Raw genomic sequence first — 209,661 nt, 5'->3', positions numbered from 1 at the left:
TGCCAGGCATATCACCACGACCCGAAACATGTCGGATTCTTCAGCTTAGGGCTGTCCATGTTTTGGGAGGACGTCAGGAGGACGTCACTTGCTCCGAAACTCTACCGATCGTTGTCTACTTGACAGGGGAGCTTACGGCTTTACGAGTACCATCGCAGAAAGGCGGCTGCGGTCAGTGCGACAATAGCCAGCATGGCGAGTACTTGCCATGTGATGAGAGCGCGTCGGTCTGCGTACGAGCCATGCGCATGCAGCAATAAGGCGATGAGTACGAGCGCCATAATCGCGCACGCTATCTTGATCGCTAGCGCCACGATGGCGACACCATGAATGTCGGGTAGCTGGCTGTAGAAGTAGAGGCTTACCAGGCCAAACAAAGTGCCACTGGCAATTTGCGCGACCCACCCAACCAGGGTCAACCACAAGATGCGGCGCTCATGTTTGGTCTGGCGGTTGATCAGGAAATAGAGCGGCCCAGCAACCACGGCCACCGCACCGAAGTTGTGGGCAACCTGGGTCAGCGCGTAAACGAGGTTTTGCCAGTTCAAAGCGCCTATCCGACGTTAAGATCGACGCAGTCCTCGGCGCCAGTAGCGACATGGGCTCTATTTGCCACCTTGATGCAGACGGTATGCTTTCCTGGTGATAGGTCCATGCCATCAAGCGTGAAGCCACCCTTGAGCTGGCGTGTTTGCCCAATCAACTCACCATCCATGTAAACGTGCAGGTGATCGACATCGGGCCCAGGGGTCGCACTGAAAACGAGCTCGTTTGGGTTTTTAACATTGAGCGTCACACCGCTCGCCTGTGGGGCAGTGGCAATAGTCCTCTCGGCGCCTAGGCTGGGGGATCCCAATAAAACCGATCCTGAGACCAATGCGACCAACAATGTTAGTGCTCGAATAGATAGCATGCGGGTTCCAAAATTCGTTATTGAGCCTTGGGAGTGTCCCAGATGACGAGGTTGTGATCATTGGTGTCCGCGACGAAAATGGCGAGTAGCTTTGCTGGCTCGGTATCGCTCGCGTTTTCGCTGACAGCGTGATGATCACCTGGATTCTCGGACCAGCTTTCGCCCGCGTGAAAGACGATCTCCTTGCCATCATTGACTTTGCTGCGAATCGCGCCTGACAGTACGTAGGCGACAACGAAAGCAGCGCCGTGGCTGTGTGGAGGGGATTTGACGCCTGGCGCGTAGTCGACAACGACTCCGGTAAGTGATTTGCCTGGGGCGTTGGCGATAGCTTGCTGGAAGGCTTGCGTGATGCCTTGATCCTGCTGGGAGGGGTCAGCCGCTAGCGTTGTGAAGCTTGCAGTGGCTAAAAGGCTGGCTGCTGAGATTGCCAACGATAAAGTTCGTATACTCATTTTTTGCCTCTTGCACATGACTTCATGTGTTTCTGCTTTTAGGATAGGCGTTTTCTATTGAAAAGGCACATTACAGTTTTGTAATCTGCCCGTCATCGTCCTGTCAGGCGGGCGTGAGTAGAGTCCTACCTGGGTTTAGGCAATTCTTAGGCAGAGCGCTGTCCGCGAGTTGGGTGTAATACAGAAGAGCGTCGCAGGAGCGATCACATGAAATTGCTCGTTGTTGAAGATGAAATAAAAACCGGTGAATACGTGCGCCAAGGCCTGATGGAGTCCGGTTTCGTGGTCGACTTGGCACACACAGGCCTGGACGGGCGCCATCTCGCACTCACGGAGTCCTATGACTTGATCATTCTCGATGTCATGCTCCCAGACGTTGATGGCTGGCGTATTCTTCAAACCTTGCGTGAGGCGAAGCTGTCCACGCCTGTGCTTTTTCTGACGGCACGCGATAGTGTGGAGGATCGTGTCAAAGGCCTGGAGCTGGGTGCTGACGACTATCTAATCAAGCCCTTTGCGTTTTCGGAACTACTTGCACGAGTGCGTACGTTACTGCGCCGGGGCGCTGTGCCAGTTTTTAATGATCAGCTGCAGGTAGCGGATCTCGTGCTGGATATCCCGCGCCGACAGGCGAGGCGCAAGGAGATGCGTATCAATCTGACCAACAAGGAGTTCGCCCTTTTGGAGCTTTTGGTTCGGCGCCAGGGCGAGGTTTTGCCGCGCTCACTCATTGCGTCTCAGGTATGGGATATGAATTTTGATAGCGATACCAATGTGATTGATGTCGCCATTCGCCGCTTGCGAGCCAAGATCGACGAGGCCTTTGAGCCCAAGCTCATCCATACCGTGCGGGGTATGGGCTATATGCTCGACGTCAGTAGCGACGTCAACTAAGCCGTGGCGCACCGTCCAGCCTCTCTGGCGCTGCGCCTGACTGTCTCTATTGGGGCAGTCATCACGGTGGTTTTGCTCACATTTGGGTGGACGGTTGAACGGTCTATCAATGATCACTTTGTCCAACAAGACGTCGACGAGCTCAATGCCGTGGTTCAGGCCCTACAGCAATCGTTGTCGTCCCGCCCGCTAGACGAGGATCCTGCGGCACTTCGGCGTCGGTTGGCCGCTGCGGTCTCGGGACATCATGATGCTGAGTTTCGTGTATCGGACGAGAGCGGCGCACTGATCTATGCGACGCCTGATTCCGATCTCGAAGGATTCGCCCGCCTGCCACCGTCGACTGAAGAGATTGATATCAGCTCCGTCAAGATCTGGCGAGATAAGGGCCAGACGTATCGAGGTGCTGTCATACAGATTGTGCCGCATGGAGCTCCTGACAATGCGCCCTTGACCGTTGTCGTTGCGACAGATATCGATTTCCATTTGCACTACCTTGAGAGCTTTCGTGATTACCTGCGGTTGATAACGCTCGCCGCCTGTCTTTTTGCCATCTTGGCCATTTGGTTCGCGGTGTATCGAGGTCACGCGCCAATTCGGCGTATCAGTCGTGAGATGAGGCGTATCAAGTCCGATCAATTGCATATTCGGCTCGAACCGGAGGCTGTGCCGGTTGAGCTGACGGAGTTGGCGGCATCGTTCAATGACATGCTGGATCGCATCGAGGGTGTTTTTCGCAGGCTCTCCAATTTTTCAGCCGATATCGCCCATGAGCTGCGTACTCCGATTACCAGTTTGAAGACTCAAACAGAGGTAGCCCTGTCCCAGGTGCGTAGCGTCGAGCAGTATCGCGAAGTCCTGTACTCCAGTTTGGAAGAATACGAGCGCATGGCGAAAATGGTGAGCGACATGCTGTTCTTGGCGCAGGCGGACAATAAGCTGCTGAAGCCCGAACTGGTGACTGTCGACCTTGCTGCGGAAGTGCATAGCTTGTTTGATTACTTTGAGGCGTGGGCAGAGGAGTGCGCGGTGGCGCTCGTTTTAGATGGATCGGGTGTGTGCGTACAAGGTGATCGTCTGATGATTCGCCGTGCCTTGAGCAATCTATTGTCTAACGCGATTCGTCACACCCCCAAAGGCGGTGCGGTCAGGGTCTCAGTGAGTTCGGCTGGCGACAAAGGGGTACTCCGAGTGGAGAACCCGGGATCTGCGATATCACCTGAACATCTACCTCATCTTTTTGACCGATTCTATCGGCCAGATGCCTCAAGGCGGCGCAGCGGCCAGGGTGCGGGGCTTGGGTTGGCGATTGTTAAATCGATCATTGAGGCACATGACGGATCGATCACAGCGTCCTCCTCGGGCAGTGTAATCACGTTCGAGATGACTCTGCCCACGCTAATGCATGCTGCAGATAACGCTGCGACTGAACCGCGATAACACCACTAAGCTACCACTGAATTTTGTGATGTTCTTCGGTCTCGCGGTGTCGCGCGTCATCCGAGGAATGCAGGTAGGTATTGGTTGTGCTGATGGACTCGTGCCCGAGGTTATCCCGGACATGACGCAGATCCACCTGGTTATTGGCCATGTGGGAGCCTGCGGTGTGCCGTAGCCAGTGAGCCGAGGCTTGTTCAACCCTTTGCGCTTTCGACTCAAAGTCAATGCCTCGTGCTCGGACCCGGGTAGCGGCTTCTTTAAAAATATGCTTAACAATACGATGGACTGCTGCGCGGGTGAGTGCGCGCGTCTGGCGACCGATCGGTAGCAAAAGCGGCGTAAATTCACCGGGAATAGGGAAGGGCGCCAAGCCCTTTTCACGCCGATAGCGCGCCAACTCGATCATGAGCTCGTGGGTAGCGGGAATGATCCGGGTTTTCTCGCCTTTACCAGTCACCTCCAGCCACCAGCGCTCCTCGCCATCCTTATCGCGTCGGCAAAAGAAGCCACCCATGGTATTTTGAGTGACTTCCGAAATACGCAGCCCGCATAGGTAGAGCAGGGAAAATAGCCAACGCAGCCGAAAATAGTGCTCACGCTCACGGTCGGAATCACGTGGCAGGGCATCAATGGCGAGTTTTACTTCGCTCCAGGCCTCGTCATCCAGGTAGCGCGTGACGCGCGGCTTGGCCTTACGAGCGCGCTGGCGCGAGAGCGATAACGGATTGCCTGCCAAGTAGCCAGCCGTCACCAGCCAGGAAAACATCCCGTTCAGAATGATGATGGCCTGACGACGACTCGTGGGCGCCAAGGGGCCGGCGAAGGGGCGCCAATCGGCATGCGTGCGGCCCACCTTACGCCCGGAGCGCATGACCCATTGGGCCGCGGGCTGGGGATCACTCAAGAAGTGCTGATAAGCCAGCAAGTCTTCGTGCGTGAGCGATGACACCGGCTTTTGCATTGCGCCAGTCGACCACAGCAGGAGGCGCTCAGCTTCCTTACGGTAATTATTGAAAGTGTTGGGAGAGTCCATAAAGCGCGCCAACCAGGCCGTAATGGCATCGACATCGGTGGTAGCAGCGATCTGGGGCCGATTACCCATGGCGCGGTTCGTACCAGCGCGTCCGTCCAGTTCTGGAGAAACACGCACAGCCTCGAAGGGCGAGGGCGGAGTAAGCGCTGCTGAAAATTCATTATTTGAGGCCATGTCCAGCTCGACGTAAGCAGAAGATCGTACTCTCTGTATAACTTGACATTATACCAATAATGTCAAATTATCAAGAAAATAAGTCATGTATTTAACGTATTACGTAGTATTATTTCTTGAATTATTTTATGGATTGTTGCCATGGCCACGGATATCGCCACGGATGCGGCGCTTTCGCGAGATGTCGAGGCGTTACGCGAGCGCTTCACCCAGACTCAAGAGCTTTATCGTGAGGTCTGTGCATTGCTGTTCTTTCGATATGGCGTCACACCGACAGCCAATAAGCTCTATCAATTAGTGCGCAAGGGCAGCATGAGCGCACCGGCTGAGGCGCTGACCAGGTTCTGGGGGGATCTGCGCGAAAAAAGCCGCATACGCATTGAGCATCCTGATTTGCCGGAAGCCTTGAAGAGCGTCGCGGGTGAACTTATTGCCACGCTATGGACAAGCGCCCAAACGGCTGCTCAAGAGTCACTGGCAGCGTACCGTGCCGAAGTCCAGGAAGAGGTACTCCAGGCAAAGGCCGATCTTGCCTCAGCGGAAGCTGAACGAGACGCTGCACGATCGGCGGCGCAAGGCGTTAAGAGTGAGCTTGAGCGGGCGAGACAAGAAATAGGTACTCAGTGTGAAAATCTAGCAGTCGCGGAAGAAACGCGGAATTCATTGCTCGCAAGGCTTGATGAAGCGAAGCATGAAAACACGGTATTACAGCGCCAGCTTGAAGATGCTCGCCGTGATTTTGCTCTTGAGCTCGACAAACAGCGCACCTCGATGCAGTTAGCCGAAGAACGCTCACGTGCCTCTGAAAAACGCATGCTTCTGGATATGGATCGTGAGCGTACCACCTTGGCAAAGCTTCAGAAAGAGCTTGATGCCCATGCCGCTGGAGCTTTACGCACGGTTGATCAGCACAGACAAGAGCTTAATTTACTGCAGCAGGCGCTCGGCGATAGTCGCCAAAAAAATGGCCAACTGGAAGGCGCTCTGCAAACAGTGACAGCAAGCCTGGAGCGCGCGGATACCGAGGCCAAGCAAATGCAAACCCAATTAAGCGAATCCAGCGCTCAAACAGTGCTGTTTCGTAGCCAGGCCGAAGGTTGGCGCCGTCAATTCGAAGAATTGCAAGAGCTCCAAAGAAAAAACGCACAAACAACCAAAGCAACCGCACGAAAGCCTCGCCGACCCTGAGCAGCGATATTTCGACAGATATGGCTAGCTGGAGCCTATCTAGATGATGCTTCCAAAAGATATAGATTTGATCTTCTAGACGGTGGCGGCAGTATCCTTGTCGATGCCGTGCAATAGAGCGGTCACAATCGTCTCACGAGTTGCGCCTGGCACGGAGAGGAATGGAACTAAACTTCCCACCAACATGCAAAACACCCATGTGGGGAATTTGGTTCAGAGCATTTTTTGACAATTCCACCTTGGAACTAAAGTTGGCAAGAGGATGCCACGCATCAATTTGCTAACTTTAGTTAGCGAAACTCGACCGACTTTAGTTCCGAGCACTGGAGGCCCCGATCCGGCGCTGATCCGGTGCAATGCGTCGACTCATGTAATTCGCATAATGTATATTATGTAAAGTAAAGAATAGATGTCCCAATCGCGATTCCCGCCCGATCATCAAAGACCATTGATTGTGGGCATGGTCACCCCGCTGCCGCACCGGGATCCGCCTTGAACGTCAATAGCCCTCGAACTCTTCGGTCTTGATGTTGTCCTCGTCCACGTTCAGTTGCATGAGCACCGCGCGCATGGCCTTCACCATGGACTCGGGCCCCGCCAGATAGTAGCGCGGCGCGTTCACATCGGGGACATGCCGGCGCACCGTATCCGCGTTCACGAATCCATCCGTGTCGCTGTACACGGGAACGAAGGTGAAATGGGCATTGATCTCGGCCAGCCGAGCGAGCTCTTCCGCGTACGCCGCCTGCGCCGGTGCGCGATTGGAATAGATGAGCGTGATCTCGTGCTGGGTTTTATCGTGCGTCGCCTGGGCGATGATGCTGCGCACCGGCGTGATGCCGATGCCGCCGATCAGAAACACGGCCGGAATGCGCTCATTTTTCTGTAGCGTGAAGTCGCCCCAGAGCGCGAGAAGCTTCACCATCGTGCCTTCGGGCACCCGGGCTGCCGCCTGCTTGTAGCGGCTGGTCTCGCGCATGCGCGTTGCCATGCGCAGGGTGTCCTCGAAGGGCGCGCTCACAAAAGAAAAACCGTGCTTGTTGTTGCTCTCGTCCAGGCCGGTGGACGGCGGCAGGACCAGATCGCCGTACTGGCCCGCCCGATACTCGAAGCCGTGGGGCTTCTCAATCGTGAATTCCAGGGTGCCTTCGGCAATTTCCCGCCTGCGCAGCAACTTCACGTCATAACTGGTCGACATGCATGTTCTCCTTCTCAAAACCGTTTACCTAGCCGATTATGGCACCGCGAACAATCCTCCATTGCCCTTCGCCCGCGGCGCAGTGTGGCTAAAAACAATAGGCGCCCGCGCCGCCTGGCGCATCAGCGCTGGCGTAACGCGAACGCCTGGATGAAGGCCGCCAGGTCGCTCATCGCCTCCAGAGGCAACACATTGGCCACATATTGGTCGGGGCGCACCACCACAATGGCGCCTCGCCGATCGATGCCGCGCCGCGCAAAGATATCGTCCTCGGGCAGGGCCGCGTAGACATTCTCGAGATCGGTCAGGCGATAGGGGCCGACCTCGGGCCGAAATGCCCTGGGCACGCGGCCGATATCGACATTCGTGTGGTCTTGCTGGTAGATCACTTTGACATCGAACCAGGCGTTCTCGTCGATATCGGCCGGGGTATGGCCCCGGAGGGGGGATTCGGGGGACTCGTCCAGCCACCGCCCCAGCGCGGCGGTCGGCGACTCGTCGCCGGCACGCGCGGAATCAGCGAACACATAGATCCGCCAGCGCCCGTCCGCCCGGGCCTGATGGCCCAGATGCTGGCGATTGGCGTCGGCCACCCGCATGACCTCGGCCGACCAGAATCGTTTGCCGACAAGCAGCTTTGTCGCCAGTGCCTGATGTTTGGCCGGAGCGGTGATCATCGAGGGCGCATACTGGGTCATGAACCCCTGGGCGAATTCCGTGATGCGCAGGTAGGCCTGCTCGAATTCCGCATGGCTGGCAAAGGCATCGGCGCCCTTGGCCATTTGCGTGGCCCATTTCCGGTCCTCATCGATCAGATTGCGGCCGATCGCCTGACGCTCGGCCGAGTACGTGGCCAGCAGACTCTCGGGGCTGCGCCCCTCCAGCACATGCCCGAGCTTCCAGCCCAGGTTGAAGCCGTCCTGCATCGAGGCATTGGTCCCCTGCCCGGCCTTGGCGCTGTGCGTGTGGCTGGCGTCCCCGGCGATGAACACCCGCGGCGCGCGCGTGCCGACCAGATCCGGCGGCACGTCGTCGAAGCGCTCGCACAGGCGGTGGCCCACCTCGTACACGCTGTGCCAGGCCACGTGGCGGACGTTCAGGGTATATGGCCGCAGGATGCGCTGAGCCCGCTCGATGATCTGCTCGACGGGTGTGCGCCGGATGGCGCCATCATGGGTGGGCGCCACCTCGCCCAAATCGACGTACAGGCGGAACAGGAACCCCCCCTCACGCGGAATCAGCAGGATATTGCCATCGGACTCGGATTGGATGGCGCATTTTGTGCGGATGTCAGGAAAATCGGTATTGGCCAGCAGGTCCATCACCCCCCAGGCATGATTGGAGGATTCGCCGTGCAGCGTGCGGCCGATGGCTTTGCGCACGCTGCTGTGGGCCCCATCGCAGCCCAGCACATATCGGGCACGCACCACGCGCTCCTGCCCTGCCCGCTCGCCGGCCGTGTGCGCCAACGTGACTGTGACCGGATGGCTGCCTTCGGGCGCCACCGACAGGCTCTTGAACTCGAGCCCGTAGTCCGGTTTCATGCGAGTGGGCGCACGCTCCATGAACTCGGCAAAATAGTCCAGCACCCGGGCGTGGTTGACCGTCAGATGCGGAAACTCGCTGACCCCTTGCGGGTCCTCGTCGACCCGGGAAACGCGGACGATGTTCGCCGGATTGTCAGGATCCGGCTTCCAGAACAGGGTTTCCGTGACGTGGCAGGCCTCGGCCATCAGCCGCCGGGCGAATCCGAAAGCCTCGAACGTCTCGAGGCTGCGCTTCTGCATGCCATCGGCCAGCCCGATTTCCAGGCGGCTGGACCGGCGGTCGACGATCCGTGTCACGACTCCGGGAAACTGCGACAGTTGGGCGGCGGCGATCATGCCCGCCGGCCCGGCTCCGACGATGAGGACATCCACCCGATCGGGCGGATCCTCGGGGCGGTCGATGCCGGCGCCGGCCGCCGGCTGGATGCGTGGATCGTGCGAGACATATCCGTGATGGTGGTATTTCATGCCGTCTCCTGGATTCGCCGGCCCGGCGATCTCGACGTATCGACGACCGATGGTTTCGGGCACGGGCAAAGCACGGCCATGCGGCCGGGGCAATCAATATTCTATGGCCGGCGCGATGCTTTGGCTGGCGCGAGCGGTGGCGTGCTTGCTCAGGATGCCGGTGACGGTGCGTCCTTGGCCAGCCGGAACCCCAGGTGCGACATCGGCGAATACGGGTCCGAGCCGCGGCGGGCGCTGGGCCGGTACGACAGGCAGTAGGACTCGTTGCACAGGAACGAGCCGCCACGGATGACGCGCTTGGGCGCATCCGCCGGCATTCCGTACATCGAGGGGTCGAAGGAATCCTCCGGTCCCTTGGGGTTGTCGATCGGACCATCGCCCGCCTTCGCCTGCAAGGCGAAATAATCGGCCCGATAGCGGTCGGCGACCCATTGCCAGGCGTTCCCCGTCATGTCCTCCAGGCCGTAGCCGTTGGGGGCGAACGAACCCACGGGCGACGTCCCCGGCACGCCGGCGGGTGCCGTATTCACCACGGGGAAACTGCGCTGGCGCACGTCCCAGTAATTGGCCTGCATCCGCCCGTCCGGCAAGGGCTCCTCGCCCCAGACATAGTCGGCCTGCTCCAGCCCGCCGCGCGCGGCGTACTCCCACTCGGCCTCGGTCGGCAGGCGCTTGCCAGCCCAATGCGCATAGGCGAGCGCATCCTCGTACGACACCTGGACCACGGGATGGTCGCCCTTGTCCTCGATCGAACTGCCCGGCCCTTGCGGGTGGCGCCAGTCGGCCCCGGGCACGTAGCGCCACCACTGGGTGTAATCACGCAGATTGACCGGCACTTGCGTGCCGACGAAGACCATGCCGCCCGGCACGAGCACCTCGTCTGGGGGACGCGGCGTCCCGGGCGGCAATTGCACGCGGATGGTGTCCCAGTCGGGCTTGCGCTCGGCCGTGCTCACATAGCCGGTGGCGCGCACGAACTCGGCGAACTGATCGTTGGTGACGTGCGTGACATCGATCCAGAAGCCTGGCAGCGCGACCCGATGCGCGGGCCGCTCGTTATGCTGGGCGAGCTTGCTGTCGCTGCCCATGAGGAATTCGCCCGGCGGGATCCAGGCCATGCCCGCCGGCGTCGAGGCGCCATCGCCCAGGATCGCCACGGGGGTGGCGGGAGCCGACGCTGGGCGGGCGGACCAGGCGAAGGCCCCGCCCGCCAGCGCCACCGCGAGTACCACGCCGCTCGCCGCCAGCAGGCGGCGGCGTCGATCAATAGAGGCCATGGCTGCGGTCGCAGGTGACGTTCATATTGGCGTCGATGACCGCCTGGTCGGCGCCGTCGGTGATCCCGTCGCGCTTGGTGTCATCGGCGGGCGGACCCGCGAACACGAAGTCGTACACGCTGGACAGCCCCCAGTCCTTGTTGATCCGCGCCCAATCGGCTGTGTCGCGGCTGTCGACCACGCCATCCCAGTTGCCGTCCCCCGGGCACGGTGGGTTGGACGCCATCATCTCGTTGAACTTGGTGTTCAGCGCGTCGAGCGCGGCCTTGGCCTCCCCTGCCGGCAAGTCCGGATCCCCGCTCTTCCACAATATGACGTCGTCATTGTCGAGTTTGGGCGTCGGCACGGCCTGGTCGACCGCATAGAACTCCTTGGTGACGACCGGGTCAACAATCCCGGTGCCCGGGATATAGGTCTGGACCGTATTTTCGACCAGCTTGTATTTGTCGTTGCGGATCGCCGCCGAAATTTCCGGCAGGATGGTGATCATCGGTTCGCCAGCGCCGTCGAGCGCCTCATTGACGGCCGCACAACTGAGATAGCCGGTGCCGCCGTTGTCCACGACCGACGGATCGTCGTACCCCGATCCCCACCAGGCCCCCTGGTTGTCTTCGCAGACACTCTTGGAGATCGGAATCTGGGTGCAACTGCCCGAGATCACGCATGGCCCGTTGCGCCCGCCGTTGGCCTGTGTGTTGTAGCCGCCGATGGTGAAGTTGATGGTGCGCAGGCTGCCTTGGCCCGGATCCTTGAGGTAGGGCAGGATACCCACCGAATCGATGGTGCGCGGTACAGCCTGATGCGCGTCGATGCCCGCCACCTCGCCAAAGAACTGGAACAGGTCCACGGTATTGACCATGTGCTCGACGTCGCGGTCGGGCTGCGCGACCTGCGGCCCGGCGATGATCAGAGGATCCCAGACGCCGGTCTGGTAGGCGGTGCCCTTGGCCCTATCTGTTTGAAATGGCGTCTTAACCGCCGAGCCCAAGGTGCCGTTGTCGCCGACGATCACGATGACGGTGTTGCTGGCCTTGGGATCGTAGAGCAGGCTGCCGTCCGCGGCTCGGCGCGCCAGACCGGTCTCGACCAGCAGGCGCCCGAACTCGGTGTCCATGGCCTCGGTCATCTCGTTCTGGATGATGCGGCCCGGCCCCGTGTCCGTGCAGCTCAGGTTGCCGGTGACCGACAGCCCGCCGGCCAGCAGCTCGCCGGGCGGCTGCTGCCAGGGGGTGTGGGGCGCGCTGTAGCTGACCGTCGCCATCCAGGGCCGGGACGCCGGGCGGGATTTGATCCAGTTGATCGCTGCATCGGTCTCGATGCGCGTGCGGTAGCCCCGTGCCCGCGGATCGGTCAGCGGGACTTCCTCGACTGTGCCGCCGTCGATGATGACCAGAGGCGAAACGTAATAGCCGTTCTGGCGATCGAACTGGAGGGACGCCGGCGCCGCGGCGGCGCAGGTCTGCCCGGGCACGAAAATGCCCCCGGAGTCCAGGCACTGCAGCCCGGCCGGATCCTGCCGCAGGTCAGTGCGCCGGATCATTGAGCAGCTATTGTCGGCGTAGCGGCAGGCCCCGGCATTGACGTCGCCGACGCCGATGCCGGGACCGGCGACCCCCCCATTGCCTGGCACGAAGCCGCACTGATAGGTTTTCAGGGCGTTGCCATCATCCCCTGCCTGGGTGTCGATCGAACCTGGCAGGCCGCCGATCCAGCCATAGAAATAATCCCAACCCAGGACGCTGGGCGTGGCGTTTTCGGCCTGGTTGTGCTCAGGCCCAGCCAGGTGGAACTTGCCGAACATCGCGCTCTCGTAATTGGCCTCCTTGAGCATCTTGGGCGCGGTCATGTCGTAGGGCGACAACTGTGAGTTGGCCAGGTCGGCCGGCCCGATGGCCTGGTAGATATTGGTGCGGATGGGATAGCGGCCCACGAAGAACGCCGCGCGCCCCGGCGAGCATTCCGGCATGGACCAGGTATTGCGGAACCGCACTCCGGCCTTGGCCACCGCGTCCATATTGGGCAAAGTGGGCGCGGTCAGGCCGCCGTAGCCAAAGGACGCCATCTGGTCGATCCCGACGTCGTCCATGATGACGAAGAGAATGTTTGGGGTCTGTGACGCGGGAGGCGGCGCGTTGGACGCCAGCCCGCCGGAACCGCCGCCGTCGCAGGCGGCGAGAATCAGCGTCGCCGAGGCCGCGGCAAGCAATGTCGGGAGTGACTTCTTCAATAGCTTCTCCAGTTTTCCACAAGGCCGGTTCGCAGACAGGCGCCCAAGAGGCCATGACCTGCAAGGCCGCTCTCGGCGCGTGGCGTGCCGCGTCATGCTTTGCCGTGAACCCATGGGATGCCGAAAATCGTAACCTATTTTTCCGGTTGAATCATCAACAATCAGGGCCCATACCATCTATATGGTAGATGCGGAGAAGACCGCACCAGGCGGCTTCCGGCGCCGGGCGTGTGCTCGAATCAACGCGGATCAGCTCAGATCAAAAGAGATGGCCGACGTCGAGCAGCGTGAGGACGCCCAGGACGGCGAAGACGGCCGCGGCGATGCCGTGCACCAGGCGCATCGGCACACGCCTGGCGATGGCTTCTCCGAGGAACACGGCGGGGGCGTTGGCCAGCATCATCCCCGCCGTGGTGCCACAGACCACCGCCACCAAGGCGTCATAGCGCGCCGCCAGAGCGATCGTCGCGATTTGGGTCTTGTCGCCCATCTCGGCGAGAAAGAACATCGTCAGGGTGGCGCCCAGGACCCCCACCAGGCCATGCGCGGGGCGGGCCACTTTCTCGTCGATTCTGTCGGGAATCAACAGCCAGCCCGCCATGGCCAGCATCGACAGGCCGACCGTCCAGCGCAAGACCTGCGGACCCATGAGGTGGGCCGCGCCGATGCCCAGCAGACCCGCCAACGCATGGTTGGCCAGGGTGGCCAGCAGGATGCCCAGGCAAATAGTCCAGGGGCGCTTGAAGCGCGCAGCCAGGACGATGGCCAGCAACTGTGTCTTGTCGCCCATTTCGCTCAGGGCGACGATTCCGGTGGAAATCAGGAATGCATCCATGTCGGGTTTGATCGGGGGCTGACGCGACTACGTCACCCCCCGGCCCCTTGCGGTGGAACGACGCAGTCAAAGGTCTTGCCAGGCCCGAAGCTGCACGCGCCACGGCCGGATGGCCAAGTGTGTTGACGCGTGCCTGCGCACGGATGCGCAGCGGCTACTCCCCGATGACGGGTGCGGCGGAATTATAGCCTGTCCGGCGATATCCTCACTCGCCGTGGCGCCCGCCTGCCGTCGCCGCCCCCTTTTGACGTATGATGGAAGTTCCCCTCGTGACATTCTCATTACGCATCATGTCATCCCGCACCAAGATCATCGAATTCGACCAGCCCGACATGGCCACCGGTACCCATGGCGTCGCCGAAGCCTGGGCCAGGGTCAACCCGCCGCTGTCCGCCAAGGAACGCGAGTTCCAGAAAAACCGCATCCGCACGCTGCTCCAGGCTCGCGACGCCGTGCTGGTCGCGCACTACTATGTGGATTCCGACATCCAGGACCTGGCCGAGGAAACCGGCGGCTGCGTGTCGGATTCTCTCGAGATGGCCCGCTTCGGGCGCGACCACGCGGCCAGCACTCTGGTCGTGGCCGGGGTGCGATTCATGGGCGAGACCGCCAAGATCCTCAGCCCCGAGAAACGCATCATCATGCCCGATCTGGACGCGACCTGTTCGCTGGATCTGGGCTGCGACCCCATTGCCTTCCGGCAATTCCGCGCCCAGTACCCGGACCGCATCGTCGTGGTCTACGCCAACACCAGCGCGGCGGTCAAGGCGCAGGCCGACTGGATGGTGACCTCGTCGATCGGCCTGGACATCGTGGCCGAACTGCACCGCCAGGGACACAAGATCCTGTGGGCGCCCGACCGCCACCTGGGCGGCTACATCCAGCGCCAGACGGGCGCGGACATGGTCCTATGGCAAGGGTCTTGCCTGGTGCACGACGAGTTCAAGGGTGTCGAACTCGATCTGCTACGCGAAGAGCACCCCGACGCCTTGGTCCTGGTCCATCCGGAATCCCCGGCCTCGGTCGTGGCCCAGGCCGACGTGGTGGGATCCACCTCACGCCTGCTCGCCGCCGTCCGGGAATCCTCGGCCTCGACCTTCATCGTCGCCACCGACCAGGGCCTGCTGCATAAGATGCGCCAGGCCGCGCCCGATAAAACCTTCCTCGCCGCGCCCACGGCGGGCGAATCGGCGACCTGCAAGAGCTGCGCACACTGCCCCTGGATGGCCATGAACTCGCTCAAGGGGCTGGCCGACTCGCTCGAGTTCGGCCACAACGAGGTTCGTCTGGACCCGGCGCTGGGTCGCAAGGCCAAAGTCTGTATCGACCGCATGCTGGATTTCGCGGCGCAACGTGGGCGCAATGTGCGCCCCGGCCCCGACCTCGCCCGTGAACAGGCTCTGTTCTCGGGGGTGGGCCCCGCATGAGTTCGCCGACTTCCACGCTGCGCAACCCCCACACCCCCTTCCCGCCCGATCTGCAGTCCTCCTTCGACGCCAACATCGACCGCGCGCTCGCCGAGGACATCGGCGCGGGTGACGTGACGGGCCTGCTGATCCCCGCAAACCGGGTTGACGATGCCAGGGTTTTCGTGCGCGAGGCTGCGGTTCTGTGCGGCGCCCCCTGGTTCGAGGCCGTCATGCATCGGGTCGACGATGGCATCCGCATCGAGTGGCTCTACGCCGAAGGCGACACCATGGCGGCCGACTCGACTGTCTGCCGCCTGCGCGGCCCGGCGCGCGCGCTGCTGACGGCCGAACGCACCGCCCTGAATTTCCTGCAAATGTTTTCGGGCGTGGCGACAGCCACGCGGCGCTATGTCGACCTGGTCGCGGGGACGCGGGCGAGTGTCCTCGACACACGCAAGACCCTTCCCGGCCTGCGCCTGGGCCAGAAGTACGCCGTGCGCGTCGGCGGTGGGCGCAACCAGCGCCTGGCGCTGTACGACGGCGTGCTGATCAAGGAAAACCACATCGCCGCCGCGGGCGGGATCGGACAGGCTCTGCGCACCGCCATGGCCCTGCCCCACGACGTCCCGGTTCAGATCGAGGTGGAATCGCTGGACGAACTGGGTCAGGCGCTCGAGGCCGGCGCCGCATCGATCCTGCTGGACAATTTCAGCCTGGCGGATCTCACCGAGGCCGTGCGCTTCAACCGGGGCCGCGCCCTGCTCGAGGCCTCGGGCGGGATCACCCACGACACCATCCGTGCCATCGCCCAGACCGGAGTGGACCGGATTTCAATCGGCAACCTGACTAAAGACATCAAGGCCGTCGACTACTCGATGCGCATTGTCTGACTTGGACGCGACATGAGCCGCGCGCTGCGCTTATCCGAAAAATGGTTTCGCCGCGGCCTGTGGCTGGTGGCGTTCGTGTTCGCCGGCTTCCTGATCGGCCTGGGCAGCGCAATCGTCGGCGACCTGCCCCGGGTGGAAGCACCCCTGACACTCGAGGATTTCCTCGCGGACAAACCTGCCGCGCACGCCCTGCAGGCAAGGATAGAGGATGCGCGCCAGGCACAGGAGACGGGCCAGAGCGCCCTGGATCAGGCGCGCCTGCAGTACGAAAAAGCCCGCCACGACAATCTGGCCGCGCGCGAGACCTACGACAACTGGCTTGCCGCCCGCGCGGTGACCAACCGTCCGGACCACGATCCAGAGCTCCTGGCGCGCACCCGGGCGCTGGATGCGCTCAAGCAGACCGAGCGCGCCGCTCAGCAGGCCGTCGAAACACAACAGCAGGCGGTACTCGACGCCCGCCAGGCGGCCGACACGGCCGAGGGGCGCTTGCGGGACATGCGGGCCGCGGCCGGCGAGAAAATGCGGGCCGAGCAGGTACGCGTGGAATTGCGCGTCTTTCTGTACCGGCTGCTGCTCACCCTGCCGCTGCTGGCCGCTGCCGGCTGGTTGTTCGTCAAGAAACGCCATGGCACCTGGTGGCCCTTTGTCTGGGGCTTCGTGTTCTTTGCGCTATTCGCCTTCTTTGTCGAACTGGTCCCCTACTTGCCCAGCTACGGCGGCTACGTACGGTCGATCGTGGGCATTGTGCTCACGATTCTGATTGGACGCTACGCCGTCCTCGCGCTCGGCCGCTATCTCGAACGCCAGAAGCAGGCCGAGGCCCTACCCGACCGCGAACGCCGCAAAGAGCTGGCTTATGACGTGGCGCTGACCAGACTGGCGAAAGGGGTCTGTCCGAGCTGCGAACGCCCCGTGAGCCTGAACGATGCACAAGTCGACTACTGCCCGCACTGCGGCATTGGGCTCTTCGATCGTTGTGGGCACTGCAAGGCGCGCAAGAGCGCATTCGCCCGATTCTGCCCGTCCTGCGGGACTCAGGCCGCCTCCCGCTGAGGCGAGCCTAGCGAAAGTCCTCCTCGGGCGTCAGCACTGTGGGCAAGGCCTTGGGCAACACCCATGGGTAATCCAGGCAGTAGTGCAGTCCACGGCTTTCCTTGCGCAGCAGCGCGCTGGACACGACCAGGGCCGCGACCTCGATCAGATTGCGGCATTCCAGCAGGTCGCTGGTCACGCGATGCGCCTGATAGTAGTCCTCGATTTCCTGTTCTAGCATGGCGATGCGTTGGCGCGCGCGCCCAAGGCGTTTTTGGCTGCGCACGATGCCGACGTAATTCCACATCAGCCGCCGCACCTCGTCCCAGGCATGCGTGACCAGGACCGCCTCGGAGGAATCCCGCGCACGGCTGTCGTCCCAGGCGGGTACCTCGCCGTGCGGGCGCGGTGGCGCGTCTTTGCGACCGTCGATGTCGTGCGCGACATTGCGTCCGATCACCAGGCATTCGAGCAGGGAGTTGCTGGCCAGGCGATTGGCTCCGTGCAGGCCGGTGTATCCGGTTTCCCCAACGGCATACAGGCCGGGGATGTCGGTGCGCCCGTTCATGTCGATGACCACGCCCCCGCATGTGAAGTGCATGGCGGGCACCACCGGGATGGGCCCGCGCGTCATGTCGATGCCGAATTCCAGGCAGCGGGCGTGAATGGTTGGAAAATGCTCGAGGATGAATTCTGGCGGGCGGTGGCTGATGTCCAGCTCGACGTGCGTGAGGCCGTGCTTTTTGATCTCGAAGTCGATGGCCCGGGCCACCACGTCGCGCGGCGCGAGCTCGAGCCGTTCGTCGTGCCACTGCATGAAGCGCTTGCCCGCCTCGGCGCCGGCGCCCGCGGGCAGGCGCAGCACCCCGCCCTCGCCGCGAACCGCCTCGGAGATCAGGAATGATTTCGCCTTGGGGTGGTACATGCAGGTGGGGTGAAACTGCATGAACTCCATGTTGGCCACCCGGCACCCGGCGCGCCAGGCCATGGCGATGCCATCGCCGGTGGAAGTGTCGGGGTTGCTGGTGTGCAGGTAGACCTTGCCCGCGCCGCCCGTGGCGAGGACCACATGCGACGCGAGGATGGTGTGCACGGTGTCGCCGGCCTCGTCGTACACATAGGCGCCCAGACAGCGCGCGGGCGCGCTCTCGTTCGTGAGTGTCCTGGGACCGCCGAGGATCCGGCTGGTGATGAGCTCGACGGCGGAGTGGTGTTCGAGCAAGGTGATGTTCTGGTGGGCGCGGACCCGCTGCTCGAGCGTGACCTGCACCAGGTGGCCGGTCTCATCGGCCGCATGGATGATCCGGCGCTGGCTGTGGCCACCCTCGCGGGTCAGGTGAAAACCCAGTTCGGCACCCTGGTCGGGGGTGAACGGAACGCCGAGATCGATGAGCCAGTCGATTGCCGAGCGCCCACCCTCGACGATGCTGCGGGTGGCCGCCTCATCGCACAAGCCGGCGCCGGCCACCAGGGTGTCGGCGATGTGCTCATCGTGGCTGTCCTGGGAGTCGAGCACCGCGGCGATGCCGCCCTGCGCCCAATTGCTGGCTCCGTCGAGCAGGGCTTTTTTAGACAGGACCGCAACCTTTTTGTCGGCTGCCAGGTGGAGGGCGACGGTCAGGCCCGCCAGGCCGCTGCCAACGATCAGTACATCGTATGAGTGGTTCATTGTGGGATGTGGTTTGACTGTGCTTCGTTCAACGCGGCGTCCAACTGGACAGTTCCCGGATTATGACACTTCTTTGGGTTGCGGCTTGCACGCGACGGGACCCCGGCATGAAGCAGCCCTCCACGTCGCGGCTTGCACGCCGCTCCGATTCGACAGGCACCGGACAGTCCGCAGGGACTCTCAAGCCGAGGCATCCCTCCACCTCGCGGCTTGCACGCCGCTCCGATTCGACAGGCACCGGACAGTCCGCAGGGACTCTCAAGACGAGGCATCCCTCCACCTCGCGGCTTGCACGCCGCTCCGATTCGACAGGCACCGGACAGTCCGCAGGGACTCTCGAGCCGAGGCAGCCCTCCACGTCGCGGCTTGCACGCCGCTCCGATTCGACAGGCACCGGACAGTCCGCAGGGACTGTCCGGTGTCCTGTCTCATCCACATGCTCCTTGGTAGCCGCATTGGGTGCAGAATTGGCATCCGTCCTTTTTGATGACGCGGTGCAAGTGGCACTCGGGGCATTCGGCGCCCATCATGGCGACGAGCGGCTCGGTCTGCTGGAGGCGCGGAGCGCCCTCTGCGCTTTCGGCTTGGACGACGCCCATCTGTTCGAGCGGCTCGCCCTGCTCGTCCAGGATTCCCAGCATCGCATAGCGGTGGATGACCAGGCGCGCGATGTAGGCTTCGGTGGATGGGAACGAGGCCGATTTGTCACCGCCCGGCACCCGCGCGAGAAAGTCGCCCTGGGGCTCGGCGTACTTCAGGAGCTTGCGCAGTTTCATGGCGATCCAGGCCGGATCCACGATGCGCATGTCCAGGCTGAGCAGCTTGAACAAGCCCTCGAAGGCGCGCGGGAATTTACCCGCGCCCCATACGGAATACGGCCGCGTCAATCCGTCGGGCATCCGCAGCTCTTTCATCATGAGCACGAAATCGTCGCCCGTCACGGGATTGAGCACGTCGCAGATCCAGCCCATGGTGCCATCGGTGCCGGTCTTGGGCTCACGCGGGGCGATCAAGGCGTCCATCATGGCCGAGGCCTGGCCGTCGGCGGAGATCCCCAGGCTGCGATGGCGAAAACCTACGAGGCGCGCCAGCGCGGCGACGGTCGAAGGCAGCCAGACGGGTTCACCGGTCTCGGGGTCGGTGATCTGAAAGGCCGAGCCGCCGTTGGTGCGCGCGAGGACCTCGAGCTTGCGGTTCAGCCATGGCGTATCGTCGGTGTACATGTCGAGGCTGAGCATCTTGGCGACGGAGCCCAGGCCGCGCGGCGGACGGGCGCCGTTGACCCAGACCTCGAAGGGCCGCTTGGACAGATCCGAGACAAACACTACGAAGCTGCCATCCGGGGTCTCGATCGTATCGGATGCCCAGGCCGAGGCGCCGCGCGGCAGGCGCGGCCGGCTGGGCCAGCGCAGGCTGTTGAGCACCGGCTCAATGGTGCGTTTGAGTACCAGGCGCCGATCGGCCTCGGACAGCAGGATCGCCTCGGGCTGAGGCGCCTCGACGACGGGCGCGACCGACAGCACGGCGGCGCGCTTGCCGCTCGGGCGATAGGTGGTGATGCCCTTGAGGCCGAGCTTCCAGGCCTGCAGGTACAGGTCTTTGAAATCCTCGTAGGGATAGTCCACGGCGACGTTGACGGTCTTGGAGATCGCAGCGTCGACGTGGTCCTTGACGGCCGCCACCATCAAGGCATGGTCGCGCGCCGAGATTTCGAGCGCGGTACGGAAATACGGCGGCAGCCCGCCGGATACGTCCCCGCCCATCAGCCGGTACAGCCGATAGGCATGGTCCTCGACCACGTAGTCCTGCTTGCCGCCGTCGGCCATGCGCTTGGTTCGGGTATAGGTCCACGAGAACGGGGGCTCGATGCCATTGGACGCGTTGTCGGCAAAAGCGAGCGAAATCGTGCCCGTCGGCGCGATCGAGGTCAGGTGGCTGTTGCGGATTCCGTGTTCGCGGATCGCCTGGCGGATGTCCTCGGGCAGTCGCTGGGCGAAGCCGCTGGCCAGGTAGGCTTCAGCCTGGAAGGCCGGGAACGCGCCGCGCTCGCGGGCCAGGGCCACCGAGGCCCGGTAGGCGGCCTCGGCCACCTCGCGGGTGAAGCGGCCCGCCAGGCGGCGCGCCTCGTCACTGTCGTAGGCCAGCTCGAGCATGATCAGGGCATCGCCCAGGCCAGTGACACCCAGGCCCACGCGGCGCTTGTTCGCGGCCTCGGCGGCCTGCTCGGGCAATGGCCACACCGTGGCGTCCAGGACGTTGTCGAGCATACGCACCGCCACGCCCGTGACCTCGGCGAGAGCCTGCCAATCAACCTCGGGCGAGCCGCCGAAGCCAAAGGGGTTGCGCACGAAGCGCGTCAGGTCGATCGAGCCCAGGCAGCAGCAGCCATAGCCTGGCAGGGGTTGCTCCCCGCACGGGTTCGTGGCCTCGAGCACCTCGATGTAGTGCAGATTGTTTTCGCGGTTGATCTGGTCGTGGAACAACACCCCCGGCTCGGCGTAGTCGTAGGTCGAGCGCATGATCTCATCCCACAGGTCGCGGGCACGGATTTCCTTGTAGATCCATATGCCGTCGTCGCGCGGCCGGGCGCCGGCCGCCAGCAGATCGACACCCGGCTCGGCCGGGTGCGTGAGGGGGAATGTGTCGTCGTTTTCGACCGCCCGCATGAACTCGTCGGTGACGCTGACCGACACGTTGAAGTTGGTGAGCTCGCCGCTGGTTTGCTTGGCGCGCACGAAGGATTCGATGTCGGGATGGCTGACGCTGAGCACGCCCATCTGCGCACCGCGCCGCGCGCCCGCCGATTCGACGGTCTCGCAGGAGCGGTCGAAGACACGCATGTACGAAACCGGGCCCGAGGCCTTGGAGGCCGTGCCCTTGACTGCGGCGCCCGCCGGCCGGATGTGGCTGAAGTCGTAGCCCACGCCCCCGCCCCGGCGCATCGTCTCGGCGGCCTTCTGTAGGGCATCATAAATACCGGGACGTCCATCCACCGCGGCCGAGACTGAATCGCCCACGGGTTGAACGAAGCAGTTGATCAGCGTGGCCGACAGGTCGGTGCCCGCCGCCGAATTGATCCGCCCGGCCGGGATGAAGCCGCGCTGCTGGGCCTCGAGGAATAGTGCTTCGAAGTGTTTGCGGCGGGGCTTTTTTTCGACAGCCGCCAGGGCGCGCGCCACACGCTGTTGAATCTCGGTGATGCTGGTTTCCCCGCCCTTGGCGTACTTTTCCTGCAAGACCTCGACGGAAATTGATTGGGGTTCCAGCCCGGCGATGGGGTGTGCTCTCTTCATGGTGCGCGCCTGAATATATGCTTGATGTCCAAATGAAAAACCCTGCGAAGGCCCTGGATGACGTGGCCTGTCGCAGGGTCGCCCGTCGCGCCGTGTTATTGGGAGGCGCCCGCGATCAGCCACTCGACGACGGTCTTGATGTCGGCGTCCGAGATGCCGGCGTTAGGCGGCATCGGAATCGGGCCGTAGACCCCCGAACTGCCTGAACGGATGTGCTTGGTCAGCACCTCGGCCGCGTCGGCCTGGCCTTTGTGCTTGGCCGCGACCTCTTGGTAGGCCGGCCCGACGACCTTCTTGTCGACGGCATGACAGGCCAGACAGGCATTCTTGGTGAGAATGTCTTTGACCTGGGCGTAGTCGGGGGCCGCCTGCGCGGCGCCGCCCATCGCGAGTAAGGATGCGCACAGGGCGATCGCGGATAGCTTCATCGTGAATCTCCGAAAATAAGATTGTTCTTGGGACAGGCCCGGATCATAGGGTCAGTATAAGCCACAGCGACCGTCAGGAAAAACACTGGACCGGCGCCCCGGCCATTACACCATGGCCTGCTTGATCCGACGCGAAATATCAGTACGGGCCGTAAGCTTTCCCTGACAAGACACACGACTTATGATAGACCCTGGAGCCGTGGCCCACCGGCCGCGCCCACCGTTTCCGGACCCTACGACATGCCCTATCATGAACACGCCCCGGCCTTGCAGATCGCCCGGTGGTTGAACACCGACGAGCCGCTCGACCTCGAGGGCCTGAAAGGCTCGGTCGTGGTGCTGCATGCCTTTCAGATGCTATGCCCGGGCTGTGTGTCCCACGGCATCCCGCAGGCCAAGGCGATCCACAACGCCTTCCCGCCGGGGCGCGTGCGCGTGATCGGCCTGCACACGGTGTTCGAGCATCATGAGGCCATGGGCGAGGTCGCGCTGAAGGCCTTTCTGCATGAGTACCGGATCACCTTCCCGGTCGGAATCGACATGGCCGACCCCAGGGGCAATCCCATCCCATTGACCATGCAGGCCTACCGGCTGCAGGGCACCCCCAGCCTCATCGTCCTGGACCAGGCGGGCGACATCCGCCTGCACCATTTCGGCTCGCTCGACGACTTGCGGGTGGGCGCGGTCATCGGCCAACTGCTGGCCAATGAGCCAGGCAGCACGCCCTAGCGCCTATCGTCGTCGGGCGCCGCCGGCGGCGCCCCCTTGCCCAGAAACCCCGCCAAGAGGTCGATGGGCACCGGAAAGACCAGGGTCGAGGACTTGTCTCCGGCCACCTGGGTCAAGGTTTGGAGATAGCGCAATTGCATGGCGGAGGGCTCCTGCGACAAGGTGTGCGCGGCCTCCTGCAATGCTTGCGCGGCTTGGCGCTCGCCCTCGGCGTGGATGATCTTGGCTCGCCGGTCACGCTCGGCTTCGGCCTGCCGGGCCATCGCCCGCACCATGGTTTCGTTCAAGTCGATGTGCTTGATTTCGACCGCCGTCACCTTGATGCCCCAGCCATCGGTCTGGGCATCGAGAATGACCTGCACATCGTGGTTGAGTTTTTCGCGTTCGCTCAGCATCTCGTCGAGCTCGTGCTTGCCGAGCACGGCGCGCAGCGTGGTTTGTGCGAGCTGGCTGGTGGCTTCGAGATAGTGCTCGACCTGGATGATGGCCTTTTCCGGCGCGACGACCCGGAAATACACCACTGCGTTGACTTGCACCGAGACGTTGTCGCGTGAAATCACGTCCTGGGGTGGGATGTCCATGGTCACCACCCGCAGGTCGACCCGCACCAGCTGCTGCAGGAACGGGATGACGATGACCAGCCCCGGGCCCTTGGTGCCCGTATAGCGGCCGAGTGTGAAGATCACCGCGCGCTCGTATTCGCGCAGGATCCGGAACAGCTTGAAGAGCATCGCCACTAGGACGACGAGGACCAGAATGCTCAGCCCCGTATCGATGTCGAGGAAAATCATGATTCACCCCCTTGGGTGGTGGAAGGTTGGTCGGGCGCCCGCCCGGCCCGCTCGGCCGGACGCTCGACCTCGAGCGTGAGGCCGCGCGCAGCGCGCACACGCACGTCGTCGCCCTCGGCCAGCGGCTCGCGCGAATGCACGCGCCAGATCTCGCCGCGCACCAGAGCATAGGCCTTTCCGCGCCCATCCGAGGCCTGGGTCACCTCGCCATGCATGCCGACGAGCTCTTCGTTGCCGCCAAGCACCCGCATGCGATGCGCCTGGATCCCCAGGATCACCGCCAACGACACGATCAGCCCGATGGCGGCCAGGGCCCACAATGAGTCGGCCCCCCAATAAAGCAGCACCATATGGCCCCCCTATTCTCAGGTCTTGTGGCGCTTTGCGTAGGCGTTCATTTCCCCGGCGAGGATCAGGGCCTGGTTGTGCTCGGGGTCGCGCGCGCCGTAGACCAGCGTGACCGCCCTGCCCTTGGCCGCGGCGAATATCCCGCCTATTGCCTGTTGGCACGCCGGCTCGTGCAGCTCGGAGGCATAGCGCTCGCGGAAACCCTCCCAGCGCTCGACCTTGTGTCCGAACCAGGTGCGCAGCGCCGGGCTGGGTGCAAGATCCTTGCTCCAGAGATCATAGGCGAAGTCCGCCTTGGAGACTCCGCGGGGCCACAGGCGATCGACGAAGACGCGGAAGCCATCGGCCTCCGTCGCCTCTTCGTAGACGCGCTTGATGCGGACTGGAAGGGTTTTCATACAAGCCTCAACTGGGATGGGTCATGTCCAAGGGGATGATCCATTCATCGTACTGCGCATCGCTCAGGAATCCCAGGGCCAGGGCGGCCTCGCGCAGCGTGCTGTGATCTTTGTGGGCTTTCTTGGCAATGGCCGCGGCCTTGTCGTAGCCGATGTGGCGGTTCAGGGCGGTCACCAGCATCAGGTTCTTTTCGAGGTTTTCGTCGATGCGCGGCCGGTTGGGCTCGATGCCCGTGGCGCAGTGCTCGTCGAACGCCAGGCAGGCGTCTGCCAACAGCTCGATGCTCTCGAGCACATTGTGCACCATGACGGGCTTGTAGACGTTGAGCTGGAAATTGCCCTGCGAGCCGGCGAAGGCCGTGGCCGCATCGTTGCCGAAGACCTGGACGCAAACCATGGTCAATGCCTCGCATTGCGTGGGGTTGACCTTGCCTGGCATGATGGAGGACCCCGGCTCGTTTTCGGGAATCAGGAGCTCGCCGATCCCGCAGCGCGGACCGCTGGCGAGCCAGCGCACGTCGTTGGCGATCTTCATCAGCGCGCCAGCCAGCGTGCGTAGCGCCGCCGAGAGGCTGACCAGGGCGTCGTGCGCCGAGAGCGCAAAGAACTTGTTGGCGGCGCCGCGAAACGGCAGGCCGGTGATGTCGGCGATGCGCGCGGCTGCGAGCTCGCCAAAACGCGGATGGGCGTTGAGGCCCGTCCCCACGGCGGTACCGCCGATGGCCAGGTCGTAGACGCCCGGCAGGGCCGACTGCACGGCATCCAGTCCGAAATCAATCTGTGCGACCCAGGCGCTGATTTCCTGACCCAGTGTGATGGGCGTGGCGTCCTGCAGGTGGGTGCGGCCGGTCTTGACGATCCCTTCGTAGGCGCGGGCCTTGGCATCGAGGGTCGCGCGCAGCTGGCCGACCGCCGGAAAGAAGCGCTGGGCAAGTTCCTGGGCCACCGCGATGTGCATGGCCGTCGGGAATGTGTCGTTGGAGGATTGTCCACGGTTGACGTGGTCGTTCGGATGCACGGGGGCCTTGGACCCGATCGTGCCGCCCGCGAGCTCGATGGCGCGGTTGGCGATCACCTCGTTGGCGTTCATGTTGGACTGCGTGCCCGAGCCGGTCTGAAACACCACCAGGGGGAACTCGCCGTCGAGCTTGCCGGCGATGACCTCGTCGGCCGCGCGCACGATCAAGCCGCCGATCTCGGGGGGCAGCTCGCCCAGCTCGGCATTGGCCTGAGCGGCGGCTTTTTTGAGGATGCCCAGGGCGCGGATCACCGGAGGCTGCCAGCGGAAACGATCCACACCGATGGGGAAATTCTGGATCGAGCGCTGGGTCTGCGCGCCCCAATAGCGCGCGGCGGGCACCTCGATCGGGCCCATGGAATCGGTTTCGGTACGGCTTTCAGCCATGATGACGTGCTCCTTGTGGAAAAATTGAGGGCTGGCCGGCGGCCTCGGCGGACACGCCCATGAACAGCGCCGCCCAGGCCTGGGCGACATCCAGCATGCGATTGGCAAAGCCCCACTCGTTGTCGAACCAGATCAGCAGGTTTGCAAAATCGCCGCCATTCACACGGGTGTGGCTGAGGTCGACGATCGCCGAGTGCGGGTCGTGATTGAAATCGACCGAGGCATGGGGGCGATTGGTGCAAGCCAGCAGCTCGGGCCGTTCGCGGGCCGCCTCTCTGAACAGGCCGTTGAGCGCTTCGACGTCGCTCGGCTGGCGCAGATTGACCGCCAGATCGATGGCGGAGACGTTCAGGATGGGCACGCGCACCGCCTTGGCCTGGATTCTGCCGGCCAAGCCGGGCAGCAAGCGCTCGACGCCTTGCGCCAGGCCGGTGGACACCGGCACGATGGACTGCATCGCCGAGCGCGTGCGACGCAAATCGGCATGATGATAGCCATCGATCATGGGCTGGTCGTTCATGACCGAATGCAGCGTGGTCAGGTAGGCATTGCGCACGCCTGGCCCGCGGTCCAGCAAGTCGAGCACGGGCACGATGGCGTTGGTCGTGCACGAGGCCGCCGACACGATGCGCTGGCTGGCGTCCAGCCCCCCGTCGTTGATGCCATAGACCACGGTATGGTCGACATCGGCGGCGCTGCGTGCGGGCTGCGAAACCAGGACGCGCGGACAGCCCGCATCCAGGAAGGCTTCCAAGGCGTCGCGCGTCCCGTAGGCCCCGGAGCACTCGAGCAGCAGATCGATGCCGAGGTCCCCCCACGGGCAGTCGTCGGGTGCGCGCCCGTGGTGGACGCGGATCAGGCGACCATTGATCCGCAGGCCTTCGGGCGCTTCCTCGACCGTGCCAGGAAACACCCCGTGGGTCGAATCGAAGTGCGTCAGGTAGGCCATGGACGAAAGATCGGCCGGCTCGTTGATGGCGACGAGTTCGATATCGCGGTCCCGGCCGGATTCAACCAGGGCGCGCAGCACGCAACGACCGATGCGACCATAGCCGTTGATAGCGACGCGGAAGGGGTGGTTCATGGGTGGTCTCGAAGAAAAGGGAATGGGCGCCTCAACGGTTGAAGGCGGTCACCATATTGCGCGGTTCGTCTCGGCAAAACGCCTCGATATTGTCGCGCACCTGCTGGATCAGCGCCGCGATGGCCTCGTCGCTGGCCCACGCCACGTGCGGCGTGAGAATGAAATTCGGCATGCCGACCAGGGCCATGAGGGGGTGTGCCAGCCCGGGGGGCTCCTGGCTGGCCACGTCGAAGGCCGCACCCGACAGGCGCCCTTCGCGCATTGCACGCACCAGCGCGGGCTCGTCCACCAGGCCGCCGCGCGCGGTATTGATCAACAAGGGGCGCCGTTCCATGAGCGCGAACTCGGCCTCACCGATCATGCCGCGCGTTTGTGCATTCAGCGGGCAATGCAGGCTGATGACGTCGCTGGAGCGCAGGACGTGGGAAAACGAGGTGTAGTCCTCGGCCGGCGCATCGACCTCCTTGCGTGCCGCGAACTGCACCTTCATCCCAAAGGCGCGGGCCAGTTCGGCCACCGCCTCGCCCAGCGCACCCCGGCCGATGATGCCCAGCGTCGAGCGCGCCAGATCGCGGATCGGATAATCCAGGTAGCAGAAGCTGCTCGCCGTCTGCCAGCGGCCGTCGATCACCGACTGTCGATAGGCGATCAGGTTGCGACGCAGGGCGAGCATCAGCGCCATGGTGTGCTCGGGCACCGAGTGGACGGCATAGTCGCGCACATTCGAGACCACGATGCCGCGCCGCTCGCAGGTGTCCAGATCGATGTTGTCGGAGCCCGTGGCGATCAACGCGATCAGACGCAGGCGCGTGGCGTGACGCAGCGATTCGGCCCCAATCGGAACTTTGTTGACCACCACGACGTCGGCGTCGCGAATGCGTTCGAGGACCTGTTCCGGCGCTGTGCGGGGATACAGGACCAGCTCGTGAGGAACCGATGGGCCCTGGAAATCGGCATCCGCGGGCAGGGAATCCCGGTCCAGGAAAACAATGCGCAAAGGCGAATCAGCCATGAGGGAACTCCTGCGAACCACAGTGATGGGCGTCGAATGACAAGCACCGATAGTCTAACTCAAGGGCAGCGTGGAACGCGGTTCGCCCGGCTCCGCGCCCGGTGGTATAAACAAAGCTGTTCCTCACCTTTGGATTCTCGCCGAGCACACCATGAAACTTTATTATTTCCCGGGCGCCTGCCCGCTGGTCACGCATATCGCCCTCGAATGGATCGGCAAGCCCTATGAGACGTGCCGGATCACGCGCGAACAGACCAAAGAGGCCGAGTACCTGGCGCTCAACCCCGTCGGCGCGGTGCCGACCCTGGTCGATGGCGACTTTGTGCTGACCCAGAGCGTGGCGATTCTGGAATACCTCGCAGAGCTCAACCCTGCGGCCGGGCTGCTGGGCGAGACGCTCCGCGAGCGGGCGGAAACCCGCCGCTGGCTGGCGTTCTGCAACGCCGACCTGCATCGCACCTTTGCCCTGGTATTCGGCGCGCTGCACTTCGGCGCGGGCGACGAGGGCGTAGCGGAGATTCTCAAGGGCAAGGCGGTGGAAAAACTTCAAGGGCTGTTCGCCGTGGCCAATCGTCAGCTCGAGGACCGCGATTGGCTGACCGGCCAGCGCTCGCTGGCCGATCCCTATCTATACACGCTCCTGCGCTGGGCCGACGCGCTCTCGGTCGAGTTGCCGGGGATGGATGCGCTGCGCCGGTTCCAGGCTCGTCTGCAGGCCGACGCAGGGGTCAAGGCGGCCCTCGCGGCCCAGGACCTCACATAGGCGCCTCTGAGCATGCGGCGCACAATCCGCGCCGCACGCTCAGGCGCCCAGGTAGGCCTTGCGGACCTCGTCGTTGACCAGCAAGTTCGCACCCGTATCGTGCAGCACGACCTTGCCGGTCTCGAGCACGTAGCCGCGATCGGCCACCTGCAAGGCCTTGTTGGCGTTCTGCTCGACCAGAAATACCGTCACGCCCTCCTCGCGGATGGTGCGGATGATATCGAAGATCTGGGCGATGATCAGAGGCGCGAGGCCCAAGGTCGGTTCATCGAGCAGCAGCAGCTTGGGCCGCGTCATCAGGGCGCGGCCGATGGCCAGCATCTGCTGCTCGCCGCCCGACATGGTGCCGGCGCGCTGGCCGGCGCGTTCCTTGAGGCGCGGGAACAGCTCAAAGACGTGCTCGAGGCTTTCCTCGGTCTGGCGACGATCCAGAAAAAAGCCGCCCATATTGAGATTCTCGGCCACCGTCAGGTCTGGGAACACGCGTCGGCCTTCCGGGGAAATGGCGATGCCGCGCTGCATGACCATGTGCGTGGGCAGGTGAGTGATGTCCTCGCCCAGGAAGTGGATGGCGCCCGAGCGCGCCCGGGGGTTGCCGCAAACGGTCATCAGCAAGGTGGTCTTGCCTGCGCCATTGGCACCGATCAGGGTCACGATCTCGCCCTGGTTGACCTCGACCGAGACATCGTTGAGCGCCTGGATGGCGCCGTAGAAAGTGTTGACGTTTTCAAGCTTGAGCACGGTTCATTCCCCGAGGTAGGCTTTGATGACGCGGGGATCCGTGCGGACCTCCTCGGGCAGGCCGGTGGTAATGGGCTTGCCGTGTTCCATGACCAGGATACGGTCGGACACCCCCATGACGAGGCTCATGTCATGCTCGATTAGCAGGACGGCCACGCCGAACTCGCGGCGCAACTGGTCGATCAGGGCCTGCAGGTCGCGTTTTTCCTGGGGATTGAGGCCTGCGGCCGGTTCGTCGAGCATCAACAGGCGTGGCTTGGTGATCATGCAGCGCGCGATCTCGAGGCGGCGCTGGTGTCCGTAGGCCAGATTGCCGGCCTCGCGGTTGGCGTACTGGCGGATGTCCATGAAGTCCAGCCACTCCGCCGCGCGGCGCTTGGCCTCGGATTCCGACTTGCGAAAGGACGGCACCTTGAGCAGCCCGTGCAGCAAGCCAGTCTGCATCTGGGTGTGCTGGGCAACGAGCAGGTTTTCCAGCACGGTGAGGTTTTTGAACAGGCGCACGTTCTGGAACGTGCGCACCAGGCCGTGGCGCGCCACCTTGTGGCTGGGCTCGCCAGTGATGGGCTGGCCGTCCATGACAATGTCGCCGGCGGTCGGCTTGTAGAAACCGCCCACGCAGTTGAACACCGTGGTCTTGCCCGCGCCGTTGGGACCGATGATGGCGAACACCTCGTCCCCGCGAACCTCGAATTCCACCTGATCGACGGCCAGCAGGCCGCCGAAGCGCATGGTCAGTCCGCTGACCTTCAATAGTGCTTCACTCATGATTCCATTTCCACGTGCGGACGTTTGACCGGGAGCAGGCCCTGCGGGCGCCAGACCATCATGACCACCATCACCAGGCCGAAGATCAGCATCCGGTACTGCGCGAATTCACGGGCGATCTCGGGAACCACCGTCAGCAGGATCGCCGCGAGGATCACCCCGACCTGCGAGCCCATGCCTCCCAGCACGACAATGGCCAGGATCAGCGCGGATTCGATGAAGGTGAAGGACTCGGGATTGACCAGGCCCTGACGCGCGGCGAAGAACGCACCGCCGAAGCCGGCGAACATTGCCCCCATGGTGAAGGCGGAGAGCTTGATCGTGGTGGGGTTGAGGCCCAACGACCGGCAGGCGATCTCATCCTCGCGCAAGGCCTCCCAGGCGCGGCCGATCGGCATGCGGATGACCCGGCTCGAGACGAACAGCGTCACCAAGGCCAGACACAGCGCCATCAAGTATAGGTAGATCACCACGTCCTGGCTGTTGAAGGTCCAGCCCATCATTTCGTGAAAGGTCGGGGTGCCGTCAGTCGAGCGGCGCACGAGCTGATAGCCGAAAAATGATGGTTTGGGGATACCGGAAATCCCATCCGGGCCGCCTGTCAGGCCATAGAGATTGATGAGCATCAAGCGAATGATCTCGCCAAAGCCCAGGGTGACGATGGCCAAGTAGTCGCCACGCAGCCGCAGCACCGGAAAGCCCAGGATGAAACCGAAGAACGCAGACATCAGGCCGGCCAGCGGCAGGGCCTGCCAGAAGCCCCACCCCGCCCAGTGGAAGAGCAAGGCGTAGGTGTAGGCACCCACGGCGTAAAAGCCGACGAAACCCAGGTCGAGCAGCCCCGCGAAGCCCACTACGATATTGAGGCCCAGGCCGAGCATGATGTAGATCAGCACCAGGGTGGCGATGTCCACCTGGGCGCGGCCCGTAAAAAACGGCCACACCAGGGCGAACAGTACCAGCACCAGGACGGCCCGCTGGCGCCCCTTGTCCGAGATCGCCGGCAGGCGCCAGCGCGGCGCATCGCCGGATTTCCTGCGGATGAACAGCGGCCGCAGGAGCTGGATCACGAAAATGATCGCCATGCCGCCAAGGATGTAGTCCCACTCGGGCTGGAGGTAGGTCTCCTGCCCACGGCGCAGAATCTGCAGGCCGAAGACCGGGGCGATGATGACCCCCGCCATGATGGCGGCGATCACCGCGTTTTTGAGGTTCTGAAACATTAGACTTTTTCCACTTCGGGTTTGCCCAGCAGGCCCGTCGGACGGAACAGCAGAATGAACACCAGCAACAGGAAGGCGACGATGTCCTTGTACTGAGAGGAGATGAACGCGGCGGCGAAGGTCTCGGCCAGACCCAGCAGGACGCCGCCCAGCATGGCGCCGGGGATGCTGCCGATGCCGCCCAGCACGGCCGCCGTGAAAGCCTTGATGCCGGCAATGAAGCCGATGAAGGGATTGAGCTTGCCGATGGCCAAGGCGATCAGCACGCCGCCCACCGCCGCCAGCATCGCCCCGATCACGAATGTGAAGGAAATGATGCGGTTGGTGTCGATGCCCAGCAGATTGGCCATATGCAGGTCTTGCGAGCAGGCGCGCGAGGCCTGGCCCGTGCGCGAATACTTGATGAACAGGGACAGGCCGATCATCAGCAATATCGTCACCACGATGATCATGATGCGCGAATACGGCGCGGTGACGGTGAAGTCGCTGCCCCCGAAGGTGAACTCGACCGAGCCGGAGATCAACGAAGGCACGGCCATGTCGCGCGCGCCCTGTCCCGTGGCCACCCAGTTTTGCAGGAAGATCGACATCCCGATCGCCGAGATCAGGGGCACCAGCCGGGGGCTGCCGCGCAAGGGCGCATAAGCGACCTTCTCGACCGCAAAGCCATAGACCGCGGTCACCAGGATCGCCACCAGCAGCATGAGCAGGATGATGACCGGCAGCGGCAGGCCGCTGTTCACGCCGATGGCCGACAAAGTCACCAGGCCGACATAGGCGCCGATCATGTAGATTTCGCCATGCGCGAAGTTGATCATCCCGATGATGCCGTAGACCATGGTGTAGCCGATGGCGATCAGCGCATAGATCGCGCCGAGCGACAGTCCGTTGAAGAGCTGTTGCGTAAGGAGAGGAAGCAGATCGGACATAAAGAGAGGATTTCCAGGGAGGGAGAGGATTTCCGGGGAAGAAATCGACCGCGGGCCGCGAGCGCCCGCGAGACCGCGATCAGGACCAGCCCAGGCCGGCGCCCGGGCTGGCGGTCCTCGATCAGGGCTGGATCTGGGTCATACTGCCTTGACCGTCCCAGCGGAACACCGCGAACTCGAAGTGTTTCAGGTCGCCCTTGGCGTCGTAGTCCACCTTGCCGATGGCGGTGTTGAAGCTGCTGCTGTGCATGTGGTCGGCGACCTTGGCGGGGTCGGCGCCCACAGCGTTGATACTGTCGGCCAGGATTTGAACGGCGGCGTAGGCGGTCATGGTGAAGGCGCCGTCCGGGCTGCGCTTGTACTGCTTGAAGTGCTCGAGAATCTGCTCGTTGCCCTTCATTTTAGTGAAGTCCGCCGGCAAGGTGACCAGGAGCTTGTCGACGGCCGGGCCGGCGATGGCTACCAAGTCCTTGTTGGCCACGCCTTCGGGGCCCATGAACTGGGTGTCGAGGCCCTGCTCGCGCGCCTGGCGCAGCAGCAGGCCGAGTTCGGCGTGATAGCCGCCAAAGTAGATCAGGTCGGGGCCCAGCGCCTTGAGCTTGGAGATCACGGCGGAATAGTCGCTGTCGCCCACGTTGATCCCCTCAAACATGGCGACGTTCACGCCGCTCTTCTGCAAAGCGGTCTGGACCTGGGTGGCGACGCCCGAACCGTAGGTCTGCTTGTCGTGCAGGATGGCAACCTTGGAGGGCTTGAGCTGCTTGGCGATATAGTCGGCGGCGAATGGGCCTTGCTGATCGTCGCGGCCAATGGTGCGGAAGAAGAAATGCGGCTTGATCGTGTCGGTGACCAGGGGCGAAGTCGCGCCCGGAGTGATCGCGACGATGCCTTCCTGTTCGTAGACGTTGACGGCCGGGACGGTGGTGCCGGAGCACGCGTGCGCCACGGCGAACTTGGCGCCGGAGTTGATCACGCGGTTGGCGGCGGGGACGGCCTGCTTGGGTTCGCAACCGTCGTCGATCAGCAGCGGCTCGATCTTCATGCCCTTGATGCCGCCGGCGGCATTGAGCGCATCGATCGCGGTCAAGGCACCCGCCTGGATCTGGTCGCCATACTGGGTGGCCGGGCCCGTCATGGGCTGCGGAATCCCGATCTTGAGGGTATCCGCCTGGACGCCGGCGGCCATGGTCATGGCGCCGATCGCCAACATGAGGGGTGTGACGCGCTTCTCGAAATTCATTCGAATAGTCTCCGGTAGAGCCAACCGCAAAATACCTGCGCCCTATTGGGGCGTCAGCCATTCAACGGTAAGCCTGGGTTTTCAGCTTTCCGCCCTGAGCGGCAGGCGTAATTCTGACGAGTAGCCGAATGGGTGTCACTACGGTTAATCCCTTACATCGGTTTGCGATGGTCGAGGCCGGAAGATCGGATTCAGCGCCGGGCCGCGCAAGGCCCGCTATGCAACGTGCGGCGCGGCGTTCACTCGGGCGCGCCCGAGAGCTCGCGCGCAAGCGCCGCCGCACGCTCGGCCGCCGCCTGGACGGCCCGGCCCACGATCCCGGTGAAGTCCGCCTCCTGGAATACGGCCAGGGCCGCGGCGGTGGTCCCGCCCTTGGAGGTGACCCGCTCACGCAGGACCGATGGTGCATCGGGCGACAAGGCGGCAAGCTGCGTAGCGCCGTGCAAGGTCGCCAGCGCGAGCTGCCGTGCCTGCTCGGGCGAGAGGCCCTGCTCGACGCCGGCCTCGATCAGGGCCTCGAGGAACAGAAACACATAGGCCGGACCGCTGCCCGACACGGCGGTCACGGCGTCGATCGCCTCGTCGCGCTCGACCCAGACCACCTCGCCCACCGCGCGCAGCAGGCTTTCGGCCAGCGCGCGATCGTCCGCCTCGACCCCCCGCATCGGATACATGCCGGTAATGCCGCTGGCGATCAGGGCGGGCGTGTTGGGCATGCAGCGCACGAGCCGGGCATAGGGCGCGTCGGCCTCGCCCAGCCAGCGGCCGATGGTCTCGGCGGGAATGCCGGCGGCGATGCTGATCACCAGCGTGCCCGGCCGCAGGAAAGGCCGGCATTGGCGCACGACCTCGCGCATGACCTGCGGCTTGACCGCGAAAAACCAGACGCGGCAGGCGGACAGGCGTTCGTCGGGCATGGCCGAGGCGGTAGAGCCTTGTTCGGCCCATCGCTCGCGCAGCGCCTCGTTCGGATCAATGACGTGGATGTCGGCCGCGGCGCAGCGCCGCCCGATGAGCCCGGTGGCCAAGGCGGTGGCCATATTGCCGCCGCCGATCAGTGCGAGAGTGAGGTCTTGTGTCATAGGGGAGCCATTGTACGATTAAGGCCCGTTCACACATGTCGTGGAATCGCGAAGGGCGCGGCACCTGCCGCGCCCCTTGGGCCTGCCGTCGGACCGGAGCCCATGGGGGCGCCGGCGCATGAGCTTACTTGAAGACCGTCTTGCTGCCGTCGGCGTGCCAGGTGAAGATGTCGAACTTGAAGTCCTTGAGGTCGCCTTGCTGGTTCCAGGCGATCTCGCCGATCGGAGTTTTGACCGCGTTGCCGTGCAGCCAGGCGGCGACCTTGACCGGATCGTCCGCGCCGACGCCCTTGATGCCCGTGGCGATGGATTGCAGCGCCGAATAGGCCGTGAGCTGGAATGCGCCGCCCGGATTGCGGTTCTTGTCCTTGAACGCCTTGACGACCGCGGCGTTGTCCGGATTCTGCGTGAAGTCCGCTGGCAAGGTGACGAGCATACCTTCGACGGCCGGGCCGGCGATGGCATTGATGTCGGGATTGCCGACGCCTTCGGGGCCCATGAACTTGACGTTGAGGCCTTGTTCGGCACCCTGGCGCAGCAGCAGGCCCATTTCCGGATGGTAGCCGCCGTAATACACGAAATCGGCGCCCGAGGATTTGAGCTTGGTGATGACGGCCGAGTAGTCGCTGTCGCCAGCGTTGATGCCTTCGAAGAGCACGATCTTGATGCCGGCTTTTTCGAGATCGTTTTTAACTGCGGTGGCGATGCCCTGGCCATAGGACTGCTTGTCGTGCAGGACGGCGACCGATGTGGGCTTGATCTTTTCGGCGATGAACTGGGCGGCCGCGGGGCCTTGCTGATCGTCGCGCCCGATGGTGCGGAAGATCATGTCGAAGTTCTTGCCGTCGGTGACCAGCGGCGAGGTCGCCGAGGGCGAAACCATGACCACGCCCTCGGTGTTGTAGACGGGCGCGGCCGCGATGGTGGCGCCCGAACACACGTGGCCGACCACGTAGTGAATCTTTTCGTTGACCACGCGGTTGGCGACCACGGGGCCTTGTTTGGGCTCGCACGCGTCGTCCATGACGACGGCCTCGAGTTGATTGCCGAGCACGCCGCCGGACGCGTTGATGGTCTCGATTGCGGTATCGACCCCCTCCTTGACCATGTCGCCGTATTGGGTAAGGGCACCGGTGAAGGGACCCGCAATAGCGATCTTGATGGTGTCGGCGCTGGCAACCGAGGATATCAGCATGCCAGCAGCAAGGCCTAGCGCCGCCGCCACCGGGGTTACACGGATCTTCATAACAGCCTCCTTTGAAAACTCTCGAAGAGAATACATCGAAAGTCAAAAGGCGTGGGCGCGGCCTGCGTGAGGGTTTACGCGTACGCCTTTCGGGCCAGGTCCAGGCCTCGCCGGACCGGCTAGCCCGCTTCGCTCTCGAGCGCGGCGGCGTCCGCTAGCATGGCCACGCCCGGTATGCCGCAATGGCGCACGGCCTGTACCAAAGCTTCGATCGCGGCCAATCTCGGGAAGCTCTTGCGCCAGACCAGGACCACCCGGCGGTCGGGGACCGGCGGCTTGAAGGGCACGAAAGCCAGGAGTTGGTTCTCTTCGCCATGCACGCCCAGGGCGCTGGCCGGCATGACGGTGATGCCGATGCCGGCGGCAACCATGTGGCGAATGGTTTCGAGCGAGGACCCTTCGAAGGTCCGTTGGATGCCCTCACTGGACGCCGAAAAGCGGGAGAGCTCCGGACAGACCTCGAGCACTTGATCGCGGAAACAGTGTCCGGCACCCAGCAACAGCATGGTTTCCTCCTTGAGTCTCGCGGAATCGATCTGCTTGCTCGACGCCCAGGGGTGATTGTGCGGCAGGGCGACGCAGAACGGTTCGTCGTACAGAGCGCACTGGGCGAATCCCGCATCCGGCAGGGGCAGCGCGAGGATCGCGCAGTCGATCTCGCCCTGGCGCAGCAGCTCGAGCAGGCGAGCGGTGTAGTTTTCCTGAAGCAGCAGCGGCATCTGAGGCATCGAGCGAATCTGCGCCGGGACCAGATGCGGCAGCAGATATGGGCCGACGGTGTAGATCACGCCCACGCGCAAAGGGCCCTCGAGGGGATCGTGGCCCTGACGAGCGATTTCGCGCAGGTTGGCGCTTTCTTCGAGGACACGTTGGGCCTGGGCAACGACACGCAGGCCAATCGGCGTGATGCCGACCTCGGCGCCGCCGCGCTCGAAGAGGACCACCCCCAGTTCTTCCTCGAGCTTGCGGATGGCCACCGACAGGGTCGGCTGGCTGACGAAGCACGCCTCGGCAGCGCGCCCGAAGTGGCGCTCCCGCGCCACGGCCACGAGGTACTTCAATTCCGTCAACGTCATGATGATTCCTTGCGTCTCGCAATGCGTGGATGCAGCCTGGAAGGTTCAACTGCGCAGATACTGCGCCCGGCCCTGCATCCAGCGGCGCTGATGAGCCAGCGCATGTTCTGGAAAATCGGCCGCCAGCCGGGCCGCCGCTTCGCGGGCCTGGTCCAGCAAGCCCTCGTCGTCCGAGAGATCGGCAAAACGCAGTGGCGCCTGCCCGGACTGGCGGATCCCCAACAGCTCGCCCGGCCCGCGCTGCGCGAGATCGCGGCGCGCGATCTCGAAGCCGTCGCTGGTTTCGTACATGGCCCGCAGCCGTTCGCGCGCCACCCCTGACAGCGGCGGCTGGTAGAGCAGCACGCAAGCGGACTGGTGCGCGCCGCGGCCGACACGGCCACGCAGTTGGTGGAGCTGCGCCAGGCCGAAGCGCTCGGCGTGCTCGATCACCATCAGCGTGGCATTGGGCACGTCAACGCCCACCTCGATCACGGTCGTGCTGACCAGCAAGTCGATGCGCCCCTCGCGAAACGCCCCCATCACCTCGGCCTTGTCCTGCGCCGGCAGGCGTCCATGCATCAGGCCGACCCGCAGGTCCGGCAGAATGCCACGCAGGCGCTCCCAGGTGTCCACGGCGGTCTGGAGCTGCAACGCCTCACTTTCCTCGACCAGCGGGCAGACCCAGTAGGCCTGCCGCCCTGCCCTGACTTCGTCGCCGATCCGCGCCAGAATCTCGTCGCGGCGGGTGTCGGCGAACAACTTGGTAAGCACCGGTGAGCGCCCCGGCGGCAACTCGTCGATGACCGAGATCTCCATGTCGGCGAAAAACGCCATCGCCAGGGTGCGCGGGATCGGGGTTGCGCTCATGCTGAGTTGATGCGGCAGGGCATCCCCGGCCTCGCCCTTGCGATTGAGGTCCAGGCGCTGGCCCACGCCGAAACGATGTTGCTCGTCGGTGATCACCAATCCCAGGTTCCGAAAAACGACCTTGTCCTGGATCAGAGCCTGGGTGCCGACCACCAGCCGCGCCTCGCCGGAGGCGATGGCGGCAAGCGCCGCACGGCGCGGCGCGGCGGCCACCGCCCCCGTGAGCCAGGCTACCTGCACCCCGAGGGGTTCGAGCCACTCAGAGAACTTGCGCAAGTGCTGTTCGGCGAGGATTTCCGTCGGCGCCATGATCGCCACCTGCGCGCCGGCCGCGATCGCGTGCGCGGCGGCGAAAGCCGCCACGATGGTCTTGCCGCTGCCCACGTCGCCTTGCAGCAGGCGATGCATGGGATGGCCCAGGGCCAGATCGGCCGCGATCTGTGCGATTGCGCGCTGCTGCGCTCCGGTGAGGGCGAATGGCAGGCTGGCGCGCAGGCGCTCGAGCAGCGCCCCCCCCGGCGCCAGCGGCTGCGCGCGCTGGGCCAGCCGGGCCGCACGCGCCACGGCCAGAGCCAACTGCTGGGCCAGCAACTCGTCGAACTTGATGCGCCGCCAGGCGGGATGGCGATGCTCGGCCAGGCTGTCGAGCGACACCTCGGGCACGGGATGGTGCAGCATCCGCAGGGATTCGTCGAACGGGGCCAGATCATAGGCCTCGCGGATTTGTCGCGGGAGGGTGTCGTCCAGGTCGGCGCCCGCCAACGCCTCGTCGATCGCCTTGCGCAGGCTCGCCTGGCTCAGGCCCTGAGTGGTCGGGTAGACGGGCGTGAGGGTGCGCGGCAGCGCGGCACCGGCCTCCGTCATCAGGGGATGGACGATCTCGGGGCCGTTGAAGCCCGCGCGCACCTCGCCGCGCGCCCGCACCCGCCGGCCCGCGCGCAGGCGCTCTTGCTGGCCGGGATAGGCGTGCAGCCAGCGCAGCGTGATGCGCCCGCTGCCGTCCTCGAGCACGGCCTGCAACTGGCGCCGGGGCCGAAACTGCGCCTCGCTGTGGATGATCTCGCCCTCTAGAACCGCGTGTTGTCCGGCCCTGGCCCGCGCGATGGGCGTGATGCGGGTCTCGTCCAGGTAGCGCAGCGGCAGGTGGACGATGAAATCCGCCGGCTCGCACAAGCCGAGTTTGCGGAATTTGCGTTCCAGCGAGGCGATGGGCTCCCTGGCCGGCGCCGGTTTGCGCGCGGCGGCTTTACGGGATGGGGCGGCGACGCTCAACGGGCCCTCTAAAGGGCGAGGATGGCCTCGACCTCGAATTGCGCGCCCTTGGGCAGACTGGCCACGCCGATCGTCGACCGCGCCGGATAGGGCTCGGGGATGATTTCGGCCATGATCGCATTGGCGCTGGCGAACTTGCTGAGATCGGTCAGGAACAAGGTGAGCTTGACCACGTTGTCGAGGGTGCCGCCGGCCGCCGCGATGACCGCCTGCATATTGGCGAAGGACTGGCGCACCTGGCCCTCGAAGTTCTCGGAAACCAGCTCGCCGGTGCCCGGCTCGAGGCCGATCTGACCCGATAGGAAGACCAGCCGGCCCGCCGTGGCGCTGACGGCCTGGGAGTACGGGCCGACCGCGGCCGGCGCGGTGTCGGTATGGATGATTGCCTTGCTCATGGTGATGGTCCGTGTCTCGAATTTAACAACTATCAAAGTGTACAGATCAATAGACAAAAGTAAAAGCCCCCCGGACGATCCGCCGGAGGGCCGTGTCGCGCGAACTGGGCAACGCCTTATTTTTCGGCGAAGGCGCGCTCGTAGACGTAGTCGCCCGGCTCGCCCACCCCGGGCGACACCGAAAATCCCCGGTCGTCGAGCATCCGGCGCACGTCGGCGAGCATCGCGGGACTGCCGCAGATCATCGCGCGGTCGACGGCTGGATCCAAGGGCGGCAAATCGATGTCGCGGAACAATTGCCCGCTATCCACGAGCGCGGTGATGCGGCCCTGATGCGCGAAGGGCTCGCGAGTGACCGTCGGGTAGTAGATGAGCTTGTCGCGCACCATCTCGCCCAGGTATTCATCCTGGGGCAGCTCTTCGCGGATGTAGTCCGAGTAGGCGAGCTCGCTCGCAAAGCGCACCCCGTGCACCAGCACCACCTTTTCGAAGCGCTCGTAGACCTCGGGGTCCTTGATGATGCTCATGAACGGCGCCAGGCCCGTCCCGGTGGCGAACAGATACAGGCGTCGACCGGGTACGAGGTCGTCGGCCACTAGCGTGCCGACCGGCTTGCGGCTGACCAGGATGGAGTCGCCCGCCTTGAGGTGCTGCAAGCGCGAGGTGAGCGGGCCGTTGGGCACCTTGATGCTGAGAAACTCGAGATTGTCCTCGTGGTTCGCGCTGGCGATGCTGTAGGCGCGCATCAAGGGCTTGCCGTCGACCTCGAGGCCCAGCATGACGAAATGGCCGTTATGGAAGCGCAGCCCGGGATCCCGCGTGGTTTTGAAAGAGAACAGCGTGTCGTTCCAGTGGCGCACGCTGAGGACCTGCTCGGAATTGAAAGCTGCCATGGTGATTGCGTATCAAACTGATCGTATAGGAGTGAAACTGTCGTATGGGAATGGTAGGGCCGCAAGGGCGGATTACAAGCCGCTACTGCACGGGTCTGGTCAGTTTTCTTGACATAGGACAAATCAGGCGCTGTTCAGCAACGCCGGGAGACATGTCACGAACGGGGCCGGGGTGGTCTCGCGCCGCGCTCGGGGCCGCATTCGCGCCCTCTTCCGCCCGAGAGTAGCATTCTACACCGCGGGTCGAATTGGCCGCGCCACCGCGTGGGCTGCAATACAATCCGTCCATTGCCGGGCCGCGCCATCGGCCTTCACCGCGGGGGGCGCCGTGCGTCTGCCCGCCCAACGGGATCACCGCCCATGCGCATCAAAAGCCAAAAGGACTTTTTCTCCGGCCTGCTCTTCGTGATCACCGGAGCCTGTTTCGGTTGGGGCGCGACGGCCTATCGGATCGGCACCAGCGCACACATGGGCCCGGGCTATTTCCCGCTGCTGTGCAGCGCCCTGCTGGTCCTGATCGGCCTGGCCGTCTGCATCAAGTCCCTGACCCTCGAAACCGCTGACGGCGAGCCGATCGGCCGATGGGCCGGCAAGCCCCTGGTCTTCATCATCCTCGCCAACGCCCTGTTTGCAGCCCTGCTGGGCGGCTGGCCCGCGCTGGGCATCCCGGCGTTCGGATTCGTGCTGGCCGCCTGGATCGCCACCATTGCGGCCGCCCGCGCAGGCTCGCAGTTCCGGTTGGGTGAAGCGGCCCTCCTCGCCACCGTGCTGGCCCTGGGCGGCTGGCTGATCTTCGTCAAGGGCCTGGGCATGCAACTGCCGGCCTGGCCGGGCTTCATCGCCGGCTGAACCACCGGAAAAGGAAACCTTCGCCATGGACGTGTTGCAGAACCTGGCCCTGGGATTCAGCGTCGCCTTTACGCTTCACAACCTCGCCTATGCCTTCGCCGGCTGCCTCCTGGGCACCATGATCGGCATCCTGCCCGGCCTGGGGCCGACGGCGACCATCGCGATACTCCTGCCCAGCACCTACGCGCTGGACCCCACCTCGGCGTTGATCATGCTCGCGGGCATCTATTACGGCGCGGCCTACGGCGGCTCCACGACCTCCATCCTGGTCAACCTGCCAGGCGAGATCTCTTCGGTGGTCACGACTCTCGACGGCTACCAGATGGCCCGCAAGGGCCGCGCGGGCCCCGCCCTGACGGCCGCCGCCGTGGGCTCGTTCGTGGCGGGTTGTTTTGGCACCGTGGTGATCGCCGCCTTTGCCATCCCGCTGACGGCAATGGCGTTCAAGTTCGGGCCCGCTGAGTATTTTTCCCTGATTGTCCTGGGGCTGATCGGATCCGTGATCCTGGCCTCGGGCTCCGTGCTCAAGGCGCTGGGCATGATCGTGCTGGGCCTGCTGCTCGGAATGATGGGGGCCGACGTCAATTCGGGCATACAGCGCTACGGTTTCGAGATCCCCGAGCTGGCCGACGGGATCGACTTCGTGGTCATCGCCATGGGCCTGTTCGGCTATGGTGAAATCATCGCCAACCTGTCGCGGGCCGACGAACAGCGGCAGATCGTCAAAGTCGGCCTGTCCAGCCTGTACCCCAGCCGAAAGGACTGGAAGCACATGACGCCCGCCATCTTTCGCGGCACGCTGATCGGGAGCTTCCTCGGGATTCTCCCCGGCGGTGGTGCCGTGCTCTCGTCCTTCGCGGCCTATACGGCCGAAAAGAAAATCAAGCTCAAGCCCGGCGAGATCCCCCTGGGCGACGGCAATATCCGGGGCGTCGCCGCGCCCGAGGCGGCCAATAATTCGGGCTCGCAGACTGCATTCATCCCGTTGCTGACGCTGGGCCTACCGCCCAACAGCGTGATGGCCCTGATGGTCGGCGCCATGATCATCCACAATATTCAGCCCGGGCCCCAGGTCATGACGAGCAATCCCGAGCTGTTCTGGGGGCTCATCGCCTCGATGTGGATCGGCAATGCGTTTCTCGTCGTCCTCAACCTGCCGCTGGTCGGCCTCTGGGTGAAGCTGCTGACGCTGCCGTACCGTTGGCTGTTTCCCGCCATCGTGTTGTTCTGCGCCATCGGGGCCTACTCCCTGAGCAACAGTGCGTGGGACATCTGGATGCTGGGCTGGTTCGGCCTCATCGGCTATGTCTTCATCAAACTCGGCCTGGAGCCGGCGCCGCTGCTGCTGGCGCTGATCCTGGGTCCAATGATGGAGGAAAACCTGCGCCGCGCCCTGCTGCTGTCCCGCGGCGATTGGAGCATCCTCGTGAGCCGGCCGATCTCCGCCACGCTGCTGCTGTCCGCCGCCGCGCTGCTCGCCGCGATGGTGCTGCCGGCCATCCGCAAGCGGCGCAAAGAAGCCTTCGTCGAGGAATGAGGGCCCGCCATCCGGTCTGGTATATTTCAAGCACATCATGAGCTCGACAATCCCACCATCCATCACCGAGCCTGCACGGCGCACGCCGCTCATCGACGAGGTCGACGTGCTGGTGCTGGGCGGCGGGCCGGCGGGCCTGGCGGCGGCGGTCGGCGCCGCGCGCGGCGGCGTGCGCACCCTGCTGGTCGAGCGCTACGGATTCCTGGGCGGTATGGGCACCGCCGCAGGGGTGACCAATTTCTGTGGCCTGCACGCCAACGTCCACGGCGTGCTTCGCCAGGTCGTCCAAGGCGCCGGCGCGGAACTGCTCGAGCGCATCGACGCGCTCGGCGGCCTCAATACGCCCCATCTGCTCTTTGGCGGACGCATGGCGGCGCAGGCCTATGACACCGCAGCCTACAAGGTGGCGGCCGACGAGCTGTTGGCGGCATCCGGCGCCCGCGTCCTGCTGCACGCGTGGGTTGCGGACGTGCTGATGCGCGAGGACGGCGGCATCGACGTCGTCATGGTCGAGACCAAATCCGGACGTGCCGCGATCCGCGCGCGCCAGTTCATCGACTGCACCGGCGACGGCGACGTCGCGGCCCTGGCAGGCGTTCCGTACGAAAAAGGTACCGACGGCCAAGCCATGATGTATCCCAGCACAATGATGCGGATCGGCGGCGTCGACCCGGTCCGCGCCGGCGAGGCCTGGCGCCACGTGGTCGAACGCATGCGCGCGGCCGAGGCCCGCGGCGAACGGTTTGCGCGCCAGGGGCCGATTCTGCGCCCGCAAAAGAACCCGGCCGAATGGCGTGCGAACGTGACCCAGCTTGCACGCCCCGACGGCGGACCCGTGGACGGCACAGACGCCTGGCAGTTGTCCGCCGCCGAGAGCGAAGGTCGGCGGCAAGCCGCACAGTTCATGGGCTTCCTGCGGCGCGACATGCCCGGCTTCGAGCACGCCTACCTCCTGGATCTGCCGCCGCAGCTCGGCATCCGCGAAACCCGGCGCATCGTGGGCGACTACGTCCTGACCGAGGACGATGTGCTGGCTTGCGCGAGCTTCGAGGACACGGTCGGCGTGAACGGCTGGCCGGTCGAGGAACACATGGCCGGACGCGTCGAGTTCCGCTGGCCGCACGGCACGCAGGACGCGGCCGGCCGGGCCGCCAGCCGCGGATACAACCACCTCCCCTGGCGCATGCTGCTGCCCCAAGGCATCGACAACCTCCTGGTGGCGGGCCGCTGCGCCGGCATGACGCACGGCGGCCAGTCGGCCGCGCGCGTGTCCGGCGGCTGTTTCGTCATGGGGCAGGCGGCGGGCACGGGGGCCGCGCTCGCCATCCACCGGGGAATTCCGCCGCGCCGCCTGCCGACCCGGGATCTGCAAGACGAGCTGCGCCGTGCGGGGGCGTGGCTCGGCCTGGACGACGACACCCTGCCCCCGCCCATTTGATCACCCAGACAAAACTTTCCACGGAGACCTTCAATGCAACGTCGCACATTCGTCATGGCCGCGGCCGCCGCAGCTCTCACCGCATCGATGGGCGCGCATGCCCAGGACTGGCCGACCCAGCCGGTCAAACTGGTCGTGGGCTTTCCCGGGGGATCCACCCCGGACATGGTCGCGCGCACTCTTTCCGAGCCACTCTCCAAGCTGTTGGGCCAACCCGTCATCATCGAGAACAAGCCCGGGGCGAGCGGCAATATCGCAGCCGACCACGTGGCCAAGGCGACCGACGGGCACACACTGGGCATCGTCATCAACGGCAACCTGACCTCGTCCCAGATGCTCTACCCCAGCCTGCCCTACGACCCCGTCAAGGATTTCAGCTACATCAGCCTGCTGACGACCGCGCCGCTGATCCTGGTCGCGCCCGCGAGCGAACCCGGCGGCACCGCATTCTTCGACAAAGCCCGGCAGGAAGGCGACCGCTGGAACTACGGCTCGGTGGGGGTCGGCTCGGTTTCGCACCTGGGCATGGAGCTGCTCAAAGGCGAGGTCCCGGGCCTGAAGCCCATGCTGGTGCCCTACACCGGCGGCAACCCGGCCGTGGTGACGGCCCTGATCGGCGGCCAGGTGCAGATGGCGCTGATGCCCCCGGGCGTGGCCATGCCCCAGGTCGAGGCGGGCAAGCTCAAGGCGATCGGCGTGACCACCGCCGGCCCGAGCCCGCTCGTGCCGAGCGTGCCTTCCTTGTCCGAAGCCGGGGTCAAGGATTTCACCCTCGAGGTCTGGACCGCGCTCGTCGGACCGGCGAGCCTGCCCGAGGCCGTCCAGCAGAAAATCTCGGCCAGCATCATGGACATCCTCAAGACCCCCGCCACCCAGGAAAAACTGCTCACGCAAGGCTGGAAGGCGGTGGGCACGACGCCCGAGGGCATGAAGACCCGCGTGGAAAAGGAAACCGAGCTGCTGGGCGGCATCATCCGCTCGCAGAACATCCGCCTGCAATAAGTCCGAGGCTCGCCGGGCCCGCACGCGAAACGCGCGCCAGGCCCCAGCCGCTCCGCAGACATCGGCCCGGGATGCCTGCGGAGCGGCGCACCGACGCACCCTACCCCGCTGCGCCGCTTCGTTTCAGTTTACTTTCAAGTAGCGGTCAGGTAATCTTTGCACTGCGGAAGTTTTGATAATCATTATCATTCCTGCCCTCAATACCCTCTTAACCACGCACTCGGCGCAGACCGCCACGGGAGCCATTCGCATGCCCTCGCCCCTTTCCAACCCTTCCCGATTCAAGCATCGGCTGGCCGCACTGGCGCTCGGCTTGCCGATGCTGGCGGCTTCGGCCGCAATGGCCGCCGAAGTGAACCTCTACACCACCCGTGAGCCCAAGCTGATCCAGCCGCTGCTGGACGCCTTCACCCAGCAGTCGAACGTCAAGGTCAACACCGTGTTCGTCAAGGACGGTCTGCTCGAACGTGTCAAGACCGAGGGGGCGCAATCCCCGGCCGACGTGCTGATGACCGTGGACATCGGCAATCTGCTCGACCTGGTCGATGGCGGCATCACCCAGCCCGTGCAGTCCAAGGTACTGGAATCCGTGATCCCGGCGAACCTGCGCGGCGCCGACGGCCAGTGGTATGCGCTGTCGCTGCGCGACCGCGTCGCCTACGTTGCCAAGGACCTGGACATTCAGGCTCTGAATTACGAGGATTTCGCCGATCCGAAATGGAAAGGCAAGGTCTGCATCCGCTCGGGCCAGCACCCCTACAACACCGCGCTGATTGCGGCGTTGATCGCGCACGACGGCGCCGCGGCGGCCGAGCAGTGGCTGCGCGGCGTCAAGGCCAACCTCGGACGGCCCGCGACGGGCGGCGACCGTGACGTGGCGCGAGACATTCTAGGCGGCATCTGCGACATCGGCATCGCCAATGCCTATTATGTGGGCCGGATGAAAAACTCACCACCGGACTCCGACGGCTACAAGTGGGGCGAGGCCATCAAAGTCGTGCGCCCAACCTTCAAGGGTTCCGCGGGCACGCACGTGAACATCTCGGGCGCGGCCGTCGCCCGGCATGCCCCTCATCAGGCCCAGGCGGTCCAGTTGCTGGAGTATCTGGTCTCCGACGAGGCCCAGAGCTTGTACGCCAAGGCGAACTATGAATACCCTGTCAAGGCCGGCGTCGCCCTCGACCCCGTGGTCGCGAGCTTCGGCACGCTGCAGGTGGACGATCTGCCGCTCACCGAGATCGCCCGGCATCGGAAGCTCGCCAGCGAGCTGGTCGACAAGGTTGGACTGAATCAATAGCGGACGCCCTCCGGGCGGTAATGGCTTGACCGGCTTTCCCTCTGGGTCGCGCGCTCAGGCGCGCATCTGGCACTTTGGCATGATCCTGGCGGGGATCGGCGTACTGGCGCCCGTCGCCTCGCTGCTGAGCCTGGCCGCTCAGGGTTCGTTCGAGCACTGGGCACACCTGCTGGATTACGTGCTGCCCGGCGCTTTTGCCCGGACGCTGGCGCTCCTGGCGGGCGTCGGGATCCTCAGCGCCGGGCTGGGCGTGGGCGGCGCCTGGCTGGTCACCGCCTACGACTTTCCGTTGCGCCGCACTTTGTCCTGGGCGATGCTGCTGCCGCTGGCGGTGCCCACCTACATCGTGGCCTACGCCTATCTGGATATCCTGCATCCCATCGGTCCGGTCCAGAGCGCGCTGCGGATGCTGCTGGGCTACGACAGCCCGCGCGAGTTCCGCCTGCCCGACCTGCGCAATCTGCCCGGCGCCATCGGCCTGCTGGGATTCGTCCTCTATCCCTATGTCTACCTGACCACCCGCAGCATGTTCGCCACCCAGGCGGCCAGTCTGCTCGAGGCCGCCCGCCTGCTCGGCCATGGCCCCTGGAGCACGTTCTTCCGGGTGGCCCTGCCCATGGCGCGGCCGGCGATCGCGGTCGGCCTGAGCCTGGTCTTGCTGGAAACCCTCAACGACATCGGCGCATCCGAATTCCTCGGCATCCAGACCCTCACGGTGTCGGTCTATTCGACCTGGGTGAGCCGCTCGGACCTGAGCGGCGCCGCCCAGATCGCGCTGGTGATGCTGGCCCTGGTCATGATGTTGATCGCGGCGGAACGCCACGGACGGCGCATGCTGCGCTATGCCGGCTCGCGGCGTCCGCACCCCATCCAGGCCCGGCGCCTGCGCGGGGCCGCCGCCTGGACGGCCACCGCCCTGGCCGCCTGGCCCGTACTCGTCGGATTCGGCGCGCCCGCGGCTTACCTGCTGATCCAGACCGGCGAATGGCTGATGATCAGCGGCGCCCCCTCGCCGCGGCTGCTGCACGCGGGGGTGAACACCGTATCGGTGTCCCTGCTGGCGACAGCGATCACGGTGGGCCTGGGCCTGGTCGTTGCCTGGAGCGCACGCATCATGTTGCGGCCCTCGCGCTGGCTGCGCGCCCTGCCGCGCCTGGCCACCCTTGGCTACGCCCTGCCCGGAACGGTGCTGGCGATCGGGCTGCTCTTTCCGATCATGGCTTTCGAGCGCGGCCTGGCCCTGGTGCGCGACACCCTGGGCATGGCGCCGGCCGAGCTGTTCCTGATGGGTTCGCCCATGGTCCTCGCCGGCGCCTACGCCATCCGCTTCATGGCAATCTCGGTGGGCAGCATCGAGGCGGGTCTCACCCGCATCCCGCCCTCGATCGAGCAGGCGGCGCGCCTGCTGGGCGAAAGCGTCAATGGCACCCTACGCCGCATCCACCTGCCACTGCTGCGGCCGGCGCTGGCCACAGCCGCGCTGCTGGTATTCGTCGACAGCATGAAGGAATTGCCGGCCACGCTGCTGTTGCGGCCCATGAACTTCGATACGCTGGCGACATGGCTGTACGGCGAAGCCGCCCGCGGTTCCTACGAGGAAGGCGCGATTGCCGCGCTGGGCATCGTGCTGGCGGGCCTGATTCCCGTCATCGTGCTGGCTCGCATGCAGAACCGAAAGACCCCCTGAGGCCCCAATGCTGGAACTGGATCACATTTATCTGAGCTACCCCGCGACCAATGGCCGGCTGCGGGCCGTGAACGATCTCAGCCTGTCCCTGGAGGGCGGCCAGATCGCCTGCCTGCTGGGCGCCTCGGGCTGCGGGAAAACCACTGTGCTGCGGGCCATCGCGGGCTTCGAACCCCTGGACAAGGGCGAGATCCGCCTGGCCGGGCGCGTGCTCTCGAGCGCCGGCGGCCAGGTCGAGCCCGAGCACCGGCGGGTCGGCATGATGTTTCAGGACTATGCCCTGTTCCCCCACCTGACGGTCTGCGGGAACGTGGGATTCGGCCTGCGCCGCCTCACCGCCGAGGCGCGCGGGCGCAGGGTGCGCGAAATGCTGGCCCTCACCGACCTCAGCAACCTGGGCGACCGCTACCCGCACCAGCTCTCGGGCGGGCAGCAGCAGCGCGTGGCCCTTGCGCGCGCGCTCGCGCCCGAGCCCGACCTGCTCCTGCTCGACGAGCCGTTTTCAAACCTGGATATCGATGCCCGCGAGAAACTCGCCTTTGAGTTGCGCGACATCCTCAAGGCCTCGGGCCGCACCGCTCTGCTGGTCACCCACAACCAGGCTGAAGCCTTTGCCATTGCGGATCAGATCGGGGTGATGCATTCCCACACCCTGGCGCAATGGGACACCCCCTATGGCCTGCACCACCACCCGGCCACCCCCGAAATCGCGGCCTTCGTGCGCCGCGAAGCCTTATTGGCCCGGCGCGCCCAGGCCTGCCTGCGGGGCAGCCCGGCCGGCGTCACTGCCCGATGCGATATTGACGGGACCTAGTGTCCTGTTCGGTTAATCCGCACAGGACACTCGTCCGCGCCACCGGCGTCTACGCCCAGTTCCCGACACTTGCGCGCCAGCGTGTTGCGGCCGATGCCCAGGCGCCGGGCCGCTTCCCCGCGCCGGCCGCCACTGTAGGCCAGGGCGGCACTGATCACCGCGCGCTCGAAGCTCATCGACAAGGTCTCCATGACGCAGGGCTCCTGGCGGCCCAGGCGGCGGCGCGCATCCTCGCCAAGGGCGGCCGTCCACTCCGGCCCGGCCTGCTCTTGCGGCAGGCCGGCGGCCGGCGCCGCCGCATCGGCGTCCACCCTGCTGCCCGCAAGGCCGGCACCAAAATCGGCATCGAGGACCTCCGGGGGCAGGTCGCGCCGCTCGACCGTCCGGCTGGGTGCCATCACGGTCAGCCACTGGCAGATATTTTCGAGCTGCCGGATATTGCCGGGATAGTCGAAGCGCTCGAGGGCTTCGAGCGCCTCGGGGCTGAGAGTGCGCACCGGCACGCCGAGCTCGGCGGCGCTGGCGCTCAGGAAATGCGCGGCCAGCGAGGCAATGTCTTCGCGGCGCTCGCGCAGCGGCGGCAGGCGCAGGCGAATCACGTTGAGCCGATGGAATAAATCCTCGCGAAAAGAGCCCTGGGCCACGCGCCGCTCCAGCGGCTGATGGGTGGCGGCCACCACCCGCACATCCACCGTGAGAGCTTGCGTGCCGCCCACGCGGTAAAAGCTGCCCTCGGCCAGGACGCGCAGCAGGCGCGTCTGCAGCTCTGCCGGCATGTCGCCGATTTCGTCCAGGAACAGGGTGCCGCCGCGGGCCTCTTCGAAACGCCCGCGCCGGGCCTGCACCGCGCCGGTGAAAGCCCCGCGCTCGTGCCCAAAGAGCTCGGCCTCGAGCAAGTCGCGCGGAATCGCCGCCGCATTGACCGCGATAAACGGTCCCGTGGCACGCTGGCTGTGCTGGTGCAGGGCCCGTGCGATGAGCTCCTTGCCGGTGCCCGACTCGCCCGTGATCAACACCGTCGCCCGTGAGGCCGCCAGGCGCCCAATGGCGCGGAAGACCTCCTGCATCGCGGGCGCGTGCGAGGGCATGAGCGCGCCGCGCCCGGCCTGATCCTCCTGTGGCCGGGCATCGGCCCGCTCTTGGGCGGCGCGGCGGATGGTGAGGATCGCAGCCTCGACGTCGAAGGGTTTGGCCAGATAGTCGAAGGCGCCGCGCTGAAAGGCGGCGACGGTCGTATCCAGATCGGTGAACGCCGTCATGATGATCACCGGCGTGCTCGGCGCGCGCGCCTTGATCTCCGCCATCAGCGTGAAACCATCGCGGCCCGGCATGCGAACATCGGTGAGCACCACCGAGGGCTGCTCGCCTTGATCGAGCGCCTCCAGCGCGGTGATGCCGTCCGAGAAAACGCGCACCGGCAAGCCTTCCTTGTTCAGAGCCTTTTCCAAGACCCAGCGCACGGTCTTTTCGTCATCGACGACCCATACAGGGTTCATAGAGGCTCCATGGGCAGAATCAGGCGAAATTCGGTGTGACCGGGCCGTGAATCGAATTCCACCAGACCGCCGTGCTGTTGCATGAACTCCTGGGCCAGGCTCAGGCCCAGTCCCGTGCCCTGGGCGCGCCCCGTCAGCAAGGGGTGAAAGATCTTGTCGCGCAGCGCCTCGGGCACGCCCGGGCCATTGTCGACGACGGACAATACGAGGCCCATGCGCACCTGGCGCCGCGGCAGCACCAGTTGGTGGCCGACGCGCGTGCGCAGCACCAGTCGGGGCGCGGGATTCTGGGGCTGCTCGGCCAGGGCTTGGCCCGCATTGCGGGCCACGTTGAGCAGGGCCTGGAGCACACGAGAAAAATCCGCCCGAACCTCGGGCGCCGACGCATCGTAGTCACGCACAATCTCGATCCGGCGGCCATGCTCGGCCGCCAACAGGGTGTAGACCCGCTCGCAGACCTCGTGGATGTTGAAGCAGCGGACCTCCAGCCCCTGCCGCTGCGAGGACACCAGGCGCTCGACCAGATCCACCAGGCGGTCGGCCTCCGCAATGATGACCCCCGTGTAATCCTTGAGCCCCGGGTCATCGAGCTCGCCCTCGAGCAGTTGCGCGGCGGCGCGCAAGCCGCTCAGGGGATTGCGGATCTCATGGGCGAGATTGCGCAAGGACTCGCGCTGCGCCGCCTGGTCGGCATGGATGTGCTGCCGATCGTCCAGCACCGCCGTCCGCACGGGGATCTCGTAGAGCCAGGCCCATGGCGCCCCGCGCAGCGGCACCTTGACCACGCTCTGGGCCCCATCGATGAGCCTGGCGGCCTCCATGCCCTCGAGCTGGCGGCGCGACAGGCCGAAGTGTTCCTCCGCCGCCGTATTGGCATGGCGGATCCGCAGGCCCCCATCCAACAACAGGACCGCGGTCTTCAGCAGGTCGTAGCCGGAGGGGTCCATGGTCGATCCAGCCTACAGGCTGTAGTACATATCGAACTCGACAGGATGCGGGGTCACGCGCAGGCGGTCGAGCTCGACGGCCTTGAGGTTGAGATAGGCGTCGATCAGATCGTTGCTGAACACGCCGCCGCGCGTCAGGAACTCGCGGTCGCGGTCCAGCGCCTCGAGAGCCTGCTCCAGCGACGAGCAAACCGTCGGGATCTGGGCGTCCTCCTCGGGCGGCAGATCGTACAGATTCTTATCGGCCGGATCGCCCGGGTGGATTTTGTTCTGAACGCCGTCCAGGCCCGCCATCATCAACGCCGAGAACGCCAGGTAGGGATTGGCCAGGGGGTCCGGAAAACGCGCCTCGATGCGGCGCGCCTTGGGGTTGCCGACATAGGGAATGCGGATGGAGGCGGAACGGTTGCGCGCCGAGTAGGCGAGTTTGACCGGCGCTTCGTAATGCGGCACCAGGCGCTTGTAGGAGTTCGTCGAGGGATTGGTGAGGGCGTTCAGGGCGCGCGCATGCTTGATGATGCCGCCGATGTAATACAAGGCAAACTCGGACAGGCCCCCGTAGCCGTTGCCGGCGAACAGATTCTGGCCGTCCTTCCAGATGGACTGGTGCACGTGCATTCCCGAGCCATTGTCGCCCACGATGGGCTTGGGCATGAAGGTCGCGGTCTTGCCATAGACGTGGGCCACGTTGTGGATCACGTACTTCATGATCTGGTTCCAGTCGGCGCGCTGCACCAATGTGCTGAAGCGCGTGCCGATCTCGAGCTGGCCCGCGGTCGCGACCTCGTGATGGTGGACCTCGACGGGGACGCCGAGCTGTTCCATCAGCAGGCACATCTCCGAGCGCATGTCCTGAAAGGAATCAACCGGCGGCACTGGCACGTAGCCGCCTTTGATGCCTGGCCGATGCCCCAGATTGGTGCCGTTGGCATCGTCCGCGCTGGACCAAGCCCCCTCGTCGGAGCGGATCTTGACGAAACAGCCGGACATCTCGGCATTCCAGCTGATGCTGTCGAACACGAAAAACTCGGGCTCGGGGCCAAAGTACGCGGTGTCGCCCAGGCCGCTGGACTTGAGGTAGGCCTCGGCCCGGCGCGCGAGGGAGCGCGGGTCGCGATCATAGCCCTTGAGGTCGGACGGCTCGACCACGTCGCAGGTCAGAATCAGCGTAGCCTCCTCGCGAAACGGGTCCATGCGCGCCGTCGAGGGATCGGGGATCAGCAGCATGTCCGACGCCTCGATGCCCTTCCAGCCCGGCAGCGACGAGCCATCGAAGGCGACGCCCGCCTCCATCTTGTCCTCGTCCACGACATGCGCCGGCGTGGTCAGGTGGTGTTCGCGGCCCAGAGTGTCGGTATAGCGAAAGTCCACGAACGCGACTTCGCGTTCGGCGATCATCTTCACGACTTCTTCGTTGGTGGACATGAGAGCTCCTGTCTAACACTGATGAATTGAGGGAAAAGCCGATGGCTTACGGGTTGTAGAGCAACAAACGTGCCAACCCTTTGGGCGCGCCAGGGACAAGGTGGGCACGCGACGATGGGGAGTCTGTGAGCATCTCGCACCACAAGAGTGCAAATTATAAAGCGCGGGCGCCCCCTTTTGGTGCATTCGAGACGAAAAACGGCTTACTCCGCCAGGAATTCCATTTGGAGGTCGTTCAGAAAGCGCCAGCCCAGCGGCGTGGCGCGGATCCTCTCCAGGCCCGGTTCGAGCAGGCCGCGTTCGGCGGCTCGGCGCATCGCCGGCAGGATCGACAGCAGGGACAGTCCGGTGCGCTCGATGAACAGGCCGCCCTCGACGCCATCCTTGAGGCGCAGGGCATTGAGCATGAATTCGAAGCCCAGATCGCCCGCCCTGAGTACCCGCTCCTCGGCGACGTGGCTGCCGTCGTATGCCAGGGCCTGACGCATCCAGGAATCAGGCATGCGCGCGCGGGCCTGGCGCAGGATGCGATCCTGGAACGACAGTTTGGAATGCGCGCCCGGGCCGATGCCCAGGTAGTCCCCGAAGCGCCAGTAGTTCAGATTGTGCCGACAAGCCTGCCCGGGACGGGCATAGGCCGAGACCTCGTAGCGTTCCCAGCCGCCCTCCCCCATCCGCTCGACGATGCGGTCCTGCATCGCGGCGCTCGCGTCGTCGTCGGGCACCTTGGGGGGATATTTCGCAAAGACGGTGTTCGGCTCCATCGTCAGGTGATAGAGCGACAAGTGGCCTGTGCGGTAGGACATGGCCTCGCGCAGGTCGCGCTCGCACGCCGCGAGGGTCTGTCCAGGCAGCGCATACATCAGGTCGAGGTTCACCCGTTCGACCGCGCGCAGGGCCATCTCGATCGCGCGCCGCGCCTGGGCGCCGTCATGGATACGGCCCAGGGCCTCGAGCGCCCGGTCGTCAAAGCTCTGGACCCCCAGCGAGAGGCGGTTCACGCCGGCCCGGGCATAGCCTTCGAAACGGTCCGCCTCGGCGGTCCCCGGGTTGGCCTCGAGAGTCACCTCCGCATCAGGCTCCAGGTTCAGACAGGCGCGAAACAGGGCCATCATGCGGTCCACCGCGCCAGCGGACAACAGGCTGGGCGTCCCCCCGCCGATAAAGACCGTGGAAACAGTGCGGCCCCAGACCGATGGGACGGCCTGTTCGAGGTCCGCCTGCAAGGCAGCAAGATAATCCTCTTCGGGCGGCCCTCCGGCGCGCTCATGCGAGTTGAAGTCGCAATACGGGCACTTGCGCACACACCACGGCACATGCACGTACAGGGACAGCGGCGGCAAGGCGACGAGCGCGGGCTTGCCGCGCACGCCCGGGCGGGCGTCATCGCGCTCGGGCATCGGGACTGGGACGAGTTTCTTCAAGGGTTCGGGTCGACTGTTTCGGCCGACGCGCCCTGCAGGCTCCGAAGCAGGCTTTGCAGGGCGCGGGCGCGGTGGCTGAGGATGTTTTTACGGGCCGGCGACAGCTCGGCCGCCGTCATGCCCAAGTCTGGCAGATAAAAATACGGGTCATAGCCAAAACCATTGGCGCCGCGCGGCTGATCCAACACCTCGCCGTCCCAGACGCCCTCGGCCACGATCGGACGCGGATCCTCGGCCGTGCGTAGGAAGGCCAGCACCGCCACATAAGAGCCGCGGCGATCGTCGCGGCCAGCCATCTCGGCCATGAGCCGGGCATTATTGGCCTCGTCGCTGCGCGGGCCGCCCCGCAGGCTCGCGTAGCGCGCCGAATGGACACCGGGGGCGCCTCTCAGCGCGTGCACGCACAGCCCGGAATCGTCGGCCAGCGCCGGCAGGCCAGTTGCCCGGCTGGCATGGCGCGCCTTGGCGAGCGCATTCTCGATGAACGTGCCGTAGGGTTCTTCTGCCTCAGACACCCCCAGGTCGCCCTGGGGCACCATCTCGAGGCCCGCCACGCCAAGGATGGCGGAAAATTCCCTGAGTTTGCCAGGATTGTTCGAGGCCAGCACGACGCGCATCATGCCTCGGCCTCCTCGAGCGCGCGGGCCTGCAAGGCGAGCAGACGTGAAATCCCCGCGCCCGCCAGATCCAGCAGCGCGTCGAGCGCCGTGCGCTGGAAGCTGCCGCCCTCGGCCGTGCCTTGCACCTCGACGTATTGCCCGGCTCCGGTCATGACGACGTTCATGTCGGTGTCGCAGGCCGAGTCCTCGGGGTAATCCAGATCCAGCACCGGACGCCCGCCGACGATACCGACCGACACGGCGGCCACCTGCCCGATCAAGGGGTCGCCGGCCAGCGCGCCCTGTTGCCGCAGGCGGCGCACCGCCAGTGCCGCGGCCACCCAGGCGCCGGTAATACTGGCGCAGCGCGTACCGCCATCGGCCTGCAGGACGTCGCAGTCCAGATGGATGGTGCGCTCGCCCAAGGCATGCAGGTCGAAAACGGCGCGCAGGCTGCGGCCGATCAGACGCTGGATTTCCTGGGTACGGCCGCTTTGCTTGCCGCGCGCCGCCTCGCGATCGCCGCGCGTATGCGTGGCCCGCGGCAACATCCCGTATTCCGCCGTCACCCAGCCGCGCCCCTCGCCCCTGAGAAAGGGCGGCACCTTGTCGAGGATGCTGGCATTGCACAGGACTTGAGTGTCGCCCATGCAGGCCAGCACCGAGCCTTCGGCGTAGCGGGTATATCCCGTCAAGAGGCGCACGTCGCGCAGCTCGTCGGGCGAGCGGCCGGAGGGGCGCGCGTCGAGTGATGAATGTTCAGGCATCAAAGGTTTCCGTCAGTGGGCAAGAGGGATTGCCGAGGTTCAAGATTACAATACGCCCACATTGTAGATAAACACGGGACAAGCCATGATTCGCAGCATGACGGCCTTCGGCGCGGTGCGCCTGGAATCCGAGCCCGGCTCCATCAGCATCGAAATCCGCGGCGTCAATAACCGCTACCTGGATGTCAACCTGCGCGTGCCCGAGGATCTACGCTTTGCCGAGTCCCGCCTGCGCGAAATCCTGAACCGGCGAACGCAGCGCGGCAAGATCGAGATCCGCATCGCCTATGCGGCCGCCACCGGCGCCGTATCGCGTGGCATCGACCTCGGCACCCTGCACGCTTTGGCTGAACAACTGCGCGCCGCGCGCGCCATCATCCCCGACGTCCCCGCGCCGACACTGGCTGAGCTGCTGGGCGGTGGCGAGCGCGGCGCGCTGGATCCCGAAGCCTGGATGCCCCTGTGCGAGCGCGCGATGGAGCAGGCGCTCGACGAGTTTACGGCGGCGCGCGAGCGCGAAGGCGGGCGCCTCGCCCAGGCCATGCTGGAGACGGCCCACGAGGTGGGCGGCATCGTGGACCGGGTCGAGGCCGAGCTGCCCGGCCTGGTCGAGGGGCAACAGGCCCGCGTGGCCCAGCGCCTGCGCGAGGCGCTCGAGGCCGTCAGTCCCGAGGGCTTTGCCCAGATCAGCGGCGCCGAGCTCTCGGCGCGGATCGCACAAGAAGCCGGGCTGTTCGGCCTGCGCGTGGACGTGGCCGAGGAAATCGCCCGCCTGCGCTCGCACCTGGCCGAGCTGCGGCACATACTGGGCGACCCCGGTGCCCCCGGGACGCAGGCGTCGCTCAAGGGCAGCCGCGGCAAGCGGCTGGACTTCCTGTTCCAGGAAATGAACCGCGAGGCCAACACGCTGGGCTCCAAATCGGCGGCGCTATCAGTCACCCAGGCGGCGATCGACCTCAAGCTCCTCATCGAGCAGATGCGCGAACAGGCGCAAAACATCGAGTGAGGTTTCAGGAAGGCGCATTCCGCCCGAGCCCCCGACCGAGAGGCACATGAAGCATGAGCCCCCACGCGCCGGGACCGCGGTCACTTGGCGCGCAGCGCCCGCAACAGTTCCACCGCGCGATCGGTGCGCACATCGTGGTCGGCGGCCAATTGCCGGGCCAGCGCATCGATCTCGTCACCCACGGCGCCGGCCCCCATCGCGATATTGCGGGCATGCAGGGCCATGTGTCCGCGCTGGATGCCTTCCGTGGCCAAAGCACGCAAGGCGCCCAGGTTCTGGGCCAACCCGACAGCAACCGCCACCTCGCCCAGTTCCTGCGCCGTAGTCACGCTCATGATCTTCAACGCGGTCCGAGCCAGGGGATGCGTCTTGGTGGCGCCGCCGACCAGCCCCACGGGCATCGGCATCTCGAGAGTTCCCACCAGCGCGCCGCCGGCGTCCTTTTCCCAGGTGCTCAAGGACGTATAGCGTCCCTTGCGACAGGCCCAGGCATGAGCCCCGGCCTCGACGGCGCGCCAGTCATTGCCAGTCGCCACGATAATCGGATCGATGCCGTTCATGATGCCCTTGTTGTGCGTGGCGGCACGATAGGGATCCACGGCGGCAAAGGTATAAGCGTCGATCACCCCTTCGATGATCCGGGAACCGCTGTATTCCGGAGTTTCCAAGACCTCGGGGGTCAGTCGCACCCGAGCCCGCGCCAGTCGAAGGTCCGCCAGATTGGAGAGAATGCGCAGGCGCACCTGCCCGCCCGTCAATCTTTCCACCAAGGGCGAGACGGACTCAGCCATGGTGTTGACAGTGTTGGCGCCCATGGCGTCGCGCACATCCACGATCAGATGCATGATCACCATGGGGCCGCGGGGCGTATCGGGAAAAACATGAACCTCGATATCGCGGCAGCCGCCTCCCAGGTCGATGAGGACTTTGTCGCGGCTGTTGGCCAGGGCAAGGATCTCGTCGCGGCGCTTGAGCAATGCCAGCCTGGCCCCGTGGGGATCGGCAGTCCCCAGGATTTGTACCTGCGCGCGCATGAGGGGACCGGTGCTGGACGTCTCGAAGCCGCCGCAGTCCCGGGCCAGCTTGGCCATGAACGAGGCCGCGGCAACGATCGAAGGCTCCTCGACCACCATGGGCACGAGCACGTCTTTGCCATTGATGGTGAAGTTGCCCGCCACCCCCATGGGCAACTCAAAGGTGGCAATGACGTTCTCGATCATGCCGTCCGCGCGGGACAGCTCCAGCGCGCCCGGCTTGTCGAGTAACGCCACATCGTCCTCGTCCAAGCCACAGGCCTGCGCCACATGCGCCAGGCGCTGCGCGGGCGCGAGATTGCGAAAATTGGGAAGCCGTGAATGGATGGTCATGCATTTCCTTTACATAGAAAAATAATTTCCGCCGCGGCCCGCCGAATTGCCGGCCCCGGGATGGCCCCGGGCTCAGCGCTCAAGAAAGCGCCGCAGGCCCGCCTTGGCTTCGTCGCACGTGAATGCGCGTTGGCCCAGTTGCGCTTCGCGCGCGAATGCCGCCTCGAAGGGGAGATGTCCCAGCGTCGAGGCCGCCTCCTTGATCACGGACAGCGCGACTGCTCCGTTCCGGGCAATGTTTTCGGCATATGCCAGCGCAACCTGCGCCAGCTCGGCAGCGGGGACGATCCGGTTCAGCACGCCCATTTCCGCCAGCCGGCTGGCGGGAAAGCGCTCTGCCGTCATCATCAGCTCCATCGCAAACGCATAGGGAATCTGGCGGACCAGGCGCACGAGCGTGCCACCCGCCGGCACAAAGCCCAGGGATGCTTCGGGAAGCGCGAAAACCGCAGTGTCCGCGGCCACCCGGATATCGGCCGCCAGCATGATCTCGAAGCCGCCCCCCATGCACAAGCCGTTGACCGCCGCCACCACAGGTTTGTAGAAACCCGGCTGCTTGAGGTGCGCGCCATCCCACTCCGAGATATCGAACCGCCCCTCGGCCAATGCCGGTATGGATTCCGTCAGATCCGCCCCGACGCAGAACGCGCGGCTGCCCGCCCCCGTCAGGAGCACGACGCGCACCTCGTCATCCACGCCGGCGCGCGCAAAGGCCTGTGCGAGCTGGTCGTACATCTCCAGCGTCAAGGCATTGAGTTTCTCGGGGCGGTTGAAGCGGATGTGCGCAATTCGGTCGCGCACGTCATAGTCGATGGCCATCAGATCACGCCCTGTGCGCGCAAGCGCTCCAGATCACCGGCGCTCAGGCCCGCCCAGCCACCGAACACCGTGGCATTATGCTCGCCAAACGCCGGGGCGATCCCCGCCGCCCGCACCGGCGTTTTCGACAGCTTCATCGGGCTGCCGAACACCGTCACCGGGACGCCATCCATGACGACCGGCACAAACATCTCGCGCACGCCCAGATGCGGATCCTGCACCACCTCGGCCATGGTCTTGATGGGCGTGAGGGGGATGAGATCCCCGGCCATTTCCTCCAACTCGGCCTTGGTGCGATCGGCGCACCATCGCCTGACGACGGGCGCCACGTGGTGCTCGTACACTTGCGGGTCGAATCGTTTTTCCATGGTATCGATCTCGGTATCCGCGATCAGATCGGGCTCGCCGAATATCCTGCACGCCTCGCGCCAAAATTTATCCGTATAGGCGCCGAAAAACACGAAACCGTCCTTGCACGCGAACTGGCCGTAGGGGCGCACGAACGGGTGATCATTTCCCAGAGGCTGCGCCACGACATGATCGACGGTGAAATTGACCACCGCATGCTCAGTCAACGTCACCACGGAATCCTGCTGCGCCACATCGACCAGTTGTCCTTCCCCCGTCTGCCGGGCGTGCATGACAGCGGCCAGGGCCGCGATGGCCGCATAAAAGGATGCCGATAGGTCCCCGATGATCGTGCCCACCCGGACGGGCGGCCGGCCTTTCTCCCCGTTGAAGGACCACAACCCACCGGTTGCCTGGGCGCTGTTGTCGTAAGCGGGGCGTAGCGAATGGGGGCCTGTCTGCCCGAATCCACTGATCGAGACATAGACGAGGCCGGGGTTCTCATCCTTCAACGCCTCGTAGTCCAGTCCCAATTTCGCCATCGTCCCCGGGCGGAAATTCTCGACGAGCATGTCGGCCTGGCCCACCAGCTTGCGCAACAAGGCCTGGCCTTCGCCGGTTTTCAAGTTGAGGCTGACACTGAGCTTGTGCCGGTTGTACTGTGCGAAGAACGCGCTGGCCCGGCCATTTTCACCCTCCACAAAAGGCGGGAATGTTCGCACATAATCCGGTTCCGCCGGATTCTCGACCTTGATTACCGTCGCCCCGAGGTCGGCCAACATCATGGTGCAATAGGGGCCCGCCACCACGCGCGTGACATCGATGACCACCAGCCCTCTAAGAGGGCCGTCGCCCAAGGGCAGCCCCGCCTCTGTCGCATTCATTCGTTTTCTCCCGATGCTCCATGGCCATGCGGGGCGCGCGCGCGATCGGCCCTCACATAGCCCCGTTCAATAAACAGCGTGCGGGTCTGTACACCGTCCAGCAAAGATGCATTGGATTCGGTGATCACCACACAAAGATGTGGATGGGACCGGCGCAAGGCCCTGAGCGCGTCCCCGTATTGCTTGGCCAACACCGGTGCCAGCCCCTGGAATGGTTCGTCCAGGAGGACGAACCGGGTTCCGGCCATCAAGGCGCGGGCTAAAGCGACCATCTTGCCCTGCCCGCCCGAGAGCGCCGCCCCCGAACGCGGCAACATGGGCTCGAGCTGCGGCATGGCCGCCAGCACCATCCCCACTCTCTGCGCGATGTCGCGCCCGGGCACGTGCTGCACCTCGCAAGGCAAGGCGATGTTCTGGGCAACGGTCAGCGAAGGAAAAATGACCCTGTCCTCAGGCGCATAGCCGAACCCCAAGGCGGCCCGCAAATGCGGGGGCTCCTTGCTGATGTCCCGGCCATCGAGCACAATGCGGCCCGAGATCGGTTTCACCAGCCCCATGATGCTTCGCAGCAAGGTCGTCTTGCCCGCGCCGTTGCACCCGACGACCGCCACCGTCTCGCCCTCTGGCAGGCTGACGCTCACATTGCGCAGCACCACGTTCCCGGCCAGGTCCACGCGCATGGATTCGATGTGCAGGCCCATCTCAGCGCTCTCCCAGTACTTCGCGACGAATGGTCGGATCGGCGAAGACGGCTTGCGGCTCGCCATCGGCCGCAACCCGCCCATCGATCCACGCCGCGACGCGCGTGGCATACGCCAGTACGATGTCGATGTCATGCTCGACGAACCAACTGGTCACATTGCGCTGCCGCAGCGCGGCCATGATGGTCCGCATCACCGCATGCTTGTCCTCCGAGGCCACGCCGCTGGTCGGTTCGTCCATGATCATGAGCCTGGGCTCCAACATCAGCGCAATGGCCACGTCCAGCAGCTTGCGATGGCCTTCCGGCAAGACCGACGCCGGATCGTTCCGGCACGACACCAGCTCCACCAGCTCGAGCATTTCAGCAACCGCGCGGCCGTCGGCATTTTGCGCCAACGGGACCCAGCGGGAAATCTTGCGGCTGCGCGCGACCGATGCCAGTTGCAGGCACTCCTGCACGGTGTGCTCGAGAAACAATTGCGGAAGCTGGAAAGAGCGCCCGATCCCCAGTCGGGTGATCTGCCGGGGGCCTTTGCGTGTGATGTCCCGCCCCGCGAAAACCACGGTGCCACTGGTGGGTTTGATGTAGCCGGTGCAAATATTGATGAACGTGGTCTTGCCGGCGCCATTGGCCCCGATCACCGCCAGATGTTCCCCCGCGTGCAAGGTGAAGTCGATGCCGTCAGCCGCCTGAATCGCGCCGAAACGCAAGGTGAGCCCCGAGGTCTGCAGCAGCACCTCGTCCGCTACGCTATTCATGATTTACCGCCCTGGCCGCCCTGCCCTGGCGGAATTGCCGGAACCGCCCAACCAGCCCCGAGGGGGCAAAGAAAATCACGGCCAGCAAGGTGGCGCCCAGCACGATCTGCCAGATATTTGTGAAGTACACCGCACCCATCAACAGGATGAGTTCGAATACCGCCGCGCCGAGGAATGCCCCGATGGCATGGCCCGCTCCGCCCAGGATGGCAATGAATACGTACTCGCCCGAGCGCAGCCAATAGCCGCCTTCGGGGGTCATCAGCCCCTGCGCCAGCGCGAGCATGGCGCCGCCGACGCCCACCAGCGCGGACGAGAGCACATACGCCTCGACCATCGCCGCACGGGCCGACAAACCGATATATTCGAGCCGGGTCTCGTTGACGCGTATCGCAGCGGCAATCTGACCGGCCGAGGATCTGAAGTAACGCTGCACGGCCCAGCCCAACAGCACGGCCGATGCGAGCGCCAGCAGCATCATGCCCCACTCGAACTCGCCGCGATCGAGCGTCATCCCCAGCAAGGGCGGCCGCTCGAAGCGCAGGCCGTCTGTTCCACCGGTCCATGTGTAGAGTTTTCCGGCCAGGGAATAGAACACCATCGAAATACCCAAGTTGAGCATGCCGAAAAATATCCCGCGATAACGGGACACAAAGGCAGCCACCACCACGCCGAGGACGACGGCGCTCGATACACCCGCCGCCAGCGCGACCAGCGCATCGGCGCCGGGAAACGCCCTGACGGTGAACGCCGTGCCGTAGCCCGCAATCAGGGCGTACATGGCATGGCCGAAGGAGACCTGCCCCGCCCGCATCAAGACCGACAAGCCGAGCGCCGCCATGCCATAGCTCAGGAACGTGATGACAGGCATCCGCGTCCAGGGCCATAGCCATGCCATGGCCGCCAGGGCGGCGGACGCGCAGCCGATAGCCCAGGCAAAAGTCCAATGCCGCATCAGATCCTCCTGGCCTCGGCGACCGAGAACAAACCGCTGGGGCGCACCAGCAGGACGGCAACCATCATGAGGTAAGGCATGACCACCTCGAGTTCCGGCAGGGTATAGACCGCCAGCGCCCGGGCCAGCCCGATGAGGATAGATGCAATCAAGGCCCCCGTGATCTGCCCCAGCCCCGCAGTGGCGATGACGGCAAAGGACGCGACCACCATATCGGCGGCCACCCCCGGCACGAATGTGGTCATGGGGACGGACAGCGCACCGCCCACCGCGCCCAACGCGCCGCCGAGCGCAAAGGTCATCAGACCCATGCGCGCCGCATCGATGCCCAGCGCCGTCGCCACCTCGCGATGATGGATGACCGCAAGCAGCTTGCGGCCCGTGATGGAATACCGCAGCAGACACTGCAACCCCACGAAAGAAGCCAGGGCGATTCCCGGCACCACCAGCAACTGGTACCTCATGAAGGTCACGCCCAGCAGCTCGACCGTCCCCATGCGACCAGCCAACGCGCCCGCATTGACAGGAGTGCTCCCCCAGATCATGCGCTGCAGGTTTTCGAGAATCATGAAGACCGCGAAGGTAACCAGCAACTGCAACACTGGATCGCGATCCTGGAAACGCCGCATGATGCCCCGTTCGAGCAGCGCGCCAAGCGCGCCGCCCACCAATACCGCCGTGCCCAGCAGCGCGCACACCAGCACCAGCACCGATGCATCATCGGGCAGCAGCCAGGCCATCACGGTGGCTGCGCTATAGCCGCCGATCGCGTAGAAACTACCGTGGGCGACATTGATGACGCCAAACACGCCGCAAATCAGCGTCAAGCCCAGCGCAATCATGAACAGCAGGCTTGCGTACGACAGCCCATCGACCACGGCCAGCAACAACAAATGGAAGTTCATGTTCAGCGTTCCCGGGCGACGGTCGCTTATTTACCCACGCGGTGTATCAGCGTGCTCTTCAGCATGTCGGGCTTGAGCGTCTTGACCCAGTCCGCCGATATCTCGCCCACGGGCGGCGATACCAGCTCGGCGGGATAGAACACCAACTCGCCCACCTGCGGAAACGGATAGTCGGAATGCTCCAGCGTGACGCCATAGAGCTGACCCTGCATCGCCTGGCCGTCTTCGCGCATCTTGATCGGCCGCGATAGGCCACGGTATTCCAGTGTGCGCAAGGTGGTGGCCAGTTGCTCGGTGGTGGGCCACGCCCCACCATTGGCCTTCAGCGTTTTTTCATAGGCCAGCGTAATGGCTTCGAGCGCTTGAACCATGTGATAGACCCCGAAATCCGGATAAAAACCCGTCTTGTCCTTGAACTTTTTCACGAAATCCTTGGCCTTCGGGTCATTCACGAACTCTGGATCGGCAAAGTAGCCATCGCCGACAAAACCCACGATGACACCCGGCGGCACCGCGTCGCCCAAGCGCTCGAGGGAGGAATCGGCCAAAGGCAGCACGAACTGCGCGGATTTCAGCAAGCCGCGCTGGGAGGCCTGGCGCAGGAACGTATCCAGGTCTCCGCCCCAGGCGGTGGACAGCACCACGTCCGGCCGCAAGGCTTGCAGGCGGGTCACTTCCGCGGAAAAGTCGGGCGCACCGAATTTCGGAAACATCTCGGCAACGATCTTGACGTCCGGCTTGAGCGCCCGCAGGGTGTCGCGAAAGAGATCCCAGGAATCGCGGCCCCAGGCGTAGTCCTGATTGACCACCGCCAGGGTTTTGAAATCCGGCTTGATCTCGAGTAGATGCAGCACCGCCGCCACCATCTCCATGGTGCCATTGGGGTCCGTCTTGAATACGTAGCGGTAGTTCTTGCCCTCGAGCACCTTCTCGGAGGAACACTCCCACAGGATATTGATGACTTTGAGGTCCTCCGCGACCGGTGCCAGCGCACCGCAATACCCGCTGGAAATAGCGGACACCATCACCTTTTCGCCAGGCTCCTGAGCCAGCCGGCGGTACTCTGTCAGAAATTTGTCCGCACCCTGCCCCTCATCGATCCAGGTCTGCTTGAGCTTGACGCCATCGAGGCCGCCTTTGGCGTTGAACTCTTCGATCCACATATCGGCCGCCACTTTGGCGGGCATCCCCAGGACGGCGGCCGAACCTGTCATGAAGGTGCTCATGCCGAGCTTGATCTCGGCCGGCCTCTCAGGCTGAGACACCGCGGGCGCGGCGACCATGCACAGGCTCAGGGCTGCAGCCACGGACCCTATTAGCGTTTTCATTTTGTCTCCTTTGGTTGGAAGTTCATCGAAATGATGCCTTCCGCGTGCCCGAGCAACAATATACGATTCATCTATTTATTTTCTTATTTATATATTTTTTATACATTTGATTCACTGCCCCATGGCTTACGATATGGATGAACAAGTCATATCGCGTTTCTCATGACCACCAGCCGACCCAGACCTCCCTCCGCCAATGCGCAGGCCGCGCGCCCGGCGATCGACGCCATCCGGTTCCAGGCCGGATTGCTGGACCTGCTGCGCAACGGCGCCGGGGCCGACGAGCTGCGGCAATTGCAGGAATATGGCGATGCCACGGCGCGAGATCCAGACCAGAAGGCATTGCTGGCTGAGAGCATCCAGGCGGCCTTTTCCATCCAGAAACAGCAGACGATCCAGCTACAGCGGGAAAAGGGGCTGTTGGCGGTCCTCGAGACGGCGCAAGATCTCACCGCGATCAGGGATCTGGAGTTGGTGCTCCAGGCAATCGTGCGCCGCGCGCGGCAGATTTTTGCGTCCGACATCGGCTATCTGACCAACTATGATCGCGTGCGCAATGACTTCTACATCCGCGCCACGGATGGCGCGACATCCGACCGCTTCAGAAATGTGCGCGTCCCGCCCGAACACGGGATCTGCGGCCATGTTCTAAAGCACAAAACCCCGTACCACTGTACAAATTACATGCAGGACCAGGGCTTCACGCACGACGGCGGCATCGACCTCGCGATTACCGAGGAAGGGGTCTGTTCCCTGCTCGGCGCGCCGCTGATGGTGGGCAATCACTGCATCGGCATTCTGTGCGTCTGCGACCGCCAGCCGCGCAGCCACGAGCCATGGGAGATTTCCATGCTGGCGACATTGGCCGCCCAGGCGGCGATCGCCATCGAAAACGCCCGCCTGTTTCAAGAAACGCAGGTCGCCCTCCAACGGGCGAGCGAAGCCAATGCCCTGCTGCATCAACAAGCGGCCGAAATTGCGGACGCTGCCGAAGCCCACGAGCAAATGACCAAGCTCGCGGCACGGGGCGGCACCGTCACCAATATCTTGCAAATGGTCGCATCGCTGCTCGATGGGGAAATTGCACTCCTCAACGAGGCCGAGCAACTCACCCACCACGCGCCCGCGCCGCAAGCCGCCCTTGCGCCGCAATTGGCCGACCTGATTCAAGCGACGGCGGTACAAGACCTGGTGCACAGGGCCGTCGCCCAAAGCCGTGCATCGGGCCAATCGCAAACCGTGGCTCCTGCGCCGGGGCTCATCATCAAAATCGCCGCGATCACCGGCGCGGATCGTTTGCTGGGCGCCATGCTGATGCTCTCGCCCGGCGCGATCTCGGACACCCAGGTCCGCACGTTCGAGCGCGGCGCGTTGGTTGCAGGCCTGGCCCTGCTGTCCGAGGAGCGCAGCAAACATGCGCTGAGCAGCCGCAGCATGGCCACGATCCGTTCTCTGGTGACCTGGCAACAAGAGCCCCTGAGCGTCTTGCAGGCCTTGACCGAGCCACTGGGACTGGACCTGAACGCCCCGCTGCGCATGATGGCGCTTCGCGTCGAAGGCAATCACCTGGAGTATGCGCTGCACAGCATGCGGCCACGCTTGCCGGGCCCGGTCTTGATGGAAACGCTCGATGGCCTCATCGTCGCCATTTACGCCGCCCACCACGCGGACGAGACCGAAGCCGCCGTTCAAGCCAAGCTGATGCAAAACCCACGCCTGAGCGTCGTCGGCGTTTATTCGGGCACCTTGGGCCGGATCGACATGCTGCCGCAGTGCTTCCGTTCTCTCAAGCGGTGCATCGATGTGCTCCGGGCATTGAAACGCAGCAACGAGCTGGTCTCCGAGTCGCTGTTTTCGATGTATGCGCTGCTGTTTGAACAACGTGGCGGCAAGGACCTCAGCTCATTCATCCAGGCCAGCGTCGGCGAGCTCATCGCCCACGATCAACGCCGCAACACCAACTTGTGTGAAACCCTCCTGGCCTATCTGGACGAGGCGCACAGCTTCAAGCCGGCCGCCAGGGCCCTGGGCATCCACATCAACACCTTGCGCCAGCGGCTCGAGACGATCGATCAATTGCTCGGGGACTGGCGCAATGGCAGCAAGGCGCTGGAAATCCACGTCGCTTTGCGGATGCATAAACTCGATAGCTCCTTGTCGAAGGCGATCGAGTAAGCCGCCACCACGCACCCGGCCCTGAAGACGGAGCGCACGGTGGCGGGATGCAGGCGGGCCGCCGCCCTCATTCACACGCCCGAGCAGGTTCTGCCCATATTGTTCTGGATGATTTGCCGGTCGGCTGCGTCGGTCGCACCGTCGTGGTTGAAGTCATACCAACTCGATTGGCCGCCATTCAACTGGCTCAGTTCCTGCCAGTTGTCCAGGTCTTTCTGGTCCACCACCAGGTCGTGGTTGCCATCGCCCGGGCAATTGACACCATCGTAGTCCAGGTTATAGCGGGCGACAGCGTCATGCTGGTCCATTTCGTCCTTGAGCCGGGCGTAGGTCTGCTGCTGCTCGCCGGTCAATGACGAAGTATCCAATGGCGGTGGCTCGATGGTGGTGAGCTCGCTGCCTTCCTTGTCCAGCGTGGGGTCCGGGGTCGCGGTGTCGATCCGGTAAAACTCGTCCATGATGTCGTAGCCGGTGGTGCTGTAGCGGTAGTCGCTGGGGTCGGCGGCACTGCCCATGGCCGGATCGCACTGGTTGCGGGTCTGGCGCACCAGTTTATAGACACCATCGGTGACCGCCTTGGTGGCCACCGGCAGGAAGGTGGTCGCTTTGCCCTGATCCGAGCGGTATGCCTGGACCTGGCAGCAGTTGTGATAGCCCCCCGCGGGCACATTGTCGGTTTCCCCGGCGGTGTCGCTGTCGCCGTACCAGATGCCCCCTTGAGTCAGGCACACGCCCTTTTGTGGAAACAGGGTCGTGCAGACGTTGTCGGCGGCGGGAATCACGCAAGGGTATTCGCTGTCGGACGAGCCGACCGCCCGCAGGTTGGTGCCCATCTCGGTGAAGTTGGTGCCGCGGATGCTCGCCTGGCTCGCATTGCTCAGGTAGGCCAGCATGGGCTGCGCATCGATCGGGCGACCGGCCGGAATGGCGGCATCCAGGTCTGCGCCGGCAATATCGGCGAACAGCCGATACAGGTCGACCGAGCCCACCATGTGTGGCACCTCGCGACCAGGCGAGGCGACCATCGGGCCAGCCACCAGCAGCGGCACCCACACGCCGGTCTGGTAGGGGGTGGCCTTGGCGCGCATGGGATCGAAGCGGCCCGGGGCGGTGAACTTGACGCTGTTCACGTAGGTACCGTTGTCGCCCACGACGACAACGAGGGTATTGGTCTGCTCCGGGTGGTAGTCCAGCGTGCCGTCGTCCTTGTACTGGGCCAGGCGCAGGCCCACCAGCAGATCGCCGATCTTTCGGTCCACGGCCTCGACCATCAGATTGGTGATGAGGTGGCTGTCGATGAGATCGGTGGCCTGCGTCAACACCGGCGTGCGCTCCGAGTCGGCCCGCGGCGAGCACACCAGGTCGTCGTTGCGACCCGGCGTGTCCTCCGCGATCAGCGACACGGGCGGCACCTGCAGGGGTGTATGGATGGCCGAATAGCCCACCGTCAACATCCAGGGCCGCCCGGAAGGCTGCTGTCCGGCCCACGTGAGGGCGCGGTCGGTCTCCAGGATGCTGCGGTAGCCGCGCGAGGACGGATCCGAGGCCGGGATGACGTAACCGTCGCCGCCGGCCGTGCTTTTTACCCAACGACCGGTGTAGTAGCCGTTCTGGGCCGTGAAGTCGATATAGGTGGGTGGATTGGCCTTGCAGGACTGGCCCGGATCCAGGATGCCGCCGCGCTCCATGCAACTGCGGCCCGGCGTCTTGACCTCGCCGCCGATTGCGAGCTCGGCGCATGTCGCGTCGGCGAAATAGCACGCACCGGAATCGGCGCCATTGGCCATATCGATATCGGTCGTCGGGATGAATCCGCACTTGTAGGGGCCGCTGTCGACATCGGTGCCCTTGGTTGTCAGGCCCGCCCGAGTGTCGACGTTGTAGGGCGCGCCGTCCAGGAAGCCATCAAAATAATCCCAGCCCAGCTTCCACATGCTGTCGTAGCCGTAGGGCAGGTTGAACGCGCCGTTCAGGTCAGAGCCTGTCAGATGCATTTTGCCGATCAGCGCGCTGGTGTAGCCCTGAGCCTTCAGGAGCTTGGGCAACGTCATTTCATAAGGCGAGGGTGAGGAGTTGGCCAGATCTGTGGCCACCAGCGCATTCAACACGTTGTCCTGGGAGGGATAGCGCCCGGTAAAGAAAGTGGCCCGCGTCGGGGTACAGTCGGGCATGGCCCACGCATTGCGGAACTGCACGCCGGCGCGGGCGATGGCGGTCATATTGGGCGTCCTCGCCGGCCCGGCGCCGCCATAGCCGTAGGACGTCATCTGGTCCACGCCCAGGTCATCGAGCACGATGAAGAGGATGTTCGGCTTGGCCACGGCCACCGGGCCGGCGGCCGGGGGCGAATCCGCATCGGAGCACGCGGCCAGCAGCATGGCCATTGCCGCCAAAACCGCCGAGAGCGCGGGCCGGAATCGTCTTTCTGACATGGGGTGTTCCTTTCTCCGGGGCTGGAGTGACAAGCCGGCCCAGCCGTGACAAACTAAAAAAAGGGTGACAAATGATTAAGCCCCCAATGTCGAAGATTAAAGGTCAGCGCGCCGCCGGCCTATACCATGGAAAGGGTAAGGCCGATGAAACCTGGGAGCAGGCCCCTCGACGCGGGCACGGACCGGAATGGCGATGCGGCACCCTGCCGCACCTTGCTGGTCGAGGATGACGAGCCCCTGCGCCTGCGCTTCGAGTCAATCCTGTCGAACTGGCCGGCCGGCCGGCTGATTGCGGCTTGCGGCACGCTGGGCGCGGCGATGGAGGTCCTGCAAAGCGAGCCGATCGACCTGCTCATCACAGACCTGCGCCTGCCCGACGGCCACGGCATCCAGGGCATCCGCCGCTTGCGCGCGACCAACCCGCAGGCCGAGGCCATGGTGGTCTCCGCGCTGGCCGACAACGAGGTGGTGATCGCGGCCATCGAGGCCGGCGCGACGGGCTACCTGCTCAAGGACATCGGCTCCGCCGACCTGATCGAAGCCATCGAGGAACTGCGCGCCGGGCGCTCGCCGATTTCTTCTTCGATTGCGCGCGTCATCGTGCGGCGCCTGGGCGCGCATGGGCAGGCGGCCGGCGACCCGGCGCCCACGTGCGCGGCAGCCACGCTCACGCCGCGTGAAACCGAAATCTTGTGGGGCATCGCCAAGGGCCTGACCTACGCGGAAGTGGCCGAACAGCTCGGCATATCGCGGCAGACCGTGCCCGTGCACATCAAGAACATCTACCGCAAGCTGCAGGTCGGCAACCGCTCGGAGGCGGTGTTCGAAGCCTCGCGCCTAGGGCTGATACGGTTGTGAGCCGGCGCTGGCTCGGAGCCCTCCTGGCCCTGCTGACAGCGCTGGCGGCCAGCACCCCGTTGTGGCTCAGCCTGCCCCTGCCCCAGCACACCCTGGTGATCGACCAAGCCCGCTTCACGGCGGACGGCGACACGTCCAGGCCCGTGGTCCTGCCTCACGTCCAGGGCCGCCGCGACGCCCAGGGCCGCTACCGCATGGACTTCGAGCTGACCCAGGCGCCCACGCAGCCGCTCTACCTCTTTATTCCCACATTCAACTACCGCGCGATCATCGCATTGGATGGCGACGTGGTGCTGGACACCGGGGCGGACTCGCTGGTTCCGGGCATTATGCTGGGCGCCTCGACGCTGGCACCGCTTTCGGGCCGCCATGCGACGGTTGGCCGTCACACGGTCGAGGTCCAGCTCGAGGCGCCGGCCGTCGCACGCGGCTATCTGTCCCCCTTGTACGTGGGCACCGCGCAGCAAGTCGCGCCGTACCACAGGCTCAGGGTTCTGGTGTTCGAGCATACGCGCATGATGGTGCTGGCCTGCCAGCTGCTGCTGGCCATCGCGACCCTGATGGTCTGGATCTACCGGCCACGGGAATCCCTGTATGGCTGGTTGTGCCTGCTGCTCATGGTATCCACGGCCTCTTATGCGGGCCTGCTGGCCGACATCATGCCCGAAATACTCGGCTGGCTGCCCCATGCCTTTGCCTTCAGCATGGCCAGCGTCTTCATCCTGCACGTGATTGCGCTCGAGATCAACGGCACCGCGCCGCCGCGCTGGCTGCGTGCCTGCGTGGTGGCCGTGCCCGGCGCATGCCTGCTGGCGATGGCCTCGGGCGTGGTGCCGGCGCCCGCCCTGATGATCGGCGTCGTGACGCCCATCATGGTGATTTCGCCGCTGATCACGGTCGCCATCTCGGCCTGGGGTGCATTGGTGAAAAAGACGCGGGAAGCCTGGCTGCTCCTGCTGCCGCTGTGCTTCTTTTCGCTGGCCACGCTGCACGACGGCGCGATCATCGCCGGCCTATTGGACGGCCCGTTCTTCCTTTCGCTCTATTATCGGCAACTGCTGATTGTGGCGGTCGCGGTGATCCTCATGCGCCGCCTGGGCCTGAGCCTGACCCGCCTGGACGGCGCCAACGCCCACCTCAGGCAACGGCTGGCCGTACGCGAGGCCGAACTGCGCCACCTGTACGAGGAGGAGCGCATCGAGGCCACCCATCGCGTCCGCAGCGAGGAGCGCCACCGCCTCACCGTGGACCTGCACGATGGCCTGAGCGGCCACCTGGCCTCGATCATTGCACTGGCCGAGCGCGACCAGTCGACCGGCATCGAGCATACCGCGCGCGAGGCGCTCGACGACTTGCGCCTGGTGATTCATTCCCTGGACATCGGTGACCGCGAACTCATCGCCGCGCTCTCGGGCCTGCGCGAGCGGCTCGAGCCCCGGCTCAAGCGCCTGGGGGTGGAGCTGGAATGGTCGATGGCCCGCCTGCCCGAGATCTCGGGCGTCACGCCGGCGCACGCGCTGAACGTGCTGCGCATCGTGCAGGAGGCGGTCACCAATGCCCTGCGCCACGGCCCGGCCTCACGTATCGCGGTGCGCGGCGGCGGCCCGCCGGGCGAGGCGTTCATCGCTATCGAAAACGATGGCGCTCCTTACGCGGGCGCGGGCGAGCGCGGGATGGGCGTGCGTAACATGAGCCGGCGCGCGGCCTCCCTGGGCGCTGCGCTGCGCATCGAGGCCATGGCCGGCGGAACGCGAGTCACGCTGACCTTGCCGCCCGCTCTGGAGCCTGATCGGATGGACGAGCGGATGGACCCGAGCCTTGCCCAGGCATAACCGCCCTGGGTCTCGACCGGCCGGCCTGGCGGGCCGAATCCTTGTTTTAGGGGTAAATACTTAAGCCTTAATTAAAATAAACCCATATCAAGAATCAATAATTCCATCTTAAAAGAGCGGTAATTTTCATTCACATGAATGCGATGTCTTTAATACCCATATATAAAATAGACTCATCTTAATCCAATTTATAGATTATTTTTATAAGCAATTGATATTTGTGATAATTTCTATTAAAAATAAGAATATATAAAATAAACTCAAAGATCCATGCGATATCCGATTCAATATCCATGCCACAGGCCAGGATAATCATCTGTTAAATAAATATCAAACATGAATCAGTTGATACACCCTATTGCATGAGGTGATATCGTTGACGGCCTTGCCGCGCATTCAATAGATTGATCAGGGACACCCCTGAACCCGTCGAACGGTCAACAGACACTGAGGATTCAGAGGATTCCGGTCACCTGTTCACACCACGACAAAGGTCAATCCATGACGCAGCGTATCGTCGATCTCACGCTCTCCGCGCTCGCAAGCCTGGTCAGCGTGCTCCTGTCCTGGCCGTACTGGCGGGACTTTCAGTACTGGCCGGAATCCCAAGCGATGTGGTGGCTCTACATCGTCGTCGGATACCTCCTGGCGATCTACGTCTTCTATGCCTTTCTCGGCAGCCTGCGCACGCTGTTCCAGCACGATGAGCAGGCCCGCGCCGCCGGCACGGACACCGATACGCAAGGAGGCCAATCATGAGCTGCCTGAACGAAGCAGACTGCACGGAACCCGCCAAGCGCCACCTGGCCCTGGGCGTACTGGGCCTGATGCTGGTGATCTTTCTCGTCCTCTCGGTCATGTCTTTCCTGCCCTCGCGCGAGCAGATCGTGCCCGAAACCATCCGCTTCGACGATCAGGGCGCGGTCTACGGCAAGCGGGTCTTCCAGGCCTACAACTGCATGGGCTGCCACACGATCGTGGGCAACGGGGCCTATTTCGGGCCTGACCTCACCAAGGTCTACGCCCACACGGGGCCCGCGTGGCTGGCGGCATTCCTGCCCTCGGCCGGCGGCTGGCCCACTTCGGCGGCGGTCCAGGCGCAGCTCCAGAATCCCGCCGTCCAGGCCGCCGCCGACGTTGCGGACATCACGGCCTACCGAGAGCGCTACCCCGGCGCGGCCGAACGCATCGACCGGCGCGGCGGACACCCCACCCTGATGCCCAACCTGCCGCTGAGCGCGGATGAGATCCGCGGGCTGATCGCGTTCCTGAAATACACCTCGGCCATGAATAACGAGGGCTGGCCGCCCAAGCCCAAGATTGACGGAGTCGCCCGCATCGAGGCCGCGCGCGCCGGTACGACGCTGGTTGCGGCCAGCGCACCTTCGGCGACCGTTGACGCTGCAACACAGTCCCCGACCCGGCTCGGCGCCAAGCTGGTGTCCGATTTTGGCTGCCTGGCCTGCCATGCCACGGACCGCAAACGCGTGGTGGGACCAGGCTGGGGCGGACTCTATGGCTCGGAGACCGAGCTGGCCGACGGCACACGCGTCAAGGCCGATGAGGCCTACCTGATCGAAGCCATCCGCCACCCGGACACCCAGGTCGTCGCCGGCTACCCGGCCAAGGTCATGCCCTCGTACGACGCCATGATCAACGAATCCGACATGAGCGCCATCATCGCCTATCTGCGCAGCCTCAAAGAGGACCAAAAATGATTCAGATCGAATACCGCACGCAGCGCTTGAGCCTGCCTTTTTTCATGCTGATGCTGGTGCTGTTCCTGTTTCAGGTGGGTTTCGGCCTGCTCATCGCGGCGCAGCACGTCGATCCCCTCCTGCTCTCGGGCATCCTGAATTTCAATATCCTGCGCGCCGAGCACACCAATCTGGGGATTCTCTGGATTCTGTCCGGATTCATCGGCACGATCCTGTTCGTCGGCCCGCTGCTCTCGCGCCGGGAACTGGCTGCGCCCTGGCTGGTCCACATCCTGTTCTACGCCCTCGTCGTGGTGACCTTGTGGAACGTGGCCACCCAGGCCCTCGCCGCCCAGGGGATCGCCGGTTGGTGGATGGGCCAGCCCTGGCTCCAGGAGGGGCTGGAGTACCTCGAGGCGGGGCGCGCCGCCGACGTGGTGATCCTGATCGGCTTCGCCATCCTGTGCTACATCGTGCTGCGCACTTTCCCGCCCTTGCGCGCATGGAATGAAATTCACTGGGGCCTGGGCCTGGGCGTCGCCGCCCTGACCTTCGTGTGGATCTTCGGCATGTTCTTCGTCGAGCGGCTGGACCTGCAGGAATACTTTCGCTGGTACGTGGTGCACTACTGGGTCGAGGGTGTATGGGAAGTCATCCACATCAGCCTGGTAGGGTTTCTGCTGGTGCTGATGTTCAAGGCGGACGTCAAGGCGGTGGGCTATGCGGTGTTCTGGGGCGTGACCATGGTCTGGCTCTCGGGCCTGATCGGCAACGCGCACCACTACTTCTGGGTGGGTACGCCGGAATTCTGGCAGTTCTGGGGCTCGCTGTTCAGCGCCCTCGAACCCCTGCCTCTGGTGTTCTGCTTCTGGCACATCTACCTGGACGCCCACCAGGACCGCAAACCCTTGGAGAACGCCCCCGCCTTCTATTTCATCCTGGGCTCTGTCGTACTGGAGCAGGTCGGCGCGGGGATTCTCGGGTTCACGATGACCTTTGCCTTGACCAACGTCTGGTCGCACGGCACCTGGGTGACCCCGAGCCACGCGCACCTGGCCTTGTTCGGGACCTTCGGCATGCTGGGCATCGCCGCCGCATACTATGCACTGCCGATTCTGCGCAAGGCCACCGGGTTCGATCAGCGCCTGGGCAAACTCGCGTTCTGGCTGGTGTTCACAGGCATGCTGGGCATCGCCTTCGGATTTGCCATCGGCGGCACGATCCAGGTATTCCAGTACCGTACGCTGGGCCTGGACTGGTTCGGCGGCGACGTGTTCCCCGCCATGCAGTTCTATAAAGCCCTGATCCCGCTCTTTGGCCTGGTGTTCACGGTCGGCGCCGGACTGCTGGTGTTCGACCTGCTGACGCTGAGCCTGCGCGCGCACCGCACACCGACCGCCGAGCCGATGCGCCCGACGCCTCAAGGACGCTGGTCGAGCACGCTGCACGGCTTTGAAGCCGGCTTATGGCTGATGGGCATGTGGATCTTTGGCGCGATCATCACGCTGGGCTTGCTCAGCTTCAACCTGCCGACGGTGCAGGCGGGCGATCCGACCCTGCCCTATCTACTGGCTGGCCTCGGCTACCCAGGACTGTTGCTGATCACCTTGTTGTTCGTCTGGCGCTTCCTGCGCTCTCTGGGCGCACGCCAGCGGACGCCGGCGCAGTCGACGGCGCCCACCCCCCAGGTGCCGGTCACCTCTCCGGCTGCCTGACGCTACGCTGCGCACCCACGCCGGGGGCACGCGCGGCAGCCCCCCCGCCCAGCGCCATTGCGCAGGCGCCCCTGCCGGGGCGCCTGCCACGTTCTACGCGTACAATGTGCGGGGTTTCCCCCAAGTGCGCCCCATGAAAGAACCTCTCGCCATCAGTCCCACCGCGACCCTGTCCGGGGCCGCCACCACCCGCGTGGCATACCCGGTGCTCGGAGCCATCAGCGTCACGCACATGCTCAACGACATGATGCAGTCGGTGTTGCTGGCGATCTACCCCATCCTCCAAGGCAAATTCGAGTTGACCTTCGTCCAGGTCGGACTGATCACCCTCGCCTTCCAGTTTTCCGCTTCCCTGCTGCAGCCCTTCGTGGGTTTGCTCACCGACAGGCGGCCCATGCCTTACTCCCTGCCGATGGGCATGGGCTTCACGTTCTGCGGCTTGATCCTGCTGTCGACCGCTGGCAGCTTCCCCTTCATTGTCCTCGCCGCCACGCTCGTCGGCATGGGATCATCGGTTTTTCATCCCGAGTCCTCCCGCGTCGCGCGCATGGCCTCTGCCGGCCACCATGGCCTGGCACAATCCATCTTCCAGGTCGGCGGCAACATTGGATCGTCGATCGGGCCGCTGTTGGCGGCGCTGCTCATCGTCCCGCACGGCCAGGGCAGCATCGCCTGGGTTTCGCTCGCCGCACTGGCCGGGATCTTCATCCTGCTCATGGTCGGCCGCTGGTATGCCGCCAATCTCGGCGGCGTGCGCGGGCACGGCGGCAGTCTGCGCAAGACCGAAACCACGCTGTCCAGGCACCAGGTGGGCTCCGCCATCTCGATTCTGCTGGTCCTGATCTTTTCCAAGTATTTCTATCTGGCGGGGATCACCAGCTACTTCACCTTCTATCTGATGGACCGCTTCGGCTTGCCCATTCAGCAGGCCCAGGTCAGCCTGTTCGTATTCCTCGCCGGCGTGGCCATGGGCACGATGATCGGCGGACCCTTCGGCGATCGCATCGGCCGCAAGCGGGTCATCTGGGGATCGATCCTGGGGGCGGCGCCATTCACCCTGCTGCTGCCCTACGCCAACTTCCAATGGACCCTGGCCCTGGCGTTCTGCGCGGGTGCCATGATCGCATCCGCCTTCCCTGCCATCGTGGTCTATGCCCAGGAACTCATGCCCGGCAAGACCGGCACGGTCTCGGGCCTGTTCTTTGGATTTGCCTTCGGCATGGGCGGAATCGGCGCCGCCTTGCTGGGCAAGCTCGCGGACACGACCAGCATCGAATTCGTCTACCACGTCTGCTCGTACCTGCCCCTGCTGGGGCTGGCGGCGTTCTTCCTGCCCGATATGCGGCGCGCACCGGCCTGAGTTCAAGAGACGCCGCGGCGGCATGAAAAATGCCGCCCTGGCGAGGCGGCATCCGGGTGCGGCCGGAGGTGCGCGGCGCCCCATGTGCGGGGAGCGCCACCACACCGCTACAGGCTGGCCGTCGAGAACACCAGGGTGGCGTTGGTGCCGCCGAAGCCAAAGCTATTGGACAGGGCGGTCCGGATGTCCGCCTTGTCGAGGGTCGCGCGCAAAATATTGTCGCCCTCGAGCGCCGGGTCCAGGGTTTCGATATTGGCCGAGGCGGCGGCGAAGCCATGTTTCATCATCAGCAAGGTGTAGATCGCCTCGTTGACGCCGGCCGCGCCCAGCGCATGGCCCGAGAGCGATTTGGTGGAAGCGATCAGCGGCTGGCGCGCGCCAAAGACCTCGCGGATCGCCTCGATTTCCTTGACGTCGCCCACGGGGGTGCTGGTGCCGTGCGTGTTGATGTAGTCGACCGAGGTCGTGACATCCTGCAGCGCCAGGCGCATGCAGCGCGTTGCGCCCTCGCCCGAGGGGGCCACCATGTCATAGCCGTCCGAGGTTGCGCCGTAGCCGACGAGCTCGGCGATGATGTGCGCGCCGCGCGCGCGCGCGTGTTCGTATTCCTCGAGCACGACGATGCCGCCGCCGCCCGAGATCACAAATCCATCGCGATCGGCATCATAGGTGCGCGAGGCGCGCTCAGGGCTGTCGTTGTAGCGTGTGGACAGCGCCCCCATGGCGTCGAACATGAAAGACAGCGACCAGTGCTCTTCCTCGGCACCGCCGGCAAAGACAATGTCCTGCTTGCCCAGCTGGATCTGTTCCATGGCGTTGCCGATGCAGTGCGCGCTGGTCGAGCAGGCCGAACTGATGGCGTAGTTGATGCCCTTGATTTCGGCGCCCGTAGCCAGGCAGGCGGATACGCCGCTGGCCATGGCCTTGGTCACCATATAGGGCCCGACGCGGCGCACGCCCTTTTCCTGCAGAGTCTGGATTCCCTCGTGAATGCTGGCGTGCGAGGCGCCGCCCGCGCCGACGATCAGACCCGTGCGGGCATTGGACACCAGCTCGGGCGGCAGCCCGGCATCGGCAATGGCCTCTTGCATGGCGACCCAGGCGTAGGCGTGGCCATCGGCCATGAACCGCCCGAGCTTGCGGTCGATCTGCGCCAGGGCATCCAGACGGATGGACCCCGCGACATGCGAACGCAAGCCTCGCTCGACGTAGCTGGGCTGAAAGGAAATGCCCGAGCGGCCCGTGCGCAGGCTCTCGAGCACTTCGGACTGCTTGTTGCCCAGGCTGGACACGATGCCCATGCCGGTGACGACCACACGACGCATGATCCCGTTCTCCTAGAAATTATTGGTGCCGGTGAACAGACCGACACGCAGATCGTGAGCGACATAGATCTCGCGGCCATCGACTTCCATGCGCGCGTCGGCGATGCCCATGACCAGCTTGCGCATCATGACGCGCTTCATGTCGATGTGGTAGCGCACGAGCTTGGCCTTGGGCAGGACCTGGCCGGTGAACTTGACCTCGCCCACGCCCAGGGCGCGGCCGCGCCCCGGGCCACCGCACCAGCCCAGGAAAAAACCCACCAGTTGCCACATGGCATCCAGCCCGAGACAACCGGGCATCACCGGATCGCCCTGAAAATGGCAGTTGAAAAACCACATGTCGGGACGCATGTCGAGCTCGGCGATGATCTCGCCCTTGTCGTGCGGGCCGCCCTGGTCGCTGATGTGAACGATCCGATCGAACATCAGCATGGGGGGCTGTGGCAGCTGCGCATTGCCCTCGCCGAATAATTCACCACGCCCACACGCGAGCAAGTCCTCGTAGCTGAAGCTGTTCTTTTGCATGTCGTCCCGAATGGTTCCCGTCTGACCCGCGAGGCATGCCGGATCCTCGGAATCCGCTGCCACGGTATTGTAAATAGCCCGTTAGTATAACCTGAGGGCGGCCATCACCTTAGTATGGATTTTACCGGGCCTGACTGGCGGAAAACCAGACCGTGACCGAGCCCGGAATGAATAGCGGCGCAGGCGTATTCACCCAGTCAAGCGCCCGATGCACCAACAGGAAAGGCCCCTCGGGCGACAGGCCATCGAAGGCATGCGTGTCGATTTGCGTCCCTCGCAGTTCGACGCAAGGGCCATCGGAGGAACGCCAGCACAGGCGTGTGGCGACCCTCGCATTGCCCGCATAGCGGCGTGCGGCGTGCACACGGGTCACCCGGGCACCCGGCTCGGGCTGCGGATCGGCGGCCGTGGGCGCATAGGAAACCAGGACATCGGCCCGCAGGGCATGCAGGCCCGCGCTGGCCCGGCTCATGGTCCAGGCCCTGTCACCCGCGCAGGCGGGCAGCGATATGGCCCAGCAGGCGAGCGCGGCGCACAGCAGCCGCGCGAAAGGAATATCAGGCATGCACCGATTATGGCATGCCCATATCGTATCCTTACGGCATACAACACTGAGGCCGACTCCATGTGCATTGCCTACCTCGCCATCGGCGACCCCCGCTGGCCGCTGTTCATCGCCGCCAACCGAGACGAATACCATGCGCGTCCGACCGCGGCGGCGGCCCCCTGGGCTGATCGGCCGGATATCATCGGCGGCCTGGATCTGCTTGCGGGCGGGACGTGGCTGGGCTGGGCCCGCGCCGGCCGCTTCGCCCTCCTCACCAATTACCGCGAGCCTGGCAATCGTCGCTCGGGCACCCCTTCGCGCGGCGTCCTGGTTCGGGATTTCCTGCGCGGCGACGCGCCCGCGGCGGTGTACGCCGCCGATATTCAGTCCCGGGGCGAGGACTACAAGGGATTCAACCTGATCGTCGGCGACACGGCCGGCGTGCATTACGCGAGCAATCGCGACCCCCTGGCGCGCGCCAGACCACTCGCTTCGGGCCGCTATGTACTGTCGAATCACTTGCTGGACACTCCCTGGCCGAAGGCCGGGCGGCTGCGCGCGGCCCTCGACGCACGGCCGCCCGAGGTCCTGGCGGACGATCCCGACGGGGTTTTCGCCGTCCTGCGCGACGCCGAGCCGGCCGACGACGCGATCCTGCCCGCCACCGGAGTCTCGATCGAGCTCGAGCGCCTGCTCAGCAGCCCCTTCATCGTCAGTCCCGACTACGGGACACGCTGCACGACCGTGATCGCCGTCGCGGCCGACGGCCATGCCCTGTTCAGCGAACAGAGCTACGATCCCGCAGGCCGCGCCAGCGAGCGTCACGACTGGCGGCTGCCGCCCACGCCGCCGCGCGCCTGAGCACGGCCATCCGCGCGGGCGGGCGCCCCTTCGGAGCCCGATTCCCTTGCGGCCGGTGCGCAGCCTGGGTTCAGTCAATGATTTATACTGTATTTAATTACAGTATTTTTGGCTCAAGAGCACACTATGGCTGCCCCGCCCGCATCGACCGTCCTCCAGCATCCCGAACGCATCCATCCAGCCCTTTGGCGGGCCAGCCAGCTCGCCCCCGCTCGCCGCGCCGTCGTATCCACCGGCCACGAGGCCCTCGATCGGGAACTGCCGGGCGGGGGCTGGCCGCTGGGCACGCTGATCGAGCTGCTGTCCGAACGGCCCGGCATCGGTGAGCTGCTGCTCCTGCGGCCGGCCCTCGCCGCCCTCGATCCCAGGCGCCTGATCCTGCTGATCGACCCTCCCCACCCCCCCTCGATGCAATGCTGGGCCAACTGGGGCCTGCAACCTCGCCGCCTGGCGTGGCTGCGTGCCGGCACAGCGCCCGAGCGCCTCTGGGCCGCCGAGCAGGCCGTCCGCCACGACGTCTGCGCGGCGCTGCTGTGCTGGGTGGGGCCGGCATCCGGCCAGGCGTTGCTACGACTGCAACGCCTGGCCCGCAGCGGTCATTCACTGCTGATCCTGCTGCGCCCCCGATCGGCGGCGCGGCAGGCCAGTCCGGCCGCCCTGCGCCTGTCCCTCGAGCCCTCGCCACAGGGCCTGTCGCTGGGCATCCTCAAGCGGCGCGGCCCCGCCCTGCCCGAGGCCATCGTCATCCACCTATATTCCGATGCTCTGGATTTGCCTGCACCTGCCCCGGCCCGCGCATGGCGGCCCGCCCGGGCTGGCCGCCCGCTTGCTGCGTTATACGCCGCATCTGGCCATTCTTGACGACCACGCCCTGGCCCTCGAGATCGAGGGCAGCCTGCGTCTGTTTGGCGGCGTCCGGGCCCTGCTGCGCGCCGTGCGGCGAGACTGCCCCCCCGGCACCGTCACGGGCCTTGCGCCAACGGCGCTGGGCGCCTGCCTGCTTGCGCGATCGAGCCGCGGCACGCGCCACGTCCTGCGTCCCGAGACCCTGTCCCGTCGCCTCGACGCTCTGCCGTGCGCCGCCTTGCCCGTGGCACCGGACACCCTGGCGGCGTTGCAAGCCCTCGGATGTCGCCGACTGGGCGCTCTGCGGGCCCTGCCCCGGGTCGGTTTACGCAACCGGGGGTACGCCGCCCTCATCGAGACCCTGGACCGGGCCTATGGGCGGGCCACCCCCCAGGCCCACGACTGGCTGACAAACGGTGGCGGCTTTGCTCAGGCCTGCGAACTGCCCCGTCACAGCGCGTCCGCCACCGTCATCGAGGCCGCCAGCGCCCCCCTCATCGCCGCTCTGTGTGCCTGGCTGGACGCGCACCAGGACGCCACCAGCCTGCTGGAACTGGACCTGTTCCATGACGACCGGCGCCTGGCGTCCCCGATCACCTCGGTGCGCCTGCGGACCGCCCGACCGGAATGGGACGCCGCGCGCTTTACGGGGTTGCTGCGCGAGCACTTGGCGCGCCGTCGGCTCGAGGCCCCCGTGGTGGGGCTCGCCTTGCGCTGCACGCGGGTCGAACCGCGCGCGCCCCGGACCGCGCCCCTGCTGCTCGACGATAGCCCGCCCCCGGGCCGCGAGGCCGCCCTGCTCGACATGCTGCGCGCCCGCCTGGGCATGGACTGCCTGTCCTTCCCCGATCCGGTTCCCCAGCACATCCCCGAACGCACGGACCGCTGGCGCGCCAAGGCCACACTGCCGCGAGCGCGCCTGCCCGAGCTCGCGTCCCGCAGCCGGCCCCTATGGCTGCTCGCCCAGGCCATCGCCCTGACCGCCCCGGCGCATCGACCGATGATCGGCGGCGCACCCCTGGCCCTGATTTCGGGCCCCGAGCGCATCGAGGGGGGCTGGTGGGTCCACGGCCAGGCCCCGGTCGGCCGGGACTATTTCATCGCCCGCGATGCTCGCGGCGCGCGCTACTGGATCTATCGGGACCACCGCGGGACGGGCTGGTTCCTGCATGGCCTGTTCGGATGACGCCATGGGTTTGCCGGACTACGCCGAGCTGGACTGCCTGTCGAACTTCACCTTTCTGACGGGCGCCTCGCATCCCGAGGAACTGGTCCGCACCGCCGCCGAACTGGGCTATCGGGCGATCGCCCTGACCGACGAATGCTCGCTCGCCGGCATCGTGCGCGCCTGGCGCGAGGCGCGCCGCCACGGCCTGCGCCTGCTCACCGGCAGCCGCTTGCGCCCCGCCGAGGGTGCCTTCGAACTCATCGTCCTGGCCGAGGACCGCAATGGCTACGGCGCCCTTTGCCGCCTGATCACCCGTGCCCGGCAACGCAGCCCCAAGGGCCAATACACGTTCACGCTCGATGACCTGTGGTCCGACGGCGAACCCGGCATCGCCACCGCGCCGATCTCCGGCTGTCTCCTGATCGTCAAGCCGAACTATGGCGCGCCCCCTGCCTGCCGGCCGGCTCTCGAGCGCCTGCGGGCCGCATTCCCCGGCCGGCTCTGGCTGGGCCTGTGCCTGCAGCAAGGCGATCGCGACACCTCCCACCGCCATGCCCTGGTCTGCTGGTCGGCCGACCTGGGCATTCCCCTGGTGGCCCTGGGAGGCGTCCAAATGCACCGGCGCTCGCGCCAGCCGCTGCACGACACCCTGTGCGCCATCCGCCGCGGCCGTCCGATCGCCGACTGCGGCATCCATCTGCGGCCCAACACCGAGCACGCCTTGCGCAGCCGCCTGCGTCTGGCCAGCCTCTACCCGGCGCCGGCCCTGGCGCAAACCCTGACCATTGCCGAGCGCTGCCGCTTTTCCCTCGAGACGCTGCGCTACCAATATCCCGAGGCCAGCGTGCCGCCGGGCACCACGGCGGCCCGGTACTTGCGCGACGAATGCCTGGCCGGCGCCACCCGGCGCTATCCCGCGGGCCTGACACCTGAAGCGCGACGCCAGCTCGAGGACGAGCTCGCACTGGTGCGCGAACTGGGCTACGAAGCCTATTTCCTGACGGTCCACGACCTGGTCCGTCATGCCCGCAGCAAGGGCATCCTGTGCCAGGGCCGGGGTTCGGCGGCCAATTCCATGATCTGTTATTGCCTGGGCATCACCGAGATCGACCCCGTCGCCCGCAAGCTGCTTTTTGCCCGCTTCATCAGCCGCGAGCGCGGGGAGCCGCCCGATATCGACGTAGACTTCGAGCACCACCGCCGCGAGGAAGTCATCCAGTACGTCTATGCCAAGTACGGCCGCAACCACGCCGCCCTGACCGCCGTGGTCATCACGTACCGGCGCCGCAGCGCCCTGCGGGACGCCGGCAAGGCGCTGGGGGTGGCCCCAGCCCTCGTTGAGGACGCCGCCCGGCGCCTGCGCCACGTTCACGACCCGGTGGTCTTGCGTGAGACGCTCGAGGCGCTATGCCCCGACCAAGGCTCTCTGTGGGCATCGCTGGCCGACGAATTGGCTGGCTTTCCGCGCCACCTGTCACAGCACCCCGGCGGCTTCGTGATCGCCCGCCAGCGGCTCGACGAACTGGTCCCGCTCGAGAACGCCGCCATGGCGGAGCGCAGTGTCATCCAGTGGGACAAGGATGACCTCGACACGATGGGCCTGCTGAAAGTCGACGTCCTGGCACTCGGCATGCTCAGTGCCTTGCGCGCATGCGAGGAACTGGTGGCGCGACGGCGCGGCCGACCCTGGACCCTGGGCGATGTGCCCGGCGAGGACCCCGGCACTTTCGAAATGATCCAGAAGGCCGACACGATCGGAGTGTTTCAGATCGAGTCCCGCGCCCAGATGAGCATGCTCCCGCGGCTGCGTCCCCGGTGCTTCTACGACCTGGTGATCCAGGTGGCCATCGTGCGACCGGGCCCCATGCAAGGCGGCATGGTCCACCCCTACCTGCGCCGCCGCCAGGGATTGGAGGCCGAGGACTATCCGTCGCCCGCGATCCGCGAGGTCCTGCAGCGCACCCTGGGCATCCCGATCTTCCAGGAGCAGGCCATGCGTCTGGCCATGGTCGCGGCGGGTTTTTCCGCCGGCGAGGCCGACCAGTTGCGTCGCGCCATGGCGGCCTGGCGCCGGACGGGCGAGATCGCGGCCTTCCACGAGCGCCTGCGCACCGGTATGGCCCACAACGGCTATTCGACCGATTTCGCCGAAGGTCTGATCCGGCAGCTCGAAGGATTTGGGGAATATGGCTTCCCCGAGAGCCACGCGGCCGGCTTCGCCAGGCTCGCCTGGATCAGCGCCTGGCTCAAGCGCCACGAGCCCGAGGCCTTTCTGGCCGCCCTGCTCAACGCGCAGCCCATGGGGTTTTACACGCCCAACCAACTCGTCCAGGACGCGCGCCGCCATGGGGTCCTTGTCCTGCCGGTCGACGTGCGGCGCAGCGGCATCGGCGCCACTCTCGACCCGACGGGGGAAAGTACCACCCCCACGCCGCGCCTGCGGCTTGCTGCCCCCCAAGGGGGCGCTTTTCCCCCTTGGGACGGCCCGACGGGGGAAAGTACCACCCCCACGCCGCAACCGCGGCCGGCGGTGCGGCTGGGGTTGTCGCAAGTCCGAGGGCTGTCGCGGGCCGCGATGGGGGCGATCGTTGCCTGCCGGGACGGCGGCCCGCTGGCCAGTATCCAGGACCTGGCGATCCGTGCCGGCCTCGAGACGCGCGACATGCAGGCCCTGGCCGCCGCGGATGCGTTCGCGGGGCTGGCCGCGCATCGGCGCGAGGGTCACTGGCAGGCAACCCTGCGGCGGCCGCCCGGGCTGCTGCGCCAGGCGGAAATCGCCGAGGGACCGCTGCCCGGCCTGCCGCCGCCAAGCGAGGGCGAGAACCTGGAAGCCGACTATGCCTCGCTGGGCCTGACGCTGGGGCGCCATCCGCTGGCGCTGCTGCGCGACGAACTCGCGCGGCGCGGCTTTCGCACCGCCGCCGAGCTCAAAGAGGGCTATCCCGACCGGCGCCTGGCGCGCGCCTGCGGCCTGGTGACCGCGCGGCAGAGGCCGCGCACCGCCCGCGGCACCGTCTTCGTCACTCTCGAGGATGAGACCGGGTCTCTGAACGTCATCCTGCACGCCCGTGAGGCCGATGCGCAATATTCGATCCTCGCGGGTGCCACCATGATGGGTGTCTATGGCATCTGGCAGCGCCAGCAGGAGGTCTGCCACCTGCTTGGACGCCGCCTCGTCGACCTGAGCACCCTGCTCGAGGGCCTGTCCACGCGTAGCCGCGATTTCCACTGACGCCGCCAAAACCCTAGCGGGGCACACCGGACCGGCGCGTTAAAATGCGGAAATCGCAACCTCCCAAGGACTTCTTCCATGAGCAACGCGCTCGCCACCCGCATCGCGGAGGCCGTCAAGGCCGCCATGCGCGCCCACGACAGCACACGCCTGGGCACTCTCAGACTGCTGCAAGCGGCCATCAAGCAAAAGGCCGTCGATCAGCGAGTGGAGCCCGACGAGGCCGCGATCATCGCCATTATCGAAAAGCAGGCCAAACAGCGCCGCGAATCCATCGCCGCCTTCGCGTCGGCGGGTCGCGCCGAAAGCGCTGCCCAGGAACAGGCCGAACTGGATATCCTGCTGGAATTCATGCCCCAGGGCGCCGACCCCGAAGAGATCGCCGCGGCGATCGAGGCGGCGGTCGCCCAAACCCAGGCCCAGGGCCTGCAAGGCGGCGCGGCGATGGGCAAGGCGATGGGCCTGCTCAAAGCCTCGCTGAGCGGCCGTGCCGACATGGCGGCGGTCTCGGCCCAGGTCAAGGCCCGCCTGGCGGGCTAAAGGCCGGTCAGACCGACAGGGTCTGCGGATCGTCGCAAGCGGCCACGCAGGGATAATCGGTGTAGCCATGAATCCCCGAACCATAAAAGGTCGAACTGTCCCAGGGGGCGAGCGGCCCGCCTGCCCGCAGGCGAGCCACCAGATTGGGATTCGAGATGAACGCCTTGCCGAATGCCACCGCGTCGGCCTGGCCCTCGGCGATCACCCGCTCGGCCAGCGCCAGGTCATAGCGCTCGTTGGCGATGATCGGACCGCCGAACGCCTGGCGGATTTCCGGCATCAGGCTGTCGTCTCCGAGGGACTCGCGCAGGCACAGAAACGCCAGGCGCCGGTGGCCCAGCTCGCGGGCCACGTGCAGGAACAAGGCCCGGGGATCCGCGTCCCGCATATCGTGCGAATCGCCGCGCGGCGACAGGTGCACACCCACGCGCCCGGCGCCCCAGACGCCGACGCAGGCATCGACCACCTCGAGCAGGAAACGGCTGCGGTTGCGGATCGAGCCGCCGTACTCGTCCGTGCGGCGGTTCGACCCATCATGCAGAAACTGGTCGATCAGATAGCCATTGGCGCTATGAATCTCGATCCCGTCAAAGCCGGCGCTCTGGGCATTGCGCGCGGCGAGGCCGAAATCGACGACGATGCGGTGAATCTCGTCCGCATGCAGAGCGCGTGGCACGACATAGTCGCGCTTGGGCCGCAGCAGGCTGACCTGCCCCGCGCAGGCCACCGCGCTGGGGGCGACGGGAATCTCGCCGGACAGGTATTCGGGATCGGATACCCGCCCCACGTGCCAGAGCTGCAGAAACATCCTGCCGCCCTTGTCGCGCACCGCCCGGGTGATCGACTGCCACCCCTGAACCTGGGCCTTGCACCAGATGCCGGGCGTGTCCGGATATCCGACACCCAGCGGCGATACCGAGGTGGCCTCGCTGATGATCAGCCCCGCTGTGGCGCGCTGCGCATAATAAAGGCGCATCATGTCGTTGGGGATCCGGCCCGGAGCCGCGCGCGTGCGCGTCATCGGGGCCATCACAATGCGATTGGCGAGGGAAACCTCGCCCAGCCGTACCGGGTCGAACAAACTTGTCATATCATGCAGGCAACGACGGGCATCAATTGGTGCAATGCAGCATCTTCAGCCACGAATCCAGAAAAAACTCCATAAGGGTTTTTACCAGAATTTGTGCCACGTTACCATTAAAAATCAAATGCCTGCCGCGAAGCGGCCAGCGGCCGGCGCCATCGACACATAGGATACAGAGAGGGACACATGGGGCAATTCGCGGTCATCGGCCTTGGGCGCTTCGGTTCGGCCACCTCGCTGGAGCTCATGCGCCAAGGGCACTCGGTCCTGGGCATCGACGCCGACGACAAGGCAATCGACCGGCACGCGGACCAGCTCACGCGCGCCGCCATCGCCGACGTGACCGACCAGAACGCGCTCGCCGAACTGGGGCTGGATGGCTACGATGTAGTGCTGGTGGCGATCGGCGAGGAATTGCAGGCGAGCCTGGTCTGCGTCGTCCACCTCAAGGCCCTGGGCGTGCGCAGCATCTGGGTCAAGGCGACTTCACGCGCCCACCACCTGATCCTCAGCAAACTGGGCGTCGCCCGCATCATTCACCCCGAAGAGGAAATGGGCATGCGGATCGCGCAAATTCTCAGCTACCCGATGGTGACGGACTACATTCCCCTGGGCAATGGGGAATTCGTGGTCGAGATCGAGGCCAGCGACCGACTCGAGGGCCGCACCCTGGGGGGGGCGCTGGGGCCCGGCGAAACCACGATTCAGACGCTGGCCATCAAGCGCCGCACCGAGACCACGGTGCATCCGCCCGATGAGTTCGTCCTGCGCGCCAAGGACTCCCTGATCCTCTTTGGCCAGCTGCAGGATCTCAAGATGGCCGCCCCCAAGCTCAGCTAACGCCCCGCACATGGCGCGCCTGTTCTCCATCACCCCCTACCAGGCCCTGCGCAAAGCACGGCGCACCGGCCAATTGCAGGCCAGCCCGCCCGCCGTGTTGGCCGGCAGCTTCATCGTCCTGATCCTGATCGGCACCCTCCTGCTTGTCCTGCCCTTTGCCCAGCAACGCCCGTTCGGCTGGTTCGAGGCGTTCTTCACCGCGACCTCGTCGGTCACCGTCACCGGCCTGACGCTGATCGATCCCAGCCGCGACCTCACCCGCTTCGGACAGTTCGTCGTCCTGGCGCTGGTCCAGATCGGCGGCCTGGGTTTTGTGACCTTTGCCATCATCGCGGCCCTGACCCTGGGCAAGCGCGTGAGCCTGCGCTACCAGGCCCTGGCGCTCGAGGCCTTCAACCAGACCAGCGTCTCGCGCATCCGCCAGACCGCGCTATCGGTCCTGAAGTTCTCTCTGGCGATCGAGCTCGCCGCCGCCCTGATCCTCATGCTCTGGTGGTGGCGCCACGCCCCGCTGCCGCACGCCGCGTGGATGGCGCTATTCCATGCGATATCCGCCTTCAACAATGCAGGGGTATCGCTATATGACAACAGCCTGGCCCTGTTCTCCCATGACCCGGTCGTGACCTTCGTCCTGAGCAGCTGCATCATCCTGGGCGGCCTGGGATTCACGGTCCTCGCCGATATCTACCACAAGCAGTCATGGCAAAAGTTCACACACTACTCCCGCCTGATACTGCTGGGCACCCTGGTGCTGAATCTCGCCGGCTTCGGCGTGTTCTGGGCCATCGAGACGAGCAACGACGCGACCTTGGGCTCGCTGCCCCTGGCGCAGCAGGGCCTGGCCTCGTGGATGCAGGTGGTGAGCACACGCACAGCCGGCTTCACCAGCCTGGACATCACACAACTGCGCGAGAGCTCCCTGCTGCTGCTGATCATGTTGATGTTCATTGGCGGCGGATCCCTCAGCACCGCCAGCGGCATCAAGCTGGGCACCTTCATCGTGCTCCTGGCCGTCGTGCGTTCGTACATCCTGCAGCGCCGCGAGGTCGTGCTCATGCACCGCTCCCTGGGTGCCGAAACCATCCAGAAGGCGCTCGCCCTGCTGGTCGTCTCGGGCGCACTGGTGTGCGCGGGCACCTTTCTGATCTGTCTGATTGAAAACAAGCCGTTCCTGCTCATCCTGTTCGCCGTGGTCGCCACCTTCAGCACGGCGGGGATGGATCCCGGCCTGACGCTGGAGTTCTCGACGACCAGCCACGTCCTCATGATCATGCTCATGTTCATCGGCCGCCTCGGGCCTCTGACCCTGGTCTACAGTCTGGGCACCCAGAGGCACAGCCGCGTGCGCTATCCCGAGGCACAGATGCAGGTGGGCTGAGCCGGCGGTGCCGTGGCCTGCGCACGGATGATCTAATATTCTCTTTCTCGCTCCACTTTCGATCCCCAGGCGGGATCCAACACAGGAATCCGATCGTGATGACCTCTATCCTACGCAAGGCCGCCTTGTGCGCGGCCATCGGCCTGGCCGGCGTGTCCACGGCCGCCTCCGCAGCCACCCTCAAAATCGGTACCGAAGGCGGCTATCCCCCCTGGAGCATGGTGGATGCCTCGGGCAAAGTAACGGGTTTCGACGCCGACATCGGCAACACCCTGTGCGAACGCCTCGAGATGAAATGCCGTTTTGTGGCCCAGGCCTTTGACAGCCTGATTCCAGCCCTGCAGGCCGAGCGCTTCGACCTGGTGATTTCGGGCATGTCCGTCACCGCCGAGCGCGCCAAGGCCATCGCCTTCAGCATTCCATACGCCACCGAGGATTCGGCCTTCGTGCTGCCCAAGGACAGCCCGCTGATCGACGCGCCCGATCAAGAAACGATCTTCAAGGGACTGGCCGGCAAGACCATCGGGGTGCAGGGGGGCACCACGCAGGGCGCGTTCCTGCAAAAATTCGCGCCCGGCATCACGCTCAAGACCTACGAAACCCAGGACCAGATGCAGATCGACCTGTCTTCCGGGCGCCTGGACGGCACGTTCTCCGAGGTAACGCCCCAAAGCCAATTCCTCAAGAAGGCGGGCGACCAGCAATTCGCCATGGCCCATCACGTCATCAAGAGCAGCGCCGCGCCCGAGGTCCTCGGGCTGGGCATCGGCGCCGGCATCAACCAAAAGAATGTCGAGCTCAAGAAGAAAATCGACACGGCGTTGTGCGCGATGATCGCCGACGGCACCGTCAAATCGTCCAGCGAGAAATGGTTCGGCGTCGACCTCTCCAACTACCAGGCTTGCCCCTGACCCGCCTCCAGCCGGCTCCGCGCAGGGGCCGGCCGGCCGCCCGATCCCGATGAACGCCTCCCTGACCGACATTCTCCAGTCCGGCTGGATCGTCATGCTGCTGCGTGGCGCGGGGATGACGGTTTTCATATCCTTGTGCGGAATCGCCCTGGGCACGGTCATCGGCGTCGCCGGCGCGGCCGCCAAGGTCGGCGGCGGCCGCCTGGCGCGAGGCCTGGTCGGCTCGTACACGCTGATCGTGCGTAGCGTCCCCGAGCTGTTGATCATCTACCTGCTGTTCTTCGGCACCGCCCAGGCCGCGGCCGGCCTGGCCGATTACCTCGAATGGGACGAGCTCATGAGCAGCGCCTTTCCCATGCTGATCGGCATCCTGGCCATCGGCCTGATCTCGGGGTCCTATGGCGTCGAGGTGTTCCGGGGCGCCTTCAAGGCCATCGACCGGGGCCAGATCGAGGCGGCGAGAGCGTTCGGCATGAGCCCGGCGCAGTGCCTGCGGCGCGTCACGCTGCCGCAGCTACTCTGGTACGCCCTGCCCGGCGCCAATAATGTCTGGCAAAACGCGCTGAAGGACACCGCGCTGATTTCGCTCGTCGGCCTGGTCGAACTCATGCGGGCGGCAGTGCTGGGTGCCGCGGCCACGCGCGAACCCCTCACCCTGTACCTCCTGGCGGGCGCGCTGTATTTCATCATCGGCGTGCTCAGCCAGGGGCTGTTCGCGCTGGCCGAACGCCGCTTCGGGCACGGCATGCGCAGGGCCACCGCATGATCGAGCTGATCGAACGCGCGATCCCGGTTATGCTCGAGGGCTTCTGGATCACGGCGGCCATCGGCCTGACCTCGATCGCGCTGGCCTCCATGCTCGGCCTGGGGTCCGCTCTGATGCGCGTCTCGGGCAACCGCCTGATGCGCGGCTGCGCCTTTGCCTACAGCACTCTGTTTCGCGGAACACCGCTGCTGATCCAGCTCTTTGTGCTGTATTACGGCGTAGGCACCATCGACCTCGTCCGCGAGCAACCCGCTCTGTGGTGGCTGTTCAGCGACGGCGCGCGCTGCGCGGTCCTGGCGATCGCGCTCAACAGCGGCGCCTACATGGGCGAAGCCATCCGCGGCGGCCTGCAATCGGTGCCGCAAGGGCAGATCGATGCCGCCCGCGCCTGCGGCATGGGATCGGTGCTGGCCTTTCGCCGCATCATCTTCCCGCTGGCCGTGCGCCAGGCTTTTCCAGCCTATAGCAATGAACTCGTGCTGGCCATCAAGGGCACCAGCCTGGCCTCGACCATCGCGGTCATGGAGCTCACCGGCTATGCCCGCCGGCTCATGAGCCAGAGCTTCCTCATCGTCGAAACCTTCGTGATCGCTGGCGTACTGTACCTGGCGCTCAATCTGTTCCTGCTGGGCTGCGCGCACCTGGTCGAGCGGCGGCTGCGCATCGAGCAGGTGCGCTGACCTCATCCTGGGTCCGCGGGAACGCCAGGCCCCGATCCGTCATCCAAGAGGTTACAACGCGGCAATCGTGCCGCAGGTTCTTGGAGACCTTCATGATCAAGACACTCGTTCCCTTTGCAGCCGCCCTCGCCCTTGCCCTGAGCGGCGCCAGCGCCTCCGCGGCTACTGCGAAAGGCGTGAATCAAGCGCCCCCGCCCGCACCCTACAAGGCAGTCAGCAGCCTGGTGAAGCTGCCCGATTTCATCCCCGGCATGGGCCAGCTCTTTGTCGATCCGGCAACGCTGCCCGCCGGCCCCTTCCTGGCCTACGACCACGATGGCAAGCTGGTCAGCACCACCTACATGGTCCCGCTATCGCTGATGACACCGTCCATGAATCTGCATGACCTGCTCTCTCCGGGCGGCAACGTGGATCACGTGGACATGATGTACAACGCGGGCCACCCGGGCGTCGCCGAGCCCCACGTCCACATCGTTCTGTGGCACGTCCCCGCCGCTCAAGAATCGCGCGTGGCCAAATGAACAGCCCCGCCCTATTCCGGCGGCGCAGCTTCCTGCTGGCTTCGGGCGTGGCCGCGCTGATCGGCGTGCCGGGCATCGGCCGCCTCGCGCGGGCCGAGGACGTCGTGGACATCACGATGGCCGGCACGCCGAACGGCTCGTCCGTGTGGTTCAAGCCGCGCGGTCTGTTGATCCAGCCGGGCCAGTCCGTGCGCTGGATCAACCGCGACAGCGGCAACAGCCACACCAGCACGGCCTACCACCCCGCCAACTTCGGTAAAGCCCTGCGCATCCCGCGCGCGGCCAAAAGCTGGGATTCTGGATTCCTGCTGCCCGGCGAGTCATACACGCTGCGCTTCGACGTCCCAGGCGTCTACGATTACTTCTGCCTGCCGCACGAACATGCGGGCATGGTCGCACGCCTGATCGTGGGCGAACCCGACGCCGACGCCCAGGCGCTGCGCCAGGCCTCGGACGGTGCGCTGCCGCCCCAGGCTCTCGCAGGCTTTCCAACCATCGAGCAGGTACTGGCCAAACGCGTCGTCGACTGACCACGCACCCAGGCGCGGCCCCGCAAGGGGCCGCTTTGTGCTCAACGCGCGCCGTGGCCCTCGGAATCGGGGGACTGCGCCGCCGCCAGGCGCGCCAGCACGGCGGCCACGATCCGGTCGCAGCGGCCGCCCGCAAAGGAAAACGCATCGCGCCCGCACATATCCATGTCCCGGGACAGGGCACCACGCATCAGGCGACGAGCCCGGAAATAGCGTGTGCGCACGGTCGCCTCGGGGATGCCCAGGACCCCCGCAACCTCGACAGCGGGCATCTCCTCGATGGCGCGCAGCATGAAGACGACGCGGTAATCGTCGGGCAGTTCGTCGAGGCGTTGCTCAATGAGGCGGCGCACCTCGCCGCGCCAGGCGGCCTGGGCGGGATTGCCATCGACGGCGCCCTGAGCGCCGTCCATCGGGTCGAATTGTGTTTCCATATCCGATTGGATGAACTGGGCACGGCGTTTGTTCCGCCTCAGCCGCATCAGCGATTCATTGATGACAATACGCGTCAACCAGGTCGAGAATCGCGCATCGGCCCGAAATTTTCCGATATTCAGATAAGCCTTCCAATAGGCCTCCTGGACGGCGTCCTCGGCCTCGGTTTCGTTCTTGAGAATGCCGCGCGCGGCGCGGTACATACGCGTATTGTGGCGCCGCATCAGGCGCTCGAACGCTTGCGCGTCCCCCGCCCTGATCCCCGCGATCTCGGCCGCATCCTCATCTACACCGCCGACGCCGGCCCCTGCCGAGCCGCCCGTTGAGCCGTCCGGTGACGTGCCGATCACCATCGCATCCATACCTTCTCCTCATCGACGAACTCTATTAGATGCAGTGTCCCGCCGAACCGTTCCCAACGCAAGCCGGCCCATTTTCAGGCGAGTGCGGAACCAGGCGCCGGCCGCGCGTAGCGACTGGGCGCCGCGCCGAGATACTTGCGGAACATGGTGGTGAACGCGCCCTGGTTCTGATAACCCAGTCCCAGGGAGATATCCAGGATCGAGCGTCCTTGCGCGAGCCATTCGAGCGCCAGGCGCAGCTTGGCCTGGTGGCGCCAGACGGTGAAGCTCATCCCCGTTTCTTGGAGGAACAGGCGATGCAGGGTCCGCTCGCTGCAACCCATGTCGGCGGCAAATTGCCCGAGGGTGGTCGCATCGTCGGGCTGCAACTGGATGCGGGCGCAGATCGCTGCCAGGCGCGGATTGCTCGGCTCGGGCAGCTCGATGGGGGCAGGCACGCGATCGATGACCTTTTCCAGCAGCAGCTCGCCCAGCAGGAGCGCCTTGCGGCTGGACTGCGCCTGGCTGCCGTAACCTGTCAGCGAGCGCATGACCTCGCGCAGCAGCGGGGTGACGTGCAGCACGCAACTGTGGTCCGGCAGTTCGGGAGAGCACTCGGGATCAAAGACGAAAGACTTCATCCGCACATTGCCCAGGGCGCGGATTCGAGGACGGTCGCGCCCCAACAGCCAGATGGCACGCGATGACGACACCACCCAGTGACCGGCATCGCTGGCAACCAGCAGGGTTCCCGTGGCCGGGAATGCCAGCCGCGGTCGGCCACAGCCGAAATCCGTCAGCACGCTGGCATCAGGCAGGGATTGGACAGAACAACACAATGCGTCACGCATTCCAGAATCGAATCGCATAGTACGACCCTCAACACAATGCACGACAAACGCCGCGCACAAAGCGCGGCGATGTCATGAAACGAGTGGCCCGACCTCAGTATGGCCCATGCAGACGATTCAGCGCGTCAGGGTTTTCGAGCGTTGACGTATCCTGCGTGATTTCGCCATTTTCAGCGACAATGCGCAATAAACGTCGCATGATTTTGCCGGATCGCGTCTTGGGCATGGCGTTCCCGAACCAGATGTCGCGCGGCTTGGCGATCGGCCCGACCTCACGCGCCACCCACTCGCGCAGGCGCCCCGCGACCTCTGGCGCACGGTCTGCGTCGGGCAACTCACCCTTGAGCACGACAAAGGCCACCACCGCCTCGCCCGTCACCGGATCAGGGCGGCCGACCACGGCCGCCTCGGCGACCTCGTCGTGGGCGACCAATGTGGATTCGATTTCGGTGCCACCCAGGCGATGGCCCGAGACGCTCAGCACGTCGTCCGTGCGGCCCATGATCCAATAGTACCCATCGGCATCGCGCTGGGCACTGTCGCCCGACAGATAGGCGCCGCCGAGCTCGGGCGGGAAATAGCTCTTGACGTAGCGTTCGGCGTCGCCCCAGACCGTGCGGATCATTGCGGGCCAGGGCCGGGTGATCACCAGGTATCCGCCCTTGCCTTCGGGCAGATGGTTGCCGGCCTCATCGACCACCTCGACCTCGATACCGGGCAGCGGCAATGTGCACGAGCCCGGCTTCAGCGGCGTCGCCCCGGGCAGCGGCGCCAGGATATGGCCGCCGGTCTCGGTCTGCCACCAGGTATCGATCACGGGGCAGCGCTCGCCGCCGACGTTCTTGTAATACCACACCCAGGCCTCGGGATTGATGGGCTCGCCCACCGACCCCAGCAGACGCAGGCTCGAGAGGTCGAAATTCGTGGGCGCGGTGGTCGGATCGGCACTGGATGCCTTGATCAAGGAACGGATCGCAGTGGGCGCCGTATAGAATACCGTCACCTTGTGGCGTTCGATCATCTGCCAGAACCGCGAGGCGTCCGGATACGTGGGCACGCCCTCAAAGACGATCTGCGTCAGACCCGCGGCCAGGGTGCCGTAAACGATATAACTGTGGCCGGTCACCCAGCCGATGTCCGCGGTACACCAGAACACATCGTCCGGCTTGGCATCGAACACCCACTGCGACGTCAGCTTCGTCCACAGCAGGAACCCCGCCGAGCTATGCTGCACCCCCTTGGGCTTGCCCGTCGAACCCGAGGTATACAGGATGAACAGGGGATGCTCGGCCTCGACTGGGACCGGCTCGCAGGCCGTGGGCTGGCCGGCCTCGATCTCATGGAGCCACCGATCACGGCCCTCGTCCCAGTTCACGTGGCCGCCGCTGCGCCGGTACACGATCACCTGGCGCACCCGGTCCGCGTCGGGCTCGGTCAACGCCTCGTCGACAGCGGCCTTCAGCGGGATGGCGCGGCCGCCCCGGATCTGCTCGTCGGCGGTGATCACCAGGCTTGCCTGCACGTCGACGATGCGTTGGTGCAGACTGCGGGTGGAAAAGCCGCCGAAGACCACCGAATGGGTGATCCCCAGGCGCGCGCAGGCCTGCATGCACGCCACCGCCTCGATCGACATCGGCATGTAGATGATCGCGCGGTCGCCCTTGCGGTAGCCCAGCTCGCGGATGCCATTGGCGATGCGGCAGACCCGCGCATGCAGCTCACGGAAGCTCACCGTGTGCACGGCGCCATCGTCGGCTTCGAATACGATGGCCGGTTTTTCAGCATTGCCGTTGAGCAGGTGCACGTCGAGGCAATTCTCGGAAACGTTCAGCTCGCCATCATCGAACCAGCGGTAGAACGGCGCATCGGACGCATCCAGCACACGGGTGAAGGGCTTGCGCCACACCAAGGCTTCACGGGCCGCGTCCCCCCAAAACCCCTCTGGATCGCTGCGTGCCCGCTCGCACAAGGCCCGGTAGGCCTCCATGCCCGACACCGCGGCACCGGCCACGGTTTCCTCCGCGGGCTCGAACACGCGCCGCTCCACGAGAATTGAATTGATCGCACCTGACATAACTGGCCTCCTGTGCTGTCATAGAGTTGATCGCGCCTGGAATCCCCGCGATCCCAAGGCACGTTGCGGCGCCGCCGCTCAGGCGGCGACGCCGAGGTCGCGGTCCATGATATCCGAACGGGCACGCATCGTGGACCCTCGTACGGGGATCGCCACCAACGGCTGCCCACCGCCCGAGGATTCGCGGTCCTCGTTTCGGCCTGACACCCAATTGACGAGTCGCCCGGCAGACGGACTAGACCCTATGGCCGCCCCGGCTTAATGCTTCAGGCCCATGCGCCACATCGGGCCCCGTTCCTATCATGCAATCACAAGTACAAATGACGCCGCATCGATAGGGAGGGCTCATGAACACACCCCGGACCGGCGCTTACCGCAACCTCCACCCACATGCCGAATAGCCGCCATGTCCACGGCACGGCCTCTGCGCGCATCCCTGTGGCTTGCCCTGCTGATCGCCCACACCGGTGGCGCCTGGGCCGTGGCCCCTGACATGGCGGCCTACGACGCTGCCATTCGGCAGGCGCGGGATGGCAAGTATGAATCGGCTCTCGCCATGCTGCGCCAGATGGATACCGGCGGCCCCGGGAGCGGGCGGTTCACACGGGATCACATCCGGGTTGCCGGATGGGCCGGACATTCCAGCGAAACAGCTGCCGCATGCGCACGGCTGCCGGAGCCCACGGAGCGCTGGCCCGCGGACATTCTGGGGGCCTGTGCCCGGGCCTACCGGGAGGAGAGCGACTGGGACCGCGCCCTGGGGCTATATCGGCAAGGGACAGCGCGCTTTCCCGAGCGGCCCGAGTTCGCGGTGGGCGAAGCCATGACCTTGTCGGCAATGGGCATGCCACAGGCCGCACTGGATTTGGCCAAAAGGCATCCACAATGGATAGACGCGACGACCCAACGGCGCCTGGAAGGCGACCGCCTGGCACAACTGGCCCGCCTGGCCGAGGCCCCGGGCCGGGGCGAGCAGGAGCGGTACCGAATCGCCGACCAGGCCTTGGCCCGCTACGATGACTTGATCGCCCGCTGGTCCGCCCTGGGGGCCGCGGCTAGCCTGGATGTCCTGAGACTGCGCCTGGACCGTTTGCAGGTCCTGGCTGTGCGCCGCCGCCACACGGCCATCATTGCGGAGTACGAAGCCCTGCGCCAAGCCGGCATCGAGGTGCCGCCCTATGCCCTGCACATCGTGGCCGATGCATACCTGGCATCGCGCCAACCCGAGCAGGCCCTGCAGGCGCTGGATACGGCGCAGACCGCCGACCCGGCCCGGGGCTCCTTAGGCAAGGGCCCTTCATCCCAGGTCAGGGTGTACGCCCTGTCCGAAAGTGGCCACCCTGGTGAAGCCGACACCCGCGCCCGGCAGGCGCTCGAAGAGGAACCCATCTGGATCTATCTCGCGGGCCAACCCAAACGGCAAGCAAACGATGAGCGCACGGCCACTGAGCTCGCCGCCCTTTCGGCACTGCGCGAATCGGGCGGCGAGGCGCACGCACGGGCACAGCTCGAGGCGCTCCAGGCGCGCGCGCCCGCTGATACGTCGCTGGGTATCGCCCTGGCCGAGCTCTACCGCGGCCAGGGCGAGCCACGCCGCGCCGAGTGGCTGCTCAAGCGCATGGAGACGTTGGAGCCACGCGCTCCGGCTTTGGAGGCCGCGCAGGCGCGGGTGGCTCTGGACCTGCAGGAATGGGATCAAGCCCGCGCGCTGATCGAAGACCTCCGGGCGCGCGCCCCCGATGAGCCATCCAGCCGTCTCGCGGCACGCGCCTGGGAACAGCATCGGATGTCCGAACTGCGGATCGGAGCCGACGCGGATTTTTCCTCAACCACCGGGCCGGTCGGCGGGAACGGCGTGCGCATCGACGCCCTCCAATACTCCCCACCTTTATCAGACGGACCGTGGCGCGCCTTTGCGGGCGGCGGATTCGCCGAGGCCTCGTTCGCCGAAGGACGGGGCGAGCACCGGTGGCTGTTGGCTGGCGCTCAGTCGCGCAGCCGCGGCCTGACGTTGGACCTGGAAGCGTCCATGCATCGCTACGGCCAGGGCACCCGTTATGGCGCCGCCGTGCGCGCGGACGTCGACATCGACGACCACTGGAGCCTGGGCGCGTCCCTCGAGCGTCTGTCGCAGGACACGCCCTTGCGTGCCCTGCGCAATGGCGTCGATGCCGACCGCGCGGCCACCCGGATCCAATGGCGCGGCGAGGGCGGCCAGATCTGGCGCCTCAGCACCGCGGCAATGCACTTCAGCGACGGCAACCAGCGCTGGGACCTGGCGCTCAGCGGCCGGCAGCGCGCCTTCGAATCCGCCCGCTGGCGCGGTGAACTGGGCCTGGACCTGGCGGCGTCGATGAACTCGAAGGAGGACGCCCCTTACTTCAACCCGCGCCGGGATTTCGAGTGGCTGCCCAGCCTGCGGCTGACCCACACGATCTACCAGCGCTACGAGGCTCGCCTGGAACAAACCTTCCTGCTGGGCGCCGGCGCCTACACCCAGCAAGGGTACGGATCCGCCGCCATTGGCGTCCTGGGTTACGGCCTACGCTGGAAGGCTTCTGACACCTTCGAAGCCGGCATCCAGGCCAGCGTGAGCAGCCGCCCCTACGACGGCGAGCGGGAGACAGGCTTCCGTGTCCTGCTGGACATGAGCCTGCGTTTCTAGGCACGCGCCATGACGCCCCCCCTCCACTCCATGATGCGCCGCCTGGCGGTGGGTGGACTGCTCATGCTGGCGCTCGCCGGCTGCGCGGTGGACAAGCCGGTCTTTGTCCCGCCGGCGGCGCGCCCGGTCGATGCGGCCTCCGAACCCTGGCCCCACAACGCCTACCTGGCGCTGGCCTACCACGATGTCGAGGATCGGGACCCGGACCAGCGCTATCTCTCGGTCGACACAAGGCAGCTCGCGGAACAATTCGCCTGGCTGGACGCCAGCGGCTATATCCCGGTTTCGGTCGAACAGGTCCTGCGCGCCGGGAACGGCGGGCCCGCGCTACCGGCGCGCGCGGTGCTGCTGAGCTTCGATGACGGCTACCGCAGTTTCTACACCCGGGTCTTTCCACTGCTGCGGGCACGAGGCTGGCCGGCGGTCCTGGCTCCGGTGGGCGCCTGGCTCGACGCGCCACAAGGCCTCCCCGTCATGTTCGGCGATACACCCACGGCACGCGCGCGCTTCTTGGATTGGCAGCAGGTCCGCGAAATGTCCGACTCGGGCCTGGTCGAGATCGCAGCCCATACCTATGCCCTGCATCGAGGCCTGATCGCCAACCCGCAGGGCAATCTCGAGCCCGCGGCCGCGGTGCGCGCCTACAACCCCGCCATGGGACGCTACGAGGACGACGCCACCCAGCGGGACCGCCTGCACCGGGACATCGACCAGATCACCGCGCGCATCCGGCAAGTGACCGGCAAGACGCCGCGCGTCTGGGTATGGCCCTATGGCGAACCCGGCGGTATCGCCCTGGAGCTTGTCCAGCAAGCCGGGTACCGGATGGCTTTGAAACTCGGTTCCGGCCTCGCCAACGTCGAGCGGCCTTTCGATACGCCGCGTCTGCTGATCGCCAACAATCCGTCCATCGAGGGGTTCGCGCGCGCATGCCTGGACATGGAACAGCCGCCCCGCATGCGGGCCGCGCAGGTGGACCTGGATGCGGTCTACGACCCCGATCCCGCGCAGCTCGAGCGCAATCTGGGTCAACTCGTCGAGCGCATCGCCAGGCTGCGGATTTCAACCGTATTCCTGCAAGCCTTCGCCGATCCCCAGGGCGACGGACGGATCACCTCGACCTACTTTCCCAATCGTGAACTGCCCATGCGGGCCGATCTGTTCAACCGGGCCGCATGGCAGCTCAGGACGCGCGCCGAGGTGCAAGTCTATGCCTGGATGCCGGTTCTGGGCCTGGACCTGCCCAACCCGCCGGCACGCGTCGAGGCCTGGACACCGCCCGGCGGCCAGCCAGCCACGGCACGCGGACTGCAGCGCCTGTCACCCTTCGATCCAGAAACCGGCCGCCGCCTGGGCGGCCTCTACGAAGACCTGGCGCGCGCCGCCATATTTGACGGCATCCTGTTCCATGACGACGCGGTGCTGTCGGATTTCGAAGACGCGAGTCCCGCCGCGTTGGCGGCCTACCGCGCCGCCGGCCTGCCCGCCGACATCGGCGCCCTGCGCGCCTCGCCCGATACGATGCGGCAGTGGACCCGCCTCAAGAGCCGCAGGCTCATCGCGCTCACCAGCGATCTCGCCGCCCGCGTGCGGGCGATCCGGGGCCCGCAGATCAGAACGGCGCGCAATCTTTTTGCAGGACCTGTCCTCGATCCGGCCCAGGAGGCCTGGTTCGCACAGAACCTGGACGACTTCCTGACCGCGTACGACTGGGTGGTGCCCATGACGATGCCGCGCATGGAGGGCGTACCCACCGGCCAGGAGACGGCCTGGCTGGACCGGCTGGTCGATGCGGTCGCCACCCGACCGGCAGGCTTGAGCAAAACCATATTCGAAGTGCAGACCCTCGACTGGACGGCTCCGGGAGGCGCCCAGCCTGTGCCGCCCGAGACCATCGCGCACTGGCTGCGACGGCTGCAAGCGCGCGGCGCCCGACATCTCGCCTATTACCCCGACGACTTCATTGCGGACCGGCCCGCGCCCGATGTACTGCGTCCGGCGATCTCCAACGCCTGGTATCCCTACCCATGACCCAACGGCTCATCGCCCTTCTGATCCTGATCCTCATGCTCGGCGCGCCGCTGGGGCTCGCGCTCATGCTGACCAGCGCCTTCCTGCTGCAGTTCGTGTTTTTTTACCCCCTGTTCATGTCGGGGATCTGGATGGCCGGAGGCCTGCTGTTCTGGCTGCGCTGGGAGCGCCGCTGGCGCTGGCGGCCCGCGCCAGCCCCGATTCCCCGGGACGCCCCCCTGGTGTCGATTCTGGTCCCCTGCCACAACGAGGCGCTGCATGTCGACGAGACCGTCACCGCCGCGCTGGCACAGGCATACCCCAGGCTGGAAGTCATCGCCATCGACGATGGCTCCAGCGACGACACATTGGCCCAACTCCGGGCCATCGCACACCGGCAGCCGGCCCTGCGCATCATCCACCTGGCGCATAACCAGGGCAAGGCCATGGCGCTGCGGATGGGCGCCATGGCGGCCAACAGCGACGTGCTCGTTTGCATCGACGGCGACGCGCGGCTGGAGCCCGACGCCGTGGCCTATTTGTGCATGCCGCTGTTCGGCAACCCCCGCGTGGGCGCCGTCACCGGCAACCCCCGGATCCGGACGCGCTCCACCCTGATCGGCAGAATCCAGGTCGGCGAATTTTCATCGATCGTCGGACTGATCAAGCGCAGCCAGCGGATCTATGGCCAGGTCTTCACCGTATCGGGCGTCTGCGCAGCCTTTCGCCGACAGGCGCTCGACGAGGTGGGCTACTGGAGCCTGGACATGATCACCGAAGACATCGACATCAGTTGGCTGCTGCAGCGGGCGGGCTGGTCGATCTTCTACGAGCCGCGCGCCCTGTGCTGGATTCTGATGCCCGAGACCCTGAAAGGTCTCTGGAAGCAACGCCTGCGCTGGGCTCAGGGGGGGGCCGAGGTGCTGCTCAAGAATCTCGGCGTGCTGCGCGAGCCGCACCAGTGGCGGCTGTGGCTGCTCATGCTGGAATTCTGCCTGTCCAGCGGCTGGGCCTTCGCACTGGCGCTGTCGTTCGGGCTCTGGGTCCTGACCCCCTGGGTCGATTTGCCGCCCGCGATGGCGGTCGAAGCGTTCATGCCGCCATCGTCCGCGGGCCTGGTCCTCGCATGGGCCTGCCTGTTGCAGTTCCTGGCCAGCATTCTGATCGAAAGACGCTACGAACCCGGCCTGGCCCGTTCGCTGTTCTGGATTATCTGGTACCCCCTGGTGTTCTGGATGATCAACTGCCTCACCACCCTGTGCAGCTTTCCGGCTGTGATGCTGCGCATCCGGCGCGCCCGCGCCCGTTGGATCAGCCCCGACAGGGGCATTCGGGAGACCCGGCCATGACTCCGATCATCATCACCCCCCGCCGCACCCTGCCCCTGCTGCTCGACGGCGCCATGACCTGCGCCGCCTGGGCCGCGCTGATCGGCCTATGCCTGTCCGAACTGCCGGCGGCCTGGCCCCTGGCGGCCACACAGGCGGCCTCCGACCCGCTGGCGGCATTGGAACCGGCCTTGCAGACCCTCGTCATGTACCTGCTGGTCGGCAGCTTCAATGCGCTGCTGATGACGCTGTGGTCGCGTTATCACCTGTCGCACGCCCGGGCCCGCCGTCCCGCCGCGCCCTGCGACATCGGTCTGCTGGCTTCGCACTTCCACGTCTCCGGCAGCCAGTTGTCGGCCGTACAGGACAGCCGCATGGCCACTATCCACCACGCCGACAGCGGCAGCATCACCGGCATTGTTCTCGAACCCGATCCCCTGGAGACCGCACGCGCGGCGGCATCGGGGGCGCCTCGGGGCATCCAGTCGCCGATCGTACTAGGCCATCCGGCCGATGTCCGCCGCGCCCGCCTCGCCCATGAGACTGACATGGCTTAATCCGTCTGCCGCATGTCCCCTCACGGACGGACGCCTACCATGGAATCGGGAAATAAATCCATTGCCGCCAGCATCGGCCAGCGCCGAAATACGCGGCACCGGGCGGAAACGCCAGGGATATCGGAAGAGGAGAAGCGCATGCGGCACCTGCAATGGCCAGCCCTGCTGGCCCCGATATTCGCGCTGCTCATGGCTGGCGCCCAGGCCCAGGACGGGAAAACCCCGGGCAATGGGGGCGCCCTGCCGCAAACCCAGCTCGACAAGGCCGACCGCTCGACCGAGAAATTTTTTGATCAGTTGCTGGGCGGCATCGTGACCAATCGCAGCATCACGGTGCTGGGCAATGATTTCTACCAGGAATTTTCGTCCTACTGGCGCGACAAGGACCTGAGCAGCCGAATTTCCCTGGCGATCTACGAACGCCCCACGGCCCGCTTCGGCAGCGAAATCTGGATCGATTTCGGCCAGCGCCGCGTCTTTCATGCCTTTTTACCACCGGCCCGCGCGGCCACCCGCAGTATCAGCAAACAGGCCGTCGAGATCGTGTACCGCGAGATCGCCGACATCGAGGCCGAGCGCCTGCTGTTCAACAGCCCCGACCTCGGCCGCGAGGAAATGTAAGCCCCTGCAAGCCAAGGAGAATGACCATGAGGATGACATCGAATACGCTGCGTGCCGCGGCCCTCGTGCTGGGCTGCGCCGCACTGGCCGGTCCGGGCGCCGCGACCGAACTGGTGTACTACCCCCTGAACCCATCGTTCGGCGGCAACCCCCTGAACGGCACGGTCCTGCTCAATTCGGCCATCGCCACCAACCGCCATACCGATCCCGATGCCGGGCGGGATGACATTGGCATCGAGAGCAAGACCCCGCTGCAAAGCTTCAACGACACGCTGGAGCGCTCCATCCTCAGCCGGCTGGCAGCCTCGGTGAGTTCGCAGATCCTGGGCGACGATGGCAAGTTCCACCCCGGCACGATCCAGACGGACAGCTTCACGATCACCGTGACCGACATTGGCAACGGTCTGCTCAAAATCACCACCATCGATAAGACCACCGGCGCCATCACCGAATTCCAGGTGAACTCATGATGCCCCGGCTCGCACGCCAACAGGGCCGCCTGGCGCTGGCCCTGGCTCTGAGCGCGCTGCTGGCCGCCTGTGCGGCACCCAACCAGCCCATCGGCCTGGCCACGCCCGCGCATCCGACCCCCGCCACGCCATCGACGCGCGACCTGCTGAAACTGCCGCCGCCGAAAGGGCCGGTCTATGTCGCGGTCTACGGCTTTCGTGACAAGACCGGCCAGTACAAGCCCTCGCCCGACAGCTCGTTCTCGACCTCGGTCACCCAGGGCGCGGCCTCGATGCTGATCAAGGCGCTCAAGGACAGCGGCTGGTTCGTACCCGTGGAGCGCGAGAGCCTGCAGGAGCTGCTCACCGAGCGGCGCATCGTGCGCGCGCTGGACGGTTCGCAGCCCAGCAATGCCCCGCCGATCCAGATCCCCTCGCTGATCCCCGCGTCGATCCTGATCGACGGCGGCATCATCGCCTATGAGAGCAACATACGCACCGGCGGCCTGGGCGCACGATTCCTGGGCGTGGGCCTGTCCACCCAATACCGGATGGATCAGGTCACCATCAGCCTGCGCAGCATCGACACCCGCACGGGCAAAGTGTTACAGACCGTGGCGACCACCAAGACCATCTTTTCGTATGAGATCCGGCCCAGCGTCTACAAATTCGTGAACTTCAAGGACCTGCTGGAAATCGAGGGCGGCATCACCAGCAACGAACCCACCCAGCTCTGTGTCAAGGAAGCCATCGAAGCCGCTGTCCTGTACCTGACCGTCCAGGGCATCAAGGACCACAACTGGCTGCTGAACAATGAGGCGGACCTGGCCTCGCCGATCATCCGGAAATACATGGACGACGAGCCACAAGGCTCGTTGCTGTCGATCGGCCCCGAACCGGCCAGCGCCCCTGAAACCCGAACCCTGCCCCCGGACACGCACTGAGGGCAGCCCCCTCCAGACGCGCAGGAGCCGGCGTCTGGGGGACCCTTCGATCAGGCTCCAAAACCAGTACCAGGAGAAGCACAATGATCATCAAACTCTCAGCAGCGGCCCTGGGCGTCGCCCTCGTCTACGGGGGCATGCCGGCCGCCATGGCGTACGACACCGCGACGGTCAGCCAGACCGGCAGCTTCAACGATGCCGTGGTCCAGCAGTCCGACAACAACGGCGCCTCGGCATCCATCACGAGCTCGGGCGATGGCAACGACGCCTACATTAAGCAACAGTACGTCACAAATACCAGCGCCTCGATCTCGACCTTCGGCAACTACAATGACTCGGTCGTCGTTCAGCAAGGGGTTGCCAATGCGCACGCGACCATCTATCAGGCCTCCAGCCACGATGACGCGACTATCGATCAGTCCGGCTCCTGGAACTGGTATCACGGCTACATGCAGGGCGAGAACCTCACCGCCACCATCAATCAAAACGGCGGCTGGGGCGGCAACACCGCCTGGGTGACGCAGGATGGCCGCAACGCCACCGCCACCATCAACCAGTACGGTTGGCAAAACGATGCGGGCATCGTCCAGTCCGGCCATGGTGGCGCATGGGATACCGCCAGCATCTCGCAATCCGGCTCCAAGAACGATGGCTACATCAAGCAAGACGGCAGAGACCTGTATGCGGCCATCACGCAGAACGGCTATGGCAACGAAGCCGTGGTCCTGCAACAGGGCAACGGCTATTCAGCCACCGTGACACAGACGGGCTTTATGAACAACGCATACGTCAACCAGCATTGAAGGCAGCGCTTCCCTCCCCGGGCAAAAACCTCGCTTCGGGGGGGATTTTAGAATAGCAAGCCTGCCGCATGCCCTTATCCGCGCCCACAGGAGGGATCGCCATGGATACGGATGCCAACCTACGAGCCTGGCTCGAAACGATCGATGGCTCGCAGCCAGCCATCGTCATTCCACACATCCAGACCGAGCATGACACCACCCTGCGCTACCGGGTCACGGCGCGGCGCGACGGGCCAGATGGCAGGACCGTTGTCGGCCAGGGCGGCACCGTCAACCTCACCGGCGGCGTGCCCGCGGCCCTCGGCCGGGTATCGCTCAATTACGGTCCTGAGGATTCCTGCGGCATCGAGCTCACCGTCTACGGCGTAGGCGCGTTCAGCCAGGCTTTTCACTTTGAGTGCCCCGACCCCCCGCCTCCGGCAAGCCATGCGAAATGATATGGACAATCCAATAAATTCAATATGCTCCGCCGCTCGATCATCGGTCTACCCGCCCGCGCTCATACCCATCCGCGCCTCGATCACCGGAAAAGAACAACATGCGAACCATCCTGCTTATCGAACCGCTGCCATTGATCCGCCACAGCATTGGCGCCATCCTGTCCGAGGGGCAGGCCGGCTGTCGAGTCCTCGGAATGGACATCCCCGATCCCGCTCAAAGTCCCCCTTCTCATCCGGAAGCCATTGACCTGGCCATCATCTCGGCAGGCGTGCGCCAGCATCGCACTGAAATCATCAACTGGCTCCAGCAGCATCACCGGCCTCCCGCCATTCTGATGATCGTCGATGCCCAGAACCCGCCTGCCCTCGCCACGCTGCCGTTGACGGTGACCTGCGTTTCGAATGAGATCACCCCCGAGGTCCTCAGAGCCCTGGTGGGCCTGCTGCTGGCGGGCGGCACCTACAGCCGCCTGCATCCCCGGTTCTGCCAGCCGGCCAGCGCCGACACTTGGCAAACGTCCGATGAGACCCGCAGCGCCATCGGCCACATCGAGGAATCCGAGCTCCTCGGCCTGACGCCCCGGCAATACGAGGTCCTGGTGCTATTGTCCAAGGGATATCCCATCAAGACCGTGGGGCGAACCATGAACATCTCGGCGGCCACTGCCAAAGCGCACGCCGAGGCCCTGTATCAGCGGCTGGACGTCAATAGCCGCAATGCCGCGGTCTATAAGGCCATCCTGCGGGGCGCGACCCTCGGGTGGACCATGGCCAAGGTGCGATCCATGGTCTCTCAAGACCGCGAAAATCTGGAATCATCCAGAGGCCGCTGGGACGTCTCCGTCCCACCCGGCGGCCTACAGATGACGGACGACGCCGTGCCGCCGCACGGTCCGCGACTTCCGGCAGGACAGCAAGCGGCGTAGCTGCCCCCGGCGGCCCACGGCGGGGCGTCGAACGGACCGCCCGTCGCGCGTTCCGCTGGCCCGCGGCAAGGCCGGCGGTGCCACACCCCCGCAAGCAGCGTTCACGCCGCCGCCCGTAGCATTCCGCCCGGACGGGCGCGCATCAGCAGGAAAATCACGATCACGGCGTTGAGTGCGTTCCAGGCAATGCCGTTGATGAACGCCGCGCGATACGACAGCGACCAATCGTAGATCGCGCCCGACAGCCAGCCCCCGAGCGCCATGCCCAGCAGCGTGGCCATCAGGACAGTGCCCATGCGCACGCCGGTGCCCTCGCGGGGAAAATATTCGCGCACGATCACGGCATAGGCCGGAACGATGCCGCCCTGGAACAGGCCGAACAGCGCCGACACCACGTACAGCGACAGCAAGCCCTGATTGAGCAGGTATAGCCACAGTGCCAGGCCTTGCAGCAAGGATCCCAGCAGCAGCGTGCGCAAACCCCCGATGCGGTCGGACAGCCACCCCGAAGCGAGCCGGCTGATGATCCCCATGCCCAGCATCAGCGACAGCATGTTCGCGCCGTTGGCCGCGCCATAACCCAGATCGCTGCAATAGGCCACGATCTGAACCTGGGGCATGGCCATCGCCACGCAGCATCCCACCCCCGCGACGCACAACAGCGCCAGCAGCGTGTTCGGCGACAAGCCCAGCGGCCGATTCAGATCCCCGGCGCCAAGGCGCGGCGCTCGGGCGGCCGCAGGCACCACGCCCGGCAGCGGCAGTTCCGTGGACGGGGCGCGACGCCGCAGACACACTGCGAGCGGCAGCAGGCTGACCACGCAGAACACCCCGATGCCCGCATAAGTCTGGCGCCAACCGACCATCTCAACGAAATACTGCATCACCGGCGGCCAGACCGCCCCGGCGAGATAGTTGCCGCTCATGCAGATCGCCACCGCGATGCCGCGCCGACGGGTGAACCAATGCGAGGCGTCGGCCACCAGCGGCGCAAATGTCGCCGATGACCCCAACAGGCCGATCATCACCCCATGCACCAGATTGAAGGTGCCGATACCGCCGGCCATGCCGGCGAGGACAAAACCCGCGCCCAGGCCCAGGGCGCTGATCACCAAGGGGATGAAGACCCCGAAACGATCCGACAGCCGGCCCATGAGGATGCCCCCGATGCCGAACCCGATCATCGTCACGGCATAGGGCAGCGATGCCCCCGAGCGATCCACCCCGAAATCCGCCTGGATCGACGGCAGCACGATGCTGGCGGCGTACATGCCCACATTGCCGATCGTGACCGCCGCCAGCGTGACCAGCAGGCGCATCCAGGCATAATTCGATTCGACGCCGCTATCAGGCGGGCCCGCGCGAAGGGTCATGATACGTACGGACCCGATGGCCCGAAGCGATGGTCCAAAGCTGGACATTGTGGCCCGCGCACCCGCAAAGCGCAATCCACGCCGACGTCCATGCCCGTATTCCCGAGGGCGCGCGACGGCTCGGATCCGGCTCCGCTGCCGCGGCATCCCCAAAGGCGGCGCCCCTACCCCGCTGCGCGGATATCGGCCAGGATGCGGCAGAAGACATCGGCCGGTAGCGAGGTACGATCCGGTGCCGGCGCCTCGCCGGTCTCATGCTGAATATCCAGGCCCCGAGTGATTGGATAAGGCGACACCGCGCCAATCGTCGGATAGGTATGTAATGTTGATGGTTCCGCGCACCGCAGCGCCCCCTCTCTGGTCAATATTCATCGTGCAAGCGCACCCAGCTCATGACGCCATCGGCCTCGTTGCGGCCCGCGGGCGTCAGGTCGAGCCAATTGAACGCCCCCAACAGCAGCTCGATCCCCCGATGATAGGTCGAATAGCTGTGGAAGACCTCGCCCACCTCGTTCTTGACAAAGATACTGACCCCGAACATATCCGCGCTATTGCGAATCGTCGTCAGGCCATAGTTGTAGGCTGCGCGGCCGTGGGCGCGGTCCACCTCGGTGAACGACACATCGAAATCATAGTTGAAATCGCCCTCGCCAGAAGACACCCACGGAAAGGTCCAGCCCATCCGGCGCTTGGCCTCCTCGATCTGCCGGATCGGTGCGCGGGACACCGCCGCGAAGGACAAGTCGGCGTGCTCGAAATGCCGCCTAGCGGCATCGACATGATCCATGGTGTACGAACAACCGGGACACAGATGCCCTGACCCCGGCGTCAGCATGAAGTGATAGATTGCGAGCTGGCGGCGGCCCTCGAACAAATCGCCGAGCGAGCAGGCGCCCCCGGGCCCATCGAAGACGTAAGGCTTTTCGATCCGGACCCAGGGCAGTCCGCGACGCTCCGTGCGCAGCGCATCGAGCGCATGGGTCATGGCGCGTTCCTTGGAGAAAAGCGCCTGGCGGGCCAGCAGCCATTCTTGGCGTGAAACGACGGGATGGTCCATTGCATTCTCCTTCAATGATCGTTGGATACGCGCCCGATGGAGGCAAACAGCCCCAGCCAGGGCGGCAGGTGAAAAAAGCTCATCAGCAGATACATCACGGTCATGGCACCGAACCGCGAGACCTCCTGCTGCGGCAGGCAGAGCATCAGCGTGGGATCGGCCGCCGCGACCAGCGCCATGAGCGCAAAAGCGGGGGCGGCAGCATAGGCGAGCCAGTCGGCCCCGATGCGTGCCCACCCCGCTCGCCGGTATGCCATGCCTGTGGTCGTGGACGTTGCCATTTCCCACCTCCCGGTCTATGGTTGAAATTCCCTGATTCCACAGGGCCGAGTGGACATGGTAAGTCGAGTCAAACGCCGGGCGAGAGTGACAAATATGGCGGGATTCCGATGGATCCGCTGATCACATTCGCCGCGCGCGCGCTCGCGGCGGGCGATCCGCTGGCCGCGCTGACACACATCGCATTGCGCGGCGATCCATCGGCCCTTGCACTGCGCGGGATCGCGATGGCGCAACTCGGCGACCTGGTCCGCGCCCGGGTGTTGCTGCGTGACGCGCAACGTGCCTTTGCACCACACGATAGGGCGGCCCGGGCACGATGCGCCGTCGCCACCGCCGAGATCGCGCTGGTCTCACGCGATCTCGGCGGACTCGCGCAAATGCTGGACGAAGCGCGGACCGCACTTGAAGCCCACGGCGATGCCGTGAACGCCGCGCATGCGGGCTACCTCGACGCTCGGCGGCTCCTATTGATCGGACGCCTGGCCGAGGCCGAACGGATCATCGGCACGCTCGATACCGAGGCCCTGCCATATACCTCGAAAGCCGGATACTGGCTGGTGGCGGCCGGCATTGCGATGCGGCGCATCCAAGCGGGCCCAGCGCGCACGGCGCTCGAAAGGGCCTATCAGGCGGCTTGCGGGACGGGCATCCCGGCGCTGGTCGCCGAGGTCGAGCGCGCGATACACCTCTTTGCGGCGCCCGCGGCGCACCAGATCGGGCCCGAGGGCCAGCAACCGCTCACTCTCGCCGAGGTCGAGACCCTCCTCGCCTCCGATGCCCTGGTCATCGACGCCTGCCGCCGCACGGTCCGGGCGGGGACCCTGCTCGTGCCACTGAGCGGCCGCCCGGTGCTGTTCACCCTGGTGCGCACGCTCGCGCAAGCATGGCCCGAGGATGTCGCCCGCGAAACGCTGCTGTGCCGCACGTTCCGGGCGCGGGACCCGGACGAGTCTTATCGTGCGCGGCTGCGGGTGGAGATCGGACGGTTACGCAAGGCGCTGGAGCCGGCGGCGGAACTGTCCGCAACGACGCGGGGTTATCGGCTGACGCCCCGCGGTCCCGGGCCGGTCGTTGTCCTCGTGCCGCCGGTCGAGGGACGGCACGCCGGCCTGCTGGCGCTGCTCGCCGATGGCGAGGCATGGTCGAGCTCGTCGCTGGCCCTGGCGCTCAGCGTCGGCACCCGCAGCGTCCAGCGCGCGCTCGAAGCCCTGTCGCAGGCCGGCGAGGTCGAGTCCTGCGGCCGCGGCCGCGCGTGCCGCTGGATGGCACCGAATGTGCCCGGTTTCCCGACCGACCCTCTGTTTCCCACATTGTCGACACCATCGTAGAATGGCATCCGTGAAGAATTCAAGAGCCGATATCCTCCGCGAGTACGGCCCCTTTCCAGGAGTCGACAGCGTACATGGAGTCAGCTTCGATGGCCGCAAAATCTGGTTTGCGGCCGGCGACCGCCTGCATGCGCTCGACCCCGACAGCGGCAGCATTGTCGATACCCTTGATGTCGCGGCGGACGCGGGCACGGCCTTTGATGGTAAGCATCTGTTCCAGATCGCGGGTACCGTCATTCGAAAAATCGACCCCCTGACCGGCCAGACACTGGGCATGATCCCGGCACCGGGACACGGCGACGCATCCGGGCTCGCCTGGGCCGAAGGCGCGCTCTGGGTCGGCCTGCACCGGGGACACCGGATTTTCCAGGTGGATCCGGACACCGGCTCGGTGCTTCGCAGCATCGAATGCAGCCGCTTCGTCACCGGCGTCACCTGGGTCGACGGCGAGCTCTGGCATGCCACCTGGCAGGATGGAGCCAGCGATATTCGACGCATCGACCCGGCAACGGGGGACGTGCAGGAGCGCATCGAAATGCCGGCAGGAATCGACGTCTCGGGGCTCGAATCAGACGCAGGCGATCGGTTTTTCTGCGGCGGCGGGAATGAAGGAACACTGAAAGCCGTACGCCGAGGCCCGCGCGGCTAAGTTGGGCAAAAAGAACAAGGGCTTACAGACCGAAATCTGTAAGCCCTTGTTTTGACTGCTTTTTCGTGGTCGGGACGGCGGGATTCGAACTCGCGACCCCTTGCACCCCATGCAAGTGCGCTACCAGGCTGCGCTACGCCCCGAAAGACAGGCATTCTAGCACAAAAAATCTAGGCCGCCGCGAGGGTTGAGGCCGGGCCGCCTCAGACGATGCGCGACAGCCGCGCGGCCTTGCGGCGGTCGATAAACAGGGCGTTACCGCCTTGCTTCTTGGCTTGTGCCTTGGCCTCGGTCGCCGCGCGTGCGATCTGGTGGTGCGAATCGTATGCACCCGGTTCGACGCGCACGGCACCCAGCGACAGGCTGGGCAAGGTATAGCACCGGCGATGGCCGACGCGGTCCTCGGCCATATAGCCCTGAGAAAAATCGCCACCCGGACCGCTCGCCCGCATGTGTCCGTCCACTATCCCCGGAAAGTCGGCCAGGACGGCGCGGCAGCGCGCCTCCCAGTCCTCGCTGCGAAACAGAATCAGGAAATCGTCGCCGCCGATGTGTCCGAGAAAATCCCGCTCGGGATCGATGCTGTCTGCAAGGAGGCGGCTGGTGAGCTGGATGATCTCGTCGCCGCGCTGATAGCCGAACACATCGTTGAAGGGCTTGAAATGGTTCAGGTCGGCGTAGCACGCCACAAAGGTCTCCCGCTGGTCCAGCAGGCGCTGGATCCGGCGGCCGATGGGAACGTTGCCCGGCAGTTGGGTCAGTGGGTTGGCGTGCCGCGCCGCAAGGATTTGCAGATCGTTCAGCGCGCGCAGCAGGTCCTGGCTGGTCCCGATGCCGAGATAGCGCCCACTGCTCGTAATGATGAAATCATTGACCAGGCCATAGCCGTCGGCCTGGATCAACTGGCGGCTGAGCGCGGTCAGCGAGGTGTTCATGTCCGCGATCACCGGCTTGTCGTCCATGATCAGCGAGCAGGGTTTGCCGCCAAAGATCTCGCGCTGGTAGGGTTGCGCAAAACGTTCGATGAGCGCGCTGCGCGTGATGACGCCAACCGGGATGCCCTGTTGAACCACTGGAATGGTGTGCCACTGCGGATTGGCATGGAAAAACTCGCTCACCGCGAGGTTTGAAACCGTGGGTTCGACCGAGGGCGCCCGCCGCAGCAGGCGCAGGGCCCGGCCATCATCGGAGGGATCCGCCTCGCCCGGCGAGAGCGGACTCGCGGGTCGGGCCGCGCGTCCGCCCAGCCAGTGCGCGACCTCGGGCGCGAGCGCGCCCGCCGGCGCCGGACCCGGACGCGCGATGTAATAGCCCTGACCGCAACTGATGCCCTGCTCGGCCAGATAGCCCAGTTCGTCCTCGGTCTCGATGCCCTCGGCCACCACCTGGGCTCCGGTGACCCTGGCCATGTCGCACAAGGAGCGGATGAACTGCTGGCGCAGCGGATCGCCATCGATGCCGCGCACGAGACGCCGGTCGGTTTTGATGAACTCTGGTCTGAGATCGAGCCAGCGGCCCAGGCTCGAGCACCCTTCGCCGAGGTCGTCGATCGCGAATCGCAGGCCAATGGCCCGATACCACGCGACGGCCTCGATCAGGTGTCGTCCCTCGGACTCGTCGTGCTGCTCGGTAATCTCGAAAACCACGCAGCGGGGCTCGATCCCGGCCTGCGCGAGCCAGCCCGGGGGCCCGGTGTGGTCGTCCCGCGAGGCGACGAGTGCCACCGGGCTGATGTTGAGGAACAGCTTCCCCGGCAAGCCCAGCGCCGCAAACCGGCGGAGGATCGCTCGGCAGCACGCGAACTCGAGCTCGATTCCTCGACCTGCTGCACGCGCGGCCCGGAATAGAGCCTCGGGCATGTGTAAGGGACTGTCGTCCGGCCCGCGGATCAATCCCTCGTAGCCGAGCAAAGTCGCATGCCGTATCCGCGCGATCGGCTGGAAGACCGGGGTCAGCCTTTCACCGCTCAGGATATCGTCCAGTTGATTGCGTAGAGCAACCGGCGGCACCGCAGAGGCGGCGTTCGGATAGACTTCGTGGGCGGTTCCTGGCATGGAATGCGAAATAGGCAATGGCGGCTCGGTGGCGGCGACTCCGTCCGAGCCTGAGAAATTTCGACACCACTATACAAGTTTTGGATGGCGCGTCAATGACGGCCATCAAACCGGGCCAAGCCCCCCTTGCCTACGCGTCGCCCCGGCGCGCCCGGCCGGGGGCACTGCCTCAGAGCAAGCCGAGCTGCAGGCGCGCCGGCTCGCTGATCATCTCGCGGCTCCAGGGCGGATCCCAGACCAGATCGACGGTCACCTCGTCCACACCCTCGATGTTCAGCAGCTTGTTGCGCGCCTCGTCGGCGATCATGGTGCCCATGCCGCAGCCCGGGGCCGTGAGCGTCATCTCGACTTCGATGCGAAAGCGCTCGGGAGCGCCCGCGGGCAGGATCTTGCACGTATAGACCAGCCCCAGGTTGACGATGTCGACGGGAATCTCGGGATCGTAGCAGGTCGAGAGCATGGTCCAGGCCGCGTCCTCGACGGATTCCGCTGTGGCCGGCCCATCGTGGGTGTGCGTAATGTCCTCGATCGGCTCCAAGCCGAGCGCATCCGCATCCACCCCCTCGATGCGGTACAGATTGCCCTCGACCATGACGGTGAAGGTTCCCCCCAACTGCTGGGTGATGACCGCATCGCAGCCGGCCTCGATGGTCACCGGCGAGCCGTAGGGCACGGTGACCGCCGGCACGTCCCGGCTGACGACGACTTCCTGGCGTGTATAGCTGTTCATGGCATATCCTCTATTCGGTGCGGGCGGTATCTCTGGCAAGCGTGATGGCGTTGTGCAGCGTGTGCCAGGCCAGCGTTGCGCACTTGACGCGCGCGGGGAACTCGCGCACGCCCGACAGCACCTCGAGCTTGCCCAAGTCGCAGTCTGGATGCGCCTCGGTCAGCATGGCATGGACGTCCCGAAACAAGGCCTCGGCCTCGTCGATGCGGCGGCCCCGCACCGCCTCGGTCATCAGCGAAGCCGAGGCGGTCGAGATGGCGCAGCCATGGCCAACGAAGCTGACCTCGTCGATCACGCCGTCGCGCAGACGCGCATAGACGGTGAGTTGATCGCCGCATAGCGGATTGTGGCCGTCCGCGCGATGCGAGGCGTCGGCCATCGCATGAAAATTGCGTGGATTGCGGTTGTGGTCGAAGATGACTTCCTGATAAAGCTCGCGCAGGCCATCGTATTGCTCGTCCATGGGCTCAGACTCCGAACAGTTTCTGAGCCTTGCGCACACCGGCCACCAGGGCGTCGACGTCCTGGCTGCTGTTGTACAGGGCGAACGAGGCGCGAGCGGTCCCGGGAATGCCAAAATGCGTCATCAGGGGCATGGCGCAGTGATGACCCGCGCGAATGGCCACCCCCTCGGTATCGAGGATCGTCCCCAAGTCGTGGGGATGGATGCCCTCGACCAGAAAGGACAGGATTCCCGCTTTGTGCGGCGCGGTTCCGACGATCCGAATACCCGGCAATGCCGTCATGCGCTCGGTGGCCTCGGCCAGCAGGGCCGCTTCGTGGGCGGCGACGCGCCCCAGGCCGACTCCACGCAGGTACTCGATCGCCGCGCCCATCACAATGGCACCACCGATATTGGGCGTGCCCGCCTCAAAGCGCTGCGGGCCGTCCGCATAGGTTGTGCCCTCGAAGCTGACCGTACGAATCATGTCGCCGCCGCCCTGCCAGGGCGGCAGATCCGCCAGGATCCCGGCGCGCACGTAAAGCGCGCCGATACCGGTCGGGCCATAGAGCTTGTGGCCCGAGAAAGCATAGAAGTCACAATCCAGGGCCTGGACGTCGACCGCTTGGTGAGCAACGGCCTGAGCGCCGTCGATCAGCACCCGCGCGCCGACCCCGCGGGCCAGGCGCACGACCTCCTCGACGGGGTTGACGGTGCCCAGCGCATTGGAGACATGGGCCAGGGCCACCAGCCGCGTACGCGGGCCGAGCAGCGCCTTGAAATCGGCCATATCGAGCTCGCCCGAGTCGGTGACCGCCGCGGCGCGCAGCACGGCGCCGCTGCGCTCGCACAGCAGTTGCCAGGGGACGATGTTGGAATGGTGCTCCAGGCCCGTGACCAGGATTTCGTCCCCCGCCCGCAGGCGCTGGCCCCAGGTCTGGGCCACCAGATTGATCGATTCCGTGGTGCCGCGGGTAAAAATGATTTCCTGGCTGTCGGCCGCATTCAACAGTGTGCGCACCTGTTCGCGAGCCTGCTCGTACAGGTCGGTGGCGTGCTGCGACAGCCAATGCACGCCCCGATGGATGTTGGCGTTCGAATGCGCATAGAACGCATCCATGGCGTCGATGACCGCCTGCGGTTTTTGCGTGGTCGCGCCGTTGTCCAGGTAGGCAAGCCGGCGGCCGCGCACCGGTTGCGCGAGGATGGGGAAATCGCCGGCCAGATCCAGCAGGCCGGATGCGAGGGCGGGTTGCGGTGCGTTCATGCGGCCACCTCGGTGGCGATGTCGCCCGGCAGGATCGCCCGCACCGCCCGCTCGACGCGTCGCCGCAGAGGCTCGGCCTCGATGCGGGCGACGCTGGCCGCCGCAAACGCATAGATCAGAATGTCACGGGCGCGCGCCTCATCCAACCCGCGCGAGCGCAAGTAGAACAGGCTGTCGGCATCGATCTGCCCGACCGTCGCGCCGTGCGCGCACTTGACATCGTCAGCATAGATCTCGAGCTCGGGCCGGGAATCGGACTTGGCCAGGCGCGACAGCAGCAGGCTGTCGTTGCGCTGGACCGCATCGGTGCCGTCCGCGCCAGGCGCAACGAGAATGCGGCCACTGAATACGCCATGCGAGGTGTCGGCCATGATGCCGCGATAAGATTCGTGGCTCACGCAGCGCGGCTGCGCGTGACCGATCAAGGTGTGGTGATCGACATGGCGGCGCTTGTCCACGTAGTACAGGCCGTTGAGCAGGGTCTCGCCGCGCTGCCCCGTGAAATGGGTCGCAATGTCGTGACGCGCGAGCCGGGCGCCCAGGGACATCGAGTGCGAGGCGAAGTATGACCCCTGGGCCTGGTTGGCCTCGATATCGCCGAGATGCCATGCCTGCTCGGACTCTTGCTGCAACTTGAGGTGAGTGATGCGTGCATCGCGGGCCAGATCCAGGCGGGTGGCCGCGTGGCTGAAGTTCGCGGCCCCCGGCACGCCGACGTAATGCTCGACCACGGTGGCCTGCGCCGCGTCATCGGCGATCACCACGTGCCGCAAAAACTGCGAGGCGCGCGGCGACGCCGCCACACAGACCAGGTGCACGGGTTCGGCGAGCACCGCGCCGCGCGGCAGTTTCAGAAAAGCGCCATCGCTGGCCAGGGCCAGGTTCAGCGCCGAGGAACTGGCGCCGTCGCTGGCCTGCCCGAGCACCGGCTGGATATCCTCGGCATGCTCGGCAAGCGCCTCGGACATCGGCTGCAGGACGACGCCCGCGGGCAGGTCGCCGACACGGGACAGGGCCTGATCGAAACGCCCGTCCACAAACACCAGCCAATAACCGCCCTCATCGGCGCGCAGCTCGTTCACCAAACCGGTCACCGGTTGTGCGCCGCCGTCCTCGAAGGACTGCTGGGCCAGCGCCGCGAGCGACGTGTGACGCCAGGCCTCCAGGCGGGTGTGAGGCCAGCCCTCGGCGGCAAAGCGATCCATGGCCCGGCGCCGCAAATCCGCGAGCCAGGGAATCTGTGCGCCGGGCAGTGCGCCCGCGCGGCGGCCGAAGGTCTCGGTCCAGACTTGCAGCTCGGTGCTCATGCGGCCGCTCCTTTAGCCGCCGGGCGCCCCCCCTGGGTCTCGGTCCAGCCGTAGCCGCGTTCCTCGAGCTCAAGGGCGAGTTCGTGCCCGCCCGAGCGCACGATGCGTCCCTGGGCCAGCACGTGCACGTAATCCGGCACGATGTAATCCAGCAGACGCTGATAGTGCGTGATCACGATCATGGCACGCTCGGGCGAACGCAGGCGATTGACACCGTCGGCGACAACCTTGAGGGCATCGATGTCGAGGCCCGAATCGGTTTCGTCGAGGATGGCGAGCTTGGGCTCGAGCAGGGTCATCTGCAGAACCTCGTTGCGTTTCTTTTCACCACCCGAGAACCCTTCGTTGACCGCGCGATACAGGAACTCGTCGCGCATGTCGACCAATTTCATTTCAGCCTTGGCGCGCTTGACGAAATCCATGGCGTCGAGCTCGGGCAGGCCGCGCTGGCGCCGCACGGCGTTGACCGCCGCACGCAGGAAATAGGCGTTGGAGACGCCCGGGATCTCGATTGGATACTGGAAGGCCAGGAAGATACCCGCGCGGGCGCGCTCTTCGATGGGCATGGCCAGCAGGTCCTGGCCCTCGAATTGGACCGAACCTTCGGTGACTTTATAGTCCTCGCGGCCGGCCAGCACCTGCGACAAGGTGCTCTTGCCCGAGCCGTTGGGCCCCATGATGGCGTGCACCTCGCCCGCCTTGACCTCGAGATCCAGGCCGTGGAGGATTGCCTTGTCTTCGACCGAGGCGTGCAGATTCTTGATGTTCAACATGAGTGGGCTCCTTAACCGACGCTGCCTTCCAGACTCACGCCGAGCAGATTCTGCGCTTCGACGGCGAACTCCATGGGCAATTCCTTGAAAACTTCCTTGCAGAAACCGTTGACGATCATCGACACGGCATCCTCGGCCGACAGGCCGCGCTGCATGGCATAGAACAGTTGATCCTCGGCGATGCGCGAGGCCGTGGCCTCGTGCTCGACGCTGGCGCTGGGGTGCTGGACCTCGATGGTCGGGAAAGTGTGCGCGGCGCACTCTTTGCCGATCAACAGCGAGTCGCACTGCGTGTAATTGCGGGCGTTCTCGGCCTTGGGCGTCATGCGCACCAGGCCGCGGAAGGTGTTGCTGCCGTGGCCGGCCGAGATTCCCTTGGAAATGATGGTGCTGCGCGTATTGCGGCCCATGTGGATCATCTTGGTGCCAGTGTCGGCCTGCTGGTAGTGATTGCTGACGGCCACCGAATAGAATTCACCGGTCGAATCGTCGCCCCTCAGGATCACGCTGGGGTATTTCCAGGTGATCGCCGATCCGGTCTCGACCTGGGTCCAGGAGATCCGCGAGCGGGCACCGCGGCAGTCGCCGCGCTTGGTTACAAAGTTGTAGATGCCGCCCACGCCGTTCTCGTCGCCGGGATACCAGTTCTGCACGGTGGAGTACTTGATCCGGGCATCCTCGAGCGCAACCAGCTCTACCACCGCGGCGTGCAACTGGTTTTCGTCGCGCATCGGCGCCGTACAGCCCTCGAGATAACTGACGACCGCGCCCTCGTCGGCAATGATCAGCGTGCGCTCGAACTGCCCCGTGTCGGCCGCGTTGATGCGGAAGTACGTGGACAGCTCCATCGGACAGCGCACACCCTTGGGAATGTAGACAAACGAGCCGTCCGAGAACACGGCCGAGTTGAGCGCGGCGTAGAAATTGTCACCCGGGGGAACGACCGTGCCCATGTACTTCTGAATGAGATCGGGGTGATTGCGCACCGCCTCGGAGAACGAACAGAAGAGCACACCCGCATCGGCAAGCTGCTTGCGGAACGTCGTGGCAACCGACACCGAATCGAACACGGCATCGACGGCGACGCCCGCGAGCCTGGCGCGCTCGTGCAGCGGCACGCCCAGTTTTTCATAGGTGCGCAGCAATTCCGGATCAACCTCGTCCAGGCTCTTGGGGCCGTCCTTTTTGGATTTCGGCGCCGAGTAATAGCTGATGTCCTGGAAATCGGGCTCCTGGAAGTCGACCTTGGCCCACTTGGGCCGGGGCATCTTGAGCCACGCGCGGTAGGCGTTCAGGCGCCATTCCAGCATGAATTCCGGTTCCCGCTTGACCGCCGACAAGCGGCGGATGACGTCCTCGTCCAGACCCTTGGGGAAGGTGACGGATTCGATCTCCGTGACGAAACCCGCCTCGTAATCACGAACGAGAAAGGAATCGAGCTTGTCGTTGACGGTACTCATTTAGGCAGACTCCATGTCGGGGTATTGGCCGCGGTGATGCGCACCCCGACGGGGGTGCGCACAGGATGGATGGGTTCGCCCTGAACCATGTCGGCCACCGACACGCCCTCGAGCGTGCGGCGCACCATGAGGTTGATGCGCTGCCAGTGCGACCGGATGTGACAGGCTTCCTCGACGCTGCACGCACCCGGGAGGGCGGTGCACTCGGTCAGGCCGAAGGGTTGTTCCTCGAGGGCGTCGATGATCTGGGCGATGCTGATGCGCTGGGCGGGTCGGCCCAGCCGGTAGCCGCCATGGGCACCCCGGGTGCTCGCCACCAGGCTGTGCTGAGCCAGCAGCTTGAGGACTTTTCTGACGATCGGCTGGCCCAGGCCCAATGCACCGGCCAGCTCGGCCGCGCTGCACACGTGCGTCGGGTGGGCCGCCATGTGCGTGAGCACGAGGATGCCGTAATCGACGATTTTGCTGATACGCAGCATGGGGGGTCCGGGGGGGTTGAATCGACAGCTAAATAGTACTACTTCGGTACTGTATCGGTCAAATACCCACGTCTGTTTCCTGGCCCGATTGCTGCAGCCGCCACATCCTCGCATAGCGGCCGTCCAGGGCCAGCAGACTGGCGTGGTCGCCCTCCTCGGCCACCCGTCCGGCCTCGAGCACAATAATCCGGTCCGCATCGACGACGGTGGATAGCCGATGCGCAATGATCAGCGTGGTGCGATTCCGGGCAATCTGGGCAAGCTCGTCCTGGATGGCGCGTTCGGTGCGCGTGTCCAGTGCGCTGGTCGCCTCGTCGAACACCAGGATGGGCGGATCCTTGAGCAAGGTGCGGGCAATGGCCACGCGCTGCTTCTCGCCGCCGGATAGTTTTAGCCCGCGCTCACCCACCGGTGTGTCGTAGCCCTTGGGCAGGGACTGGATGAAGGTGTGGATGTGAGCAGCCCGAGCCGCGCGTTCGATGGCCGCCTGGTCGGCGCCGGGCCGGCCATAGGCGATGTTGTAGGCGATGGTGTCGTTGAACAGCACCGTATCCTGGGGCACGATGCCGATGTGGGCGCGCAGACTCGCCTGTGTATAGCCGCGCACGTCCCGTCCGTCGACCAGCACCGCGCCGCCATCGGCGTCGTAGAAGCGAAACAACAGGCGCGACAACGTGGATTTTCCGGCGCCCGAGGCGCCCACCACCGCCACCGTCGCGCCGGCGGGAACGTCGAAGCTCACGCCGTGGAGGATCCGGCGGTCGGGCTCGTAGCCAAAGACCACGTCCTGGAAGCGCAGCGCCGCCCGACGCGTGGCCAGCGGGCGCGCACCCGGTTGGTCGGCAACCTCCTGGCGATTGTCCAGCAGATCGAACATGCGCTCCATGTCGGCCAGGGCGTGCTTGATCTCGCGATACACGAAGCCCAGGAAATTCAAAGGCGCATAGAGCTGGGTCAGATAGGCCGAGACCAGCACGACGTCGCCCACGGTCATGGTGCCCTGCACCACACCCGCCGCGGAACGCCACAACAGCGCCGTGATGCCCAGGGTAATGATCACGCCCTGCCCCATGTTCAGCAGGTTAAGCGATACCTGGTTGCGCACCGCCGAATCGACCCAACGCGCCATGTCCTGGTCGTAGCGCCGGTGTTCGTAGGCCTCGTTGCCGAAATACTTGACCGTCTCGTAGTTGATCAAGGCATCGACCGCCTTGCCGTTGGCCTGGCTATCGAGCGCGTTCATGCTGCGTCGATAAACCATGCGCCGCTCCGTCACCAGCAAGGTGAACGCGACATACGCGGCGATCGTCCCCAGCGTGAGGGCGGCAAAGGTCCAGTCGTAGCGCCACAACAGCACCGCGGTCACCATTGCGATCTCGAGCAAGGTGGGCAGGATGTTGAAGACCGTGAAATTCAGCAGGAAGCCGATGCCCTTGGTACCGCGCTCGATGTCGCGGCTGAGACCTCCGGTGCGGCGCTGCATGTGAAAGCGCAGCGACAGGGACAGGAGATGTTCGAACACCTGGCTCGCGACCCGGCGGATGGCGCCTTGTGTCACGCGTGCGAACAAGGCATCGCGCAGTTCACCAAACACGCTGGTTGACAGGCGCGCCAGACCATAGCCCAGCAGAGCCGCCACGGGCAGGGCCAGCAGGTTCGCGGGCATGCCCAAGGCATCGACCAGGTCCTTGAGATAGAGCGGCGTTGAAACATTGGCGAGCTTGGCCAGCACCAGGCAGGCGAACGCGAGCGCGACCCGCCCCCGGAAGGCCCAGACATAGGGCCAGAGCGCGCGCAAGGTTTGCCAATCATCGCGCCGCGCGGGCGCTGGAGCGGTATGAAAACGAGGCATGAAGGACCACGGAAGAAGGCGGGCAGCGCATACAATACGGAAATCGGCATGCCCAAAAATCGGCCGGGAATCGGCTGGGAATGATTGTATGACTGTTTCCGTATTCGACTACGAGGGCGAACTCTCGGCCTGCGCCGCAGGGGACCGGACCGCCTTCGAGGCGCTCTATGCGCACGAGGCCCCCGCCATGCTGGCGCTGGGCCGCGCCATGCTGGGCGAGCGGGCCGAAGACCTCGTGCACGAGACCTTCGTGCTCATCTGGCGCAACGCCGCCGGCTACAGTCCCGCGATCGGTACGGCCAGGGCCTGGATCTACAGCATCCTGCGCTACCGTGCCCTGGCACACCTGCGGCAAGGCCCGCGCCCCGATCCGGCCAGGCCCTTGCCCGAGCCGGCCAAGCCCCGGGCACACACCCGACTGACCGAGGCGCTGGACCGCCTGCCCGAAGGCCCGCGGGCAGCCCTGCGGCTGGCCTACCTGCACGGGCTCGACTATCCGCAACTGGCCGCCCGCCTGGGCGGGACCGAGGACGCCGTGCGCACCGAAACCCGCCGGGCGCTGGCGCAACTGGATCAGGCGATCCTCGCATGAAAGCCCCGTCCCGCGCCTACACCGATCTCGACATCGCCGAATGCGTGCTGGGCCTCACCCCGCCAGAAGACACGGCGGCGATCCAGGCATGGCTCGCCCAGGATGACGCTGCCGCCGCCTGCGCCCTCAAGTGGGAAGCCTACCTGCTGGACATCGCCGATGAACTGCCGGGCCTGCCGCCCGCCCCCGAGCTCCAGGCCCGGATTCAGGCGAGCCTCGGGTTCGCCGCCGCGTCCGACGACGCGCCGGTCATATTCGAGGGTCGCACCGTCGCAGCCACCCGCGCCCGCCACAAGCGGCCCACGCGACTGCGCCGCGGCCGGGTCGCCGCCGTGGCGGCCGTCTTGGCCACCCTGGCTCTGGCGACCGTGATCGGCATGGCGCTGCTGCGCCCCGCCCCCCAGAAAGCAACCGAGCGCACCTTGCAGCTCACCCCCGTCAACCCCGCGCTGCCGATACCCTCGCAGCCGGCGCGCTGAGGCGCCGCCGGGATACGCAAAGGCTTGGCGGGTGGGTTACAGATCGAGCAGGCCGCTGGTCTGCCGGGACACGGACGACCGATCCCCAAGCGCCTGGGACAGGCTCTCGCGGATATGCTGCAGATCGCCTCGCAAGGCCTGGAGCTCGGCGGCCGTCAGGCGCACCGCGGCGTCCTGGTCGTGCGGCATCTCGCCGCCATCGCCCAGACGGTTGCGTGCGCCCGCGATCGTGAACCCCTGCTCGTAGAGCAGGTCGCGGATGCGGCGCACCAACAGGACCTCATGGTGCTGGTAATAGCGGCGGTTGCCCCGGCGCTTGACCGGTTTGAGCTGCGTGAACTCCTGCTCCCAGTACCGCAGGATGTGTGGCTTGACGCCACACAGCTCGCTGACCTCACCAATGGTGAAATAGCGTTTTGCTGGAATCGGCGGCAGAACGACGGGCGCAGGGCTGCTGGTGCTCATGTGCGTTCACCTCCCGCCTGACCGACGCCGTCCTTGAGCTTCTGGCTCGCGTGGAAGGTCACGACGCGGCGCGCCGCAATGGGGATGACCTCGCCGGTCTTGGGATTGCGGCCCGGGCGCGGCGGCTTGTTGCGCACCTGAAAACTGCCGAAACCAGAGAGTTTGACCTCGGTGCCATTCACCAGCGCGTCGCGGATCTCGGCAAAGAAGGTGTCGACCACGTCTTTGGCCTCGCGCTTGTTCAGCCCCACCCGCTCGAACAGAAGCTCGGCCAAGTCGGCCTTGGTCAGGGTACGATCCGTATTCACAAACAGCCCTCCTAGGAACGCAAGCGAGCCCCATGCGCCTGCACCAGCGCATCCAGCAGGCGTTGCGTGCAATATTCGATCTGGCGATCATCCAGCGTCGCATCCTGCCCCTGGAACCAGAATCGCAGCGCAAGGCTCTTGGTCCGGGCATCGTTCTTGTCGCGCCAGATGTCGAACAGTTTAATGTCTTTGACCACCGAGAGCGCAACATCGGTGGCGATCTGGTGTAAAAGAGTGTCAAGAATGGCTTGCCAGGCTACGCCGGCGTCCACCCAAACGGCCAGGTCGCGCACGACGACCGGTTGCCGCGACAGCTCGGCGGGACGCGGAAACACGCGCTCGCCGAGCTGGCGCGCATCGACCTCGAAGACCACCGGCGCGTGCGCCAGATCCAGCGCCTGCGCCCAGCGCGGGTGAACCTCGCCTAGCCAGCCGATCACCCGCCCATCGAGCAGCAGGCGTGCCGAGCGTCCTGGATGCAGGGCCGGAGTCGCGGCCGGCTCGCAGCGCAGGCCCGCGCCGCGCGCACCCAGCAAGGATTCCAGGTCACGCTTGACGTCAAAGAAGTCCACTGGGCGCACAGCCTCGCCCCACTGCTCGGGCACGGCCGGGCCCCACGCGGCACCGGCCAGGCGGATCGGCTGGGCAACCCCCGCCACCTCGAGGTCTCCGTCGGCCACCCGGGGATCGCGGGAGAACACGCGGCCAAGCTCGAAGACCCTTACGCGGCTTTGCTTGCGCTTGGCGTTATGGGCAATGTTGTCGAGCAGGCCGCCGATCAGGCTTGAGCGCATCACGGCCAGTTGGCTGGCGATCGGGTTGAGCAGCCGGATGGGATCGGCATTGCCGACGTAATCCCGCTCCCAGGCCTCCTCGACGAACGAGAAATTGATGACCTCTTGGTAATCCAGCCCCGCCATCGCGGCCCGCATGGCGTGCGGGCCGTACAGGGTTTCCGGAACCGTGCGTATTTTGGCCCGGGCGAGCGGCGGCAGATCGGGGATCCGGTCAAAGCCATAGATGCGGGCGACCTCCTCGATCAAGTCTTCTTCGATGGCCAGATCAAAACGCGCCGAAGGCGGGGTGACGACGAAATCCTCGCCTTCGCGAACGAACGCAAAACCCAGGCGGGAGAATACCTGGGCGACGGCTTCGCCCTCGACCGGCACGCCCAGCACCCGCCGGCAACGCGCCAGGCGCATGCGCACGGGCGCGCGCTCGGGCAGGCGCAGGATCTGATCGTCGATGGGGCCGGCCTGCCCGCCGCAGATATCCAGCACCAGCCGCGTCATGATCTGCAAGTGCTCGGCGATCGATTCGAAATCCACGCCGCGTTCGAAACGATGGCTGGCCTCGGACGAGAACTTATAGCGGCGCGCGCGCCCCATGATGGCCTCGGGCCACCAGAACGCCGCCTCGATATAGATGTCGGTGGTGTCCAGCGTCACGGCGCTGGCCTCGCCGCCCATGATGCCGGCCAGGCTCTCGAGCCCATCGTCCGTGCCGATCACGCCCACGTCCGGCGCCAGCTCGACGGTCTGGCCGTTGAGCAGGTGCAGCGACTCGCCCGCCCGCGCCCAGCGAACGGTCAAACCGCCGCGGATCCGCTGCAGGTCGAACACATGCGTCGGACGGCCGAGCTCCAGCATGACGTAGTTGGAAATGTCGACCAGCGCGGAAACGCTACGCTGGCCCGCACGCTCGAGGCGCGCCTTCATCCAGGCGGGCGTCGCCGCGCGCGCGTCGACCCCGCGCACAATGCGGCCGGCAAAGCGGCCGCACAGGTCCGGGGCCTCGACCTTGACGGCCAGGCGATCGGAAATCGCCACCTGGACCTCGGGTACCTTGAGGGCTCGCAGAGCGCAGCCCGTGAGGGCCGAGACCTCGCGCGCAACCCCCAGGATCGACAGGCAGTCGGCGCGGTTGGGCGTGAGCTTGACGGTGAACACCGTATCGTCGAGCTCGAGCGCCTCGCGCAGCGACCGGCCCGGCACCAAGCCGGAATCAAGCTCGAGCAGCCCGGAGTGGTCCTGCGACAGGCCCAATTCGCGGGCCGAGCACAACATCCCCATCGATTCGACCCCGCGCATCTTGACCGGGCCGATATGCATATCGCCGGGCAGCCGCGCGCCCACCCGCGCGAGCGGCACCACCAGGCCGGCGGCCGCGTTGGGGGCACCGCACACGATCTGCACGGACGCGCCCGTGCCGTCGTCCACCCGGCATACGCGCAGCTTGTCGGCATCGGGATGCGCCTCGACCTCGAGGATGCGCGCCACGACGACGCCGGAAAATGGCGGCGCGAACGGCTCGGCCTCCTCGACCTCTAGGCCGGCCATGGTCAGACGATGCGAAAGCTCGTCTGTATCGATCTCCGGATTGGCCCAGGCGCGCAGCCAGGATTCGGGAAATTGCATGATTCGGATTCCGTCTGGGGAATGGCCAGAAGCCAGTCCCTAGTGATTGAACTGACGCAGAAAGCGCAAGTCGCCCTCGAAGAACTGCCGCAGGTCGTCGACCCCATAGCGCAACATGGTCAGGCGCTCGAGGCCCGAGCCGAAGGCGAAGCCGATGTAGCGTTCGGGATCAAGGCCGAAATTGCGCACCACCTGGGGATGCACCTGGCCAGAGCCCGAAATCTCGAGCCAGCGACCCTGGTTGGGGCCCGAGGTGAACATCATGTCGATCTCGGCCGAAGGCTCGGTGAACGGGAAGAACGAGGGCCGGAAGCGCAAGGTCAGGTCATCGGTCTCGAAGAAGGCACGCAGAAAATCGGTGTAGACGCCCTTGAGGTCGGCGAACGAGATATCCTCGGCAATCCACAGGCCCTCGACCTGGTGGAACATCGGGGAGTGCGTTGCATCGCTGTCGACGCGATAGGTACGACCCGGGGCGATGACCTTGATCGGCGGCGTGTTCATGCGGGCGTAGCGCACTTGCATGGGACTGGTATGGGTGCGCAGCACCAGCGGCAGCCCACCGGCGTCCTTCATATCCACATAGAAGGTGTCCTGCATCGAGCGGGCGGGGTGGTTTTCCGGGTTGTTCAGCGCGGTGAAATTGGTCCAGTCGTTTTCGATCTCGGGACCATCGGCGACATCGAAACCGATCGAGCGGAAAATCGCCTCGACGCGCTGCCACGTGCGGATCACCGGATGGATGCCGCCCATCGGGCGCCCCCGGCCGGGCAATGTCACGTCTATGGTTTCGGCCGCCAGCCGCTGGTCGAGCACCGCTTGCGCCAGTTCGGCGCGGCGCGTGTTGAGCAGGCTCTCGATGCGCTGCTTGGCCTGATTGATCCGCGCGCCCCGCTCGCGCTTCTCATCGGGATCCAGCCCCGCCAAGCCCTTGAGCAGTGCAGTCAGCGAACCTTGCTTGCCGAGGAACGCGGCTTTTTCATTTTCAAGGGCGGCCGCGTCGGCCGCCAGGGCGAATCGGTCCCCGGCCTGGGTGATCAGCTCGTCGAGCGTAGTGGTCATGATGCTGTCCATCTATGCATGCAAAACGGGGCCCACACGAGCCCCGTTCGCAATGATACAGAATCGGCAATGAAACTGTGCCGGTCAGGCGGCCAGCGCGGACTTGGCTTGGGCGACGACGGCGGCAAAGCCTGCCTTGTCGCGGACGGCCATATCGGCCAGGACCTTGCGATCCAGGTCGATCGAAGCCTTTTTCAGGCCGGCGATGAACACGCTGTAGGAGACGCCCAGTTCGCGGCAGGCCGCGTTGATACGGGTGATCCACAGGGCGCGGAAGGTGCGTTTTTTATTGCGGCGGTCGCGATAGGCATATTGCCCAGCGCGCATGACCGCCTGCTTGGCGATCCGAAATACGTTGCCGCGGCGGCCACGGTAACCCTTGGCGGCCTTGAGGACTTTTTTATGGCGTGCACGTGCGGTGACGCCGCGTTTGACACGAGGCATATGATTCTCCGATCAGGCGAAAGGCAACATCGCCTTAACCGAGGCGACATCTGAGTCATGGACAGCGGTCGAACCGCGCAACTGACGTTTGTTCTTGGTGGTTTTCTTGGTCAGGATATGACGCTTGAAAGCCTGGCCGCGCTTGATGGAACCACTGCCGCGAACCTTAAAGCGCTTGGCGGCGCCTTTCTTGCTCTTCATCTTGGGCATGACGATACTCTGTTGACTTACGAAACCAGGTGACCCGCCGATCCGGCATGGGTGCTTCACCGACCTGGGATTCGCGCTTGCAAACCCCCGCTTGTGTCGCGCAACCTGCGACCAAACGGGCTAAGGGGGTATGCGCCCCCTAACGCCTCTCCATTTAAGAATCACCCAGGCGATCCAACCTGAATGATCAAGGAAAAGCCATTGATTATATGATGGATTATTCTGACTTGTCGAGTCGCTCGAGCGACTCGACGCGCGCCTCGAGCGTCTCGATCCGGTCGATGGCGCGCGCCAGCAGGCCGGCCTGCACGTCGAACTCCTCGCGGGTGATCAGATCCATGCGGGCGAAAGTCTGGGCCATCAGCGCCTTCATGTTGCGCTCGATATCGGCGGCTGGCGTCTTGGCCAGCAGCTCGGACATGTTCTTTTGAAAATCATCCAACCATTGATTGGGCGCGATCATGGAGCCTCCGTCCAGCGATGTGGTGTCAATCCCTCATTTTACTCGCTCAGGACGTCTCGGGTCGGTAGCGCATGGCCTCGGCGAGATGTCCGGACCGGACGCCCGGGGCCTCAGCCAGATCGGCGATGGTGAGCGCCACTCGCAGCACGCGATGGGCGCCGCGCGCCGACCAGGCCCAGCGGCGGCCGGCCTCGGCCAGCAGGGTCAGGCCCACGTCGTCCAGGCGCGCATGGCGCTGCAGGGCGGCGGCCTTCAAAGCGGCATTGGGCACGCCCTGGCGCTCGAGCTGGATGCGGCGTGCCCTTGCCACCCGCCGCCGCACCTGCGCCGAGGGCTCCCCCGCGGGCGCGTGGGCCCAAACCTCCTCGGACGCCAGCGCCAGGTGCAAATCGATGCGATCGAGGAGAGGACCCGACAGGCGCGCGCGATAGCGCTCGATGCGTTCGGGCGTGCAGCGACAGTCTCGACGGGGGTGCCCCCGCCAGCCGCAAGGACAGGGATTCATGGCGGCGACCAGTTGGAAATCCGCCGGAAACCGGCAAGTCCCGGCAGCCCGGGCAATCGAAACATGGCCGGTTTCCAGGGGTTCGCGCAGAGCCTCGAGCGCGCGGCGCTCGAACTCGGGCAACTCATCGAGGAACAGTACGCCATGGTGGGCGAGGCTGATTTCCCCGGGGCGCGGCCGCACGCCCCCGCCCACCAGCGCGGCCATCGAGGCCGAGTGGTGTGGCGCGCGAAACGGCGGCGCACCCGGGTGCACGCACTCGAGTCCGCCGGCACTCAGGACGGCGGCCACCTCGAGCGCCTGAGAGGCTGGCAGCCGCGGCAGAATGCCCGGCAGGCGCTGGGCCAACATGCTCTTGCCCACTCCCGGCGGGCCGCACATGAGCAGGCTGTGACGCCCCGCCGCCGCGATCTCGAGCGCGCGGCGTGCGATCACCTGGCCACGCACATCCGACAGGCAGGGCAGCTCGGCCGGATCGAGCGCCGCCGGCACGGGTGCAATCGCGGCGTCCAGGGCGCCCGCACCCGAAAAATGCCCCACCACCTCGCTCAATGTGCCGGCCTGCAGGACCGTCAGCCCTGGCACTTGGGCGGCCACCGACGCGGCATCCGGGGGCAGGACGAGAATGGCGCCCGGGGCGCTGCGCGCGACCTGGAGCGCGATGGCCAGCGGTGCGCCGGCGGCGGTGATGGCGCCGGTCAGGGACAATTCCCCGGCAAACACGTAGGCACGCAGATCGGGGGCCTCACCCCCGGGCGCCGCGACCTGCCCCGAAGCCAGCAGGACGCCCAGCGCGATGGGCAGGTCGAAGCGGCCGGACTCCTTGGGCAACTCGGCCGGCGCCAGGTTGGCCGTGATGCGCCCCGCCGGAAACTCGAACCCGCTATTGACGATGGCCGAGCGCACGCGCTCGCGGCTCTCGCGCACGTCCGCGCCGGGCAGGCCCACCAGGTGGAACGCCGGCAGGCCAGCCCCCACGTGAACCTCGACGCGCACGGCATGGGCCTGCAAACCGGACAGGGCGCGGCTCGTGAGCACGGCCAGGGACATGAGGCGACCTCCTGGGAATCAGCACCGGGGCGGGCCGGCGGCGGCCCGCCCCCTGAGCCGTTCAGTATGCCCGCCCGTGCCCCGTACAAGGATCAATAGGGGCCGGAACACCCATCGGGAAAAACCGCGAGGCGTGTGCTGGCCCCTTCAGGATTACTCGGCCTTCGGCGCGGATGAGCCGCTGCCGATGGACTTCTGGATGGCGGCATCCGCCTTGGCCGCGCCTTCGGCAATCGATTCGCGGGCGCTGTTGGCGGCGTCGCCCGCCTTGTCGGCCAGGGTCGACGCCCCTTCGGCAATCGCGGACCCCGCGGCGGCGGCCTGCTCCTTGGCGGAGGCGGCGGATTCCTCTAGCTTTTCGCTCATGGGCTGCTGACTGGACTGAGGCTGCGTGGCTGGAGGTTCTTCCTGCGGCGCCGGCGGCACGGGCGCCGGCGTGGGCGAGGAGGAGGGAGCGGGCGCGGCGGGCGGAACCGGCGCGTCTTCGCTCTTGGAACATGCGCCAAGCAGGCTCAGAGCGGCAACCATGGCGGCCAGAGTCAACGTTTTACGCGTCATATTCATGATCATCCCTATTCAAAATTCCGCAAGCGGTGGCGGAGTGCAATCAAGGACCGGCTTGTTACAACCGGCTTGGTTACAATTCTAGCCAGCTGCTGAATCCACCAGGCCGACCTCGTGTAAACACTAATTTCATACTTGCTGATTTAATGGCAAGGCGAATATCGAATCCCCTCAGCGGAATGCGTGCGCCCGCCAGATGCCCGGCGCGCGCGGGGCGCCAATATCCCGATACAAATCCCGGGCCCTCCTAAGCACTGGTTACATCCCTGGGGGCTCATTCGTCCCTTTCGCGCCACGCTCGCCGCCTCAATGCCCGCGACCGCGCGCCCGGCACCCGCACGCTTCCGGGTCGCGCCGATACGGTGCGGCCGCCCCAAATTGGTGCGGTTGGCCGCCTCTGGCGCGGCCCGCCCTCTCCCGCAAGCGCGCCGCGCCCCGGCCGCCTCGCGCTTTGCGCGGATTGGCACGCCTTTTGCTTGGTACGTCATGCCATCCAAGCAAAGGGAATTCATCATGAAATTGATCACTGCGATCATCAAACCGTTCAAGCTCGATGAGGTCCACGAGGCCCTCGTCCAGGCTGGCATCCAAGGCCTGACCGTCATTGAGGTCAAAGGGTTCGGGCGCCAAAAAGGCCACACCGAACTCTACCGGGGAGCCGAGTACAGCGTGGACTTCCTACCCAAGCTCGAGGTTCAGGTGGCGGTTTCGGACGATCAGGTCGAACTCGTCCTGGAGAGCCTGTGCGCCTCCGCACACACAGGCAAGATCGGCGACGGCAAGATCTTCGTCACGCCGCTGGAGCACGTGGTCCGCATCCGCACCGGCGAGTCCGGCGAGTCCGCGCTCTGACGCACCCAACCCCGACCAAGGAGTATCGAGATGGATAAAAGCGATCTGGCCTGGGTCACGGCATCCACCCTGCTGGTGCTGATGATGACCGTGCCGGGACTGGCCCTGTTCTACGGCGGCATGGCGCGCGCGCGCCATGTGCTGTCCGTGCTCACGCAGGTCCTGGGAACCTGCGCGCTCGCGCTTGCGCTGTGGTTCCTGTATGGCTATTCCCTGGCCTTCACCACCGGCTCGGGAGTGATCGGCGGATTCTCGCGACTGCTGTTCTCAGGCTTGTACACACCGGGCGGTGCCAGCACGATGCCCTTGGCCGGCGCGATTCCCGAAATGGCGTTCGCCGCCTTTCAGGCGACCTTCGCCGGCATCACCTGCGCACTGATCACCGGCAGCGTGGCCGAACGCGCCCGTTTCGGCGGCATGCTGTTGTTCACGGCGCTGTGGTTCACGCTGGCGTATCTGCCGATCGCCCACATGGTGTGGGCGCCGGACGGTTGGCTGCTGCGGCGCGGCGCCCTCGATTTCGCCGGCGGCACGGTGGTGCACATCAACGCCGGAGTGGCCGGCCTGGTATGCGCGTGGCTGATCGGGCCGCGCAAGGGCTACGGCCGCGAGGCCATGCCGCCGCACAATCTGCCGATGAACATGACCGGCGCCGCTTTGCTGTGGGTGGGCTGGTTCGGCTTCAACGCCGGCTCGGCCCTGGGCATCAATGAGGTGGCGGTCCTGGCGTTCATCAACACCCTGCTGGCCACAGCGGGCGCGATTCTCGCCTGGTCGCTGATCGAGCGTCTGACCAAGGGCAGGGCCTCTCTGCTGGGCGCCACCTCCGGCGCGGTGGCAGGCCTGGTGGGCATCACGCCGGCCGCCGGCCTGGTCGCGCCCGGCGGCGCGCTGCTGATCGGCCTCCTGGCTGCGGCGGCGGGCGTCTACGGGGTCAATCGCCTCAAGCGCCTGCTGCGCGCCGACGACACCTTCGATGTATTCGGCATCCACGGCGTGTGCGGCATCGTGGGCGCGCTGTTGACCGGGGTCTTCAATTCAGGCTCGCTCGGCGGCCCCGGCGGTGCCGGCGCGGGCCCCATGCTGGCACAGGTCTGGCTGCAGTTCGAAGGCGTGCTGGTGACCATCGCCTGGTCCGCCATCGCGGCTTGGATCGCCTACCGGATCGCGGACAAGGCCTGCGGAATGCGCTGCTCGCCCGAGGACGAGCAACGCGGCCTGGACCAGGCCGACCACGGTGAGACCGCGTACCAGCGCTGAGGCATCCGCAACCGGGGAAAGGTCCCGGCCGCAAGGCCGGGACCTTCGGCGTTTAGGGGCCACATCCCCGCAAGCGGGCCGAGGCCCCCCCATCAGGACAGCGTCGCCAGGTCGATGCGCTCGGCGCGGTTCAGGGCCGAGGCCACCTTGACGCGCAACGCGTTGGAATGCGCTTGGCGGATTTCCTTCTTGACGTCCAACAACTGCTGCGGATGCATGGAAAAGCCCGTCAGGCCCAAACCCAGCAGCATGCGGGTGGCGCGCGCGTCGCCCGCCATCTCGCCGCAGACGGAAACCGGCTTGCCGACACGTTCGCCCACGTTGATGGTGTGCGCGATCAGCCGCAGCACCGCGGGATGCATGGGATCGTACAGCGCCGCCACGTCCTTGTCGCCGCGATCGATGGCCAGCACATATTGGATCAGGTCGTTGGTGCCGATCGACAGGAAATCCAGCGCCTCGGCAAAGGGTTCGATGGCGATTGCCATCGCGGGTATCTCGACCATGGCGCCGATCTGTATGCCATCGGCATAGGGGATGCCTTCGTCCCGCAATTGCTCGGCGGCGCGTTCGATCGCGCGCTGGGCCGACCGGACCTCATGCATGTGCGAGATCATGGGCAACAGGATGCGGATGCTGCCGTGCCGCGAGGCCCGCAGCAAGGCCCGCAACTGTGTATTGAACATGTCCGGGTTCGCCAGGCAGTAACGGATCGCCCGCAAGCCCAGCGCCGGATTGGTCGCCACCGTCGCATCGCCGTCAAGCGTCTTGTCGGCGCCGATATCCAGGGTCCGGATGGTGACCGGCCGCCCGGCCATGAGGCTCGCAACGGACGCATAGGCGTCGTATTGCTCATTCTCGCTAGGCAACTGGGCGCGACCCATGAACAGGAATTCGCTGCGAAACAAGCCCACGCCCTCGGCGCCGGCCGCCAGGGCGTCGGCCGCCTCGTCGGGCAACTCGATATTGGCTTCCATCCGGATCTGCATGCCGTCCAGCGTGACGGCCGGCGCATGGCGCAGTTGCTGGAGCTCGGCGCGCTCGCGCAGGAACGCCGCCTGCCGCTCGCGGTACTCCTGCAAAATCCGCTCGGACGGATTCACCAGCACCACACCATTGACGCCGTCGACAATCAGCAGATCGCCATCGCGCACCAGCGCGCGCACATGGCCCATGCCCACCACGGCCGGCACGTTCAGACTACGCGCCACGATGGCGGTATGAGAGGTGGCCCCGCCCAGGTCTGTCAGAAAAGCGGAGAACTTGCCGGTGCGCAGGCGCATCATGTCCGCCGGCGAAATATCGCGCGCGACCACGATGAAACTGCCATCGGCCTGAACCGTATCCAGGCTGGGCAGCCAGGTGGTGGAGCCCGACAGTACGCGCAGGACCCGCTCGATCACCTGCCGGATGTCGGCACCGCGCTCACGCAGATAGGCATCCTCCATCATCGAGAATTGCTCGACGAGGATCTGGCCCTGAGTCGCCAGCGCCCACTCCGCGTTGTAGTGGCGCTCGGAGATCAACTGGCAGGTCGATTGCACCAGCATCGGGTCCTCGAGCAGCATGCCGTGCACCGACAGCAGCGCAGCCAGCTCGCGCGGCGCGTCCGCCGGCAACGTGCCCGCCATCTGGCGCAGATCCGCCACCGCGGTCTCGACCGCGCGGCACAGGCGCTGGCTCTCGGCGTCGATGTTCTCCGGGCTCACGTGATAGTGGGCAACCTCGAGCGAGGCCGCGCTCATGACCACGGCCCGGCCGATCGTATAGCCCCTGACGACCCCTTGGCCGTGCAGGCACAGAGTCGGGGCGGACGGCGGGACGGTCGGTTCGACAGTGCTCATGGGCGGATGAAAAAGGGACGGGTGGGAAAGGCGGCCGCCGGCCCTATTCCTGCTCGCCGAACTTGCCGTCGAACAGGGCGCGGATCTCCCGCAGGGCGCGGTCCTCGTCCTCGCCCTGCGCATCGACCTTGACCGTGACGCCCAGGCCGGCCGCCAGCATCATGACGCCCATGATGCTCTTGGCATTGACCCGTTGGGCTCCGCGCGAAATATAGATGTCGCTCTGATAGCGGCCCGCAAGCTGCGTGAGCTTGGCCGCCGCGCGCGCATGCAAGCCGAGTTTGTTCGAAATCACCAGATCGATCGACGGCATGGGCGTGCTTTCCTAAAAGTGATTAATCGCAAGTGGGCTGGCAAGCCTGGTCCGCATTGACAATACCGCGTAATGCGCCCTGACGCACCTTTTCGCTAAAGGTTTCAGGATCTTCCTGCTGGTCGGTCAGGGCCTTGAGCACCATGCAGGCATTGGTCCCCGTGAGCAGGTGGCCGGCCAGGCCCAGGGCGGCCGCCTGGCGCAGCGCCTCAGTGGCGATATTGAACGGCGTGGCACCGTACAGATCGCACAGCACCAGCACCGGATCGCGCGCATCCTCGTGGCCGCGGATCCAGTCGAGCATGCGCGCGGCCTCGGCTTGCGGCTCGGCGTCGGGCGCGATGTCGAATACGGCCAGGGCGGGCTCGGTGCCCAGCACATGGCGCGCGCAGGCTGCGAAAGCGGCGCCCAGGGGTTCGTGCATGACCAGAGCGATGCGCGTCATGTCCTCACCCCGCAAGCGCCTGTTCCAGCGCCTCGACGAAACGCCCCGCCACGTCGTAGCCGGTCTGCTCGGTGATCTCGACAAAGCAGGTCGGGCTGGTGACGTTGATCTCGGTGATGTAGTCGCCGATCACGTCCAGGCCCACCAGCAGCAGCCCGCGCGCGCCCAGGCGCGCGCCAACCGCCTCGGCCAGGACACGGTCGCGTTCGGTCAGGGGCCGCGCGATGCCCCGGCCGCCGGCGGCCAGATTGCCCCGGGTCTCGCCATGCAGAGGCACGCGCGCCAGGGCATGGGGAATGGGTGTGCCGCCGATGATGAGAATGCGCTTGTCACCATCGACGATCTCGGGAATGTAGCGTTGCGCCATGATGGTGCGCGTGCCCAGCTCGGTGAGGGTCTCGAGGATCGAGCCGAGGTTGGGCTCGGCGGCGCGCATGCGGAAGATGCCGCTGCCGCCCATGCCGTCCAGGGGCTTGACCACCACGTCGCCGTGCATGGCGTGGAATGCCCGCAGACGGGCCATGTCGCGCGACACCAGCGTCGGCGCGGTGAACTCCGAGAACTCGGTGATGGCGAGTTTTTCCGGGTGGTTCCGGATTCCCCGCCCTGAGTTGAAGACCCGGGCTCCTTGTGCCTGCGCATAATCGAACAAGTGTGTGGCGTAGACGTACTCCATGTCGAACGGAGGGTCCTTGCGCATCAGGACGGCGTCGAAATCGGCCAAATCGGATTCGTGCGCGGCGGTATCCTGGATCCACCAGTCGTGGCCCTGCGGATCGGCACCGGGGCGCAGGCGCATGCCGGTGGCCGCGACCCGCACGCGGCCGCAATCGATGAACAGGTCGCCCATCAAGGCAACACTGAGCTGGTGGCCACGCGCCTCGAGGCTGCGCATGATGGCCACCGACGAGTCCTTATAGGCCTTGAGTGAAGGCAGCGGATCGATGACGAACAGGATATGCATCAAAGGCCTCTGTTGGCGGCCGAACCCTCACGGATCGGCCGCGGTGCCGGCTCAGGCCGCCTCGCCCTGCTTGCCGGTGGGTTTCTTGCGCGGCGCAAGCACCATCACCATCTGCCGGCCTTCGAGTTTGGGCATGGCCTCGACCTGGCAGAGCTCGCTCAAGTCATCGCGGACGCGCTCGAGGACCCGCATGCCCAATTCCTGGTGCGCCATTTCGCGGCCGCGAAAGCGCAAGGTGACCTTGGCCTTGTCGCCATCCTCGATGAAGCGGCGCAGGTTGCGCAGCTTGACCTGGTAATCGCCCTCGTCGGTGCCCGGCCGGAACTTGACTTCCTTGACTTGGATGACCTTTTGGCGGGCTCGGGCTTCCTGCTGGCGCTTTTGTTCCTGATACCTGAATTTGCCGTAATCCATGAGGCGGCAGACCGGAGGATCGGCGGTCGGCGCAATCTCGACCAGATCGACCTCGTTTTGTTCAGCCATCGCCAGAGCCTCTGAGGTCCGGACGATGCCCAACTGCTCGCCATCCACGCCAATCAGGCGTACTTCGTGGATACGGATTTCACCGTTGGTGCGGTGTTTCTTTTCGGTTGCGATGTCTAAAGCTCCTATGAAGTTGAAGGCTCAGGCCTGCAAACGATCCAGGCCGCGAGACTCGATGTCCGCGCGTAGTCTGCCGGAAAACTCGGAAACAGGCATCGGGCCCAGGTCCTGGTTTCCGCGTCCGCGCACCGATACCGCGCCCGATTCGCGCTCCTTGTCGCCGACGACGAGGATGTAGGGGATCTTTTGCAAGCTATGCTCCCGGATTTTACGGGTGATTTTTTCACCGCGCAAATCGGAAAATACTCTAAATCCTTGTTTTTTCAGGGCTCGCGCGACTTCATCCGCATAGTGAGCGGAACCGTCCGAAATACAGCACACCACGGCGTGATGCGGCGCGAGCCAGGCCGGCAGCGCTCCGGCATGGTTTTCGATCAGCATGCCGATGAAACGCTCGAGCGAGCCCAGGATGGCGCGATGCAGCATGACCGGCGAGCGGCGCTGGTCCTCGGCATCGACATATTCCGCGCCCAAGCGCCGCGGCATGGAGAAATCGACCTGGATGGTGCCGCACTGCCAATGGCGGCCGATCGCGTCCTTGAGGGTGTATTCGATCTTGGGTCCGTAGAACGCGCCCTCGCCCTCCGAGACCTCATACTCACAGCCCGAGAGGTCCAGGCTCTCCATGAGGGCCCGCTCGGCCTTGTCCCAGACCTCGTCCGAGCCGATGCGCTTTTCAGGGCGCGTGGCTACTTTGTAGAGGATCTCGGCAAAACCGAAATCGGCATAGACCTTTTGCAGCAGGCGCGTGAACGCCGCGCACTCGGCCTGGAGCTGATCCTCGGTGCAAAAGATATGGCCATCGTCCTGGGTGAAGCCGCGCACGCGCATCAAGCCGTGCAGCGAACCCGAGGGCTCATTGCGATGGCACTGCCCGAACTCGCCGTAGCGCAGGGGCAGCTCGCGATAGGAATGCAGGCCGGCGTTGAAGATCTGGACATGACCGGGGCAGTTCATGGGCTTGAGACCGTAGACGCGATTCTCGGACTCGGTGGTGAACATGTTTTCCTGGTAGTTGTCCCAGTGGCCGGTTTTTTTCCACAATGAGAGGTCCAGGATCTGCGGGGCCTTGACCTCCAGATAGCCGTTGTCGACGTAGACCTGGCGCATGTACTGCTCGACCTGCTGCCAGACGGCCCATCCCTTGGGGTGCCAGAAGATCAGGCCCGGCGCCTCGTCCTGGAAGTGAAACAGGTCCAGTTCGCGGCCGATGCGGCGATGGTCGCGGCGCTCGGCCTCCTCGAGCATGTGCAGGTAGGCCGCCTGATCCTCTTTGCGCGCCCAGGCCGTGCCATAGATGCGCTGGAGCATTTCGTTGTTGCTGTCGCCGCGCCAGTAGGCCCCGGCGACCTTCATCAGCTTGAAGACCTTGAGACGCCCCGTGGATGGCACGTGGGGCCCTCGGCACAGGTCGATGAAATCGCCCTCGCGGTACAGGCTGATCTTTTCATTGGTCGGGATCGAGGCGATGATCTCGGCCTTGTAGGCCTCGCCGATGCCCCGGAAAAAGGCCACGGCCTCGTCGCGGTCCCACTCCTCGCGCGTGACGGTCTCGTCCAGGCGCGCAAGCTCGGCCATTTTCTTTTCGATGGCCTCGAGATCCTCAGGCGTGAAGGGCCTTTTATAGGAAAAATCGTAGTAGAAACCGTTATCGATCACCGGGCCGATCGTCACCTGGGCATCGGGGAACAGCGACTTGACCGCATAGGCCAGCAAGTGCGCCGTGGAATGCCGGATGAGGTCCAGTCCCTCGGGATCCTTGTCGGTGACAATGGACAGTTGCGCATCCCGATCGATGACGAAGCTGGTGTCGACCAGGCGGGCTTCCTGCCCGTCGAAGGCGACCTTGCCGGCCAGCGCCGCGCGTCCGAGTCCGGTCCCGATGGCGTGCGCAACCTCATGCACGGAGATCGGCCGGTCGAACTCGCGTTGCGAACCGTCGGGAAGACTGATGCGAACCATGAATACGTCCTGAAAAATAGGCCCCCGCCAGCGACGTTTTTGCATCGAGGCACCGTTGCGGAAAAATGCGAAACGCGGCCTGGGCCGCGTCTGGAGAACCTGAAACTGCCGAGCAGGAGAGAGTATGGTCCAGTGTAACAATCGCAGTGGAAACAATCAATTTTGGCGGGCCGATAATTTGTGACGATCGCGCTTCAGAACGGCAATCAGTGGGATTCCGTTGCAAAAAGGTCAACGAACCGGCGACTCAGAACCAATACTCGAGTCATGCGTGTTCTGAAAATGCCGATTGACGATGGCTGGCCTGGGCCCGAGCACCAGGTTCAACCAGACCTCCAACGACAGAAAACGGCAATAAATGGGAAGCCAGCCCAGTCAGGCATTTTGACAAGCCTCGGGGGCCTGCTTATAATGCCGGTCTTTGCAGGCGGTTAGCTCAGTTGGTTAGAGCGCTACGTTGACATCGTAGAGGTCGCTGGTTCGAATCCAGTACTGCCTACCAAAATTCGACGCGCCGGACGCTAGGCCCCACCAGCGACGCGCACAAAAAGCCGTATTCTCAATGAGATACGGCTTTTTTGTCATGTACTTTCTCAAGTATCGATCGCCGCTTGAGCGTCAGCCGCACGGACGGCGCGCATGAACTCCACGATCCGGGCCGGATCCTTGAGACCGGGCGATTCCTCGACTCCACTGCTGACATCGACCGCATAGGGCCGCAATTCGGCAACGCGAGCGCCCACGTTTCCGGCGGACAGACCGCCGGCCAGCACCAGTGGCCGCGCATCGGGTGCCCGCGCCACCTCGCGCAGCAAGGCGGGATCGAGCGAGGTGCCGCTGCCGCCATAGCCTTGGCTGAAACTATCGAACAGCCAGGCCGCCGCCCGGCCATGCGCCGCACAATGCGCGGCCAGGGCGTCGGCGGTGTCCTGGCCCGGCGCCCCGACGCGGAATCCCTTGAGATAGCGCACGCCGAACTGCGTACAGAACTGGGGCGATTCCTCGCCATGGAACTGCAGCAGATCCGGACCCACGGCCTCGATGACCTCGCGCACGTCCGCAACGGAAGGGTTCACGAACAGGGCCACTGTATCCACGAAGGCGGGAACCAGGTCCCGCAAGGTGGCGGCCGCGCCTGCGTTCAGGTAGCGGCGGCTGGGTGGATAGAACACCAGCCCGATCGCGTCCACACCCGCGTCGACCGCGGCCCGCACGTCATCGCGACGCGTCAGGCCGCAAACCTTGACGCGCGTGCGCTGCGGATCGCCCGCCCGATTCCCGTTTTTCAGGTTCATTTGAAAGCCGCTCCTGCGTCATCGCTCCCGTACGAGTCCAGCCCGTAGGCGCTATCCTGCCCAAAGGTCACGGTTGCGGGATCGATGGTACTCGCGCCGCTCTTGTAGTGCGTGACCATGCCCGGAAACGCAAGGACCATCGCAACCATCAGGATTTGAATCACAATGAAGGGGATGGAACCCCAGTAAATCTCGCCCGTGGTGACCTTGGCGATGAGCTTGCCGGTCACCCGGTCATGATAATCCGTCTTGGGTGCCACCGAGCGCAGGTAGAACAAGGCGAAGCCGAAAGGTGGGTGGATGAACGAGGTCTGCATATTGACCGCCAAGAGAACCCCGAACCAGATCAGGTCGATCCCCATCTTTTCGGCCACCGGCCCGAGCAGCGGCACGATGATGAACGCCAACTCGAAAAAGTCCAGGAAGAAGGCCAGGAAAAAGGTCATGATGCTGACCACGATCAGGAAACCCAGCTCGCCGCCGGGCACGTGCAACAGGAGCTGCTCGACCCAGATGCCGCCGTTGACCCCGCGAAAGCTCAAACTGAAGATCGTCGACCCAACCAGGATGAACACCACAAAGCACGACAGGCGCGCCGTGGTTTCCATGGCCTGCCTGAGCTGGCGCATGCTGAATCGGCCGCGCGACACCGCCATGACGAGGGCGCCCACGGCACCCATGGCGCCGCCCTCGGTGGGCGTGGCCACGCCGATGAAGATCGTGCCCAGCACCAGAAAAATCAACGCCAGCGGCGGAATCATCACGAAGGTGACACGCTCGGCGATCCGGGAAAGCAGCCCCAGCCGCAGGTACTTGTTGGTCAACGCCATGGCGAGGGCCGCCATGCCCCAGATCAGCAGCACGATCACGACGCGCTCATCGACCGGGATATCGTCGTGCGAGCGGAAGTAGTGGCCCGAGCCAAAGTACGCGACCAGCGCGGCGATCAGGGTCAACACGCCCAATGAACGCAGGCCTCGGCCGCCGTCCGGTTCGACATAGACACGTGCCTCGATGGGCAGCGCCGGCGCGGCGAGAGGGCGCACGAGCGACAGCAGCAGGACATAGGCGATATAGGCCCCCGCCAGGAACAGCCCCGGCAGCATGGCCCCCCGGTACATGTCGCCAATCGAACGGCCGAGTTGGTCAGCCAGGATGATCAGCACCAGCGAGGGCGGGATGATTTGCGACAGCGTCCCCGAGGCCGCAATGACCCCGGAGGCCAACCGCCGATCGTAACCGTAGCGCAGCATGATGGGCAGCGAAATCAGGCCCATCGAAATCACCGAGGCCGAGACCACGCCGGTCGTGGCCGCCAGCAGCGCGCCCACCAGGACCACGGCGATCGCCAGCCCGCCGCGCAGCGGGCCGAACAATTGGCCGACGGTATCGAGCAAGTCCTCTGCCATGCCCGAGCGCTCGAGAATCAGGCCCATAAAGGTGAAAAATGGAACCGCCAGCAGCGTATCGTTGCTGACGATGCCGAATATGCGTTGAGGCAGGGCCTGGAACAGGGCGGGCTGCATCAGGTTCAGGTCGATGGCGACCAGGCCGTAGAGCACGCCAGTGGCCGCCAGCGAGAAGGTGACGGGAAAACCCATGAGCAGGAACACGATCAGGTTGAAGAACATGATCGGCGCGAGATTGTCGACGAAAAACTCCATGCTCAGCGCCCCTCGCCCACGGCCTGATCATGCGTCCGCTGCTGGGCGAGGATGTCGTCGACCAGTTCCTCCTCGGCGCTCCTGCCGCTGCCGACCTTCAACGGATTGGGGCAGGCGCCCACCAGAAACCCGATGCATTTGATCAGATGCGAGAGCGCCGCCAGGATCAGCAGGCCAAAGCCGACGGGGATCAGGAGCTTGGCGGGCCACCGGATCAGGCCGTCCGTATTGGACGAGAGCTCGTGGAGCACGTAGGAATTCCAGAAGAACGGGATCGACAGCCAGAACACGAGACAGCACGCCGGCAGCAGGAAAAACAGGACGCCAAAAATATCGATGCCGACCTGCGTGCGCTCGGGCAGCCGTTGCGAAAGGACGTCCACCCGAACGTGCTCGTTGCATAAAAAGGTGTAGCCGGCCGCGAGCAGGAAAATAGCGCCGAACAAATACCACTGCAACTCGAGCCAGGCATTGGAGCCGAGATTGAAGGCCTTGCGAAACACGGCGTTGGTGGCGCTGACGATCACGACCACCAGAACCAGCCAGGTGATGGTCTTGCCGACCAGCGTGTTGATCCAGTCTATCCCTCGGGATAGCCACAAGAATACAGTCATGAATATTCCAGCATGGGTGGCGGGGAAGTATCCGGCGGATCGCGCCTGATCCCCCTCGGAAGGGAATTCGCTCGCAAGAAGAAACCTATGAATTCTATACGAGTTACGAAACAAAACATCCTAGGGATGCCCCGCGATTTCGGGACACACCCACCCCAGGTGTGTGTGCAGCGCGCATTCGGGCGTCAGCAACGGCAGCTCGGGATGCGTGGGATAGGCCACGTGCGCGAGATACAGGCCATCGGGCATGAACGTGGCGGCAGCCAAGCGGCGATCGCGCCGCGCCAACAACTCGGCCGCCCATTCGGATGAGCGACGGCCGCGCCCCACCGCCACCAAAACGCCCATCAGATTACGCACCATATGATGGAGGAATGCATTGGCCTCGAAGCGCAGGACCAGGAATTCGCCGGCGCGCTCGATCTCGAGGCGACTGAGGGTGCGCACCGGGCTGGCGGCCTGGCATTCTGAAGACCGGAAGGCACTGAAGTCATGTTCGCCCAGCAAATGCGTGGCGGCTGCGCGCATGCGGTTCTCGTCCAACGCGTCGTGCACCCAGCCTACCCTGCCCCGCAGCATCGGCGATCGCACCGGCGCGCTGCGCAGGATATAGAAATATGTCCGCGCCCGCGCATCGAAACGGGCGTGGAAGTCCGCGCCCACCGGACGCGCCCACTGAACGGCGATCTGCCCGGGCAGGTGGGCGTTCAGGCCGCGTACCCACGAAACCTCGCGCCGGTCGGCGCCGGTGTCCAGATGCACAACCTGCTGCAAGGCGTGCACCCCACTGTCGGTGCGCCCGGCGCAAATCGTCGTGGTGGGCTGGCCCAGGAAAGCCTCGAGGGCCGATTCGAGGACATCCTGAAACGTCCGGCGGCTGGGCTGGGTCTGCCAGCCGTTCCAACCCGAGCCCTCGTAGGCCAGGCCCAGCGCGATGCGGGGCACGGCGCGATCCTCAGCTCTTGGCCGCTGGCCCGTCCTGACGGGATTCGCCCTGGCGCGGCTCGTCCTGGCGGGGTTTGAGCTCGAGATCGATGTCCCTGAGCGTTTCGCGCACTTTGGCCTCTGCGGCCTGAGCCGCATCGTACGTTTCGTCGCGCGTGTTGCCGGCACGCCGCAGCAGCCAGGCGATGATGAAGACGATGAGCGCCAGCAGGCCGGTCATGACCATCAAGAGGTGCTCCTGCAACCAATCGACCACTCCCCTGGAGCGCTTGGCCGCCTCGGCCTCGGTCTGCGCCGCCCGGGCCGCCGCCTCGGGCGTGGCGGTGGGCTCGAGAGGATCCGCGGCGGCACCCCCGCTCGCCGGCGGATTGCCCGAGGCGCCGGAAGCCTCCGGGCCCGTCGTACCCTGGCCCGCCGTGCTCTGGCCTGCCGCGCCCTGATTCGCCGGGCCCTGACCCGCTGTGCCGCCCATCGGACCTTGGCCCGGCGCGCCCTGGGAGGCGCCGCCTGAGGGCTGGCCGGCAGCCCCCGACCCGCTGGCCGTATCCGCGCCCGCCGAGGGGGCCGAACCGCCCGCCGGCTGTCCGGCGGATTGGTGTCTGGCCGCATCGGCCTCCTCGGCCTTGCCGGCCTCGGCAATGGCCTGGGCCACGCCGGCGATCGAATCGCCGATCCCCTTGGCGCCATCGATGATGGCGCTGCGAGCCGCCTCGCCCTGCCCTTTCAGGGCTTCATTCAAGTGCTGGACGTTGTCCTCGAGCTGGCCGATCCGGCCTTGCGCATCGGCGCTGGCCAGCCGCTGGGAAGTGCGCGCATCCGCCGCGGCATCCTGGCGCGCGCTCTGCGCGTCGCTCAGTTGCAGATGGTCGCCACGCCCGGCGGAGGCGGAGGCCGCCGGGGGGGGCGTCGCCTCGGAAACCCTGCCCTGGGCGGCCGCGCCCTCGGCCCGGGCCGGCGCGGTGGTGACCTCGCCGGCCAAGCGCCCGCTCATCGCCGCAAAGGCGGCGGCCTGGGCCTGAAATTGCCGGCGAGCTTCCCGGTCCGAAATCGCCAGCAGCTCGTCCATGCCGGGGACCACGAGTTGCGCGCCCGCCTTGACCAGGTTGACGTTCTGGTGAATGAAGGCTTGGGGATTGGTCCGCTGCAGGGCCATCATCATCTGGTAGATGGTGACGCCCTCGACCGCATGGCGGCGCGCAATGGCGAACAGAGTATCACCCCGGCTCACATGAATGGTGCCCGTGGGCACCCGGGCGCCGCTGGTGTGGGCCGCGCCCACGGCCGCACCAGCGGCGGCACCGGCCCCCGCCGCCGTGGGCGCGGCCGCGGGCGCATGCGCACCGGTAATCAGCGAGACCTGGTAGCGCTGCATGCCGCTGGCGCTGCGGACGTCCAGCAGCAAATCGGCCAGAGGCCCGGAGAACGGCTGTGTGGAACTGACGCGCAAGATGCGGCCCTCGGGACGCGCGCCCTGCTCGATCGCGACCCGCAGGCTGTCGAGCGCGACCGGCGGAGTCAACCCCGCCTGGGCCCAGTCATCGGCAGGCGCCGCCTGCGCCGACAAGGATTGCGCATCGGCGGCGCCAAGGCCCGACACCGGCACCCGGATGACCAGCGGGGCACCCTGCGAGGACATGATCCGGGCATGGCCGAAAGTCGCCGCAAAGACGGCCGGGCATCCCAGCAGGCCTACCGCCAATGTCAACGCCAGTCTTGTTTTCGAGAGTCGCGGGCTGAGCGTGGACACCTGGCGGTATGGTTCTGTCATTTAGAGTTCACCGAGAGCAATACGCAACATCCGGCGCAGCGGCTCGGCCGCGCCCCACAGCAACTGATCCCCCACCGTGAATGCGCTGAGGTACTCAGGCCCCATGGACATTTTGCGCAGTCGCCCAACGGGGATGTCAAGTGTGCCGGTTACCGCCACAGGCGTCAATGCGCGCATCGAGGATTCCTTGTCGTTGGGCACCAGGCGGGCCCAGTCGGTGCCCTCGCGCACGGCCGCGTCGATCTCGTCCATCGGCACATCGCTTCGCAGCTTGATCGTCAGCGCCTGGCTATGACAGCGCATCGCGCCGATGCGCACGCACAGGCCGTCGACCGGCACCGGCTCACGACCGGAGCCGGCGCCACGCCCGAGGATCTTATTGGTTTCGGCGCCGCCCTTCCATTCCTCGCGCGAGACGCCGTTGCCCAGGTCCTTGTCGATCCAGGGAATCAGGCTGCCGCCTAGCGGTACACCAAAGTTGTCCTGCGGCAGATTCGGGTCCTGCTGGGCGGCGAGGACGCCCCGGTCGATCTCGAGAATGGCGGAGGCCGGATCGTCGAGCAAGTTGCCAACGGCCCGATTGAGCAGGCCGAACTGCGTCAGCAGCTCGCGCATGTGGCGCGCGCCGCCGCCCGATGCCGCCTGGTAAGTCATGCTGGTCATCCACTCGACCATATCGTGCTTGAACAGTCCCGCCAGGCCCATCAGCATGCAACTGACGGTGCAATTGCCACCGACGTAGTCGCGCACGCCGCGGCGCATCGCATCGTCGATGACGGCACGATTCACCGGGTCGAGGATGATGACGGCGTCGTCGCGCATGCGCAGGGTGCTGGCCGCGTCGATCCAAAGGCCGCTCCAGCCCGCGGCGCGCAGCTTGGGATAGACCGCGCTGGTATAGTCGCCGCCCTGGGCCGTCAGGATGATGGGCAGCTTGCGCAGAGCCTCGATGTCATACGCATCGGCCAGCGCCGGCGCGCCCTCGGCCCATTCCGGAGCCACCCCACCCGCGTTGCTGGTAGAGAAGAACACTGGTTCGAACAAGGAAAAATCGTTCTCTTCGCGCATGCGCTGCATGAGGACCGAGCCCACCATGCCGCGCCATCCGACCAAACCCACCGCCTGTGTCATATTGCCCATCCAAAGCAAAAAATGTCGAAACGCCCATTTTAATGCCTTATGGAGGACTGCGCCCAGGGCTGCACACCGGCGGGGCCACACCGGTATCGGCCGCCGATCCGCGCGCCGGCGGCCGCTCGATCCGGACGGGCCTCAGGCCGGCAGTTGCGCCGGCATCGGCAAGGGGGTTCCGGGCCGCCCAGGACCCGATGGCGGCTGGCCGGCCACCGAGGCGTGCCCCATATCCTTTTCGATCCGGAATTCCCTCACGGTTTCCAGCAATTCCACGGCCTGCTCGTTCAGGCTCGCGGCGGCCGCAGCCGATTCCTGCACCAGCGCGGCGTTCTGCTGCGTGATGCTGTTGAGCTGCGCCACCGCGGCGTTGATCTGGCTCAGGCCCGACGTCTGTTCGGCGGAGGCCGCATCGACCGAATCGATGAGGCCGGCGACTTGCTGGATCTTGTGCACCAAGTCGCGGATTCCCGCGCCGGCCTGCTCCACCACCAGCACGCCCGCATGGGTGCGCTCGGCGCTGCCCTCAATGAGTTTGGCAATCTCGCGGGCCGCCGCCGCGCTTTTCTGGGCCAGGGCGCGCACCTCGCTGGCGACCACGGCGAAACCGCGCCCCTGGTCGCCGGCGCGGGCGGCCTCGACCGCGGCGTTCAGCGCCAAGATGTTGGTCTGGAAGGCAATGCCGTCGATCACCTGCACGATGCCGACGATCTCGCGCGAGGCCTCGCGGATGCCCTCCATCGTCTGGACGATGTCCTCGATGCCGCGGCCACCCTGCACCGCGGCCTGGCTGGCGTCGGCCGACAGCTGGGCGGCCTGCCGCATGGCCTGCGCGGTGCTGGCCACCGTGCTGGAGAGCTCGTCCATGGCCGCGGCGGTCTCGGTGATGTCGGCGGCCTGGCGCTCGGTGCGCTGCGCCAGATCGGTATTGCCCATGCGGATCTGCTCGGAGCCGCTGGCGATGTGATCGCTGCCGGCACGCACCGTCCCGACGATGCGGCGCAAGGATGTCTGCATGTGTACCATCGCCTGCATCACGCTGTCTCGATGCATGCGCGCCGTGGCGACGATCTCGGTACCGAGATCGCCCGAAGCCACGGCATTGGCGATGCGCGCCACATCCCGGGGCTCGCCACCCAGCGCACGCGTCAGGCTGCGGGTCAGCAACAATCCGATGCCTAGCCCCACCATGACGCCGCCCAGCGTCAGTCCGATCATGAGCCACTGCGCGCGGGCGTGGATGGCCGCGGTCTCGTGGCTCAGGGCCTCGGCCTGCTGGAGCCGGTGATCAATCAGCCGAGCCATGGCCGCATCCAGGCGATCGGCCACCGGGACCACCTCGCCATACAGCATGCCGACCGATTTGCGCGCCTGCTGCAGCGGCTCGGTCGCCAGGATATCGATCACCCGCGAAATATTGATCCGGTACGCGCGCGCCGCCTCCAAGGCCTGGGCGACCAAGGGGTCGCCGGTGCCGCCGGAAAAAGCCCGCGCCGCGTGCTCGAGACCCTCGTCCATGCCGTCCAGGTGTTCGCGCACCGCCTCGAGCTGGCGGCTGCGGACCTCATCGGTCGGCGCCAAGGCCGCCACGCGCACGGCGCGCGCGGTCAGCAACAATTCATGGTTGGCCTGCGCGGTATCGCGCAGGCCCATGGTGTCACGGTGATACATGGTCTCGGCCAGACTGTTGACCTGGCGCGTGGAGTACAAGCCCACGGCCCCGATCAAGGCGGCGATGCCGCTGAGGATGAGGAAGCCGCCGATCAGTTGGGTCGATACGCGCAGCGAACGAAAAAAGGCCATGGGACGGTCTCCTGGGCAGCGCCCGCCCGCTCGCGCGGCCACGTTGCTGCATTGTGGTTTTCAAGACATGTTTTATGATTTTTTATTGCAGTCTGAAAACATAAGGCCCGTACCCCGGTACGGAGTCAAGGGCCCCCGCCGCCACGCGGCCTCGCGGCGCTAGAGCGCAGCCAGCACGGCGTCGCCCATCTCGCCGGTCGAGACCCGCGTCGTTCCCGTCTCGTGGATGTCGGCTGTGCGCAGCCCCTTGGCCAGCACCGACTGAACGGCGGCCTCGACGCGCGCGGCCGCCTCCGGCGCGTTCAACGAATAGCGCAGGAGCATGGCTGCCGACAGGATGGTGGCGAGCGGATTGGCAATGCCCTGGCCCGCGATGTCCGGCGCCGATCCGTGACTGGGCTCGTACAGGCCCTGCTTGCTGGCGTTGAGCGAGGCCGAGGGCAGCATGCCGATCGAGCCGGTCAGCATCGCCGCCTCATCCGACAGGATGTCGCCGAACAGATTGCCGGTGACAATCACATCGAAAGCCTTGGGTTCGCGCACCAACTGCATGGCGGCATTGTCCACATACATGTGCGAGAGCTCGACCTCGGGATACTCGCGCGCCACCTCGATGACGAGGTCGCGCCAGAACTGCGAGGTCTCGAGCACATTGGCCTTGTCCACGCTGCACAGGCGCCCCCGCCGGCCGGCGGCCGCCTGGAACGCCACGTGGGCGATGCGGCGCACCTCGGTTTCCGCGTAGTGCATGGTGTCATAGCCTTGGCGGTCGCCCTTGAAAGGGCCGTCCTCCAGGGTCCGCACACCGCGCGGCTGCCCGAAATAGATGTCGCCGGTGAGTTCACGCACGATCAGGATGTCCAGGCCCGCGACCACTTCGGGTTTGAGCGAGGAGGCGTTGGCCAACTCGGGATACAGGATCGCGGGACGCAGATTGGCGAACAGGCCCAGGGCTTTGCGCAAGCCGAGGACCGCCTGCTCGGGGCGCAAGGCCCGCTCGAGCGAGTCGTACTTCCAGTCGCCGACCGCGCCGAACAGAACGGCGGCGGCGCCCTTGGCCAACGCCAGCGTCTCGGGCGGCAGGGGATGCCCGTGCAGAGCGTAGGCTGCCCCGCCCACGGGCGCCTCGACCAGCTCCAGATCAAGGTCCAGCGCGCGCAGGACGCGCACCGCCTGCTCGACGATCTCGGGGCCGATGCCGTCACCCGGTAGTACTGCAATGCGAGAGCTCATGGATTTTTCCAGTGGAAGATCGATAAAAGGCCCCATCCCATGGGACGGGGCCCGCGCCGCGACACGCGGCCGGCGCTCAGCCGAGGACGCGCTTGGCCAGCCAGGGATGCCGCGCCAGGCGCTCGGCCTCGAAGGCGCGGATCATGTCGGCGCGCAGCAACGTCTGGCCAATCTCGTCCAGCCCCTTGAGCAGGGACTGCTTGCGATAGGCATCAATCTCGAAGGGTGATTCGTCGCCGTCGGCCGCGATCACGCACTGGCGCTCGAGGTCGATGGTCAAGGAGTATCCAGGGAAGGCCTTGACCTCGTCGAAGAGGCGCTCGACCCGGGATTCGGGCAACACGATCGGCAGCAGGCCGTTCTTGAAGCTGTTGTTGAAGAAAATGTCCGCGAACGACGGCGCGATGATGGCACGAAAGCCGTACTGCTGCAGGGCCCAGGGCGCGTGCTCGCGGCTGGAGCCGCAGCCGAAGTTCTTGCGCGCGAGCAGGATCGAAGCGCCCTGGTAGCGCGCCTGATTCAGCACGAAATCCGGGTTCAGCGGCCGGCGGGAATTGTCCATGCCCGGCTCGCCATGGTCCAGGTAGCGCAGTTCGTCGAACAGATTCGGGCCGAAGCCCGTGCGCTTGATCGATTTCAGGAACTGCTTGGGCATGATCAGGTCGGTATCGACATTTTCCCGGTCCAGAGGGGCGACCAGGCCCTTGTGGGTGGTAAAGGCTTGCATGGCGGCTCCTAGCTGAAACGACGGACGTCGACGAAATGACCGGCCACCGCCGCAGCGGCAGCCATGGCCGGACTGACCAGGTGGGTGCGTCCGCCCTGCCCCTGGCGCCCCTCGAAATTGCGGTTCGAGGTGGAGGCGCAGCGCTCGCCCGGCTCGAGCCTGTCGGCGTTCATGGCCAGGCACATCGAGCAGCCGGGCTCGCGCCACTCGAATCCGGCCGCGAGGAAGATCTGGTCCAGGCCCTCGCGCTCGGCCTGGGTCTTGACCAGGCCCGAACCCGGAACGACCATGGCCTGGCGCACGTTGGCGGCCACCTTGCGGCCCCTGGCCACGGCGGCGGCGGCGCGCAAGTCCTCTATGCGCGCATTGGTGCACGACCCGATGAACACGCGGTCCACGTGGATGTCGGTCATCGGCATATCGGGCTCGAGGCCCATGTATTGCAGCGCGCGCTCGATGCCGCCACGGCGCACCGCATCCTTTTCCTTTTCAGGATCGGGCACCCGGCCGTCGACCGGCAGGACCATCTCGGGCGAGGTGCCCCAACTGACCTGCGGCGCGATCTGCGCGGCATCGATCTCGACCACCCGATCGAAACGGGCGTCCGGATCGGAATGCAGGGTGCGCCAGTAATCCACCGCCTGATCCCACAAAGCCCCCTCGGGGGCATAGGGCCGGCCTTTGAAGTAATCGATCGTGGTCTGGTCCACAGCCACCATGCCCGAGCGCGCACCGGCCTCGATCGCCATATTGCACACTGTCATGCGACCTTCCATGGACAGCGCGCGCACCGTGCTGCCCCCGAACTCGATGGCGTAGCCGGTGCCGCCCGCCGTGCCGATGCGGCCGATCACGTACAGGATCAGGTCCTTGGCCGTGCAGCCAAAGGGCAGCTTGCCCTCGACGCGCACCAGCATGTTGCGGCTTTTCTTCATCAGCAGCGTCTGGGTGGCGAGCACATGCTCGACCTCGGAAGTGCCGATCCCGAAGGCCAGCGCGCCCATGGCACCATGGGTGCTGGTGTGCGAATCGCCGCACACCACGGTCATGCCGGGCAGGGTCGCCCCCTGCTCGGGGCCGATCACGTGGACGATGCCCTGGCGTCGGTCGTTCATCCGGAACTGGGTGATGCCATGGGCCTCACAGTTTTTGTCCAGCGTCTCGATCTGCAGTCGCGAGACCGGGTCCTGGATGCCTTCGCTGCGTGCGATGGTGGGCACGTTGTGATCGGCCACCGCCAGATTGGCATCGATCCGCCAGGGCTTGCGGCCGACGAGGTCCAGGCCCTCGAAGGCTTGCGGACTGGTGACCTCGTGCAACAGGTGGCGGTCGATGTACAGCAGACAGGTGCCGTCCTCGCCCTCGTGCACCACGTGGGCGTCCCAGAGCTTGTCATACAAGGTTTGAGCCATGATCGTTTCCCGAAAAATTCGTGGAGCGCGCGGGAACCGCGCGCATGCCTTGCTGCCATTATCGCAGCCCCTGAAACGAGGACAAGACCACTAGCCATCCTAGTATGGGAAATACCAGGCTGCCGGAACAAGAGCCGAATCGCTCTAGCGGCGTATCCATGCCCCGGGCCCGCGACCCTAGGGCTTGGCGGCCTTTTGGTATACCGGCAACACCGTGGCCGATACTCGTTCGAGATCGGCGATGCGGCTGCCTGACGAGGGGTGAGTAGACAGGAACTCGGGCCCTCCCCCGCCGCCGGCCCGGGCCATTTTTTGCCACAGCGTGACCGCCGCGCGGGGATCGTAGCCCGCGCGCGCGGCCAACTCGACGCCGATCCGGTCGGCCTCGGTTTCGTTGGACCGGCTATTGGGCAAGGTGAACATCACCTGGCTGAGGGTCGAGCCCAGGTCCGCCGTCGCCTGGCTGCCGGTGACCGCCGCCAGGATGGAGATTCCCATCTGGGCCGCCATTTGGCGCGAGACCTGCTCGCGCGCGTGCTCCCGCAGGGCATGCGCGATTTCATGGCCCAACACCGCCGCCAGTTCGGCGTCGGTGGGCTTTATTTTCTCGAGCAGGCCGGTGTAGACAGCGATCTTGCCACCCGGCATGCACCAGGCATTGACCTCGCCCGAGCTCAGCACGTGGGTTTCCCAATTCCAGTGCAGAGCATCCTGGCGAAAGACCCCGGCCTGCTGGATCAGGCGCCGGGTGATGGCCTGGACGCGGCGGGCCTGGCCCGCGTCCGCGTCCAGGGCCTTTTTCGCCCGCGCCTCGGCTAGAAGGGCCTGGTACTGCGACGAGGCCTCGCGCTCGAGCTCGGCCTCGGACACCAGGCTGGACATGTACTGCGTCCGATCGACCCCCACCAGACCCGACTGGGTGGTCTGGACCTGGGCGCAGGCGCCCAGCAGGACGGCCAGTGCCATGGGAAGGATGCGGCGGAGCATGCGCGGGAATAGTTTCATCGTGCCTCTGGGCGGATTCAGGCGCCCCGACCGCACTGGCCGCGATGGCGCAGGGCATGGTCCATCAGGACGATGCCCAGCAGGGCTTCCACGATGGGTGTCGCCCGGATCGCCACGCAGGGATCGTGGCGCCCCAGGGTCTGAACCGTGACGGGATCGCCCGCGCGATTGATCGAACGGCGCTCGATGCGGATGCTGGAGGTCGGCTTGACGGCGAGCGAGACCTTGAGGTCCTGGCCCGAGGAAATCCCGCCCAGCACGCCACCCGCGTGATTGCTCATGAAGCCGTCGGGGCCCTGCTCGTCGCCTTGCTCCGAACCGCGCATCGTCACACAGTCGAAGCCCGACCCGATGGACACGCCCTTGACGGCATTGAGGCCCATCATGGCGTGGGCAATGTCGGCGTCCAACCGATCGTAAAGAGGTTCGCCCCAGCCGGGCGGCACGCCCTGGGCGATCACCTCGATGCGCGCGCCGATCGAGTCGCCCGCGCGGCGCAAATCATCCATGAACGCCTCGAGCTGCGGCACGATGGCGGCATTGGGGGCGAAAAAGGGGTTGCGCGGCACCTCGTCCCAGGTTTCGAAGGGTATCGGAATCGGGCCAAGCTGGCTCATGTAGCCGCGGATGCGCACCCCGTGCTCGCGGGCCAGCCACTTGCGGGCGATGGCACCCGCCGCCACCGTGGGCGCGGTCAGCCGCGCGGAGGACCGGCCGCCGCCGCGCGGATCGCGGATGCCGTATTTCTTGAAGTACGAAAAATCCGCATGGCCCGGACGAAAGGTGTCAGCGATATTGCGGTAATCCTTGCTGCGCGCGTCGGTATTGCGAATCAGCAGCCCGATGGGGGTGCCAGTGGTCACGCCCTCGAACACCCCCGAGAGAATTTCGACGGTATCGGGCTCGCGCCGCTGGGTCACATGACGCGAGGTTCCTGGCCTGCGCCGGTCGAGTTCGGCCTGGATATCGGCCTCGCTCAATTCGAGGCCCGGCGGGCAGCCATCGATCACGGCGCCGATCGCCGGCCCGTGGGACTCACCGAAATTGGTGACACTGAAGAGTTTTCCGAGTGAATTTCCGGACATGGGCGCGTTATCGAGACGAGAGTGGCCGACGGCGCGCGGCATAGGAATCCGCGAGCCCCCGACGTGGGATTTTCAATGCCCAATTATGGCATCTTTCGACATCCGCCACGCGCAAAGGGGCGATCACTCCAATCCCGTCGCCTCGGCCACCTTGAGCGCGCGCGCGGTCCAAACGCCGCCGCCGCCCCAGGCCCCCTCGCAGGACAGATGCTCCCGCAGCGGGCAACCGGCACAATCGGCGCAATCGGCAATCTCGCGGCATCGATCGATCAGGTCCTGAAGGGCCCGCATGCGTTTCGCCAGGTCGTCGATCTGGGCGTCCAGGCTGCGGATCTTGGCCTGGACGAGTTCGCGCACCTGAGCGCAGCCATTCGCGCCTTGGGGCTGCAGCAGGACGATGATCTCGTCCAGCGAGAACCCAAGGGCCTGCGCGCGCTTGATGAAACGGATCCGCTGAACGGTCCCTGGAGGATAGCGGCGATGAGACCCCAGGGGCTTGGCCGGCTCGTCGATGAGGCCACGGCGCTGGTAATAGCGAATGGTCTCCACATTCACGCCAGCGAGCTTTGCGATGCGACCGATATTCAATGCAGCACCTCATGAATTCCTTGACTCCGTACATGGGTACGGACGTTAAATTGTTCTTTACGGCAAGGAATTCAAGAGGTGGAAAGGGCCCTTCAATAGACACACCCGGCGAGGTCGAGCATATGTCACAGCCATCCACCGCATGCGTATCTTATCCGCGGCGTATCAATTTGACTAGAATAAAATCGGCGACCGCGCATGGCGGGCACGCCGGGGGAAACCGTGACGCGCACCGATGAGCCCCATGCCCGAAACCCTGCTGCGCCACGCCCTGGAACGCGACGAATTCCGCCTCGCCTACCAGCCCATAGTGGACCTGCGCACGCGGCGCTGGCTCGGTGTGGAGGCCTTGATCCGCTGGCCGGGAACGGGCATCGGGCCCGAGGTCTTCATCCCTATCGCCGAACAGATCGGCCTCATCCGGGACATCACGCGGCGGGTCTGCGCGCTGGCGGCCCGGGACTGCGTGGCCGCGCCGGCGGCGATCGCTCGCTTGTCGATCAATTTGTCCGCAGCCGACATCCGGACCATGGATACCGCCCGCATCCTGGAAACCTTGCTCAGGGCGCTCGGCGACGGGATGCGCCTGTCCGTCGAGCTCACCGAGCGCAGTCTGCTCGAACCCACACGCTGCGGTCCGGTCATCCAGGCCGTGCGGGCGATGGGCATCCAGGTGGTGATCGACGATTTCGGCGCCGGCTACGCGAATCTCCAATCGCTGGCGGCGTTGGAACTCGACGGCATCAAGATCGACCGCAGCCTGTCCCAAAAGGTCGGCACGTCACCCGCCGCCTCGCTGATCATCCGGCACGTGTGCGCGCTCGCCCGCGCTCTGGGCCTGTCGATCGTCGCCGAGGGCGTCGAGACCGAGACCCAGGCGAGCCTGCTCTACGGGCACGGCATCCGGCAGGCGCAAGGCTGGCTGTTCGGGCACCCCGTGCCCATCGATGAACTAGGGCCCAACGGCCCGACGATCAAGGCTGCGGACGCACCGGCTGCGCCGCCAGCGGAGGCTCGCCGCGCAGCACCATCAACAGATTGCTCGTAGCCATTTCGGCCATGGCATGGCGCGTTTCATGGGTCGCCGAGCCCACGTGCGGCAGCGGCAGGACCTTGGGATGGGTGCGCAGCGGCGACTCGCCGGGCAAGGGTTCGGTCACAAACACGTCCAGCGCGGCGCCCCGCAGCCGCTCAGCGTCCAGGGCGCGCACCAAGGCGTCCTCCTGGATGACCGCCCCACGCCCGGCGTTGACCAGAAAGGCGCCCGGTTTCATGAGCGACAGTTCGGCTGCGCCCAGCAAGCCGCGCGTCTGTTCGGTCAGCGGCAGGACCACGACCAGAAAATCGGATTCGCTCAAGAGTTCGGGCAGCGACACCTGCCGTGCGGCCCCGCCGGGCAGACCGCTTGCGCGCGGCGAACGCGCGCAGTACAGCACCGGCATCCCAAACCCCAGGGCGGCGCGGCGCGCCACCGCGTGGCCGATGCGGCCGTAGCCCAGCACCCCCAGGGTCTTGCCGTGCACGTCCCATCCATAGAGGTCCGGCTCCACATGGCGGGCCCAGGCGCCCGTGCGCACATGCTCGACCAGTTCAGGAATGCGGCGCCCGATGGCGAGCACCATCCCCATCAGCAAGTCGGCGACGGCCTCGTCGAGCACCCCCGGCGTGTGGCACAACACAATCCCGCGAGCGGCGAGCGCCGCCTGGTCATAAGCGTCCAAGCCCACCGAGACCGAAGACACGACCCGCAGGGCGGGTGCCCGCGCCAACAGGCTCGAACCCACCGGGTACAGCGCCCCGATCATGCCGGACGCGCTGCCCAGGGCCTCGAAGAACGCGGCCTCCTGTTCCGGCAGGGACGGATCGGCCAGGGTCACCTCATGCTCGGCACGGATGCGCGCCAGTTGATCAGGCGGCAATTCGCGATAGACCAGAACCCGCGAGCGGGACATGCCAGGCCTCCTTGGACTCGGTGTTCAGGATGAACAACTGACGGCAACCTCGGGTTCCCCAGCAGGCGGCGGCGCGGCATAGTCCTCCGCGCCGCCGCGCTCGGTATAGGGATCGCGCAGCAAGGCCAGCAGCCGCTCGATCTCGGAGGGATCCCCGTGCCGCGCAGCCTCGATGGCGCGCTGGGCCAAGTGATTGCGCAAAATGTAGAGCGGATTGGCGCGCAGCATGCTCGCCCGGCGCACCGCCGGATCGCCGGCCTCCTCGGCCAGCCGGGCCCGATAGCGCTCCAGCCAGGCCTGGGCGGCGTCCTGGTCCTCGAAGAGATCCAGGAACCGCTCGGGCGCCTCGTCCACCTCGGCCAGACGGCGAAACGCCAGGGTGAAGTCGGCGGCCTGGTTTTGCAGCAGCGACCACCAGGCATCCCCCAGGACCTCGTCCCCGGCCCGCCATTCGCGCAGGCCGAACTTGCAGGCCAGCCCCTGATAGAACGCGCGCAGAAAATCGGCCTCGAAAGGCGCGATGCACGCCTGCAGCGATTCGCCGTCGCAGCCCAGCACCATCAGGCTGCCCGCCAGGCGATAGAGGTTCCAGTGCGCCACGGCGGGCTGCGCGTTCCAGGCGTAGCGCCCCGCGGTATCGCTGTGGTTGCAGACATGACGCGCGTTGAACACATCCATGAAGCCATAGGGCCCGTAATCCAGAGTCAGGCCGAGGATCGACATATTATCCGTGTTCATCACGCCATGGCAGAAACCCACCAACTGCCACTGTGCGATCAGGATCGCCGTGCGGCGCGCGACCTCACGCAGAAATGCCAGGCCGACGGCCACGGGGTCGTCGGGCGCATCGGCCGCCTGGCGGCATTCGGGCAGAAAATGATCCACCGCGTAATCGAGCAAGGCCTTTTGACGGGCCTGCGTATGGCCCCAATGCTCGAAATGACCGAAACGCAGAAAGGTCGGCGACACGCGCGCGACCACGGCGGCGGTCTCGACCGTCTCGCGGTAGACAGGGTCGTCCGAGACCACCAGAGCCAGGGCGCGCGTGGTCGGAATGCCCAGTCCGGCCATGGCCTCGCTCGCGAGGTATTCGCGCACGCTCGAACGCAGCACGGCACGCCCATCGCCCATGCGCGCATAGGGCGTGCGGCCCGACCCCTTGAGCTGGAGCTCCCGCATTCCCTCAGGCCCCTCGATCTCGCCCAGCAGGTGCGCCCGCCCGTCGCCGAGTTGGCCGGCCCACACGCCGAACTGGTGGCCGCTGTAGACGGTGGCGATCGTCTGCCCGCCAGGCAAGGGCGCCTGACCCGAGCACAGCGCGAGGAACTCGGGGGACGCCAGCGCCGCCTCGTCCAGCCCGAGGAGCCGCCCCACATCGGGATTGGCGTGCAGCAGGCGCGGCGCGGAGAGCGGCGCAGGCGCGACGCGTGAATAAAAGACCTCGGGCAGGGCCGCGAAGGAATTGGCGACCTTCAGCCCCATCAGACCCTTAGCCATGACGGGCCGCCCGCTTGGCCGGGCGCACATAAAGGATGGCGGCAAGGTACAGACCCAGGGCCAACACGGCCTCGAGGCCCGCCAGCGCCGCCGAGGCCGGCTGGAGATCGGACCAGGCGCGCACCAGGCCCTCCATCAAGTAGAGCAGGCTGAGCATGGCCGTCCACTGCATGGTGTAGAGGCTGCCCTTGAGGACGCCGCGCACGGCGAACAGCAAGGGCAGCGCCTTGAGCGCCATCAGCGAGCCGCTCGGCTTGAGAGGCGCCCACCACAATTCCCATCCCACGCACAGGACGATCAGGGCCGCAAGACATGTCACGGCCATCCGATGCAGGCTCGTGCTGAGTTCGACTTTCATGCTGGTATTATGAACTGAAACCCGTAGCCTGGCTGATGATGACGACCCCTCCGGATCCCGCCCCGCCCCGCAACGCGCGCGCGCGCGCCATGGACATCCTGCGCTTCACGCTCGAGTACGCGGGCGAAAAGAAACTCACGCGCTCGGCATCGAGCCTGACGTTCACGACCGTCCTGGCGATCGTGCCGCTGTTGGCCGTGGTACTGGCGCTGTTCACCGCCTTTCCGCTGTTTGCCGAGTTCCGCGGCGCGCTCGAGGCCTTCCTGAGCGAAAGTCTGCTGCCGCCTGCGGTGTCGGACACCATCATGCGCTATCTCAACCAGTTCGCCGCGCAGGCCTCGGGCCTGACCGCGGTGGGCGGCGCGTTCCTGCTGGTGACGTCGATCCTGCTGATCATGACGATCGACGAGGCCTTCAACGAGATCTGGCGCGTCGAACGGCAGCGCCCCCTGCGCCAGCGCCTCCTGGTGTACTGGGCGATCATCTCCCTAGGCCCCATTCTGACGGGTGCGAGCCTATGGGCCACCACGGTGCTGGCGCGCGAATCCCTCGGGTACATCGGCGAGCTGCCCGAATGGCTCAGCCTGCTGCTGAATATCGTACCGCTTGCGGCCTCGGCCCTGGGATTCACGGCCCTGTTCGTCTTTGTCCCCAACTGCCGCGTTCTATGGCGCGACGCGCTGATGGGCGGCGTCGGCACGGCCGTCGTGCTGGCCGTCATGAAGGCGGGTTTCACCGCATACTTGACGCGCTTCCCCTCCTACACCGTCATCTACGGCGCCTTCGCCACCCTGCCGATCTTTCTACTGTGGATCTATCTGTCGTGGCTGGTCGTGCTCATGGGCGCCATGGTGGCCTCCCTGTCACCCGCCCTGCGCCACCGGCGATGGGCCGTCCTGAGGCGGCCCGGCGCGCCCCTGGTGGATGCCATCCACATCCTGCACATCCTGTGGCGCGCGCGCGGCAGCTCGCCGCCGGGACGCAGCCTCAACTTCCTCGAACAGCGCCTGGGCGCGCATCCGGACGCCCTGCACCAGACCCTGCGCGCCCTGAGGGACCTGGGCTACGTGGTGCCAGCCCAGGATGCCGATCTCTGGGTGCTCGCCTGCGATCCTGCGCAGGCGGGGCTCGGCCCCCTCCTCGACCATCTGCTCATCGACCGCGCGCAGGCGGGCCTCAGTCCGTGGATCGCCGCAGCCCTGGCCGAGACGCTTGCACAGCGGCCCCCGACCCTCGAGAGCCTATTTCGGGACCTCCTACCGGAAAACGGCACGATGGTGCAAAATACGGAAAAATGAATTACTCAGCGGCAAGCTAGGGACGACACCATGCTCAAAGTCAACGAAATCCTGCGAGTCAAGGGGCACGCCCTGTATACCGGCACGCCCGACATGCCCGTGCGCCAGGCGATCGAGTCCATGAGTCAGCTCGACATCGGCTCTCTGGTCATCATGGAGCACGGCCAGTTGATCGGCATGCTGACCTTCCGCGAGATCATCCGCCACCTGCACGCCCATGAGGGCCAGGGGGGTGATTTCACGGTGCGCAGCATCATGGACGACGCGCCGGTCAGCGTCACACCCAACACCGACGCCGACGAGGTCCAGCGCCTGATGCTCGACAAGCACGCCCGCTACATCCCGGTCATGGACGGTCCGACCCTGATGGGCGTGATCTCGTTCTATGACATGGCGCGCGCCATCGTCGAGGCACAGCAATTCGAGAACGACATGCTCAAGGCCTATATCCGCGACTGGCCTTCAGACACCGCCGGACGGGACAAGGCCTAAGCCCGCGCCTATCGCCCGGCGCGCCCCCTCCCATGGGATGCGCACGCGCTGACAAGGCACCGCGCTAGGCGGCGTCCAGGCCCCGACCCAGCTCAGCCCAGGCGCGCCGCAGGACCGCTGGGCCCTCGGTGCGCAAGGCGGCCATGTCCGACAGGATGCGGCGCCAGCGGCGTGCGCCCGGCAGACCGGCGCGCCAGCCCAGCACGCCGCGCAACACGATATGCAGCGGCGCGCCCGCCGCCACCCGGTGCGACGCATAGGCGATGAAGGATTCCAGGATCTGCTCCGGTGCAGGTATCGCCTGGCCGGGCGCGATCCGGCGATTCAGCTCGGACAGCACATCCGGATGGTGCCAGGCCGCGCGCCCCAGCATCACGCCATCGAACCGCTCCATCCACTCGAGACTGTCCCCGACTGTGGACAGGCCGCCGTTCAGGACGAAGCGCAACTGCGGGAAGTCCCGGCGCAGGCGCAGGGCGTCCGCATAACGCAGGGGCGGCTTTTCCCGGTTGTCCTTGGGCGACAGGCCCTTGAGCACCGCGTTGCGCGCATGCACGATGAACACGCCGCAGCCGGCCTCGGCGACGGCACCCACGAAATCACGCACAAAGCCGTAGGACTCGTCGTAGTCCAGCCCAAGGCGGTGCTTGACGGTGACCGGCACCGACACCGCATCGCGCATGGCGCGCACACAATCGGCCACCAGAGCGGGCTCGGCCATCAGGCAGGCGCCGAAGGCGCCGCGCTGCACCCGCTCGGACGGGCAGCCGCAGTTCAGGTTGATCTCATCGTAGCCCCATTGCTCGCCCAGGCGCGCGCAGCGGGCCAGCTCGGCGGGCTCGCTGCCGCCCAGCTGCAGGGCCACGGGATGTTCAGCGGCGTCGAAGTCGAGATGGCGGCCCGCATCGCCGTGCAGCAGCGCGCCGGTCGTGACCATCTCGGTGTACAAGCGCGCCTGCGGCGCCAGCAGGCGGTGGAAATAACGGCAGTGACGATCAGTGACATCGATCATCGGCGCCACGCACAGGCGCCAGGGCGCCTCGAATGGCCCCGCGCCTTTCTCGTCGATCGACATCCGCACCGCTACCCCCATGACTCCACCGCTAGTATCACTGCCCGGCCACCGCGCCCGGCATCCAGTCCGCATCAACCGCAATGGCGGCCATGACCCGAGCCCCGCCGAATCGGGCGAGAGAGCATAAACGTACCACATGAGCCGCGCCGCCATCGTGGCGGCATCGCCGACCCCCTTTCGACGCTCTCGACGCGCGGCGACCGGCCGTCACCGGACATTGCGGCAAACTGATCTAAAATAGACGCACGCCAAGCCCGCAAGCCGGGCTTTCCTGTGTTTGCTTCCGCCCTTCGGGCATTTTCCATGGCCGTATTCACCCCCGTATCCGACGACGACGCGCAGGCTCTGCTGCAACGCTACGACCTGGGCGAACTCGTTGCCCTGCGCGGGATCACCGCCGGCATCGAAAACACCAATTATTTCCTGGACACCACGCGCGGCGAATATGTACTGACGCTGTTCGAGGTCCTGACCGCCACCCAATTACCGTTCTACATCGAGCTGATGCATCACCTGGCCGGGCGGGGCGTGCCGGTGCCCCAGCCGCAGACCCTGCGTGACGGCACCCGGCTCACCATGCTGCACGACAAGCCCACCGCCATCGTCACGCGGCTGTCCGGAGGCTATGAACCCGAGCCCAGCCCGACGCATTGCGCGTTGGCGGGCCGCACGCTGGCCCAGGCGCACCTGGCTGGCCAGGATTTTGGCATTCGCCAGCCAAACCTGCGCGGCCTGCCCTGGTGGCGCGAGACCGCGCCAAAACTGCAGACCTTCCTGAGCACCGACCAGGCGGACCTCCTTCGCCATGCATTGGACGAGCAAGTGACCTTTGCCGCGGGCCCGGTCCATGCGCGCCTGCCGCAGGGGCCGTCCCACTGCGATCTGTTCCGGGACAATGTCCTGTTCGACGGCACCTACGAGGTGCCGCACATGGGCGGTTTCATCGATTTCTACTTCGCGGGCTGCGACGCATGGCTGTTCGACGTCGCGGTCAGCGTCAATGACTGGTGCATCCAGCGCGCGACCGGCGTCTTCATCCACAAGCGCCTGGACGCCTGGCTGCAGGCCTACCATGAGGCGCGCCCCTTCACCGAGGCCGAGCGCGAGGCCTGGCCTATCATCCTGCGCGCGGCCGCCCTGCGCTTCTGGATCTCGCGCCTGTACGATTTCCACATACCCCGCCCGGCGCAGACGCTCAAGCCGCACGACCCCCGCCATTTCGAACGCATCCTGCGCCTGCGCACCACCCAGCCGGCACCCACCCTGCCCTGAAACCTCGCCATGCAAGCCGCCATTCTGCCCGTTTCCGCCGGTTGGTCCTGGATCGCCCAGGGCTATGACCTGTTTCGCCGACAGCCGCTGGCGATGTTCTTCTGGAGCGTGCTGACGAGCTTCATCATCATGCTGGCCTCGGCGATCCCGCTGCTGGGCCAGTTGGCACTGATCGCTTTCACCCCCCTGCTGACCTTTCTGACCCTGTGCGCCTGCCGCAACATCGACCGGGGCGTACGCATGCTGCCCGGTATGTGGCTGCAGCCTTTGCAAGCTCCCGGGGTGAGCGGTCGCCTGACGCGCCTGGGCCTGGCCTACCTGGCGGGCAGCCTGGCGGCGGCGCTCATCGCCACCCTGCCTTTTGTGTCGACGCTGGCCGGCGCCATCGACGACCAGGGGCAGATCAACTACGCCGCCATGGCGGCGGCCATGCGCGGCCCCCTGGTCGTCTTTGGCGTGCTATACCTGTTGTTGTCGGCCCTGTTCTGGCACGCGCCCGCGTTGATCGGCTGGCACCGCGTCCCGCTGGCACGCGCCCTGTTCTATTCCATGGTGGCCTGCTGGCGCAATAAGTGGGGCTTTCTGCTCTATGCCGCAAGCTGGGTCGGGCTGTTCTACGGACTGCAGGCGATCGTCGACATGCTGGTCGCCGCAGGCGTGTCCACCGGCCTGCTGCAATGGATCCTGGTGCCCGCCAACATTCTGGTCGCCGCGGTGCTGTACTGCAGCTTCTACCCCGCCTATGTGATGATTTTCGAATCGCGCAGCGATTGGGATAATACCTCGAGCCAGAGCGGATCGGCGCAATAGCCCGCAGGCAGCTCGACCACCGCGCGAGCGCGCCGATCCATCGCCCAGCGATTGGGCGACAAACCCGATACATGGCGCAGGATCTGATTTTCCGCGCCCAGGAACACCACGTCGATCGGCGCATCCAGCCCCAGCGTATGCACCGCGCAGCAGGGTTTCAGGATCAAGGCGCGTGGGCCCTGGGGGTCCCCGACCGGCTGCCCGTACAGGCCCAGCAAACGCCCAAAAAATCCTCGGGCGATCCGCAACTCGAGTCGAACCGGATCCTGCCGGGAGCGCGCGCCGCCGGCTACCACGTCATCCTCGCCCAGGTGGTTTCCATCCGTCATGCCAGCTCCATCAGCTTGACCGCGACCGGGAAGCCGATCACCAGAAAGGTGCAGGGAAAGATGCAGAACACCATCGGCAGCAGCATCTTGACGGGCGCCTCGAGGGCGAGCTTCTCGGCACGCAGAAAGCGTTCGCTGCGCTGCTGGGCGGCCTGTGCGCGCAGGATCGGCGCGAGGCTCATGCCCAGGTGATCCGCCTGATCGAGTGCCATCACCAGGCTGCGGACCGCGGGCACCATGCAGGCCTGCGCCCATTGGTCGAGCGCGCGGTCGCGCGCCACCCCCGCGCGCATGGCGGCCAGCGCATCGCGCAGACTGCGGCGCAGCGGCCCCTCGGGCGCGTGCTCGGCCACCTGGCGCAGGGCGGCATGCAGACTGAGGCCCGCTTCGACGCACAGCGTCATCAAGTCCAGCATGAACGGCAGCTCGCGCTGCATGCGTGCCAGCCGCCGCACTGCGCGGCGCCGCAGCGACTGGTCCGGCAGCCACGAGCCGCCCAGCCCACCGAGGACGGCCAGCAAGATCGAGGCGGAATCGTCCAGGCCGAACGCGAAACAGGCGGCGCCCAGCCCAACCCCCGTGGCCAGGCCCGCCAGCACACGCAGGGCCATCCATTGTTCGACCCGCCAGGCCTCGCCCACGCCCGCCTGGCGCATGCGCAGGCCGAACCGACGGCGCATACGCCAGGACACCAGCCAGGCGCACCAAGGCTCGAGCGCCTTGACCCAGGGCCAGAGCCACGCGCCGCGCGCAAACGGACCAGGCTCTGCCGGCCGCCGCCAGGCCCAAGGTCCCCCGAGGCTCCAGACACCCGCCATGGCGGCGACGGCCGCCAGCGCCAAACCCACCCAGAACATGATCCGGCCTCACAAATCGATTGCCATGACTCTCTGAATCAACACGATGCCCAGGATTTCCAGCACCGATATCGCCGAAAGAACGATCCAGCCCGGAACAGTCGTCCACAGCAGGGCCATGGCGTCGGGTTCGAGGCGCTGCAAAACCGCAATCATCGCCAGCGGCAACCCGGCCATGATCCAGCTCTGCAAGCGGCCCTGGGCCGTCAATGCGCGCACCCGGCCTTGCCAGTGATGGCGGGCCCGCAAGGTCTGCGCGATGCCCTCGAGGGTGTCGGACAAGCCGCCACCGCTTTGCGCGGCCACCCCGAGGGCAGAGACCACCAGGCTGCACGCCTCAGTGGGCATGCGGGCGCTCAGTTGCGCCAATGCCTCGTGAAAGCCGATGCCCATGCGCTGCTCACGCAAGAGCAGCCCGAACTCTTGGGCCAAGGGCACTGGAGAGCGCGACACAATGTGCCGCAAGGCCGGCTGCAGGCCGGAACCCGCCCGCAAGGCGCCCGCCAGGGCCTGGACCAGATCCGGCAGTTGCTCATCGAAGCGCCGCGCGCGCCGCGCCCTGAGCCGCCGCAACACGAAGCGAGGCGCAAGCAGGACCAGCACAGCAGCGGCCAGCCCCAGCCACCACAGGCCGGAAATTCCCGCGGCCAGCATCCCCGCCGCCAGACTCGCCACCGTCAGGCCGCCCCAGAGCTGTGCGGGGTCCAGGAACAAGAAGAACTCGTCGAGCTGGACGCGCGCGTCCTCTTTCAGGCGGGTTTCGTAGGCGCGCCATCCCCTGGCAAACGCATTGAGCGCGAGCCAGGCACTGCCTGCGGCGAGGGCAAAGACCAGGGCCAGGGACCACAGAGGGCTCATGATGCCGTCCCAAACGCATCGGCGTGCGGAGCCTCGCACACCGTGCGCCGTGAGAACAGCCCGGCCTCGACGACATGGGGCTCCCGCGCGAAGCAATCGGGCAGCAGCCCGCAACCCGAATAGACAGCGGGCGGCCCCGCCTGCCCGCGGAATAGTTCCTGCGTCTGAATGCGGCCACCCTCCATGCCGGTGACCTCGGCCACCGAGCCCACCATGCGCCGGCCATCGGGGGTGCGCAACAACTGGACGATGACATCGATGCTGGAGGCGACGTGCTCGCGCACGGCGGCCAGCGGCAGCTCCATCCCCGCCATCAGGATCATGGTTTCGAGCCGCCCCAGGGCATCGCGCGGACTGTTGGCATGCAAGGTGGTGAGCGACCCTTCGTGGCCCGTGTTCATGGCTGCCAGCATGTCGAAGGCCTCGCCGCCCCGGCACTCGCCGACGACAATGCGATCGGGACGCATGCGCAGGGCGTTGCGCACCAGATCCCGGATTTCGACCCGGCCACGACCCTCGAGGTTGGCGGGCCGCGCCTCGAGGCTGACCAGATGGCGGTGGTTCAGGCGCAGCTCGGCCGCATCCTCGATCGTCACCACGCGCTCGCCATCCGGAATGGCATTGGACAGAATATTGAGCAGACTGGTCTTGCCCGAGCCGGTGCCACCCGAGACAATCAGGTTCTTTTTGTGGCGCACGCAGGCTTGCAGGAACACGGCAATGGGCTCGTCCAGCGCGCCCACGGCCAGCAAATCTGCCATGCCCAACCGCCTTGCGGGAAACTTGCGGATGGTGAGGCTCGCACCCCGCAGGGCGATCGGCGCGATCACCGCATTGACCCGCGACCCATCGCGCAAGCGGGCATCGACCATGGGCGAGCTGTCGTCGATGCGCCGGCCCAGGGGCGCCACGATGCGTTCGATCACGCCCAGCACCGCTTGTTCGCTGCTGAAGGCGCGCGGGTGCCGCCGCAGCCGCCCGCGGATTTCGACGAAAATCTCGTCATGCCGATTCACCATGATTTCCGTCACCTCGGGATCGGCGAGCAGGCCCTCGAGCGGCCCCAGGCCGACCGCCTCGTCAAGCAGGTCCCGGGCCAGCGCCTCGCGATCCTGGCCTCGGGGCGGCGCCTCGTCCTCGGCTATCAGGCTCAAGAGCACCTTGGAGGCCTCGGCGCGCAATGCCTCGTCGCTCATCAAGCCGATGTCCCGGCGCCTGAGCTGCAAGGCCTCGATCAAGCGCCCATGCAACCGGCGGCGCAGCGCCAGGCCCTCGGCGCTCGGTGTCGCAGCCTCCATCACCGCGGATTCCGGCCGCTCAGTGTCCGCGAGGGACGCCGGTGCCGCGACGGCTCCAGACGCCGGCGGGCCAAGGCCCGCAGCCGCCTCGCCGGGCGGCTCCACCGCCGTGCCCGGCGCGGACAATGTGCCGGGCAAACCCAGCACGCGCAGCAGGCAAGGCCCGATCACGACCTCGTCGTTCACGCGCAGGGGGCCGTACAGGGCTACCCTGCGGCCATTGACCTCGGTACCCGCGAGCGCGCCGAAATCCTCGACCCAGACCTCGCCCTCGCGCGCCATGAGGCGGGCATGATGCCGGGCAACCCGCCAGCCACGCAGCCTCAGGCCGCTGGCCTCGTCGCGGCCGATCGAAAGCGGCAATTGGAAGCTTTGCAGGATACGCCGACCATCCTCGAACTCTAACGCGGTTTCCATCATGGTTCGGTCCCGTCGCGCCACTGGGACCCGGGGCCGCGGCTGCGCGGATTCCACCGTACCAGGCCGTCTGTCGGCTCGGGTTCTGGAACATCCTGCGAGATTGGCAGCATGAGGCGCGGGGGATCCGGAAATGCCCGATTCAGGATCGAGGAGGCCCGATCCGCGCGGCGACGCACCCCCGGATGCTGGGCGGACACCAGCACCGGGGTCACCAGAATGGCCAGCTCGGTTTCGTTGCGCTGGAACCGAGTCGAACGGAACAGAGCGCCCAACACCGGCAAGTCGCTCAGGCCGGGGATCTTGTCGACATTGCTGGAAACGTCGCGCGACAGGAACCCAGCCAGGACCAGGGTCTCGCCGGAGCGAACGTTGAACTCCGTGGCGGCACGCCGAGTCTTGAGCGACGGCCCCTCGGGCACGGACAAGGCGGTATCGATCGAGCTGACCTCGACCTCGATGCGCGAACGGACCGCCCCGCCTCGTTCGACCGAGGGCGTGATGCGCAGCGATACACCATAAGGCTTGAAGGCGGTGCGGCTCTGGCCGTTCTGGTCCACCGTGCTGTAGGGCACCTCGCCACCAGCGAGGAACTCGGCCGTGGCGCCGCTGCGCGCGAGCAATTGTGGCTGCGCCAGCACCACCGCGTGGCCCTCTTGCGCGAGGGCGTCGATCCGAGCGGACAATAACGCGTTGATCCCGAAATAGCCGGCCAGGGCCCGGGCGGGAAAACCGATGGGCACGATGGTCTCGCCCGGGCGGTCCGCATGGCGAGTCGAACCGGAATCCCAGGCCACCGACGCGTTCACGCCGCCCTCGGGGCGGGCAGCCCATCGCAAGCCCAGATCGCGCGCCAGCGAACGTGGAACCTCGACCACCTGCACATCGAGCAGGACCATCCGATCCCACCCCACCGTTCCGGTGAAATCCAGGAGTTGGGGATAGCGCTGGACCAGATCGGCCACGCGCTGGCGATCCGCGTCGGACAAATCGTCACCCTCGACCAGGAGTTTGTCACCGACGGCGCTCACCCGCGCGCCGGGAATGCGCTCGACCACGCCGCGCAGCTCGTTCTGCAACTGACGGGCCCCCTCGGCGGCGACCTCGACCATGTAGCGATGCACATGCCCATCGGCCGACCAGACGTGCAGCGCGCTCGAACCCCCACGGCGCGCAAAGACGATGACCTCGTGGTCATCGGTGCTGATGGCCTTGAGCACCTGCCCATCCCCCACGGCCACCCGCGCCGCGTCAGGGATACCCAGTACGCGGACCTCGCCAACCTGCATCGGCAAGGTCGTGTCGGCGAGCGTCAAAGCCATGCGGGAGGCCGCATAGGCGCAGCACAAGGCCCTGGATCCTGCCTTCCATAGGCGACGTCCCGGGCTCATGGCTCCGCCTCGTCGGCGGCCGCGTGCATCCAGGCGCTGGCGAGGGCCTGGGCCTCGGGCAGGTCGAACAGGCCCGCGGGCCGCGAAAGCACGGACGCGGGGCCAGCCAGCCCGGGCACGCGTGCGCCCGCGCTGGTGCCGTAGACGATGGTGGCGCCCTTGCGGCGCGGCGCGGGCGGCGCCGGAGCCACGCCCAGCAAGGCGGCCAGATCGCCGCGCACCGCACGGCGATCTGCCTGTGGATCGTCCGGGTGCCTGAGGATGGCGGTGATGGCACCGCCCTGGCGGGCCGCCACGAGCTTGACCACGTCCTCGGGTGCCGCATCCAGCGTCACGGTGGAGTATGCCCCCTCGGCATCGCCCTCGAAGCGCGTGGCGCGGCCGGTTGCCAGTACCAGCACGCCTTGCAGCAAGGGGGCGGTCATCCGACGGCGCTGGTGCTCGAACGACACGTAAAGATCGATCAGATCCCCTGGCTGCAGCAGGCCCGAGAGCGAGTTGATCTGATCGACCGGCAAGGTGATGGCCCGCCGCCCCAACGCCAATTGACTGGAGAACGCGGGGCTGGCCGCCTGGGTGTGCGCGCGCAGGATAGGGTCGCCCGCCTTGAGGGGCGCCGCCAGCGTCATATCCAGGAGGTCGCCGTAGCCAGCTGCGGGGAGGCTGTCGCTGCTGGCCCATTCGAGCGGCATGCGGCGCAAGGCCAGGTGCTCGGCGCGCAGGCGGGTGCCCGCCGGCAGGTCGTGGGCGGCCACCACGCGCTCGGCCATGGGCACGCGTGCGCGGGCCTCTATGGTAGCCACCCGCTCGCGCACATGCGCATCCAGCGTCCAGGCCGCGAGCAAGCCCGCCGCCAAGGCCAGCGCGGCCAGCGTGAGGCTGCGCGGAATCCGAAGCCGTTTCATGGATGCTCCTTGCGATGCCACAACCAGATGATCGAGTGCGCCCCGTGAACCTGCAGGCGCATCTGCAAAAAAGCGGCCGGCCGCCGCCAGGCCTCGCCACCAGGCCAGGTGGCCTCGGCAGAATGCCAACCGGCGCGCGCCAGGGACTGGGCGATGCCGGCCCGCAGACCCGCCGCCTCGCCCGGATGCTCGTAGCCTGAGATCGTCACCCGGGCCGAACCCTCGTGCTGCACCACGCGGGCCACGAGGCGGGCGCCGCCGGGCACATGTACGCCGGCGTCAAACCCGGCGTGCGACGCGGACGCGGGTGTCAGCACCGACAGGATGCCCTGGGTGCCTCGCGGACCCGGCCGCAGCCAGCCGAACCAATGCGCGCCCTCGCGCAGGCCTGACAAGACGATGCCGCCATTGACCGCCATCAGCCGGTCGAACGGCATGCCGCCCTGCCGGACGAGACGACGCGCCGCCTGCGCCGGGGGCGAGCCGGCCTCGAACGGCCGCTGGGCCAGCCGCGCGCCCGGGAGGCTGAAATCCTGTTGCACCCCCCAGTTCCAACTCGTCCAGGCCTCTTGAGACACCCCGCCAAGCGGCACCGCATGGACTGCGGGGCCTCCTAGAACCCATGCGAGCATCAAGCCACGGCACACGCGCCTCATGGCCGCCCCCCTGGGCGCAGATGCCGCGCCGGCACCCGCCCGGCCCAGGGCGTCAGCCAATCGAGCTGAAGCGCCGGCCGCCCCCAAGGCGCATCCAGGGCCCGCGCCCGCGCCTCGACGGCGCGACCCAGCCCGGCTGAATGATCTGCTGCCAAGGCCCACAGCGTGCCAGCGCCCGCCAGGGTAGCCTGGACATCCGCATCCCCGGAGGCAGACCCCGCACCGCGCAGGATGGCTGTATGGCGCGTCGGTCGCAGCACCAGGCGATCAAAGTCGCGCAAGCCGCCGCCGGCCTGGCCAGTGCCCGCCGTCGTCAGGCCGGCCACCGAAATCCAGACCGTCTCGTCCCCCAGTCGCAGTTCGCGGCGCATCGCCGGAGCGAGCGCTGCCGGGTCGCCGGGCTGGCGTCCGGACATGCGCGGCGCCTGGAACAGGTGGGCATCCACGCTCGAAAGCAGGCGCTCGCCATGTCGGGTTTCCCAGTGCTGGCCCATGCCCTGGACGGCCAGGCCACCCCCGACCGCCATCGACGGCGCCTCGCTGCCCTGGTGCGCATGCGCGAAGGCCTGGTGACGGCTGGCGTGCATCGCTTGCAGGTCCATGTCCCGCAGGCGGCCGAGCCAGGCCACCGCCACGCAGGCGCTGGCCAAGGCACCCATCACCACCAGCGCCTCGATCAGGGCTTGTCCGCCTTGCGTTGGCGACGCCACCTCAACGGCCCTCCCGAGCCGGCAGCGCCTCGATCGATAGCGGGGCGAGGCGCGCCATCCAATAGGGATGAAAGAGATTGGGCGCCTCGTCCAGCCCGTCTGCGCGCGGAAGCGGCCGGGCAAAATAGCTGTGGGCGGCGCTGCGCGCCTGCACGGCCAAGCCCTCGGGGCCGTCGATGGACAGGAAGAGCTCGAACCCCGCGACGCCCTCGGGCCGATCGGTCGCCACCTCGTGATACGGTCCCAAGCCGCCCGCCGGCCATGCGGGGCGATGGCGCACGGCATAGGAATTGGCGATCGGATTATCGCGCTGATCCAGCAGGCTCCAATCGGTGGCGGATGCCACCCAGCGCCAGAAGTCCTGCTCGGAGAAATCCTCGGGAGCCGCATCCGAATAAGGGCCGTCCATGCCGGCCGCGGGCTGCGCGGGAATCCAACCCCACGCCATGGCGTATTCGCGGTAGTAGCATCCGACCCACCGGTTGGTGCGCAGGGCATGGAAGGACTGGGTATCCGAGGCCTGCCAGCGGCCCTCGGCGTCCAAGGTCGTCGCGCCGCGCCGCCTGAACTGGTGGCGCAAGGCCGGGCAGTGTTCGTCCACCACCCAGGTATTACGGGCCGTATGATCGCGGGGACCGAGGAACGGGTACAGGCCGGCGATGTCCTGGACCAGATCGTGCAGGCCCCGGTCGGGTGCATGACGCCGCAACAGCGACGGCCACTGATCGTGCTCGAGCGAGAGCCTGAGGTCGGCCTCGGGCCGGTCCGGATAATGCGCCCGCAGAACCGCTCGGACCGCGGCCATGCGCACCTCGGGCACCGTCGTTGCGATATTGCGAGCCAATGCCGTATGAAGGTCGTGGACCTGGCGGTCATGGGCGGCATGCGCGCGCCCGAGCGCGCCGTCCCGCTGTGCCCAACCCTCCAGACCTGCCGCCTGCGCCGCCGCCAGGTAGGCCCGCCCGTGATCGGCGCCAAACAGCATCCCGATCAAGTAAGCCGGTGGGTTGCCACGCGCCACCTGCCCCGCCTCGGCGCCGCCATACAAAGCCCAGCTCGCGAGGGTCGCCAGATGCGCCATGGCGAGCTGATGCGCGAGTTGGGCGCGATTCAAGTAGGCCAGCATGTTCAAGGCGCGCGCCTGGACCAGTGCCCCGCTGTAGGCCGCGGCATCCAGGCCGTGGACTTGCCGGACCTTGGCGGCCAGCACCTGGCCCGCCGCGAAATAGCGCAACAGCGCGAGGGACAAAGCGGCGGCGAGCACCATGCCCAGCACCAGGGCCTGCCCCTCCTGGGCGCGGCGCGCGGCCACGTCACTGTCCAGCACCGGCGTTCCCGGTGAAGGATTTGAGAGATTTGGCGGCCGCCTGCTCGGCGCCGGCCTCGGCGGCGGCCTGGGCCGCGCGCGACTGGGCCGTGCCGTCCTCGCCCGCGATTTCCTTGGCCATGGCCGCGGTCTGGGCGCGAATCACCTGCCCGAACGTCTGGTACACCGCGATGGCGGCCACCGCCACGAGGGCGACGACGATCATGTACTCGACCATGCCCTGGCCACGCTGCCGGGCGCCTGTGTGGGGGTGCCGCATGTCGGGTCTCCTCGATTTCAGTGAGGAGCCCAGTGTGCGCCGAGCGCGGCAGGCCGGCTATTCGCGCAAGCCGAGGCGGCCGTAAATGCTACTAGGTGGCGATGCGCACCTGAAGCGTCCCCAGCCCCTCGATCGAGCCTTGCAGCAAATCGCCGGGCCGCACCGCACCCACGCCCGCGGGGGTGCCGGTGAAGACGAGGTCGCCCGCCTTGAGCTCGAACAGGGTCGAAAGGTAGGCCAGGGCCTCGGGCACCGTCCAGATCATGTCGGACAAATCGCCGCTCTGGCGGTCCTGGCCATTGACGGTCAGCCCGATGCGCCCGCGCGTCAGCACTCCGGTGGCGGCAACCGGATGCACGGGGCCGATGGGGGCGCTATGGTCGAAGCCCTTGCCGACTTCCCAAGGCCGACCGGTTTTCTTGGCCTCGCCCTGCAGATCGCGCCGCGTCATGTCCAGTCCGATGGCGTAACCCCAGACGCAGGCGGCCGCCTGCTCGGGCGTCAGGTCGCGCCCGCCGGAGCCCAGCGCGGCCACCAGCTCGATCTCGTGGTGCAGGTCCTGGGTGCGCGGAGGATATGGCATGGCACCGGTTTCGCCGTCCGCGATGCTCAGCACCGCGTCGCCGGGCTTGGCAAAGAAGAACGGCGGTTCGCGGCCGGTATCGCCCATCTCGCGGGCATGGTCCGCGTAGTTGCGACCCACGCAATAGATGCGCCGCACCGGAAACGCGACGTCCGAGCCCGCCACAGCCAACAGGCCGCCCTCGGGCCGGGGAAACACGGTCTTCATGCCGCCTTCCCGGATTGCTGGTAGCGTGCGGCGGAATCGAGGATCTCGCGCTTGGCGGCGTCGATCCCGGCCCAACCCGCGACCTTGACCCACTTGCCCTTTTCCAGGTCCTTGTAGTGCTCGAAGAAATGCTGGATGCGATTCAGCTCCTCGAGCGGCAGATCGTCTGTCGACTGAATGCTGCGATACGGCGGATAGAGTTTGTCCACAGGGCGGGCGAGCAATTTAGCGTCGCCGCCAGCCTCATCCTCCATCTGCATCACGCCCAGGGCGCGACAGCGGATGACGGCGCCGACCTGGATGGGAAACGGCGCCATGACCAGCACGTCAACCGGATCGCCGTCCTCGGAGATGGTCTGCGGGATATAGCCATAGTTGCAGGGGTAATGCATGGCCGTCAGCATGAAACGGTCGACGAACACCGCGCCCGAGGCCTTGTCCACCTCGTATTTGACGGGATCCGCATTCATTGGGATCTCGATGATGACGTTGAACTCCTCCGGCAGTTTTTCGCCGGCAGGTACGCGATCTAGACTCATGATTGACCTTGCTGTGGTGATAGGGGTAATGGTGAAAACCGAGGGGATGCGGCCGCGGGCTGTCAGCGCTTCCGCAGGCTGCGAGAGCCGCCATCCGAGGTCTGGGACATATCCACGCCGGGAATGGGCGCCGTGTCGAAATAGTCTTCGGCCGGCGAAGCCGCGGCGGCGCGGGTGTCGGTGGGCGCGTCCGGACCGGCGGGGGGCGACGCGGGTTGGGGGGCGCCGAGCGGCCCGCCATCGTCGACGTACACCGCGCTGGCCGCCTCGGGCATGCGCGTCTCTGGGACGCCGGCCAGAGGGCCCTGCCGTGCCTCATCGATCCGCGGATCGCCGCGGGTATCGGCGGCCGGCAGCAAGCGTCCCACCTCTGGTACGACCACGCCGGCCTCCAGCGAGGCCTTGCGCCAGTGCTCGAGGGCAAGGTCGGGGCGCCCCAGGGCATCGTCCAGAGTGCCCAGAAGTGCGTGCACGTGGGTGTCGGCCCGCAGCACCAGGCTGCGCTCGAGATAGTGCTCGCCCTGCCCCCAGAGCTGGGCGCCGAGGCAGAGCTGGCCCAGGGCGGCCAGCAGGCCGGGATGATCAGGGTTGGACTTCAGCCACACCTCGGCGCGCGCCAGGCGGTGCGCGGCCTGCTCGGGCTTGCAGCGCGCGTAGGCGCGCAGCAGCGCGTCGTCCAGCGAGCGCCCCAGGGCCGCCTCGAGGATGCGCGCCGATTCCACGGCGTGTCCGAAGCGGGACTGCGCGTCGGCCGCCGCCAGGGCGATCGCCGGATCGAGGCGCTCGTCGGCGTTGAGATCGGCCCACAGATGTTTCACCGCCCCCTCGTCGCCCTGCGCGAACCGCTTGACCACCGCGTCGCGGATGAAGCCGTGTCCCTGGGCCGAATCGATGGCGCTGCGGCGCAGCAGAACGCGGGTCAGCGCGTAGACCTGCTCGTCGTGGCCCAGTTGGCGATGGGCGCGCAGCAGGAGCCGGGTCGAATGGAAATAGCGCGAGGATGCGTCCTGCAGGGGCTTGAGCAGGGCCAGCGCCTCGTCCGCACGGCCCTGGTCCAGATACATCTCGGCCGTCACCGTGTCGACGGCCTGGCGCAGGCGGGTATCCTGCCCCGCGCCTTCCTGGGCCAGGCGCAATACCTGGTCGCGGCGCTTGTATTCACCCAGCAGGTGCAGCGCGCGTGCCGCGCTCAAGCCGGCCAATACCTTGCGGTCCGCCGAGCGCGTGCGCGACAACAGGTTCGAGAGGTCTTTTTCAGCCTGGGCGTAGCGGCCCTCGAGGATGTTGATCCAGCCGCCCTCGAGCAGTTCGATATCGCGGGTCTGGGACCGGCGTCCGCGCCAGGCGCGAAAGCGGCCCGGGCTGCCACCCAGCCAGCCGATGCAGTCCAGCAGCCAATGCAGGACGACGAAGCCGACCAGCAGCAGCACCGCCGCCAGAGTCAGGGACAGCTCGATGCGCCAGGGCTGGGCGATGATGAGGACATTGCCGCCGTGGTCTCGCAGCACCAGGGCCAGCGCCACGGCGGCGACGAGCAAAATCAGAGTCCAGAACCAGGTTCGCATGGCTGCCCCCTCTTACAGCGTGCCAGTGGCGGCGGCCCCTGGGGCCTTGGACGCGGAATCCGAGGGGCCGGCCCCACCGCCGGCATCGGCCGGTATCTTGGGCGCGGAATCGGGAGATTCCTGATCCGGACTCGGAGCCTCTCCGGCGCTGATGGCATCGCGCGCGGCGGCCACCGCATCGAGGCTGTTGTCCACCGTCGGCAAGCGGGTTTCGATCACCGTATCGAGCAAGGCCCGCGCGAGGCTCAGGGCCTCGCGCGACTGCTGCGAACGCATGTCGAAGCGCCGGTCGATGGCGCCGGCGACATGGCCGAGCTCGGTCTGCCAGATCTTGGGCTGATGCATCATCAGGGCCAGTTGCGCCGTGAGGGTGCGCTGCTGCAGACCCTCGCGGAAACGCTGGGCCTGTTCGGGCGAAATCAGGAGCGCCGCCGCATCGTCCACCCGCCGGACCTCGAACAAGGCCCGCAGGTCTTGCGACAGCATGGCCCCCGCCTCGCGCGTCCAGCCCCAGGCCTCGACGCCCAGGCGCCGCCACCAGGCCGCCCCGGAATCGACGGGCTCGGCGGCATGCGCCGCGGGCTGCTCGGGTGCATGGGGTGTCAACCGGGGCGCCGCCGCGTCGGGCATCAGCAAGGGCGCCTCGCCCAGCAGGGTATAGAGGTGATCGAGCCGGGCGGACAGGGTCGGCACGTCGACCGTCGCCACCGCGCGCAGGCGGTCCACATCGCCGTTGATGGATTGCTGCAAGGACGCGAGGGCCGGGCGGTTGGCGCGCGCGAGCCGCGCCTGTGCAACCTCAAGGGAAATGATGGCATTGGCGACGTTGCCGTCGAGGCTGAGCTGCTGCTGGGCAATGGTGACCAGGCGGTCGATGTCATTGAGCAGCAGCAAATCCGAACCGCTGTCGGTCATCATCTGCAGCGCCTGGTCCAGGTCATCGATCTGGCTTTGCGCGTCGTCCAAGGCGCCACGCAACTGCTCGAGCTGCGCCGCCTGGCCGCGCACCTGGCCGCGCGCCTCGTCGGCCGCCTCCCGCGCAAGCTGCGCGGCCCGCGCGGCCTGGCCGCCTTGCTGAATCATGTCGGCGCGCAAGGCGCGATATTCCTGGTTTTGATACCACAGGGCCCCGCCCAGCACGACCGCCAGGGCCACCAGCAAGAACACGGCGACCGCCAGCGAGGATACACCGCTCTTGCGCGGCTGCGCGGCGGCGGGCGGCGTCGGCTGCGAAGGCGGCGTCGCGGATTCGTCGGGGTGCTTGCTGGAATCTCGATCGGTCATAACGGCGTGCTTTTCCTTCTAATAAGGCAAGCGGGATGCTGCCAATATAGCCTGAAATATCGACTGCTCGTCGGGTGCACAGATTTTTACATCGGGCACCTGGCATGGGTCTCGGGCCGCAGGCCAAGCCGCGATCAGACATTGTAGCTGCCGCGCGATGCGCTCGTGAATCGTCACGGCGCGCAAGGCCGGTGGCCACCCCAAGCCGTGGGCGCCCAAGCTGTCGGCGATCGCCGCCAGGCCCTCGAGGCTGCTCACCAGCAGGATGCAGGGGCGCGCATCAATCGCCGCCAGGCACTGCGCGCGGGTCCAGCGCACGGGATCGCGGCCATATAGGGCGTGGCGATGGACCTCGCAACCCCGTCGCTCGAGCTGCGCGGCCAGCCACTCCCGGCCCCGCTGGCCCCGCAGAATCAGGGCGCGCGCCGGGAGCGGCCCCCGTGCGTCGATCAGCGCCATCAAGGCCTCGGAATCCTGGGCGCTATCGAGGGGAGGCGCCAGGATCCGATCCGCCGGTACACGCTGTCGCAGGGCGCCGGCCGTGGCCTGGCCGACGCCGGCGGCAAGGGTCGCGACCGGCCAGCGGCCCGTCCACTGGGCGAAATACCGCTCGACCGCCTGGCGGCTGACAAATACCAGCATATCGTAGTCGTCGGGCGCCGGTACCGAGCCCTCAAGGGGCCGCAGAACAAGCGCGGGGGCAATGGCCACCGCCAAACCCTCGGCCCGGAGGCGCTGCGCAATCACCTCGTTGCGGCCCTGCGGCCGCGTCAGGACAGCAAGCGGTGCGTCCGGCCCCGGCATGCGCCACCCACGCTCAAGGGGAGCCAGGCGCAGCCAACAGGCGCGCGAGGATGGCATCCGCGCCCTGCGCCAGCAGGGCCTGGGCCACCTCGGCACCCAAGGCCTCGGCCCGGGCACTCGGCCCCCGGGCAGCGGCGCGCAGCACGCGCGAGCCATCCGGCTCGGCCACCAGAGCCTGGATCTCAAGCCGGCCGTCGGACTCGCGCGCATAGGCCGCAAGCGGTACCTGGCACGAACCGCCCAGAGCACGCGAAACCTCCCGCTCGGCCAGTGTGCAGAGGGTGCTGCGCTCGCAAGCAAGCGGCGCGAGCCAGGCGCGCACGTCCGCCCGGTCGTCCATGATCTCGATCCCCAGCGCCCCCTGACCCGCCGCCGGCAAGCTGTGTTCCGCGGGCAGGACGGCGCGGATGCGATCCGCCAGGCCCAGGCGGCGCAGGCCGGCGGCCGCCAGGATGATCGCCGCATACTCGCCGCGATCGAGCTTCGCGAGCCGGGTGTCCAGGTTGCCGCGCAGGGGCTGCACCCGCAGCCGCGGGAAGCGCTCGCGCAGTTGCGCCTCGCGCCGCAAACTGGACGTACCGACCACGGCGCCATCGGGCAGATCTTCGAGGCGCGCATAGTCGTTGGCGACCAGGGCGTCGAAGGGGTCCTCTCGACTCGTGATGGCGGCCAGGGCGAACGGCGGCCCCAGGTCGACGGGGACGTCCTTGAGGGAATGGACCGCGAGATGGGCCCTGCCATCCAGCAGCGCGGTTTCGAGCTCTTTGACGAACAGGCCCTTGCCACCGACCTTGGACAAGGTCCGATCCAGGATCTGGTCGCCGCGCGTGGTCATGTCCAGCAGCTCGACGTCGCAATCGGGATACAGATCCAGCAGGCGATCGCGAATGTGATTTGCCTGCCATAGGGCAAGGCGGCTCGCCCGCGTGGCGATCACCAGGCGGTCGGGCGAAACGATGGCGCTCATAGGGTACACCTCGATAGCAGCAGGCTGGCGACGATGCCCAACACCGCCAGAATCGCCAGCCCCTGCAACAGCGACAGGCGGGATTCCCGCGGCTTGCGGCCGGGTTCTCGGTCGGCGGGCTTGTTCATGGGTCCACCACCGGCGAGCGTGTCGCCCGGCGTCGGCGAGCGACCCAGCTCCCCGCCGCGACGACGAACAGGGCGCCAACGATCTCGGCGGCGATCTTCACGGATGCGTCCTGCGGGCCGAACCATTGGTGCACGGCGACGTCGGTCACCAACATGCCGCCGGCAATCCAGCCCAGCAAGGCCGCGCCCAACGTCACGACGACGGGGAAGCGATCAATCAGCTTGAGCACCAGTGTACTGCCCCACACGATGATGGGCACGCTCATCAGGAGCCCGAATATGACATAAGCGAGCTGATGGTCTGGAATGGTGTTCTGCGCGGCGCCGGCGATGGCGATCACATTGTCCAGGCTCATCACGAAATCGGCGACGATGATCGTGCGGATGGCCGCCCACACCGAACTCGCACCCTGGATATTGTCGTGATGGTCGTCATCGGGCAGCATGAGCTTGACGCCGATCCACAGCAGCAGGACGGCACCGACGATCTTGAGGTAGGGGATGGCCAGCAGCGTGAGGGCAAAGGCAATCAGAAGGACGCGCAGGATGATGGCGCCCGCGGTTCCCCACAGGATCCCTTGAATGCGGCGTTTGTGATCGAGTTTGCGGCACGCCAGAGCGATCACCACGGCATTGTCTCCACCCAACAGGATGTCGATCAGGACGATCTGGAATATCGCCCCCCAATGCAGTTGCTCGATCAGTTCAAGCATTCACGTCCCCCCGACGCGTCTGGCCTTCCATTGCGAAACCGGCCCGCCTCGCGCGGGCCGTGCCCGGCCAGGCGGCCTACGCTCACAGGACGGTCTTGAGCAGCTTGCCCATTTCCGACGGGTTGCGCGTGGTACGGATGCCGCAGGCCTCCATGATTTCGAGCTTGGCGTCGGCCGTGTCGGCACCGCCGGAAATCAGGGCGCCGGCGTGGCCCATGCGCTTGCCCGCGGGCGCGGTCACGCCGGCGATGAAGCCGACCACCGGCTTTTTCATATGGTCCTTGGCCCACTGCGCCGCATCCACCTCATCGGGCCCGCCGATCTCGCCGATCATGATCACGGCGTCCGTGTCGGGATCGTCATTGAACATCTTGAGCACGTCAATGTGTTTGAGGCCATTGATCGGGTCGCCGCCGATGCCCACCGCGCTGGATTGGCCCAGACCCAATTCCGTCACCTGAGCCACAGCCTCGTACGTCAAGGTGCCCGAGCGGCTGACCACCCCGATGCGGCCCTTGCGGTGGATGTGGCCGGGCATGATCCCGATCTTGATTTCGTCGGGCGTGATCAGCCCCGGGCAGTTGGGGCCCAGCAGCAGAGTCTTGCGGTTTTCGTCGCGCATGCGATTGCGCACCTCGAGCATATCGCGCACCGGAATGCCCTCGGTGATGCAGATGGCCAGATCGAGATCGGCCTCGACCGCCTCCCAGATGGCCGCCGCCGCGCCGGCCGGCGGCACATAGATGACCGACACTGTCGCGCCGGTCTCGGCCTTGGCATCCTTGACCGAGGCGTAGATGGGGATCCCCTCGAAATTCTCGCCGGCCTTCTTGGGATGCACGCCGGCGACGAACGCGGCGCGCCCGTTGGCGTAGTCGCGGCACATGCGGGTGTGGAACTGGCCGGTCTTGCCGGTGATCCCCTGCGTGATGACCTTGGTGTCCTTGTTGATCAAAATCGACATGTTTCTTCCTTGGATGTGCTTATTTCGCGGCGGCGACAACCCGTGTCGCGGCTTCGGCCATGGTGTCTGCGCTGATGATGGGCAATCCCGACTCGGCAAGCATGCGCTTGCCCTGCTCCTCGTTCGTACCCTTCATGCGCACGACCAGCGGCACGCCAAGGTTGACCGCTCGGCAGGCCGCGATCACGCCTTCGGCAATGACATCGCAGCGCATGATTCCGCCGAAGATGTTCACCAAGATGGCTTTCACGCCATCGTTCTTGAGCATGATCTTGAAGGCCTCGGTGACCTTCTCGGCGGTGGCGCCGCCGCCCACGTCCAGGAAATTGGCGGGCTCGCCGCCGAATAGCTTGATGGTGTCCATGGTGGCCATGGCCAGGCCCGCGCCGTTGACCAGGCAGCCGATGTTGCCGTCGAGCTGAATATAGGCGAGGTCAAACTTGCTCGCCTCGATCTCGGCGGGATCCTCCTCGTCGAGGTCGCGGTACTCCACGATCTCGGGATGGCGGAACAGCGCGTTCGCGTCGAAATTGAATTTGGCGTCCAAGGCCTTGATGCCGCCGTTGCCCTCGAGGATCAGCGGATTGATTTCCGCCAACGAGGCATCGGTATCCCAGTACACCTTATAGAGCTTCTGGAATTCAGCCGCCGCCTCGGCCACCGAGGCCTCGGGCACGCCGATGCCGCGCGCCAGTTCCGCAGCCTCGGCGTCGCTCAGGCCGACAGCCGGATCGACGAACACCTTGAGGATTTTTTCGGGGGTCTTTTCGGCAACCACCTCGATTTCCATGCCGCCCTCGCTGGAGGCCATGACGCACACGCGCTGCGAGGCACGATCGGTCACGATGCCGACATAATATTCTTTCTGGATGTCGGCGCCCTCTTCGATCAGCAGGCGGCGCACCTTCTGGCCCTGCGGGCCGGTTTGATGCGTCACAAGCTGCATGCCCAGAATTTCGGAGGCGAGCTGACGCACCTCATCGATCGAGCGCGCCAGCTTGACGCCACCGCCCTTGCCACGGCCGCCGGCATGAATCTGAGCCTTGACCACCCAGACAGGTCCGCCCAGTTTTTCCGCGGCCGCCACCGCCTCTTCGACGGAAAACGCGGGCACCCCGCGCGGTACGGTCACGCCAAACTTCCTCAGCAATTCCTTGCCTTGATATTCGTGAATTTTCATGTGTTACCTGTCAAAGAAGAAAAAAGAAACCGGGGCGCACCGCTTCGGCGCGCCCGCGCGGATACGGGCGGCCACGGCCTAATCCTCATGGCGAGCCGATCCCCCGGGGGAATACCATTGCGGGTAAAAGGCCTCGACGGCGGGCGCGCCCAGGGCCAACGCATGACAGCCCTCGAGCTGGAACGGCCGCTCGGACGACGGCGGCGCCTGGCGGCGACGGACGGCCATGGTCTGTATCGCAACGGTCGGCAGCACGTTCGTCAACTCGGTGACGTGCGTGCAGCCCGCCGTGCGGGCGAAGCGCTCGCGCACGCGTTTGCGGAAGTGATCGCGCAGATTCAGACCGATCAGAGCGCGGTACGCGGGTGCGATGGCGCTGCAAAACTCGCCGTAGGGCGCGGCTTCGTAGGCCGCCTCGGCGTCCAGGATGTTGAGATCGTCGTCAATGGTGATCCGCAGGCGCATGTGGTGCACCGGATCGCCCGCGCGCTGGGTGTCGCCTTCGCGGAGCTGAAAATCGTAGGCCTTCGTATCGATGAGCTCGGCTTCGATGTCCCACAAACCATCATCGCGCAAATACGAATCCACGCGGATGGAACGCGTATGGATCGGCTGGCGGGCGCGGGTGGGCGCGGACAGAGGCATTGGCTTTTGGGTGGGATGGACGACATGCGAAACCCGTCAAGTATAACGCAGTGCCGGAGGCGGCCACCGCCTCCGGCGGCATCGGACCGGTGTTCCGTCCTCAGGCGGCCGCGCGCAAGGTGTGCGCGGCCCGGACCATGGACTGCAAGGCTGCACGAGTCTCGGGCCACGCCCGGGTCTTGAGCCCGCAATCCGGATTGACCCAGAGGCGTCCGGCCGGCAGACGCTGCGCGGCGCGGCGCATCAGGTCGACCATCCAGTCCTCGCGGGGCACATTGGGGGAATGGATGTCGTAGACACCCGGCCCTATGTCATTGGGATAAGAGAACTCCTCGAACGCGTCCAACAGCTCCATGTTCGAGCGCGAAGTCTCGATGGTGATGACGTCGGCATCCATGCGTGCGATCGCCTCGATAATGTCGTTGAACTCGGAATAGCACATATGGGTATGGATCTGAGTGTCCTCGCGCACCCCCGAGGTCGAGAGTCGGAAGCAGTCCACGGCCCAGTCCAGATAGGCGGGCCAGTCCGTCCGCCGCAGCGGCAGACCCTCGCGAAACGCGGGCTCGTCGATCTGGATCACGCGGACTCCCGCCTGCTCCAGATCCAGCACCTCGTCACGCAAGGCCAGGGCGATCTGGCGGCAGGTCAGCGCGCGCGGCTGATCGTCGCGCACAAAGGACCACTGCAGGATGGTGACCGGGCCGGTCAGCATTCCTTTGACGGGCCGATCGGTCAGAGACTGCGCGTAGGCCGACCAAGCAACCGTCATCGGCGCCAGGCGCGCCACGTCGCCGTAGATCAGCGGCGGCTTGACGCAGCGCGAGCCATAGCTCTGCACCCAGCCATGTTCCGTAAAGGCGAATCCATCGAGCAGCTCGCCGAAGTACTCGACCATGTCGTTGCGCTCGGGCTCGCCGTGCACCAGCACATCCAGACCGATCTCTTCCTGAAAGCGGATGACCCGCTCGATCTCCTCGCGGATCGCCTTGTCGTAGGCCGCGTCCGAGATCGAGCCACCGCGCCAGTCGCGACGCAGCGCACGGATTTCAGGCGTCTGCGGGAAGGAGCCGATCGTCGTCGTCGGGTAGCTGGGCAGGCCCAGGCGGGCGTGCTGACGCTCGATGCGCCGCGCAAACGGAGCGCGTTCGCGGCTGAGCGAATCGGCCTCGAGCAGGCGCCCGGCCACGTCCCCGCGATGGATGCGCGGCGAGTCGCGACGCGCCCGCGCCGCGGCGCGCTGCACTGCCGCCGCCCGCAGATCGTCCGGCCCGGGTGCACCCGCGACGAGCGCGCCCAACAAGCGCAATTCCTCGAGCTTTTGCACGGCGAAAGACAGCCAGCCCTTGAGCTCGGTGTCCATGCCGGCCTCTCGCGCCAGATCGATGGGCACGTGCAGTAGCGAGCACGAGGGTGCCAGCCACAGCCGCTCGCCGATTTGCTCCCGTGCGCGGTCGGCAAGCGCCTGCGCCGCATCCAGGTCCGTGCGCCAGACATTGCGTCCGTCGATCAGGCCCAGCGACAGCACCTGGTCCGCCCGCAAGCGAGCGAGCACCCCCTCGAGCTGGCCGGGCGCGCGCACCAGGTCGATGTGCAGGCCATGGACCGGCAGATCAGGCAGCACATCCAGACTCGGCTCCAGCCCCTGGAAATACGTTGCCAGCAGCACGCGCACGCCCTGCGCCGACAAGCGGCCATAGATCCCGGCGAAGGCCGCCCTCCAGGCATCGGGCAGCTCCAGGCCGAGGATGGGCTCGTCGATCTGCACCCACTCCACCCCTAGCCGCGCCAGGCGCCGCAGCACCTGCTCGTAGGCCGTCAACAAGGCCGGCAGCAGCTCGAGCTTGGCCTCGTCGGCCGCCCCCCGGGCGTAGGCATCCCCTTTGCCCAGCCAGAGCCAGGACAGCGGCCCCGGGATCACGGGCTTGGTCCGATGGCCCAGGGCCTGCGCCTCGGCAACCTGCTCGAACAGATCCTCGCGCGCGATCCGATAGGATTGACCCGGATGCAGCTCGGGGACAATGTAGTGGTAGTTGGTGTCGAACCACTTGGTCATTTCGCAGGCGGCTGCAGGCGTGCCGGATGGCGCGCGGCCGCGCGCCATCCGAAACAACGTATCCAGGCTGACCGGCTCATCATCCGGCTGCCCGAAGCGCGCCGGTACGGCGCCCAGGGTGGCCGTCCATTCGAGAATCTGGTCGTACCAGGCAAAATCCCCCACCGGCACGGCGGCCATGCCGGCGCGCGCCTGGATCTCCCAGTGGCGGGCGCGCAACGCGCGCCCCGCCTCGCGCAGCGCCGCCTGATCGGAATGGCCGGCCCAATAGGCCTCCTGAGCGCGCTTGAGCTCGCGGTCCACGCCGATCCGAGGAAAACCCAGATTATGAATAATCGTCATTCTTAAACCTATTAATATAAAATTTACTCAACAAACGACATTGTGCATGCGAAGCTCCCCAGGGAAAAATCAAATGCACCATCCATAAGTTGAGGAAAATTCATGATAGAGGTCAAACATATGGAAACCCTGGTGGCCATCCGGGACGGCGGCAGCCTCCAGGAGGCCGCCGAGCGCCTGCACCTGACTCAATCCGCCCTTTCGCATCAATTGCGCGATCTCGAGGTCAGGCTGAAGGTCGCCCTGCTGAACCGGCGCACCCGCCCGGCCCGGCTGACGACGGCCGCCTTGCGCATCATCGAGCTGGCCGAGGAGGTCCTGCCCCGAATCCGCGCCACCGAGCGTGAGCTGCAGCGCCTCGCGGCGGGCCGCACGGGCCGCCTGCACGTGGCGATCGACTGCCACTCGTGCTTCCAGTGGTTGATGCCGGCGCTGGACGCCTTCCGCCAGGCCTGGCCCGACGTGTCGCTGGACCTGTCGGCGGCATTTTCCTTCGCACCCCTGCCGGCGCTGCTGCGCGGCGACCTGGACGTGGTGATCACCTCGGACCCGGAGCCCTCCGAGGCGATCCGCTATGCGCCGCTGTTCGGCTACGAACTGGTGGTGGCGGTCGCGCGAGGCGGACCGCTTGCCGGTCTCGCTCACGTGGACGCGCGCCAACTGGCCGATCAGGTGCTGATCACCTATCCGGTGGACCGCAACCGCCTGGACGTGTTCACGGCCTTCATGGATCCCGAGGGGGTGGAGCCGGTGGCGGTGCGCACCGCCGAATTGACGCCGATGATCGTCCAGCTGGTCGCCAGCGGCCGAGGCGTGGCGGCCCTGCCCAACTGGGCCCTGACCGAATATCTGGACCAGGGCTGGCTGCACATCTGCCGCCTGGGTGAACACGGCGTTTGGCGCACGCTCTACGCGGCCACCCGCGCCGAGGACGCGGAGGCCAGCTACGTGCAGGCGTTTCTGGCCCAGGCGCGCGAGACCTGCTTCGATACCTTGACAGGCATCCAGCCGGCACCGGCCGGATGACTGGACGGGTGAAACCGACACGGTGCATGCCCAATCAGGACACGGAATCAGCGTTCGGAATCCCGGCCGTCCAGTATCCTGCGCACGCACTCGGCCGAGAACCCCCGGCCCGCCAGAAAGCGGTATTGGCGGGCGTATTCCCGCGCGTCGCCCGGGGGTTGCCCGAACTTGCGCAGCCACACCTCGCGCGCCCGACCGGATTCCGTATCGGCCAGGCCGGCCCCGAGGTCGCAGAGCTCGTCCTCGCCGACCCCTTGCTGGCGCAGGGTTTGCAGGATGCGGGCGGCACCTTGCCGTGGAGCCTGGCGCGCGGCATAGGCCTCGGCGTAGCGCCGGTCCGACTGCCAATGCTGGCGTTCGAGATCGTCGAGGACGGCCTCGATCCGCTCGGGATCATCGCAATGGGCGGCGAGCTTGCGCCGCAGCTCCAGGCGCGAATGCTCGCGGCGGGACAGATAGGCGATGGCCCTGGCCTTCAGGCTGGGGCCGCGATCGGGATCATCACTGGCCATCGGCCTGCGCGGCCGGGGCGCGCGCGACGATGCCGAGCTGCTCGCGCACGCGATTCTCGATCTCGAAGGCCATCTCGGGGCGTTCCTTGAGGTAGTCCCGCACATTGTCCTTGCCCTGGCCGATGCGCTCGCCGTTATAGCTGTACCAGGCACCAGCCTTGTCCACGATGCCCGCCTGCACACCCAGGTCGATGATCTCGCCCTCGCGCGAGATTCCGGTACCGTACATGATGTCGAACTCGACCTGCTTGAAAGGCGGCGCGACCTTGTTTTTCACCACCTTGACGCGCGTCTCGTTGCCGACCACCTCGTCGCCTTTCTTGATCGAGCCGATGCGGCGGATGTCCAGGCGCACCGAGGAATAGAATTTCAGCGCATTGCCCCCGGTGGTGGTTTCGGGGTTGCCGAACATGACGCCGATCTTCATCCGGATCTGGTTGATGAAGATCACCATGCAGTTGGCGCGCTTGATCGTGGCGGTAAGCTTGCGCAGGGCCTGGCTCATGAGCCTGGCCTGCAGGCCAGGCAGCGAATCCCCCATATCGCCCTCGATCTCGGCCTTGGGCACCAGGGCCGCCACCGAGTCGATCACGATCAGGTCCACCGACCCCGAGCGCACCAGGGCGTCGGTGATCTCGAGGGCCTGCTCGCCGGTATCCGGCTGGGAAATCAGCAGATCGGACAAGTTGACGCCCAGGCGCGACGCATATTGCACATCCAGCGCGTGCTCGGCGTCGATGAAGGCGCAGGTGCCGCCGACCTTCTGCATCTCGGCGATGACCTGCAGGGTCAGCGTGGTCTTGCCGGAGGACTCGGGGCCGTAGACCTCGATCACGCGGCCACGCGGCAGACCACCGACGCCCAACGCGATGTCCAGCCCGAGCGAACCGGTCGACACCACCTGGATGTCGTGCTCGACCTGGTTGTCGCCATAGCGCATGACCGAACCTTTGCCGAATTGCTTTTCGATCTGCGACAGCGCCGCGGCCAGCGCCTTGGCGCGCTCGGGGTTGGCGGCCTTGCCGGTTTGTTCGTCCATGTGGACTCCTTGAGTAACGGTTTGGGCCGGCGGAGGGCATCCGGCAGGCCGTGGTTTTCGACGATTATGGCACTAAATTATACTGTATGGAAATACAGATGTCTCCCGGAGAGCCGTCGGCGCGCCCTCGACGCCGGCCCGCGCCCATCGTTAACCCCTAATGACCGCAAGCGCGTCGCGTGACAGAATGAAACCCCGGGCGCGCAGCGCACGCGCGGCGCCGCGCGTCCCCCTGATCCCAACCTGCCCCTGGATGTCATTCCCGCCATGCGTATCCTGATCGCCGAAGACGACAGTATTCTTGCGGATGGTCTTTCCCGTTCACTGCGCTACGAAGGCTATGCGGTGGACGTGGTCCACGACGGCTCCAGCGCCGATTCCGCGCTCCAGCTCCAGACCTTCGACCTGCTGATCCTGGACCTGGGCCTGCCCCGCATGAGCGGCCTGTCGGTCCTGCGCAAGCTGCGCCAGCGCCACACCGCCCTGCCCGTGCTGATCCTGACGGCGGCCGATTCGGTCGAGCAGCGAGTCGAGGGTCTGGACCTGGGCGCCGACGACTACATGTCCAAGCCCTTTGCCTTGAGCGAGCTCGAGGCACGCGTGCGGGCCCTGATCCGCCGCAACGGCGGCGCCCGGACCTCGGTGCTGCACCACCACCGGCTGGCCTTCGATCTCAACGGGCGCGTGGCGACCATCGACGAGCAGCCGCTCGAGTTGTCCGCGCGCGAAACCAGCCTGCTCGAGATCTTCCTCTCGCGCAGTGGCCGCATGATCAGCAAAAGCCAGCTCGTCGACCTGCTGTGCGAATGGGGCGAAGAGGTCACCACCAACGCCATCGAGGTCTACATCCACCGGCTGCGCAAGAAGCTCGAGCCCAGCGGCGCGCGCATCCTGACGGTGCGCGGCCTGGGCTACTGCCTCGAGCCCGAGACCAAGAGCGAATCCGCCGACTCCGCGGCGACCATCTGATTTCGGGGCGGCATGTTTCCCTCGTCCAGCAAGGGCCGCAAGAAACGACGCCGCACACTGCTGAGCCGCATCCTGTCATGGATGATCGTGCCGCTGTTCATCATGTGGTCGATTGGCATCGTCATCACGTACTTCATCGCCCAGAACATCGCCAACGCGCCCTACGACCGCACACTGGCGAGTCACCTGCGCCTGCTGCGCCACGAGGTCGAGCAACAACGTCTGCACGATGGCGTGCGCCTGTCCGAGTCGGCGCGCACAATCCTCGAGGGGGACGCCGGCCAGACGCCGACGATCTGGCGGATCCTGGATGCCAACGGCCACTCGCTGGCCGGCAGCGCCGACCTCCCCATCCCCGAAAACTGGGCCTACGACATCAATCAGATCCGCTACCGCAACGCGACCATGCAGCATCGCTCGGTACGGGTGGCCTATGTCTGGGGTGGACGCGACCGCGACGGCGTGGGGTTTCTCGCGGCGGTGGCCGAACCCAGCGAGGCGCGCGCCACCCTCCAGCAGGAAATCCTCACTGGAATGTTGACGCCACAATTAATTATCCTGCCGCTGGCCGCCATGCTCGCCGGCCTGGGCCTGACCCAGGGTCTGGAGCCCCTCAGCCTGCTGCAAGAGCACATGCGCAAGCGCAAACCGAGCGATCTATCCCCCATTCGCGACGACTTGGCGCCCGCCGAGATCGCGCCGCTGATCGCGGCCATGAACAACGTGCTCAAGCGCCTGGCGGCCTCGCTGGAATCCCAGCGGCGCTTCGTCGCAAACGCGGCCCACCAGCTCAAGACCCCGCTGGCGGGCATCCGCACCCAGTGCGAACTGGCTCTGCGCGAGCGCGACCCCGCGCTCATGAGCGACAGCCTGCATCAGCTTCAGGTCGGATCCCAACGCGCCACGCGGCTGGTCAACCAGCTCCTGCTGCTCGCGCGCGCCGAGAGCATCGACGACACGGTGCCGCGCGCCACCGAATCCCTGGATATCCGCGAACTTGCGCGGCAATGCACCATGGAATGGGTGCAGGCGGCCATGGGCAAGCGCATCGACCTGGGCTTCGACGCACCCGAAGAAACGCTGCCCGTCTTCGGCAACCGCACCATGATCCGCGAAATGCTCAACAACCTGATCGACAACGCCCTGCTTTACACCCCGCCGGGCGGGCGCGTCACCGTGCGCGCCGGCGGCGATGACGAGCACATCACCCTAGAGGTTCAGGATACCGGCCCCGGGGTCTCGCCCGAGAACCAGGCCCGCGTCTTCGACCGGTTCTTCCGGGTGCTGGGCAACGAGGCCGAGGGCAGCGGCCTGGGCCTGTCCATCGTCAAAGAGGTGGCTGAACACCATCAGGCCGAGATCCATTTCCTGCCCCCAGGCAATCACCGCGACCCCGCCAGCGGCGGCACCCGCATCCGCGTGACCTTTCCACGCGACTACGTCCCCAGGACCACCAGCCTATGAATCCCCCGACACGCGCAGGCGCGCCGACCGAGATTCCCGCGGATGCCGCTGACCGTCCGATGACCCACGAGGAACGCCGGGTGATCCTCGCCTCGTCCATGGGTGCGGTCTTCGAGTGGTACGACTTTTATGTCTACGGTTCGCTGGCCTCGGTCATCGCCCTGCATTTCTTCTCGGGCCTGAACCCCACAGCCGGCTTCATCTTCGCCCTGCTGACCTTCGCCGCGGGCTTTGCCGTGCGTCCCTTCGGTGCACTGGTGTTCGGCAGGATCGGGGACATGGTGGGCCGCAAATACGCCTTCGTCATCTCGATCCTGATCATGGGCCTGTCGACCTTCCTGGTGGGCGTGCTGCCCTCCTCGGCCTCGATTGGGTCGGCCGCTCCCATCATTTTGCTGGTCTTGCGCCTATTGCAGGGCCTGGCTCTCGGCGGCGAATACGGGGGCGCGGCGGTCTACGTGGCCGAGCACGCTCCGCCGAACCGGCGCGGGTTCTTCACGAGCTGGATCCAGACCACCGCCACGACCGGCATGTTCCTGTCCCTGGTGGTGGTGTTGGGCACGCGCGCCACGCTGGGCGAGGAGGCCTTCACCGAATGGGGCTGGCGGGTGCCGTTCCTGATCTCGGTGCTGCTGCTGGTGATCTCGGTCTGGATCCGCCTGCGGCTGCACGAGTCCCCGGCCTTCAAACGCATGAAAAGCGAAGGCACGATCTCCAAGGCGCCCATCAAGGAATCCTTCGGTCGCTGGAAGAACCTGCGGATGATCATCCTGGCCCTGCTGGGCCTGACCGCCGGCCAGGCGGTGGTCTGGTACACAGGCCAGTTCTACGCGCTGTACTTTCTCACCCAGACGCTCGGCGTGGACGCCAATATCGCCAACATTCTCGTGGCGCTGGCCTTGCTGCTGGCCTGCCCATTTTTCGTCGTGTTCGGTTCCCTGTCCGACCGGATCGGACGCAAGCCCATCATCATGGCGGGCTGCCTGATCGCGATCCTCACCTATTTTCCCGTGTTCAAGGGCCTCACCCACTATGCGAACCCCGCCCTCGAACGCGCGCAAAGCCTCGCGCCCGTCATGGTGCAGGCCGACCCGGCGGATTGCTCGCTGCAGTTCAACCCAGTGGGCACCACCTCGTTCACGAGCTCCTGCGACCTGCTCAAGGCCTTCATGGCCACGAACTCGGTCCACTATGTCAACGCCGCCGCCAAGCCGGGCGCGGTCGCGCGCGCCATCATCGGCGACCAGGTGGTCCCGTCCTTCGACGGCAGCGCGCTCAGCCGCGTGGAATTCGCCGCGCGCAACCGTATCCTGCAGGCCAGCCTCATGCAGGCGATCCGCGACCACGGCTATCCCCAGCGCGCCGACCCCTCGCAGATCAACTACATCATGGTCCTGCTATTGCTGTTCTTTCTGGTCCTGCAGGTGACAATGGTCTACGGGCCGATTGCGGCAATGCTCGTCGAAATGTTCCCCACCCGCATCCGCTATACCTCCATGAGCGTGCCCTACCACATCGGCAACGGCTGGTTCGGCGGATTCCTGCCGCCCGTGGCCTTCGCCACGGTGGCCGCCACCGGGAACATGTATGACGGCCTGTGGTATCCGATCATCATCGCCCTGATGACGTTGGTGATCGGCACCTTGTTCGTCAAGGAGACGTACCGCAATGATCTGGACGCAACACCCGATTGATTGAATCCAGAAATATTGAATTTCAGACTATTGTCAGCATGCCCTTGCTAGAATGGCGCGGCAGGGCCGACCCGCCGTCCGGAACTTCGTTCCCCCTTGGCTTCCGGGCGAATCTTCAGGCCGACCCGCCGCCGCCTCGCACTCCCCGCGAGCCTTACCATGTGCGATGGCGTGCGTTGAGTGGCCCGGTCTCAGTGCCTGGGCCATTTTTTTGTAATGACGCCATGCCCGCCAACGCCCGCTACCAAGGCGAACGCCGAAATGTCTTCACCATCGAGAGCACCGAAATAGATCTCTCGACGCGCGCGCGGATCGAGTCGGACGCCCTGTATTTCCCCATCACTTTCACTAAGACATTGCGAAAGAACGGCGAACTCCTTAGAGAAAAGACAGGGGCGGACCACATCCCGCGGAGACATCGGTGAGGGCCTCCCATAAGCCGCGTTGACCCGCTGGCCGACCGCCTTATACACGTCCCCAAACCTGGCGCGATCCGCGCGCGCGACCTGAGGCCAGCTCCTGCTCGCCCTGGGTCCCGAACGCGCAACCAAAACCCTGCTCACCGGGTTCTGCGCGTACAATCGGAGCCCTGTTCCCGGGGCTCCGCCCCGCCCCGTCACCCGCTCTACCTCCGGCATTCCCATGTGGTTCAAAAATCTCAAACTCTACCGTCTCGCCCCCAAGATCTCCCTGACGCCCGCCGCGCTTGAGGCCGCCCTCGAGCCGCTGGCCTTCCGCCCCGGTGGCAGCCAGGACAGCCAGGTATCGGGCTGGATGCCGCCGCGCGAGGACGCCGGCCTCGCCTATGCGTCGCACGGCCAGGTGCTGCTGCGCCTGCACACTGAAAAAAAGCTGCTCCCGGCCACCGTCATCAACCAGGCCAGCCGCGCCCGAGCGCTGGAAATCGAAGAACAACAAGGCTACAAGCCGGGCCGCAAGCAGATGAAGGAAATCAAGGAACAGCTCACCATGGAGCTGCTGCCGCGCGCATTCGTCATCGCCCACGACACGCACGTCTGGATCGACACGATCAACGGCTGGGTCGCCATCGACGCGGCCGCCACGGCCAAGAGCGACGAGGTCCTGGGCCTGCTGGCCAAGACGCTTACGCCCTTCCCCATCGTGCCGCTGCACGTCGAGCTGTCGCCCGCTGCCGCTATGACACAATGGCTCTACGAGGACGAGGCCCCGGCCGGGTTCACCATCGACCAGGACACCGAGCTGCGCGCCACCGGCGAGAGCCGCGCCACGGTGCGTTACGTCCGCCAGAGCGTGGAGCTGGACGACGTGCGCAAACACGTGCAGGCAGGCAAGCAATGCACGCGCCTGGCTCTCACCTGGAACGACCGTGTCTCATTTGTGCTGACCGAGAACCTGGACATCAAGCGCGTCGCGCCCCTGGACGTACTCAAAGAGCATCAGGACGCCCAGGCGGCCAATGAGGCCGAGCAGTTCGACGCCGACATGGCGCTGATGTGTGGCGAGCTGGCGCGCCTGCTGACCGATCTGGTGACCGCCCTGGGCGGCGAGCGCCAGACGCGCTAAGGACCGGTCGGCGATGCGCCACCTCAACTCGGAAATGCTGGCCACCTTCGTCGCGGTGGTCGATTGCGGCGGGTTCACCGCCGCGGCGGACCGAATTGGCAAAACGCAGGCAGCCGTCAGCCTGATCATCAATCGGCTCGAACGCCGCCTCGGGCGCAAGCTGCTCGAGCGCACTCGCCAAGGCGTCGTGCTATCCAGCCAGGGCGAGGTACTCATCAGCTTTGCACGCCGCATGCTTGCCCTCGAGAGCGAAATGCTGTGCGCGCTGAACTGCGGCATCGATTCGACGGTGGTGCGCATCGGCATGCCGGACGATTACCTCGACGTGTTGGGCAGCGCGCTGCTGCGTGAATTCGCGAGCCGCCACCCTGATGTCCAAGTGGACATCCTGTGCGATTTCTCCAACCGCCTGGAAACCCTGCTGGTGCAACGTAGCATCGATCTGGCCGTGATCACGCGCCAGCCGGGCCACGATGTCGGCCAGTTCCTCACCCGCGAGCGCCAGCTCTGGTGCACTGTCCCGAATCACTATCCGGAAGCGGACCCCGTACTGCCTCTGGCCCTGTTCGCGGATCAGTGCAGAGCCAGGCCAAGAATTCTCGCCGCGCTGGATGAGGCGCGGCGCGCTTGGCGGATCGTATGCTCCTCATCGCACCTGCCTGGCGTGCAGGCCGCGGTCAGGCTCAACGGTGCCCTGACCGTGCTGCCGGAATCGATCATGCCCGAGGGCTGGCGCATCCTGGGACGGGCCCACGGCCTGCCTGATTTACCCGATCTCGAGCTGGCCCTTTGCATGCCGGACGACGCCCCCTTGCTGGTGCGACGCCTGGCGCAATTCATCCAGAGCTATTTCGAGACGCCGGCCAGCGTCTGAACCGCCGTGACGAATCCGGCCGCCAGTTCCTCCACAACGGCCTCGTCGTGCGCAAAGGTCAGATATAGGCGCCCAAACGCGAACGGCATGATCAAGACACCCGCCCGGCGCAAGGCCAGGTGTAGATCGAGCGTCCACTCTGTCGACGCGGCACCGAAAGCCGCCGCATACGTCGTCGGTGGCTCGTCGTGCGCCCAAGGGGTGAATACGCATCCGAAGCCGGTGGTGGAAAACGGCAGGCCGGCATCCCGGAAAATCCTGGCCAACCGGTCGCGCAGGGCATTCCCGCGCGCCAGCAAGGCGGGATAATCCTGGGCCTGGAGCTGTTCCAGCGTCGCCAGCACCGCGGCGCACACCGGCGGATTGCCGCTATAGGTCCCTGCCCGAACGGCCCGTCGGTTCTCAAAAACATCCATGATCTCGGGCTTGCCCACCACGGCGGCCACTGCGGTGCCGCTGCCGATCGCCTTGCCCACGGTGGCGAGGTCCGCGTCCACTCCGTACAAGTGGCCACACAGCCCGGCGTGCAGGCGAAACCCCATCAGGACCTCGTCCAGAATGACGACCGCGCCATGTCGACGCGCGCCATCGGCGACGGCCTTCAGGTATCCCGGCGCCGGTTCCAGGCAGCCCGCATTGGCAAGGACCGGCTCGATCAGCACGGCCGCGATATCCGGACACTCGTCGAACAAGCGCTCGATATCCTGGAAGTCGTTGTAGCGCAGCAGCAGCATGCCGTCTTTTTCCGGCCGCGCGCCCGCGCCCATGCCAGCTTCTCGGGAGCTCGCGTTGCCGAACGCGAGTTGATCATACCAGCCATCGTACCCAGCGGCGAACTTGGCGATGCGCGTGCGCCCGGTCGACGCCCGCGCGGCGCGGCAGGCCAGATGCACCGCCTCACTGCCGCTATTGACGAAGATCACGCGCGAGAGCGGGCCTGTGCACGCCGCCAGCGCGGCGGCGGCGCGCTCCTCGGTTTCATGCGCAAAAGAAGGCATGGGCATTTTCGAGAACATGCCGTTGACGGCCTCGACCACCGCGCGCGGCGCGTGGCCGAGCATAGTGGCGCCAAAGCTCATGGCCGTGTCCAGGTAGCGAACGCCGCGCGTATCCCACAGGTAAGGGCCCTGCGCGCGCTCGGCCAGAAAACGCTGCCCGTCCAGATCGGGCAAGGCCCGTCCAGCACTCGAGATACCCCCAACGAGATGATTCATATGTGTGAATTCCAACAAAACAGGCAATCGGTGACGGTCAATAACCCATGACCCCGGGCAGCCAGGCGGACAGGCCGGGAAAAGCCGCCAGCAGGCCAATGACCACGAAAGTCGCGATCCAGAACGGAATCAGCCGCCTCGACACGGCGCCGATGCCGATGCGCCCGACGTTGCACACCACAAAGATATTGGTGCCCACCGGCGGCGTGAAAAGCCCCAGGCCCAGAGTGACCGTGAAGATCATGCCGATCTGGTAGGGATCGAACCCGGCCGCCTTGGCGATCGGCACGAGAATCGGCGCCAGGATGATGATGGCCGGCCCGAGATCCATCCAGAGCCCGACAAAGGCCAGCGCGAGGATAATCAGCAGGATCGTCATGGACGGCCCTGCTTGGACGGCTGCGATCCACTCCGCAACGGCATGCGGCACCTGCTCGAACGTCAGTATCCAGCCAAAGGGCGTGGCGACCGCCATGATGATCATGACCGCGCCGGTCGTTGCCACGGCTTCGATCATGGCCGGAACGAGATCCCGCCAGGAGAGTTCGCGATAGATCAGGGCGCCGGCAACCCAGGCGTACAGCACGGACAGCGCGGCGGCCTCGGTGGTCGTGGCATATCCCAGCACGATGCTGGCCAGCACGAGGATCGGCATGAGCAAGGCGGGCAAGGCGTAAATCAGGTCTGTCCTCAATTGCCGGGCCTGCAGCGGCTTCTCGAGCAAGGGGAATTGCTCCCTGACGCCCACGATGTACGCTGTCACCATGAAGCTCGCGGCCAGCAGCACCCCGGGGACGACGCCGGCGACGAACAAGCCGCCAATGGAGGTATTGGTCAGCACCCCATACAGGATCAGGACGACGCTGGGCGGCACGATGATGCCCAGCGTCCCCGACGCGGCGGTCACCGCGGCCGCGAATGCGCGCCCATAGCCGCGCTCTTCCATGGCGGGGATCATGATCTTGGCGATCGCGCCGGTGTCCGCCGTCGCCGATCCGGTGATACCGCCATACACAAAGGCCGTCGCGACGTTGACCAGTCCCAGGCCACCGCGCAGTCGTCCGAACAGCGATTCGGCGATTCCCATGATGTGCCGGGTCAGCCCGCCCCGGTTCATCAACTCGCCCGCAAGCAGGAACAGGGGGATCGCCGCCAGGCTGATCGAGTCGGCGCCCCGCAGGGTCTGCTGCGCGAGCCAGGCTGTCGGCATCTGCAGATCGCCGGCGCTCACGGCCAGGATGACGGCCGCCGCCATCGCCCAGACGATGGGGCTGCCCAGAACCAGAAAAAGCGCAAATCCCAGGAAAATGAGGGCGACCGTCATGGCCTGCCCCCCGGGAAGGTTTTCAGCAAGCGGGCCAGGCGCCACACGGCCAGCACGATGAGCATCGAGGCCGCGGCGAACAACGCCGAGCTGAGGATACCCGTGGGCCAGCGCAGCACCGGCGTGGGCACATGGCCGGACTGCTGGAGAACGGCCCACCCGCTGTTTGCCAGCCACAGACTGACCCCCAGCAAGATCAACAGGCTGACCCAGTCCAGCACATAGCGGCCAATCGGCGGCAGAAAAAGGAGCAGGCCTTCGAAGCGCACGTTCTCGCGCCGGACTTCCGCGATGACCGTCCCGATGAAAGTCAGCCAGACGAAACTCATGCCCGCGATTTCAAAAGACCCTTCGACGTTCTGCAGATGCAGATAACGACCCAACATGCCTGCCAGGGTCGCGCCCAGGGTCAATAGCAGCAGCACAATCCCGAACCCTTCCAGCAGCCGTACAGGCAGCGGGCGCCTGGGCGCCCGGGACGTATCGTCGGTGGCTTGCATGGCGCCGGCGCCTCAACTCAGCGTTGCGCGGCCGCGCGGACCGATTCCACGAAAGTCTCGCCCCACTCTTTTGCGAACTGCTGATAGACCGGGTCGACCTTTTCACGGAAGGCGGCTGCATCCACGTCGTTGAACTGCACACCCTTGTCCTCGAGCGCCTGGATGACCACCTTGTAGGCTTGGTCGAGCTCGCCACGATACCAATTCACGCTATTGGCCGCGGCGGCGCGCAACACCTCGCGCTGCTGGTCGCTCAGGCTGTCGTAGCGGGCCTTGTTCATGAACCACATATTGGCCGACCAGACGTAATTGGACATGGTCACGTACTTTGCCGCCTCGTACCATTTTTGCTCATAGAAATCCCGCAACTCGGGCTCCACGCCATCGACGACGCCTGACTGCAGGGAGGTATAAACCTCGCCATAAGGAATGGCCTGAGGCAGCGCCCCCAGCGATTTGATGGTCGCGAGGATCACCGGATTGGGCGGAGTACGGATCTTCAGGCTGGCCAGATCCGCCGGGTTGCGGATGGGATGCTTCTGGTTGGCAAACTGCCGGAATCCGGAATCCAAGGCCCCCAGCAGGATGTAGTTTCGGTCCTGCCCGAGCGTCATCAACTCCTGCCCGGCCGGGCCGTCCAGGAACGCGTGGACGTTCGCCGCGTCCTTGAACAAAAACGGCAGGCTGACGACATTGAGGCGCGGGTCGATGGCGTCGAGGGCGCCCCCGAGTCCCATGTCGATCGCACCGGCACCGACGGCATCAGCGATCGGCGCCTCGTCGCCGAGTTGGCCATCGGGATAAATGGCGATCGCCAGCTCGCCGCCGGTTTTCTCCTTGACCTCATCGGCAAAGCGGACCAGGGCCTGGTTGACCAGGCTGTCGACGCTGGACACGTGCGCGACCCGCAGCGTTTGCCGGGCAAGAACGTCGCCGCTGACTGCAAACCCGCCCAAGCCGACCAGCAAAGCGGCCGCCAGGGCGGCGGGCCGAGTAAGTAAACATTGGCTCATGAGTATCTCCTGACAGTATGGCGATTATGGGCAGTGGGCGCCCTTTATTGCTTTTCACCATCTTAACGAGGAAGACATGCGCCAAGATAAATCTTTGTAATACCTCCATAAAATCCAGATTCCGGGGCCTTTCAATACATCCCGTGGAACACGCTGTCGTCGGGGCCGATATGCGAGGGCGGCGTCCAGGTGACATCGCGCAGGGAATGCTGCACCAGACTCTCGACCCCCATCAGTACGGCAAAGATCGCCATGCGCACGGGAATCCCGTTATCCGTCTGGCGGAAGATCGCCAGGCGCGGATCGTGGTTGAGGTCCGTGCTGAGATCGTTGGCACCCTCGCGGCTGTCGCGCGGCAGCGGGTGCATGACGATCACGTCCGGCCCGCAGCAGGCGTCGACGATCGCGCGGTTGACTTGGAAGTCCGAGGAATAGCCCTCGAGGGCCTCGCCGGCGAAGCGTTCCCTCTGAACCCGCGTGGCATAGATCACGTCGGCGCCCTTCAGGCCCGAGATCAGGTCGTGCGTCTGCTCGATGGCGTGGCCGTTGCGCCCGGCCTGGTCAACGATGTGGTCCGGCATCTCGAGCCCGGGGGGCGAGATCAGCGTAAAGCGCATGCCGCGATACAGGGCGAGCAGCTTGATCAGCGAGTGCACGGTGCGTCCGTACTTCAAGTCGCCGGCCAGTGCGATGTGCGCGCCATCGAGCAGCTTGCCCAGGCGCGAAAACTCGGTCAGGATGGTGTAGAGATCCAGCAGCGCCTGGCTGGGATGCTCGCCGGCGCCATCGCCGCCATTGACCACCGGAATATTGGTCGCAGCCGCGAACTCGGCCACCGAGCCTTGTTCGGGGTGGCGGATCACCATGGCGTCCACATAGCCGCTCATGACGCGGCTGGTGTCGTAGATGGACTCGCCCTTGGCCATCGAGGAAAACGTGAATCCCGTGGTGTCGCACACCGATCCGCCGAGGCGGCAGAATGCCGCGCCGAAGCTCACGCGCGTGCGCGTGCTGGCCTCGAAAAACAGATTGCCCAGCACCGCCCCCTCGAGCACACGCGACACTTTCTGGCGCCGCGCGATCGGTTGCATCAGGTCGGCCACCCGGAACAGCTCCTCAACGGACTCGCGTGTGAATTGATCGACTGACAAGAGCTGATGCTTGTTGTCGATGGCGATCCGATCCCGCAACGGCCCGGATTGTGCGCTCTGCGCATATTTCTGCATCAACGCCTCGTTCTCGACAATCTCGGTGACGAAGCGGCCGACGACTTCGGGCATGGCGCGCGCCTCTTGCGAGCCCTCGGGCAGGAGCCAGGTATCCAGGGCGCGGCGCTTGACACCGATTCTTGCCGCAAAGACGTCACGCGTCAGGTTCAGGCGACGCATGGCGTCGCGCAGGAAAACTTGTTGTGAGACGGCCATCATCGACTCCAATATACGCAATGCGTATATTTTCCTGGAACTTCCTGGGGAACCGCAAGCGGAAAAATGAGCCGCCGTGAAAAAAACAACACCCTTGGCGCACGGATCGGGCGGCTTGTCCCGTCGCACGCAAGCAGGAAAGCCAGGGCCTCAAAAATCCGGGGGCGACGCCGAGCCCACCCCGGCCACCGCACGCGCCGCGATTTCAGCATTGCGCCGCGACCCGACGCCGAAAGCCAACTGTTTTTCGCGAATCGGCGCGGCATATCCCGGTGCCGCCAGCATGGTGTGCCCCACCACCAGCGCCAGCCGCAAGCCCGGATTGGCCGCCGTGGCCGCGTGGAGCTTGCGCAGGCCCTCGTCGTTCAGGGCAAGGATCAGAATCCCGCCGCCCGACTGGTCCGTGGCCGACTGGATGCCGATCAGATCACTGCGTGAAATCACGGGCGCGGTCTGGACGTACAACACCCCCTTGGGCTTGAGGCTGATTTCGGCCCATCCCGGCCTGGGCTGGACATCCGCGAGAAACACTCGCAGGTCGGCGGCCTGGGCATCGGCACGGACGACCTGGCGATCATCCGTCGAACTGGGTACGGTGCCCCCGAGTTGGGCCGCCGGGGCCGTGGCGGAGCCTTGGGGGACCGACTGACATCCCGAAACCACCAGGGCCACGCCCACCGCGACGATCCATTTCCCGGCAACCGACATACCACCTCCTTCTGACAAGACATTGAAATCTTTCACTGCGCACCGTCCGTTCGCACTCGCCGCACGGGCGCATCACCCATGAAATCGCCGCCGCGCACGACCACGCGCGCCCGATCCAGGATCCCGCCGTCGGGCCCGCGCAATTCGAAACGATGGCGGCCCGGCACCGGCCGCCATTCCTCCCCATCGAGCGCCACCCCGTCCAGAAACCAGCGCGCCACGACGGGGCGCGCACCCGCATCCACTGCCCGCAGGCGCAGGCGCTGCCGATCAAAGGGAATATCCGGGTCCAACGCCATGATGGTGCCGTCCACGGGTTCGGCGATGCGCAAGGCCCGCGCCTCGGGCATCACCTCGTGCCCGGAGGGTTGACCCTCGGCGAGACGCAAGCGCCCCGCGGGTTCGCCCCAAGGCACCTCGGCCGCAAAGATCGGCTGCGCCGTATCCCCTAGGAAGACCTCCTCGCGGGCGGGCTCCGGCCCCTGCGCAAAACGCACCGGGACGCGCACCACGCCCGTGGGCATGGGCGGCTGAACGCTGCCGCGACCGCGGTGCAGCCAGGCCATCATATCGTGCCAGATCGGCCCCGCGCCGCTGACGCCGGAGACCTCGCGCATGCTCGCCCCGGCGCTATTGCCCACCCAGACGCCCACGGTATAGTCCCGCGACCAGCCAATGCACCAATTGTCGCGCATGTCGCGGCTGGTCCCGGTCTTGACCGCCGTCCAGAACGGGGTCGATAAAGGACTGTCCAAGCCGAACGTCCGGGCCCGCGCCTGCCGGTCGGACAGAATATCGCCGACGATCCAGGCGGCGCCCGGCGAATACAACGCCACGCCCGGCTGCGCGGGGATGCGCGCCTCCCCGCCACGCGCGCCCGCATCCAGATCGATCGGGGCATAGCGCCCCAACTGCGCCAGCGCCCGATAGGCGTTGACAAGCGTGAGCAGGCTCACATCCGCGCTGCCCAGGGCAAGGCTGTAGCCATAATAGTCACCGTCATGGGTCAAGGGCAGGCCGAGATCGGCGAGGCGGCGCGCCAGCGCATCGGGTGTCACCATCATGGCGGCGCGCACCGCCGGGATATTCAGCGAGGATGCCAAGGCCAGCCGTGCGCTGACCCAGCCGCTGAAGCGCCCATCGTAATTGCCCGGAATGTACAGGCCGCCGCCGCCGTCCAGATCCAGGGGGCGGTCGTCCAGCAGCGAGGCCGCGGTCAGGCGCCCCTCGTCGAGCGCCATGCCGTACAGGAAAGGCTTGAGCGTCGAGCCCGCCTGGCGCAGGGCGCGTGCGTGGTCCACCGCGCCCGCATCGGAAAATCCGCCCGAAGACCCCACATAGGCCAGGATCGCGCCGCTGCGATTGTCCAGCACGACCAGCGCCGCGTCGGTGACGCCAGTGCCCCGCAAATCGTGCAGATGCCGGCGGATCGACGCCAGGGCCGTCCTTTGCAGGCCCTGGTCCAGTGCCGTGCGCAGCACGCCGTCATCGGCTAGCGCGTCTCGTCGCGCGACCAGCAAGCGCGCAAAATGCGGGGCGAGGCCTGGCGCATCCCGCCGGCGCGCCGCCGTGCGTCCCAGGGTGAATTCCGCGAAATCACGCAGCCCGGCGCAATCTCCGGTCCGACCCTGCTCGCTGAGCAGGACGCAGCCGCGCCGGGCCAGGACCGCTGGCGAGGCATTAGGCCCGCGCAACAGCGCGGCGGCCAGCGCCGACTCCCGGTCATCGAGTGCCGAGGCGCGTTTCTGGAACATGACCCGTGCCAGGGCATCGACTCCGACCAGCTCGCCGCGGAAAGCGGCAAGATTCAAGTAAGCCTCGAGGATTTGCGTCTTGGTCCAGCCGGCCTCGAGTTCGCGGGCAGCCTGGATCTGATCGATTTTCTGCATCAAGCCCCGGCCGTCGGGGCCACGCCGCAAATCATCGTCCAGCAAGGCGGCAAGCTGCATGCTCAGGGTTGAAGCGCCCTGCGCCCGTCCGCTGGACAGCGTCCGCCAGCCCGCGCGCGCCATGGCGAGCCAATCCACCCCGGCATGGCGGTAGAAACGGCTGTCCTCGGACCGCAGCACGGCCCGCCGCAGCGCCACGGAAATATTCTCTAGCACGACCCAGTCACCGCGCCGACTGGAAAAATCCGTGCGTACCCGCTGAACGACCTCGCCATCGGCCGCCAACACGCGCACGTCCGAAGGCCGGTGCGCCGCGCGCACCGCCTCGTAGGTCGGCAAAGCCTGCGCCTGCGCGGCCAGCAGGCACAAGGCCAGACCGGCCAGGGCACGGGCTCCCGGCATCAGGGCGCCTCCACATCAAAGGGCGCATTGGGCGCACTGCCAAAGACATCCGGCTGGTACAGCGCCTCGATACGCGTGGGCGGCAATTGGAAGTGCCCCGGCGCATCGATCCGCACGGTGTATTCGATGTTCCGGACGCCGCTGGGCAGGACCTCGAAATACGCCCGATACATTCCCGCGTCGCGCTCGATGAAACTCGGGCCGATCCCGCCGTCGACCGCCTGCTCGCCGCGGGTGGCGATGGCCGAATCGCGCCCCAGGCCGCTGCCCAGGATCGATGCGCCGGCCGGCACCGGGTCGCTGACCACCGCCCATACCGCAGCCATCCGCGCCTCGATGCGCAAGTGGACCCGATACACATCCCCCGGCGACCAGTGATCCGGACGGGCGCGCGCGACCGCCTCGATGCGACGCTCGATGCGCATGCCGGCATCCACTGGCTGCGCATCGGCCACGGCCGTGCGGGCACTGATGGCCGCCCAGCCGCCGCCCGCGCCTTTAGGCTCGAGGGTCAGCACGTCGCGGCCGACACCGGTCCACGGCAGGTCTATGGTCTGGGCGTGCACACCGTCTCGCTCGGGCATGGCCTGCCAGGACAGCGTCCGCGCCGGCGCGCCGCCGTCCAGGCCGACGAGGATCTCGCCCTCGCCCGCCGTCGACTCGAAGGCCCGCGCAAAGTGCGCCATCGCCAAGCTGCCCAGCACGTTGGCCGTGGTGGTCAGCCAGGCGCCCCGCCGCTGCATGCTCATCAGTCCCATCGCCAGGCGCGGCATATCCTCGCGCCAATCCGCCTCGGTCAGCAGCGCCATGAGCAGGCGCGCCTGGACCCCCGCGGCGGAGCTCATCAGCCACCAGCCGCTGTCCGCCGTGTCGTCATCCAGCACCAGCGTGGTGCCATGGCGCGTCAAGCGGCCGCGCAGCAGGGCCTTGGCCTCGGTGAGGCGTTGTGCGCGCTGTTCGATGCCGGGCACATTGCGCAGGATCGACAACCAGTCCACGAGGGCGGCGCTGGGCCAGTCCGTCACGTCCAGATCGATGCTGTCGAGCATGCCGGGCCGATAGGCCCCGTTGCGGGCGAGGGCCTCGATGGCAATCACCTTGCGCCATGCCTCATCGCGCGCCGGCGCCCAATCATCGGATTCAATCCGGCCCAGCACAAAGTCCTGCAAGGCCGTCACCATGCGCGGGCGTGACTCTTCGGGAATAGTGTAGGCCCACCCCAGGGCGCTCGCCTCGGCGGCGACCGATAAGAGGTGTGCGGTCAGGACGACGCTGCCCCTCCCACCGGGGAAGTAGGCCGCCAGCCCCCGCTCGTCCAGATAACCGGGCAGGCGGCGCATCAGCGCCTCCCACGCCGCCGGGTCGCGCAGTCCGAGTGCCTTGGCGCTGAGTTGTTCCAGGCAGGTATACGGATAGTCGCTCAACCAGGCGCGCACCCCCGGCATGACGCCCGCGAGGCTGGATCGCAGGCCCACCTGCACGGCGCCCCGGACCTGGCCGGCGGCGTTCTTGAGGGCCGCCGGTGTGGCATCCACGAGAATCCGCAAGGGCTCGCCGGGCCGCAGAGGAACCAGGCTCGCCTGCCGCGCCCGCACCGGCACGGCGGGCGCCAGCCGCTGGGCAACGCGGATGTGATCCGCCGCGGCCTTGCCTCCGCCTTCCGGCGTTCCGGTGGCCCGGATGTCCCATTCGAGCGCTTCGAAGCCGGACTCGTCGGACGCCTCAGGGGCGGTCACCGGCCACTCGATCACGTCCGCCATCCCCGGCGCCACGTTCAGCGCCCGGGCCTGGAGCTCCCGCGCCGCGCCCGAGGCCGCCGCCACGCGCGCCTCGGCGCGCACCGCCATGGCCCGATCGGTCCGATTGCGCACAGTCACACGCGCCGTATAGGTATCGCCGCCGCGCACCAGACGGGGCAAGCCGGCAATGAGCTGCAAATCCTGGGTCACGGTGATGTCGGTCTGCCCCATGCCGAAAAGGCCTGGGCCGGAATCAGCGACCGCCACCAGCCGGAAGCGGGTCAGCGCATCGTTCAGCGGCACCTCGATGCGCGCCCGCCCCTGGGCGTCCAGGACCACCTCGCCACGCCACAACAGCAGCGTGTCAAAGAGCTCGCGCGTCGGGCTGAACCCGCCGCCGCCGCCCGCGGGCACCGCCTTGCGGCCATAGTGCCGACGCCCGACCACCTCGCCCATCCCGGTCGCGGTCTCGACCCCATAGCCGCGCAAGACACGCATGGCGGAGGATACATCCCAGCTCGGATTGCCCATCAGTTCGAGCAATGCCTCGTCCACCGCCGCGAAGGCGAGGCTCGCGCCTGCGGCGGGGGCGCCATCGGGCCGCCTGACCTCCACATCCACCTGCGCCGTCTCGCGCACCTGATACTGCGGCCGATCGGCCTGCACGCTCACCTGCAGGCGGCTCTGGCCGTCATCGACCTGAATCTCGGCGAGCCCGAAGCGAAACGAGGGCTTGGCCAAATCCACCAGCCCCGTGGGCACGGGCGCCTCGTCGACCCGATTCGACCAGGCGCGGTACCAGTCCAGAGGTTCGCGCCACCCCCAAGAAAAGAACGACGACCAGGGGACCTCCCGGACACGCCCGCGCACAGCCAGGACCGACACATAGACGTTCGGCCCCCACTCGGCCTTGACCGGCAGGCGGATCACGGGCTGGTCCCCATCGAGCTCGAGCACGTGGGTTTCGAGAACACCTTCGCGCTCGACCGCCACCAGCGCCTGGGCACGTCGAAACGGCATGCGCACTTGGAATTCTGCGGTCTCGCCGGGTTTCCAGACCTTGCGCTCAGGAATCACATCGATGCGATCATCCTCGCCGCCGCCGAACCAGGCGTCCCCGCCCCAAACCCAGACCGAGGAGGCCGCCTGCGACACACGACCCTGCGCATCGGCCGCCCGGGCGAAAAGCTGTATCTCGCCCCAGCGGTCCATGCGCACCGGACAGGCCAGCAGGCCACGCTCGTCGGTCTTGCCCTGGCACAGCGTGCCCAACTCCGCGACCTTGTCGTACGAGTCATAGCGATAGAAGCCGCCCACCAGGCGCTTGCGGGTCGAATAGACCGTCCGCACCCGACCGTCCAGGCGCACCTCGACGCCCACCACCGGCCGGCCCGAGGGATCCAGCGCAACGATGCCGACCTCCGCCGCCTCGCCCTGGGCCAGGGATCCACCCGTGCGCAGGCCGACCACCACCGCCGAGGGCCAGACCGGCGCGGCCTGCGCAATGGTCTGCACCTCGCCGTTGGGATCCGTGAAACTGGCCTCGACCAGCCAGGACTGGGGCTCGAGCGGCCGCGGCAATTCCGGCAATTGCACCTGGGCACCGCCCTGGGAATCCAGCTGCAGCGCATATTTGTCCAGAATCAAGCGACGCAGACCCTCGACCTGGCCGCGATCCTCGTCCGAGCGCATGCCGTCCGGCACGCCGAACGCATAATCCTCATAGCCGGGAAATCCGACACCCAAGGGCCGGGACACCGCCGACAGAGACACCGCCTGCCCTGCTGCCGGCCCACCCGAGACGTAGGCGAGCTGAACATCGGCGCGCACCGACTCGGGCGCGACCAGAGGCCCGGGCCCCTGCGGGGTGCTGAGTTTGAGGCTGCCGGTCAGCACGGGCAACTGAAAGGACTCGACCCGGAATTCACCAATCCGATGGCTGGGCGCCCACTCCCAGCCCTTCGCGTCGGCGGGCCGGGGCTCCTCCAGCGTCACGGCATAGCGACCGAGTTTCGCAGTGGGCTGCACGTCGTAGCGCAGCAGCGCATACCGGCCGCCGCTCGGGCTCAGCATCCAATCCAGGTCGACCGCCGCACGCTCGCCCGACCCTTCGTGCTCAATCACCGCCTGCGGCGGCAGCCGCGAGGTCGGCGGGTTGTCCATGCCGGTGCGCGTGAGCACACGCGCGAATACCTTCATGGAAACCGGGTCGCCGGGATGCAGCAACGTCCGGTCGATCACGGCATGCGCCACCAGGTCGGGCGTGGACGAGGACTCGGTGGAGACTGGAAAGCGCCAGGACTCGATGCCGCGATTCCATGAGGTCCAGGCAAAGGAAAAGTCCGCCTGCCCGCCGGCCTCGGGATGATCGGCAGCAACACGCGCCGTCACGAACAGGCCGGACGCAGCGCCGCCGTAACACTCGGCCGCATTCTCGATCGCCCCCATCCGGTGCCACAGGCCCCGGGCATCCGTGCTGCCCTGATCCAGGCGGCGGCCCGCACAATCGAGCACCGCCACCTGCGCGTCGCCGACCGGCCGCCCGTCGTCCAGCGACGTCACCCATACCAGCAAGTCGTCGCGACCGGTCTTGACATGGACGGCAAGGTTGGTCACCAGCACAGAAGTCCGCACGTAGACCGGCGCCGACTCGCCCAGCAAAGAGGCGCCGAGCTGCGCGGACTCGACCTCGATCACGTGGAAACCGGGCTCCGCCAAGGGCACGCCCACCACCTCGATCGCCGGATCCTGCGACACGCCGGGCAGTCGCAGGGTGCGGGCCGCGTCCCGCTCGCCGAACAAGGACACCTTGCGCAGATCGATCCGGGGCACATCCGGCCCCTCCTCGCCGAGCGTGCGCAGCGCCCGCGCATCCTCGATCTGGCGGGCGGTGAGCGCCCCGCCATCGAAGAAGGCGACCTTGGCATACCAGCGCAGCGCCTCCGCGTCGTCGGTCGTGACGTGGTCCCGGGCCGTACCGGCCGAGATCGTCAACTCGCGGCTCAGCAGCTCGGGCTCCACCCGCCGCAGTGCAAGCGGCACCACGGCGGCCGCCTCACCCGAGGCCGCGGGTGCCTCGGCAAAGCGCTCGACCACCCCGAAAGTACCCGAGGCAAACTTCACCAGGGGCGGCAGCGCCGCGGTCGGAATGGGCAAGGGGAAGCGCGCCCGGTTCGATAGCGGGCGGCCCGCATCGTCCCGGATATCCTCGGGCAAGGTCAGGCGCAGGGCCTCGTTCTCGGGGAACGGCGCCTCGAAACGCAGCTGATCGACAAAATCGGGGGCTTCCACCCCGACGCTTGCCGGTCGGCGCACGCCCTGCGCGGTCTCAAGCGTCGCGGCCATCGCCCGCTCGGTCGGCACGGGTGCCGAGAACCCGAGCACGATATCGCCCAGCGGCGAGCAGGCGGCCTGCGCATGCTCGCGCATGCACCGCATGCTGGCGGCGAAGGCCTCGCGCACCCGGAAATCAAAGCCGTGGGCTCGCGTGCTGGGCACCGCGGGGGCGCCTGCGACCGCGAGCGTCCGGACCCCCGGCCCGACCTCGAGCCTCACCTTGGCTTTTGCAGGCAGCGTGCGCTTGCATTGCACCAATTGCGTCCCGGCGTCGGGGACGGCGTCCTCCATGCCGGCGGACTCCAGAATCTCACGCCGGGCGGCCCCCTCGATCAACCGCACCGCCACCGCCTCGCCGATGCCCTGAACGCGGCACACCGTGTGCGCGGACACCGTCGCCGCATCCACCAGCGCGTTGAAGGACAGGACGAACACCTGATCCTCGTCTATGGTCGAACCCCAGGGACGGCGCATCGTCGGACGTGGCCCGCCCGTGGAAAACGCATAGGACGTCGACTGGGCCAAGGGTCGACCCTCGAGGTCGCGAAAATCGGGATTGACGCTCGCGGAACAAGAGACCGCTCCGGCCAGCGGTTTGCGGAATGTAAACACCCAATGGCTCGCATCGACCCAGCGGCCCACGCCCAGGGGCGCTCCGGCATCGCAACGTATGACGAACGGATCGACGGCGCGGTCGTCGCCCAGCGCGACGGCCGGTGCCGGGAAGTCGGCCTGGACCTGCGATACGCGGGCGGCCACGCCCTGCGGAGTGAAGCGCGCCACCTCGGCAGCGCCGGCCGCGGAGGCTGCCACCAAAACCAGCGCGCCCGCAAGCACCCTCTCAACGACCCGACCCATACGCCACCTCTCCCTATTCTTTTCGGCGAGCTTACCATCCATGTGCGGACCTGCGCCAAACCAGTGGTGACAGATTGCGAGAAGCCCCGCGAGGGGCCCTCCGCCATCCCGGACAGGACCGTCTTATGCCATAATTATCGTGTCCGTCGCGCCGCCAGGCTGTTGCAAGTCTGGCGGCGCGACGGATAAGGGCCTCTAGCTCATGCTTGGTTAGAGCAGCGGACTCATAATCCGTTGGTGCCGTGTTCGACTCACGGGGGGCCCACCAGAGTTCATGCCGGGCTCTACCCCATTAACAATGGGATGGACGCCCCTACCTGAAGCCGCACGGCATCGAGGTGCCCTAAAGTGAGGGTGTCACACTCACTGCATCTCAGGAGGGCGTCCACCATGAAGATTACGACGGTCGGCATCGACCTTGCAAAGAACGTATTCCAGGTTCACGGCGCGGATGCGCAGGGCCAGGTGGTCCTACGCAAGCAACTGCGGCGTGATCAGATAACGGCGTTCTTTGCCAATCTGGAGCCGTGTCTCATTGGCATGGAAGCTTGCGGCAGCGCCCACCACTGGGCCCGTCAGTTGCAGGCTTTGGGACATACGATCAAGCTGATCGCACCACAATTCGTCAAACCCTACGTCAAGAGCAATAAAAATGATGTCGCCGATGCCGAGGCGATCTGTGAAGCGGTCGGTCGGCCCACGATGCGGTTTGTACCTATCAAGAGCATTGATCAGCAGGCCGTGTTGTCGCTACACCGGGCACGTCAGGGATTCATCAAGGCGCGAACCGCCCAGGCCAACCAGATCCGGGGCCTACTGGCAGAGTATGGTCTGGTTGTGCCTCAAGGCATTAGCCACATCCGGCAACGAGTGCCCGCGCTGATCGAGGATGCGGCCAGTGAGGTGCCGGGTATGTTTCGGGCGCTCGTGGAACGGCTGCTGGAGCACTTGAGGCTGCTGGATCGGCAGGTCGACGAGATTGAGATTCAGATCAAGGCCTGGCACCGAAGTGACCAGGCGAGCCAGCGGCTTGAGCAGATTCCGGGCATTGGGCCATTGACCGCCACAGCAATGGTGGCCACAGTGGGAGATGCTCGCCACTTCAAGAGCGGACGGGAGCTTGCCGCGTGGCTTGGGCTGGTGCCCAGGCAACACTCCAGCGGCGGCAAGCCTACGTTACTTAGTATCAGCAAGCGGGGCGACGTCTACCTGCGAACGTTGCTGATTCACGGAGCCCGATCACTTGCCTATAGCATTGGCAGAAAGGCGCCTCCCGAACACTGGCTCTGTAAGCTGATCCATCGACGGGGCACGAACATCGCCGTGGTAGCCCAAGCGAACAAGACGGCCAGGATAGTCTGGGCGGTGCTGTTTTATAACCGCCGCTTCCAGCCCGACCATGTGGTCGGTGCAGCCAGCGTGTAGCCTGACCGGCTCACCCTATATACATCATCAACACGCAGCAGATTTCACCTCACCGATTGCTCAGGCGATCACGACATTGATGGCAAGACAGGTTAGACCGTGGTTGGTAAAGCCCGTTTCCCCCGATGCGACAACGATTCGCGTGTTAACGATAGGGGCACCAGCCAGCAGATTCCATCAGGGACAGTGGAGAAATACCACACCGAAAGTCCGAATGTACAGCTGCAATCTCTTCCTTCGACCCATCATCGAAATGAAAGCTTGGCAAACCGGGGGCGTCCATGTACGGGGGATGGGCATCCATCAGACACGGTTGATGACACCGTTCCAACCGCATTGAGCCAAGACCCTCATGCGGTAATTCTCAAAGTTTCTGAAGCCGTAGGCCCTACGCGAGAGCATCTCCATCTTGGTGTGGAATCCTTCGGTGATTCCATTGGATTTGGAGAAGCGCCACATCCGCACGATGGGCTCCGGCCACGAGTTTAACGTGGCGGCCAGCGCCCTGGCCGGGCTGTGCTTGAGCACTAGGGAAGGTCTGATCAAGCCGATTTCAGAATCCGCTTTTCCAGCCCAATCGACTCGGTTTTCATAATGCAGAAAA

The 209,661-nt window shown here is 65.9% G+C and carries 191 protein-coding genes, 3 tRNA genes and 1 riboswitch; of the genes, 65 read left to right on the top strand and 129 right to left on the bottom strand.

The window, feature by feature from the left end; translation table 11 throughout:
- Window positions 1–140 precede the first annotated feature (140 nt).
- The 3 genes from ABS761_RS11780 to ABS761_RS11770 all read right to left on the bottom strand — a co-directional run bounded on the left by ABS761_RS11780 (window position 141) and on the right by ABS761_RS11770 (window position 1,368).
- A complete protein-coding gene (locus tag ABS761_RS11780) occupies window positions 141–548 on the bottom strand; it encodes a hypothetical protein (RefSeq protein ID WP_350408521.1) in 408 nt (135 codons plus the stop codon).
- Window positions 549–553: 5 nt separating this feature from the next.
- The gene (locus tag ABS761_RS11775) at window positions 554–796 is read right to left on the bottom strand and encodes a hypothetical protein (protein WP_350408520.1); all 243 of its coding nucleotides are present in this window, start codon (window positions 794–796) and stop codon (window positions 554–556) included.
- A 134-nt stretch (window positions 797–930) separates the two neighbouring features.
- The gene (locus tag ABS761_RS11770; RefSeq protein ID WP_350408519.1) at window positions 931–1,368 is read right to left on the bottom strand and encodes a cupin domain-containing protein; all 438 of its coding nucleotides are present in this window, start codon (window positions 1,366–1,368) and stop codon (window positions 931–933) included.
- A gap of 207 nt (window positions 1,369–1,575) precedes the next feature.
- On the opposite strand from ABS761_RS11770, the gene ABS761_RS11765 reads away from it, so the two are divergent.
- Both ABS761_RS11765 and ABS761_RS11760 read left to right on the top strand, forming a co-directional pair.
- Window positions 1,576–2,262 (top strand): heavy metal response regulator transcription factor, encoded by a 687-nt coding sequence (locus ABS761_RS11765; RefSeq protein ID WP_350408518.1) that lies wholly within the window; start codon window positions 1,576–1,578, stop codon window positions 2,260–2,262.
- 3 nt (window positions 2,263–2,265) lie between these two features.
- The gene (locus tag ABS761_RS11760; protein ID WP_323012755.1) at window positions 2,266–3,702 is read left to right on the top strand and encodes a heavy metal sensor histidine kinase; all 1,437 of its coding nucleotides are present in this window, start codon (window positions 2,266–2,268) and stop codon (window positions 3,700–3,702) included.
- 10 nt (window positions 3,703–3,712) lie between these two features.
- Here the strand turns inward: ABS761_RS11760 and ABS761_RS11755 are convergent, their stop codons facing one another.
- A complete protein-coding gene (locus ABS761_RS11755; protein ID WP_322995023.1) occupies window positions 3,713–4,909 on the bottom strand; it encodes a tyrosine-type recombinase/integrase in 1,197 nt (398 codons plus the stop codon).
- A 141-nt stretch (window positions 4,910–5,050) separates the two neighbouring features.
- On the opposite strand from ABS761_RS11755, the gene ABS761_RS11750 reads away from it, so the two are divergent.
- A complete protein-coding gene (locus tag ABS761_RS11750) occupies window positions 5,051–6,097 on the top strand; it encodes a DNA-binding protein (protein ID WP_322995024.1) in 1,047 nt (348 codons plus the stop codon).
- A gap of 499 nt (window positions 6,098–6,596) precedes the next feature.
- Here the strand turns inward: ABS761_RS11750 and ABS761_RS11745 are convergent, their stop codons facing one another.
- The 5 genes from ABS761_RS11745 to ABS761_RS11725 all read right to left on the bottom strand — a co-directional run bounded on the left by ABS761_RS11745 (window position 6,597) and on the right by ABS761_RS11725 (window position 13,649).
- Window positions 6,597–7,295, bottom strand: a complete 699-nt coding sequence (locus tag ABS761_RS11745) for an FAD-dependent oxidoreductase (RefSeq protein WP_350408517.1) — start codon at window positions 7,293–7,295, stop codon at window positions 6,597–6,599.
- A 122-nt stretch (window positions 7,296–7,417) separates the two neighbouring features.
- Window positions 7,418–9,310 (bottom strand): FAD-dependent monooxygenase, encoded by a 1,893-nt coding sequence (locus ABS761_RS11740; RefSeq protein WP_350408516.1) that lies wholly within the window; start codon window positions 9,308–9,310, stop codon window positions 7,418–7,420.
- Between the two features lie 149 nt (window positions 9,311–9,459).
- A complete protein-coding gene (locus ABS761_RS11735) occupies window positions 9,460–10,587 on the bottom strand; it encodes a formylglycine-generating enzyme family protein (protein WP_350408515.1) in 1,128 nt (375 codons plus the stop codon).
- On the bottom strand, window positions 10,574–12,814 hold the full coding sequence (locus tag ABS761_RS11730) for a sulfatase-like hydrolase/transferase (RefSeq protein ID WP_350408514.1): 2,241 nt from the start codon (window positions 12,812–12,814) through the stop codon (window positions 10,574–10,576). Before ABS761_RS11730 ends, ABS761_RS11735 begins: the two co-directional genes overlap by 14 nt.
- A gap of 259 nt (window positions 12,815–13,073) precedes the next feature.
- Window positions 13,074–13,649 (bottom strand): TMEM165/GDT1 family protein, encoded by a 576-nt coding sequence (locus tag ABS761_RS11725; protein ID WP_350408513.1) that lies wholly within the window; start codon window positions 13,647–13,649, stop codon window positions 13,074–13,076.
- A 5-nt stretch (window positions 13,650–13,654) separates the two neighbouring features.
- A riboswitch (yybP-ykoY riboswitch) is annotated at window positions 13,655–13,824 on the bottom strand.
- A 115-nt stretch (window positions 13,825–13,939) separates the two neighbouring features.
- Between ABS761_RS11725 and nadA the strand changes: the two genes are divergently transcribed.
- From nadA to ABS761_RS11710, 3 genes are read left to right on the top strand one after another with little or no spacing between them, the layout of a single operon-like run.
- On the top strand, window positions 13,940–15,076 hold the full coding sequence (nadA, locus tag ABS761_RS11720; RefSeq protein ID WP_350408531.1) for a quinolinate synthase NadA: 1,137 nt from the start codon (window positions 13,940–13,942) through the stop codon (window positions 15,074–15,076).
- The gene (nadC, locus tag ABS761_RS11715; protein WP_350408512.1) at window positions 15,073–15,948 is read left to right on the top strand and encodes a carboxylating nicotinate-nucleotide diphosphorylase; all 876 of its coding nucleotides are present in this window, start codon (window positions 15,073–15,075) and stop codon (window positions 15,946–15,948) included. Before nadA ends, nadC begins: the two co-directional genes overlap by 4 nt.
- Before the next feature lie 12 nt (window positions 15,949–15,960).
- Window positions 15,961–17,004, top strand: coding sequence for a double zinc ribbon domain-containing protein (locus tag ABS761_RS11710; protein ID WP_350408511.1), 1,044 nt, complete (start codon window positions 15,961–15,963; stop codon window positions 17,002–17,004).
- 7 nt (window positions 17,005–17,011) lie between these two features.
- Here ABS761_RS11710 and nadB read toward each other — a convergent pair whose 3' ends face one another.
- The 3 genes from nadB to ABS761_RS11695 all read right to left on the bottom strand — a co-directional run bounded on the left by nadB (window position 17,012) and on the right by ABS761_RS11695 (window position 22,373).
- Window positions 17,012–18,652 carry an L-aspartate oxidase gene (nadB, locus tag ABS761_RS11705; RefSeq protein WP_350408510.1) on the bottom strand — a complete coding sequence of 547 codons (1,641 nt, stop codon included), beginning with the start codon at window positions 18,650–18,652 and terminating at the stop codon, window positions 17,012–17,014.
- Window positions 18,653–19,080: 428 nt separating this feature from the next.
- Window positions 19,081–21,945, bottom strand: a complete 2,865-nt coding sequence (locus ABS761_RS11700; protein WP_350408509.1) for an adenosylcobalamin-dependent ribonucleoside-diphosphate reductase — start codon at window positions 21,943–21,945, stop codon at window positions 19,081–19,083.
- Between the two features lie 95 nt (window positions 21,946–22,040).
- A complete protein-coding gene (locus ABS761_RS11695) occupies window positions 22,041–22,373 on the bottom strand; it encodes a c-type cytochrome (RefSeq protein ID WP_350408508.1) in 333 nt (110 codons plus the stop codon).
- Between the two features lie 240 nt (window positions 22,374–22,613).
- Between ABS761_RS11695 and ABS761_RS11690 the strand changes: the two genes are divergently transcribed.
- A complete protein-coding gene (locus ABS761_RS11690; RefSeq protein ID WP_350408507.1) occupies window positions 22,614–23,102 on the top strand; it encodes a redoxin domain-containing protein in 489 nt (162 codons plus the stop codon).
- Here ABS761_RS11690 and ABS761_RS11685 read toward each other — a convergent pair.
- The 6 genes from ABS761_RS11685 to ABS761_RS11660 are packed head-to-tail and all read right to left on the bottom strand — an operon-like array spanning window position 23,099 to window position 28,140.
- Window positions 23,099–23,833: a slipin family protein gene (locus ABS761_RS11685; protein WP_502881422.1), complete on the bottom strand. Its 735-nt coding sequence runs from the start codon at window positions 23,831–23,833 to the stop codon at window positions 23,099–23,101. The genes ABS761_RS11690 and ABS761_RS11685 overlap by 4 nt on opposite strands.
- Window positions 23,834–23,889: 56 nt before the next feature.
- Window positions 23,890–24,243 (bottom strand): NfeD family protein, encoded by a 354-nt coding sequence (locus ABS761_RS11680; RefSeq protein WP_350408504.1) that lies wholly within the window; start codon window positions 24,241–24,243, stop codon window positions 23,890–23,892.
- Between the two features lie 15 nt (window positions 24,244–24,258).
- Window positions 24,259–24,639 carry a DUF488 domain-containing protein gene (locus tag ABS761_RS11675; RefSeq protein ID WP_350408503.1) on the bottom strand — a complete coding sequence of 127 codons (381 nt, stop codon included), beginning with the start codon at window positions 24,637–24,639 and terminating at the stop codon, window positions 24,259–24,261.
- Window positions 24,640–24,646: 7 nt separating this feature from the next.
- Window positions 24,647–26,044, bottom strand: a complete 1,398-nt coding sequence (gene fumC, locus ABS761_RS11670; RefSeq protein WP_350408501.1) for a class II fumarate hydratase — start codon at window positions 26,042–26,044, stop codon at window positions 24,647–24,649.
- A complete protein-coding gene (locus tag ABS761_RS11665; RefSeq protein ID WP_350408499.1) occupies window positions 26,037–27,128 on the bottom strand; it encodes a type I glyceraldehyde-3-phosphate dehydrogenase in 1,092 nt (363 codons plus the stop codon). The genes fumC and ABS761_RS11665 overlap by 8 nt, the downstream gene beginning before the upstream one ends.
- A 31-nt stretch (window positions 27,129–27,159) precedes the next feature.
- Window positions 27,160–28,140: a D-2-hydroxyacid dehydrogenase gene (locus ABS761_RS11660; RefSeq protein ID WP_350408498.1), complete on the bottom strand. Its 981-nt coding sequence runs from the start codon at window positions 28,138–28,140 to the stop codon at window positions 27,160–27,162.
- Window positions 28,141–28,291: 151 nt separating this feature from the next.
- On the opposite strand from ABS761_RS11660, the gene ABS761_RS11655 reads away from it, so the two are divergent.
- A complete protein-coding gene (locus ABS761_RS11655) occupies window positions 28,292–28,903 on the top strand; it encodes a glutathione S-transferase family protein (protein ID WP_350408496.1) in 612 nt (203 codons plus the stop codon).
- Between the two features lie 39 nt (window positions 28,904–28,942).
- Here ABS761_RS11655 and ABS761_RS11650 read toward each other — a convergent pair whose 3' ends face one another.
- From ABS761_RS11650 to ABS761_RS11600, 11 genes are all read right to left on the bottom strand, one after another.
- Entirely contained in the window at window positions 28,943–29,644 is a 702-nt protein-coding gene (locus tag ABS761_RS11650) for an ABC transporter ATP-binding protein (RefSeq protein WP_350408495.1), read from the bottom strand.
- Between the two features lie 3 nt (window positions 29,645–29,647).
- A complete protein-coding gene (gene livG / locus ABS761_RS11645) occupies window positions 29,648–30,412 on the bottom strand; it encodes a high-affinity branched-chain amino acid ABC transporter ATP-binding protein LivG (RefSeq protein WP_350408494.1) in 765 nt (254 codons plus the stop codon).
- Window positions 30,409–31,635, bottom strand: a complete 1,227-nt coding sequence (locus ABS761_RS11640; protein ID WP_350408493.1) for a high-affinity branched-chain amino acid ABC transporter permease LivM — start codon at window positions 31,633–31,635, stop codon at window positions 30,409–30,411. The genes livG and ABS761_RS11640 overlap by 4 nt, the downstream gene beginning before the upstream one ends.
- The gene (locus tag ABS761_RS11635) at window positions 31,635–32,564 is read right to left on the bottom strand and encodes an ABC transporter permease subunit (RefSeq protein WP_350408492.1); all 930 of its coding nucleotides are present in this window, start codon (window positions 32,562–32,564) and stop codon (window positions 31,635–31,637) included. The genes ABS761_RS11640 and ABS761_RS11635 overlap by 1 nt, the downstream gene beginning before the upstream one ends.
- 121 nt (window positions 32,565–32,685) lie before the next feature.
- Window positions 32,686–33,804, bottom strand: coding sequence for a high-affinity branched-chain amino acid ABC transporter substrate-binding protein (locus ABS761_RS11630; RefSeq protein WP_350408491.1), 1,119 nt, complete (start codon window positions 33,802–33,804; stop codon window positions 32,686–32,688).
- A gap of 239 nt (window positions 33,805–34,043) precedes the next feature.
- The gene (proC, locus tag ABS761_RS11625) at window positions 34,044–34,886 is read right to left on the bottom strand and encodes a pyrroline-5-carboxylate reductase (RefSeq protein WP_350408490.1); all 843 of its coding nucleotides are present in this window, start codon (window positions 34,884–34,886) and stop codon (window positions 34,044–34,046) included.
- A 124-nt stretch (window positions 34,887–35,010) separates the two neighbouring features.
- Window positions 35,011–36,132 (bottom strand): branched-chain amino acid ABC transporter substrate-binding protein, encoded by a 1,122-nt coding sequence (locus tag ABS761_RS11620; RefSeq protein WP_350408489.1) that lies wholly within the window; start codon window positions 36,130–36,132, stop codon window positions 35,011–35,013.
- Window positions 36,133–36,251: 119 nt separating this feature from the next.
- Window positions 36,252–37,208 carry a LysR substrate-binding domain-containing protein gene (locus ABS761_RS11615; protein WP_350408488.1) on the bottom strand — a complete coding sequence of 319 codons (957 nt, stop codon included), beginning with the start codon at window positions 37,206–37,208 and terminating at the stop codon, window positions 36,252–36,254.
- Window positions 37,209–37,253: 45 nt separating this feature from the next.
- Window positions 37,254–39,329 (bottom strand): ATP-dependent DNA helicase RecG, encoded by a 2,076-nt coding sequence (recG, locus tag ABS761_RS11610; protein ID WP_350408487.1) that lies wholly within the window; start codon window positions 39,327–39,329, stop codon window positions 37,254–37,256.
- Window positions 39,330–39,337: 8 nt separating this feature from the next.
- Window positions 39,338–39,724 (bottom strand): Rid family detoxifying hydrolase, encoded by a 387-nt coding sequence (locus tag ABS761_RS11605; protein ID WP_350408486.1) that lies wholly within the window; start codon window positions 39,722–39,724, stop codon window positions 39,338–39,340.
- Between the two features lie 116 nt (window positions 39,725–39,840).
- The gene (locus tag ABS761_RS11600) at window positions 39,841–40,617 is read right to left on the bottom strand and encodes a ferredoxin--NADP reductase (RefSeq protein ID WP_350408485.1); all 777 of its coding nucleotides are present in this window, start codon (window positions 40,615–40,617) and stop codon (window positions 39,841–39,843) included.
- A gap of 360 nt (window positions 40,618–40,977) precedes the next feature.
- On the opposite strand from ABS761_RS11600, the gene ABS761_RS11595 reads away from it, so the two are divergent.
- From ABS761_RS11595 to ABS761_RS11565, 7 genes are all read left to right on the top strand, one after another.
- On the top strand, window positions 40,978–41,466 hold the full coding sequence (locus ABS761_RS11595) for a tripartite tricarboxylate transporter TctB family protein (RefSeq protein ID WP_350408483.1): 489 nt from the start codon (window positions 40,978–40,980) through the stop codon (window positions 41,464–41,466).
- 25 nt (window positions 41,467–41,491) lie between these two features.
- Window positions 41,492–43,003 (top strand): tripartite tricarboxylate transporter permease, encoded by a 1,512-nt coding sequence (locus ABS761_RS11590; protein WP_350408482.1) that lies wholly within the window; start codon window positions 41,492–41,494, stop codon window positions 43,001–43,003.
- 37 nt (window positions 43,004–43,040) lie between these two features.
- A complete protein-coding gene (locus ABS761_RS11585) occupies window positions 43,041–44,441 on the top strand; it encodes an FAD-dependent oxidoreductase (protein WP_350408481.1) in 1,401 nt (466 codons plus the stop codon).
- Between the two features lie 33 nt (window positions 44,442–44,474).
- Window positions 44,475–45,443 (top strand): Bug family tripartite tricarboxylate transporter substrate binding protein, encoded by a 969-nt coding sequence (locus ABS761_RS11580; RefSeq protein WP_350408480.1) that lies wholly within the window; start codon window positions 44,475–44,477, stop codon window positions 45,441–45,443.
- Between the two features lie 250 nt (window positions 45,444–45,693).
- Entirely contained in the window at window positions 45,694–46,740 is a 1,047-nt protein-coding gene (locus ABS761_RS11575) for a Fe(3+) ABC transporter substrate-binding protein (RefSeq protein WP_502881417.1), read from the top strand.
- Window positions 46,741–46,819: 79 nt separating this feature from the next.
- A complete protein-coding gene (locus ABS761_RS11570) occupies window positions 46,820–48,427 on the top strand; it encodes an ABC transporter permease (RefSeq protein ID WP_350408529.1) in 1,608 nt (535 codons plus the stop codon).
- A 7-nt stretch (window positions 48,428–48,434) separates the two neighbouring features.
- Window positions 48,435–49,241 carry an ABC transporter ATP-binding protein gene (locus tag ABS761_RS11565; protein WP_350408479.1) on the top strand — a complete coding sequence of 269 codons (807 nt, stop codon included), beginning with the start codon at window positions 48,435–48,437 and terminating at the stop codon, window positions 49,239–49,241.
- On the opposite strand, the gene ntrC is transcribed toward ABS761_RS11565, so the two are convergent.
- The 6 genes from ntrC to rph form a co-directional block, all read right to left on the bottom strand.
- Entirely contained in the window at window positions 49,238–50,737 is a 1,500-nt protein-coding gene (gene ntrC, locus ABS761_RS11560; RefSeq protein WP_350408477.1) for a nitrogen regulation protein NR(I), read from the bottom strand. The genes ABS761_RS11565 and ntrC overlap by 4 nt on opposite strands.
- On the bottom strand, window positions 50,734–51,684 hold the full coding sequence (glnL, locus tag ABS761_RS11555) for a nitrogen regulation protein NR(II) (RefSeq protein WP_350408476.1): 951 nt from the start codon (window positions 51,682–51,684) through the stop codon (window positions 50,734–50,736). Before glnL ends, ntrC begins: the two co-directional genes overlap by 4 nt.
- A 12-nt stretch (window positions 51,685–51,696) precedes the next feature.
- Window positions 51,697–53,109 carry a type I glutamate--ammonia ligase gene (gene glnA / locus ABS761_RS11550; RefSeq protein ID WP_350408475.1) on the bottom strand — a complete coding sequence of 471 codons (1,413 nt, stop codon included), beginning with the start codon at window positions 53,107–53,109 and terminating at the stop codon, window positions 51,697–51,699.
- A 203-nt stretch (window positions 53,110–53,312) separates the two neighbouring features.
- Window positions 53,313–54,509 carry a radical SAM family heme chaperone HemW gene (hemW, locus tag ABS761_RS11545; protein ID WP_350408528.1) on the bottom strand — a complete coding sequence of 399 codons (1,197 nt, stop codon included), beginning with the start codon at window positions 54,507–54,509 and terminating at the stop codon, window positions 53,313–53,315.
- A 20-nt stretch (window positions 54,510–54,529) separates the two neighbouring features.
- Window positions 54,530–55,153, bottom strand: coding sequence for an RdgB/HAM1 family non-canonical purine NTP pyrophosphatase (gene rdgB, locus ABS761_RS11540; RefSeq protein ID WP_350408474.1), 624 nt, complete (start codon window positions 55,151–55,153; stop codon window positions 54,530–54,532).
- Entirely contained in the window at window positions 55,150–55,899 is a 750-nt protein-coding gene (rph, locus tag ABS761_RS11535) for a ribonuclease PH (protein ID WP_350408473.1), read from the bottom strand. Before rph ends, rdgB begins: the two co-directional genes overlap by 4 nt.
- Window positions 55,900–55,984: 85 nt before the next feature.
- On the opposite strand from rph, the gene ABS761_RS11530 reads away from it, so the two are divergent.
- A complete protein-coding gene (locus tag ABS761_RS11530; RefSeq protein ID WP_350408472.1) occupies window positions 55,985–56,905 on the top strand; it encodes a YicC family protein in 921 nt (306 codons plus the stop codon).
- Window positions 56,906–56,985: 80 nt separating this feature from the next.
- On the opposite strand, the gene ABS761_RS11525 is transcribed toward ABS761_RS11530, so the two are convergent.
- The 8 genes from ABS761_RS11525 to ABS761_RS11490 all read right to left on the bottom strand — a co-directional run bounded on the left by ABS761_RS11525 (window position 56,986) and on the right by ABS761_RS11490 (window position 64,972).
- Window positions 56,986–58,272, bottom strand: coding sequence for a hydroxymethylglutaryl-CoA reductase, degradative (locus ABS761_RS11525; RefSeq protein ID WP_350408471.1), 1,287 nt, complete (start codon window positions 58,270–58,272; stop codon window positions 56,986–56,988).
- Window positions 58,273–58,344: 72 nt separating this feature from the next.
- Window positions 58,345–59,091: an enoyl-CoA hydratase/isomerase family protein gene (locus tag ABS761_RS11520; protein ID WP_350408470.1), complete on the bottom strand. Its 747-nt coding sequence runs from the start codon at window positions 59,089–59,091 to the stop codon at window positions 58,345–58,347.
- A complete protein-coding gene (locus tag ABS761_RS11515) occupies window positions 59,091–60,323 on the bottom strand; it encodes a CaiB/BaiF CoA transferase family protein (protein WP_350408469.1) in 1,233 nt (410 codons plus the stop codon). Before ABS761_RS11515 ends, ABS761_RS11520 begins: the two co-directional genes overlap by 1 nt.
- Window positions 60,320–61,024 carry an ABC transporter ATP-binding protein gene (locus tag ABS761_RS11510; RefSeq protein WP_350408467.1) on the bottom strand — a complete coding sequence of 235 codons (705 nt, stop codon included), beginning with the start codon at window positions 61,022–61,024 and terminating at the stop codon, window positions 60,320–60,322. Before ABS761_RS11510 ends, ABS761_RS11515 begins: the two co-directional genes overlap by 4 nt.
- Window position 61,025: 1 nt before the next feature.
- Window positions 61,026–61,784 carry an ABC transporter ATP-binding protein gene (locus ABS761_RS11505; RefSeq protein ID WP_350408466.1) on the bottom strand — a complete coding sequence of 253 codons (759 nt, stop codon included), beginning with the start codon at window positions 61,782–61,784 and terminating at the stop codon, window positions 61,026–61,028.
- Complete coding sequence (locus ABS761_RS11500; RefSeq protein WP_350408464.1) at window positions 61,777–62,739, bottom strand: branched-chain amino acid ABC transporter permease; 963 nt, start codon at window positions 62,737–62,739, stop codon at window positions 61,777–61,779. Before ABS761_RS11500 ends, ABS761_RS11505 begins: the two co-directional genes overlap by 8 nt.
- Window positions 62,739–63,644, bottom strand: coding sequence for a branched-chain amino acid ABC transporter permease (locus tag ABS761_RS11495; RefSeq protein WP_350408463.1), 906 nt, complete (start codon window positions 63,642–63,644; stop codon window positions 62,739–62,741). The genes ABS761_RS11500 and ABS761_RS11495 overlap by 1 nt, the downstream gene beginning before the upstream one ends.
- 26 nt (window positions 63,645–63,670) lie before the next feature.
- Window positions 63,671–64,972, bottom strand: a complete 1,302-nt coding sequence (locus tag ABS761_RS11490) for an ABC transporter substrate-binding protein (protein WP_350408462.1) — start codon at window positions 64,970–64,972, stop codon at window positions 63,671–63,673.
- Window positions 64,973–65,134: 162 nt separating this feature from the next.
- Here ABS761_RS11490 and ABS761_RS11485 point away from each other — a divergent pair, with 162 nt between their 5' ends.
- Complete coding sequence (locus tag ABS761_RS11485; RefSeq protein ID WP_350408461.1) at window positions 65,135–67,147, top strand: helix-turn-helix domain-containing protein; 2,013 nt, start codon at window positions 65,135–65,137, stop codon at window positions 67,145–67,147.
- Between the two features lie 71 nt (window positions 67,148–67,218).
- On the opposite strand, the gene ABS761_RS11480 is transcribed toward ABS761_RS11485, so the two are convergent.
- Window positions 67,219–69,579: a sulfatase family protein gene (locus ABS761_RS11480; protein ID WP_350408460.1), complete on the bottom strand. Its 2,361-nt coding sequence runs from the start codon at window positions 69,577–69,579 to the stop codon at window positions 67,219–67,221.
- 144 nt (window positions 69,580–69,723) lie between these two features.
- On the opposite strand from ABS761_RS11480, the gene ABS761_RS11475 reads away from it, so the two are divergent.
- The 6 genes from ABS761_RS11475 (at window position 69,724) to ABS761_RS11450 (ending at window position 77,041) form a co-directional block, all read left to right on the top strand.
- A complete protein-coding gene (locus ABS761_RS11475) occupies window positions 69,724–70,437 on the top strand; it encodes a response regulator (protein ID WP_350408459.1) in 714 nt (237 codons plus the stop codon).
- Complete coding sequence (locus tag ABS761_RS11470; protein ID WP_350408458.1) at window positions 70,434–72,269, top strand: sensor histidine kinase; 1,836 nt, start codon at window positions 70,434–70,436, stop codon at window positions 72,267–72,269. Before ABS761_RS11475 ends, ABS761_RS11470 begins: the two co-directional genes overlap by 4 nt.
- 501 nt (window positions 72,270–72,770) lie before the next feature.
- Window positions 72,771–73,028, top strand: coding sequence for a hypothetical protein (locus ABS761_RS11465; protein ID WP_350408457.1), 258 nt, complete (start codon window positions 72,771–72,773; stop codon window positions 73,026–73,028).
- Window positions 73,025–73,987: a c-type cytochrome gene (locus ABS761_RS11460; RefSeq protein WP_350408456.1), complete on the top strand. Its 963-nt coding sequence runs from the start codon at window positions 73,025–73,027 to the stop codon at window positions 73,985–73,987. The genes ABS761_RS11465 and ABS761_RS11460 overlap by 4 nt, the downstream gene beginning before the upstream one ends.
- Window positions 73,984–75,681, top strand: coding sequence for a cbb3-type cytochrome c oxidase subunit I (locus tag ABS761_RS11455; RefSeq protein ID WP_350408455.1), 1,698 nt, complete (start codon window positions 73,984–73,986; stop codon window positions 75,679–75,681). The genes ABS761_RS11460 and ABS761_RS11455 overlap by 4 nt, the downstream gene beginning before the upstream one ends.
- Window positions 75,682–75,814: 133 nt before the next feature.
- On the top strand, window positions 75,815–77,041 hold the full coding sequence (locus tag ABS761_RS11450; RefSeq protein WP_350408454.1) for an MFS transporter: 1,227 nt from the start codon (window positions 75,815–75,817) through the stop codon (window positions 77,039–77,041).
- Window positions 77,042–77,148: 107 nt separating this feature from the next.
- Here ABS761_RS11450 and fabB read toward each other — a convergent pair whose 3' ends face one another.
- The 3 genes from fabB to ABS761_RS11435 all read right to left on the bottom strand — a co-directional run bounded on the left by fabB (window position 77,149) and on the right by ABS761_RS11435 (window position 79,456).
- On the bottom strand, window positions 77,149–78,366 hold the full coding sequence (fabB, locus tag ABS761_RS11445) for a beta-ketoacyl-ACP synthase I (RefSeq protein WP_350408453.1): 1,218 nt from the start codon (window positions 78,364–78,366) through the stop codon (window positions 77,149–77,151).
- Between the two features lie 12 nt (window positions 78,367–78,378).
- The gene (gene fabA / locus ABS761_RS11440) at window positions 78,379–78,891 is read right to left on the bottom strand and encodes a 3-hydroxyacyl-[acyl-carrier-protein] dehydratase FabA (RefSeq protein WP_350408452.1); all 513 of its coding nucleotides are present in this window, start codon (window positions 78,889–78,891) and stop codon (window positions 78,379–78,381) included.
- A gap of 121 nt (window positions 78,892–79,012) precedes the next feature.
- Complete coding sequence (locus ABS761_RS11435; RefSeq protein ID WP_350408451.1) at window positions 79,013–79,456, bottom strand: hypothetical protein; 444 nt, start codon at window positions 79,454–79,456, stop codon at window positions 79,013–79,015.
- A gap of 60 nt (window positions 79,457–79,516) precedes the next feature.
- Between ABS761_RS11435 and ABS761_RS11430 the strand changes: the two genes are divergently transcribed.
- The 5 genes from ABS761_RS11430 (at window position 79,517) to ABS761_RS11410 (ending at window position 86,085) form a co-directional block, all read left to right on the top strand.
- Window positions 79,517–80,299, top strand: coding sequence for an NRDE family protein (locus tag ABS761_RS11430; protein WP_350408450.1), 783 nt, complete (start codon window positions 79,517–79,519; stop codon window positions 80,297–80,299).
- A gap of 126 nt (window positions 80,300–80,425) precedes the next feature.
- Complete coding sequence (imuA, locus tag ABS761_RS11425) at window positions 80,426–81,160, top strand: translesion DNA synthesis-associated protein ImuA (RefSeq protein ID WP_350408448.1); 735 nt, start codon at window positions 80,426–80,428, stop codon at window positions 81,158–81,160.
- Window positions 81,126–82,331 (top strand): Y-family DNA polymerase, encoded by a 1,206-nt coding sequence (locus ABS761_RS11420; RefSeq protein WP_350408447.1) that lies wholly within the window; start codon window positions 81,126–81,128, stop codon window positions 82,329–82,331. Before imuA ends, ABS761_RS11420 begins: the two co-directional genes overlap by 35 nt.
- A 4-nt stretch (window positions 82,332–82,335) precedes the next feature.
- Window positions 82,336–85,545, top strand: coding sequence for an error-prone DNA polymerase (locus tag ABS761_RS11415; protein ID WP_350408446.1), 3,210 nt, complete (start codon window positions 82,336–82,338; stop codon window positions 85,543–85,545).
- A 78-nt stretch (window positions 85,546–85,623) separates the two neighbouring features.
- Window positions 85,624–86,085 carry a GatB/YqeY domain-containing protein gene (locus ABS761_RS11410; protein WP_350408445.1) on the top strand — a complete coding sequence of 154 codons (462 nt, stop codon included), beginning with the start codon at window positions 85,624–85,626 and terminating at the stop codon, window positions 86,083–86,085.
- Between the two features lie 7 nt (window positions 86,086–86,092).
- Here ABS761_RS11410 and ABS761_RS11405 read toward each other — a convergent pair whose 3' ends face one another.
- Window positions 86,093–87,175, bottom strand: a complete 1,083-nt coding sequence (locus ABS761_RS11405; protein ID WP_350408444.1) for an alkene reductase — start codon at window positions 87,173–87,175, stop codon at window positions 86,093–86,095.
- Between the two features lie 180 nt (window positions 87,176–87,355).
- Here ABS761_RS11405 and ABS761_RS11400 point away from each other — a divergent pair, with 180 nt between their 5' ends.
- The 7 genes from ABS761_RS11400 to ABS761_RS11370 all read left to right on the top strand — a co-directional run bounded on the left by ABS761_RS11400 (window position 87,356) and on the right by ABS761_RS11370 (window position 92,795).
- Window positions 87,356–88,009: a potassium channel family protein gene (locus ABS761_RS11400; protein ID WP_350408443.1), complete on the top strand. Its 654-nt coding sequence runs from the start codon at window positions 87,356–87,358 to the stop codon at window positions 88,007–88,009.
- A gap of 10 nt (window positions 88,010–88,019) precedes the next feature.
- Window positions 88,020–89,387: a TrkH family potassium uptake protein gene (locus ABS761_RS11395; protein ID WP_350408442.1), complete on the top strand. Its 1,368-nt coding sequence runs from the start codon at window positions 88,020–88,022 to the stop codon at window positions 89,385–89,387.
- Between the two features lie 98 nt (window positions 89,388–89,485).
- Complete coding sequence (locus ABS761_RS11390) at window positions 89,486–90,298, top strand: transporter substrate-binding domain-containing protein (RefSeq protein WP_350408527.1); 813 nt, start codon at window positions 89,486–89,488, stop codon at window positions 90,296–90,298.
- 49 nt (window positions 90,299–90,347) lie between these two features.
- Window positions 90,348–91,064 carry an ABC transporter permease gene (locus ABS761_RS11385; protein ID WP_350408441.1) on the top strand — a complete coding sequence of 239 codons (717 nt, stop codon included), beginning with the start codon at window positions 90,348–90,350 and terminating at the stop codon, window positions 91,062–91,064.
- Window positions 91,061–91,744, top strand: coding sequence for an ABC transporter permease (locus ABS761_RS11380; RefSeq protein ID WP_350408440.1), 684 nt, complete (start codon window positions 91,061–91,063; stop codon window positions 91,742–91,744). Before ABS761_RS11385 ends, ABS761_RS11380 begins: the two co-directional genes overlap by 4 nt.
- Before the next feature lie 92 nt (window positions 91,745–91,836).
- Window positions 91,837–92,265 (top strand): DUF5602 domain-containing protein, encoded by a 429-nt coding sequence (locus ABS761_RS11375; RefSeq protein WP_350408438.1) that lies wholly within the window; start codon window positions 91,837–91,839, stop codon window positions 92,263–92,265.
- Complete coding sequence (locus ABS761_RS11370; RefSeq protein WP_350408437.1) at window positions 92,262–92,795, top strand: plastocyanin/azurin family copper-binding protein; 534 nt, start codon at window positions 92,262–92,264, stop codon at window positions 92,793–92,795. The genes ABS761_RS11375 and ABS761_RS11370 overlap by 4 nt, the downstream gene beginning before the upstream one ends.
- Before the next feature lie 41 nt (window positions 92,796–92,836).
- On the opposite strand, the gene ABS761_RS11365 is transcribed toward ABS761_RS11370, so the two are convergent.
- The 3 genes from ABS761_RS11365 to acs form a co-directional block, all read right to left on the bottom strand.
- Window positions 92,837–93,583, bottom strand: a complete 747-nt coding sequence (locus ABS761_RS11365) for an RNA polymerase sigma factor (RefSeq protein WP_502881420.1) — start codon at window positions 93,581–93,583, stop codon at window positions 92,837–92,839.
- Between the two features lie 83 nt (window positions 93,584–93,666).
- The gene (locus tag ABS761_RS11360; RefSeq protein WP_350408435.1) at window positions 93,667–94,422 is read right to left on the bottom strand and encodes an AraC family transcriptional regulator; all 756 of its coding nucleotides are present in this window, start codon (window positions 94,420–94,422) and stop codon (window positions 93,667–93,669) included.
- A gap of 94 nt (window positions 94,423–94,516) precedes the next feature.
- Window positions 94,517–96,496 carry an acetate--CoA ligase gene (gene acs / locus ABS761_RS11355; RefSeq protein ID WP_350408434.1) on the bottom strand — a complete coding sequence of 660 codons (1,980 nt, stop codon included), beginning with the start codon at window positions 96,494–96,496 and terminating at the stop codon, window positions 94,517–94,519.
- A gap of 406 nt (window positions 96,497–96,902) precedes the next feature.
- Here acs and pgaA point away from each other — a divergent pair, with 406 nt between their 5' ends.
- From pgaA to ABS761_RS11305, 10 genes are all read left to right on the top strand, one after another.
- Window positions 96,903–99,161 carry a poly-beta-1,6 N-acetyl-D-glucosamine export porin PgaA gene (gene pgaA, locus ABS761_RS11350; RefSeq protein WP_350408433.1) on the top strand — a complete coding sequence of 753 codons (2,259 nt, stop codon included), beginning with the start codon at window positions 96,903–96,905 and terminating at the stop codon, window positions 99,159–99,161.
- A gap of 9 nt (window positions 99,162–99,170) precedes the next feature.
- Window positions 99,171–101,192, top strand: coding sequence for a poly-beta-1,6-N-acetyl-D-glucosamine N-deacetylase PgaB (pgaB, locus tag ABS761_RS11345; protein WP_350408432.1), 2,022 nt, complete (start codon window positions 99,171–99,173; stop codon window positions 101,190–101,192).
- A complete protein-coding gene (pgaC, locus tag ABS761_RS11340; protein ID WP_350408431.1) occupies window positions 101,189–102,520 on the top strand; it encodes a poly-beta-1,6-N-acetyl-D-glucosamine synthase in 1,332 nt (443 codons plus the stop codon). Before pgaB ends, pgaC begins: the two co-directional genes overlap by 4 nt.
- A complete protein-coding gene (pgaD, locus tag ABS761_RS11335; RefSeq protein WP_350408430.1) occupies window positions 102,517–103,056 on the top strand; it encodes a poly-beta-1,6-N-acetyl-D-glucosamine biosynthesis protein PgaD in 540 nt (179 codons plus the stop codon). Before pgaC ends, pgaD begins: the two co-directional genes overlap by 4 nt.
- Window positions 103,057–103,194: 138 nt before the next feature.
- The gene (locus tag ABS761_RS11330) at window positions 103,195–103,677 is read left to right on the top strand and encodes a curli production assembly/transport protein CsgE (protein ID WP_350408429.1); all 483 of its coding nucleotides are present in this window, start codon (window positions 103,195–103,197) and stop codon (window positions 103,675–103,677) included.
- A gap of 26 nt (window positions 103,678–103,703) precedes the next feature.
- A complete protein-coding gene (locus tag ABS761_RS11325; protein ID WP_350408428.1) occupies window positions 103,704–104,147 on the top strand; it encodes a curli assembly protein CsgF in 444 nt (147 codons plus the stop codon).
- Window positions 104,144–105,070 (top strand): CsgG/HfaB family protein, encoded by a 927-nt coding sequence (locus ABS761_RS11320; protein ID WP_350408427.1) that lies wholly within the window; start codon window positions 104,144–104,146, stop codon window positions 105,068–105,070. The genes ABS761_RS11325 and ABS761_RS11320 overlap by 4 nt, the downstream gene beginning before the upstream one ends.
- A gap of 83 nt (window positions 105,071–105,153) precedes the next feature.
- Window positions 105,154–105,873, top strand: coding sequence for a hypothetical protein (locus tag ABS761_RS11315; protein ID WP_350408426.1), 720 nt, complete (start codon window positions 105,154–105,156; stop codon window positions 105,871–105,873).
- A 101-nt stretch (window positions 105,874–105,974) separates the two neighbouring features.
- On the top strand, window positions 105,975–106,310 hold the full coding sequence (csgH, locus tag ABS761_RS11310; RefSeq protein ID WP_350408425.1) for a curli-like amyloid fiber formation chaperone CsgH: 336 nt from the start codon (window positions 105,975–105,977) through the stop codon (window positions 106,308–106,310).
- A gap of 101 nt (window positions 106,311–106,411) precedes the next feature.
- Window positions 106,412–107,239, top strand: coding sequence for a LuxR C-terminal-related transcriptional regulator (locus ABS761_RS11305; protein WP_350408424.1), 828 nt, complete (start codon window positions 106,412–106,414; stop codon window positions 107,237–107,239).
- A gap of 101 nt (window positions 107,240–107,340) precedes the next feature.
- Here the strand turns inward: ABS761_RS11305 and ABS761_RS11300 are convergent, their stop codons facing one another.
- The 3 genes from ABS761_RS11300 to ABS761_RS11290 all read right to left on the bottom strand — a co-directional run bounded on the left by ABS761_RS11300 (window position 107,341) and on the right by ABS761_RS11290 (window position 109,950).
- Window positions 107,341–108,612 carry an MFS transporter gene (locus ABS761_RS11300; protein ID WP_350408423.1) on the bottom strand — a complete coding sequence of 424 codons (1,272 nt, stop codon included), beginning with the start codon at window positions 108,610–108,612 and terminating at the stop codon, window positions 107,341–107,343.
- A gap of 361 nt (window positions 108,613–108,973) precedes the next feature.
- Window positions 108,974–109,669: a DUF899 domain-containing protein gene (locus ABS761_RS11295; protein WP_350408421.1), complete on the bottom strand. Its 696-nt coding sequence runs from the start codon at window positions 109,667–109,669 to the stop codon at window positions 108,974–108,976.
- An 11-nt stretch (window positions 109,670–109,680) separates the two neighbouring features.
- On the bottom strand, window positions 109,681–109,950 hold the full coding sequence (locus ABS761_RS11290) for a hypothetical protein (RefSeq protein WP_350408420.1): 270 nt from the start codon (window positions 109,948–109,950) through the stop codon (window positions 109,681–109,683).
- Window positions 109,951–110,058: 108 nt separating this feature from the next.
- Here ABS761_RS11290 and ABS761_RS11285 point away from each other — a divergent pair, with 108 nt between their 5' ends.
- Together ABS761_RS11285 and ABS761_RS11280 are read left to right on the top strand one after the other, a co-directional pair.
- Window positions 110,059–111,279: a winged helix-turn-helix domain-containing protein gene (locus ABS761_RS11285; protein ID WP_350408419.1), complete on the top strand. Its 1,221-nt coding sequence runs from the start codon at window positions 110,059–110,061 to the stop codon at window positions 111,277–111,279.
- 10 nt (window positions 111,280–111,289) lie between these two features.
- Window positions 111,290–111,928: a Vgb family protein gene (locus tag ABS761_RS11280; RefSeq protein ID WP_350408526.1), complete on the top strand. Its 639-nt coding sequence runs from the start codon at window positions 111,290–111,292 to the stop codon at window positions 111,926–111,928.
- Between the two features lie 66 nt (window positions 111,929–111,994).
- Here the strand turns inward: ABS761_RS11280 and ABS761_RS11275 are convergent.
- The 10 genes from ABS761_RS11275 to ABS761_RS11230 all read right to left on the bottom strand — a co-directional run bounded on the left by ABS761_RS11275 (window position 111,995) and on the right by ABS761_RS11230 (window position 122,292).
- Window positions 111,995–112,071 (bottom strand) — tRNA-Pro (locus ABS761_RS11275).
- Window positions 112,072–112,131: 60 nt separating this feature from the next.
- Window positions 112,132–113,982: a GGDEF domain-containing protein gene (locus ABS761_RS11270; protein ID WP_350408418.1), complete on the bottom strand. Its 1,851-nt coding sequence runs from the start codon at window positions 113,980–113,982 to the stop codon at window positions 112,132–112,134.
- Between the two features lie 169 nt (window positions 113,983–114,151).
- On the bottom strand, window positions 114,152–114,712 hold the full coding sequence (gene sufT, locus ABS761_RS11265; RefSeq protein WP_350408417.1) for a putative Fe-S cluster assembly protein SufT: 561 nt from the start codon (window positions 114,710–114,712) through the stop codon (window positions 114,152–114,154).
- Window positions 114,713–114,722: 10 nt separating this feature from the next.
- A complete protein-coding gene (gene sufU / locus ABS761_RS11260) occupies window positions 114,723–115,175 on the bottom strand; it encodes a Fe-S cluster assembly sulfur transfer protein SufU (RefSeq protein ID WP_350408416.1) in 453 nt (150 codons plus the stop codon).
- Between the two features lie 4 nt (window positions 115,176–115,179).
- Window positions 115,180–116,421, bottom strand: a complete 1,242-nt coding sequence (locus ABS761_RS11255; protein WP_350408415.1) for a cysteine desulfurase — start codon at window positions 116,419–116,421, stop codon at window positions 115,180–115,182.
- Entirely contained in the window at window positions 116,418–117,728 is a 1,311-nt protein-coding gene (gene sufD, locus ABS761_RS11250) for a Fe-S cluster assembly protein SufD (RefSeq protein WP_350408414.1), read from the bottom strand. Before sufD ends, ABS761_RS11255 begins: the two co-directional genes overlap by 4 nt.
- Entirely contained in the window at window positions 117,725–118,501 is a 777-nt protein-coding gene (sufC, locus tag ABS761_RS11245) for a Fe-S cluster assembly ATPase SufC (RefSeq protein WP_350408413.1), read from the bottom strand. The genes sufD and sufC overlap by 4 nt, the downstream gene beginning before the upstream one ends.
- A gap of 11 nt (window positions 118,502–118,512) precedes the next feature.
- Window positions 118,513–119,961 carry a Fe-S cluster assembly protein SufB gene (gene sufB, locus ABS761_RS11240; RefSeq protein WP_350408412.1) on the bottom strand — a complete coding sequence of 483 codons (1,449 nt, stop codon included), beginning with the start codon at window positions 119,959–119,961 and terminating at the stop codon, window positions 118,513–118,515.
- On the bottom strand, window positions 119,958–120,440 hold the full coding sequence (locus tag ABS761_RS11235) for an SUF system Fe-S cluster assembly regulator (protein WP_350408411.1): 483 nt from the start codon (window positions 120,438–120,440) through the stop codon (window positions 119,958–119,960). The genes sufB and ABS761_RS11235 overlap by 4 nt, the downstream gene beginning before the upstream one ends.
- Window positions 120,441–120,498: 58 nt before the next feature.
- A complete protein-coding gene (locus ABS761_RS11230; protein ID WP_350408410.1) occupies window positions 120,499–122,292 on the bottom strand; it encodes an ABCB family ABC transporter ATP-binding protein/permease in 1,794 nt (597 codons plus the stop codon).
- 88 nt (window positions 122,293–122,380) lie between these two features.
- Here ABS761_RS11230 and ABS761_RS11225 point away from each other — a divergent pair, with 88 nt between their 5' ends.
- Window positions 122,381–122,884, top strand: a complete 504-nt coding sequence (locus tag ABS761_RS11225; RefSeq protein ID WP_350408409.1) for an RNA polymerase sigma factor — start codon at window positions 122,381–122,383, stop codon at window positions 122,882–122,884.
- Window positions 122,881–123,363 (top strand): hypothetical protein, encoded by a 483-nt coding sequence (locus tag ABS761_RS11220; protein ID WP_350408408.1) that lies wholly within the window; start codon window positions 122,881–122,883, stop codon window positions 123,361–123,363. The genes ABS761_RS11225 and ABS761_RS11220 overlap by 4 nt, the downstream gene beginning before the upstream one ends.
- Before the next feature lie 36 nt (window positions 123,364–123,399).
- Here ABS761_RS11220 and ABS761_RS11215 read toward each other — a convergent pair whose 3' ends face one another.
- The 9 genes from ABS761_RS11215 to ABS761_RS11175 all read right to left on the bottom strand — a co-directional run bounded on the left by ABS761_RS11215 (window position 123,400) and on the right by ABS761_RS11175 (window position 130,845).
- The gene (locus ABS761_RS11215; RefSeq protein ID WP_350408407.1) at window positions 123,400–123,828 is read right to left on the bottom strand and encodes a MerR family transcriptional regulator; all 429 of its coding nucleotides are present in this window, start codon (window positions 123,826–123,828) and stop codon (window positions 123,400–123,402) included.
- Window positions 123,825–124,136, bottom strand: a complete 312-nt coding sequence (locus tag ABS761_RS11210) for an integration host factor subunit alpha (RefSeq protein WP_350408406.1) — start codon at window positions 124,134–124,136, stop codon at window positions 123,825–123,827. The genes ABS761_RS11215 and ABS761_RS11210 overlap by 4 nt, the downstream gene beginning before the upstream one ends.
- A gap of 11 nt (window positions 124,137–124,147) precedes the next feature.
- Window positions 124,148–126,553 carry a phenylalanine--tRNA ligase subunit beta gene (pheT, locus tag ABS761_RS11205; protein WP_350408405.1) on the bottom strand — a complete coding sequence of 802 codons (2,406 nt, stop codon included), beginning with the start codon at window positions 126,551–126,553 and terminating at the stop codon, window positions 124,148–124,150.
- A 39-nt stretch (window positions 126,554–126,592) separates the two neighbouring features.
- Complete coding sequence (pheS, locus tag ABS761_RS11200; RefSeq protein ID WP_350408404.1) at window positions 126,593–127,615, bottom strand: phenylalanine--tRNA ligase subunit alpha; 1,023 nt, start codon at window positions 127,613–127,615, stop codon at window positions 126,593–126,595.
- A gap of 84 nt (window positions 127,616–127,699) precedes the next feature.
- The gene (gene rplT / locus ABS761_RS11195; RefSeq protein WP_350408403.1) at window positions 127,700–128,059 is read right to left on the bottom strand and encodes a 50S ribosomal protein L20; all 360 of its coding nucleotides are present in this window, start codon (window positions 128,057–128,059) and stop codon (window positions 127,700–127,702) included.
- A gap of 12 nt (window positions 128,060–128,071) precedes the next feature.
- Entirely contained in the window at window positions 128,072–128,269 is a 198-nt protein-coding gene (gene rpmI, locus ABS761_RS11190) for a 50S ribosomal protein L35 (protein ID WP_350408402.1), read from the bottom strand.
- Window positions 128,270–128,486: 217 nt separating this feature from the next.
- The gene (locus tag ABS761_RS11185; protein ID WP_350408401.1) at window positions 128,487–128,732 is read right to left on the bottom strand and encodes an accessory factor UbiK family protein; all 246 of its coding nucleotides are present in this window, start codon (window positions 128,730–128,732) and stop codon (window positions 128,487–128,489) included.
- A gap of 46 nt (window positions 128,733–128,778) precedes the next feature.
- The gene (locus ABS761_RS11180) at window positions 128,779–130,287 is read right to left on the bottom strand and encodes a YifB family Mg chelatase-like AAA ATPase (protein WP_350408400.1); all 1,509 of its coding nucleotides are present in this window, start codon (window positions 130,285–130,287) and stop codon (window positions 128,779–128,781) included.
- A 153-nt stretch (window positions 130,288–130,440) separates the two neighbouring features.
- Entirely contained in the window at window positions 130,441–130,845 is a 405-nt protein-coding gene (locus ABS761_RS11175; RefSeq protein ID WP_350408399.1) for a hypothetical protein, read from the bottom strand.
- Window positions 130,846–131,364: 519 nt separating this feature from the next.
- Between ABS761_RS11175 and ABS761_RS11170 the strand changes: the two genes are divergently transcribed.
- Both ABS761_RS11170 and ABS761_RS11165 read left to right on the top strand, forming a co-directional pair.
- Window positions 131,365–131,703, top strand: coding sequence for a P-II family nitrogen regulator (locus ABS761_RS11170; protein ID WP_350408398.1), 339 nt, complete (start codon window positions 131,365–131,367; stop codon window positions 131,701–131,703).
- A 30-nt stretch (window positions 131,704–131,733) separates the two neighbouring features.
- Window positions 131,734–132,963, top strand: a complete 1,230-nt coding sequence (locus ABS761_RS11165; RefSeq protein ID WP_350408397.1) for an ammonium transporter — start codon at window positions 131,734–131,736, stop codon at window positions 132,961–132,963.
- Between the two features lie 92 nt (window positions 132,964–133,055).
- Here the strand turns inward: ABS761_RS11165 and ptsP are convergent, their stop codons facing one another.
- The 6 genes from ptsP to thrS form a co-directional block, all read right to left on the bottom strand.
- Window positions 133,056–134,708: a phosphoenolpyruvate--protein phosphotransferase gene (ptsP, locus tag ABS761_RS11160; RefSeq protein ID WP_502881419.1), complete on the bottom strand. Its 1,653-nt coding sequence runs from the start codon at window positions 134,706–134,708 to the stop codon at window positions 133,056–133,058.
- Window positions 134,709–134,850: 142 nt separating this feature from the next.
- Window positions 134,851–135,120, bottom strand: a complete 270-nt coding sequence (locus tag ABS761_RS11155) for an HPr family phosphocarrier protein (RefSeq protein ID WP_350408395.1) — start codon at window positions 135,118–135,120, stop codon at window positions 134,851–134,853.
- Between the two features lie 22 nt (window positions 135,121–135,142).
- Complete coding sequence (locus ABS761_RS11150; protein WP_350408394.1) at window positions 135,143–135,565, bottom strand: PTS sugar transporter subunit IIA; 423 nt, start codon at window positions 135,563–135,565, stop codon at window positions 135,143–135,145.
- Window positions 135,566–135,569: 4 nt separating this feature from the next.
- Window positions 135,570–136,529: a glutathione synthase gene (gshB, locus tag ABS761_RS11145; protein ID WP_350408393.1), complete on the bottom strand. Its 960-nt coding sequence runs from the start codon at window positions 136,527–136,529 to the stop codon at window positions 135,570–135,572.
- 51 nt (window positions 136,530–136,580) lie between these two features.
- Window positions 136,581–137,141 (bottom strand): translation initiation factor IF-3, encoded by a 561-nt coding sequence (infC, locus tag ABS761_RS11140; protein WP_350408525.1) that lies wholly within the window; start codon window positions 137,139–137,141, stop codon window positions 136,581–136,583.
- Window positions 137,142–137,153: 12 nt separating this feature from the next.
- A complete protein-coding gene (gene thrS, locus ABS761_RS11135) occupies window positions 137,154–139,094 on the bottom strand; it encodes a threonine--tRNA ligase (protein ID WP_350408392.1) in 1,941 nt (646 codons plus the stop codon).
- Between the two features lie 425 nt (window positions 139,095–139,519).
- On the opposite strand from thrS, the gene ABS761_RS11130 reads away from it, so the two are divergent.
- Window positions 139,520–139,596: transfer RNA gene (locus tag ABS761_RS11130), tRNA-Val, on the top strand.
- 91 nt (window positions 139,597–139,687) lie between these two features.
- Here ABS761_RS11130 and ABS761_RS11125 read toward each other — a convergent pair.
- From ABS761_RS11125 to ABS761_RS11065, 13 genes are all read right to left on the bottom strand, one after another.
- The gene (locus ABS761_RS11125; protein ID WP_350408391.1) at window positions 139,688–140,389 is read right to left on the bottom strand and encodes a phosphoribosylanthranilate isomerase; all 702 of its coding nucleotides are present in this window, start codon (window positions 140,387–140,389) and stop codon (window positions 139,688–139,690) included.
- Window positions 140,386–142,053 carry a TRAP transporter large permease gene (locus tag ABS761_RS11120; protein WP_350408390.1) on the bottom strand — a complete coding sequence of 556 codons (1,668 nt, stop codon included), beginning with the start codon at window positions 142,051–142,053 and terminating at the stop codon, window positions 140,386–140,388. The genes ABS761_RS11125 and ABS761_RS11120 overlap by 4 nt, the downstream gene beginning before the upstream one ends.
- A gap of 2 nt (window positions 142,054–142,055) precedes the next feature.
- Window positions 142,056–142,667 carry a TRAP transporter small permease subunit gene (locus tag ABS761_RS11115; protein ID WP_350408389.1) on the bottom strand — a complete coding sequence of 204 codons (612 nt, stop codon included), beginning with the start codon at window positions 142,665–142,667 and terminating at the stop codon, window positions 142,056–142,058.
- 120 nt (window positions 142,668–142,787) lie between these two features.
- Entirely contained in the window at window positions 142,788–143,612 is an 825-nt protein-coding gene (gene truA, locus ABS761_RS11110) for a tRNA pseudouridine(38-40) synthase TruA (RefSeq protein WP_350408388.1), read from the bottom strand.
- 10 nt (window positions 143,613–143,622) lie between these two features.
- A complete protein-coding gene (locus ABS761_RS11105) occupies window positions 143,623–145,380 on the bottom strand; it encodes a FimV/HubP family polar landmark protein (protein WP_350408387.1) in 1,758 nt (585 codons plus the stop codon).
- Window positions 145,381–146,511 carry an aspartate-semialdehyde dehydrogenase gene (gene asd / locus ABS761_RS11100; protein WP_350408386.1) on the bottom strand — a complete coding sequence of 377 codons (1,131 nt, stop codon included), beginning with the start codon at window positions 146,509–146,511 and terminating at the stop codon, window positions 145,381–145,383.
- A gap of 141 nt (window positions 146,512–146,652) precedes the next feature.
- Window positions 146,653–148,314 carry a methyl-accepting chemotaxis protein gene (locus tag ABS761_RS11095; protein WP_350408385.1) on the bottom strand — a complete coding sequence of 554 codons (1,662 nt, stop codon included), beginning with the start codon at window positions 148,312–148,314 and terminating at the stop codon, window positions 146,653–146,655.
- A gap of 159 nt (window positions 148,315–148,473) precedes the next feature.
- Window positions 148,474–149,547 (bottom strand): 3-isopropylmalate dehydrogenase, encoded by a 1,074-nt coding sequence (gene leuB / locus ABS761_RS11090; protein ID WP_350408384.1) that lies wholly within the window; start codon window positions 149,545–149,547, stop codon window positions 148,474–148,476.
- A gap of 76 nt (window positions 149,548–149,623) precedes the next feature.
- Window positions 149,624–150,274, bottom strand: a complete 651-nt coding sequence (gene leuD / locus ABS761_RS11085; RefSeq protein WP_350408383.1) for a 3-isopropylmalate dehydratase small subunit — start codon at window positions 150,272–150,274, stop codon at window positions 149,624–149,626.
- Window positions 150,275–150,282: 8 nt separating this feature from the next.
- On the bottom strand, window positions 150,283–151,686 hold the full coding sequence (gene leuC / locus ABS761_RS11080) for a 3-isopropylmalate dehydratase large subunit (RefSeq protein ID WP_350408382.1): 1,404 nt from the start codon (window positions 151,684–151,686) through the stop codon (window positions 150,283–150,285).
- Between the two features lie 177 nt (window positions 151,687–151,863).
- Complete coding sequence (locus tag ABS761_RS11075; protein ID WP_350408381.1) at window positions 151,864–152,691, bottom strand: M48 family metallopeptidase; 828 nt, start codon at window positions 152,689–152,691, stop codon at window positions 151,864–151,866.
- Between the two features lie 17 nt (window positions 152,692–152,708).
- Entirely contained in the window at window positions 152,709–153,776 is a 1,068-nt protein-coding gene (gene aroC / locus ABS761_RS11070) for a chorismate synthase (protein WP_350408379.1), read from the bottom strand.
- Between the two features lie 123 nt (window positions 153,777–153,899).
- On the bottom strand, window positions 153,900–154,364 hold the full coding sequence (locus tag ABS761_RS11065; RefSeq protein ID WP_350408378.1) for a MerR family transcriptional regulator: 465 nt from the start codon (window positions 154,362–154,364) through the stop codon (window positions 153,900–153,902).
- A 244-nt stretch (window positions 154,365–154,608) separates the two neighbouring features.
- On the opposite strand from ABS761_RS11065, the gene ABS761_RS11060 reads away from it, so the two are divergent.
- Window positions 154,609–155,412, top strand: a complete 804-nt coding sequence (locus ABS761_RS11060) for an EAL domain-containing protein (protein ID WP_350408377.1) — start codon at window positions 154,609–154,611, stop codon at window positions 155,410–155,412.
- Here the strand turns inward: ABS761_RS11060 and ABS761_RS11055 are convergent.
- The 3 genes from ABS761_RS11055 to ABS761_RS11045 are packed head-to-tail and all read right to left on the bottom strand — an operon-like array spanning window position 155,339 to window position 158,171.
- Window positions 155,339–156,316 (bottom strand): 2-hydroxyacid dehydrogenase, encoded by a 978-nt coding sequence (locus ABS761_RS11055; protein ID WP_350408376.1) that lies wholly within the window; start codon window positions 156,314–156,316, stop codon window positions 155,339–155,341. The genes ABS761_RS11060 and ABS761_RS11055 overlap by 74 nt on opposite strands.
- 24 nt (window positions 156,317–156,340) lie before the next feature.
- Window positions 156,341–157,813 (bottom strand): protein adenylyltransferase SelO, encoded by a 1,473-nt coding sequence (locus tag ABS761_RS11050; protein WP_350408375.1) that lies wholly within the window; start codon window positions 157,811–157,813, stop codon window positions 156,341–156,343.
- A complete protein-coding gene (locus tag ABS761_RS11045; RefSeq protein WP_350408374.1) occupies window positions 157,806–158,171 on the bottom strand; it encodes a DUF2069 domain-containing protein in 366 nt (121 codons plus the stop codon). Before ABS761_RS11045 ends, ABS761_RS11050 begins: the two co-directional genes overlap by 8 nt.
- A 35-nt stretch (window positions 158,172–158,206) precedes the next feature.
- Between ABS761_RS11045 and ABS761_RS11040 the strand changes: the two genes are divergently transcribed.
- Together ABS761_RS11040 and ABS761_RS11035 are read left to right on the top strand one after the other, a co-directional pair.
- Complete coding sequence (locus ABS761_RS11040; RefSeq protein WP_502881415.1) at window positions 158,207–159,469, top strand: YihY family inner membrane protein; 1,263 nt, start codon at window positions 158,207–158,209, stop codon at window positions 159,467–159,469.
- 30 nt (window positions 159,470–159,499) lie between these two features.
- Entirely contained in the window at window positions 159,500–159,961 is a 462-nt protein-coding gene (locus tag ABS761_RS11035; protein WP_350408372.1) for a CBS domain-containing protein, read from the top strand.
- Between the two features lie 64 nt (window positions 159,962–160,025).
- On the opposite strand, the gene dusA is transcribed toward ABS761_RS11035, so the two are convergent.
- Window positions 160,026–161,054: a tRNA dihydrouridine(20/20a) synthase DusA gene (gene dusA, locus ABS761_RS11030; protein ID WP_350408371.1), complete on the bottom strand. Its 1,029-nt coding sequence runs from the start codon at window positions 161,052–161,054 to the stop codon at window positions 160,026–160,028.
- 285 nt (window positions 161,055–161,339) lie between these two features.
- Between dusA and ABS761_RS11025 the strand changes: the two genes are divergently transcribed.
- Together ABS761_RS11025 and ABS761_RS11020 are read left to right on the top strand one after the other, a co-directional pair.
- The gene (locus tag ABS761_RS11025) at window positions 161,340–162,308 is read left to right on the top strand and encodes a homoserine kinase (protein WP_350408370.1); all 969 of its coding nucleotides are present in this window, start codon (window positions 161,340–161,342) and stop codon (window positions 162,306–162,308) included.
- Between the two features lie 9 nt (window positions 162,309–162,317).
- A complete protein-coding gene (locus tag ABS761_RS11020; RefSeq protein ID WP_350408369.1) occupies window positions 162,318–163,118 on the top strand; it encodes a BPSS1780 family membrane protein in 801 nt (266 codons plus the stop codon).
- On the opposite strand, the gene ABS761_RS11015 is transcribed toward ABS761_RS11020, so the two are convergent.
- The 22 genes from ABS761_RS11015 to metE form a co-directional block, all read right to left on the bottom strand.
- Complete coding sequence (locus ABS761_RS11015; protein ID WP_350408368.1) at window positions 163,049–163,447, bottom strand: DUF192 domain-containing protein; 399 nt, start codon at window positions 163,445–163,447, stop codon at window positions 163,049–163,051. The genes ABS761_RS11020 and ABS761_RS11015 overlap by 70 nt on opposite strands.
- Entirely contained in the window at window positions 163,444–164,304 is an 861-nt protein-coding gene (locus tag ABS761_RS11010) for a type II secretion system F family protein (protein WP_350408367.1), read from the bottom strand. The genes ABS761_RS11015 and ABS761_RS11010 overlap by 4 nt, the downstream gene beginning before the upstream one ends.
- A 9-nt stretch (window positions 164,305–164,313) precedes the next feature.
- Complete coding sequence (locus ABS761_RS11005) at window positions 164,314–165,162, bottom strand: type II secretion system F family protein (RefSeq protein WP_350408366.1); 849 nt, start codon at window positions 165,160–165,162, stop codon at window positions 164,314–164,316.
- Entirely contained in the window at window positions 165,159–166,880 is a 1,722-nt protein-coding gene (locus ABS761_RS11000; protein WP_350408365.1) for a TadA family conjugal transfer-associated ATPase, read from the bottom strand. Before ABS761_RS11000 ends, ABS761_RS11005 begins: the two co-directional genes overlap by 4 nt.
- Entirely contained in the window at window positions 166,877–168,268 is a 1,392-nt protein-coding gene (locus ABS761_RS10995) for a type II and III secretion system protein family protein (RefSeq protein ID WP_350408364.1), read from the bottom strand. Before ABS761_RS10995 ends, ABS761_RS11000 begins: the two co-directional genes overlap by 4 nt.
- Window positions 168,265–169,173, bottom strand: coding sequence for a Flp pilus assembly protein CpaB (gene cpaB / locus ABS761_RS10990; protein ID WP_350408363.1), 909 nt, complete (start codon window positions 169,171–169,173; stop codon window positions 168,265–168,267). Before cpaB ends, ABS761_RS10995 begins: the two co-directional genes overlap by 4 nt.
- Entirely contained in the window at window positions 169,170–169,829 is a 660-nt protein-coding gene (locus ABS761_RS10985; RefSeq protein ID WP_350408362.1) for a hypothetical protein, read from the bottom strand. The genes cpaB and ABS761_RS10985 overlap by 4 nt, the downstream gene beginning before the upstream one ends.
- Window positions 169,826–170,539, bottom strand: a complete 714-nt coding sequence (locus ABS761_RS10980) for a hypothetical protein (RefSeq protein WP_350408361.1) — start codon at window positions 170,537–170,539, stop codon at window positions 169,826–169,828. Before ABS761_RS10980 ends, ABS761_RS10985 begins: the two co-directional genes overlap by 4 nt.
- A 1-nt stretch (window position 170,540) precedes the next feature.
- A complete protein-coding gene (locus tag ABS761_RS10975) occupies window positions 170,541–171,866 on the bottom strand; it encodes a hypothetical protein (protein WP_350408360.1) in 1,326 nt (441 codons plus the stop codon).
- On the bottom strand, window positions 171,853–172,125 hold the full coding sequence (locus ABS761_RS10970) for a hypothetical protein (protein WP_350408359.1): 273 nt from the start codon (window positions 172,123–172,125) through the stop codon (window positions 171,853–171,855). Before ABS761_RS10970 ends, ABS761_RS10975 begins: the two co-directional genes overlap by 14 nt.
- 91 nt (window positions 172,126–172,216) lie before the next feature.
- The gene (locus ABS761_RS10965) at window positions 172,217–172,915 is read right to left on the bottom strand and encodes a fumarylacetoacetate hydrolase family protein (RefSeq protein WP_350408358.1); all 699 of its coding nucleotides are present in this window, start codon (window positions 172,913–172,915) and stop codon (window positions 172,217–172,219) included.
- Window positions 172,912–173,454, bottom strand: a complete 543-nt coding sequence (gene ppa, locus ABS761_RS10960; RefSeq protein ID WP_350408357.1) for an inorganic diphosphatase — start codon at window positions 173,452–173,454, stop codon at window positions 172,912–172,914. The genes ABS761_RS10965 and ppa overlap by 4 nt, the downstream gene beginning before the upstream one ends.
- Window positions 173,455–173,516: 62 nt before the next feature.
- The gene (locus ABS761_RS10955) at window positions 173,517–175,019 is read right to left on the bottom strand and encodes a heme biosynthesis HemY N-terminal domain-containing protein (RefSeq protein ID WP_350408356.1); all 1,503 of its coding nucleotides are present in this window, start codon (window positions 175,017–175,019) and stop codon (window positions 173,517–173,519) included.
- Between the two features lie 12 nt (window positions 175,020–175,031).
- Entirely contained in the window at window positions 175,032–176,303 is a 1,272-nt protein-coding gene (locus ABS761_RS10950) for a uroporphyrinogen-III C-methyltransferase (RefSeq protein ID WP_350408355.1), read from the bottom strand.
- Between the two features lie 18 nt (window positions 176,304–176,321).
- Window positions 176,322–177,107, bottom strand: coding sequence for a uroporphyrinogen-III synthase (locus tag ABS761_RS10945; RefSeq protein ID WP_350408354.1), 786 nt, complete (start codon window positions 177,105–177,107; stop codon window positions 176,322–176,324).
- Window positions 177,108–177,120: 13 nt separating this feature from the next.
- A complete protein-coding gene (gene hemC, locus ABS761_RS10940) occupies window positions 177,121–178,074 on the bottom strand; it encodes a hydroxymethylbilane synthase (protein ID WP_502881413.1) in 954 nt (317 codons plus the stop codon).
- Entirely contained in the window at window positions 178,071–178,202 is a 132-nt protein-coding gene (locus ABS761_RS10935; RefSeq protein WP_350408353.1) for a hypothetical protein, read from the bottom strand. The genes hemC and ABS761_RS10935 overlap by 4 nt, the downstream gene beginning before the upstream one ends.
- The gene (locus ABS761_RS10930) at window positions 178,199–178,915 is read right to left on the bottom strand and encodes a TerC family protein (RefSeq protein WP_350408352.1); all 717 of its coding nucleotides are present in this window, start codon (window positions 178,913–178,915) and stop codon (window positions 178,199–178,201) included. Before ABS761_RS10930 ends, ABS761_RS10935 begins: the two co-directional genes overlap by 4 nt.
- Window positions 178,916–178,997: 82 nt before the next feature.
- Complete coding sequence (sucD, locus tag ABS761_RS10925; RefSeq protein ID WP_350408351.1) at window positions 178,998–179,879, bottom strand: succinate--CoA ligase subunit alpha; 882 nt, start codon at window positions 179,877–179,879, stop codon at window positions 178,998–179,000.
- Window positions 179,880–179,898: 19 nt separating this feature from the next.
- Entirely contained in the window at window positions 179,899–181,059 is a 1,161-nt protein-coding gene (gene sucC, locus ABS761_RS10920; RefSeq protein ID WP_350408350.1) for an ADP-forming succinate--CoA ligase subunit beta, read from the bottom strand.
- A gap of 78 nt (window positions 181,060–181,137) precedes the next feature.
- Entirely contained in the window at window positions 181,138–181,704 is a 567-nt protein-coding gene (locus ABS761_RS10915; RefSeq protein WP_350408349.1) for a DUF2889 domain-containing protein, read from the bottom strand.
- Window positions 181,705–181,804: 100 nt separating this feature from the next.
- A complete protein-coding gene (metE, locus tag ABS761_RS10910) occupies window positions 181,805–184,102 on the bottom strand; it encodes a 5-methyltetrahydropteroyltriglutamate--homocysteine S-methyltransferase (RefSeq protein WP_350408348.1) in 2,298 nt (765 codons plus the stop codon).
- Between the two features lie 102 nt (window positions 184,103–184,204).
- On the opposite strand from metE, the gene ABS761_RS10905 reads away from it, so the two are divergent.
- Entirely contained in the window at window positions 184,205–185,128 is a 924-nt protein-coding gene (locus tag ABS761_RS10905) for a LysR family transcriptional regulator (protein ID WP_350408347.1), read from the top strand.
- A gap of 47 nt (window positions 185,129–185,175) precedes the next feature.
- Here ABS761_RS10905 and recX read toward each other — a convergent pair whose 3' ends face one another.
- Complete coding sequence (gene recX, locus ABS761_RS10900) at window positions 185,176–185,640, bottom strand: recombination regulator RecX (RefSeq protein ID WP_350408346.1); 465 nt, start codon at window positions 185,638–185,640, stop codon at window positions 185,176–185,178.
- Entirely contained in the window at window positions 185,630–186,679 is a 1,050-nt protein-coding gene (recA, locus tag ABS761_RS10895) for a recombinase RecA (protein WP_350408345.1), read from the bottom strand. Before recA ends, recX begins: the two co-directional genes overlap by 11 nt.
- Window positions 186,680–186,946: 267 nt before the next feature.
- Here recA and ABS761_RS10890 point away from each other — a divergent pair, with 267 nt between their 5' ends.
- From ABS761_RS10890 to ABS761_RS10870, 5 genes are all read left to right on the top strand, one after another.
- Window positions 186,947–187,648, top strand: a complete 702-nt coding sequence (locus tag ABS761_RS10890) for a response regulator (RefSeq protein WP_350408344.1) — start codon at window positions 186,947–186,949, stop codon at window positions 187,646–187,648.
- A gap of 12 nt (window positions 187,649–187,660) precedes the next feature.
- Window positions 187,661–189,112 carry a sensor histidine kinase gene (locus ABS761_RS10885; protein ID WP_350408343.1) on the top strand — a complete coding sequence of 484 codons (1,452 nt, stop codon included), beginning with the start codon at window positions 187,661–187,663 and terminating at the stop codon, window positions 189,110–189,112.
- Window positions 189,113–189,171: 59 nt separating this feature from the next.
- Entirely contained in the window at window positions 189,172–190,806 is a 1,635-nt protein-coding gene (locus ABS761_RS10880) for an MFS transporter (RefSeq protein ID WP_502881418.1), read from the top strand.
- A 642-nt stretch (window positions 190,807–191,448) separates the two neighbouring features.
- Window positions 191,449–192,351, top strand: a complete 903-nt coding sequence (locus tag ABS761_RS10875) for a recombination-associated protein RdgC (RefSeq protein WP_350408341.1) — start codon at window positions 191,449–191,451, stop codon at window positions 192,349–192,351.
- Window positions 192,352–192,364: 13 nt separating this feature from the next.
- Window positions 192,365–193,225 (top strand): LysR substrate-binding domain-containing protein, encoded by an 861-nt coding sequence (locus ABS761_RS10870; RefSeq protein ID WP_350408340.1) that lies wholly within the window; start codon window positions 192,365–192,367, stop codon window positions 193,223–193,225.
- On the opposite strand, the gene ABS761_RS10865 is transcribed toward ABS761_RS10870, so the two are convergent.
- The 8 genes from ABS761_RS10865 to ABS761_RS10830 all read right to left on the bottom strand — a co-directional run bounded on the left by ABS761_RS10865 (window position 193,198) and on the right by ABS761_RS10830 (window position 207,632).
- The gene (locus ABS761_RS10865) at window positions 193,198–194,439 is read right to left on the bottom strand and encodes an aspartate aminotransferase family protein (RefSeq protein WP_350408339.1); all 1,242 of its coding nucleotides are present in this window, start codon (window positions 194,437–194,439) and stop codon (window positions 193,198–193,200) included. The two genes, ABS761_RS10870 and ABS761_RS10865, sit on opposite strands and share 28 nt — an antisense overlap.
- 37 nt (window positions 194,440–194,476) lie before the next feature.
- The gene (locus tag ABS761_RS10860; RefSeq protein WP_350408338.1) at window positions 194,477–195,763 is read right to left on the bottom strand and encodes a TRAP transporter large permease; all 1,287 of its coding nucleotides are present in this window, start codon (window positions 195,761–195,763) and stop codon (window positions 194,477–194,479) included.
- Complete coding sequence (locus ABS761_RS10855; RefSeq protein WP_350408337.1) at window positions 195,760–196,263, bottom strand: TRAP transporter small permease; 504 nt, start codon at window positions 196,261–196,263, stop codon at window positions 195,760–195,762. The genes ABS761_RS10860 and ABS761_RS10855 overlap by 4 nt, the downstream gene beginning before the upstream one ends.
- Window positions 196,264–196,280: 17 nt before the next feature.
- Window positions 196,281–197,276, bottom strand: coding sequence for a TRAP transporter substrate-binding protein (locus ABS761_RS10850; RefSeq protein WP_350408336.1), 996 nt, complete (start codon window positions 197,274–197,276; stop codon window positions 196,281–196,283).
- 131 nt (window positions 197,277–197,407) lie between these two features.
- Window positions 197,408–198,700, bottom strand: coding sequence for an aspartate carbamoyltransferase (locus ABS761_RS10845; RefSeq protein WP_350408522.1), 1,293 nt, complete (start codon window positions 198,698–198,700; stop codon window positions 197,408–197,410).
- Window positions 198,701–198,850: 150 nt separating this feature from the next.
- Window positions 198,851–199,408, bottom strand: a complete 558-nt coding sequence (locus ABS761_RS10840) for a hypothetical protein (protein ID WP_350408335.1) — start codon at window positions 199,406–199,408, stop codon at window positions 198,851–198,853.
- 32 nt (window positions 199,409–199,440) lie between these two features.
- The gene (gene pbpC / locus ABS761_RS10835) at window positions 199,441–201,699 is read right to left on the bottom strand and encodes a penicillin-binding protein 1C (protein ID WP_350408334.1); all 2,259 of its coding nucleotides are present in this window, start codon (window positions 201,697–201,699) and stop codon (window positions 199,441–199,443) included.
- Window positions 201,699–207,632: an alpha-2-macroglobulin family protein gene (locus ABS761_RS10830; RefSeq protein ID WP_350408333.1), complete on the bottom strand. Its 5,934-nt coding sequence runs from the start codon at window positions 207,630–207,632 to the stop codon at window positions 201,699–201,701. The genes pbpC and ABS761_RS10830 overlap by 1 nt, the downstream gene beginning before the upstream one ends.
- Window positions 207,633–207,821: 189 nt before the next feature.
- Here ABS761_RS10830 and ABS761_RS10825 point away from each other — a divergent pair.
- A tRNA-Ile gene (locus ABS761_RS10825) sits at window positions 207,822–207,900 on the top strand.
- 122 nt (window positions 207,901–208,022) lie between these two features.
- On the top strand, window positions 208,023–209,057 hold the full coding sequence (locus ABS761_RS10820; protein ID WP_350408332.1) for an IS110 family RNA-guided transposase: 1,035 nt from the start codon (window positions 208,023–208,025) through the stop codon (window positions 209,055–209,057).
- A gap of 303 nt (window positions 209,058–209,360) precedes the next feature.
- Here the strand turns inward: ABS761_RS10820 and ABS761_RS10815 are convergent.
- Window positions 209,361–209,661, bottom strand: a 301-nt coding sequence (locus tag ABS761_RS10815) for a transposase (protein WP_350408331.1), incomplete at its 5' end; no start/stop codon positions are given.

This window comes from Castellaniella sp. GW247-6E4, assembly GCF_040276065.1.
Classification (GTDB): Bacteria; Pseudomonadota; Gammaproteobacteria; order Burkholderiales; family Burkholderiaceae_B; genus Castellaniella.
The sequence above is the reverse complement of the archived record's forward strand: the minus strand, read 5'-3'. Positions and strand labels throughout refer to the sequence as shown.

Bases quoted from the DNA above. Each gene is read 5' to 3' on its own strand.
- ABS761_RS11770 (WP_350408519.1), bottom strand. From the start codon at position 1,368: ATGAGTATACGAACTTTATCGTTGGCAATCTCAGCAGCCAGCCTTTTA.
- ABS761_RS11765 (WP_350408518.1), top strand. From the start codon at position 1,576: ATGAAATTGCTCGTTGTTGAAGATGAAATAAAAACCGGTGAATACGTG.
- ABS761_RS11755 (WP_322995023.1), bottom strand. From the start codon at position 4,909: ATGGCCTCAAATAATGAATTTTCAGCAGCGCTTACTCCGCCCTCGCCC.
- ABS761_RS11750 (WP_322995024.1), top strand. From the start codon at position 5,051: ATGGCCACGGATATCGCCACGGATGCGGCGCTTTCGCGAGATGTCGAG.
- ABS761_RS11745 (WP_350408517.1), bottom strand. From the start codon at position 7,295: ATGTCGACCAGTTATGACGTGAAGTTGCTGCGCAGGCGGGAAATTGCC.
- ABS761_RS11740 (WP_350408516.1), bottom strand. From the start codon at position 9,310: ATGAAATACCACCATCACGGATATGTCTCGCACGATCCACGCATCCAG.
- ABS761_RS11735 (WP_350408515.1), bottom strand. From the start codon at position 10,587: ATGGCCTCTATTGATCGACGCCGCCGCCTGCTGGCGGCGAGCGGCGTG.
- ABS761_RS11725 (WP_350408513.1), bottom strand. From the start codon at position 13,649: ATGGATGCATTCCTGATTTCCACCGGAATCGTCGCCCTGAGCGAAATG.
- nadA (WP_350408531.1), top strand. From the start codon at position 13,940: ATGTCATCCCGCACCAAGATCATCGAATTCGACCAGCCCGACATGGCC.
- nadC (WP_350408512.1), top strand. From the start codon at position 15,073: ATGAGTTCGCCGACTTCCACGCTGCGCAACCCCCACACCCCCTTCCCG.
- ABS761_RS11710 (WP_350408511.1), top strand. From the start codon at position 15,961: ATGAGCCGCGCGCTGCGCTTATCCGAAAAATGGTTTCGCCGCGGCCTG.
- nadB (WP_350408510.1), bottom strand. From the start codon at position 18,652: ATGAACCACTCATACGATGTACTGATCGTTGGCAGCGGCCTGGCGGGC.
- ABS761_RS11700 (WP_350408509.1), bottom strand. From the start codon at position 21,945: ATGAAGAGAGCACACCCCATCGCCGGGCTGGAACCCCAATCAATTTCC.
- ABS761_RS11695 (WP_350408508.1), bottom strand. From the start codon at position 22,373: ATGAAGCTATCCGCGATCGCCCTGTGCGCATCCTTACTCGCGATGGGC.
- ABS761_RS11690 (WP_350408507.1), top strand. From the start codon at position 22,614: ATGCCCTATCATGAACACGCCCCGGCCTTGCAGATCGCCCGGTGGTTG.
- ABS761_RS11685 (WP_502881422.1), bottom strand. From the start codon at position 23,833: ATGCTCTTCAAGCTGTTCCGGATCCTGCGCGAATACGAGCGCGCGGTG.
- ABS761_RS11680 (WP_350408504.1), bottom strand. From the start codon at position 24,243: ATGGTGCTGCTTTATTGGGGGGCCGACTCATTGTGGGCCCTGGCCGCC.
- ABS761_RS11675 (WP_350408503.1), bottom strand. From the start codon at position 24,639: ATGAAAACCCTTCCAGTCCGCATCAAGCGCGTCTACGAAGAGGCGACG.
- fumC (WP_350408501.1), bottom strand. From the start codon at position 26,044: ATGGCTGAAAGCCGTACCGAAACCGATTCCATGGGCCCGATCGAGGTG.
- ABS761_RS11665 (WP_350408499.1), bottom strand. From the start codon at position 27,128: ATGAACCACCCCTTCCGCGTCGCTATCAACGGCTATGGTCGCATCGGT.
- ABS761_RS11660 (WP_350408498.1), bottom strand. From the start codon at position 28,140: ATGGCTGATTCGCCTTTGCGCATTGTTTTCCTGGACCGGGATTCCCTG.
- ABS761_RS11655 (WP_350408496.1), top strand. From the start codon at position 28,292: ATGAAACTTTATTATTTCCCGGGCGCCTGCCCGCTGGTCACGCATATC.
- livG (WP_350408494.1), bottom strand. From the start codon at position 30,412: ATGAGTGAAGCACTATTGAAGGTCAGCGGACTGACCATGCGCTTCGGC.
- ABS761_RS11640 (WP_350408493.1), bottom strand. From the start codon at position 31,635: ATGTTTCAGAACCTCAAAAACGCGGTGATCGCCGCCATCATGGCGGGG.
- ABS761_RS11635 (WP_350408492.1), bottom strand. From the start codon at position 32,564: ATGTCCGATCTGCTTCCTCTCCTTACGCAACAGCTCTTCAACGGACTG.
- ABS761_RS11630 (WP_350408491.1), bottom strand. From the start codon at position 33,804: ATGAATTTCGAGAAGCGCGTCACACCCCTCATGTTGGCGATCGGCGCC.
- proC (WP_350408490.1), bottom strand. From the start codon at position 34,886: ATGACACAAGACCTCACTCTCGCACTGATCGGCGGCGGCAATATGGCC.
- ABS761_RS11620 (WP_350408489.1), bottom strand. From the start codon at position 36,132: ATGAAGATCCGTGTAACCCCGGTGGCGGCGGCGCTAGGCCTTGCTGCT.
- ABS761_RS11615 (WP_350408488.1), bottom strand. From the start codon at position 37,208: ATGACGTTGACGGAATTGAAGTACCTCGTGGCCGTGGCGCGGGAGCGC.
- ABS761_RS11605 (WP_350408486.1), bottom strand. From the start codon at position 39,724: ATGAGCAAGGCAATCATCCATACCGACACCGCGCCGGCCGCGGTCGGC.
- ABS761_RS11600 (WP_350408485.1), bottom strand. From the start codon at position 40,617: ATGGCAGCTTTCAATTCCGAGCAGGTCCTCAGCGTGCGCCACTGGAAC.
- ABS761_RS11595 (WP_350408483.1), top strand. From the start codon at position 40,978: ATGCGCATCAAAAGCCAAAAGGACTTTTTCTCCGGCCTGCTCTTCGTG.
- ABS761_RS11590 (WP_350408482.1), top strand. From the start codon at position 41,492: ATGGACGTGTTGCAGAACCTGGCCCTGGGATTCAGCGTCGCCTTTACG.
- ABS761_RS11585 (WP_350408481.1), top strand. From the start codon at position 43,041: ATGAGCTCGACAATCCCACCATCCATCACCGAGCCTGCACGGCGCACG.
- ABS761_RS11580 (WP_350408480.1), top strand. From the start codon at position 44,475: ATGCAACGTCGCACATTCGTCATGGCCGCGGCCGCCGCAGCTCTCACC.
- ABS761_RS11575 (WP_502881417.1), top strand. From the start codon at position 45,694: ATGCCCTCGCCCCTTTCCAACCCTTCCCGATTCAAGCATCGGCTGGCC.
- ABS761_RS11570 (WP_350408529.1), top strand. From the start codon at position 46,820: ATGATCCTGGCGGGGATCGGCGTACTGGCGCCCGTCGCCTCGCTGCTG.
- ABS761_RS11565 (WP_350408479.1), top strand. From the start codon at position 48,435: ATGCTGGAACTGGATCACATTTATCTGAGCTACCCCGCGACCAATGGC.
- ntrC (WP_350408477.1), bottom strand. From the start codon at position 50,737: ATGAACCCTGTATGGGTCGTCGATGACGAAAAGACCGTGCGCTGGGTC.
- glnL (WP_350408476.1), bottom strand. From the start codon at position 51,684: ATGGACCCCTCCGGCTACGACCTGCTGAAGACCGCGGTCCTGTTGTTG.
- glnA (WP_350408475.1), bottom strand. From the start codon at position 53,109: ATGTCCACCAACGAAGAAGTCGTGAAGATGATCGCCGAACGCGAAGTC.
- hemW (WP_350408528.1), bottom strand. From the start codon at position 54,509: ATGCCCGAGCGCGATGACGCCCGCCCGGGCGTGCGCGGCAAGCCCGCG.
- rdgB (WP_350408474.1), bottom strand. From the start codon at position 55,153: ATGATGCGCGTCGTGCTGGCCTCGAACAATCCTGGCAAACTCAGGGAA.
- rph (WP_350408473.1), bottom strand. From the start codon at position 55,899: ATGCCTGAACATTCATCACTCGACGCGCGCCCCTCCGGCCGCTCGCCC.
- ABS761_RS11530 (WP_350408472.1), top strand. From the start codon at position 55,985: ATGATTCGCAGCATGACGGCCTTCGGCGCGGTGCGCCTGGAATCCGAG.
- ABS761_RS11525 (WP_350408471.1), bottom strand. From the start codon at position 58,272: ATGACCATCCATTCACGGCTTCCCAATTTTCGCAATCTCGCGCCCGCG.
- ABS761_RS11520 (WP_350408470.1), bottom strand. From the start codon at position 59,091: ATGGCCATCGACTATGACGTGCGCGACCGAATTGCGCACATCCGCTTC.
- ABS761_RS11515 (WP_350408469.1), bottom strand. From the start codon at position 60,323: ATGAATGCGACAGAGGCGGGGCTGCCCTTGGGCGACGGCCCTCTTAGA.
- ABS761_RS11510 (WP_350408467.1), bottom strand. From the start codon at position 61,024: ATGGGCCTGCACATCGAATCCATGCGCGTGGACCTGGCCGGGAACGTG.
- ABS761_RS11505 (WP_350408466.1), bottom strand. From the start codon at position 61,784: ATGAATAGCGTAGCGGACGAGGTGCTGCTGCAGACCTCGGGGCTCACC.
- ABS761_RS11500 (WP_350408464.1), bottom strand. From the start codon at position 62,739: ATGCGGCATTGGACTTTTGCCTGGGCTATCGGCTGCGCGTCCGCCGCC.
- ABS761_RS11495 (WP_350408463.1), bottom strand. From the start codon at position 63,644: ATGAACTTCCATTTGTTGTTGCTGGCCGTGGTCGATGGGCTGTCGTAC.
- ABS761_RS11490 (WP_350408462.1), bottom strand. From the start codon at position 64,972: ATGAAAACGCTAATAGGGTCCGTGGCTGCAGCCCTGAGCCTGTGCATG.
- ABS761_RS11485 (WP_350408461.1), top strand. From the start codon at position 65,135: ATGACCACCAGCCGACCCAGACCTCCCTCCGCCAATGCGCAGGCCGCG.
- ABS761_RS11480 (WP_350408460.1), bottom strand. From the start codon at position 69,579: ATGTCAGAAAGACGATTCCGGCCCGCGCTCTCGGCGGTTTTGGCGGCA.
- ABS761_RS11475 (WP_350408459.1), top strand. From the start codon at position 69,724: ATGAAACCTGGGAGCAGGCCCCTCGACGCGGGCACGGACCGGAATGGC.
- ABS761_RS11465 (WP_350408457.1), top strand. From the start codon at position 72,771: ATGACGCAGCGTATCGTCGATCTCACGCTCTCCGCGCTCGCAAGCCTG.
- ABS761_RS11460 (WP_350408456.1), top strand. From the start codon at position 73,025: ATGAGCTGCCTGAACGAAGCAGACTGCACGGAACCCGCCAAGCGCCAC.
- ABS761_RS11455 (WP_350408455.1), top strand. From the start codon at position 73,984: ATGATTCAGATCGAATACCGCACGCAGCGCTTGAGCCTGCCTTTTTTC.
- ABS761_RS11450 (WP_350408454.1), top strand. From the start codon at position 75,815: ATGAAAGAACCTCTCGCCATCAGTCCCACCGCGACCCTGTCCGGGGCC.
- fabB (WP_350408453.1), bottom strand. From the start codon at position 78,366: ATGCGTCGTGTGGTCGTCACCGGCATGGGCATCGTGTCCAGCCTGGGC.
- fabA (WP_350408452.1), bottom strand. From the start codon at position 78,891: ATGCAAAAGAACAGCTTCAGCTACGAGGACTTGCTCGCGTGTGGGCGT.
- ABS761_RS11435 (WP_350408451.1), bottom strand. From the start codon at position 79,456: ATGCCTGATATTCCTTTCGCGCGGCTGCTGTGCGCCGCGCTCGCCTGC.
- ABS761_RS11430 (WP_350408450.1), top strand. From the start codon at position 79,517: ATGTGCATTGCCTACCTCGCCATCGGCGACCCCCGCTGGCCGCTGTTC.
- imuA (WP_350408448.1), top strand. From the start codon at position 80,426: ATGGCTGCCCCGCCCGCATCGACCGTCCTCCAGCATCCCGAACGCATC.
- ABS761_RS11415 (WP_350408446.1), top strand. From the start codon at position 82,336: ATGGGTTTGCCGGACTACGCCGAGCTGGACTGCCTGTCGAACTTCACC.
- ABS761_RS11410 (WP_350408445.1), top strand. From the start codon at position 85,624: ATGAGCAACGCGCTCGCCACCCGCATCGCGGAGGCCGTCAAGGCCGCC.
- ABS761_RS11405 (WP_350408444.1), bottom strand. From the start codon at position 87,175: ATGACAAGTTTGTTCGACCCGGTACGGCTGGGCGAGGTTTCCCTCGCC.
- ABS761_RS11400 (WP_350408443.1), top strand. From the start codon at position 87,356: ATGGGGCAATTCGCGGTCATCGGCCTTGGGCGCTTCGGTTCGGCCACC.
- ABS761_RS11395 (WP_350408442.1), top strand. From the start codon at position 88,020: ATGGCGCGCCTGTTCTCCATCACCCCCTACCAGGCCCTGCGCAAAGCA.
- ABS761_RS11390 (WP_350408527.1), top strand. From the start codon at position 89,486: ATGACCTCTATCCTACGCAAGGCCGCCTTGTGCGCGGCCATCGGCCTG.
- ABS761_RS11385 (WP_350408441.1), top strand. From the start codon at position 90,348: ATGAACGCCTCCCTGACCGACATTCTCCAGTCCGGCTGGATCGTCATG.
- ABS761_RS11380 (WP_350408440.1), top strand. From the start codon at position 91,061: ATGATCGAGCTGATCGAACGCGCGATCCCGGTTATGCTCGAGGGCTTC.
- ABS761_RS11375 (WP_350408438.1), top strand. From the start codon at position 91,837: ATGATCAAGACACTCGTTCCCTTTGCAGCCGCCCTCGCCCTTGCCCTG.
- ABS761_RS11370 (WP_350408437.1), top strand. From the start codon at position 92,262: ATGAACAGCCCCGCCCTATTCCGGCGGCGCAGCTTCCTGCTGGCTTCG.
- ABS761_RS11365 (WP_502881420.1), bottom strand. From the start codon at position 93,583: ATGGTGATCGGCACGTCACCGGACGGCTCAACGGGCGGCTCGGCAGGG.
- ABS761_RS11360 (WP_350408435.1), bottom strand. From the start codon at position 94,422: ATGCGTGACGCATTGTGTTGTTCTGTCCAATCCCTGCCTGATGCCAGC.
- acs (WP_350408434.1), bottom strand. From the start codon at position 96,496: ATGTCAGGTGCGATCAATTCAATTCTCGTGGAGCGGCGCGTGTTCGAG.
- pgaA (WP_350408433.1), top strand. From the start codon at position 96,903: ATGTCCACGGCACGGCCTCTGCGCGCATCCCTGTGGCTTGCCCTGCTG.
- pgaB (WP_350408432.1), top strand. From the start codon at position 99,171: ATGACGCCCCCCCTCCACTCCATGATGCGCCGCCTGGCGGTGGGTGGA.
- pgaC (WP_350408431.1), top strand. From the start codon at position 101,189: ATGACCCAACGGCTCATCGCCCTTCTGATCCTGATCCTCATGCTCGGC.
- pgaD (WP_350408430.1), top strand. From the start codon at position 102,517: ATGACTCCGATCATCATCACCCCCCGCCGCACCCTGCCCCTGCTGCTC.
- ABS761_RS11330 (WP_350408429.1), top strand. From the start codon at position 103,195: ATGCGGCACCTGCAATGGCCAGCCCTGCTGGCCCCGATATTCGCGCTG.
- ABS761_RS11325 (WP_350408428.1), top strand. From the start codon at position 103,704: ATGAGGATGACATCGAATACGCTGCGTGCCGCGGCCCTCGTGCTGGGC.
- ABS761_RS11320 (WP_350408427.1), top strand. From the start codon at position 104,144: ATGATGCCCCGGCTCGCACGCCAACAGGGCCGCCTGGCGCTGGCCCTG.
- ABS761_RS11315 (WP_350408426.1), top strand. From the start codon at position 105,154: ATGATCATCAAACTCTCAGCAGCGGCCCTGGGCGTCGCCCTCGTCTAC.
- csgH (WP_350408425.1), top strand. From the start codon at position 105,975: ATGGATACGGATGCCAACCTACGAGCCTGGCTCGAAACGATCGATGGC.
- ABS761_RS11305 (WP_350408424.1), top strand. From the start codon at position 106,412: ATGCGAACCATCCTGCTTATCGAACCGCTGCCATTGATCCGCCACAGC.
- ABS761_RS11300 (WP_350408423.1), bottom strand. From the start codon at position 108,612: ATGACCCTTCGCGCGGGCCCGCCTGATAGCGGCGTCGAATCGAATTAT.
- ABS761_RS11295 (WP_350408421.1), bottom strand. From the start codon at position 109,669: ATGGACCATCCCGTCGTTTCACGCCAAGAATGGCTGCTGGCCCGCCAG.
- ABS761_RS11290 (WP_350408420.1), bottom strand. From the start codon at position 109,950: ATGGCAACGTCCACGACCACAGGCATGGCATACCGGCGAGCGGGGTGG.
- ABS761_RS11285 (WP_350408419.1), top strand. From the start codon at position 110,059: ATGGATCCGCTGATCACATTCGCCGCGCGCGCGCTCGCGGCGGGCGAT.
- ABS761_RS11270 (WP_350408418.1), bottom strand. From the start codon at position 113,982: ATGCCAGGAACCGCCCACGAAGTCTATCCGAACGCCGCCTCTGCGGTG.
- sufT (WP_350408417.1), bottom strand. From the start codon at position 114,712: ATGAACAGCTATACACGCCAGGAAGTCGTCGTCAGCCGGGACGTGCCG.
- sufU (WP_350408416.1), bottom strand. From the start codon at position 115,175: ATGGACGAGCAATACGATGGCCTGCGCGAGCTTTATCAGGAAGTCATC.
- ABS761_RS11255 (WP_350408415.1), bottom strand. From the start codon at position 116,421: ATGAACGCACCGCAACCCGCCCTCGCATCCGGCCTGCTGGATCTGGCC.
- sufD (WP_350408414.1), bottom strand. From the start codon at position 117,728: ATGAGCACCGAGCTGCAAGTCTGGACCGAGACCTTCGGCCGCCGCGCG.
- sufC (WP_350408413.1), bottom strand. From the start codon at position 118,501: ATGTTGAACATCAAGAATCTGCACGCCTCGGTCGAAGACAAGGCAATC.
- sufB (WP_350408412.1), bottom strand. From the start codon at position 119,961: ATGAGTACCGTCAACGACAAGCTCGATTCCTTTCTCGTTCGTGATTAC.
- ABS761_RS11235 (WP_350408411.1), bottom strand. From the start codon at position 120,440: ATGCTGCGTATCAGCAAAATCGTCGATTACGGCATCCTCGTGCTCACG.
- ABS761_RS11230 (WP_350408410.1), bottom strand. From the start codon at position 122,292: ATGCCTCGTTTTCATACCGCTCCAGCGCCCGCGCGGCGCGATGATTGG.
- ABS761_RS11225 (WP_350408409.1), top strand. From the start codon at position 122,381: ATGACTGTTTCCGTATTCGACTACGAGGGCGAACTCTCGGCCTGCGCC.
- ABS761_RS11220 (WP_350408408.1), top strand. From the start codon at position 122,881: ATGAAAGCCCCGTCCCGCGCCTACACCGATCTCGACATCGCCGAATGC.
- ABS761_RS11215 (WP_350408407.1), bottom strand. From the start codon at position 123,828: ATGAGCACCAGCAGCCCTGCGCCCGTCGTTCTGCCGCCGATTCCAGCA.
- pheT (WP_350408405.1), bottom strand. From the start codon at position 126,553: ATGCAATTTCCCGAATCCTGGCTGCGCGCCTGGGCCAATCCGGAGATC.
- pheS (WP_350408404.1), bottom strand. From the start codon at position 127,615: ATGACCACTACGCTCGACGAGCTGATCACCCAGGCCGGGGACCGATTC.
- rplT (WP_350408403.1), bottom strand. From the start codon at position 128,059: ATGCCTCGTGTCAAACGCGGCGTCACCGCACGTGCACGCCATAAAAAA.
- rpmI (WP_350408402.1), bottom strand. From the start codon at position 128,269: ATGCCCAAGATGAAGAGCAAGAAAGGCGCCGCCAAGCGCTTTAAGGTT.
- ABS761_RS11185 (WP_350408401.1), bottom strand. From the start codon at position 128,732: ATGATCGCGCCCAATCAATGGTTGGATGATTTTCAAAAGAACATGTCC.
- ABS761_RS11180 (WP_350408400.1), bottom strand. From the start codon at position 130,287: ATGTCCCTGGCCGTGCTCACGAGCCGCGCCCTGTCCGGTTTGCAGGCC.
- ABS761_RS11175 (WP_350408399.1), bottom strand. From the start codon at position 130,845: ATGACGCGTAAAACGTTGACTCTGGCCGCCATGGTTGCCGCTCTGAGC.
- ABS761_RS11170 (WP_350408398.1), top strand. From the start codon at position 131,365: ATGAAATTGATCACTGCGATCATCAAACCGTTCAAGCTCGATGAGGTC.
- ABS761_RS11165 (WP_350408397.1), top strand. From the start codon at position 131,734: ATGGATAAAAGCGATCTGGCCTGGGTCACGGCATCCACCCTGCTGGTG.
- ptsP (WP_502881419.1), bottom strand. From the start codon at position 134,708: ATGAGCGCGGCCTCGCTCGAGGTTGCCCACTATCACGTGAGCCCGGAG.
- ABS761_RS11155 (WP_350408395.1), bottom strand. From the start codon at position 135,120: ATGCCGTCGATCGATCTGGTGATTTCGAACAAACTCGGCTTGCATGCG.
- ABS761_RS11150 (WP_350408394.1), bottom strand. From the start codon at position 135,565: ATGACGCGCATCGCTCTGGTCATGCACGAACCCCTGGGCGCCGCTTTC.
- gshB (WP_350408393.1), bottom strand. From the start codon at position 136,529: ATGCATATCCTGTTCGTCATCGATCCGCTGCCTTCACTCAAGGCCTAT.
- thrS (WP_350408392.1), bottom strand. From the start codon at position 139,094: ATGGTTCGCATCAGTCTTCCCGACGGTTCGCAACGCGAGTTCGACCGG.
- ABS761_RS11125 (WP_350408391.1), bottom strand. From the start codon at position 140,389: ATGAACCTGAAAAACGGGAATCGGGCGGGCGATCCGCAGCGCACGCGC.
- ABS761_RS11120 (WP_350408390.1), bottom strand. From the start codon at position 142,053: ATGGAGTTTTTCGTCGACAATCTCGCGCCGATCATGTTCTTCAACCTG.
- ABS761_RS11115 (WP_350408389.1), bottom strand. From the start codon at position 142,667: ATGACTGTATTCTTGTGGCTATCCCGAGGGATAGACTGGATCAACACG.
- ABS761_RS11105 (WP_350408387.1), bottom strand. From the start codon at position 145,380: ATGACAGAACCATACCGCCAGGTGTCCACGCTCAGCCCGCGACTCTCG.
- asd (WP_350408386.1), bottom strand. From the start codon at position 146,511: ATGACACAGGCGGTGGGTTTGGTCGGATGGCGCGGCATGGTGGGCTCG.
- ABS761_RS11095 (WP_350408385.1), bottom strand. From the start codon at position 148,314: ATGGCCTTTTTTCGTTCGCTGCGCGTATCGACCCAACTGATCGGCGGC.
- leuB (WP_350408384.1), bottom strand. From the start codon at position 149,547: ATGAGCTCTCGCATTGCAGTACTACCGGGTGACGGCATCGGCCCCGAG.
- leuD (WP_350408383.1), bottom strand. From the start codon at position 150,274: ATGCAAGCCTTTACCACCCACAAGGGCCTGGTCGCCCCTCTGGACCGG.
- leuC (WP_350408382.1), bottom strand. From the start codon at position 151,686: ATGGCTCAAACCTTGTATGACAAGCTCTGGGACGCCCACGTGGTGCAC.
- ABS761_RS11075 (WP_350408381.1), bottom strand. From the start codon at position 152,691: ATGAAACTATTCCCGCGCATGCTCCGCCGCATCCTTCCCATGGCACTG.
- aroC (WP_350408379.1), bottom strand. From the start codon at position 153,776: ATGTCCGGAAATTCACTCGGAAAACTCTTCAGTGTCACCAATTTCGGT.
- ABS761_RS11060 (WP_350408377.1), top strand. From the start codon at position 154,609: ATGCCCGAAACCCTGCTGCGCCACGCCCTGGAACGCGACGAATTCCGC.
- ABS761_RS11055 (WP_350408376.1), bottom strand. From the start codon at position 156,316: ATGTCCCGCTCGCGGGTTCTGGTCTATCGCGAATTGCCGCCTGATCAA.
- ABS761_RS11050 (WP_350408375.1), bottom strand. From the start codon at position 157,813: ATGGCTAAGGGTCTGATGGGGCTGAAGGTCGCCAATTCCTTCGCGGCC.
- ABS761_RS11045 (WP_350408374.1), bottom strand. From the start codon at position 158,171: ATGAAAGTCGAACTCAGCACGAGCCTGCATCGGATGGCCGTGACATGT.
- ABS761_RS11040 (WP_502881415.1), top strand. From the start codon at position 158,207: ATGATGACGACCCCTCCGGATCCCGCCCCGCCCCGCAACGCGCGCGCG.
- ABS761_RS11035 (WP_350408372.1), top strand. From the start codon at position 159,500: ATGCTCAAAGTCAACGAAATCCTGCGAGTCAAGGGGCACGCCCTGTAT.
- dusA (WP_350408371.1), bottom strand. From the start codon at position 161,054: ATGGGGGTAGCGGTGCGGATGTCGATCGACGAGAAAGGCGCGGGGCCA.
- ABS761_RS11025 (WP_350408370.1), top strand. From the start codon at position 161,340: ATGGCCGTATTCACCCCCGTATCCGACGACGACGCGCAGGCTCTGCTG.
- ABS761_RS11020 (WP_350408369.1), top strand. From the start codon at position 162,318: ATGCAAGCCGCCATTCTGCCCGTTTCCGCCGGTTGGTCCTGGATCGCC.
- ABS761_RS11015 (WP_350408368.1), bottom strand. From the start codon at position 163,447: ATGACGGATGGAAACCACCTGGGCGAGGATGACGTGGTAGCCGGCGGC.
- ABS761_RS11010 (WP_350408367.1), bottom strand. From the start codon at position 164,304: ATGTTCTGGGTGGGTTTGGCGCTGGCGGCCGTCGCCGCCATGGCGGGT.
- ABS761_RS11005 (WP_350408366.1), bottom strand. From the start codon at position 165,162: ATGAGCCCTCTGTGGTCCCTGGCCCTGGTCTTTGCCCTCGCCGCAGGC.
- ABS761_RS11000 (WP_350408365.1), bottom strand. From the start codon at position 166,880: ATGATGGAAACCGCGTTAGAGTTCGAGGATGGTCGGCGTATCCTGCAA.
- ABS761_RS10995 (WP_350408364.1), bottom strand. From the start codon at position 168,268: ATGAGCCCGGGACGTCGCCTATGGAAGGCAGGATCCAGGGCCTTGTGC.
- cpaB (WP_350408363.1), bottom strand. From the start codon at position 169,173: ATGAAACGGCTTCGGATTCCGCGCAGCCTCACGCTGGCCGCGCTGGCC.
- ABS761_RS10985 (WP_350408362.1), bottom strand. From the start codon at position 169,829: ATGAGGCGCGTGTGCCGTGGCTTGATGCTCGCATGGGTTCTAGGAGGC.
- ABS761_RS10970 (WP_350408359.1), bottom strand. From the start codon at position 172,125: ATGCGGCACCCCCACACAGGCGCCCGGCAGCGTGGCCAGGGCATGGTC.
- ABS761_RS10965 (WP_350408358.1), bottom strand. From the start codon at position 172,915: ATGAAGACCGTGTTTCCCCGGCCCGAGGGCGGCCTGTTGGCTGTGGCG.
- ppa (WP_350408357.1), bottom strand. From the start codon at position 173,454: ATGAGTCTAGATCGCGTACCTGCCGGCGAAAAACTGCCGGAGGAGTTC.
- ABS761_RS10955 (WP_350408356.1), bottom strand. From the start codon at position 175,019: ATGCGAACCTGGTTCTGGACTCTGATTTTGCTCGTCGCCGCCGTGGCG.
- ABS761_RS10950 (WP_350408355.1), bottom strand. From the start codon at position 176,303: ATGACCGATCGAGATTCCAGCAAGCACCCCGACGAATCCGCGACGCCG.
- ABS761_RS10945 (WP_350408354.1), bottom strand. From the start codon at position 177,107: ATGCCGGGGCCGGACGCACCGCTTGCTGTCCTGACGCGGCCGCAGGGC.
- hemC (WP_502881413.1), bottom strand. From the start codon at position 178,074: ATGAGCGCCATCGTTTCGCCCGACCGCCTGGTGATCGCCACGCGGGCG.
- ABS761_RS10935 (WP_350408353.1), bottom strand. From the start codon at position 178,202: ATGAACAAGCCCGCCGACCGAGAACCCGGCCGCAAGCCGCGGGAATCC.
- ABS761_RS10930 (WP_350408352.1), bottom strand. From the start codon at position 178,915: ATGCTTGAACTGATCGAGCAACTGCATTGGGGGGCGATATTCCAGATC.
- sucD (WP_350408351.1), bottom strand. From the start codon at position 179,879: ATGTCGATTTTGATCAACAAGGACACCAAGGTCATCACGCAGGGGATC.
- sucC (WP_350408350.1), bottom strand. From the start codon at position 181,059: ATGAAAATTCACGAATATCAAGGCAAGGAATTGCTGAGGAAGTTTGGC.
- ABS761_RS10915 (WP_350408349.1), bottom strand. From the start codon at position 181,704: ATGCCTCTGTCCGCGCCCACCCGCGCCCGCCAGCCGATCCATACGCGT.
- metE (WP_350408348.1), bottom strand. From the start codon at position 184,102: ATGACGATTATTCATAATCTGGGTTTTCCTCGGATCGGCGTGGACCGC.
- ABS761_RS10905 (WP_350408347.1), top strand. From the start codon at position 184,205: ATGATAGAGGTCAAACATATGGAAACCCTGGTGGCCATCCGGGACGGC.
- recX (WP_350408346.1), bottom strand. From the start codon at position 185,640: ATGGCCAGTGATGATCCCGATCGCGGCCCCAGCCTGAAGGCCAGGGCC.
- recA (WP_350408345.1), bottom strand. From the start codon at position 186,679: ATGGACGAACAAACCGGCAAGGCCGCCAACCCCGAGCGCGCCAAGGCG.
- ABS761_RS10890 (WP_350408344.1), top strand. From the start codon at position 186,947: ATGCGTATCCTGATCGCCGAAGACGACAGTATTCTTGCGGATGGTCTT.
- ABS761_RS10885 (WP_350408343.1), top strand. From the start codon at position 187,661: ATGTTTCCCTCGTCCAGCAAGGGCCGCAAGAAACGACGCCGCACACTG.
- ABS761_RS10880 (WP_502881418.1), top strand. From the start codon at position 189,172: ATGACCCACGAGGAACGCCGGGTGATCCTCGCCTCGTCCATGGGTGCG.
- ABS761_RS10875 (WP_350408341.1), top strand. From the start codon at position 191,449: ATGTGGTTCAAAAATCTCAAACTCTACCGTCTCGCCCCCAAGATCTCC.
- ABS761_RS10870 (WP_350408340.1), top strand. From the start codon at position 192,365: ATGCGCCACCTCAACTCGGAAATGCTGGCCACCTTCGTCGCGGTGGTC.
- ABS761_RS10865 (WP_350408339.1), bottom strand. From the start codon at position 194,439: ATGAATCATCTCGTTGGGGGTATCTCGAGTGCTGGACGGGCCTTGCCC.
- ABS761_RS10860 (WP_350408338.1), bottom strand. From the start codon at position 195,763: ATGACGGTCGCCCTCATTTTCCTGGGATTTGCGCTTTTTCTGGTTCTG.
- ABS761_RS10855 (WP_350408337.1), bottom strand. From the start codon at position 196,263: ATGCAAGCCACCGACGATACGTCCCGGGCGCCCAGGCGCCCGCTGCCT.
- ABS761_RS10850 (WP_350408336.1), bottom strand. From the start codon at position 197,276: ATGAGCCAATGTTTACTTACTCGGCCCGCCGCCCTGGCGGCCGCTTTG.
- ABS761_RS10845 (WP_350408522.1), bottom strand. From the start codon at position 198,700: ATGGCCGTCTCACAACAAGTTTTCCTGCGCGACGCCATGCGTCGCCTG.
- ABS761_RS10840 (WP_350408335.1), bottom strand. From the start codon at position 199,408: ATGTCGGTTGCCGGGAAATGGATCGTCGCGGTGGGCGTGGCCCTGGTG.
- pbpC (WP_350408334.1), bottom strand. From the start codon at position 201,699: ATGCCGGGAGCCCGTGCCCTGGCCGGTCTGGCCTTGTGCCTGCTGGCC.
- ABS761_RS10830 (WP_350408333.1), bottom strand. From the start codon at position 207,632: ATGGGTCGGGTCGTTGAGAGGGTGCTTGCGGGCGCGCTGGTTTTGGTG.
- ABS761_RS10820 (WP_350408332.1), top strand. From the start codon at position 208,023: ATGAAGATTACGACGGTCGGCATCGACCTTGCAAAGAACGTATTCCAG.